Origin of the sequence: Halomonas terrestris (genome assembly GCF_049166755.1) — a bacterium.
GTDB lineage: Bacteria > Pseudomonadota > Gammaproteobacteria > Pseudomonadales > Halomonadaceae > Halomonas.
In genome coordinates this window covers 1-224,319 of the sequence record NZ_JBMHFZ010000003.1, presented here as the reverse complement: position 1 = coordinate 224,319, position 224,319 = coordinate 1, and the positions used below count along the sequence as shown (strand labels likewise).

Annotated in this window: 204 protein-coding genes, 2 tRNA genes, 1 pseudogene and 1 riboswitch (1 of these 208 only partly in view); of the genes and pseudogenes, 113 read left to right on the top strand and 94 right to left on the bottom strand. The window is 68.0% G+C overall.

Annotated elements, in window-relative coordinates; all coding sequences use genetic code 11:
• The 3 genes from ACOMD9_RS05145 to ACOMD9_RS05135 all read left to right on the top strand — a co-directional run.
• A protein-coding gene (locus ACOMD9_RS05145; RefSeq protein WP_421412520.1) for an ethylbenzene dehydrogenase-related protein crosses the window boundary here: on the top strand, positions 1–137 show its 3' end. 1,255 nt of this gene lie to the left of the window's left edge; 137 of the gene's 1,392 nt are visible here — the last part of the coding sequence; the start codon falls outside the window, past its left edge; its stop codon occupies positions 135–137.
• Positions 134–694, top strand: a complete 561-nt coding sequence (locus ACOMD9_RS05140; RefSeq protein ID WP_421412519.1) for a DUF2231 domain-containing protein — start codon at positions 134–136, stop codon at positions 692–694. Before ACOMD9_RS05145 ends, ACOMD9_RS05140 begins: the two co-directional genes overlap by 4 nt.
• 169 nt (positions 695–863) lie before the next feature.
• Entirely contained in the window at positions 864–2,882 is a 2,019-nt protein-coding gene (locus tag ACOMD9_RS05135; protein ID WP_421412517.1) for a PhoX family protein, read from the top strand.
• Positions 2,883–2,971: 89 nt separating this feature from the next.
• Here the strand turns inward: ACOMD9_RS05135 and ACOMD9_RS05130 are convergent, their stop codons facing one another.
• From ACOMD9_RS05130 to ACOMD9_RS05110, 5 genes are all read right to left on the bottom strand, one after another.
• The gene (locus ACOMD9_RS05130; protein ID WP_421412670.1) at positions 2,972–4,087 is read right to left on the bottom strand and encodes a 5-(carboxyamino)imidazole ribonucleotide synthase; all 1,116 of its coding nucleotides are present in this window, start codon (positions 4,085–4,087) and stop codon (positions 2,972–2,974) included.
• 22 nt (positions 4,088–4,109) lie between these two features.
• Positions 4,110–4,631, bottom strand: coding sequence for a 5-(carboxyamino)imidazole ribonucleotide mutase (purE, locus tag ACOMD9_RS05125; protein WP_421412516.1), 522 nt, complete (start codon positions 4,629–4,631; stop codon positions 4,110–4,112).
• Positions 4,632–4,726: 95 nt separating this feature from the next.
• On the bottom strand, positions 4,727–6,730 hold the full coding sequence (locus tag ACOMD9_RS05120) for a TRAP transporter permease (RefSeq protein ID WP_421412514.1): 2,004 nt from the start codon (positions 6,728–6,730) through the stop codon (positions 4,727–4,729).
• Positions 6,731–6,740: 10 nt separating this feature from the next.
• Positions 6,741–7,241, bottom strand: coding sequence for a DUF1850 domain-containing protein (locus tag ACOMD9_RS05115; RefSeq protein ID WP_421412512.1), 501 nt, complete (start codon positions 7,239–7,241; stop codon positions 6,741–6,743).
• Positions 7,242–7,275: 34 nt separating this feature from the next.
• The gene (locus ACOMD9_RS05110; protein WP_421412510.1) at positions 7,276–8,238 is read right to left on the bottom strand and encodes a TAXI family TRAP transporter solute-binding subunit; all 963 of its coding nucleotides are present in this window, start codon (positions 8,236–8,238) and stop codon (positions 7,276–7,278) included.
• 380 nt (positions 8,239–8,618) lie between these two features.
• Between ACOMD9_RS05110 and ACOMD9_RS05105 the strand changes: the two genes are divergently transcribed.
• The 4 genes from ACOMD9_RS05105 (at position 8,619) to ACOMD9_RS05090 (ending at position 14,251) form a co-directional block, all read left to right on the top strand.
• Complete coding sequence (locus ACOMD9_RS05105) at positions 8,619–8,897, top strand: XRE family transcriptional regulator (RefSeq protein ID WP_421412509.1); 279 nt, start codon at positions 8,619–8,621, stop codon at positions 8,895–8,897.
• 279 nt (positions 8,898–9,176) lie between these two features.
• A complete protein-coding gene (dsrO, locus tag ACOMD9_RS05100; RefSeq protein WP_421412507.1) occupies positions 9,177–9,956 on the top strand; it encodes a sulfate reduction electron transfer complex DsrMKJOP subunit DsrO in 780 nt (259 codons plus the stop codon).
• Positions 9,937–11,163, top strand: coding sequence for an NrfD/PsrC family molybdoenzyme membrane anchor subunit (nrfD, locus tag ACOMD9_RS05095; protein WP_421412505.1), 1,227 nt, complete (start codon positions 9,937–9,939; stop codon positions 11,161–11,163). Before dsrO ends, nrfD begins: the two co-directional genes overlap by 20 nt.
• Positions 11,156–14,251 (top strand): molybdopterin dinucleotide binding domain-containing protein, encoded by a 3,096-nt coding sequence (locus tag ACOMD9_RS05090; protein ID WP_421412504.1) that lies wholly within the window; start codon positions 11,156–11,158, stop codon positions 14,249–14,251. The genes nrfD and ACOMD9_RS05090 overlap by 8 nt, the downstream gene beginning before the upstream one ends.
• 99 nt (positions 14,252–14,350) lie before the next feature.
• Here the strand turns inward: ACOMD9_RS05090 and ilvD are convergent, their stop codons facing one another.
• Positions 14,351–16,039, bottom strand: a complete 1,689-nt coding sequence (gene ilvD / locus ACOMD9_RS05085; protein WP_421412502.1) for a dihydroxy-acid dehydratase — start codon at positions 16,037–16,039, stop codon at positions 14,351–14,353.
• Positions 16,040–16,210: 171 nt separating this feature from the next.
• Between ilvD and ACOMD9_RS05080 the strand changes: the two genes are divergently transcribed.
• The 3 genes from ACOMD9_RS05080 (at position 16,211) to ACOMD9_RS05070 (ending at position 17,401) form a co-directional block, all read left to right on the top strand.
• Positions 16,211–16,573: a DUF5362 family protein gene (locus ACOMD9_RS05080; RefSeq protein ID WP_421412501.1), complete on the top strand. Its 363-nt coding sequence runs from the start codon at positions 16,211–16,213 to the stop codon at positions 16,571–16,573.
• Positions 16,574–16,706: 133 nt separating this feature from the next.
• Entirely contained in the window at positions 16,707–16,994 is a 288-nt protein-coding gene (locus tag ACOMD9_RS05075) for a type II toxin-antitoxin system HigB family toxin (RefSeq protein ID WP_421412499.1), read from the top strand.
• Between the two features lie 2 nt (positions 16,995–16,996).
• A complete protein-coding gene (locus ACOMD9_RS05070) occupies positions 16,997–17,401 on the top strand; it encodes a helix-turn-helix domain-containing protein (RefSeq protein WP_421412498.1) in 405 nt (134 codons plus the stop codon).
• 62 nt (positions 17,402–17,463) lie between these two features.
• Here the strand turns inward: ACOMD9_RS05070 and ACOMD9_RS05065 are convergent, their stop codons facing one another.
• Together ACOMD9_RS05065 and ACOMD9_RS05060 are read right to left on the bottom strand one after the other, a co-directional pair.
• Positions 17,464–18,159 (bottom strand): TenA family protein, encoded by a 696-nt coding sequence (locus ACOMD9_RS05065; RefSeq protein WP_421412497.1) that lies wholly within the window; start codon positions 18,157–18,159, stop codon positions 17,464–17,466.
• The gene (locus tag ACOMD9_RS05060; RefSeq protein ID WP_421412496.1) at positions 18,156–19,562 is read right to left on the bottom strand and encodes a sodium:solute symporter family transporter; all 1,407 of its coding nucleotides are present in this window, start codon (positions 19,560–19,562) and stop codon (positions 18,156–18,158) included. Before ACOMD9_RS05060 ends, ACOMD9_RS05065 begins: the two co-directional genes overlap by 4 nt.
• A riboswitch (TPP riboswitch) is annotated at positions 19,552–19,671 on the bottom strand. Its footprint overlaps the gene before it by 11 nt.
• 77 nt (positions 19,672–19,748) lie before the next feature.
• Between ACOMD9_RS05060 and ACOMD9_RS05055 the strand changes: the two genes are divergently transcribed.
• Entirely contained in the window at positions 19,749–20,465 is a 717-nt protein-coding gene (locus tag ACOMD9_RS05055) for a hypothetical protein (RefSeq protein WP_421412495.1), read from the top strand.
• On the opposite strand, the gene ACOMD9_RS05050 is transcribed toward ACOMD9_RS05055, so the two are convergent.
• Both ACOMD9_RS05050 and ACOMD9_RS05045 read right to left on the bottom strand, forming a co-directional pair.
• Positions 20,462–21,220: an HNH endonuclease gene (locus ACOMD9_RS05050; protein ID WP_421412494.1), complete on the bottom strand. Its 759-nt coding sequence runs from the start codon at positions 21,218–21,220 to the stop codon at positions 20,462–20,464. The genes ACOMD9_RS05055 and ACOMD9_RS05050 overlap by 4 nt on opposite strands.
• Before the next feature lie 63 nt (positions 21,221–21,283).
• Positions 21,284–21,871 (bottom strand): peroxidase-related enzyme, encoded by a 588-nt coding sequence (locus ACOMD9_RS05045; protein ID WP_421412493.1) that lies wholly within the window; start codon positions 21,869–21,871, stop codon positions 21,284–21,286.
• Positions 21,872–22,276: 405 nt separating this feature from the next.
• On the opposite strand from ACOMD9_RS05045, the gene ACOMD9_RS05040 reads away from it, so the two are divergent.
• Positions 22,277–23,218: an IS110 family transposase gene (locus ACOMD9_RS05040; RefSeq protein ID WP_421412491.1), complete on the top strand. Its 942-nt coding sequence runs from the start codon at positions 22,277–22,279 to the stop codon at positions 23,216–23,218.
• A 99-nt stretch (positions 23,219–23,317) separates the two neighbouring features.
• Here the strand turns inward: ACOMD9_RS05040 and ACOMD9_RS05035 are convergent, their stop codons facing one another.
• Complete coding sequence (locus tag ACOMD9_RS05035) at positions 23,318–24,817, bottom strand: CoA-acylating methylmalonate-semialdehyde dehydrogenase (RefSeq protein ID WP_421412489.1); 1,500 nt, start codon at positions 24,815–24,817, stop codon at positions 23,318–23,320.
• Positions 24,818–25,053: 236 nt separating this feature from the next.
• Between ACOMD9_RS05035 and ACOMD9_RS05030 the strand changes: the two genes are divergently transcribed.
• Positions 25,054–25,995, top strand: coding sequence for a LysR family transcriptional regulator (locus tag ACOMD9_RS05030; protein ID WP_421412487.1), 942 nt, complete (start codon positions 25,054–25,056; stop codon positions 25,993–25,995).
• Between the two features lie 12 nt (positions 25,996–26,007).
• On the opposite strand, the gene ACOMD9_RS05025 is transcribed toward ACOMD9_RS05030, so the two are convergent.
• From ACOMD9_RS05025 to ACOMD9_RS05000, 6 genes are all read right to left on the bottom strand, one after another.
• Positions 26,008–27,411 (bottom strand): FAD-dependent oxidoreductase, encoded by a 1,404-nt coding sequence (locus tag ACOMD9_RS05025; RefSeq protein WP_421412485.1) that lies wholly within the window; start codon positions 27,409–27,411, stop codon positions 26,008–26,010.
• On the bottom strand, positions 27,411–28,361 hold the full coding sequence (locus ACOMD9_RS05020) for a polysaccharide deacetylase family protein (protein WP_421412483.1): 951 nt from the start codon (positions 28,359–28,361) through the stop codon (positions 27,411–27,413). The genes ACOMD9_RS05025 and ACOMD9_RS05020 overlap by 1 nt, the downstream gene beginning before the upstream one ends.
• Before the next feature lie 3 nt (positions 28,362–28,364).
• A complete protein-coding gene (locus ACOMD9_RS05015) occupies positions 28,365–29,315 on the bottom strand; it encodes a polysaccharide deacetylase family protein (protein WP_421412482.1) in 951 nt (316 codons plus the stop codon).
• Positions 29,316–29,382: 67 nt separating this feature from the next.
• The gene (locus ACOMD9_RS05010; protein ID WP_421412481.1) at positions 29,383–30,057 is read right to left on the bottom strand and encodes an isochorismatase family protein; all 675 of its coding nucleotides are present in this window, start codon (positions 30,055–30,057) and stop codon (positions 29,383–29,385) included.
• Positions 30,058–30,107: 50 nt separating this feature from the next.
• The gene (locus tag ACOMD9_RS05005; protein WP_421412480.1) at positions 30,108–30,983 is read right to left on the bottom strand and encodes an isocitrate lyase/PEP mutase family protein; all 876 of its coding nucleotides are present in this window, start codon (positions 30,981–30,983) and stop codon (positions 30,108–30,110) included.
• A 43-nt stretch (positions 30,984–31,026) separates the two neighbouring features.
• Positions 31,027–31,593, bottom strand: coding sequence for a nuclear transport factor 2 family protein (locus ACOMD9_RS05000; RefSeq protein WP_421412478.1), 567 nt, complete (start codon positions 31,591–31,593; stop codon positions 31,027–31,029).
• A 139-nt stretch (positions 31,594–31,732) separates the two neighbouring features.
• Here ACOMD9_RS05000 and ACOMD9_RS04995 point away from each other — a divergent pair, with 139 nt between their 5' ends.
• From ACOMD9_RS04995 to katG, 7 genes are all read left to right on the top strand, one after another.
• Complete coding sequence (locus ACOMD9_RS04995; RefSeq protein WP_421412477.1) at positions 31,733–32,518, top strand: GntR family transcriptional regulator; 786 nt, start codon at positions 31,733–31,735, stop codon at positions 32,516–32,518.
• Positions 32,519–32,679: 161 nt separating this feature from the next.
• Positions 32,680–34,077, top strand: coding sequence for a 3-isopropylmalate dehydratase large subunit (leuC, locus tag ACOMD9_RS04990; protein WP_421412476.1), 1,398 nt, complete (start codon positions 32,680–32,682; stop codon positions 34,075–34,077).
• Positions 34,078–34,088: 11 nt separating this feature from the next.
• Positions 34,089–34,727 (top strand): 3-isopropylmalate dehydratase small subunit, encoded by a 639-nt coding sequence (leuD, locus tag ACOMD9_RS04985; RefSeq protein ID WP_421412475.1) that lies wholly within the window; start codon positions 34,089–34,091, stop codon positions 34,725–34,727.
• 73 nt (positions 34,728–34,800) lie between these two features.
• A complete protein-coding gene (dctP, locus tag ACOMD9_RS04980; protein WP_421412473.1) occupies positions 34,801–35,802 on the top strand; it encodes a TRAP transporter substrate-binding protein DctP in 1,002 nt (333 codons plus the stop codon).
• A gap of 81 nt (positions 35,803–35,883) precedes the next feature.
• Complete coding sequence (locus tag ACOMD9_RS04975; protein ID WP_421412471.1) at positions 35,884–36,390, top strand: TRAP transporter small permease; 507 nt, start codon at positions 35,884–35,886, stop codon at positions 36,388–36,390.
• On the top strand, positions 36,390–37,703 hold the full coding sequence (locus tag ACOMD9_RS04970) for a TRAP transporter large permease (protein ID WP_421412469.1): 1,314 nt from the start codon (positions 36,390–36,392) through the stop codon (positions 37,701–37,703). Before ACOMD9_RS04975 ends, ACOMD9_RS04970 begins: the two co-directional genes overlap by 1 nt.
• Before the next feature lie 324 nt (positions 37,704–38,027).
• A complete protein-coding gene (katG, locus tag ACOMD9_RS04965) occupies positions 38,028–40,208 on the top strand; it encodes a catalase/peroxidase HPI (protein WP_421412468.1) in 2,181 nt (726 codons plus the stop codon).
• A 91-nt stretch (positions 40,209–40,299) separates the two neighbouring features.
• On the opposite strand, the gene ACOMD9_RS04960 is transcribed toward katG, so the two are convergent.
• The 3 genes from ACOMD9_RS04960 to kynU are packed head-to-tail and all read right to left on the bottom strand — an operon-like array spanning position 40,300 to position 43,775.
• Positions 40,300–41,691, bottom strand: coding sequence for a sodium-dependent transporter (locus tag ACOMD9_RS04960; RefSeq protein ID WP_421412466.1), 1,392 nt, complete (start codon positions 41,689–41,691; stop codon positions 40,300–40,302).
• A gap of 31 nt (positions 41,692–41,722) precedes the next feature.
• Positions 41,723–42,517: an alpha/beta hydrolase gene (locus ACOMD9_RS04955; RefSeq protein ID WP_421412465.1), complete on the bottom strand. Its 795-nt coding sequence runs from the start codon at positions 42,515–42,517 to the stop codon at positions 41,723–41,725.
• Between the two features lies 1 nt (position 42,518).
• Positions 42,519–43,775 carry a kynureninase gene (gene kynU / locus ACOMD9_RS04950; RefSeq protein WP_421412463.1) on the bottom strand — a complete coding sequence of 419 codons (1,257 nt, stop codon included), beginning with the start codon at positions 43,773–43,775 and terminating at the stop codon, positions 42,519–42,521.
• 132 nt (positions 43,776–43,907) lie between these two features.
• Between kynU and ACOMD9_RS04945 the strand changes: the two genes are divergently transcribed.
• The gene (locus ACOMD9_RS04945) at positions 43,908–44,375 is read left to right on the top strand and encodes an Lrp/AsnC family transcriptional regulator (protein WP_421412462.1); all 468 of its coding nucleotides are present in this window, start codon (positions 43,908–43,910) and stop codon (positions 44,373–44,375) included.
• A 6-nt stretch (positions 44,376–44,381) separates the two neighbouring features.
• On the opposite strand, the gene kynA is transcribed toward ACOMD9_RS04945, so the two are convergent.
• From kynA to antA, 10 genes are all read right to left on the bottom strand, one after another.
• Positions 44,382–45,230: a tryptophan 2,3-dioxygenase gene (gene kynA, locus ACOMD9_RS04940; RefSeq protein ID WP_421412460.1), complete on the bottom strand. Its 849-nt coding sequence runs from the start codon at positions 45,228–45,230 to the stop codon at positions 44,382–44,384.
• 74 nt (positions 45,231–45,304) lie between these two features.
• Entirely contained in the window at positions 45,305–46,567 is a 1,263-nt protein-coding gene (locus ACOMD9_RS04935) for a TRAP transporter large permease (RefSeq protein WP_421412458.1), read from the bottom strand.
• Positions 46,564–47,130 carry a TRAP transporter small permease gene (locus tag ACOMD9_RS04930; RefSeq protein WP_421412457.1) on the bottom strand — a complete coding sequence of 189 codons (567 nt, stop codon included), beginning with the start codon at positions 47,128–47,130 and terminating at the stop codon, positions 46,564–46,566. The genes ACOMD9_RS04935 and ACOMD9_RS04930 overlap by 4 nt, the downstream gene beginning before the upstream one ends.
• A gap of 10 nt (positions 47,131–47,140) precedes the next feature.
• The gene (locus tag ACOMD9_RS04925) at positions 47,141–48,124 is read right to left on the bottom strand and encodes a TRAP transporter substrate-binding protein (protein WP_421412456.1); all 984 of its coding nucleotides are present in this window, start codon (positions 48,122–48,124) and stop codon (positions 47,141–47,143) included.
• A gap of 92 nt (positions 48,125–48,216) precedes the next feature.
• Positions 48,217–49,191, bottom strand: a complete 975-nt coding sequence (gene catA, locus ACOMD9_RS04920) for a catechol 1,2-dioxygenase (protein WP_421412454.1) — start codon at positions 49,189–49,191, stop codon at positions 48,217–48,219.
• A gap of 64 nt (positions 49,192–49,255) precedes the next feature.
• Entirely contained in the window at positions 49,256–49,546 is a 291-nt protein-coding gene (gene catC, locus ACOMD9_RS04915) for a muconolactone Delta-isomerase (protein ID WP_421412453.1), read from the bottom strand.
• Positions 49,547–49,575: 29 nt separating this feature from the next.
• On the bottom strand, positions 49,576–50,700 hold the full coding sequence (locus ACOMD9_RS04910; RefSeq protein WP_421412451.1) for a muconate/chloromuconate family cycloisomerase: 1,125 nt from the start codon (positions 50,698–50,700) through the stop codon (positions 49,576–49,578).
• 7 nt (positions 50,701–50,707) lie between these two features.
• Positions 50,708–51,724, bottom strand: coding sequence for an anthranilate 1,2-dioxygenase electron transfer component AntC (gene antC / locus ACOMD9_RS04905; RefSeq protein ID WP_421412449.1), 1,017 nt, complete (start codon positions 51,722–51,724; stop codon positions 50,708–50,710).
• A gap of 19 nt (positions 51,725–51,743) precedes the next feature.
• On the bottom strand, positions 51,744–52,229 hold the full coding sequence (gene antB / locus ACOMD9_RS04900; protein WP_421412448.1) for an anthranilate 1,2-dioxygenase small subunit: 486 nt from the start codon (positions 52,227–52,229) through the stop codon (positions 51,744–51,746).
• 3 nt (positions 52,230–52,232) lie between these two features.
• Positions 52,233–53,621 carry an anthranilate 1,2-dioxygenase large subunit gene (gene antA / locus ACOMD9_RS04895; RefSeq protein ID WP_421412446.1) on the bottom strand — a complete coding sequence of 463 codons (1,389 nt, stop codon included), beginning with the start codon at positions 53,619–53,621 and terminating at the stop codon, positions 52,233–52,235.
• A gap of 474 nt (positions 53,622–54,095) precedes the next feature.
• Between antA and ACOMD9_RS04890 the strand changes: the two genes are divergently transcribed.
• Positions 54,096–55,079 (top strand): AraC family transcriptional regulator, encoded by a 984-nt coding sequence (locus tag ACOMD9_RS04890; RefSeq protein ID WP_421412444.1) that lies wholly within the window; start codon positions 54,096–54,098, stop codon positions 55,077–55,079.
• Positions 55,080–55,155: 76 nt separating this feature from the next.
• On the opposite strand, the gene ACOMD9_RS04885 is transcribed toward ACOMD9_RS04890, so the two are convergent.
• A complete protein-coding gene (locus tag ACOMD9_RS04885; RefSeq protein ID WP_421412442.1) occupies positions 55,156–56,634 on the bottom strand; it encodes a protein adenylyltransferase SelO in 1,479 nt (492 codons plus the stop codon).
• 120 nt (positions 56,635–56,754) lie between these two features.
• Complete coding sequence (locus tag ACOMD9_RS04880; RefSeq protein WP_421412441.1) at positions 56,755–57,429, bottom strand: GntR family transcriptional regulator; 675 nt, start codon at positions 57,427–57,429, stop codon at positions 56,755–56,757.
• Positions 57,430–57,626: 197 nt separating this feature from the next.
• Between ACOMD9_RS04880 and dctP (ACOMD9_RS04875) the strand changes: the two genes are divergently transcribed.
• The 7 genes from dctP (ACOMD9_RS04875) to ACOMD9_RS04845 all read left to right on the top strand — a co-directional run bounded on the left by dctP (ACOMD9_RS04875) (position 57,627) and on the right by ACOMD9_RS04845 (position 64,955).
• On the top strand, positions 57,627–58,628 hold the full coding sequence (dctP, locus tag ACOMD9_RS04875) for a TRAP transporter substrate-binding protein DctP (RefSeq protein WP_421412439.1): 1,002 nt from the start codon (positions 57,627–57,629) through the stop codon (positions 58,626–58,628).
• Positions 58,629–58,699: 71 nt separating this feature from the next.
• A complete protein-coding gene (locus ACOMD9_RS04870; protein ID WP_421412437.1) occupies positions 58,700–59,221 on the top strand; it encodes a TRAP transporter small permease subunit in 522 nt (173 codons plus the stop codon).
• A 2-nt stretch (positions 59,222–59,223) separates the two neighbouring features.
• Complete coding sequence (locus tag ACOMD9_RS04865) at positions 59,224–60,558, top strand: TRAP transporter large permease (RefSeq protein ID WP_421412435.1); 1,335 nt, start codon at positions 59,224–59,226, stop codon at positions 60,556–60,558.
• Positions 60,559–60,571: 13 nt separating this feature from the next.
• Positions 60,572–61,942 carry a malonyl-CoA decarboxylase gene (locus ACOMD9_RS04860; protein ID WP_421412433.1) on the top strand — a complete coding sequence of 457 codons (1,371 nt, stop codon included), beginning with the start codon at positions 60,572–60,574 and terminating at the stop codon, positions 61,940–61,942.
• Entirely contained in the window at positions 61,939–63,456 is a 1,518-nt protein-coding gene (locus ACOMD9_RS04855; protein WP_421412432.1) for a malonate--CoA ligase, read from the top strand. The genes ACOMD9_RS04860 and ACOMD9_RS04855 overlap by 4 nt, the downstream gene beginning before the upstream one ends.
• Positions 63,457–63,565: 109 nt before the next feature.
• Entirely contained in the window at positions 63,566–64,168 is a 603-nt protein-coding gene (locus ACOMD9_RS04850) for a 2-hydroxychromene-2-carboxylate isomerase (RefSeq protein ID WP_421412430.1), read from the top strand.
• A gap of 55 nt (positions 64,169–64,223) precedes the next feature.
• A complete protein-coding gene (locus tag ACOMD9_RS04845; RefSeq protein WP_421412669.1) occupies positions 64,224–64,955 on the top strand; it encodes a haloacid dehalogenase type II in 732 nt (243 codons plus the stop codon).
• A gap of 158 nt (positions 64,956–65,113) precedes the next feature.
• Here ACOMD9_RS04845 and ACOMD9_RS04840 read toward each other — a convergent pair whose 3' ends face one another.
• Positions 65,114–65,764 carry a flavin reductase family protein gene (locus tag ACOMD9_RS04840; protein ID WP_421412429.1) on the bottom strand — a complete coding sequence of 217 codons (651 nt, stop codon included), beginning with the start codon at positions 65,762–65,764 and terminating at the stop codon, positions 65,114–65,116.
• 78 nt (positions 65,765–65,842) lie between these two features.
• Positions 65,843–66,295 (bottom strand): hypothetical protein, encoded by a 453-nt coding sequence (locus tag ACOMD9_RS04835; RefSeq protein ID WP_421412428.1) that lies wholly within the window; start codon positions 66,293–66,295, stop codon positions 65,843–65,845.
• A 289-nt stretch (positions 66,296–66,584) separates the two neighbouring features.
• On the opposite strand from ACOMD9_RS04835, the gene ACOMD9_RS04830 reads away from it, so the two are divergent.
• The 6 genes from ACOMD9_RS04830 (at position 66,585) to ACOMD9_RS04805 (ending at position 79,131) form a co-directional block, all read left to right on the top strand.
• Positions 66,585–66,872 (top strand): EF-hand domain-containing protein, encoded by a 288-nt coding sequence (locus ACOMD9_RS04830; protein WP_421412427.1) that lies wholly within the window; start codon positions 66,585–66,587, stop codon positions 66,870–66,872.
• Positions 66,873–67,018: 146 nt separating this feature from the next.
• Positions 67,019–67,657 (top strand): helix-turn-helix domain-containing protein, encoded by a 639-nt coding sequence (locus tag ACOMD9_RS04825; RefSeq protein WP_421412426.1) that lies wholly within the window; start codon positions 67,019–67,021, stop codon positions 67,655–67,657.
• Positions 67,658–67,766: 109 nt separating this feature from the next.
• Entirely contained in the window at positions 67,767–71,489 is a 3,723-nt protein-coding gene (recC, locus tag ACOMD9_RS04820) for an exodeoxyribonuclease V subunit gamma (RefSeq protein ID WP_421412425.1), read from the top strand.
• Entirely contained in the window at positions 71,486–75,457 is a 3,972-nt protein-coding gene (locus tag ACOMD9_RS04815; protein ID WP_421412424.1) for a UvrD-helicase domain-containing protein, read from the top strand. Before recC ends, ACOMD9_RS04815 begins: the two co-directional genes overlap by 4 nt.
• Positions 75,450–77,801: an exodeoxyribonuclease V subunit alpha gene (gene recD / locus ACOMD9_RS04810; RefSeq protein ID WP_421412423.1), complete on the top strand. Its 2,352-nt coding sequence runs from the start codon at positions 75,450–75,452 to the stop codon at positions 77,799–77,801. The genes ACOMD9_RS04815 and recD overlap by 8 nt, the downstream gene beginning before the upstream one ends.
• Positions 77,802–78,003: 202 nt before the next feature.
• Positions 78,004–79,131, top strand: a complete 1,128-nt coding sequence (locus tag ACOMD9_RS04805) for a GGDEF domain-containing protein (RefSeq protein WP_421412422.1) — start codon at positions 78,004–78,006, stop codon at positions 79,129–79,131.
• A gap of 286 nt (positions 79,132–79,417) precedes the next feature.
• On the opposite strand, the gene ACOMD9_RS04800 is transcribed toward ACOMD9_RS04805, so the two are convergent.
• The 3 genes from ACOMD9_RS04800 to ACOMD9_RS04790 all read right to left on the bottom strand — a co-directional run bounded on the left by ACOMD9_RS04800 (position 79,418) and on the right by ACOMD9_RS04790 (position 82,031).
• Entirely contained in the window at positions 79,418–80,167 is a 750-nt protein-coding gene (locus ACOMD9_RS04800; RefSeq protein ID WP_421412421.1) for a type II toxin-antitoxin system death-on-curing family toxin, read from the bottom strand.
• Between the two features lie 161 nt (positions 80,168–80,328).
• Positions 80,329–80,652 (bottom strand): DUF427 domain-containing protein, encoded by a 324-nt coding sequence (locus tag ACOMD9_RS04795; RefSeq protein ID WP_421412420.1) that lies wholly within the window; start codon positions 80,650–80,652, stop codon positions 80,329–80,331.
• Between the two features lie 113 nt (positions 80,653–80,765).
• Complete coding sequence (locus ACOMD9_RS04790; protein ID WP_421412419.1) at positions 80,766–82,031, bottom strand: hypothetical protein; 1,266 nt, start codon at positions 82,029–82,031, stop codon at positions 80,766–80,768.
• 316 nt (positions 82,032–82,347) lie between these two features.
• Between ACOMD9_RS04790 and ACOMD9_RS04785 the strand changes: the two genes are divergently transcribed.
• The 4 genes from ACOMD9_RS04785 to ACOMD9_RS04770 all read left to right on the top strand — a co-directional run bounded on the left by ACOMD9_RS04785 (position 82,348) and on the right by ACOMD9_RS04770 (position 85,885).
• Positions 82,348–82,635: a sll1863 family stress response protein gene (locus ACOMD9_RS04785; RefSeq protein WP_421412418.1), complete on the top strand. Its 288-nt coding sequence runs from the start codon at positions 82,348–82,350 to the stop codon at positions 82,633–82,635.
• A gap of 143 nt (positions 82,636–82,778) precedes the next feature.
• Positions 82,779–83,633 (top strand): sirohydrochlorin chelatase, encoded by an 855-nt coding sequence (locus ACOMD9_RS04780; protein WP_421412417.1) that lies wholly within the window; start codon positions 82,779–82,781, stop codon positions 83,631–83,633.
• Between the two features lie 90 nt (positions 83,634–83,723).
• Positions 83,724–84,725 carry an ion transporter gene (locus ACOMD9_RS04775; protein WP_421412416.1) on the top strand — a complete coding sequence of 334 codons (1,002 nt, stop codon included), beginning with the start codon at positions 83,724–83,726 and terminating at the stop codon, positions 84,723–84,725.
• A gap of 200 nt (positions 84,726–84,925) precedes the next feature.
• On the top strand, positions 84,926–85,885 hold the full coding sequence (locus tag ACOMD9_RS04770) for a LysR family transcriptional regulator (RefSeq protein WP_421412415.1): 960 nt from the start codon (positions 84,926–84,928) through the stop codon (positions 85,883–85,885).
• On the opposite strand, the gene ACOMD9_RS04765 is transcribed toward ACOMD9_RS04770, so the two are convergent.
• The 6 genes from ACOMD9_RS04765 to ACOMD9_RS04740 form a co-directional block, all read right to left on the bottom strand.
• A complete protein-coding gene (locus ACOMD9_RS04765; protein WP_421412414.1) occupies positions 85,850–86,596 on the bottom strand; it encodes a glutathione S-transferase family protein in 747 nt (248 codons plus the stop codon). The two genes, ACOMD9_RS04770 and ACOMD9_RS04765, sit on opposite strands and share 36 nt — an antisense overlap.
• The gene (locus ACOMD9_RS04760) at positions 86,596–87,642 is read right to left on the bottom strand and encodes a methylenetetrahydrofolate reductase (protein ID WP_421412413.1); all 1,047 of its coding nucleotides are present in this window, start codon (positions 87,640–87,642) and stop codon (positions 86,596–86,598) included. Before ACOMD9_RS04760 ends, ACOMD9_RS04765 begins: the two co-directional genes overlap by 1 nt.
• Complete coding sequence (locus ACOMD9_RS04755) at positions 87,639–88,121, bottom strand: methylenetetrahydrofolate reductase C-terminal domain-containing protein (protein ID WP_421412412.1); 483 nt, start codon at positions 88,119–88,121, stop codon at positions 87,639–87,641. The genes ACOMD9_RS04760 and ACOMD9_RS04755 overlap by 4 nt, the downstream gene beginning before the upstream one ends.
• 79 nt (positions 88,122–88,200) lie before the next feature.
• Positions 88,201–89,841, bottom strand: a complete 1,641-nt coding sequence (locus tag ACOMD9_RS04750) for an acyl-CoA synthetase (RefSeq protein ID WP_421412411.1) — start codon at positions 89,839–89,841, stop codon at positions 88,201–88,203.
• A gap of 164 nt (positions 89,842–90,005) precedes the next feature.
• Positions 90,006–90,815, bottom strand: a complete 810-nt coding sequence (locus ACOMD9_RS04745; protein WP_421412410.1) for an enoyl-CoA hydratase — start codon at positions 90,813–90,815, stop codon at positions 90,006–90,008.
• 26 nt (positions 90,816–90,841) lie between these two features.
• The gene (locus tag ACOMD9_RS04740; protein WP_421412409.1) at positions 90,842–91,291 is read right to left on the bottom strand and encodes an OsmC family protein; all 450 of its coding nucleotides are present in this window, start codon (positions 91,289–91,291) and stop codon (positions 90,842–90,844) included.
• 362 nt (positions 91,292–91,653) lie between these two features.
• Between ACOMD9_RS04740 and ACOMD9_RS04735 the strand changes: the two genes are divergently transcribed.
• Together ACOMD9_RS04735 and ACOMD9_RS04730 are read left to right on the top strand one after the other, a co-directional pair.
• A complete protein-coding gene (locus ACOMD9_RS04735; protein WP_421412408.1) occupies positions 91,654–93,078 on the top strand; it encodes a dihydrolipoyl dehydrogenase in 1,425 nt (474 codons plus the stop codon).
• A gap of 166 nt (positions 93,079–93,244) precedes the next feature.
• Positions 93,245–93,736: an Lrp/AsnC family transcriptional regulator gene (locus tag ACOMD9_RS04730; RefSeq protein ID WP_421412407.1), complete on the top strand. Its 492-nt coding sequence runs from the start codon at positions 93,245–93,247 to the stop codon at positions 93,734–93,736.
• A 204-nt stretch (positions 93,737–93,940) separates the two neighbouring features.
• On the opposite strand, the gene ACOMD9_RS04725 is transcribed toward ACOMD9_RS04730, so the two are convergent.
• Complete coding sequence (locus tag ACOMD9_RS04725; protein ID WP_421412406.1) at positions 93,941–95,236, bottom strand: MFS transporter; 1,296 nt, start codon at positions 95,234–95,236, stop codon at positions 93,941–93,943.
• Between the two features lie 522 nt (positions 95,237–95,758).
• Here ACOMD9_RS04725 and ACOMD9_RS04720 point away from each other — a divergent pair.
• The 4 genes from ACOMD9_RS04720 (at position 95,759) to folD (ending at position 99,504) form a co-directional block, all read left to right on the top strand.
• Positions 95,759–96,928 carry a glycine cleavage T C-terminal barrel domain-containing protein gene (locus tag ACOMD9_RS04720; RefSeq protein WP_421412405.1) on the top strand — a complete coding sequence of 390 codons (1,170 nt, stop codon included), beginning with the start codon at positions 95,759–95,761 and terminating at the stop codon, positions 96,926–96,928.
• A gap of 206 nt (positions 96,929–97,134) precedes the next feature.
• Positions 97,135–97,611, top strand: a complete 477-nt coding sequence (locus tag ACOMD9_RS04715; protein WP_421412404.1) for a methylenetetrahydrofolate reductase C-terminal domain-containing protein — start codon at positions 97,135–97,137, stop codon at positions 97,609–97,611.
• 142 nt (positions 97,612–97,753) lie between these two features.
• On the top strand, positions 97,754–98,629 hold the full coding sequence (gene purU, locus ACOMD9_RS04710) for a formyltetrahydrofolate deformylase (RefSeq protein WP_421412403.1): 876 nt from the start codon (positions 97,754–97,756) through the stop codon (positions 98,627–98,629).
• Positions 98,630–98,643: 14 nt separating this feature from the next.
• Positions 98,644–99,504: a bifunctional methylenetetrahydrofolate dehydrogenase/methenyltetrahydrofolate cyclohydrolase FolD gene (gene folD, locus ACOMD9_RS04705; protein ID WP_421412668.1), complete on the top strand. Its 861-nt coding sequence runs from the start codon at positions 98,644–98,646 to the stop codon at positions 99,502–99,504.
• A gap of 383 nt (positions 99,505–99,887) precedes the next feature.
• Here folD and ACOMD9_RS04700 read toward each other — a convergent pair whose 3' ends face one another.
• Complete coding sequence (locus ACOMD9_RS04700) at positions 99,888–100,520, bottom strand: SDR family oxidoreductase (RefSeq protein WP_421412402.1); 633 nt, start codon at positions 100,518–100,520, stop codon at positions 99,888–99,890.
• 254 nt (positions 100,521–100,774) lie between these two features.
• Here ACOMD9_RS04700 and ACOMD9_RS04695 point away from each other — a divergent pair, with 254 nt between their 5' ends.
• Positions 100,775–101,449: a 5'-methylthioadenosine/S-adenosylhomocysteine nucleosidase gene (locus ACOMD9_RS04695; RefSeq protein ID WP_421412401.1), complete on the top strand. Its 675-nt coding sequence runs from the start codon at positions 100,775–100,777 to the stop codon at positions 101,447–101,449.
• 97 nt (positions 101,450–101,546) lie between these two features.
• Complete coding sequence (locus tag ACOMD9_RS04690; protein WP_421412400.1) at positions 101,547–101,879, top strand: antibiotic biosynthesis monooxygenase family protein; 333 nt, start codon at positions 101,547–101,549, stop codon at positions 101,877–101,879.
• Positions 101,880–101,934: 55 nt separating this feature from the next.
• Here ACOMD9_RS04690 and ACOMD9_RS04685 read toward each other — a convergent pair whose 3' ends face one another.
• Entirely contained in the window at positions 101,935–102,318 is a 384-nt protein-coding gene (locus ACOMD9_RS04685; protein ID WP_421412399.1) for a NifB/NifX family molybdenum-iron cluster-binding protein, read from the bottom strand.
• Between the two features lie 173 nt (positions 102,319–102,491).
• Between ACOMD9_RS04685 and ACOMD9_RS04680 the strand changes: the two genes are divergently transcribed.
• Positions 102,492–102,926, top strand: a complete 435-nt coding sequence (locus ACOMD9_RS04680; RefSeq protein WP_421412398.1) for a hypothetical protein — start codon at positions 102,492–102,494, stop codon at positions 102,924–102,926.
• 68 nt (positions 102,927–102,994) lie between these two features.
• Here the strand turns inward: ACOMD9_RS04680 and ACOMD9_RS04675 are convergent, their stop codons facing one another.
• The 4 genes from ACOMD9_RS04675 to nfsA all read right to left on the bottom strand — a co-directional run bounded on the left by ACOMD9_RS04675 (position 102,995) and on the right by nfsA (position 105,245).
• Positions 102,995–103,333, bottom strand: coding sequence for a hypothetical protein (locus ACOMD9_RS04675; protein WP_421412397.1), 339 nt, complete (start codon positions 103,331–103,333; stop codon positions 102,995–102,997).
• An 84-nt stretch (positions 103,334–103,417) separates the two neighbouring features.
• Entirely contained in the window at positions 103,418–103,894 is a 477-nt protein-coding gene (locus ACOMD9_RS04670; protein ID WP_421412667.1) for a metallophosphoesterase family protein, read from the bottom strand.
• Between the two features lie 25 nt (positions 103,895–103,919).
• Positions 103,920–104,495 (bottom strand): nucleoside deaminase, encoded by a 576-nt coding sequence (locus ACOMD9_RS04665; protein ID WP_421412396.1) that lies wholly within the window; start codon positions 104,493–104,495, stop codon positions 103,920–103,922.
• An 18-nt stretch (positions 104,496–104,513) separates the two neighbouring features.
• Positions 104,514–105,245 (bottom strand): oxygen-insensitive NADPH nitroreductase, encoded by a 732-nt coding sequence (gene nfsA, locus ACOMD9_RS04660; protein WP_421412395.1) that lies wholly within the window; start codon positions 105,243–105,245, stop codon positions 104,514–104,516.
• A 163-nt stretch (positions 105,246–105,408) separates the two neighbouring features.
• Between nfsA and ACOMD9_RS04655 the strand changes: the two genes are divergently transcribed.
• Positions 105,409–106,179, top strand: coding sequence for a DUF1499 domain-containing protein (locus ACOMD9_RS04655; RefSeq protein ID WP_421412394.1), 771 nt, complete (start codon positions 105,409–105,411; stop codon positions 106,177–106,179).
• On the opposite strand, the gene ACOMD9_RS04650 is transcribed toward ACOMD9_RS04655, so the two are convergent.
• The gene (locus ACOMD9_RS04650; protein WP_421412666.1) at positions 106,176–107,477 is read right to left on the bottom strand and encodes a putative bifunctional diguanylate cyclase/phosphodiesterase; all 1,302 of its coding nucleotides are present in this window, start codon (positions 107,475–107,477) and stop codon (positions 106,176–106,178) included. The two genes, ACOMD9_RS04655 and ACOMD9_RS04650, sit on opposite strands and share 4 nt — an antisense overlap.
• 129 nt (positions 107,478–107,606) lie before the next feature.
• A pseudogene (locus ACOMD9_RS04645) lies at positions 107,607–107,954 on the bottom strand (GAF domain-containing protein); the annotation flags it as partial.
• Positions 107,955–108,400: 446 nt separating this feature from the next.
• Between ACOMD9_RS04645 and arfB the strand changes: the two are divergent.
• Both arfB and ACOMD9_RS04635 read left to right on the top strand, forming a co-directional pair.
• Entirely contained in the window at positions 108,401–108,814 is a 414-nt protein-coding gene (arfB, locus tag ACOMD9_RS04640; protein ID WP_421412393.1) for an alternative ribosome rescue aminoacyl-tRNA hydrolase ArfB, read from the top strand.
• 40 nt (positions 108,815–108,854) lie between these two features.
• Positions 108,855–109,040 carry a DUF1289 domain-containing protein gene (locus ACOMD9_RS04635; protein ID WP_421412664.1) on the top strand — a complete coding sequence of 62 codons (186 nt, stop codon included), beginning with the start codon at positions 108,855–108,857 and terminating at the stop codon, positions 109,038–109,040.
• Here the strand turns inward: ACOMD9_RS04635 and ACOMD9_RS04630 are convergent.
• A complete protein-coding gene (locus ACOMD9_RS04630) occupies positions 109,025–110,074 on the bottom strand; it encodes a proline racemase family protein (protein WP_421412392.1) in 1,050 nt (349 codons plus the stop codon). The two genes, ACOMD9_RS04635 and ACOMD9_RS04630, sit on opposite strands and share 16 nt — an antisense overlap.
• On the bottom strand, positions 110,074–111,207 hold the full coding sequence (locus ACOMD9_RS04625) for an alcohol dehydrogenase catalytic domain-containing protein (protein WP_421412662.1): 1,134 nt from the start codon (positions 111,205–111,207) through the stop codon (positions 110,074–110,076). Before ACOMD9_RS04625 ends, ACOMD9_RS04630 begins: the two co-directional genes overlap by 1 nt.
• A gap of 422 nt (positions 111,208–111,629) precedes the next feature.
• Between ACOMD9_RS04625 and ACOMD9_RS04620 the strand changes: the two genes are divergently transcribed.
• Complete coding sequence (locus ACOMD9_RS04620) at positions 111,630–112,109, top strand: YbaK/EbsC family protein (RefSeq protein WP_421412391.1); 480 nt, start codon at positions 111,630–111,632, stop codon at positions 112,107–112,109.
• Between the two features lie 16 nt (positions 112,110–112,125).
• Here ACOMD9_RS04620 and ACOMD9_RS04615 read toward each other — a convergent pair whose 3' ends face one another.
• Complete coding sequence (locus tag ACOMD9_RS04615) at positions 112,126–112,872, bottom strand: SDR family oxidoreductase (RefSeq protein ID WP_421412390.1); 747 nt, start codon at positions 112,870–112,872, stop codon at positions 112,126–112,128.
• Between the two features lie 116 nt (positions 112,873–112,988).
• Here ACOMD9_RS04615 and ACOMD9_RS04610 point away from each other — a divergent pair, with 116 nt between their 5' ends.
• A complete protein-coding gene (locus ACOMD9_RS04610; RefSeq protein WP_421412389.1) occupies positions 112,989–114,149 on the top strand; it encodes an MFS transporter in 1,161 nt (386 codons plus the stop codon).
• 15 nt (positions 114,150–114,164) lie between these two features.
• On the opposite strand, the gene ACOMD9_RS04605 is transcribed toward ACOMD9_RS04610, so the two are convergent.
• Positions 114,165–115,448: a DUF3422 domain-containing protein gene (locus ACOMD9_RS04605; protein WP_421412388.1), complete on the bottom strand. Its 1,284-nt coding sequence runs from the start codon at positions 115,446–115,448 to the stop codon at positions 114,165–114,167.
• 45 nt (positions 115,449–115,493) lie between these two features.
• Positions 115,494–116,462 (bottom strand): magnesium transporter CorA family protein, encoded by a 969-nt coding sequence (locus ACOMD9_RS04600; protein WP_421412387.1) that lies wholly within the window; start codon positions 116,460–116,462, stop codon positions 115,494–115,496.
• A 296-nt stretch (positions 116,463–116,758) separates the two neighbouring features.
• On the opposite strand from ACOMD9_RS04600, the gene ACOMD9_RS04595 reads away from it, so the two are divergent.
• Complete coding sequence (locus tag ACOMD9_RS04595; protein WP_421412386.1) at positions 116,759–117,655, top strand: universal stress protein; 897 nt, start codon at positions 116,759–116,761, stop codon at positions 117,653–117,655.
• A gap of 20 nt (positions 117,656–117,675) precedes the next feature.
• Here the strand turns inward: ACOMD9_RS04595 and ACOMD9_RS04590 are convergent, their stop codons facing one another.
• A complete protein-coding gene (locus ACOMD9_RS04590; RefSeq protein WP_421412385.1) occupies positions 117,676–119,385 on the bottom strand; it encodes a formate--tetrahydrofolate ligase in 1,710 nt (569 codons plus the stop codon).
• A 46-nt stretch (positions 119,386–119,431) separates the two neighbouring features.
• Positions 119,432–120,145, bottom strand: a complete 714-nt coding sequence (locus ACOMD9_RS04585) for a DUF3581 domain-containing protein (protein ID WP_421412384.1) — start codon at positions 120,143–120,145, stop codon at positions 119,432–119,434.
• Between the two features lie 151 nt (positions 120,146–120,296).
• Between ACOMD9_RS04585 and ACOMD9_RS04580 the strand changes: the two genes are divergently transcribed.
• From ACOMD9_RS04580 to ACOMD9_RS04555, 6 genes are all read left to right on the top strand, one after another.
• Complete coding sequence (locus tag ACOMD9_RS04580) at positions 120,297–123,803, top strand: hypothetical protein (RefSeq protein WP_421412383.1); 3,507 nt, start codon at positions 120,297–120,299, stop codon at positions 123,801–123,803.
• A 148-nt stretch (positions 123,804–123,951) separates the two neighbouring features.
• Positions 123,952–125,436: a sodium:proton antiporter NhaD gene (nhaD, locus tag ACOMD9_RS04575; RefSeq protein WP_421412382.1), complete on the top strand. Its 1,485-nt coding sequence runs from the start codon at positions 123,952–123,954 to the stop codon at positions 125,434–125,436.
• 373 nt (positions 125,437–125,809) lie between these two features.
• Complete coding sequence (locus ACOMD9_RS04570; protein WP_421412381.1) at positions 125,810–126,244, top strand: hypothetical protein; 435 nt, start codon at positions 125,810–125,812, stop codon at positions 126,242–126,244.
• Positions 126,213–127,436: a hypothetical protein gene (locus ACOMD9_RS04565; protein WP_421412380.1), complete on the top strand. Its 1,224-nt coding sequence runs from the start codon at positions 126,213–126,215 to the stop codon at positions 127,434–127,436. Before ACOMD9_RS04570 ends, ACOMD9_RS04565 begins: the two co-directional genes overlap by 32 nt.
• A gap of 45 nt (positions 127,437–127,481) precedes the next feature.
• Positions 127,482–130,322, top strand: coding sequence for a bifunctional diguanylate cyclase/phosphodiesterase (locus tag ACOMD9_RS04560; protein WP_421412379.1), 2,841 nt, complete (start codon positions 127,482–127,484; stop codon positions 130,320–130,322).
• Between the two features lie 89 nt (positions 130,323–130,411).
• Positions 130,412–131,224, top strand: coding sequence for a PEP-CTERM/exosortase system-associated acyltransferase (locus tag ACOMD9_RS04555; protein WP_421412378.1), 813 nt, complete (start codon positions 130,412–130,414; stop codon positions 131,222–131,224).
• Here the strand turns inward: ACOMD9_RS04555 and ACOMD9_RS04550 are convergent.
• Both ACOMD9_RS04550 and ACOMD9_RS04545 read right to left on the bottom strand, forming a co-directional pair.
• Positions 131,169–132,296: a DUF3541 domain-containing protein gene (locus tag ACOMD9_RS04550; protein ID WP_421412377.1), complete on the bottom strand. Its 1,128-nt coding sequence runs from the start codon at positions 132,294–132,296 to the stop codon at positions 131,169–131,171. The genes ACOMD9_RS04555 and ACOMD9_RS04550 overlap by 56 nt on opposite strands.
• Entirely contained in the window at positions 132,293–133,039 is a 747-nt protein-coding gene (locus ACOMD9_RS04545) for a trimeric intracellular cation channel family protein (protein ID WP_421412376.1), read from the bottom strand. Before ACOMD9_RS04545 ends, ACOMD9_RS04550 begins: the two co-directional genes overlap by 4 nt.
• Before the next feature lie 145 nt (positions 133,040–133,184).
• Here ACOMD9_RS04545 and malT point away from each other — a divergent pair, with 145 nt between their 5' ends.
• The 3 genes from malT to ugpC all read left to right on the top strand — a co-directional run bounded on the left by malT (position 133,185) and on the right by ugpC (position 138,821).
• A complete protein-coding gene (gene malT / locus ACOMD9_RS04540) occupies positions 133,185–135,908 on the top strand; it encodes an HTH-type transcriptional regulator MalT (protein WP_421412661.1) in 2,724 nt (907 codons plus the stop codon).
• Positions 135,909–136,047: 139 nt separating this feature from the next.
• Positions 136,048–137,718, top strand: a complete 1,671-nt coding sequence (locus ACOMD9_RS04535) for an alpha-amylase family glycosyl hydrolase (protein ID WP_421412375.1) — start codon at positions 136,048–136,050, stop codon at positions 137,716–137,718.
• Positions 137,706–138,821, top strand: coding sequence for a sn-glycerol-3-phosphate ABC transporter ATP-binding protein UgpC (gene ugpC / locus ACOMD9_RS04530; protein WP_421412374.1), 1,116 nt, complete (start codon positions 137,706–137,708; stop codon positions 138,819–138,821). Before ACOMD9_RS04535 ends, ugpC begins: the two co-directional genes overlap by 13 nt.
• 156 nt (positions 138,822–138,977) lie before the next feature.
• Here ugpC and malG read toward each other — a convergent pair whose 3' ends face one another.
• The 3 genes from malG to malE all read right to left on the bottom strand — a co-directional run bounded on the left by malG (position 138,978) and on the right by malE (position 142,772).
• Positions 138,978–139,868: a maltose ABC transporter permease MalG gene (malG, locus tag ACOMD9_RS04525; protein WP_421412373.1), complete on the bottom strand. Its 891-nt coding sequence runs from the start codon at positions 139,866–139,868 to the stop codon at positions 138,978–138,980.
• A gap of 26 nt (positions 139,869–139,894) precedes the next feature.
• On the bottom strand, positions 139,895–141,505 hold the full coding sequence (gene malF / locus ACOMD9_RS04520; RefSeq protein ID WP_421412372.1) for a maltose ABC transporter permease MalF: 1,611 nt from the start codon (positions 141,503–141,505) through the stop codon (positions 139,895–139,897).
• A gap of 79 nt (positions 141,506–141,584) precedes the next feature.
• Positions 141,585–142,772, bottom strand: coding sequence for a maltose/maltodextrin ABC transporter substrate-binding protein MalE (gene malE / locus ACOMD9_RS04515; protein WP_421412371.1), 1,188 nt, complete (start codon positions 142,770–142,772; stop codon positions 141,585–141,587).
• Between the two features lie 372 nt (positions 142,773–143,144).
• On the opposite strand from malE, the gene ACOMD9_RS04510 reads away from it, so the two are divergent.
• From ACOMD9_RS04510 to proX, 3 genes are all read left to right on the top strand, one after another.
• Complete coding sequence (locus ACOMD9_RS04510) at positions 143,145–144,401, top strand: quaternary amine ABC transporter ATP-binding protein (protein WP_421412370.1); 1,257 nt, start codon at positions 143,145–143,147, stop codon at positions 144,399–144,401.
• The gene (locus ACOMD9_RS04505; RefSeq protein ID WP_421412369.1) at positions 144,398–145,303 is read left to right on the top strand and encodes an ABC transporter permease; all 906 of its coding nucleotides are present in this window, start codon (positions 144,398–144,400) and stop codon (positions 145,301–145,303) included. Before ACOMD9_RS04510 ends, ACOMD9_RS04505 begins: the two co-directional genes overlap by 4 nt.
• 176 nt (positions 145,304–145,479) lie before the next feature.
• Positions 145,480–146,511, top strand: a complete 1,032-nt coding sequence (gene proX, locus ACOMD9_RS04500; RefSeq protein WP_421412368.1) for a glycine betaine/L-proline ABC transporter substrate-binding protein ProX — start codon at positions 145,480–145,482, stop codon at positions 146,509–146,511.
• A 48-nt stretch (positions 146,512–146,559) separates the two neighbouring features.
• Here the strand turns inward: proX and ACOMD9_RS04495 are convergent, their stop codons facing one another.
• Positions 146,560–147,600 carry a DUF21 domain-containing protein gene (locus tag ACOMD9_RS04495; protein ID WP_421412367.1) on the bottom strand — a complete coding sequence of 347 codons (1,041 nt, stop codon included), beginning with the start codon at positions 147,598–147,600 and terminating at the stop codon, positions 146,560–146,562.
• 240 nt (positions 147,601–147,840) lie between these two features.
• Between ACOMD9_RS04495 and ftsH the strand changes: the two genes are divergently transcribed.
• The 3 genes from ftsH to ACOMD9_RS04480 all read left to right on the top strand — a co-directional run bounded on the left by ftsH (position 147,841) and on the right by ACOMD9_RS04480 (position 151,414).
• Positions 147,841–149,739, top strand: a complete 1,899-nt coding sequence (ftsH, locus tag ACOMD9_RS04490; protein ID WP_421412366.1) for an ATP-dependent zinc metalloprotease FtsH — start codon at positions 147,841–147,843, stop codon at positions 149,737–149,739.
• A gap of 119 nt (positions 149,740–149,858) precedes the next feature.
• Complete coding sequence (locus ACOMD9_RS04485; protein ID WP_421412365.1) at positions 149,859–150,362, top strand: NfeD family protein; 504 nt, start codon at positions 149,859–149,861, stop codon at positions 150,360–150,362.
• A gap of 2 nt (positions 150,363–150,364) precedes the next feature.
• Entirely contained in the window at positions 150,365–151,414 is a 1,050-nt protein-coding gene (locus tag ACOMD9_RS04480; protein ID WP_421412364.1) for an SPFH domain-containing protein, read from the top strand.
• A gap of 18 nt (positions 151,415–151,432) precedes the next feature.
• Here the strand turns inward: ACOMD9_RS04480 and ACOMD9_RS04475 are convergent, their stop codons facing one another.
• The 6 genes from ACOMD9_RS04475 to ACOMD9_RS04450 all read right to left on the bottom strand — a co-directional run bounded on the left by ACOMD9_RS04475 (position 151,433) and on the right by ACOMD9_RS04450 (position 158,221).
• Positions 151,433–151,930 (bottom strand): GNAT family N-acetyltransferase, encoded by a 498-nt coding sequence (locus tag ACOMD9_RS04475; protein ID WP_421412363.1) that lies wholly within the window; start codon positions 151,928–151,930, stop codon positions 151,433–151,435.
• Between the two features lie 91 nt (positions 151,931–152,021).
• Positions 152,022–153,371: an N-succinylarginine dihydrolase gene (gene astB / locus ACOMD9_RS04470; RefSeq protein WP_421412362.1), complete on the bottom strand. Its 1,350-nt coding sequence runs from the start codon at positions 153,369–153,371 to the stop codon at positions 152,022–152,024.
• On the bottom strand, positions 153,368–154,837 hold the full coding sequence (gene astD, locus ACOMD9_RS04465; protein WP_421412660.1) for a succinylglutamate-semialdehyde dehydrogenase: 1,470 nt from the start codon (positions 154,835–154,837) through the stop codon (positions 153,368–153,370). The genes astB and astD overlap by 4 nt, the downstream gene beginning before the upstream one ends.
• Positions 154,837–155,883 carry an arginine N-succinyltransferase gene (gene astA, locus ACOMD9_RS04460; protein ID WP_421412361.1) on the bottom strand — a complete coding sequence of 349 codons (1,047 nt, stop codon included), beginning with the start codon at positions 155,881–155,883 and terminating at the stop codon, positions 154,837–154,839. Before astA ends, astD begins: the two co-directional genes overlap by 1 nt.
• Entirely contained in the window at positions 155,883–156,956 is a 1,074-nt protein-coding gene (locus ACOMD9_RS04455; RefSeq protein ID WP_421412360.1) for an arginine N-succinyltransferase, read from the bottom strand. The genes astA and ACOMD9_RS04455 overlap by 1 nt, the downstream gene beginning before the upstream one ends.
• Positions 156,957–157,006: 50 nt before the next feature.
• Positions 157,007–158,221 carry an aspartate aminotransferase family protein gene (locus ACOMD9_RS04450; protein WP_421412359.1) on the bottom strand — a complete coding sequence of 405 codons (1,215 nt, stop codon included), beginning with the start codon at positions 158,219–158,221 and terminating at the stop codon, positions 157,007–157,009.
• A 181-nt stretch (positions 158,222–158,402) separates the two neighbouring features.
• Here ACOMD9_RS04450 and ACOMD9_RS04445 point away from each other — a divergent pair, with 181 nt between their 5' ends.
• Positions 158,403–159,020: a class I SAM-dependent methyltransferase gene (locus ACOMD9_RS04445; RefSeq protein ID WP_421412358.1), complete on the top strand. Its 618-nt coding sequence runs from the start codon at positions 158,403–158,405 to the stop codon at positions 159,018–159,020.
• On the opposite strand, the gene ACOMD9_RS04440 is transcribed toward ACOMD9_RS04445, so the two are convergent.
• From ACOMD9_RS04440 to fabV, 4 genes are all read right to left on the bottom strand, one after another.
• Complete coding sequence (locus tag ACOMD9_RS04440) at positions 159,021–159,914, bottom strand: DMT family transporter (protein ID WP_421412357.1); 894 nt, start codon at positions 159,912–159,914, stop codon at positions 159,021–159,023.
• A gap of 22 nt (positions 159,915–159,936) precedes the next feature.
• Positions 159,937–160,914 (bottom strand): GlxA family transcriptional regulator, encoded by a 978-nt coding sequence (locus ACOMD9_RS04435; RefSeq protein WP_421412356.1) that lies wholly within the window; start codon positions 160,912–160,914, stop codon positions 159,937–159,939.
• A gap of 121 nt (positions 160,915–161,035) precedes the next feature.
• Positions 161,036–161,248, bottom strand: a complete 213-nt coding sequence (locus ACOMD9_RS04430) for a hypothetical protein (protein WP_421412355.1) — start codon at positions 161,246–161,248, stop codon at positions 161,036–161,038.
• 73 nt (positions 161,249–161,321) lie between these two features.
• On the bottom strand, positions 161,322–162,533 hold the full coding sequence (gene fabV / locus ACOMD9_RS04425) for an enoyl-ACP reductase FabV (RefSeq protein ID WP_421412354.1): 1,212 nt from the start codon (positions 162,531–162,533) through the stop codon (positions 161,322–161,324).
• Between the two features lie 169 nt (positions 162,534–162,702).
• Here fabV and ACOMD9_RS04420 point away from each other — a divergent pair, with 169 nt between their 5' ends.
• Positions 162,703–163,092 (top strand): DUF7079 family protein, encoded by a 390-nt coding sequence (locus tag ACOMD9_RS04420; RefSeq protein WP_421412353.1) that lies wholly within the window; start codon positions 162,703–162,705, stop codon positions 163,090–163,092.
• A gap of 46 nt (positions 163,093–163,138) precedes the next feature.
• Here ACOMD9_RS04420 and ACOMD9_RS04415 read toward each other — a convergent pair whose 3' ends face one another.
• The 5 genes from ACOMD9_RS04415 to ACOMD9_RS04395 form a co-directional block, all read right to left on the bottom strand.
• Positions 163,139–163,624: a glutathione peroxidase gene (locus ACOMD9_RS04415; RefSeq protein ID WP_421412352.1), complete on the bottom strand. Its 486-nt coding sequence runs from the start codon at positions 163,622–163,624 to the stop codon at positions 163,139–163,141.
• A 68-nt stretch (positions 163,625–163,692) separates the two neighbouring features.
• On the bottom strand, positions 163,693–165,810 hold the full coding sequence (locus ACOMD9_RS04410; RefSeq protein ID WP_421412351.1) for a transglutaminase TgpA family protein: 2,118 nt from the start codon (positions 165,808–165,810) through the stop codon (positions 163,693–163,695).
• Positions 165,810–166,745 carry a DUF58 domain-containing protein gene (locus tag ACOMD9_RS04405; protein WP_421412350.1) on the bottom strand — a complete coding sequence of 312 codons (936 nt, stop codon included), beginning with the start codon at positions 166,743–166,745 and terminating at the stop codon, positions 165,810–165,812. Before ACOMD9_RS04405 ends, ACOMD9_RS04410 begins: the two co-directional genes overlap by 1 nt.
• A 7-nt stretch (positions 166,746–166,752) precedes the next feature.
• A complete protein-coding gene (locus tag ACOMD9_RS04400; protein WP_421412349.1) occupies positions 166,753–167,679 on the bottom strand; it encodes an AAA family ATPase in 927 nt (308 codons plus the stop codon).
• On the bottom strand, positions 167,676–168,221 hold the full coding sequence (locus ACOMD9_RS04395; RefSeq protein WP_421412348.1) for an NUDIX hydrolase: 546 nt from the start codon (positions 168,219–168,221) through the stop codon (positions 167,676–167,678). Before ACOMD9_RS04395 ends, ACOMD9_RS04400 begins: the two co-directional genes overlap by 4 nt.
• A gap of 131 nt (positions 168,222–168,352) precedes the next feature.
• Between ACOMD9_RS04395 and ACOMD9_RS04390 the strand changes: the two genes are divergently transcribed.
• Positions 168,353–169,999, top strand: coding sequence for an acyl-CoA dehydrogenase family protein (locus ACOMD9_RS04390; protein ID WP_421412347.1), 1,647 nt, complete (start codon positions 168,353–168,355; stop codon positions 169,997–169,999).
• Here ACOMD9_RS04390 and ACOMD9_RS04385 read toward each other — a convergent pair.
• From ACOMD9_RS04385 to rnk, 3 genes are all read right to left on the bottom strand, one after another.
• On the bottom strand, positions 169,939–171,168 hold the full coding sequence (locus tag ACOMD9_RS04385) for an EAL domain-containing response regulator (protein WP_421412346.1): 1,230 nt from the start codon (positions 171,166–171,168) through the stop codon (positions 169,939–169,941). The genes ACOMD9_RS04390 and ACOMD9_RS04385 overlap by 61 nt on opposite strands.
• Before the next feature lie 115 nt (positions 171,169–171,283).
• Positions 171,284–171,904, bottom strand: a complete 621-nt coding sequence (locus ACOMD9_RS04380; RefSeq protein ID WP_421412345.1) for a LysE family translocator — start codon at positions 171,902–171,904, stop codon at positions 171,284–171,286.
• Positions 171,905–171,926: 22 nt separating this feature from the next.
• A complete protein-coding gene (gene rnk / locus ACOMD9_RS04375) occupies positions 171,927–172,340 on the bottom strand; it encodes a nucleoside diphosphate kinase regulator (protein ID WP_421412344.1) in 414 nt (137 codons plus the stop codon).
• A 200-nt stretch (positions 172,341–172,540) separates the two neighbouring features.
• Here rnk and ACOMD9_RS04370 point away from each other — a divergent pair, with 200 nt between their 5' ends.
• From ACOMD9_RS04370 to ACOMD9_RS04360, 3 genes are all read left to right on the top strand, one after another.
• Positions 172,541–172,702, top strand: coding sequence for a hypothetical protein (locus ACOMD9_RS04370; RefSeq protein ID WP_421412343.1), 162 nt, complete (start codon positions 172,541–172,543; stop codon positions 172,700–172,702).
• Positions 172,692–173,306 (top strand): exopolysaccharide biosynthesis protein, encoded by a 615-nt coding sequence (locus tag ACOMD9_RS04365; RefSeq protein WP_421412342.1) that lies wholly within the window; start codon positions 172,692–172,694, stop codon positions 173,304–173,306. The genes ACOMD9_RS04370 and ACOMD9_RS04365 overlap by 11 nt, the downstream gene beginning before the upstream one ends.
• Positions 173,307–173,586: 280 nt before the next feature.
• Positions 173,587–173,799, top strand: coding sequence for a hypothetical protein (locus ACOMD9_RS04360; protein ID WP_421412341.1), 213 nt, complete (start codon positions 173,587–173,589; stop codon positions 173,797–173,799).
• Between the two features lie 212 nt (positions 173,800–174,011).
• Here ACOMD9_RS04360 and ACOMD9_RS04355 read toward each other — a convergent pair.
• Positions 174,012–174,098 (bottom strand) — tRNA-Leu (locus tag ACOMD9_RS04355).
• 146 nt (positions 174,099–174,244) lie between these two features.
• Here ACOMD9_RS04355 and queA point away from each other — a divergent pair.
• The 5 genes from queA to secF all read left to right on the top strand — a co-directional run bounded on the left by queA (position 174,245) and on the right by secF (position 179,841).
• Entirely contained in the window at positions 174,245–175,279 is a 1,035-nt protein-coding gene (gene queA, locus ACOMD9_RS04350; RefSeq protein ID WP_421412340.1) for a tRNA preQ1(34) S-adenosylmethionine ribosyltransferase-isomerase QueA, read from the top strand.
• A gap of 54 nt (positions 175,280–175,333) precedes the next feature.
• Entirely contained in the window at positions 175,334–176,452 is a 1,119-nt protein-coding gene (tgt, locus tag ACOMD9_RS04345; protein ID WP_465249802.1) for a tRNA guanosine(34) transglycosylase Tgt, read from the top strand.
• Between the two features lie 118 nt (positions 176,453–176,570).
• Entirely contained in the window at positions 176,571–176,903 is a 333-nt protein-coding gene (gene yajC, locus ACOMD9_RS04340) for a preprotein translocase subunit YajC (RefSeq protein ID WP_421412338.1), read from the top strand.
• A gap of 138 nt (positions 176,904–177,041) precedes the next feature.
• Positions 177,042–178,892 (top strand): protein translocase subunit SecD, encoded by a 1,851-nt coding sequence (secD, locus tag ACOMD9_RS04335; RefSeq protein WP_421412337.1) that lies wholly within the window; start codon positions 177,042–177,044, stop codon positions 178,890–178,892.
• Positions 178,893–178,914: 22 nt separating this feature from the next.
• Entirely contained in the window at positions 178,915–179,841 is a 927-nt protein-coding gene (secF, locus tag ACOMD9_RS04330) for a protein translocase subunit SecF (protein WP_421412336.1), read from the top strand.
• Positions 179,842–179,972: 131 nt separating this feature from the next.
• Here secF and ACOMD9_RS04325 read toward each other — a convergent pair whose 3' ends face one another.
• Positions 179,973–180,767, bottom strand: coding sequence for an inositol monophosphatase family protein (locus ACOMD9_RS04325; protein WP_421412335.1), 795 nt, complete (start codon positions 180,765–180,767; stop codon positions 179,973–179,975).
• A 158-nt stretch (positions 180,768–180,925) separates the two neighbouring features.
• Here ACOMD9_RS04325 and trmJ point away from each other — a divergent pair, with 158 nt between their 5' ends.
• From trmJ to ACOMD9_RS04250, 15 genes are all read left to right on the top strand, one after another.
• Positions 180,926–181,705 carry a tRNA (cytosine(32)/uridine(32)-2'-O)-methyltransferase TrmJ gene (gene trmJ / locus ACOMD9_RS04320; protein ID WP_421412334.1) on the top strand — a complete coding sequence of 260 codons (780 nt, stop codon included), beginning with the start codon at positions 180,926–180,928 and terminating at the stop codon, positions 181,703–181,705.
• An 88-nt stretch (positions 181,706–181,793) separates the two neighbouring features.
• Positions 181,794–182,678 (top strand): serine O-acetyltransferase, encoded by an 885-nt coding sequence (gene cysE / locus ACOMD9_RS04315; RefSeq protein WP_421412333.1) that lies wholly within the window; start codon positions 181,794–181,796, stop codon positions 182,676–182,678.
• A 114-nt stretch (positions 182,679–182,792) separates the two neighbouring features.
• A complete protein-coding gene (locus ACOMD9_RS04310) occupies positions 182,793–183,263 on the top strand; it encodes an Rrf2 family transcriptional regulator (RefSeq protein WP_421412332.1) in 471 nt (156 codons plus the stop codon).
• A 61-nt stretch (positions 183,264–183,324) separates the two neighbouring features.
• The gene (locus ACOMD9_RS04305) at positions 183,325–184,482 is read left to right on the top strand and encodes an aminotransferase class V-fold PLP-dependent enzyme (protein WP_421412331.1); all 1,158 of its coding nucleotides are present in this window, start codon (positions 183,325–183,327) and stop codon (positions 184,480–184,482) included.
• Positions 184,483–184,509: 27 nt separating this feature from the next.
• The gene (locus ACOMD9_RS04300; protein ID WP_421412330.1) at positions 184,510–184,836 is read left to right on the top strand and encodes a HesB/IscA family protein; all 327 of its coding nucleotides are present in this window, start codon (positions 184,510–184,512) and stop codon (positions 184,834–184,836) included.
• Between the two features lie 186 nt (positions 184,837–185,022).
• Positions 185,023–185,448, top strand: coding sequence for a nucleoside-diphosphate kinase (gene ndk, locus ACOMD9_RS04295; RefSeq protein WP_421412329.1), 426 nt, complete (start codon positions 185,023–185,025; stop codon positions 185,446–185,448).
• A 74-nt stretch (positions 185,449–185,522) separates the two neighbouring features.
• Complete coding sequence (rlmN, locus tag ACOMD9_RS04290) at positions 185,523–186,650, top strand: dual-specificity RNA methyltransferase RlmN (protein ID WP_421412328.1); 1,128 nt, start codon at positions 185,523–185,525, stop codon at positions 186,648–186,650.
• Between the two features lie 123 nt (positions 186,651–186,773).
• A complete protein-coding gene (gene pilW, locus ACOMD9_RS04285) occupies positions 186,774–187,520 on the top strand; it encodes a type IV pilus biogenesis/stability protein PilW (RefSeq protein ID WP_421412327.1) in 747 nt (248 codons plus the stop codon).
• Between the two features lie 30 nt (positions 187,521–187,550).
• Positions 187,551–188,567, top strand: coding sequence for a RodZ domain-containing protein (locus ACOMD9_RS04280; protein ID WP_421412326.1), 1,017 nt, complete (start codon positions 187,551–187,553; stop codon positions 188,565–188,567).
• Positions 188,568–188,577: 10 nt separating this feature from the next.
• Entirely contained in the window at positions 188,578–189,693 is a 1,116-nt protein-coding gene (gene ispG / locus ACOMD9_RS04275; RefSeq protein ID WP_421412325.1) for a flavodoxin-dependent (E)-4-hydroxy-3-methylbut-2-enyl-diphosphate synthase, read from the top strand.
• A gap of 40 nt (positions 189,694–189,733) precedes the next feature.
• The gene (gene hisS, locus ACOMD9_RS04270) at positions 189,734–191,044 is read left to right on the top strand and encodes a histidine--tRNA ligase (protein WP_421412324.1); all 1,311 of its coding nucleotides are present in this window, start codon (positions 189,734–189,736) and stop codon (positions 191,042–191,044) included.
• A gap of 76 nt (positions 191,045–191,120) precedes the next feature.
• A complete protein-coding gene (locus ACOMD9_RS04265; protein WP_421412323.1) occupies positions 191,121–191,780 on the top strand; it encodes a YfgM family protein in 660 nt (219 codons plus the stop codon).
• The gene (gene bamB, locus ACOMD9_RS04260; protein WP_421412322.1) at positions 191,777–192,922 is read left to right on the top strand and encodes an outer membrane protein assembly factor BamB; all 1,146 of its coding nucleotides are present in this window, start codon (positions 191,777–191,779) and stop codon (positions 192,920–192,922) included. Before ACOMD9_RS04265 ends, bamB begins: the two co-directional genes overlap by 4 nt.
• Entirely contained in the window at positions 192,919–194,322 is a 1,404-nt protein-coding gene (der, locus tag ACOMD9_RS04255) for a ribosome biogenesis GTPase Der (RefSeq protein WP_421412321.1), read from the top strand. Before bamB ends, der begins: the two co-directional genes overlap by 4 nt.
• Positions 194,323–194,515: 193 nt before the next feature.
• Positions 194,516–195,139, top strand: a complete 624-nt coding sequence (locus tag ACOMD9_RS04250) for a hypothetical protein (RefSeq protein WP_421412320.1) — start codon at positions 194,516–194,518, stop codon at positions 195,137–195,139.
• Positions 195,140–195,155: 16 nt separating this feature from the next.
• Here ACOMD9_RS04250 and ACOMD9_RS04245 read toward each other — a convergent pair whose 3' ends face one another.
• From ACOMD9_RS04245 to ACOMD9_RS04235, 3 genes are all read right to left on the bottom strand, one after another.
• Complete coding sequence (locus ACOMD9_RS04245) at positions 195,156–196,259, bottom strand: PQQ-dependent sugar dehydrogenase (protein WP_421412319.1); 1,104 nt, start codon at positions 196,257–196,259, stop codon at positions 195,156–195,158.
• 19 nt (positions 196,260–196,278) lie between these two features.
• Positions 196,279–196,737 (bottom strand): hypothetical protein, encoded by a 459-nt coding sequence (locus ACOMD9_RS04240; RefSeq protein ID WP_421412318.1) that lies wholly within the window; start codon positions 196,735–196,737, stop codon positions 196,279–196,281.
• Positions 196,738–196,838: 101 nt separating this feature from the next.
• On the bottom strand, positions 196,839–197,726 hold the full coding sequence (locus ACOMD9_RS04235; protein WP_421412317.1) for an ATP-binding protein: 888 nt from the start codon (positions 197,724–197,726) through the stop codon (positions 196,839–196,841).
• 137 nt (positions 197,727–197,863) lie between these two features.
• On the opposite strand from ACOMD9_RS04235, the gene ACOMD9_RS04230 reads away from it, so the two are divergent.
• From ACOMD9_RS04230 to ACOMD9_RS04220, 3 genes are all read left to right on the top strand, one after another.
• On the top strand, positions 197,864–198,664 hold the full coding sequence (locus tag ACOMD9_RS04230; protein WP_421412316.1) for a M48 family metallopeptidase: 801 nt from the start codon (positions 197,864–197,866) through the stop codon (positions 198,662–198,664).
• A 46-nt stretch (positions 198,665–198,710) separates the two neighbouring features.
• A complete protein-coding gene (locus ACOMD9_RS04225; protein ID WP_421412315.1) occupies positions 198,711–198,968 on the top strand; it encodes a hypothetical protein in 258 nt (85 codons plus the stop codon).
• A 438-nt stretch (positions 198,969–199,406) separates the two neighbouring features.
• Entirely contained in the window at positions 199,407–200,606 is a 1,200-nt protein-coding gene (locus tag ACOMD9_RS04220; RefSeq protein WP_421412314.1) for an IS4 family transposase, read from the top strand.
• Between the two features lie 235 nt (positions 200,607–200,841).
• Here the strand turns inward: ACOMD9_RS04220 and ACOMD9_RS04215 are convergent, their stop codons facing one another.
• Positions 200,842–201,981 carry a DcaP family trimeric outer membrane transporter gene (locus tag ACOMD9_RS04215; protein ID WP_421412313.1) on the bottom strand — a complete coding sequence of 380 codons (1,140 nt, stop codon included), beginning with the start codon at positions 201,979–201,981 and terminating at the stop codon, positions 200,842–200,844.
• A gap of 378 nt (positions 201,982–202,359) precedes the next feature.
• Here ACOMD9_RS04215 and ACOMD9_RS04210 point away from each other — a divergent pair, with 378 nt between their 5' ends.
• Positions 202,360–204,321: a diguanylate cyclase gene (locus ACOMD9_RS04210; RefSeq protein ID WP_421412312.1), complete on the top strand. Its 1,962-nt coding sequence runs from the start codon at positions 202,360–202,362 to the stop codon at positions 204,319–204,321.
• A gap of 87 nt (positions 204,322–204,408) precedes the next feature.
• Positions 204,409–206,394, top strand: a complete 1,986-nt coding sequence (locus tag ACOMD9_RS04205) for a sensor domain-containing diguanylate cyclase (RefSeq protein ID WP_421412311.1) — start codon at positions 204,409–204,411, stop codon at positions 206,392–206,394.
• Between the two features lie 36 nt (positions 206,395–206,430).
• Here the strand turns inward: ACOMD9_RS04205 and ACOMD9_RS04200 are convergent, their stop codons facing one another.
• The gene (locus ACOMD9_RS04200; protein ID WP_421412310.1) at positions 206,431–207,522 is read right to left on the bottom strand and encodes a hypothetical protein; all 1,092 of its coding nucleotides are present in this window, start codon (positions 207,520–207,522) and stop codon (positions 206,431–206,433) included.
• A gap of 153 nt (positions 207,523–207,675) precedes the next feature.
• Positions 207,676–207,752, bottom strand: a tRNA-Arg gene (locus tag ACOMD9_RS04195).
• 94 nt (positions 207,753–207,846) lie between these two features.
• Here ACOMD9_RS04195 and ACOMD9_RS04190 point away from each other — a divergent pair.
• Genes ACOMD9_RS04190 through ACOMD9_RS04180 form a run of 3 tightly spaced genes read left to right on the top strand, consistent with a single transcriptional unit; the run spans position 207,847 to position 211,250 of the window.
• Positions 207,847–209,352 (top strand): amidase, encoded by a 1,506-nt coding sequence (locus ACOMD9_RS04190; protein ID WP_421412309.1) that lies wholly within the window; start codon positions 207,847–207,849, stop codon positions 209,350–209,352.
• Positions 209,353–209,406: 54 nt separating this feature from the next.
• Positions 209,407–210,216 carry a methyltransferase domain-containing protein gene (locus ACOMD9_RS04185; protein WP_421412308.1) on the top strand — a complete coding sequence of 270 codons (810 nt, stop codon included), beginning with the start codon at positions 209,407–209,409 and terminating at the stop codon, positions 210,214–210,216.
• Positions 210,213–211,250, top strand: a complete 1,038-nt coding sequence (locus ACOMD9_RS04180; protein WP_421412307.1) for a methyltransferase — start codon at positions 210,213–210,215, stop codon at positions 211,248–211,250. The genes ACOMD9_RS04185 and ACOMD9_RS04180 overlap by 4 nt, the downstream gene beginning before the upstream one ends.
• Here the strand turns inward: ACOMD9_RS04180 and greB are convergent, their stop codons facing one another.
• On the bottom strand, positions 211,251–211,790 hold the full coding sequence (gene greB, locus ACOMD9_RS04175; protein ID WP_421412306.1) for a transcription elongation factor GreB: 540 nt from the start codon (positions 211,788–211,790) through the stop codon (positions 211,251–211,253).
• 149 nt (positions 211,791–211,939) lie between these two features.
• Between greB and ACOMD9_RS04170 the strand changes: the two genes are divergently transcribed.
• From ACOMD9_RS04170 to ACOMD9_RS04140, 7 genes are all read left to right on the top strand, one after another.
• Positions 211,940–212,575: a hypothetical protein gene (locus tag ACOMD9_RS04170; protein ID WP_421412305.1), complete on the top strand. Its 636-nt coding sequence runs from the start codon at positions 211,940–211,942 to the stop codon at positions 212,573–212,575.
• 83 nt (positions 212,576–212,658) lie between these two features.
• Positions 212,659–213,300 (top strand): NUDIX domain-containing protein, encoded by a 642-nt coding sequence (locus ACOMD9_RS04165; RefSeq protein ID WP_421412304.1) that lies wholly within the window; start codon positions 212,659–212,661, stop codon positions 213,298–213,300.
• Between the two features lies 1 nt (position 213,301).
• Positions 213,302–213,748, top strand: a complete 447-nt coding sequence (locus tag ACOMD9_RS04160; protein ID WP_421412303.1) for a DUF1249 domain-containing protein — start codon at positions 213,302–213,304, stop codon at positions 213,746–213,748.
• Entirely contained in the window at positions 213,748–214,482 is a 735-nt protein-coding gene (locus ACOMD9_RS04155) for a phosphodiesterase (RefSeq protein ID WP_421412302.1), read from the top strand. The genes ACOMD9_RS04160 and ACOMD9_RS04155 overlap by 1 nt, the downstream gene beginning before the upstream one ends.
• 144 nt (positions 214,483–214,626) lie before the next feature.
• Entirely contained in the window at positions 214,627–215,619 is a 993-nt protein-coding gene (gene cysD / locus ACOMD9_RS04150; protein ID WP_421412301.1) for a sulfate adenylyltransferase subunit CysD, read from the top strand.
• A 164-nt stretch (positions 215,620–215,783) separates the two neighbouring features.
• Positions 215,784–217,208, top strand: coding sequence for a sulfate adenylyltransferase subunit CysN (gene cysN / locus ACOMD9_RS04145; RefSeq protein ID WP_421412300.1), 1,425 nt, complete (start codon positions 215,784–215,786; stop codon positions 217,206–217,208).
• 121 nt (positions 217,209–217,329) lie between these two features.
• Positions 217,330–218,004: a zinc metallopeptidase gene (locus ACOMD9_RS04140; RefSeq protein ID WP_421412299.1), complete on the top strand. Its 675-nt coding sequence runs from the start codon at positions 217,330–217,332 to the stop codon at positions 218,002–218,004.
• A 3-nt stretch (positions 218,005–218,007) separates the two neighbouring features.
• Here the strand turns inward: ACOMD9_RS04140 and cmoB are convergent, their stop codons facing one another.
• Positions 218,008–219,036: a tRNA 5-methoxyuridine(34)/uridine 5-oxyacetic acid(34) synthase CmoB gene (gene cmoB, locus ACOMD9_RS04135; RefSeq protein WP_421412298.1), complete on the bottom strand. Its 1,029-nt coding sequence runs from the start codon at positions 219,034–219,036 to the stop codon at positions 218,008–218,010.
• Positions 219,002–219,772 carry a carboxy-S-adenosyl-L-methionine synthase CmoA gene (gene cmoA / locus ACOMD9_RS04130; protein WP_421412297.1) on the bottom strand — a complete coding sequence of 257 codons (771 nt, stop codon included), beginning with the start codon at positions 219,770–219,772 and terminating at the stop codon, positions 219,002–219,004. Before cmoA ends, cmoB begins: the two co-directional genes overlap by 35 nt.
• An 88-nt stretch (positions 219,773–219,860) precedes the next feature.
• Here cmoA and pgi point away from each other — a divergent pair, with 88 nt between their 5' ends.
• The 3 genes from pgi to parE are packed head-to-tail and all read left to right on the top strand — an operon-like array spanning position 219,861 to position 224,153.
• Positions 219,861–221,546, top strand: a complete 1,686-nt coding sequence (gene pgi / locus ACOMD9_RS04125) for a glucose-6-phosphate isomerase (RefSeq protein WP_421412296.1) — start codon at positions 219,861–219,863, stop codon at positions 221,544–221,546.
• Between the two features lie 28 nt (positions 221,547–221,574).
• On the top strand, positions 221,575–222,213 hold the full coding sequence (locus ACOMD9_RS04120) for a YqiA/YcfP family alpha/beta fold hydrolase (protein WP_421412295.1): 639 nt from the start codon (positions 221,575–221,577) through the stop codon (positions 222,211–222,213).
• 59 nt (positions 222,214–222,272) lie between these two features.
• A complete protein-coding gene (parE, locus tag ACOMD9_RS04115; RefSeq protein WP_421412294.1) occupies positions 222,273–224,153 on the top strand; it encodes a DNA topoisomerase IV subunit B in 1,881 nt (626 codons plus the stop codon).
• Positions 224,154–224,319 lie beyond the last annotated feature (166 nt).

Genomic DNA, 224,319 nt, shown 5'->3' with positions numbered 1-224,319 from the left:
GGGTGGAGATGGAATTCAATGACACCATCACCCGCCAGTGGGGCCTGACCCTCTTCGCCGGGCTGCTCGCCATGCTCGGGGTGACCCTCGGCCTGCTGCCCAACTTCCGCCCGAACCGTCAAGGAGACCGCTCATGACCGGCATGCACCATATGCTCGTCCACTTCCCGCTGGGGTTCTGGGCACTCGCCACCCTGATGGTCCTGGTCGGCGCCCTGCTGCCCGGCAGGATGGCCGAGCTCAGCCGCGCCGCCCTGCTGCCCGTGCTGGTACTCGGCCTGCTGGGGGCCCTGGCGGCCATCATCGCTGGCTTCCTGGTCTGGCCGCTGGCCGCCAACCTGGCCAGTCCGCTGGCACGCAACCATATCCTGATGGCGTTCTGGTCGCTGGGCATCTTCACCATGCTCACCGTGCTGGTGTGGCGTGCCGGCGAGGCCGCCTTCGACGGTGCCCGCCGCTGGGTACTGGTGATCCTCGCCCTGCTCGGCGGGCTGTTCTTCGCCAGTGCCGGTACCCTGGGCGGCCACCTGGTGGGGGCCCCCACCCACTTCTCCACGCTCCTGGGACTGACCGGCTGGGAGGTCTACACCACCTTCTACAGCCCCGGCTGGGTGGTGGCGATCATGGTGGTCATCGGCCTGGCCTGCGCGGTGTTCGGCCATCGTCACAAGCGGCCCTCCGCCGGCGGGGGCTGAGCGCCTGCCACTCGCTCCAGGGCCCCGCTTCGGCGGGGCCCTTGCCGTTCATGGTGCCGTCATCCCTGGCACTGTCATCGAACCGCCCTCGTTCCGACATGGCGATGTAAGGTGTCGCGGTCACCCTCTCCCTGCAGAGTTCCCCCCGACAGTCCCACTGGAGAGTCCCATGACACAGCACCCCGGCCACGTCGACCCCGTTCTCGCCGCCGGCGACGAGCCCATGAGCAACGCTTCCGGCAACGACTACTTCGGCGACATCCTGCAGTCCCGCGTCAGCCGCCGCGCGATGCTGCGCGGCAGTCTCGCCGCCGCCGTGGCCGGCGCCATGGCGACCCAGCTGCCCTTCGGCAGCGCCTTCGCCGCCACCGGCGCCAGCGCCCCGGCGCCGAGTCTCGGCTTCAAGGCCATTCCGGTCAGCGCCGCCGACAGCGTCGTCGTCCCGGACGGCTACCGGGTGCGGACCATCCTGCCCATGGGCACGCCGATCAGCGGCACCATGCCCGCCTGGTCGCTGGACGCCGGCGGCGAGGCGCAGGCCCACCAGGTAGGCAGCCACCACGACGGCATGCACTTCTTCCCGCTGGCGGGCAGCTCCCGCGACGGCCTGCTGGTGATGAACCACGAGTACATCGAGCCGCGCTTCCTGCACGCGGCAGCGGCGGGGCTGGCGCTGGATCGCAGCGGCTTCCCGCAGAACGAGGACGGCAGCCGCGACGACGACCAGGTGCTCAAGGAGCTCAATGCCCACGGCGTCACCGTCGTGCACATCCGCGAGGATGACAACGGCCAGTGGCAGGTGGTGGAGGATGCCCGCAATCGCCGCATCACCGGCCTGACGCCGATGCGCCTGGCCGGCCCCGTGGCCGGCACCGCGCACGTGGTGACCAAGTACAGCCCGGACGGCACCATGACTCGCGGCACCCTCAACAACTGCGCCCACGGCGTCACCCCCTGGAACACCTACCTGGCCGCCGAGGAGAACTGGGCCGGCTACTTCGCCAACAGCGACGCCGAGATCGACCGCCGCCAGGCCCGTTACGGCATCACCACCCGCGACACCGGCCGCTACCAGTGGCACCGGGCGCAGAGCGGCGCCGACGAGTACCTGCGCTTCGACGCCAGCACCCGCGGCGCCTCCCCCGCCGAGGACTACCGCAACGAGCCCCACGCCTTCGGCTGGATGGTGGAGATCGACCCCATGGACCCAGCCGCCACCCCGGTCAAGCGCACCCACCTGGGCCGCTTCGCTCACGAGGGGGTGATCTTCGCCCCCGCGGTGGAGGGCCAGCCGGTGGTGGCCTACTCCGGCGATGACGCCCAGTTCGAGTACATCTACAAGTTCGTCTCCGCCCGCCCCTACCACGCCGCCAGCGCCGACGGCTCGCTGCTGGATGAAGGCACGCTGTACGTCGCCCGGTTCAATGACGACGGCAGCGGCGAGTGGCTGGCCCTGGCCCCGGGCGAGAACGGCCTCACGCCGGAGAACGGCTTCGTGGACCTGGCCGATATCCTGGTCAACACCCGCGCCGCCGCCGACCACGCCGGCGCCACCCGGATGGACCGCCCCGAGTGGGGCGCGGTGGACCCGGTCACCGGCCAGGTCTACTTCACCCTGACCAACAACACCCGCCGCGAGGCCGGCGACGAGCACGTCGCCAACCCGCGCGCCGACAACAGCTTCGGGCATATCATCCGCTGGCACGAGGAGGGCAGCCACGCCGGCACCCGCTTCGCCTGGGACCTGTTCGTGCTGGCCGGGGACGGCGACGACAGCCGCGACCTGGCCGGCGAGCCGCTGGACCGGGACGCCATCTTCGCCAGCCCCGACGGCCTGTGGATCGACGCCGACCGCCGGGTGTGGATCCAGACCGACATCAGCGAATCGGTCATGAATACCGGCATCTTCGAGGTGTTCGGCAACAACCAGATGCTCGCCGCCAATCCCGAGACCGGCGAGATCCGGCGCTTCCTCACCGGCCCCATCGGCCAGGAGATCACCGGCGTGGTGACCACCCCGGACCGGCGCACCATGTTCGTCAACGTCCAGCACCCGGGCGCCACCACCGAGGCCGAGGCCTTCGCCGCGGGCGAGCCGGCCAGCCACTGGCCGGACGGCGGCAGCGCCATACCCCGCTCGGCCACCCTGGTGATCACCCGGGAGGACGGCGGCATCATCGGTGCCTGACGGCTCACCTCTCCCCCGAGCGCAAGCGGCCCCGCCATCTGGCGGGGCCGCTTGTCCGAGCACATGGCCCGGGCGTCACATCGGTGCTGCTATTCGAAGCTGAAGCGCGGCGCCGGGGCGTCGGGCAGCAGGGCCGCGCAGGCGCGCACCTTCTCCATCAGCGCCTCATGGGTCGGCGCCACCAGGTTGACGTGGGCCAGCTTGCGCCCGGGACGCTCGCTCTTGTCGTAGCGGTGCAGATGGGCGTCATCGAGGGCGAGAATGGCCGCCGGATCGCCCTCGCGGCCGATCACGTTGACCATGCAGGTGGGCAGGCGCGCCGCGGTATCGCCCAGCGGCAAGCCCTGGATGGCGCGCAGGTGGTTCTCGAACTGGCTGGTCACCGCCCCGTCCAGGGTCCAGTGGCCTGAGTTGTGCACCCGGGGCGCCATCTCGTTGGCCAGCAGGCTGCCGTCGGCGCACTGGAAGAGCTCCAGGGTCAGCACGCCCACGTAGTCGAGTTCGTCAAGCAGCGCACGGATATAGCCGTCGGCGGTCTGCTGCACGGCGTCGTCCAGGTCCGGCAGGGGCGCGATGGAGTAGCGCAGGATGCCGTCGACGTGCTGGTTCTCGGCCATGGGGTAGAAGACCACCTCGCCGTCGCGGCCGCGCACGGCGATGATCGACACCTCACGCACGAAGTCGACGAAGGCCTCGACGATCAGCCGTGGGTGGCCGATCGAGCGCCAGGCGTCGTGGGCCTCGGCCGGGTCGCGGAGCACCGCCTGCCCCTTGCCGTCGTAACCCTCGGTAGTCGACTTGGCCACCACCGGGCAGCCCAGCTCGCGGGCCGCGGCCTCGAGCTCGTCGGCATGCTCCACCAGGCGATAGGCCGGGGTGGGAATGCCCAGGCGATCGAACAGCGCCTTCTCCTCGGCGCGGTTCTGGCAGACGCGGATCGCCTCGCTGGAGGGGTAGACCGGCCTGACCTCCTCGATGGCCTGCACCAGCGACACCGGCAGGTGCTCGAACTCGTAGGTGACCAGGTCGACCCTGGCCAGGAAGTCGTCGAGAAGATGGTGCTGGTCCGTGTACACCATGACATCACCGATCCCCGCGCTGGGGTGGCCCGTGGTGTCGAGGAAGGTGAAGCGGTTGGCCAGGGGGTAGCCGGCCAGGGCCAGCATGCGGCCGAGCTGGCCGGCTCCCAGGACGCCGATATTCATGGCTTTTTCCATAACCTTCTCCTCACTCACTGTCGGGGCGCGGGTCGGGCCGGGGATCAGGATGGTCGAGCACCGCCTGGGTCTGCTCGGCGCGGAAGGCCTCCACGGCGGCCCGCACCTTCTCGTCCTGCAGGCCGACGATCTGGGCGGCCAGCAGGCCCGCATTGGTGGCGCCGGCCTTGCCGATGGCCAGGGTGCCCACGGCGATGCCGCCGGGCATCTGCACGATGGAGAGCAGCGAGTCCAGGCCCTTGAGCGCCTTGGACTCCACCGGCACGCCGAGCACCGGCAGCGCGGTCTGGGAGGCCACCATGCCCGGCAGGTGGGCCGCCCCGCCGGCACCGGCCACGATCACCGAAAGGCCCCGCCCCGCGGCGGACCTGGCATAGTCGAACAGCAGGTCAGGGGTGCGGTGGGCCGAGACCACGCGGGTCTCGCAGGCCACGCCCAGGCGCTCGAGCATCGCCACGGCGTGTTCCATGACCGGCCAGTCGGACTTCGACCCCATGATCACGCCGACCTTCGGCGACTGTTCAGACTGCATGGATGCTCCTCGGCAACTGCCTGCGTGCGGGAAGGAAAGCCGCACATTCTAGCCGTGCGGCCCTCCCCCGTCATCTTGACCATCCGGGCAGTCGATCAGCCTGCCGCCTCGCGCCGGCTGGCCAGCCAGTTGCCGCCGATGGCCAGCGCCATCACCGCGACGCCGGCGACCTCGATCATCAGGTCAGGATAGAACACCCCCACGATGGCCGGAACGATGACCAACCGCGGCAACAGCGACATTCGCGTGAAGAGATACCCCTCCAGTGCCGCGGCGAAGGCCCCCAGCGCCAGTATCGCGATCACCCCGTTCCAGATCAGCACCGGCCAGGGGCCACCCATGATGATCTCCGGGTTGAAGACCATGAAGACCGGGATCAGGTAGAGCCCCTTGGCGAACTTCCACGCCTGCACCCCGGTCTCCATCGGCTTGCTGCCGGCGATCGCCGCCCCGGCGAAGCCGGCCAGCGCAATCGGTGGCGTGACGTTGGAGTCCTGGGAGTACCAGAACACCACCAGGTGGGCGATCAGCAGCGGAATGCCGAACTCGGCGGTCAGCGCCGGGCCCACCAGCACGATCAGCACGATATAGCTGGCGGTGACCGGCAGGCCCATGCCCAGCACCAGGCTCGCCAGCAGCACCATGATCAGCGCCAGCACGATGTTGCCGCCGGAGAAGGCCATCATCATCGCCGAGAACTTCAGGCCCAGGCCGGTGAGGCCCACCACCCCGACGATGATGCCGGCCACGGCACAGGCCATGGAGACCGCCACGGCGTTGCGCGCCCCGAGCTCGAGCCCCTCGACCAGCTTGACGAAGCCGGCCCAGACCACCCGGCCGGTGCCGGCCAGGGTCACCGGCTGGCCCTGCTGCGGGGCGATGAACAGGAACCAGACGGCATAGCGCAGCGCGGCCACGACGACCATGGTGACCACCGCATAGAAGCCCACCCGCATCGGTGACATGTGCATCACCAGCAGGTAGACCAGCACCCCCAGCGGCAGCAGGAAGTGCCAGCCGTCGCGCATCACCTGGCGCATCTGGGGGAGCTCGCTCTTGGCCATGCCCTGCATGCCCTGCTTCAGGGCGATGATGTGAACGAAGAGATAGACGGTGGCGAAGTACATGACCGCCGGCAGCACGCTGACCTTGACCACCTCGAGGTAGGAAACCCCGGTGTACTCGGCGATCAGGAAGGCCCCGGCACCCATCAGGGGCGGCATGATCTGGCCGCCGGTGGAGGCCGCCGCCTCGATGCCGCCGGCCTGATGCGGCTTGTAGCCCAGCCGCTTCATCAGCGGGATGGTGAAGGCCCCGGTGGTCACCACGTTGGCGATGGCACTGCCGGAAATCGAGCCCATGCCGGCGGAGGCCAGCACCGCCGCCTTGGCCGGACCGCCGCGCTGGCGACCGGTGGCGGCATAGGCCATGTCGATGAAGAACTTGCCGGCACCGGTGCTCTCCAGGAAGGCACCGAACAGCACGAAGACGAAGATGTAGGTGGCCGCCACGCCCAGCGGCAGGCCGAAGATGCCCTCCTGCCCCAGGTAGAGCTGGCCCACCAGGCGGTCGATGTTGTAGCCGCGGTGCTCGAGGATGCCCGGCAGCCACTGGCCGAGCCAGGGCAGCTCGCCACGCGGTCCGGCGAAGGCATAGAGGATGCCGATGGCGCCGATGATGGTCATGCCCAGGCCCACCGCCCGACGGCTGGCCTCCAGCACGGTCACCACGGCGATGCAGCCGACGACGATGTCGGTCTGGCTCCAGAAGCCGGCCCGGCTGATGATCTCGTCGAGATAGAGCACCAGGTAGCCGCCGGTGAGCAGCGCACCGGCCAGGAAGACGGCATCGATGAGCCAGCCCAGGAGGCCACGGTCACGGTTCGGGCCGAACACCGGGAAGATCAGGAACGCCAGCAGCATGATCAGCATCAGGTGGATGCTGCGCTGGTAGAAGAGCCCCAGCGGCTGGATGCCGGCGGAATAGAGCTGGAACAGGGAGAGCCCCACGGCCACCAGGGTGATCAGCCAGAGGACAGGCCGGGGCTGGATGGCACTGCCACCGGGCACGGTGACAGAGGGCTTGGCGGATTCGCTCATGGACGTCTCGTCAGGGTGTGGTCGCCGGGGTCTGCAGGTGGATCGTCACCCGCTCGCCAGCGGCCTGATCGCTCAGGCTCAGCCGACGTCCCTCGTGCAGCAGTCGATGGTTGACCTCCGGGGATCCGACCCGGAGGCGGTAGCGGTTGCCGGGCACCGGCTCGTCGATCTCCTCGATCCAGTAGCCGCCCTCGCCGTCGGAGACCTGGCGGCCACGGCCGGGGATATGGTCGAGGCCGGCGGCGAAATCCGGCAGGTGACTGCGCTCCAGCACCATGCGCCCGTCGCGGTGGCGATAGCAGTCGAGCACAGGGAAGCCGGCCACGGAGTGGTTCCACTCCAGGCACCAGGCCTCCCCCTCGAGCATCGGCAGCGCGGCGATCAGGCGGCCGTCGTCGCCACGCACCTCCAGTCGCCCCGGGGTGTCGGCGGCAAGCGGGAGGACGACCAGCAACAGGGCCAGGGCACAGAAAGTCGCCGGCCCGAAGGCTCGGCGACATTCGCGGGTCATCGTGGCACTCATCCTCAGTGCCCGGCGAGGAAGGTCATTCCGGCCGCTGGTGGTCAGCGACCTCGGCGCCCACCTCCTCGTAGTAACGCAGTGCGCCCGGATGGAAGGCGATCGGGGTCGATTCGACGCTGAACTCGACGGTGGTATCGTTGGCCGCCGGATGGATGGCGATCAGCTCGTCGGTGTACTCGAAGAGGACGCGGGTGATCTCGTAGGCCATCTCCTCGTCCATCTCGCTGCTCACCGCCAGCACGTTGGGGATGCTGATGGTCCGCACCGCCTCGTCCATGCCTTCGTAGAGGCCGGCCCGCAGGTTGTAGGCGGCGAATACCGGTTCGGCCTCACGGGCGTTGGCGATCTCCTCGTCGGAGAGGCCGATCAGGCGGATATCCCGGGTGGTGGCCAGGTTGAGGATCGAGCTGGTGGGCGGGCCCACGCTCCAGAAGCCGGCCTCGATGTCGCCGTCGCGGATGGCATCGGCGGTCTCGTTGAAGTTCAGCCGCTGGGGGGTGAAGTCATCGTAGCTGATGCCGTTGGCCTCGAGCAGGGCGCGGGCGTTGAGCTCGGTGCCGCTGCCCGGGGCGCCCACGGAAACACGCTTGCCCCTGAGGTCCTCCAGGGTGTGCACGTCGGAGTCGGCCAGGGTGACCAGCTGCACGGCGTTGGGGTAAATGGAAGCCAGGGCGCGAATGTTCTCCAGCTGGCGACCCTCGAAGTCTCCGGTGCCACTGTAGGCCTGGTAGACGGTATCGGCCAGGGCCAGGGCAGCATCGGAATCGCCGCGCCACACCAGGCCCATGTTCTCGACGGACGCGCCGGTCACCTCGGCCACCGCGCTGGCGCCCTCGATGTGGTTGTTGATCAACTCGGCCAGGCCACCGCCATAGGGGTAGTAGGTACCGCCGGTCCCGCCGGTGGCGATGGAGAGTTGCTGGGCCGCGGCCAGGGGGGCCGTGGCGATCAGCGAGGCGGCAACGGCATACTTGAAGGCTTTCATGTAACTCCTCCGGTCCTGGAACCAGGTTGTTGTGTGATTGTCGATGGCGCTCGGAAGCGCTGAACGCCTGACGGAAAACTAGCACGGTCGCAGCGTGAGAGGCCAATGGCACTATTTCTACGTTTTCAGATATTTTCTGCAATCTCCCCGTGCTCGCCCTCGCCAGCCCGGTCGACCGCCCGCCGCCCCGGAAGGGTCGGCAGGCTGCGCACATCGGTCCGAAGCGGCTCCCGGTACGCCCGCCATCCTGCACGCTCGGCCGCCTCCCCGCCGAATTCGGGTCAACCTGCCCATGACACCAAGGCATCAACGAATCCACACTGGCAAAATCGCCGAAGAGCCCCCATAGTGTGCTTGTCGAAATCGCCCACTGGAGCATCATGAGCACTGCACGTCATACCCAAAGCGCGGACCTTCTCGACCCCCCGCGAAGAAGCCCTGACCTCGATGTCAGGGACCTGGAACAACGTACACGCCTCATGCGCATCATCACCCGGCTGATCGCCGTGTCGGAGCTCGGCAGCCGCGAGATCGCACGCCGCGCCGGGTTGCCGATGCAGAAGATCAGCGACCTGCTGGCCGGCCGCCTCGAGCACCTTTCACTCGACGAGCTGCAGCTGCTGTATCGCTCCATCGACCCGCAGGCCACCACGCACTAGCGCTGGTCCTCGCGCCGGCACATCCCGACGCCCCGCCGACAGCGGGGCGTCGCGCGTTCGCCTCCCGGCACCGGCGCATGGCGCTCCTCCCCTTCCCCCCACTTTCCACTGCATTACAGCCAGTTGCGGACCAACATTAAGGCAATATTAAAAGCATGCTAACGATCTCTTGATCGACATCAAGATGCCATACCTTGGTCGCAGGTAGCCTCCCCGTATCACCACTTCACCTCGGCAGATCGTGTTCTGCCCGGATCCACGAAGGCCACCGGAGGCGCCATGGACCCCCTTCGCCGCTCCCTTCTCGGCCAGCTGGCCCGCCTCAGCGCGGGTGCCGCCCTGGTACCGCTCTCGAGCGTTGCCAGCGCCGGCATCAACAGCCAGCCGCCGCGCCGAGAAGGCGACCCCACCAAGCGCTACGGCATGCTCATCGACCTGCGCCAGTGCATCGGCTGCCAGGCCTGCACCGTGTCGTGCCATATCGAGAACGCCGCCCCCCTGGGCAAGTTCCGCACCACCGTCTCCCGGTACGAGGTCGAGCACCAGGAGACCGGCGAGCTCGCCACCTTCATGCTGCCGCGCCTGTGCAACCACTGCGAGAACCCGCCCTGCGTGCCGGTCTGCCCGGTACAGGCGACCTACCAGCAGCAGGACGGCATCGTGGTGGTGGACAGCGACCGCTGCGTGGGCTGCGCCTACTGCGTCAACGCCTGCCCCTACGACGCCCGCTTCATCAACGACAGGACCCAGACCGCCGACAAGTGCACCTTCTGCGCCCACCGCCTGGAAGCCGGCCTGCTGCCGGCCTGCGTGGAGAGCTGCGTGGGCGGCGCGCGGATCATCGGCGACATGCGCGACCCCGAGAGCCAGATCAGCCGCATGATCGCCGAGCACCGGGACGCGCTGATGGTGCTGCAGCCCGAAAAGAACACCCTGCCCCAGGTCTTCTACCTCGGCATGGACGAGCGCTTCATCACGCGCCCGCTCGCCGAGCCGGTGGCCCTGGAAGTCCTCGACCCCCACGGCAAGGAGATGGGTTATGAATTCCATGGCCATTGAGCTGCTCGCGCCCCGCTACGCCATCGCCTGGTACCCCTGGGCGGTGCAGTACTTCTTCCTGATCGCCCTCTCCTGGGCCACCCTGTGGCTGGCGGCCCCGGCGCTGGTGTTCGGCAGGCAGCGCTGGCTGCCCAGCGCTCGCCTGGCCATGCTGGCCTGCCTGACCACCACCCTGGTGGCGCCGGTGGCGCTGCTCGCCGACCTGCACCAGCCGCTGCGCTTCTGGCACTTCTACGCCTACGCCACCTCCAGCTCCTGGATGTCCATCGGCAGCCTGCTGCTGCCGCTCTACGTGGTGGGCGTGCTGCTGCTCGCCTGGCTGGCCTGGCGCCCCGCCCTGCAGGCCAACCGCCAGGCACCCGGCCTGCGAGGCCTGGTGGCCCGCCTGCTGTCGTTCGGTGACGCTCCAACCCCGCGCGCCCTGCTGGTCCTGGTGGGCCTCGCCACCCTGGCGCTCTCCGCCGGCATCATGCTCTACACCGGCGCCGAGCTGGCCATCGTCAAGGCGCGCCCGCTGTGGAACACCGTCTGGCTGCCGCCGATGCTGGTCACTACCGGCTTTATCGCCGCGGCCGGCCTGATCCTGGTGCTCAACCGGGTCAGCGGCCTGCGCGCCCCGGCCAGCAACGGCCAGATGCTCAAGGTGCTGCTGGGCGCCTGCGTGGTGGCCGGCCTCGTCGCCGGCAGCTGGTTCCTGGACGGCATCAACGCCAACGTCGGCTCGGTGGCCGCGGCCCTCGACTCGGTGCGCGCGAGCCCCTCCTGGCGCAGCACCGCCCTCTGGGGTGGGCTGACCGGGGTGGCCCTGTTCGGCGCGGTGCTCTACCTGCTCACCCGCCCCGCCGCCCGCCGCCCGGCCCTCTACGCCTGGGCCTGGGTGCTGGGCCTGGTGGCCATCCACATGGGCTGGATGTTCCGCTGGGTGGTGCTGATGGACGTGCAGCACGTGGCCCGCAACAGCGCCGGCTTCCACCACTACGGCATCCCCGCCGGCTCCTCCGGCCTCCTCGGCATCGTCGGCACCTTCGGCCTGTGGCTCGCCGCCGTGCTGGTGATCGACCTGCTGATCCCGTGGCGCCAGGCGCGCCAGGGCGGCAGCGCCGCCGACGTCTCACTCTCAGACAGCTCAGACAACTCAGACAGCACCGCACAGCCCGACGCCAAGCGCGCTGCACATACCACCGAAGGAGCGCCCAGCCATGGCTAAATCCCCCGTCGACACCTCACGCCGCCGCCTGCTCAAGGGCGCCGTCGCCGCCGGCGGTGCCGCCACCTTCGTCGCCGGCTACTCCGACCCCCTGGCCAGGATGGCCAAAGGCGTCACCGGCAGCGCCGGCGAGAAGCCGAAGGACCGCATCCACGGCAACTCCCTGGCCCCGGAGTACCGGGTCGATCTCGACACCGGCGAGCTGACCCTCAACCCGGACCAGCGCACCGCCTTCACCATCTGCTACGGCTGCACCACCCAGTGCGGCGTGCGGGTGCGCGTCGACAACAAGAGCGACCGGGTGCTGCGCGTCTCCGGCAACCCCTACCACCCGCTCTCCGCCGACGACCACCTGCCCATGCGCACCCCGGTAGCCGAGGCGCTGCGCCACGTCAGCGCCTTCGGCGGCCAGGGCCAGGTCAACCGCTCCACCGCCTGCGCCCGCGGCAACGCCATGATGAGCCAGCTGGAGAGCCCCTTCCGCATCGACCACTGCCTCAAGCGCGTGGGCGGGCGCGGCGAGCGCCGCTGGGAGAAGATCTCCTTCGAGCAGCTGATCGAGGAGATCTGCGAGGGCGGCGACCTGTTCGGCGAGGGCCACGTGGACGGCCTGCGCGCCATCCACGACCACGACACCCCGATCGACCCGGAGAACCCGGAGTACGGCCCCAGGGCCAACCAGCTGATGGTGATGGAGGCCACCGACTACGGCCGCTCCGACCTGCTCAAGCGCTTCACGCTGAACGCCTTCGCCACCCGCAACTACGGCCACCACGGCGCCTACTGCGGCCTGGCCTTCCGCATGGGCTCCGGCGCGGTGATGAATGATCTGGGCGCCAACGCCCACGTCAAGCCGGACATCCAGAACGCCCGCTTCATCATGTACATCGGCTGCGCGCCGAGCCAGGCCGGCAACCCCTTCAAGCGCCAGGGCCGGCTGATCGCCCAGGCCCGAGCCGCCGGCACCCTTGAGTACGTGGTGGTGGACCCGGCACTGAACGCCTCCACCTCCCACGCCGCCGAGCACAACCGCTGGGTGCCGATCCGCCCCGGCACCGACAGCGCCTTCGCCATGGCCATCATCCGCTGGCTGCTCGACAACCAGGGCTATGCCAAGGCGTTCCTGGCACTGCCCGGCAAGGCCGCCGCGGACGCCGCCGGCGAGGCCACCCACTCCAATGCCACCCACCTGGTGATCGACACCGAGGACCACCCGCGCCGCGGTCATTTCCTGCGCGCCAGCGACCTGGGCCTGGCGGAGGCCGGAAGCGACGCCGACGCCCCCATGGTGGTGGTCGACGGCGAGCTCGTTCACGGCGAGGAGGCGATGGCCGCCGAGCTCTTCGTCGACCGCGAGGTAACGCTTGCCGACAGTGCCACCGTGCGGGTGAAGAGCAGCATGACCCTGCTGCGGGAGTCGGCCCACGAGTTTGAGCTGGCCGAGTACGCCGAGCACTGCGGCATCCCCGAGGCCACCATCGTCGCGCTGGCCGAGCGTTACGCCAGCCACGGCCGCCGCGCCGTGGTCAACTGCCACGGCGGCATGATGTCCGGCAACGGCTTCTACGCCGCCTTCGCCGTGCAGATGCTCAACCTGCTGGCCGGCAATCACAACATGAAGGGCGGCAGCGCCGTGGGCGGCGGTACCTTCAGCGGTACCGGCGCCGGCCCGCGCTACGACCTGGCCGACTTCCCCGGCAAGCGCGGCCCCCAGGGCGTCTTCCTCTCCCGCTCGCGCTTCCCCTACGAGAAGTCCTCGGAGTACCGCCGCAAGGTGGAGGCCGGCGAGAACCCCTACCCGGCCCGGGCGCCGTGGCGCTCCTTCGCCCCGCCCACCCTCACCGAGCACCTGCCCTCGGCACTCGACGGCTACCCCTACCCGATCAAGGCGGTGATCGGCTGCATGGCCAACCCCATCTACGGCCAGGCCGGGCTCGAGGCGATGATCGCCGACAAGCTCAAGGACCCCAGGCGCCTGGGGCTCTTCGTGGCGGTGGACGGCTTCATCAACGAGACCAACCGCTACGCCGACTACATCGTGCCCGACTCGGTGATGTACGAGGTGTGGGGCTTCACCGGCGCCTGGAAGGGCGCGCTGGGCAAGCTGACCACCGCCTGCTGGCCGGTGGTGGAGCCGCGCCAGCAGAAGACCGCCGAGGGCGAGCCGGTCTCCATGGACAGCTTCTTCATCGCCGTGGCCCGGCGCCTGGGCCTTTCCGGCTTCGGCGACGAGGCGATCCCCGACGCCGACGGCAAGCTGCACCCGCTCAACCGCGCCGAGGACTACTACCTGCGCGCCGCGGCCAACATCGCCTTCCAGGACGAGCCGCTGCCCGAGGCCGACGAGAGCGACATCGCCCACGGCGGCATCGCCCCGCTGCTGCCGCGGCTCGAGCGCACCCTCAAGGCCGATGAGCGCGGCCGGGTGGCCTACCTCTACGCCCGCGGCGGGCGCTTTCAGGACGCCAGCGACCACTTCCGCGGCGAGCGGCTGACCAACGCCTGGCGGCGCACCCTGTGCGTCTACAACGAGGTGGTGGGCACCAGCATCGACACCATGACCGGCCGGCCCAACCGCGGTGTGCCCGGCCACAGCCTGCCGCTGCTGGCCAACAAGCAGACCATGCGCGAGGTGTTCACCGAGGCGGAGTGGCCGCTGCTGGCCTTCTCGTTCAAATCCAACCTGATGAACTCCTACGCCATCGGCAACGAGCGGCTGCGCATGATCAAGCCCTACAACCCGGTGCAGATGCATCGTGAGGATGCCGAGCGCTTCGGCATCGGCCACGGCGACACCATCCGCATCGAGAGCCCCGGCGGCAGCGTGGTGGGCCTGGCGCTGGTCAGCGAGAGCGTGATGCCGGGGTCGCTGGGCATCGAGCACGGCTACGGCCACCGGGACCTGGGCGCCACGCCCCACGTGATCGACGGGGAGTCCCAGCCGGACATGCCCTGGCTGCGGGCCGGCATCAACATCAACGACCTGGGCTTCCGGGACCCGACCCGCAACGTGGACGGTACCTGGCTGGAGCCCATCAGCGGCGCCAGCGTGCGCCAGGGCCTGCCGGTGAGGGTCAGCAGGGCCTGAACCAGCCGCGCCTGGATCCACCACTGCAAGGCAGAGCGCCCCCGCCGGGAAACCGGCGGGGGCGCTGTCGTTGGCGACCCTCTCAGCCTCGGCGCGGGCTCAGTCGAAGGCGTCGGTGACCGCCCCGGTGCTGGCGGAGCTGACGGTCTTCGCGTACTTGGCCAGCACCCCGCGGGTGTAGCGCGGCGCCGGCTGCTGCCAGGCGGCGCGACGGCGCGCAAGCTCCTCGTCGGAGAGGTCGACGTCGATGGTGTCGGCCTCGGCGTCGATGGTGATCCGGTCGCCATCCTCCACCAGCGCCAGGGGGCCGCCGTCGAAGGCCTCCGGCGTCACGTGGCCCACCACGAAGCCGTGGCTGCCGCCGGAGAAGCGCCCGTCGGTGATCAGCGCCACCGAGTCACCCAGCCCCCGGCCCATGATCGCCGAGGTGGGGGTGAGCATCTCGCGCATGCCGGGCCCGCCCCTTGGCCCCTCGTAGCGGATCACCACCACGTCGCCGGCGGTCACGGTGCCGTCGTTGATGCGCACCTGGGCCTCCTCCTCGGAGCCGAACACCCGGGCGGTGCCGGAGAAGCGGGTGCCCTCCTTGCCGGTGATCTTGGCCACCGCCCCCTCCGGGGCCAGGTTGCCGAAGAGGATGCGCAGGTGGCTCTCCGCCTTGAGAGGCGCATCCAGCGCCGCGATGATCTGCTGGTCGTCGGGATAGGGGGCGACATTGGCCAGGTTCTCGGCGAGTGTCTTCCCGGTCACCGTCAGGCAGTCGCCGTGCAAGAGGCCGGCGTCGAGCAGGGTCTTCATCAGCGGCTGGATGCCGCCGATGGCCACCAGCTCGCTCATCATGTAGTGACCGCTGGGGCGCAGGTCGGCCACCACCGGCACCCGGCGGCCGATGCGGGTGAAGGCCTCGAGGGTCAGGTCCACCCCGATGGTGCGGGCCATGCCGATCAGGTGCAGCACCGCGTTGGTGGAGCCGCCCAGGGCGATCACCACGGTGATGGCGTTCTCGAAGGCCTCCCGGGTCATGATGTCGGAGGGCTTGAGGTCGCGCTCGAGCAGCTCGAGCACCGCGGCCCCGGCCGCCTCGCAGTCCGCGCGCTTGTCGTTGGAGACGGCATTCTGGGCCGAGCTGCCCGGCAGGCTCATGCCCAGCGCCTCGATGGCCGAGGCCATGGTGTTGGCGGTGTACATGCCGCCGCAGGAGCCGGGGCCGGGAATCGCCGTCTCCTCGATCTGCTTGAGCTCGATCAGGTCGATATCGCCGCGGCTGTGGGCGCCCATGGCCTCGAACACCGAGACGATATCGGTGTGGCCCTTGCCGGGAAGTATCGTGCCGCCGTAGACGAAGACGCTGGGCCGGTCGAGCCGCGCCAGCCCCATCAGGCAGCCCGGCATGTTCTTGTCGCAACCGCCGATGGCCACCAGGCCGTCGAAGCCCTCGCAGCCCGCCACCGTCTCGATGGAGTCGGCGATCACCTCCCGCGACACCAGCGAGTACTTCATGCCCTCGGTGCCGTTGGCGATGCCGTCGGAGATGGTGATGGTGTTGAAGATCACCCCCTTGCCGCCGGCCCCGTCGGCGCCGTCGCTGGCGTGGCGGGCCAGCTCGTCGATATGGCTGTTGCAGGGGGTGAGGTTGCTCCAGGTGGAGGCGATGCCCACCTGGGGCTTGGCGAAATCATCGTCGGTGAAGCCCACCGCGCGCAGCATGGCGCGGCTGGCCGCCTTGCCGGGGCCGTCCACCACCGGGGCGGAGTGGCGGCGGCGGGGATCCTTCGGGGTATCACTCATGGCAGGGCTCCTTTGCGGCAACCAGGAATACTCAACAGAGAGTGGCCCCCCTGGCCCGGCATGACAACCACCGGTGCCTCTGCATCGGAACGGGGTCAAGCGCCTGACGGGCTGCTAGAGTGACAGGCGTTTCACTGCCACTACAACGATCCATCAGGGAAGGAAAGTCTCATGGACCACCCCTCACAGGAACTGCTTCGCGACCTGGTCGAGCCGCTCTATCGCGGCAAGTTCTGGATGCAGCTTACCGGCGTGATGCTGATCCTCTCCGGCATCCTCACCGCCCTCTCCATCGTCGGCCTGATCGTGGCCTGGATTCCCATCTGGGCGGGCTGGGTGCTGATGCAGGCCGCCGGCGCCGCCGGACGGGTCTTCGAGAGCGGCGACTCGCGCGACATGAAGTTCGCCCTGGGCAAGCTCAAGACCTACTTCACCATCTTCGGCGTACTGATCCTGATCTATCTGGCCATCGCCGTGGGCGGCATGCTGTTCGGTGCCGTCGGCATGGTGGGCATGATGGGCGGCCACATGTAGCCACCCGATCAGGCCCACCCATGCAGGAGCGCCCCCGCCGAAGAAAGCCGGCGGGGGCGCTATTGCCTGGCGCCATTGCCGTATCCGAAGGCAGAAACTACACTCTATCGCAAAATGCGATAGAGCAGCCGCCATGCATGTCATCACCCAGAAGCGCATCTGGGAAGCCAAGCAGAAATGGCCCCAGGCCGCCTCTGCACTGGATGCCTGGTATCGGCTCATGAAGTCGAGCGAGCCCGGCAGCTTTGCCGAGATGAAGGCGCTGTTTCCCGCCACCGACAAGGTCGGCCGACACCATGTCTTCGATATAGGCGGCAACAAGATTCGTCTCATCGCCGTGGTGCACTATCGATTCAAGAAGGTCTATATCCAGTACGTCCTCGACCATACCGAATACGACAGGGGCACCTGGAGGGAATGAACATGACCAGCATCGTCCAACAAGCGGCCGCCCACTGGCGCTTCGTGGCCCCCCTGCTCAACGCCCCGGAGTCGGAAGACGACTACGACGCTCTGGTCGCAGCGCTCGATGAGCTGCTGGAGCTGGTCGGAGACGACGAGGAGCACCCCCTGGCGAGCCTCGCCTCACACATGGGTGACCTCATCGAGGAGTACGACGACGCCCACCGCCCGATGCCGGAGGTGAGGGGGGGCGACATGCTCCGCCACCTGATGCAGTGGCATGGCCTCGACCAGTCGAGCCTGCCGGAAGTCGGCACCCAGTCGGTGATCTCGGAGATCCTGAACGGCAAGCGACGGCTGAACGTGCGCCAGATCAAGGCCCTGACCCGGCGCTTCGGGCTGCCCGCCGACCTCTTTCTCGACTGAGGGGGCCTCCCTCCTCCCACCGAAAGCAACGCAAGCATGGCGAAGCTACCCGCCCGGCCCGCTCAGCGCGGCATCACGGCATCGTGGAAGGCGCGCTCCTTCGCCACCGTCTCGCGGAAGCACTCGGCCATGCGGGCGAAGGCGCCCTCATCGAGCGTCTCCGCCTCCTCGTCCAGGCGGCGGCGCAGCCAGGCCACGAAGTCCTGGAAGGCGGGGTTGTCGTGCAGGTCGATCCACTCCCCCACCAGCGGGTGCAGCCCCTCGGCGCGGGTCACCCGCAACGCCCACTCCAGGTAGACCCACTCGGTGACCACCAGCGCCGCGAGGATCTCGGCATAGCCGCCGCCCTGGCCGGTGTCGCGCAGCAGCGCCTGGAAGGCCCGGGTCTCGGGCAGGTAGTCCGGCGCCTCGCGCCGGGCGGCCGGCACCGCGAAGGCCTCGAAGGTGCGCTGGAAGGTACTGTTCTCGTCGCTGGTCAGCATGCCCATGAACTGCCCCAGCACCACCCGGTCCGCCATGCTCGGCGCATGGCCGATGGCGTGGCCGATCAGCGCGGTGAAGGGGTCGACGAAGCCGTAGTCCTGCACCATGTAGGCGGCGAAGTCGTCACCGGAGAGCCGCCCCTCGGCCATCGCGTCGAACAGCGGATGGTTCACGGTGGCCGACCAGTCCGGCTCGCTGATCTCGCGCAGCCAGTCGGTGAGGCGCGGTGCCTCCTGTGCCGCGGCCCAGGCCTTCCAGTCTGCGCGGGTGGTCATCGGGCATCTCCTTCGAATGACGGTTGGAACCTCGCGCCCGGCCGGCGCCAGGCGATCAGCAGGCTCACCAGGGTGGACGCGAGCAGCGCGCCCAGGAAGGGCGCCAGGGTCGGGATGCTGTCCGGGAAGGTGGCGGCCAGCACGCCGGCGGAGAGGCTCCCCAGGGTGACCCAGCCCGGCAGCACCGCCCCGAGCAGGCCCGCCACGCCGCCGGCCACCGCAGCGAGCGGCGACATCCGCCGCCACAGGCCCAGCAGCACCGGCACCACGATGGCCGCGCACAGCAGGTCGGCGATCAGGAACAGGCGCAGCACCGAGAAGCCCTGCAGGGCCACCCACACCACCGGCACCATCAGCGCCACCGTGACCAGGCGCGCCGCCCGCACCGAGAGCCCCCGCTTTCCGGAACTGGCCACCGCCATGGAGGCGATGGCGTTCTGCAGGGTATCCACGCTGGAGGCCACCAGGGTGACCGCCAGCACCAGGGCCGGCAGGCCCAGCCAGGCCGGCGCGGCGGAGAGCAGCGCGAAGAAGGGAATCGGCGGCTCGCCCAGGGGCAGGGCATGCATCGCCGCCAGGATCCCCAGCCCGCCGATGGCCATCACCACCAGCAGGCTGCTGGTGGCACCCAGCAGCGCCCCGCGACCCAGCGCGCGGTCGTCCTCGGCCGCCCAGATACGCTGCCAGTAACCCTGATGGAAGAGGTTGGCGGCGGTGACCGCGATCACCAGGGTCAGCGCCACGGAGAGTGCGCTGCTGGCGGGAACCGAGGGCATCACCGCCCCGGCCGGCATGGGCGGCAGCCACCACCAGGCCATGCCGCCGACCAGCACCAGCAGGGCCAGCAGCAGCCACGCCTGCCAGCGGTCGGTGGCGAGGCTCGCCCGCAGTCCGCCCAGGGTGGTGTAGACCAGGGTGGCCACCGCCACGCCGAGGATCACCAGCGCCGGGGGCACGTCGGAGAGCAGCGCGGCGATGGCGCCGATGGCGGTGAGCTCGGCGGCCAGGAAGATCGCCATGTAGGCCACCGAGACGAAGGAGACCCAGCGCCGCACCCCGGCGCCGTAGCAGGCCTCGGCGAACTCGCCGATGCTGCGCCCTTCCGGCAGGTGGCGGCGAATCGCCGGGCCGTAGAGCCCCAGCACGAGGAACGGCAGCGACGAACCGATGGCATAGCCGGCCAGCGCCACCGGCCCCACGAAGGCGCCGATCTCCGGCGGCGCGAAGAGGATCCAGGCCCCCATGCTGGAGGCCAGGAACGACAGGCCGATGGCCTGGGCGCCCTGGGAGTTGCGGGCGGTGACGTAGTCATCGAGCAGGCCATCGGCCCGGCGGGCCCTCAGGCCCAGGAAGGCAAAGCACAGCAGCGCCGCGCCGAGCACGGCAGACGTCAGGTAGGGCATGTCGCTCTTCCTCCGCCGGTGTGAACCGGATCAGGTTCCAGGGTCAGCACCATGTGCTCTCTCAGCCCCGGCCGATTCGCGCGGCAACGGGACTCCCCTGGCGACAGTGAATGGTTTGTGATGATCGAGACTCAAGTTCTGGGCACACTGGCCGAGATAACCTTCGATCGCCCCTGATGATATCGCATGCACACCGATCGAACGACCACCAGCGCCGGACACCTGCCCATGCCGTTCAACGAAGCCAAGGAACACGCCCCGGGTCGCCTGCACGCGATCTTCGCCGACCCCTACACCGCCTTCGACAACCTGGTGACGGAGCGACTGCTCCACCTGCGAGTGGCCGTGGCGGCCCTGGTGGGCGCACCCCTGGCCGAGGGAACGCTGATGCTGCGGGTGATCCACGGCTGGGAGAACGGCGGCTTCGAACCCGCGGACCTCAAGCACAGCGAGCATCGGCTGGACTCGCTGGCGGATCTGCGCCGTGTCGCCGAGGCCTACCGCCACGCCTTCGAACACCAGCAGCCCCTGCCTCGCGACGACGCCTCGCTGCTCGCCGAACCGCTGGCCCGGGCCATCGCCGCCGCCGAGACCGACGGCCAGGTGCTGGACGAAGCGACCCGCACCATCCCCGCCCGCTGGCCCGCCTTCACCCAGGGCCTGACCCTCTACACCTTCTTCAAGGTCTACCACCGCCTCACCTACGGCGAGGATGACCCCTACCGCGCCATCCACTGCCAGACGCCACAGGGCCCCCGCGAGATCCACGAGTTCCACCTGGAGGAGGGCGAGTTCGCCGTCGTCGTCCCCGACGAGGGCGAGAGCGGCGACAGCGTGCTGGTGCTGCACGAGAGTCAGCTGATGCCGGTGCTGCAGTTGCTGGAGGAGAGCCGCGTCAGTTAGCGCCGGAAGCACTCTCGATAATGCCAGTCGAGATAGTCGCGGTTGGGAAACGCCGAAGCCGTCAGGTTCAATGGCTGCCCATCGATATCACTGAGCTGCCCTTTGAGATGCCCACTAAACCCTTCTTCAATCAACTCTGGGGAAATTCGAATACGTCCCTGCCTATCAATGGCCAATAACCCCTTGTCGAAGGCACGGTCATGCAGCGCATTGAGGCACAGCCCATTGGCTGGGTCGAGACGGGACTCGGGACGTGACTGCCAGGGCACAATATGGCTGGCAATCAGCAGGTCCTCGTGTCGAAGCCCCGTAATTACGCAACGGGTGTCGTAGCGAATCATGACTGCTTTGCGGAATAGAGACTGCCCCACACGCCGCTTCTGCAAGCCCACTGCATCCTGGCCGGTGTAATCGGTTTCTTTGCCGTCGTGCTCAACATCTTCACCGAGCGTCGACCAAGCTGCCTCACATTCGCGTGCCACGACTTCCGGCTCATCGATAAAGCGCTGCCAAAGCAAGCGATCCTGATGAGATGCCCCGGACAGCCCCTTCTTGCCCAACGCCAACACTTCGGGGTCGAGGCTTGCATAATTAGAAAGCTTCATGGCAACCGAGTTGGCCGAGCGTCCCATATGCTCGGCAAGACGAATGACTTCAGGTCGCTCCCGGTGTAGTTGGCCAAATGTCAGGCGGCAGTATAGGGAAAGTGCCTGCAAGCGATCTTGATCCGTCCACGCCTTTCTTTCCGTTGGCATAATTCACCCTCCGAGCCACCAGGCTACGAGCCTACGTCGATGCCCTCAGGGAAGCCAGTTCGCTCACTTCTCCCGCGGCATCCGCCCCATCAGGTAGAACTCCTCGTTGGGCGGGGTGCCGGCCAGGGTGACCAGGCGGTTGGACATGCCGAAGAAGGCGGCGATGGCGCCGATGTCCCAGATGTCGTCCTGGGTGAAGCCGACCTCCAGCAGGCGGGTCTGCCACTCGTCGCTGAGCTCGCCGACGTCCAGGCCACAGTGCATGGCGAAGTCGAGCATGACGGTGTGGCGCTCGCTCAGGCCCGCGACGCGGTGGTTGACGGCGACCTGGTCGGCCAGCAGCGGGTCCTTGCTGTAGATGCGCACCAGGGCGCCGTGGGCCACCACGCAGTAGAGGCAGCGGTTGCGGGCGCTGGTGGCCACCACGATCATCTCCTTCTCCGCCTTGGTCAGGGTGTCGGACTCCCGCTCCATCAGGGCGTCGTGGTAGGCGAAGAAGGCGCGGAACTCGTCCGGGCGGTGGGCCAGCATCAGGAAGACGTTGGGCACGAAGCCGGCCTTCTCCTGCACCGCCAGCATGGCGTCGCGGATGTCCTCGGGAAGGTCCTGGATCGACTCGGGGATGGGAAAGCGGCTGATCGGGGTGGTCATGGTGGCTCCTGGCTTGGTGCTTGTTATAAGACTATTTCAGTTAACGTCAACGTCATCTCTCTGTCCATACACACTCGGTCGCAGGCTCACGAAAGGCACCTCTGTTGGCCTGATCGTCGATGGCTTTCGCCGGGAGGCCTGCGGCCTCCATTCGCGCAGCAAAGCTGCGCTTGTATGTTTGAAGTGACCAGACAAGGGCAGTATTGAGAAGACTTGCCGGGGTGGAGGGACGATCTGCGCATCTGGCCCCTCGGGGTACAGACAGTGGGAGACATGGCCCCACCCCACCCATTCAGCGCCGATAAGGAATCCATCGGCTGAGCGCCTCTCAGACCGACGATCTTGGCAAGCCAGCGCCTGGGTGCACCCCGGCAAGCCTTCTCAACCTAGCGCGGAGGCCAGGGAATGACAATCCAGACCCTCATCGGTATCGACGTCGCCAAACACGAACTCGTGGTCTATCGCCAGGACCTCGAGATCCAGGAAGCCTTGGAAAATCGCAAGCCTATCATCAAGCAATGGTTGCGTGGCCTACCCCCTCATTGTGCGATCGCCGTCGAAGCCACCGGGACCTATCACGTCGCGCTGATCGAACTGGCTTACCAATACGGCCACGAGATCTTCGTGATCGATGGCTACCAGCTCAATCATTACCGGCAAGGCATCGGCGGTCGAGCGAAGACCGACAGCAGTGATGCCCGGTTGCTAGCACGCTACCTCAGCCGGGAGCGTGAAATGCTGCGGGCCTGGACGCCGCCGCCGGCCGCGTACCGGTCACTGCAGAGCCTTCTGCGGCGCCGCGCGACACTGGTCCAGGCCCGGGTGGCGATTCAGCAGAGCTGCACCGAACTGCCGTGGCTGGCGTCCCATCTCAAGCGTCTGGTCGCCCAGTTGGCGCGGATCGATCAGGTGATCCAGGCGCGCCTCCGCGTGATCGTCCGAGAGGCCGGGCTTCACCACCAGGTGGCTCGCTGCCAGGCCGTGGAGGGAGTGGGAGAGCTGACCGCCACCGCCTTGGTGATGGCCTTCCTGCGGGGAGACTTCCGGCACAGCGACGCCTTCGTGGCCTTCCTGGGCCTGGATGTACGAGTACGCGATTCGGGCAAGCAGCGAGGGCGGCGCAAGCTGACCAAGAAGGGTGACCCAGAGGTCCGGCGGCTACTGCACAACGCCGCCATGGCCGCCAGCCGCCAGCCGACGTGGAAAGAGATGTATCAGCGATACCGGTCCCGAGGACTCAAGACCACCCAGGCCCTGGTGATCCTGGCCAGGAAGCTGGCTCGCATTGCGTTTTCGTTGATGAAACACCAGACAGAATATCGCCCTCCGAGCCTCATGAAGGCTTGAAGGGCAACATAGAATCTCCCACAAAGATCCCAGCATCCTGCAGACACAGCGCGGCCCCGCCTCTCTCGAGGCGGGGCCGCGGTCACCGAGCGGTGGGGATCAGCTCAGCGAGATGGTGCTGTTGATGCCGCTGGAGACGTTCTCCGGCTCGTACCAGCGGGCGGTGACGGTCTTGGTCTGTGTCCAGAAGGCGATGGCCTGCTTGCCGTTGGGGCCCAGGTCGCCCAGCTTGGAGCCGCGCGAGCCGGTGAAGCTGAAGTAGGCGACCGGCACCGGGATCGGCACGTTGATGCCGACCTGGCCGACGTCGATGTCGGTCTCGAAGCGACGCGCCACCCAGCCGGAGTTGGTGAAGATGGAGGTGCCGTTGCCGTTGGGGTTGGCGTTGATGAACTCGATCGCCTCGTCCAGGGTGTCGACGCTCACCACGCAGAGCACCGGGCCGAAGATCTCCTCGCGGTAGATGGTCATCTCGGGCTTCACCTCGGCGAACACGGTGGGGCCGACGAAGTTGCCGTCCGGGTAGCCCTCCACCTCATGGCCGCGGCCGTCGACCAGCAGCCTGGCGCCCTCCTGCTCGCCGGCGGTGATCAGCCGCTCGACGCGCTCCTTGGCCTGGGGGGAGACCAGCGGGCCGAGGTCGGCATCACGCTGGGTGCCGGGACCGACCTTCATGTTGCGGGCGCCCTCGACGATATCGTCCAGCCACTCGCGGGCCTCGCCCACCAGCACCACCACGGAGTTGGCCATGCAACGCTGACCGGCGGCGCCGAAGGCGGAGCCCAGCAGGTTGTTGATGGCCTGGCTGCGGTTGGCATCCGGCATCACCACGCAGTGGTTCTTGGCGCCCATCATCGACTGCATGCGCTTGCCGGCGGCGGCGGCGCGGTTGTAGAGCAGCGTGCCCACGTGGGTGGAACCGATGAAGGAGAGCGCCTTGATGTCGGTATGGTCGGCGATCTGGTTGGCCACGTCCGGGCCACCGTGGACCACGTTGAGCACCCCGGCCGGGATGCCCGCCTCGTGGGCCAGCTCGACCAGGCGCATGGTGGAGCTCGGGTCCTGCTCGGAGGGCTTGAGCACGAAGGTGTTGCCGGTGGCGATGGCCAGCGGGAACATGAAGCAGGGCAGCATGATCGGGAAGTTGAAGGCGGTGATACCGGCACCCACGCCCAGCGGCTGGTTGAGGGTGTAGACGTCCACCTCGCTGGCGGCATTCTCGGCCAGCTCGCCCAACTGCAGGGAGGTGATCGAGCAGGCGTGCTCCACCACTTCCAGGCCGCGGCCCACCTCGCCCTCGGCGTCGGGGAGGGTCTTGCCGTGCTCCTCGGTGATCAGCGCAGCCAGCTCGGCGGTGTTGTCGCGGATCAGCGCCTGGAGCTTGAGCATGATGCGCATGCGCTTGCCCAGCGGCACCTTGCGCCAGGTCTTGAAGGCCTCCTTGGCGCTGGCCACGGCGCGCTCCACTTCCTCCGCGGTGCAGAACGGCACCCGGGCGACCACCTCCTGGGTGGCCGGGTTGACCACGTCGCGCCACTCCTGGCTCTGGGACTGGACGTTCTGGCCATCGATGACCATGGGGATTTCGCGGACTGACATGGGCGTGCTCCTCTCTGTGCGGTCGCTGCCCGGGGATCGGCTTGTTGTTGGATGGCTGCCGTGGATCGCCCTGGCATTAGACTTTGTGTGTATAAAAACACGGAAGGTGATGACAACGAGTCTATCCAGACGTCGGATGGCGTGACAACGGGCACTCGGGCACATTGTTTGTGCACACATGCACAGACACTCGATCGCAGGAGATCGGGCAACACCAGCGACCAATGAGGGCATCCATGCTCGACTGGCAGGATATCCAGATCTTTCTCGAGGTGGCGCGCAGCCAGCGGCTCACCGATGCCGCCCGACGGCTGGGGCTGGACCACTCCACCCTCTCCCGGCGCACCCGGCGCTTCGAGCAGAAGCTCAATACCCAGCTCTTCGAGCGCAGCACCCACGGTTACCACCTCACCGAGGCGGGCCAGCAGCTGCTCGCCCACGCCGAGGAGATGGCCCGCCACGCCTTCGAGGCCGGCGAGAGCCTCACCGACAAGAACCACCAGATCAGCGGCCAGATCCGCCTCGGGGTGACCGAGGGCTTCGGCACCTGGGTGATCGCCCCGCTGCTCTCGGCCTTCTGCGAGCGCCATCCCGGCGTGACCCTGGACCTGCTCGCCCTGCCCCGGGTGGTCAACCTGAGCCGCCACGAGGCGGACCTGGCCATCACCGTGGAGCGCCCGGTGAGCCCGGGCCTGGTGATCTCGCGGCTGTGCGACTACCGGCTGCGGCTCTACGGCAGCGAAGGGTACCTCGCCCGCCACGGCCGGCCTCGGCGCCTGGCCGAACTGGGTGCGCACCGCCTGGTGGGCTACGTCGACGACCTGATCTTCAGCGAGCAGCTCAGCTACCTGGAGCCGCTGCTCGACCCCGCGGTGGTCGGCCACCCCGGGCCGCACTTCGCCATGCGCAGCACCAGCGTGACCACCCAGCACGCCGCCTGCCTGCACGGGGCGGGCCTGGCCGTGCTGCCCTGCTTCATGGCCAGCGCCTCGCAGGCACTGGTGAACGTGCTGGAGGAGGAAGTGGCGATCGACCGCCAGTTCTGGATCACCGCCCGCCAGGAGCAGCGCCGCCTGGCCCGGGTGCGGCTGCTGTGGGACTTCCTGCGCGAGGCGCTGGAGGTCAACCGCGCCTTCCTGATGGGCGAGAGCCGCGAACTGCTCCTTCCCGGTGCCTGAACCCCGGCTGCATCAGCGGCACGACAGCTCACGAGCCGCTTCGCGACCGGCGATGGCGCCCATCACCACGGCGCTGAGCAGGCCGTTGCCGGACAGGTAGCCGCTGTCGTTCGACCCGGACACCCCGCGGGCCGCGCCGCCGGCGGCGAACAGGTTGGGGAGCGGCGCCCCGTCGCCCTTGAGGACCCGGGCCCGGGTATCCACCTCGAGGCCACCCTGGGTGTGGAACAGGGCACCGGTGACCCTGATGGCACGGTAGGGCGGCGCCAGCAGGGTCTCGAGGGCGAAGGTGCGCCCGAAGCCGTCGGGCTCGCCGCTCTCGGCCAGCGCCCTCATCTCGGCGAAGGTCTCCTCGAGGGCCCCCAGCGGCATCTCGAGCCCCTCGGCCATGGCCTCCAGGCTGTCGAAGGTGCGCACGGCGCCGGCGTCGAGGGCATTACGGTAATCCTCGAACTCCAGGGCCGCCTCGTGGATGCGGTCATCGAAGAGGTTCCAGGCGATGCCCCCCGGCTGGGCCAGCACCTTGGCGGCCTGCTCGGAGTAGCCGCCGTGCTCGCTGGAAAAGCGCCGCCCCTCGCGGTTGACCTGGATGCCTCCGCGCATCATCAGCGCCCAGGAGATCAGGGTCTGGTGAGGCGTGGCCAGCGAGCCGTGCCCCTGGCACGCCCCCAGGTCCTTGAGGCTGGCCCCCATCGCCTCCCCCCACAGCAGGGCATCGCCCTGGTTACCCTCGTGCCCGTGGTAGAGCGCATCCTTCAGGGAGGGGATATGGCGAGCGACCAGCTCGGGATTGCCCCCGTAGCCGTTGCAGGCCAGCAGCAGGGCGTCACAGCCGATGGCCTCGCGGCTGCCGTCGGGGCGCTCCAGGGTCACGCCGCGCACGCGGGTCTCGTCGTCCACGTGCAGATCGACGACCCGCGCCTGGGTAAGGATGTCGATACCGGCTGCCTCGGCGGCATTGAGCAGGCAGCCCATCAGCTCCTCCCCGGTGCGCCGCGGCGTGGCATGCATGCGCATGCGGCTGTGCCCCGGGTAGAGGAAGCCCTCGACCAGGTCGAAGGGAATCCCGTGGGTGTCCGCCAGCCACTCCACCACGCGGCCGGAATAGTCGGCCAGGGCCTGGACGATGGCGGGATCCGCCTCGTGGCCGTTCTTGGCCTGGATGTCGGCGGCCATCAGTTCGGGGGCGTCCTCGACGCCCTTCTCGGCCTGAAAGCGGGTTCCGGCGGCCGGGATGAAGCCGGACGACATGAAGGTGCTGCCGCGAGGCAGCGCATCGCGTTCCAGCACCACCAGTTCGGTGCCGCACTCCCGGGCCGCCAGTGCGGCCACCAGGCCACAGGCGCCGCCGCCGATGATCACCAGCGGCAGGTGGGCCTCGAAGGCCGCCTCCTCGCGAAAGGCCACGATGCCCATCAGCGTGACTCCCCCTGGCTGGCCAGGAAGGCATCGAGGATCTCGCCGGCCGGGGCCTGCCAGACCGCCTCATGGCCGGTGACATGGGCCAGCACCTCCTCCAGGCAGCCGATGCGGTGGGGCTGCCCCACCAGCCAGGGATGCAGGTTGAGCGCCAGCAGCCGGCCGCCCTCGCGGCGCGACTCCTCCACCAGGAAGTCGAAGGCGTCCTTGACCTGCTCGACCCAGGAATCCTCCGAGTGCAGGTTCTGGCACATCACGAACTGGTCCTCGATCTCGGTGGTCAGCGGCATCATCATCAGCGGGCCGCCATCGGTCGTGAAGGCGTAGGGCAGCTCGTCGTTGACCCAGTCGCCGCAGTACTCGATGCCGTTCTCGACGAGCAGGTCCGGGGTGTTCCAGCTCTGGTGCCTGGCCGGGCTCAGCCAGCCGCGGACCGGCTGGCCGGTGAGCTCGCGCAGCGTCTCCACCGAGCGGCGCACGATCCCGGCCTCCTCGTCGCGGTCCTGGCCACCGGTGTGCAGGTGGTCCATGTTCCAGCCGTGGCAGAGGAACTCGCCGCCGAAGCCCTTCAGGCGCTCCAGCAGGTAGGGTGTCTGCTCGGCCAGCTGGGCGTTGATGGCCCAGGTGGGGCGCACCCCGAAGCGCTCGAAGGCCTGCAGCAGGCGGTAGATCCCCACCCGGTTGCCGTAGTCGCGCAGCGAGTAGTGGCGCAGGTCCGGGTAGGGCATGGTCATGCCGTTGGGCACCTTGAAGGGCACGCCGCGCTGGTTGAGCGGGTAGAACTGCAGCGAGACGTTGATCCACACCGCCAGCGTCCTGCCCGCAGGCCACTGCACGGGGGAGCGCTCGGCCAGCATCGACCAGGCGTAGCGGTCGTGGTCGTAGCCATGGCGGCGCCAGGGATAGGTCAGGTAGTCCGGTTCCAGGGACGGGGTCGTGACAGTCATGGCTCAGCTCCTCCCGGCCGCGGCGGCCTTGGCATCGATGTCGCGCTGGGCGGCGTCATGGTGGTTCTCGAGGTAGTGCCGGGCGATCTCGCGGCCGGTGGTCACCCACACATCGCTGTGCCCGGTGATGTACTCCAGCGCCTCCTCGAAGGCCTTGATGCGGTGCGGGCAGCTGATCTGGTAGTTGTGGGTCGGGATGCACATCACCGTGCCCGACTCGGCGCCCTCGGCGTAGAGCCGGTCGAAGTGGCGCTTGAGCATCGTCAGGTAGTGGCGCGGTTCCACCTTGTTCACCGCATAGACGATGGTGTCGTTCATCTCCAGCGAATAGGGCACCGAGACGAACCGACGCCCCGAGCGCAGCCGGATCGGGGTCGGCTGGTCGTCGTGGAAGAGGTCGCAGGTGTAGATGCCGCCCTCCTCGCCGAACATCTCCTGGCCCACCTCGGCGAACAGGTCCAGGGTGCGCTCCGAGTGGGAGAGCGCCGGCGCCAGGTAGCCGGCGCACTTCTGGCCGGTGTGGCGGTGGATGGTCTCGATGCCGTCGCGGATCATCTCCCGCTCCTGCGCCTCGCTCATGCCGTAGGTGTAGCGGGTGTTGTAGATGCCGTGGCTGAAGAACTCCCAGTCGCGCTCGCGGCACATCTCGATGATCTCGGGATGATGCTCGCAGAGCGCCACCGACAGCGACACCGAGCCGCGCACGCCGTACTTGTCGAGCAGCGCCATCTGGCGCATGTGGCCGACCCGGTTGCCGTAGTCGCGGATGCTGTAGCCGGGCACCGAGGGGTGCGGCGTCGGCCAGGGCTTGCGCTGCGGGTTCTGTGGCGGGTCGAGCTCGTAGTACTCGATGTTGGGGGCCACCCAGAAGGCGACCCGGGCCCCGTTCGGCCAGGTGATCCTGGGGCGGTTCTCCCAGGGCCAGTAGTCGTAGGCTCCCAGTGTTTCCTTCATGCTGAACCCTCCTCCTCCACTCTCGCCTGATCCGGTCTCGCCTCTTGCACTCTCGCCGCCGGCCGGCTCAGGGCTGCTCGGCGATGCGCGACTCCAGCCAGCTCAGCACGTCCGCCACCGGCATGACGTCGGCATACTTGAGGTGCAGATCGGTGAGGTTGGCGTAGTGGTAGCTCTCGTGCTTGTCGGCCACGCACTCCATGGGGACGATGGTGCGATAGCCCCGCGACAGGCTCTCCACGGCGGTGGCGCGGATGCAGCCCGAGGTGGAACCGCCGGTGACGATCACGGTATCGACCTGGTGCCAGACCAGCAGCGACTGCAGCGGGGTCTCGAAGAAGGCCGAGGGCATGCGCTTGGTGTAGACGACATCCTTCGGATCGATCTCCACCCGCTCGTCGAAGGCGGCGCGGTCGGAGCCGTACTTGATGTTCTGCAGCGAGTCGGGGGTATCGGTGCGGGTACCCCACACCCCGGCGTCCTCGGCGGAGTCGAGGAAGGCCACATGGGTCCAGACCACCGGCCAGCCGAGTGAGCGGAAGGCGCGGGCCAGCCGGTTCACGTGGTCGAGCTGGTGGGGATCGGTCTCGTAGGCGGTCTTGTAGAGGTCGGTGCGGGTGTAGGCCTTCTGCGGGTCGACATTGACCAGCACCGCCTTGTTGCCGAACCCGAAGGGCACCCGCTGGGGGTTGGCCATGACCTCGTGGAAGATTTCCCTGGCGGTCTTGTCGGTCGTGATCATCTGGTATCTCCCGAAGTGGTGGTGGCCGGGCGCCTCGGGGGCGCCAGCCGTCAGCGATTCTCGTATTTCTGTCCCAGCTCCAGCATCGTCCGGGTGCCGAGATAGTCGTTGAGCTGCCCGAAATCGAGCATTCGGTCGCGGAAGGCGTCCGTGGTGCCGTCCCGGCGCAGGGTAGCGAAGAACTGGCTGGCCATGTGGGTGACCGCCCTCACCAGGGCACCGGGAAAGATGACCAGCGAGAAGCCCAGCGCCTGAAGCGCCTCGGCGTTCTGCAGCGGTGTATCGCCGCCTTCCACCATGTTCGCCATGATCGGTACCCGGCCGCGGAACTCGCTCATGATGCGGGCGATGTCCTCGTCGCTGCGGATGCCCTCGATGAACAGCATGTCGACCCCGGCATCGCGGTAGGCCCGGGCCCGCGCGATGGCGCCCTCGGTGCCCTCCACGGCCAGGGCATCGGTGCGCCCGATGATCAGGGTCCGGTCGCTCTCGCGGGCATCCAGCGCCGCCTTCAGCTTGCCGACCATCTCCCCGGTGGACACCAGGGTCTTGCCGCGCAGGTGGCCGCAGCGCTTGGGGTAGGTCTGGTCCTCGAGCTGGATGGCGTTGGCGCCGGAGCGCTCGAGCATGCGCACGCTGCGCATGACGTTCATGGCATTGCCGAAGCCGGTGTCGCAGTCCACCACGATGGAGGCCTCGGTACGCTCGCGGATGTGCGCCAGGGCATCGTTGACCTCGGAGAGGCTGAGCAGCCCGATGTCCGGGCGCCCCAGCTGGGTATAGGCCAGGCTGGCACCGGACAGGTAGACGGTGTCGAAGCCGGCCTGCTCGGCGAGCGACGCCCCCAGGGCATCATAGACACCGGGGGCAACCACGATGTCGGGAGCGTGCAGCCGCGCCTTGAGGTCGTTGGCAGGTTGAGTCATGGCAATGGAATTCCTCGAATCACAGGGGGGGGACGGGCGAGCCTCAGGCGCTGGCCAGCGCCAGGTCGTTCCAGACGCTCTGTCGCGACAGCTTGCCGTCGCGCACCTCGAAACGGTCGATGAAGCGGATACCATCGAACGTGCTGCCGTCCGGCCATTCGCCGTACAGCTCGCCGTGGCAGACCACCACCGCATGGTCCCCCTTGTCGCAGCTGTCGAAGGCGGTGAAGCGCTTCTTCACGAACCGGTAGCGACCACGCGCCCAGGCCACCAGCTCGTCCAGGCGGCTCATCACCCCGCTGCCGGGAAACTCCATCGTGAAGTCATCGGCGAGCAGGGCCGAGGCGACCTCCAGGTCACGGGCCTCCATGGCATCGAGGAAGGTGCGCACCAGCGCCTCGGGGCTGGGCGGAGCCGCTGCCTCGGCGCCGGGCGCACGGGCACGCCCCCCGCGCATGTAGCCGTCGGGGTCGACCTCGTGAAGGAAGATGGTGATGGCCTCCGGGTCCGCCTCGATCGTGTGGCGGACGGCATCGGTCAGCCGCGAGCAGAGGCGCTGCTTGAGCTCTCTGGAGTAGCCGCTGATCAGACTGACCTGAACGACGGGCATGGGCGTCTCCCTGGGGTTGTTATCCTTGTTGTCCACGTTTCACTCTCGCATGGCACAACAACCTGTACTATGCATAATACATTTCTATGTCCACTTGACTGCCGGCGTCAAGTTCCGAGAAACGATCAAGGTACGTGCCATGAACGACACACACGCGACTTCCGTGGGAGGCACCAAGTCCCATCGCATCTTCCTGCTGCTCAAGGACGCGATCCTCAGTGGACGCCTGCCCCCGGGACGCAAGCTGCCAGGCGAGATCAAGCTCGCCGAGCAGCACGGCGTGTCACGGGTCACCGTCCGCCGCGCCATGGAGGCCCTGCGCGAGGCGGGGATGGTGGCCCGCAAGCCGGGGCTCGGCACCGTGGTGCTCGAGCAGCCGCTGGATGCCACGGTGATGACGGCCAGCGTCTCCAACCTGCTGCCCAACATGGTCAAGATGAGCCAGGCCTCGCGGGTCAGGCTGCTGGAGTTCAGCTACGTGAAGCCCCCGGAGACGGTGCGCGACAGCCTGGGCCTCGACGGCCGCGAGCGGGTGCAGCGCTCCATACGGGTGCGCATGGCCGACGACAAGCCCTTCTCCTACCTGGTGACCCACGTCCCCGAGTACATCGCCCTGCACTACAACGAGGCGGATCTCTCCAGCATGCCGCTGTTCGCCCTGCTGGAGCGCAGCGGCGTGCGGGTCGACCACGCCTCCCAGACGATCTCGGCGATCCTGGCCACCCACGAGGTCGCCGAGGCGCTGGACGTGTCCGTGGGCTCGCCGCTCATCTCCCTGACCCGCGTCGTCTACGACGAGGAGGGGCGTGGCGTGGAATACCTGGATGCCCTCTACCGGCCGGACCGCTATCGCATCCAGATCGACCTCAACCGCACCGGGGACGAGGAGTCACGCTACTGGGAGCCGATGGCCACCGAGGCGTAGCAGGCGCATCAAATGTTCTATTATTGATACATTTAAAAAACGACAGAAAATACATTTGACCTGTGCCATTCAGCTGCGCTAGTTGTATCTGACCAGCGACGGATAATGATTCCGAGCGACCGAGCCACCAGACGACGGAAGCCCCGGCGGGCCAAGCGACCATGACAATGCCAACCACGCTGTTCGACAAGGTATGGGACGCCCACGAGATCCATCGCAGCGAGAGCGGCGAGAGCCTGCTGTGGATCGACCGGCACTTCGTGCACGAGGGCTCCTTCCACGCCTTCAACAAGCTGCGCGAGCGTGGGTTGCCCGTGGCGCGGCCGGACCTGACCTTCGGCATCGCCGATCACTACGTGCCGACCCTGACCCGCCGCCTCGATGCCATCGGCGACGCCCGGATCCGCGGCATGATCGAGCAGCTCTCCGACAATACCCGCGAACACGGCATCACCCTGTTCGGCCTCGACGATCCCCGCCAGGGCATCGTCCACGTGCTCGGCCCCGAGCAGGGGCTGACCCAGCCGGGCCTGCTGATGGTGTGCGGCGACAGCCACACCTCCACCCATGGCGCCTTCGGCAGCATCGCCTTCGGCATCGGCGCCTCGGAGGTGGCCCACGTGCTGGCCACCCAGACGCTCTGGCAGACGCGGCCGAAGCAGATGCGCCTCACCGTCGAGGGCGCCCTGCCCCCCGGCATCACGGCCAAGGACATCGCCCTGACCTGGATCGCCCGGCTCGGCGCCGACGGCGCCCGCGGCCATGCCATCGAGTACGCCGGCAGCACTATCCGCAGCCTCTCCATGGAGGCCCGGCTGACCCTGTGCAACCTCTCCATCGAGGGCGGTGCCCGCTGCGGCATGATTGCTCCCGACGCCACCACCTTCGACTACCTGCGTGGCCGCCCCTTCGCCCCGGGCGAGGACAGCCGGGAACAGGCCCGGGCCTTCTGGCAGACGCTGAAGAGCGACGCTGACGCACGATTCGACCGGGAGGTGACGCTGGACGCCAGCGAGATAGCGCCGACCGTGACCTGGGGCGTCTCGCCGGAGGAGGCCCTGCCCATCGACCGGTGCGTGCCCGACCCGGCCGACATGGCCGATGCCGGCAAGGCACGCCAGGTGCGCGACAGCCTCGAGTACATGGGCCTCGAGCCGGGCCAGAAGCTGACCGACATCGCCATCGACCGCGTGTTCATCGGCTCCTGCACCAACGCGCGCCTCGAGGACCTCCGCGCGGCGGCGGAGGTCCTCAGGGGCCGGCGCAGCCGGGTGCCCGGCATCGTGGCGCCCGGCTCCACCCGGGTGAAGCACCAGGCGGAGGCCGAGGGCCTCGACCGGGTCTTCGTGGCGGCCGGCCTGGAGTGGCGCGAGTCCGGCTGCTCCATGTGCGTGGGCATGAACGGTGACCTGGTCCCCAGCGGCGAACGCTGCGCCTCCACCACCAACCGCAACTTCAAGGGCCGCCAGGGGCCGGGCGCCAGGACGCACCTGATGTCCCCGGCCATGGTGGCCGCCGCCGCCGTGGCCGGCCACCTGGCCGACATCCGCGAACTCTGAGGGGAGCCCCGATGGAACCCATCAAGACCCTGGAGGCCCTGGCCTGCCCGCTGCCGCTGGCCAACGTCGACACCGACCAGCTGATCCCCGCGCGCTTCATGAAGGAGCCGCGGCGTGTCGGCTACGGGCAGTTCCTGCTTCACGACCTGCGCCACGACGAGGCCGGCAAGCCGCGCGAGGACTTCATCCTCAATCACCCCGCGGCCGGCGAGTCGCGCATCCTGGTGGCCCGGCGCAACTTCGGTGCCGGCTCGTCCCGGGAGGCCGCGGTGTATGCCCTGGTGGACTTCGGTTTCCGCTGCGTCATCGCCCCGAGCTTCGGCGACATCTTCTCCTCCAATGCGGTCAACAACGGCCTGCTGCCGGCTACCCTTCCGGAAGAGGACATCGAACGCCTGCTCGACCACCTGGGCGACGCACCCGGGCCGCTGCGAGTGGACCTGGAGGCATGCCGCATCCAGGCCGGGGACCTCGTGATGGAATTCACGATCGCGCCGGGCTGGCGCACCAAGCTGCTCAACGGCTGGGACGACATCGACCTGACCCGGCAGCATGCGGACGCCATCCGGCGCTTCGCGAGAGACTATGCCAGGCAACATCCCTGGCTCGACGTGACACCCCCCCGGGAAGACGTCATCACCCGGGGGTAACGCTGACGCCAGCCCCTCAGGGGCCAACGACAAACGGCAAGACCACTACCCGCTGTTCACAAGGAGAACAACCATGAACAAGGCACTCATCGCCCCCCTGGGCCTCGCCGCCCTGATGGCCTCCGGCCATGCCCTGGCCGTCGACCGCATTACCGCGGTTCACGCCTTCCCGCCCTCGCTGATCTACACCCAGAGCTTCCTCGAGTTCGTCGACAAGGTGAACGAGCGTGGCGAGGGCGTGGTGCAGATCGACGTGCGGGGCGGCCCCGAGGTGATCGGCCTTTCCGAGCAGCCTGACGCCGTGCGCAACGGCGTGGTGGACATGGCCTACACCGCGGCCAGCTTCTACGCCGGCACCGTGCCCGAGCGCGACGCCATGGTCGCCTCCAACACCAACGCGACCTTTGCCCGCGAGAACGGCGGCATCGACCTGCTCAACCAGATCCACCAGGACAAGATGGGGGTCTACTACCTGGGCTGGTTCGACAGCGGCGTGAGCTACAACCTCTACACCATCAACGAGCCGCGCCTCGACGACGACGGCAACCTGAGCGTCTCCGGCCTGACCCTGCGCAGCAACCCGGTGTACGACGCCTTCTTCCAGGACTATCTCGGCGCCCAGCCGATCAGCCTGCCCACCACCGACGTCTACTCCGCCCTGGAACGCAACGTGGTGAACGCCACCGGCTGGACCCAGATCGGCCTGAAGGACCTGAACTGGGACCGCTTCCTCAACTACCGCATCGACCCCGACTTCTTCTCCACCGACATGGGCGCGATCGTCAACCTGGACAGCTGGAACAGCCTCAGCGAAGCGTCCCGCGAGATCCTTCAGGAAGTGGCCATCGAGCACGAGCGCGAGAGCGCCGAGCGCTTCGAGGTGCTGGCCCGGGAACAGCAGGCCGAGCTCGAGGCCGACGGCATGCAGGTCTTCCGCCTGGAAGGCGAGGCCGGCGCGACCTTCTCCGAGGCCGCCCGTGAAGCCACCTGGGAGCGCATGCGCCGCCAGATGGAGCGCCACCCCATGGGCCTGGAACACTACGACGAGCTGATCGAGAAGTTCAACGACCTCTGAGGCTGACGGGGCCGGCCGCCATGCGGCCGGCCCCCGTGCCGTCAGGTCCGCTCGCCCCCACCTTCGCGTCCAGGGATCCCTATGCGTTTCGCGAGTCGTGCTTATCTGCTGTTGCTCAACGGCATGGCCCTCATCGCCGCCACCATGCTGGTCTGGCTGATGGTGGCCATCGTGCTCTCCGTGGTGATCCGCAACCTCGGCCTGCAACCCTCGGCGTGGTTCTTCCTTTCCACGGAGTACGCCATGTTCTATCTCACCCTGCTGGGCGCCCCCTGGCTGGTGAGGCACAAGGGGCATGTGCATATCGAGCTGCTCACCTCGATCCTGCCGCCGCTGGCGCTGCAGGTCCTGAGCCGCCTGGTGGCCCTGCTGTGCGTGGCGGTATGCGTGGTGCTGGCCTGGAAGGGCTATGACCTGGTGTCACTCAACCTGGCGCGCAACGATTACGACGTGCGCGCCTTCTTCGTGCCCAAGTGGATCCTCACCATCGCCTACCCGGTGTGCTTCTCCATGATGGCCATCGAATTCGCCCGCTTCGTGGTCGGGCGGGACATCCTTCACAGCGGCGAAGCGGGGATAAAAGAGTAATGGAATGGTATCTGGCACTGGCCTTCCTCCTGACCCTCATCCTGGCCTTCATGGCCATCGGCACGCCGATAGCGCTGGCCTTCCTGGCCGCCAACGTGATCGGCGCCTGGCACTTCATGGGCGGCCAGAACGGCATCATCCAGCTGCTCAACAACGGCTTCGGCGCCCTGTCGAGCTTCAGCCTGGTGCCGATTCCCCTCTTCCTGCTGATGGGAGAACTGTTCTTCCGCACCGGCCTGGGCATGAAGATGTTCAACGCCATCGACCAGCTGATGGGCAAGGTCCCCGGCCGGCTCTCCTACGTCACCGTGGTGGGCGGCACCGGCTTCTCCACCCTGAGCGGCTCCTCCATGGGATCGACGGCCCTGATGGGCTCGCTGCTGGTGCCCGAGATGGAGCGGCGTGGCTACAAGAAGCGCATGGCCATCGGGCCGATCCTCGGCACCGGCGGCCTGGCCATCATCATCCCGCCGTCGGCACTGGCCGTGCTGCTCGCCACCCTGGCCAAGATCGATATCGGCGCCCTGCTGATCGCCGGCATCCTCCCGGGCCTGCTGCTGGCCGGGCTCTATGTGGCGACCATCTGGATCCAGACCCGCCTGGATCCCTCGGCGGCCCCCACCTATGCGCTGGAGCCGGTTCCCCTGGCCGCCAAGCTGAAGCTGGTCCTCACCGACATCCTGCCGATGATCAGCGTCATGATCCTGATCGTCGCACTGATGCTGACGGGCTTCGCCACGCCCTCCGAGGCGGCGGCCTTCGGTGCGCTCGGGGCGATCCTCCTGGCTGTCATCTACCGCTGCATGACATGGGAGGCCTTCAAGCTGTCGGTCGCCGGGGCCCTCAAGGTGACGCTGATGGCCTACCTGATCGTCTTCGGCTCCGCCACCTTCAGCCAGCTGCTGGCCTTCTCGGGTGCCTCGAGCGGCCTGATCCACTGGGCCACCAGCTTCGACCTGGCACCCATCCTGATGCTGCTGGCCATGTTCGCGGTACTGCTGGTGCTCGGCACCTTCATGGAGCAGATCTCCATCATGATGCTGACGGTGCCGTTCTTCTTCCCGCTGGCCCAGGTGCTGGGATTCGACCCCATCTGGTTCGGCATCATCACCCTGCTGGCGCTGGAGATCAGCTTCTCCACGCCCCCCCTGGGGCTGCTGCTGTTCGTGATGAAGGGCGTGGCCCCGAGCGGCACCACCATGCGCGAGATCTATGCCGCCGCCATCCCCTATATCCTCTGCTCGATGCTGCTGGTGGCCATCCTGGTGATGTTCCCCGCCATCGCCACCTGGCTGCCCGGGATGCTGAACTGACCGGGGGCTCCGACGATCGCCCTTGCCGCCTCCACCGAGCGCTCGTGCTGCGGGAACGTCCCGCGGCTTCATGCCCCGCCCTTCGGCAGGCGTAGCAGCTCGACGCCCGATTGCCCATGAAGATTCTCTATCGATGCGGTCGGCAATCCCGCATTGTGCCAATGGATTCAGGGGGAGTAGCTTGGGGAGTAATCGGGGGCGGAGCTGCGGCCTTCAGCCGCCGGGTCGCCGATGGTTGATACCGCTCATTGTCCCCCCGAACCGCCATCGTCTATACAGAGGTGGCAGTCTCCTCAACGCAGCCAGATGGGATTGGAGAGCGATATGGGTGATCAGCAGCAAACTGGCAAATGCCCGGTAATGCACGGCGGCAATACCGTCTCGGGCCATTCGAACATGGACTGGTGGCCGGAAGCCCTCAACCTGGACATCCTCCACCAGCACGATCGCAAGACCGACCCGATGGGCGAGGACTTCGACTATCGCCAGGAGGTCAGGAAGCTCGACTTCGACGCCCTGAAGAAGGACCTCCACGACCTGATGACCGACAGCCAGGCCTGGTGGCCGGCCGACTGGGGCCACTACGGCGGCCTGATGATCCGCATGTCCTGGCACGCGGCCGGCACCTACCGCATCGCCGACGGCCGAGGTGGCGGCGGCACCGGCAACCAGCGCTTCGCGCCGATCAGTTCCTGGCCGGACAACGCCAGCCTGGACAAGGCGCGCCGCCTGCTGTGGCCGATCAAGAAGAAGTACGGCAACAAGCTCAGCTGGGCCGACCTGATCATCCTGGCCGGCAACGTGGCCTACGAATCCATGGGCCTGAAGACCTTCGGCTTCTCCTTCGGCCGCGAGGACATCTGGCACCCCGAGAAGGACATCTACTGGGGCGCCGAGAAGGAGTGGCTGGCCCCCTCCGACGAGCGCTACGGCAGCGTCGACAAGCCCGACACCCTGGAGAACCCCCTGGCCGCGGTGCAGATGGGCCTGATCTACGTCAACCCGGAAGGCGTGAACGGCCAGCCGGATCCGCTCAAGACCGCCGAGCAGGTACGCATGACCTTCGCCCGCATGGCGATGAACGACGAGGAGACCGCGGCGCTGACCGCCGGTGGCCATACCGTGGGCAAGACCCACGGCAACGGCGATGCCGACGCGCTGGGCCCGGAGCCCGAGGCGGCCGACGTCGAGGAGCAGGGGCTCGGCTGGACCAACCCCAACATGCAGGGCAAGGCCGCCAATGCGGTGACCTCCGGCATCGAAGGGGCCTGGACCAAGTACCCGACGAAGTTCGACATGGGCTACTTCGACATGCTGCTCGACCACGAGTGGGAGCTGAAGAAGAGCCCCGCCGGCGCCAACCAGTGGGAGCCCGTCGACATCAAGGAGGAGGACAAGCCGGTCGATGCCAGCGACCCCTCCATTCGCCACAATCCCATCATGACCGATGCGGACATGGCGATGAAGATGGACCCCAGCTATCGGAAGTACATGGAGGCGTTCCGCAAGGACCCGAGCTACTTCCAGGACGCCTTCGCGCGGGCCTGGTTCAAGCTGCTCCACCGTGACCTGGGACCCAAGTCCCGCTATATCGGCCCGGAAGCGCCGGAGGAGGACCTGATCTGGCAGGATCCGGTACCGGCCGGCAGCAGCGACTACTCCGTCGAGGCGGTCAAGCAGAAGATCGCCGAGAGCGGCCTCTCCATCGCCGAGATGGTCAGCACCGCCTGGGACAGCGCGCGCACCTTCCGCGGTTCCGACTTGCGCGGCGGCGCCAGCGGTGCACGCATTCGCCTGGCCCCGCAGAAGGACTGGGAAGGCAATGAGCCCGACCGCCTGGCCAGGGTGCTGAAGGTGTACGAACGGATCGCCGCCGACACCGGTGCCAGCGTGGCCGACGTCATCGTGCTCGGCGGCAGCGTGGGCATCGAGCAGGCCGCCAGGGCCGCCGGCCACGACATCCTCGTGCCCTTCTCGCCGGGCCGCGGCGACGCCACCGACGAGATGACCGACGCCGACTCCTTCCAGTACCTGGAGCCGCTGGCCGATGGCTTCCGCAACTGGCAGAAGAAGGAGTACGTGGTCAAGCCTGAGGAGATGCTCCTCGACCGTGCCCAGCTGCTGGGGCTGACCGCTCCAGAGATGACCGTGCTGATCGGCGGCATGCGGGTGCTGGGCACCAACCACGGCGGCACCACGCACGGCGTGTTCACCGACCGCGAGGGTCAGCTGACCAACGACTTCTTCGTCAACCTGACCGACATGGACAACGCCTGGAAGCCGACGGGCAACAATCTCTACGAGATTCGCGACCGCCAGACCGACCAGGTGAAGTGGACCGCCAGCCGCGTCGACCTGGTGTTCGGCTCCAACTCCATCCTGCGCTCCTACGCCGAGGTCTACGCCCAGGACGACAACCAGGAGAAGTTCGTCAAGGACTTCGTCAAGGCCTGGACCAAGGTGATGAACGCCGACCGCTTCGATCTGGAGAAGCTCCAGGGCTGATGGTGGCCCGAGCCAGGCACTCGGCCTGGCTTGCCGACAGAGACGCCCGGGTCATCCCGGGCGTCTTTCTGTCAGGGGCCCACCCACGGGCTCAGCCGCGCAGCATCACCACCAGGATCAGCAGCGGGCAGACCACACGGATATACCAGGGCCAGAGCTTCCAGAACAGGGTGCCCTCGATCTCCGGGGCCCCCTGGCGCAGCTCCTGAAGCCTGGCGTTGCGCGACAGCAGCCAGCCCACATAGAGGCACACCAGTCCCCCCACCAGCGGCATGCTGTAGCTGATGGTCAGGGTGATGGCCCAGTCGAACAGCGGCTCGAAGTAGACCAGGATAAGGGTGGCGATGGCGAAGGTGACCACCGCCATCAGCCAGGTGGCCGGGCGACGGCGGATCAGGCCGGTCTCCTCGAGGGTCGAGACGGGCACCTCCAGCACCGGGAACATGGAGGTCAGCGCGGCGATGGCCAGCAGCGCGAAGAAGATCAGCTCCAGGCCCAGCCCCAGCGAGCCCATGGCCTCGAAAAGGGCAGGCATCACCGCGAACAGCAGGGTCGCCGAGCTCTGCAGCTCGCCGGCCTCGTTGAACACCTCCACGCCCAGGCCATGGGCCACGAACATGGCCGGAATGATCAGCAGGCCGGCGACGAAGGCCACGCCCATATCGATCAGCATCACCTGGGCCCCGACCCGCGGCAGGTTGGCCTTGCGGCTCAGGTAGGAGCCGTAGACCACCATGGCGCCGACGCCGATGGACAGGGAGAAGAAGGCCTGCCCCATGGCGTCCAGCAGCAGCTGCCCATCGATCCGCGAGAGGTCCGGCACCAGGTAGGTCTTCACCCCCTCCCCGGCGCCGGGGAAACTCAGCATCACCGCGATCAGCCCCAGCATCATCACCAGCAGCAGCGGCATCAGCCGCTTGGTCCAGCGCTCGATGCCCCTGTTCACCCCGGCCAGTACCACCGCCGCGGTGATCACCATGGCCGCCAGGGTCAGGCTCCAGTCCCGCCAGAAACTCCCTTCGCCAAGCCAGGCCGCCGCCCCCTCGAGGCCCAGCAGCCGGGCCAGGGCCAGGAGGGCATGGCCGATCAGCCAGCCGGTGACGATGGCATAGAAGGCCTGCCCCAGGCAGGCGGCCAGCAGCGCCAGGCCGCCGACCCCCTGCCCCAGGCGCCGTGGCAGGCCGCGCCCGCCCACCCGGCCCATGGCATTGATGATGCCGCTCTGGGCATAGCGTCCCAGGGTCAGCTCCGCCATCAGCGCCGGATAGGCGAGGATAAAGGCCATGACCACATAGACCAGCAGGAAGGCGCCACCACCGTTGTTGGCGGCCATGGAGGGGAAGCTCCAGACGTTGCCGAGCCCCACCGCCGCCCCGGCGGCGGCCATCAAGAAGCCGAAGCGGCTGGAGAACTGGGCGCGACCGGCGGGCACCTCGGCAGAGGCGGTGGCGCCAGCGGCACTGTTGGCTTGCGATATTGTCATTGGAATGGTCTCACCAGGTTGATACGTCGGCTCAGCGAGGCAGCGCCCCGGGCCGCTCGAGAATGTCGAAGTGATCACAGTCGGGCAGCGGGCGGAGTTCCACCGCCACCCCGCCCGCCCGGGCCCGCTCTTGGAGTGCCTCGCCCTGGGCCCGGAAGGCGGGCGGATCGAACTCGCCATGCACCAGGGTCAGTGGCGGCAAGCCTTTCAGGTCCTGGCACAGGGGACTGAGTCGCTCGGCCCGCTCGTCATCCAGCCCCAGGGGCGCATCGATATAGGTCCCCACCAGGGGGCGCAGGTCGTAGATGCCGCTGATCAGCCAGAGGCCGGCGATGCCGGTCAGGCGCACCTCCCCCAGGCAGCTCATCAGCGCCAGCTGGGCGCCGGCGCTATGGCCGCCCAGGTGGATGCAGCCATCCAGGCCCAGGGCGCTCGCCTCGCGGCGCAGGGTTGCCACCCCCTGGCGGCAGGCCGCCACCATGGCCTCGATACCGGCCCCCGGCGCCAGGGGATAATCCAGGGAAGCGAAGGCCCAGCCCCGCGCCAGCCAGGGCGCAGCCATGAAGTCGGTGGCCGCGGCATCCAGCTCCTGCCAGTAGCCCCCGTGCAGGAAGACCATCAGCGGCCAGGGCCCCTCCCCTTCGGGGAGAAAGAGGTTGAGCCCCTCCCGCGACCCCGCCCCATCGCTCAGCCGCCTCGGCGGATGGCGCTCGCGCAGCCGGGCGCCGAGGTGGGCCTGGCGCGCCAGGGTGGCTTCGAAGCCCCGGGCCCAGCGGCTCGGCGAATAGGCCCGCTCCCGCGCGGCACGATCCTGATCGAGGCCCATCTCAGGTCACCTCCGAGCGCACCCGGAAACGCGCTTCGAGGTATTCACGGCTCTCCACCACCTCGCGGAAATGGCGGGCCGCCTGCCAGACGTCCTCGTAGCTGAGGTAGAGGGGCGTGAAGCCGAAACGCATCAGTCCCGGCTCCCGGTAGTCGCCGATCACGCCGCGGGCGATCAAGGCCTGGACGATGGCATAGCCGGCTCCCGGGGCGTCGGGAGAGCCATGATCGCGATGTACCAGGGCCACCTGGCTGCCGCGCTCCGCCCGGGGCGGGGTGATGTCCTCGATCCCCTCGGCCTCGAGCAGGTCGGCCAGGCAGTCGCGGAACAGCTCCCCCAGGGCCAGGCTCTTCTCCCGCAGGGCGGTCATGTCGACCTCCTGCCAGAGCCGCAGGGAGGCCTCCAGGGGGGCGTAGATCAGTGCCGAGTGGGTACCGGTACGAAAGCGGGTGATGCCCGGGGCCGGGGCATAGTCGCCGTCGAAGGCGAAGGGCGCGGCGTGGCCGTGCCAGCCGGAGAGAGGCTGCCAGCCGCCGGCCTGGTGATCCTGGTGCACATAGAGGAAGGCCGGCGCCCCGGGGCCGCCGTTGAGGTACTTGTAGGTGCAGCCCACCGCATAGCGGGCGCCGCAGCCGTGCAGGTCCACCGGCAGGGCCCCGGCGGAGTGGGCCAGGTCCCAGACGACTTCGGCACCCTGCCCATGCACCTGGGCGGTGATGGCGGCCATGTCACGCAGCCGGCCGGTGCGGTAGTTGACCTGGCTCAGCACCACGGCGGCGACCCGCTCGTCGAGGTGGTCGGCGAGATCGGCCCCCTCCGGCAGCACCCGATGCTCGAGGCCGGCGAAACGGCACAACCCCTGGGCGATATAGCCATCGGTGGGGAAGTTGCCGCCTTCGCTGAGGATCACCGGCCGCGCGCGCTCCTGGGACTCGGTGATATAGCCCAGCAGCTTGAAGATATTAAGGGTGATGTTGTCGCTGACGATCACCTCGCCGGCCCCGGCGCCGATCAGCGGCGCCACGAGATCGCCCAGGCGCTCCGGGGCATCGAACCAGCCCTGGTTCCAGCCCTTGATCAGCTCGTCGCGCCACTGATCCCGGGTGGCGTCCAGGGCCTCCCGGGCGGCCAGGGGCTGGGCGCCCAGGGAGTTGCCGTCCAGGTAGAGCACGCCCTCGGGCAGGGCGAAGCGGGCCTTGAAATCGGCCAGGGGGTCGCGGCGATCCAGTTCGCGCACGCTATCGAGGGTCGGGATCATGGCAGCCTCCAGGGAATCGGGTCAGGAATCTGTCCCTGATTCTAGGAGGGATGGACCGGAAAAGGATTGCGTTATTCACCGGACAAACGGCAATCTGTGCAATGCTTTTGCATCGAACAAGGCGAACACGCAATGGAAACCCTGGACCGTTACGATCGGCGGATTCTTCACGCCCTGCAGCGGGACGCCCGCCTGACCCTGGCCGCCGTGGCGGAGGCGGTGAGCCTCTCCCCCAGCCAGTGCTCGCGACGCATCGCCCGCCTGGAAGAGCACGGAATCATCCAGGGACACGCCCTGCGCCTTGACCCGGAGGCCTTGGGGCTCAAGGTCACCGCCTTCATCTTCCTCTCGGTGGACAAGGGGCGCATGGCCTCGCCCCGGGAAGCGGTGGCGACGCTGCTGGCCCGGGACGAGGTGATCGACTGCCATGCCGTGACCGGCAGCCATGACTTCATCCTCAAGGTGATGGTGGCGGACCTCGCCGAGCTTTCCCACTTCCTCTCCACCACCATCAGTCCCATGGAGGGCATCCGGGATATTGCGACACAGGTGGCCATGAATACCCTCAAGGTGGGCGGCCCCCTCAAGGTCGCGCCCTGAGGTTACCTACATCCGGGTCCGCACCGACCAGAGCTCGGGGAAGAAGGTCAGCTCGAGGGCCCTGGAGAGATAGCCGACGCCGCTGGTGCCGCCGGTACCGGGCTTGTGGCCGATGATCCGCTGCACCGTCTTCATATGGCTGAAGCGCCACTGCTGGAAGTGGTATTCGGTGTCCACCAGCTTCTCGGCCAGCTCGTAGAGATCCCAATGGCGTTCGGTGTCGCCATAGACCTCGGCCCAGGCCGATTCCACCTCGGGAGACGCGACATAGGGCTCGGCCCAATCGCGGCTCAGCACCTTATCGGGCAAGGCGAAGCCGCGCCTGGCCAGCAGCTGCAGGCAGGTATCGTAGAGGCTGGGGGCCTGGAGTACCCGGGTGAGACGCCGGTGGTGCTCGGGGTGGCCGCGGTGGACCTCCACCAGCTCGGGGTGCTTGTTGCCGAGCAGGAACTCCAGCTCGCGGTACTGGTAGGACTGGAAGCCGGAGCTCTGCCCCAGGCTGTCGCGAAAGCGGGCATAGTCCGCCGGGGTCAGGGTCGCCAGTACCTCCCAGGCCTGGATCATCTGCTCCTGGATGCGCGCCACCCGGGTCAGCATCTTGAAGGCGGGTCTCAAGTGATCGGCGGCGACATGCGCCGCCGCGGCATGGGCCTCGTGGAGACACTGCTTGAGCCACAGCTCGGAGACCTGGTGAATGACGATGAAGAGCATCTCGTCATGCTCGTCGGTCAGGGGTGTCTGGCAGGCCAGCAGCGGCTCCAGGGCCAGGTACTGGCCATAGCTCATCTCCTGGTCCCAGTGCACTCCTTCGCCGTCCAGGTTGACTCTCGTTGAACCACCATGTGCCTTGCTCATTTTGCCTCCCTTGCTTCGAGCCGGTCTCCCGATGGTGCGCCGAGCGGGGCCTCCTTGCCACACCCGGCGCCGAATCACTGGAGCAGCGCCAGGGTCAGCCAGGGCTGCCAGGCCAGCAGCACCAGGGTGGCCAGGCTGGCCAGCAGGAAGGGCAGCAGCGCCCGGAAGATGCGCAGGGGCGGCACTCCGGTCATCGACGAGGCGATAAAGAGCCCCGCCCCCACCGGCGGCGTCAGCAGGCCCAGCACCAGGGTCAGGCAGACCACCACACCGAACTGATAGGGAGTGATATCGAACTGCTGGGTGGCAATCGGCAGCAGGATCGGCACCACCAGGATCAGCGCGGCGATGCCGTCGACGATCATCCCCACGAGCAGCAACACACCCACCAGCAGCAGCAGGAAGACGAAGGGATCGGTGGTCAGGGCGGCGATCCAGGCGGCGGCCATCTGCGGCAGCTGCTCGTAGACGATCACCCAGCCGAACACCCCGGCGGCGGCGATCAGCATGATCACCAGGCCGGCATTGATGGCGGTGCGCCTGAGGACCTCGGGCAGCATGGCGAACTTCAGGTCGCGATAGAGGTAGCGCCCCAGCAGCAGGGCCGCCAGCGAGGCGAGTGCCGCCGACTCGGTGGGGGTGGCCAGACCCAGCAGGATGCCGCCGATGATGATCAGCGGGATCGTCATGGCCGGCAGGCCCATCTTCAGGGCCTCGAGCGCCTCGCGGCGACTCGGCCACTCGCCTCTGGGGTACTGCTGCACCAGGCCCACCACGGCGATGGCCAGGAAGAAGGTGCCGCCCAGCAGCAGCCCCGGGAGGATGCCGGCGATGAACATGTCGGCGATGGGCACCTGGGCCATCACCCCGAACAGCACGAAGAGCATCGACGGCGGAATGATCGGCGACAACAGGCCGCCGGCGGCGGTAATGGCGGCGCTGTAGGGCTTGTCATAGCCCTCTTTCTCCATGGCCGGCACCATGGCCCGGGACATGATGGCGATCTGCGAGGCCGCCGAGCCGATGATCGCCGCCATCATCATGTTGGCGACCAGGTTGATATAGGCCAGGCCACCGCGGAAACCGCCCACCAGCAGGCGCGCCAGGTCGATCAGCCGGCGGGTCACCCCACCCTCGTTCATCAGCTCCCCGGCCAGCATAAAGAGCGGAATGGCCAACAAGCCATAACTCTCGATGGCCCCGAACAGCTGCTGGGGATAGGACTCGAAGAGCACGGTATTGCCCGAGACCTGGATATAGAACAGGGCGGTAAGCGCCAGCACCAGGGCGATGGGCACGGCCCCCAGCAGCAGGAAGGCAAAGACGGCGACGGTCATCGGGCCACCTCCTCTCGAGTGGAATGGGATACCGGATGGCCCAGGCCGCGCAGGACCTGGCCGAGGTTGACCAGGCCATGCAGCAGCAGGGAGGCGGCGAACCAGGGCAGGATCAGCCATACCCAGAACTTCCTGATGCCCAGGGTCGAGGTGTTCTCGGCATAGATGAAGTTGAAGGTCTCGCCCTGGAAGGCCTGCACATCGAAGCCGGCCTGCCACAGGGCCAGCGGCTGATACCAGCGCCAGCAGAGCACCAGAAGCACCAGCGCGAACCCCGCCACCATCAGGTCCACGAAGACTCCGACCAGGCGCTGCAGGGAGCTCGGCAAGAGGTCCGTGAACAGGGTCACGGCGATGCCCTGACGCCGCTTGAAGACCGCGCTGGCGATCAGCAGGGTCATCCAGATCATGGCGTAGATGGCCAGCTCGCTGATCCAGTAGATGGGGCTACCGGCAGCGCGGAAGGCCACATTGACCAGGATCAGCAGGGTCACCGCCGCCGCCAGGGCGGCGGCGGCGATCTCTTCTCCCTTGGCCAGTCGGTCGGAAAGTCGTGACAGCATGACGTCACCCTCATTCACGTAGGCGGTCGGCTTCCTCGCGAAGCATCTCAAGTCTCGGTGCCTTCTCGCCCCAGGTGGCTTCCCACTCAGCGATGGCCTCGCTGAAGAACTCGGCATCGGCCTCGACGATATTGAGGTCCAGCTCGCGGATCTCCGCCTCCTGGGCGGCGTCCATGGCCTGGAAGCCACTCAGCACGTTCTCCAGGTGCTCGGCCATGGTGGTCTCGATCAGCTCGCGATCCTCCGCGGAGAGCTCGCGCCACACCCGCCCCGAGACCACCCCCACCATGGGGAACATCATATGGTTGGAGATCAGCAGGTTAGGGGCCTGCTCGTGGAATTTGAGGATCAGGATCGAATCAAAGTCCATGTCGATGGCGTCCACCTGGCCGTTGGCCAGGGCGTCATAGACCTCGAGCAGCGGCAGCGGCGCCGGGGCTGCGCCGGTGGCGGTGTAGAAGTCGCGGATCGGCTCGAAGGGAGTGATGCGCAGGCGCTTGCCGCGCATGTCGGCCTGGCTCTCGATGGGCGCCCGGGAGAGCACCTGGCGCATGCCCACCATGCCGTAGCCGACGCCGATCAGGCCCACGCCCTGGGGCATCAGCTCGAGCAGTTCCCCGGCGGCATCGGAGCGCAACAGGGCCGCGGCATGATCCACGTCGTCGACCAGGTAGGGGGCGTAGAGGGCGCCGAAGTCGGGAATCCGGTTGGAGATCTCGGCGATGGTCAAAAAGGCCATGTCAAGGGCGCCGGTCTGCAGCTGCTGCACCATCTGCGCCTCGTTGCCGAGCTGCTGGGCCGGGAAGACGCTGACGCTGTGCTCGCCGCCGGAGCGCTCATCCAGGCTCTCGGCGAAGGCCACGGCCTCGGTGGACCACAGGTGCTGGGGCGGGGTGATCAGTCCCAGGCGGAAGTCGCGGGCCTGGCCGGTGGTGGCGCCGAGGGCCAGGGAGGCCGCCACGGCGGTGCTCAGCAGGGTCTTGATGGGTGTCATGGGGTGTCTCTCTTGTGTTGTTGTAAAGCCTGATCGACATGAAGCTGGCAGCCCCGATACAGGCGGGGCTGCTCATCAAGTGCCTGATGGCCTCAGACCTTGGCGGTGCCGGCCAGCTGGCTGTGCTGGTCCTGCTCGTCTTCCTTGGCCCGCGGACGGGCGTGGCGGGTCTGCAGCTCGGCCACGTCGGTCCTGGCCAGCTCGATGTCGAACACCACCTCGGCGAAGGGGCCGTCCAGCTCGCGCCGGGCGATCACGCCCTGGTCCTCGATACGCTCGGCCGGCACCACCAGCTCCTCGCGGGTGGCGAAGGCGAAGTCATCAAAGGTGTAGGGGTCGCCCGCCAGGTTGATCTGGGTGGTCAGGTGCTGGTGACCCGGCGCGGAGATGAAGTAGTGGATGTGCGCCGGACGCTCGCCGTGACGACCCAGGGACTTCAGCACCACGTCGGTGGGGGCGCCTTCCGGCACGCCGTAGCCGGACGGGATGATGCTGCGCGCGGTGTAGCGGCCTTCCGCGTCGGTGACGATGGTGCGACGCAGGTTGTACTCGGACTGGGTCGGGTCGAAGAAGGAGTAGCCGCCCTTGGAGTTGGCGTGCCAGATCTCGACCTTGGCGCCGGCGATCGGGGTGCCGTCGACGTCACGCACCTGGCCGGTCAGCCACATGGTCTCGCCGTCCGGGTCCTTCCCGTCGTCCAGGCGCGCGAAGCCTTCGGCTTCCGGGGCGCCGGCGACATACAGCGGGCCCTCGATGGTGCGCGGGGTGCCGCCGACGCGCTTGGCCTCGGCGTCGATGGCGTCCTGGCGCATGTCCAGGAAGTGGTCGAAGCCCAGGCCCGGCGAGAGCAGGCCGAACTGGGTCTGGCCGCCGAGGGCGTTGAGCAGGCTGACGGCGGACCAGTACTCCTCGGGGGTGACGTCGAAGTCGTCGATCAGCTTGAACAGGTCGGAGAGCAGGCGGTGCATGATCTGCTTCGCGCGCTCGTTGCCGCCTTCCTGGTCGAAGCCGGCAACGCTCTTCAGGAAATCCTGGACGTCGGGGGTATCGAAAATCTTCACGGTCATGGGAATATCCTCTGCATTATCTTTTGTTCCCGCCATGGCGGGGCTGGCGTGATTCATCCGTGACTCAGGCGTCGTCCTCGCGGATGGAGGACGGGTGGCGACACAGCGGCTTGACGCTGATCTCCATGTAGGGGAAGAGGGGCAGGTTGCTGACCAGCTCCTGCAGCTCGGCGTTGTCATCGACGTCGAAGATGCTGACGTTGGCGTAGCTGCCGGCCACGCGCCACAGGTGGCGCCACTTGCCGGCGCGCTGCAGCTCCTGGGCGTAGGCCTTCTCGGTGGCCTTGATCTCGGCGGCCTGCTCGGCCGGCATGGACGGGGGCAGCTTGACGGTCATTTCCACCTGAAACAGCATGTTGGTCTCCTCCTCGGCGCTTGCGCGACTCAGTGCTTGCGCGAATAGTGCGCCAGCTTGTCTTCATCCAGGGTGATGCCCAGGCCCGGGCCGGTCGGCAGTTCCACGCCGAACTCGCGGTAGTCGAGCGGCTCGACGACGATGTCGTCCTTGAGCAGCAGCGGGCCGAACATCTCGGTGCCCCAGGCCATCTCGGGCAGGGTCGCCCAGGCGTGCAGGGAGGCGGCGGTGCCGATGGTGCCCTCCAGCAGGGTGCCGCCGTAGAGGCCGATGCCCGCGGCCTGGGCCACGTGGGCCAGCTCCAGCACGCCGTTGATGCCGCCGGACTTGGCGATCTTGAGGGCGAAGGCGCCGCTGAAGCCGCCGCGCGCCAGGTCGAGGCCGTCGCGGGCATCCTGCACCGCCTCGTCGGCCAGCATGGGCACGTTGAAGCGGTTGGCCAGGCGGATCAGGCCGGCGTGCTCGCGGGCGGGAATGGCCTGCTCGATCAGCTCGATGCCGGCGTCCTGCAGGGCCTGGATGCCGTGGACCGCGGTGGACTCGTCCCAGGCCTGGTTGACGTCGACGCGCACCCCGGCGCGGTCGCCCAGGGCCTCCTTGATGGCGGCCACGTGGCGCACGTCGTGATCCACCGGGTTGGCGCCGATCTTCAGCTTGAAGTCGCCGTGGCGACGCTGCTCGAGGCGCAGCAGGGCCTCGTCGATGTCCTTGGCGGTATCGCCGCTGGCCAGGGTCCAGAGTACGGGCAGGTGGGTCTGGCGGGCGCCGCCCAGCAGCTCGGCCACGGAGAGGCCCAGGCGCTTGCCCTGGGCGTCGAGCAGCGCGGTCTCCAGAGCCGACTTGGCGATCATGTTGCCGCGGGCATGGCGCTCGAGCCGGGCACGCAGGGCATTGACGTTGCCGGAGGGCTGGCCGATCAGCAGCGGCGCCAGATAGGTGTCGATGTTGCGCTTGATGCTCTCGGGGCTCTCGGGGCCGTAGGCCAGGCCGCCGATGGTGGTGCCCTCCCCCAGGCCCTCGATGCCGTCGCTGTGGCGCATGCGCACGATGACCAGGGTCTGGCAGGCCATGGTGGTCATGGAGAGCTTGTGGGGACGGATGGTCGGCAGGTCGACCAGGATTGTCTGAATCTCTTCAATACATACGTCGCGCATGGGATCCTCAGCTCGAGACAAATTTCTCGAAGAACACTCGGCATTCGCCCACCGGGCTCTCGTCAAACCAGGTCTTGCTCGCCTCGATCATCGGTGGCGGTCCGCACAGGTAGGCATCGAAGGGCTGGGCCAGGAAATCGAGATCGAAGAGATCGCAGACCACCCCCTTGTTGCCCTGCCACGCTTCCGAGGGGTTCATCACCACGGTGTCGAAGGCGAAATCGGGCAGCGTCCGGGTAAAGGCCTCGAGGCGATCGAGCTCGCTCAGGTCCTGCTCCTGGGTCACCCCATAGACGAGACGGATCGGCTGGGTGCACTCGCCCTTCTCGGCCAGCTCCTCGAGCATGCCGAGGAAGGCGGAGAGCCCGGTACCGCCGGCCACCATCAGCAGCGGCCGCTGTACCTCGCGCAGGTAGAAGGCCCCCAGGGGCGCCTCCAGGGAGATCGCATCCCCCACCTTGGCCCGGTCGCGCAGGTAGTCGCTCATCACGCCGCTGGGCAGCAGACGAATCAGGAAGCGCAGCTTGCCCTCCTGGACCGCCGCGGTGGCAAAGGAGTAGGCGCGCCACTCATCGGTACCCGGCACCTCGATCCGCGCGTACTGGCCGGGCAGGTAGGGCAGGGCCTGGGCCGGGTCGTCCAGGGTGATCTCGAGGATGGCGGCCCCCTCGGAGACCGGCTCCACGGCGCTGACGGTGCCGTCGTGCACCTCGGTGGCCACACTGCAGACCGTGGAGTCGATGTCGAAGTAGAAGGAGGCCTGGCTGGAGCGCAGGCGAGTCTGGCAGGCCAGCACATGCCCTTCGGCGATCTCCTCCTCGGTCAGGGCTTCCTCGTCGATGTACTCGACATCGACCTCGCCGGACTCCCGCTGGCAGCGGCAGGTCCCGCAGACCCCTTCCCGGCAATCCACCGGCAGGTTGACCCCGTGGCGCTGCGCGGCGTCCATCAGCAGTTCGTTGGCGTCGACCTTGACGAAGCGGGTGGTGCCGTCCCGAAAGACGATGGCGGCTGTGTTATGCATGACTCGCCCTCCAGCGCAATCAGACGTGGTAGAAGTCCAGGACGGAATCGATCTTGTCGTTGAGCAGCACGGTGTGCTTGCGGGTGATCTTCCAGTCATCGCCGTCGCCGCGCAGGGTGTAGTCGGCAGTGCCGAAGAAGTGACCGCTCTCGCCGAAGCGATGGAAGTGGGTCACCCAGTTCACCTTGACCTGTACCTGCCCATCCTCCCGGGGCGCCAGGCGCACGTTACTGATCAGGTGCAGGGTGCGCGGCATCGGCGTGGAGGCGGCGGACTTGCCGGTGCGCAGACGGAACACCCGATCCTCGATGCCGGTGCGATCGGCGTAGTACATCAGCGACATCTCGCGCTTGGGGTCGCTGGTGACCTCGTGCTCGCCCTTCCACTGGGGGATATGGAACTCGCACTCCGGGGCGAACTGGTCGAGATAGGCATCCCACTCCTGGTTGTCGCAGTACTCGGCGACCCGATAGAGGAACTGCTCGATGGCTTGCTGCTGGCTCATGACTTACACCTCCTGGAGCTTGAGTGCTTTCTTCTCGAGGCCCTCGAGCAGCAGGCGCTGCCAGGTGCCGTGCTGGTTGACGTAGAGGCCCTCGTGGGTGAACTCGGTACCGGTGATCACCGGCTGGATGCCGAGCACCTGGCTGTTGTGGGTCTCGGCGTACTGCCAGTGCTCGTGGCCCCGGGAGATGTCGTTCCACTCGGTGGCCCGCGCCTCGAAGCCGCGCTGCTGCTCGCGGAACTCCACCAGGTCGTCGGGGGTGCCCATGCCGGAGACGTTGAAGAAGTCCTCGAACTGGCGGATGCGGTTCTCGCGGTCGGCGTCGGACTCGCCCTTCACCCCCAGGCAGAGGCTGATCACCTCGGTCTTGTTCCAGGCCACCGGGCGCACGATGCGCAGCTGCGAGCTGATCTGGTCCATGAAGAACAGGCTGGGGTAGATGTTCAGGTTGCGCAGGCGGTGCATGGTCCACTCGGCGCGCTCCCGGGGGTGCTGCTCCAGCAGGCGCGGCATCACTGCGGCATAGCCGGGGCGCACCTGGGGATTGGGCATGTCGCTGAACAGCAGGCTGTGTCCGTTGGTGAAGGAGAACCAGCCGTCATCGGTGTCCTTGTCGCCGGCCCCCAGCTTGCTGTAGTCGAGGGTGTCGCCGCTGCTGCCCTGTTTCTGGGCCTCCAGCTCGCGGCGATGCTGCACGGTGGAGACGTAGTTGTAGTGGACGGTGCTGACGTGATAGCCGTCCAGGCCGTTCTCGTTCTGCAGCTTCCAGTTGGCGTTGAAGGTGTAGCGAGACTCGCCGGGCAGCACCTCCAGCTCACCATCCTTCGCCTGCTCCACCATCATGTCGAAGAACAGCTTGGTGTCGCCGAGGAACGCCTCGAGGCCGACGGTGGACTCGGTGTCCAGGCTGATGAACACGAAGCCACGGTAGCTTTCGATGCGTGCCTGGCTAAGGCCGCGGCTGGCCTTGTCGAAGTCCTGGGGGTACTCGCTCGGCGCCTTGACCTTGACCAGGCGGCCATCGGACTTGTAGCACCAGGCGTGGAACGGGCAGGTGAAGGTGGACTGGTTGCCCTTGCAGACCCGGGTCAGGGTGGCCCCGCGGTGCTGACAGGTATTGGCCAGTGCCCGCAGCTCGCCCTTGCCATCACGGGTGATGATCATCGGCTGGCGGCCGGCCTGCATGGTGATGAAGTCGTGGTTGTTGGGGATCTGGCTTTCGTGGCAGGCGAAGATCCACTGCTTCTCGAAGATCAGCTCCATTTCGAGATCGAACAGCGCCTGATCGGTGAACATGTCACGGGAGACGCGATAGACGCCGTCGTCGGGGCGAAAATCGATGCACTTCTCGATAAACGCCTGCCATTCGGGGAGGGAGCGATATGCTGTCATCGGTCGTTACCGTCTTGTTGCTGTTTGGTACGACCTACCTTAGGCACTCCCCCCGGGGCTCACTATGCAGTTCTTTGAGGAACGCTATGCACTTTTTAGCCGCCCTCAAGAATACTAGGTAACATATTGATATATATGCTTTCCTGTAGGCAGGCGACCAAAGAGCAAGGCACGGACGCCTGGACGAACGGTACCTTATCGACAAGATTGAAGTTGAGCCGGAACACCCGCTCGTACTCGGGAAAAAGCCAATGTTGGCCAACCGATTGGCATCGAGGCTTCCGATGGCACGAGGTGCTATCCTCGGCGGCGAAAGACGATACTTTCGGGCTATTGGCTATCCCGTCGCCGGGATGGCAGAATGACAACACCAGTTCGCAATGCGCACCTTGGAACGATATGCGAACACCGCCTCGACCGCCCCCGGCCCCTGAGCCAAAAATAACGACTATAGCGGCGAGGCAAGGAGGAACCATGACCGTACCCCTGACCCGACAACAGATCGCCGCCGAGTTTCACCAACCTGACTCGGCCTGCCGCTGGATGTGCCAGATCAATGGCCCCCACCGGCTGGAAGTGCCCCAACCGCGTCAGCTCAGTTTTCGCCACCAGGGCACCAGCCTGGGCGATGTCTCCATCGGCACCATCGAATACGCGACACGGGTCAATATCGGCATCGCCGACCTGACCCACAGTTACAGCATCAGCCTGCCCCTGCAGGGGGCTCAGAGCATCGAGTTCCAGGGTGATGCCTTCGACTCCGACGGCGCGGTGGGCGCGATCATCTCGCCCAGCCAACCGCTGCGCCTGAGCATGGACGAACAGTGCCAGAAACGCCTGGTGCGTCTCTCCCGCCAGGCCCTGGAGCAGAAGCTGTCGCAGCTACTGTGCCGCCGACTGTCGCGGCCGGTGATCTTCGACCCGCGCATGCCTCTCAGCGGCACGGTGAAGGAGTGGTGGCGCATGGTGGCCAACCTGCAGGAGATGCTGGACGCCGAAGGTTCGCTGTGCGATCTGCCCGGGGTGTGGGGCAACTTCGAGAGCTCGCTGATCACCAGCCTGCTCTATACCCAGCCCCACAACTACTCCAACGAGCTGCTGGACCGTCAGCAGGGTCGTCCTGCCTATCTGAGCGACCTGGAAGCCCTTCTGCACGAGTCCCTGGATCGCCCCCTGGGGCTGGCCGATCTGGAGAGGGCCGCCGGCGTCTCCCGGGAACGCCTCTATCGGGACTTCCATACCCACTACGGCGTCTCCCCCATCGCCCACTTCCGCCAGCTGCGCTTCAACTTTGTACGCCGGCGCCTGGAGCGCGCCGTCCCCGGCGAGAGCGTCTCCAGCATCGCCATGGACTGCGGCTTCCACCAGCTGGGCCGCTTCTCCAAGGAGTACAAGGTGCGCTTCGGCGAATTGCCTTCCGAGACCCTGAAACGAACCACCCAAGCCCAGCTACAGTAGCCTGGAAGCAGCCGTCCCGGCCGCGTCTGCCAGATAACCTCAGCCACCCGGGCGGACGAGTGCGACGTGTGGCTCCTCAGGTCCCGCAGAAGGTACGGAAGACGGCCTCGCCGGGCGGCGCCGGCCGGGCATACGCCTCACGGCCGGGCTGCTCGGTGAAGGGGTCGGCGAGCACCTCGCGCAGGGCCTCGAAGGGCGCGAAGTCGTCGCGCTCCGCGGCGGCGGCCAGCGCCTCCTCGACCTTGTGGTTGCGGGGGATATAGAGCGGGTTGACCGCCCGCATCCGCCCGGCGATCGTCTCGGGCCCGACATCCTCCCGGGCCAGCCGCTCGCGCCAGCGCGGCAGCCAGGCCTCGATGCCGTCCCGGGCGTCGAAGAGCTCGAGCAGCCCGGCCTCGGCCTCGCCGGGCTCGACAGCGTCGCCGAGCCGGCGGAAGGTCAGGTTGAAGTCGGCGTGGCCGGCCTGCATGGCTTCCAGCAGGGACTCGACCAGTTCACGGTCGCCCTCTTCCTGCCGCTCGAGGCCGAGCTTGGCCCGCATCACCGCCAACCACTCGCTCTCGTAGCGATCGGTGTAGGCCTGGATCAGTGCCGTGGCCTTCTCCACCGCCCTGTCCTGGTCCTCGTCGATCAGCGGCAACAGGGTCTCGGCCAGCCGCGCCAGGTTCCACTGGGCGAGCCACGGCTGGTTGCCATAGCCATAGCGCCCGCCCTCGTCGATGGAGCTGAAGACGGTGCGGGGATCATGGGCCTCCATGAAGGCGCAGGGGCCGTAGTCGATGGTCTCGCCGGCGATGGAGCAGTTGTCGGTGTTCATCACCCCGTGGATGAAGCCGACGCCCATCCACCTGGCCACCAGTGCGGCCTGGCGGGCCTGCACCGCCTCCACCAGCGCCAGGTAGCGCTCGCCTTCGGGCAGCTCGCCCAGATGCGGGTAGTGGCGCTCGATGGCCATGTCGGCCAGGGTGCGGATCGCCTCCACGTCATCGCGGGCGGCGAAGTACTGGAAGGTCCCCACCCGCAGGTGGCTGGCGGCGACCCGGGTCAGGATCGCGCCGGGCTCGGGCACGCGCCGGAAGACACGCTCGCCGGTGGTCACCGCGGCGAGGGCCCGGGTGGTGGGAATCCCCAGGGCATGCATCGCCTCGCTGATCAGGTACTCGCGCAGCACCGGCCCCAGCGGGGCGCGACCGTCGGCGCCCCGGGAAAACGGCGTGCACCCCGCCCCCTTGAGCTGGATGTCGCGCAGCCGGCCGTGGTGGTCGGTCACCTCGCCGAGCAGCACCGCGCGGCCATCGCCCAGCCGTGGCACGAAAACGCCGAACTGGTGGCCGGCATAGGCCTGGGCCAGGGGTTCGGCGCCGGAAGGCACGGCATTGCCGGCGAACCAGTCGGCGGCCAGGTGTTCGTCGAAGGCACCGAGGTCGAAACCCAGCTCCTCGGCCAGCGGCCGGTTGAAGGCCACCAGCCGCGGTGCCTTGACGGGTACGGGATCGAAGCGCTCGTAGAAGCGTTCCGGGAGGCGGGCATAGCGAAGGGTGAACTCGGGAAACATGGCGACTCCAGTCGATGGCGGCGGACGACACCTGCTGATCGTGAAAGACCGAGTATAATGGTCAACTTTGCCTTTATCGACCTATCGCACCGATAGTCCGCCGGGATGTCCGCCGTCCACTCAGCCGGTGCCGGCCAGGGAGTCCCCGAACTGCCTGACGCTGGCCACGAAGTCGCTGAAGCGCTCCCCCTGGATCAGCACGTGCTCGCGCAGCTGCCGTTCCGCCGCCTCGGCATCCCCCTTCTCGATGGCGGAGAGAATCTCGCGATGCTCGCTCAGCGAGTTGCCCATGCGCTGACGGACCTGCAGCTGCAGGCGCCGGTAGGGCTTGAGTCGCTGCTTGAGCTGGCTGGCCTCGCTGGCCAGGAAGGCGTTGTGGCTCGCCGCGTAGATCGCCTGGTGGAAGCCCTCGTTCTCGTAGTAGTACTCGTCGGTGTCACCGGCCAGGGCCGCGGCCTCGCAGCGCTCCAGCGCCCTGCCGAGCCCGGCGAGCTCCTCCTCCGTGGCGCGTCGCGCGGCGAGTCGTCCGCACATTCCCTCGAGCTCGGCCATCACCTCGAACATCTCGATCAGCTGGTCGAGGCCGACCCGCGCCACGAAGGTGCCCTTCTTGGGCGACACCGTCACCAGGCCACTGGCCACCAGCTGCTGGATCGCCTCGCGCACCGGGGTGCGTGACACCTCGAATTCCCGGCACAGCGCCTCGGGATCCAGACGTTCACCGGGAGCGCGCCGACCGTTGATGATGTCGTCTTCCAGGGCGTCCCGAAGCCGCTGGGTATTGGACCGTTTCATGCCGTTCACCTCCCTGCCCCTGTGCGCGCCGATCAGCCGGATCGACGCCATTACCACCTTTGTCTAAGGCCCCGAAATTGACAGTAGTATAGTCAAAGGGCTATTGAAGTATACATCAGCGATGCTGATGGACATATCAAGCCATAACAACCAATCCACAACAACCAAGCCACAACAACAACCTCACTGGAGAAGCCATGAAACGCTCACTTACGCCGGTCATCGCCACCCTGGCCCTTGCCGCCACCGCTTTCAGCAGCGCCGCCAGCGCCGAAACCGTGCTGCGCGCCTCTCACCAGTTCCCCGGCGGCCAGGGGGATGTCCGGGACGAGATGGTCCAGCTGATGGCCCGCCACGTCGCCGAGGCCGACGTGGGCCTGGAGATCGAAGTCTACCCGGGCCAGTCGCTGTTCAAGGCCAGGGAACAGTGGGGGGCGCTGGCCCGCGGCCGCCTGGACATCACCTCGCTGCCCCTCGACTACGCCAGCGGCCGCCACCCGGAGTTCTCCGCCACCCTGATGCCGGGCCTGGTGCGTAACCACGAGCATGCCAAGCGCCTGAACGACTCCGAATACATGGAGATGATCAAGGCAGTCATCCTGGACGGCGGCGCCCGGGTGCTGGCCGATGCCTGGCTTTCCGGCGGCTTCGCCTCCAGCGAGCGCTGCATCACCTCGCCGGATACGGTCGAGGGGCAGAACTTCCGTGCCGCCGGTCCGGCCTTCGAGCAGATGCTGGAAGCCGCCGGCGCCTCGATCGCCTCCATGCCGTCGTCGGAGATCTACACCGCGATGCAGACCGGGGTGCTGGACGCCGCCAACACCTCGTCGATGTCGTTCGTCTCCTTCCGCCTCTACGAGCAGGTCGACTGCCTGACCGAGCCCGGCGACTATGCCCTGTGGTTCATGTACGAGCCGATCCTGATCTCCGAGCAGGTCTGGCAGGGCCTCGACGAGGCGCAGCAGGCCGCCCTGGTGGAGGCCGGCAAGGCCGCCGAGGAGTTCTTCGCCGCCGAGGCCGCCGCCATCGACCAGCAGATGGTCGAAGTCTATCGCGAGAACGGTGTCGAGGTCGTGAGCATGTCCGAGGAGGACTACAACGCCTGGCTCGAGATCGCCCGGGAGACCTCCTACAAGAACTTCGCCGAGGACGTTCCCAACGGCCAGGCCATCATCGACGCCGCCCTGGCCGTCGAGTAATGGCCTGAGTGACATTCGACTGTTCGGCCACCCTGCGGGGTGGCCGCCTTCTCATCGCTCCCGAGAGAACCATGGCAACTTCCCCCTCACAACAGATCTCCGCGCGCAGCGGTCCGATCGGCGGGTACATCCGCCTGATGGACAGGCTGTCGCGACTGACGGCCTACCTGGCGGCCTTGATGTTCATCGCCGGTGTCGTCGTCATCTGCCAGATGGTCTTCATCCGCTATGTGCTGGGCATGAGCACCAGCTGGCAGACCGAGTTCACGGTCTTCTCCGTCACCGGCGCCATGCTCATGGGCAGCCCCTACGTGCTGATGACCGGCGGCCATGTCGCCATCACCATCCTGCCGGACGCCCTGGGCGGCACCGCCCGGACCCTGATGCGGCTGGTCGCCTCGCTGATCGGGCTGGCCTTCTGCGCGGCCCTCGCCTACGCCGCCTGGATCTATGTCTGGGAGGCCTGGGAGGGAAGCTGGACCACCGGCACGGTATGGAATCCGCCGCTCTGGCCGGCCCTGCTGCCCATGGCCGTGGGGGCCACACTGCTGTCCCTGCAGTACATCGCTGAAATCCTGCGCGGGGAGAACTGAGCATGGATCCGATCACCCTGGGAATCATCGTGGCCGTCGCGCTGGTCGTGATGATGGCCATCGGCACGCCCATCGCCTTCGCCCTGGGCGGCGTCTCGCTCATTGCGCTGATCTACGACCGCGGTCTGCCCGAACTCACCTACTTCGGCGAGACCTTCTTCGACCGCATCGCCGAGTTCGGCTTCGTGGCCATCCCGATGTTCATCCTGATGGGCGCCGCCGTGGCCTCCTCGCCCACCGGGCGCGACCTCTACCGCTCGCTGGACCTGTGGATGGGCCGGCTGCCGGGGGGCCTGGCCGTCTCCAACATCGGCGCCTGCACCATCTTCTCCGCCCTCTCCGGGTCGTCACCGGCCACCTGTGCCGCCATCGGCAAGATGGGCATCCCCGAGATGCGCACCCGCGGCTACCCGGACGGCGTGGCCGCCGGCTGCATCGCCGCCGGGGGCACCCTGGGCATCCTGATCCCGCCCTCGGTGACCATGATCATCTACGGCATCTCCACCGAGACCTCGATCGGGCGCCTGTTCATCGCCGGCGTGATGCCGGGGCTGATGCTGGCCGGCCTGTTCATGGCCTGGACGATGATCGCCTGTCGCCTGGCCGGGGGCTACAACAACCCCATGGCGCAGAGCGCCGAGCGCCTGAAGCAGACGGTCAAGGAAAACGTCGATGCCAACCTCAAGGCACTGATCCGCGTACTGCCCTTCCTCGCGGTGGTGGCGGGCATCCTCTTCGCCCTCTACGGCGGCGTGGCCACCCCCTCCGAGGCCGCCGGCGTCGGCGCCTTCCTGTGCCTGGCCCTGGCGATCCTCATCTACCGCATGTGGAAGGTGGGACCGATCAAGCTGATCATGCGCGACTCGCTGCGCGAGAGCGTGATGATCATGCTGGTCATCGCCTGCGCCGAGGTGTTCGCCTACGCGCTGTCGTCCATGTTCATCACCCAGACCGTGGCCGGCGCAATCGCCGACCTGGAGGTCAACCGCTGGGTGCTGATGGGGGTGATCAACGTCTTCCTGCTGGTGGCCGGCTTCTTCCTGCCTCCGGTGGCGGTGATCGTGATGACCGCGCCGATCCTGCTGCCGATCATCCTGGCCGCCGACTTCGATCCCTACTGGTTCGCGGTGGTGCTGACCATCAACCTGGAGATCGGCCTGATCACGCCGCCGGTGGGGCTCAACCTCTTCATCATCAAGGGCATCGCGCCGGACATCTCGCTGCGCAACATCCTGATGGGCAGCCTGCCCTATGCCCTGTGCATGGTGCTGGGCATCCTGCTGCTGTGCTTCTTCCCGGGCATCGCACTGTGGCTGCCGAACCTGATCATGGGCTGAAAGGAGTCACGTCATGAACATGACCTTCCTGCAGGAACTGTTCAACAGCATCACCCAGCGCGACGCCCTGCTGAGGCGCCGCCAGGGCGAGGTGGCCGCACCGGACCACGCCCAGCTGATCCGGGCCTGCCACGCGCTGCTGGAGAGCGACGGCGAGGCCTCCAGCATCGCCCTGGCCAGCCGGGCGCTGGCGATGTATCGCCAGCTCGGCGAGGCCGAGAAGCAGCGCTTCTTCGAAGGGCTGGAAGCGCAGTTCGCCGCCGAGCCGACCCGCATCGACGAGGCCTATGCGGCCTATCGCGAGGCCCGCGACAACCCCAGCCTCCACGCCCTGTTCGATGCCTGCGAACCGCGCCGGCAGGAGCTGTTCCGGCGGCTCAACCTGGCCAGCAACGGCACCTACGAGCTGGTGCGCATGCGCGAGGACCTGCTGGGGCTGATGCGTGAGCGATCCCGCCCCGATGCCAAGGAACTCGGCGCCATCGATGCCGACTTCGCCCACCTGTTCGGCTCCTGGTTCAACCGCGGCTTCCTGGTGCTCAAGCGCATCGACTGGAACACCCCGGCCTCGATCCTGGAGAAGATCATCCGCTACGAGGCGGTGCACGAGATCCAGGACTGGGACGACCTGCGCCGTCGCCTCGACGCCCGTGACCGTCGCTGCTTCGCCTTCTTCCACCCGGCCATCGGCGACGAGCCGCTGATCTTCGTGGAGGTGGCACTGTGCAAGGGCCTGCCGAACCGCATCCAGCCGATCCTGGCCGGCGAGGAGAGCGGGGTCGAGGAGCCGGAGGAGGCCGACAGCGCGGCCTTCTTCGGCATCAGCAACTGCCAGACCGGCCTGCGCGGCATCTCCTTCGGCAACTTCCTGATCAAGCAGGTGGTCCAGGAGCTGAAGCAGGAACTCCCGCAGCTCAGGCACTTCGTCACCCTGTCACCGGTACCCGGCTTCATGACGTGGCTCGCCGGCTGCCGCGAGGACGAGTCGCTGCCGACGGAACTGCGCCATGCCCTGGCCGGGCTCGACACCCCCGGCTGGCACCGCGATGCGAAGCTCGCCGAGCGTCTCGAGGCGGTGATCAAGCCGCTGGCCGCCCGCTACCTGGTCGACGAGAAGAACGCCAGGGGCCTGCCGCTCAACCCGGTGGCCCGCTTCCACCTGGGCAACGGCGCCGAGCTGCACCGCATCAACTGGCTCGGCGACACCTCGGACAAGGGCCTCAAGCAGGCCGCGGGCCTGATGGTCAACTACCTCTACGTGCTCGACAATATCGAGCGCAATCACGAGAACTACATTGCCAACGCCACCGTGGCCCGATCGAGCGAGGTCCGCGACCTCGCCCGCAAGGCCAGGAAGCTGGCCAAGGGAGAGACCGCCAAATGAACCACAACCTCTTCGAGACCTTCGCCGCACGCATGCGCCAGCGCGGCGGTTCGGACTTCATCACCACCCGCGAGGGGAGTGGTTACACCTACGAGCAGGCCCTCACGGCCAGTGCCCGGCTCGCCGGGGCCCTGACCGCCCTGGGCGTGACCCCGGGTGACCGCGTCGCGGTACAGGTCGACAAGAGCCCCGAGGCCATCCTGCTCTACCTGGCCTGCCTGCGCATCGGCGGGGTCTACCTGCCGCTCAACACCGGCTACACGGGCGACGAGATCCGCTACTTCCTCAGCGATGCCGAGCCGGCGCTGTTCGTCTGCCGGCCGGCCAATGTCGAGGCAGCACGCACCATCGCCGCCGAATGCGGCTGCCCGGCGGTGGAGACCCTGGGCACCGCCGCCGATGGCAGCCTGATGGCGGCTGCCGAGGGGGCCGCCCCCCGCGACGACATCGTCGAGCGGGACGACGACGACCTGGCGGCGATCCTCTACACCTCGGGGACCACCGGGCGCTCCAAGGGCGCCATGCTGACCCATCGCAACCTGGGCTCCAATGCCGGGGCGCTGGTGCAGGCCTGGCACTTCACCGAGAACGATCGGTTGATCCACGCCCTGCCGATCTTCCACACCCATGGCCTGTTCGTGGCCTGCAACGTCACCCTGATGGCCGGCTCGAGCATGCTGTTCCTGCCGAAGTTCGACGCCGACGTGATCTTCGAGGAGATGCCCCGCGGCACGGTGATGATGGGCGTGCCCACCTTCTACACCCGCCTGGTGGCCGACGAGCGCCTGACCCCGGAAGTGACCGCCAACATGCGCCTGTTCGTCTCCGGCTCGGCCCCGCTGACCGCCGAGACCCACCGGGAGTTCGAGCAGAAGACCGGGCATGCCATCCTCGAGCGCTATGGCATGACCGAGACCAACATGAACACCTCCAACCCCTACGACGGCGAGCGCCGCGCCGGCACCGTGGGCATGCCGCTGCCCGGGGTGGAGATCCGCATCACCGATCGCGAGACCCACGAGCCCGTGTCCCCGGGCGAGATCGGCATGCTCGAGGTCCGCGGCCCCAACGTCTTCATCGGCTACTGGCGCATGCCCGAGAAGACCCGCGAGGAGCTGCTCGAGGACGGCTTCTTCATCACCGGTGACCTGGCCATGGTCGACGAGCGGGGCTACGTGCACATCGTCGGTCGCGACAAGGACCTGGTGATCTCCGGCGGCTACAATGTCTATCCCAAGGAGGTCGAGCAGGTGATCGACGAGCTCGACGGGGTACTCGAATCCGCGGTGATCGGGCTCCCCCACCCCGACTTCGGCGAAGGTGTCACCGCCGTGGTGGTGCCGCAGCCGGGCGCCGACCTCGACGAGGCGCAGGTGCTCGCCTTCCTGCAGGGCAAGCTGGCGAAGTACAAGCAGCCCAAGCGGGTGTTCTTCGCCGACACCCTGCCGCGCAACACCATGGGCAAGGTGCAGAAGAACCAGTTGCGCCAGCAGTACCAGGAGACCTATCAATGACGGCGTGAGGGGAAGCCGACCCCATGACGGCGGCGCCGAGGCAGGAGCCCGGCGCTGTCGTCATGCAAGCGCGGCAGGAACACGCCGGCCCCGTCCAGGAGAGATTCCCATGGCCAGGCACATCACCTACTACTACACCCACATATCGCCCTGGAGCTTCCTGGGGCATGCCCGACTCGGCGAGTTGGCAGCCCGCCATGGTGCCAGCGTCGACCATGTGCCGATCACCCTCGGCGCGATCTTCCCGAAGACCGGCGGCCTGCCCCTGCCGAAACGCGCCCCGGAGCGGCAGGACTATCGCATGGTCGAACTCAAGCGCTGGCCGCAGCTGCTCGGCATCCCCCTCAACCGGGAACCGAAGCACTTCCCGACCGATGACCGCCCGTCGGCCCGCCTGGCACTGACGGCCAAGGCCGAGGGGCACGACATCGCCGGACTGTCGCTGGCCATGATGCGGGCCTGCTGGGCCGAGGAGCGCGACATCGCCGACCTCGCGACCCTGCGCGAGATCGCCGATGCCTGCGGGCTGGACGGCCGGGCGCTGCTCGAGCGGTCGGAGAGCGACCAGGGCCAGCGGCACCTCGACGCCGCCTGCCAGGCAGCACTCCAGGATGGCTGCTTCGGTGCCCCCTGGTATATCGTCGATGGCGAACCCTTCTGGGGCCAGGACCGGCTCGACATGCTCGAGGACGCCCTCACCCGGGAGGCCTGAGCGCCGCCGCCCCCTGCTGACGGGCCGGCCGCGCACCCGCCATGGAGACCCCGTGATGCCCCCACTCCCTTCAGCCCTGTCCGAGGTCAAGGCCCTCGCCTTCGATGTCTTCGGCACCGTGGTGGACTGGCGCAGCAGCGTGATCCGCGAGGGCGAGGCCCTCGGCGCCAGGCTCGGCCTGGAGGTGGACTGGGCCGCCTTCGCCGATGCCTGGCGCGGCGGCTATGCCCCGTCGATGGACCGGGTGCGCCGCGGCGAGCTGCCCTGGACCCGCCTCGACGACCTGCACCGCATGACCCTCGACCGCCTGCTGGACGAGTCCGGCATCACGGCCGCCCTGGGCGAGGAGGAGAAGCAGCACCTGAATCGCGCCTGGCACCGCCTGGATCCCTGGCCGGACAGCGTGGCCGGCCTGACCCGGCTGCGGGAGCGCTTCGTGCTGGCCACCCTCTCCAACGGCAACATGTCGCTGCTGGTGAACATGGCGAAGCACGCCGGCCTGCCCTGGGACTGCGTGCTCTCGGCGGAGCTTGCCGGCCACTACAAGCGCGACCCCGAGGTCTACCGCATGGCCGCGCACCTGCTCGACGAGCCACCGGAGCGGATCATGCTGGTCGCCGCCCACCAGGACGACCTCCAGGCCGCCCACCGGGAAGGATTCCGCACCGCCTTCGTCAGGCGGCCCCTGGAGCATGGCTCCGATGCCACGCCGGACCTCTCCGTGGACCCCTGCTTCGACCTCGTGGCCGACGACTTCCATGACCTCGCCGACCGGCTGGAGTGCTGAATGAGGATCGTGATTCCCGACGATTACCAGGACGCGGTGCGCAGCCTGGAGGCCTTCAGGAGGCTGGAGGGGCGGCCCACGTGGACCTGGCCGCCTGCCGCGAGCGCGGCATCACGGTGATGGCCGGCACCGGCTCGCTGGCCGAGTGAGAGAGAACGTCAGCCGCCCCGCGCCTGGGAGCTCAGGGCACTGCCCGAGGCCGGGCGCTCCACCTCGAAGAGGTCGGTGCAGCGGGCGTAGTCGTTGCCAGCCATGCGTCCGATGGGCCCGAGACCCTCGACGCTCACGTGGCGCCCGTCCCACAGGGCGTCGTCGACATGGATCGACACCACCTCGGCCAGCACCAGGTTGCCGGCCAGCGGCTGGTCGCCGAAGCGGATGATCTCGCGCAGCCGGCAACCGAAGGCCACCGGGGCACCGGCCACCCGCGGCACCGAGACGCCGGCCATGGCGACCTTCTCGAGCCCGACGTGGACGAACTCGTCCTCGCCGTGGGCCAGCCCCGCGCTGGTGGCGTTCATCTCCTTCACCAGCCCCTCGCCGCTGATATGCACCACGCACTCCGGCACCTCGCCGAGGTTGCGGATGGTGTCCTTGGGCTGCCCGTCGCCGTCGAGAATCGGCGAGAAGCCCAGCACCGGCGGATTGACGCTCACCACGTTGAAGAACGAGAAGGGCGCCAGGTTGGCGTTGCCCTGACCATCCAGGGTCGATACCCAGGCGATGGGGCGCGGGCAGATGCTCCCCGACATCAGGCGGTAGATCTTGCCGGGGCTCAGCGGGCTCTCCTCGAGCAGGTAGTCGCTCATGCTGGGGTCTCGCGTAATGGATCGGGACCGTGAGTGTCGCCCCTGCCGGGCCCGCCTGTCCAAGCGAGAGCGGCGACGCTACTCGAAGCTGGTGCAGACGGGAGCCTGCTGCGCAGGATCGTGGGCCACCTCGAGGCTGACCGGCTCGCTGACGTCCGTGAGGGCAACGCGCCACTGGTGGTCGACGTTCACCGGGTCGCAGCTGCCTTCGCTGCCGCCGCCGAAGTTGGAGTCGATCCAGTAGTGAACGTCGTAGAGCCTGCCCGCCTCCAGCGCGCCGGGGAAGGTGAAGGAGAAGGCGGGCTCCTCGTCCGACGCCACGTGGCCACCGTCGGTGGCCACGACCTCCCCGGCCGCCACGTCGTAGAGCGCCACCTGGATGGCCTGGCCACCGTGCGGCGCAACGAAGGTGCCGTCACCGGTGAAGGTGAGATCATGGTTTTCACTGGCCAGGGCGGGCGCCGCCGCCAGCAGCAGCGCGGCAGCGATCGAGCAGGATACGCCCCTGGCGAGGGGAATGCAGCGTGTCATGACATGCCTCCTTCGGGATCTCCAGTGATCGATCAGGGCCTTGTCGAGGCCTGCTTCCCAGCATAGTTCACGGCGCCGGGCCCGCGGCTTCGTCGCCGGTGCCGGGGGAAGACCGCAGGCAGTGGCTGCTGCCCCAGCAGGCGGGCGCGGTCCCCTTCGATCCGGGATGACTCTCTGACAGCAGGAACATCCCACTCCCGCAGAGACGCTCAAGCATTCGCCACGGATCGGGGTCATGCTTTCCCCGGGGCTCGATGTTCCATCGGGTCCACACAGGAGGGTGACAGACATGATCACTCACAGACTGGCCCTCGCGGCATTGCTGGGGTCGCTGCTGGTACCGGGGTTCGCCTGGGCCGAGGGGGAACCCTTCCGGCAGCATCGCATGGAGCAGACTCGCGTCGAATCCGTGGCACCCCAGGGTCGCGACCATTTCGCTCGGCTGGATACGAACGGCGATGGCAGGATCTCGGCCGAAGAAGCCGCCAGACGGAACCTGCCGGAACCCTTCTGGTTGCTGGACAGGAACCAGGACGGCTACCTGACGAGACAGGAGTTTCGGTACCGGCCGATCTGATCCATCGGCAGCAGATACAGAGGCGGGTGGTTCTGTCGCCCGCCTCTACCTTGATACGACCGCCACAGAAGATGGCGACGCCTCGTGCCGGCAGCACTATAGTTAATCCAGTGTCGGGAAGCCGACAGGCCATGCGGAGAGGCAGCATGATCGTCAAGGATCAGCCGAGCCTGCCAGGCGTCGACGCGACAAGCGATGCTCGACGGGCCACGGCACGCGTCGAGACTCGGCAGCCGGATGTCATCCTGCTGGACCGCCAGGCCTTCCAGCCCGACGAGTTCGCGAAATTGCTCGGCGATCTGGCCGACACCCCCATCGTCGTGATCCTGTCCCCCGGCGGGGACAATCAGCGTGTCCAGCAGGCCCTGCACGCCGCGGTGGTGGTGCTGTCAGGCCGCGCCGACTCGGCGCCCCCCGCCCTGGCGAACACCCCCGCCCCCCATGGCCGACTCGCCGATTGGCAGATTCGACGAATCGAGGCCCATATCGACGCACACCTGGACGAGACGATTCACGTCCGCGACCTGGCGGCCGTGTCCCGGCTCAGCCTCGGCCACTTCGCCCACGCCTTCAAGCGGACCTTCGGCATCCCGCCCCTGGCCCATGTCACCCGCCGCCGCCTGGCACGGGCCTGCGAGCAGATGCTCTCAGGCGACGAGCCGCTGTCGCGGATCGCACAGGAGTGCGGCTTCTGCGACCAGTCGCATTTCACCCGGCATTTCCACCGTGCCCTGGGCATGGCCCCGCAGCGCTGGCGGCGCCTCCATGCCCCCGGCCCGCGATAGGCCACCGGCACGCCCTTTGCTGTGTGAAGCCACGCACGCGTAGAACTGCATAACCGCCCTGGCATTTATGGCACCATGGCCACCAGACGGACCATGCGAAGGAACCGCCATGCCTCTCACCGCCCTCCAGGGCCCCGAGCTCGAACCCGGCTTCATGGTGATCCACGGCAACCGCCTGGAGGCCCTGCGCGGCCTGGCGGTGGAGTGGATGCGCCGCCACCCGCTGGGGCCGCTGGAGAACGAGACGATCCTGGTGCAGAGCAACGGCATCAGCCAGTGGCTGAAGCTCGCCCTCGCCGAGGATCGCACCCACGGCGGCGCCGGCATCGCCGCGGCGCTGGATGTCACCCTGCCGGCGCGCTTCCTGTGGCAGGCCTACCGCAGCGTGCTCTCTCAACGGGAAGGCGAGGACGCGGTGCCGCCGGTCTCCCCCTTCGACAAGCCGCGCCTGGTGTGGCGGCTGATGCGCCTGCTCCCGGCCCTGCTCGACGCCCCCGCCTTCGCCCCCCTGGCGCGCTTCCTGGAAGGCGACGACGACCTGCGCAAGCGCCACCAGCTGGCCGAGCGCCTGGCCGACCTGTTCGACCAGTACCAGGTCTATCGCGCCGACTGGCTCACCGCCTGGGCGGCGGGCGAGGACGTGCTGATCACCGCCCGGGGCGAGGCGCGCCCGCTGGCCGAGGAGCAGCGCTGGCAGGCCGAGCTGTGGCGCGCCCTGCGCGACGACATTTCACAGGCCCATGGCGACGCGGGCCTGGCCTCCAGCCGCGCGGCGGTGCACGCACGCTTCCTCGAGGCGTGCCAGCCACTGACCCCGGCAAGCCGCCCCCCCGGCCTGCCGCGCCGGGTGCTGGTGTTCGGCATCTCCTCGCTGCCCGCCCAGACCCTCGAGGCACTGGCCGCCATGGCCAGGGTCAGCCAGGTGCTGCTCTGCGTGCACAACCCCTGCCGCCACTACTGGGCGGACATCATCGAGCACAAGGACCTGCTGCGCGCCGAGCGCAAGCGCCAGCAGCGCCGCCCCGGCATGCCGGCGGACCTCGCCGAGACCGAGCTGCACCTCCACGCCCAGCCGCTGCTGGCCGCCTGGGGCAAGCAGGGCCGCGACTACCTGCGCCTGCTGGACGAGTTCGACGAGCAGCAGGCCTACCGCGGCCTCTTCGAGGGCGAGGCGCTGCGCATCGACCTCTTCGACTCCCCCCTCCACAACAACGCCGAGCCCGGCCTGCTGCGCCAGCTGCAGGACGATATCCTCGAGCTGCGCCCGCTGGCCGAGACCCGCGCCACCTGGCCCGCCGTGGACCCGGCCCGCGACCGCTCGCTGCGCTTCCAGGTCGCCCACAGCGCCCTGCGCGAGGTGGAGATCCTCCACGACCAGCTGCTCGCCGCCTTCAGCGAGGACCCGACCTTGAGGCCCCGCGACATCCTGGTGATGGTGCCCGACGTGGACCAGTACGCCGCCGCGGTGCAGGCGGTGTTCGGTCGCCTCGACGCCGACGACCCGCGCCATATCCCCTTCACCCTCTCCGACCAGGCCAGCCGCCACCGCCTGCCGCTGCTGATCGCCCTCGAATCGCTGCTGCGCCTGCCGGAGCTGCGCCTCTCGGTGAGCGACCTGCTCGACCTGCTGGAGGTGCCGGCCATCCGCGCGCGCTTCGGCATCCCCGAGGCCGGCCTGCCCATCCTGCGCCGCTGGATCGAGGGCGCCGGCATCCGCTGGGGGCTCGACGCCCGCCAGCGCCAGAGCCTCGACCTGCCGGAAGGCCTCACCGCCAACACCTGGGCCTTCGGCCTGCGCCGGCTGCTGCTCGGCTACGCGGTGGGCGACGCCGCCGACGGCCCCTGGCAGGGCGTGGAGCCCTATGACGATATCGGCGGGCTGGAGGCGGCCCTCGCCGGCCCGCTGGTCACCCTGATCGACACCCTGGAGGCCCAGTGGCGCACCCTCGCCGAGCCCTGTGACGTGGCCACCTGGGGCGAGCGGCTGCGCGGCCTGCTGGAGGCCTGCTTCCTGGCGGATTCGGACCAGGACCTGATGGCGCTGACCCGGCTCGAGCAGGCGCTGGAGGCCTGGCAGGAGAGCGCCGAGGAGGCCGGGCTGACCGAGCCCCTGCCGCTCTCGGTGGTGCGCGAGCACTGGCTCGCCCAGGTGGACGAGGCGAGCCTCTCCCAGCGCTTCCTGGCCGGGGCGGTGAACATCGCCACCCTGATGCCGATGCGCGCCATCCCCTTCCGCCACGTCTGCCTGCTGGGCATGAACGACGCCGACTACCCGCGCACCCAGCGCCCCCTGGACATCGACCTGATGGCCCAGGACTACCGCCCCGGCGACCGCTCGCGCCGCGAGGACGACCGCTACCTCTTCCTCGAGGCGCTGCTCTCGGCCCGCGACCGGCTGACCATCAGCTGGGTGGGGCGCAGCATCATCGACAACAGCGAGCAGCCCCCCTCGGTGCTGCTCGGCCAGCTGCGTGACCACCTGGCCCGCGGCTGGACGCTGGCGGGAAGGGAGGACGACACCGACGGCAAGGCGCTGCTGGCCGCGCTGACCACCGAGCACCCGCTGCAGCCCTTCAGCGTCGAGTACTTCCGCGAAGGCTCGGGACTCTGCACCTACGCCCACGAGTGGCGCGAGCTGCATCGCCCCGACGCCGAGCCCACGCCAACCGCGGAGACGCCGCTGGCGCCGTTCCGCCAGGAGAGCCCGCTGACCCTGGCCCAGCTGGGCCACTTCCTCAAGGCACCGGTGCAGGCCTTCTACAACACCCGGCTCAAGGTCTTCCTGGAAACTGATGCCATGGAGCGCCTCGACCACGAGCCCTTCCGGCTCGGCGGCCTCGACCACTGGCAGCTGCAGCACGCGCTGATCGAGGCGAGCCGCGCGGCGGTGGAGGCCGGCGAGCCCCACGAGCCCGTCATGCTCGCCACCCTGGAACGCCTCGAGCGCCAGGGGCGCCTGGCCATGGGCGGCTTCGCCGAGCGCATGCGCGACGCCCTCGTCGAGCCCATGGACACCCTGTTCGCCGACTACCGCCAGGTGCTCGACGAATGGCCCCACGCCCTGGAGGAGCCCCTCACCGTCTCGCTGGACCTTCAAGACGCGCTGGGCGAGGGCCTGGCGCTGGAGGACTGGCTGGGCGAGCTGCGCGTCAACGACGCCATGGAGCGCTGCCGGGTGCTGCTCACCACCAGCAGCCTGGTCAACAAGGGCAAGTACCACTGGAAGCACTGGCTCGGCCCCTGGGTGGCCCACCTGGCCGGCCAGCTGGAGGGCCCCATGACCACCCGGCTGCTCTCCCGCGCCGGCGGCGGCACCCTGGCCCCGCTGCCCGCCGAGGAGGCCCGCGAACGGCTGGCTGCCATCGCCGCGGCCTGGCAGCACGGCATGGCCACGCCCCTGCCCCTGGCCCGGGACACCGCCTTCGCCTGGCTGGAGAAGGGCGGCACGCCCCAGGCCATGGCCCGCTGCCTCGCCGGCCGGGCCAGCGAGGAGGACGACAAGGCCTGGAAGGCCGCCAGTACCGCCTTTTACGGCAGCGGCTTCAACAACGACCACGGCGAGCGCGGCCGCGACGCCTACCTGCTGCGCCAGTGGCCGGAGCTCGAGGCGCTGGTAAGAGCCAAGCTGTCGCCAATGGGGTCTGACCCCGCTGTCAGCGCAGAGCATCGACCTAGGCTCTCAGCAGAGACATTGGCGACCTGGGGGTCAGACCCCATTGGCTTCGCCGAGCTGGCCGAGCGGCTCTACGCCCCGCTATTACACGCGGTACGCAAGCCGAAGGAGAAGAACCCCAAGGGGAATGGCGACAAGGGCCAGGGAGGCAAGGCATGAGCACGCAGGACCAGACGCCCCCCACCCTGGACCCGATCCGCCTGCCGCTCACCGGCAGCCGGCTGATCGAGGCCAGCGCCGGCACCGGCAAGACCTTCACCATCGCCCTGCTCTACGTGCGCCTGGTGCTGGGCCCGCGCGACGACGCGGACGCCGAGAGCTTTCCCCGCGCCCTCACCCCGCCGGAGATCCTGGTGGTGACCTTCACCAACGCCGCCACCCGGGAGCTGCGCGACCGCATCCGCGCCCGACTGGTGGAGGCCGCCGAGGCGTTCCTAAGTTCCCCTTGGGGTCAGACCCCAAAGTCCACTGAGGGGTCTGACCCCCTGCTGGCCCTGCGCGACAGCTACCCTCGAGAGCGCTGGCCCGCCTGCGCCCGTCGCCTGCAGCTGGCCGCCGAGTGGATGGACGAGGCCGCGGTCTCCACCATCCACTCCTGGTGTCACCGCATGCTGCGCGAGCACGCCTTCGAGAGCGGCAGCCTCTTCTCCCTGGAGATGAACCTCGACCAGTCGGAGCTCGAGCTGGAGGTGGCCCGGGACTACTGGCGCAGCTTCTACTACGCCCTCGATGCCGAGGCCCTGGCGGTGGTCACCCGCTACTGGGAAACGCCGGATGCCCTGGCCGAGGACGTGCGCCGCCTGCAGGGCGATGCCGATCTGCTGCCCGACGCCCCGCCCCCCGCCGGGGCGCTGGCCACCATGCAGGCCGAGCGCACCCGCGTGCTCGCCGAGCTCAAGGCGCCCTGGCCCGCCTGGGTCGACGAGCTCGCCGAGCGGCTGGAGACGGCCGCCGCCGCCAAGGCCTTCGACCAGCGCAAGCTCAACAGCCGAAGCCGCGCGAGCTGGCTGGATGCGCTGCGCGACTGGGCCCGGGACCCCGAACTCGCCACCCCGGCGCTCACCGATGCCGCCTGGAAGCGCCTGACGCCCGAGGGCATCGCCGAGATCTGGAAGACGGGCGAGCCCCTGGACCACCCGGCCCTGCATGCCCTGGTCGAGCTGCCCGAGCAACTCGAGGCCCTGCCCGACGCCCATGCCGACCTGCTGGCCCACGCCGTGCGCTGGATGAGCGAGCGCCGCGAGCGCATGCAGCAGCGCCGCGCCGAGCTCGGCCCCGACGATCTGCTCGAGCGCCTCGACCGCGCCTTCGCCGGCCCCGCCGGCGAGGCCCTGGCCGAGCACGTGCGCCGCCAGTTCCCGGTGGCCCTGGTCGACGAGTTCCAGGACACCGACCCGGTGCAGTACCGGCTCTTCGACCACGTCTACCGCCTGGCCGAGGCCCCCGACCCCGACAACCCCGGCGCCGTCCTGCTGATCGGCGACCCCAAGCAGGCGATCTACGCCTTCCGCGGCGCCGATATCCACACCTACCTGCAGGCGCGCCGCGACACCGCCGGTCGGCACGTCACCCTGGGCACCAACTTCCGCTCGTCCACCGCCATGGTGGAGGCGGTCAACCGGGCGTTCCGCTTCGCCGAGGCCCACCCCGCCGGCCGCGGCGCCTTCCTGTTCCGCTCCCCCGAAGGGGACAATCCGGTGCCCTTCCTGCCGGTTCAGGCGAAGGGTCGCAAGGATTCCCTCACCCGCGACGGCGAGCCGCTGCCGGCCATGACACTCTGGCATTTGAAGAGCGGGCATTTGAAGAGCGGGCATTTGACGGGCGGGCATCTGGCGCGCGACCAGGCCGAGGAGAAGAGCGAAGGGCTCACCAAGGGTGCCTACTTCAAGGAGATGGCCGCGCGCTGCGCCACGCGGATGGCCGAGCTGCTGCGCGAGGGCCAGGCCGGCCGCACCGGCTTCGGCGCGCCGGGCGAGCCCCTCCGCTCCCTCAAGCCCTCGGATCTCGCCGTGCTGGTCAACAACGCGGGCGAGGCGAAGGCGATCCGCGGCGCCCTGCTCGAGCGCGGCATCAAGAGCGTCTACCTCTCCGACAAGGAGGGGGTCTTCGAGACCCCGGCGGCCCTGGAGCTGGAGGTGTGGCTGGCCGCCTGCGCCGAGCCCGACAGCGAGCGGCGCCTGCACGCGGCCCTGGCCATGCCCAGCATCGGGCTCTCGCTCGCCGAGCTCGACGCCCTGCAGCACGACGAGCTGGCCTGGGAGGAGCGGGTGCTGCAGTTCCGCGGCTACCACCGCCAGTGGCAGCGCCAGGGCGTGCTGCCCATGCTGCACCGGCTGCTGGCCGACTTCGCCGTGCCCACCCGGCTGCTTGCAAAGAGGGACGAATCAGCGAGCGGGATGCAGCACAAGGCGCACGGAGCACAGGAAGCGAGACATAACGAGGGGTTAGGCGAGCTTTCGAGCACCGCGCAACGCAGTGATGCGCCCGCGCAGCGATTCGTCAACGGCGAAAGGCATCTCACCGACCTGCTCCACCTCGGCGAGCTGCTCCAGGAGGCCAGCGCCGAGCTGGACGGCGAGCACGCCCTGTTGCGCCACCTGAGCGAGGCACGCACCCAGCCGCCCCAGCAGGCCGACACCCACCGACTGCGCCTGGAGAGCGACGCCGACCTGGTGCAGGTGGTCACCATCCACAAGTCCAAGGGGCTGGAGTACCCGCTGGTCTTCCTGCCCTTCATCTGCGCCTTCCGCGAGAAGAAGGCCAGCGACCTGCCGCTCACCTGGCACGACGAGGCGGGCCGGCGCCACCTCTCGCTGGAGCCCGACGAGACCGTGCTGGCCCGCGCCGACGACGAGCGCCTGGGGGAGGACCTGCGCAAGCTCTACGTGGCCCTGACCCGCGCCCGCCACGCCACCTGGCTGGGCATCGCCCCGCTCAAGGGATTCGAGCGCAGCGCCATCGGCCAGGTGCTCACCGCCGGGGCGCCACTCGCGTCACCCTCGACGGACGGCCTGCTCGATGCCCTCTTCCCCCTCGCTCGGGGCGCGGCAGAGACGGAGCTCAGGGTGGAGCCGGCACCGGAACCCAGCGACCTCGTGGTGCCCGGCGAGGCGAATGGCGAGGTCCTGCGCGAGGCGCTCACCCCGGCCCGCCGCGCCCGGGAGCACTGGTGGATCGCCAGCTACTCGGCGCTGCGGCTGGGCGGCGAGCGCATCGGCGGTGGGGAGGAAGAGCCCGCTCTTCTGGAAGAACCCCCTCTTCTGGAAGAACCCGAGACGGCTCTGGAAGCCACCGCCCGGGAGATGCGCGACGAACCCAGCGACCCGGCAGGCGTGCCGCTGCCGGTAAGCGATGCCTCGCTCCATCGGTTTCCCCGCGGCCCCGCGGCGGGCACCTTCCTGCACGGCCTGCTGGAGTGGGCCGGGCAGGAAGGCTTCGCCCGGCTGGCCGCCGAGCCCGAACGCCTGGACGACACCCTGGCCCGGCGCGCCAACCTGCGCGGCTGGCGCGAGCGCATTCCGGCGCTGCAGGCCTGGCTGCGCGGGCTGCTGGCCTGCGAGCTGCCGGTGCCGAACGCCCCCGAGGGGCCGGTTTCGCCACTGCGCCTGGATCGGTTGGAGAGCACTCACTATCAGGTGGAGCTGGAGTTCTGGTTTTCTGCCCACCGGGTCGACACCACCCGCCTGGACGCCCTCGTGAGCGCTCACACACTGGGCGGCGCCCAACGCCCGGCGCTGGAGCGCGACAGCCTCAACGGCATGCTCAAGGGCTTCATCGACCTGGTGGTGGAGCACGAGGGGCGCTTCTACGTGCTGGACTGGAAGTCCAACTACCTGGGCCGCGACGACGAGGCCTACTCCGAGGCCGCCATGGCCGAGGCGGTGCGCGAGAAGCGCTACGACCTGCAGTACTGCCTCTACCTGCTGGCCCTGCACCGCCTGCTGAAGGCGCGGCTGCACGGCTACGACATCGACCGCCACCTGGGCGGGGCGCTCTACGTCTTCCTGCGCGGCCAGCACGCCCCCTCCCGCGGCGTGCACCGCGAGCGTCCGCCCCGCGAGCTGATCGAGGCGCTGGACGCCCTGTTCCGCGCCGACGCCACCGCCCCGGAGACCCGCCATGAGTGACCACCCGCACACCGCCCCTGCCGCCACCGCCGAGGCCCTGCGGGACACCGAGGCGCTGTTCGCCCTGCTCGACCGCTGGGTGGCCCGCGGCTGGCTGCGCGCCCTGGACCGCGCCTTCGCCGCCTTCCTGGCCCGGGAGGTGCCGGACGCCCCCGCCCCGCTGCTGCTGGCCGCGGCGCTGGCCAGCCACCAGCTCGGCCGCGGCCATGTCTGCCTCGACCTGGAACGCACCCTGGCCGAGCCCGACCTGGCCCTCTCGCTGCCCCCGGAGGGCGACAGCCTCGAGGACCCGCCGCCGCTGCCCAGCGCGCTGCTGGGCGAGCTCACCCTCGCCGACTGGCAGGAAGCGCTTGCTCACCCGCTGATCGTCGGCCAGGGCCCCGGCAACACCCCGCTGGTGCTCGACGCCACCCGGCTCTACCTGCGCCGCTACTGGCACCACGAGCGCTCGATCCAGCAGCATATCGCCGCCAGGCTGGTAAGCAGGAACAAGGCGGCCTCACAGGCAGGTGAAAGCCCCTGTGGAAGTTCGGCTCCACCGGGCGATGGCGCCGACAGGCGCCCGGATAACGCCCAGGAGACCGGAACAGGCCCCTGTGGGAGCCCGGCTTCGCCGGGCGATGGCGCCGGCAGGCGCCCGGATCAGGCCATGAACCTGGAAGCCCTCTCCCGGGCCCTGGCCGCCCTCTTCCCCGCCAGCACCCCCCTGGACTGGCAGAAGGCCGCCTGCGCCCTGGCCGCCCGCTCCCCCTTCGCGGTGATCACCGGCGGCCCCGGCACCGGCAAGACCACCACCGTGGTCAAGCTGCTCGCCCTGCTGCAGACCCTGGCGCTGGGCGCGGGGCAGCGCCCGCTGCGCATCCGCCTCGCCGCCCCCACCGGCAAGGCCGCCGCGCGCCTCAACGAATCCATCGCCGGGCAGGTCAGCTCGCTCGAGCTGGATGGCCTGGCCCCACTGCTGGCTGCCTCCGAAGCAACGGAAGACAGTATCCCCCTGAGGGAGCGCACTTCAGTGCGCGAAGGCGGTGCTGAAGACCTGCGCCGTGCAATACCCACCGACGTCACCACTCTCCATAGGCTGCTGGGCTCACGCCCCGATACCCGCCACTTCCGCCACAGCGCCCGCCATCCGCTGCCCCTGGACGTGCTGGTGGTGGACGAGGCCTCCATGGTCGACGTGGAGATGATGGCCGCCCTGCTCGATGCCCTGCCGCCCCGGGCCCGCCTGGTGCTGCTGGGCGACAAGGACCAGCTCGCCTCCGTCGAGGCCGGCTCGGTGCTGGGCGACCTCTGCGCCCGCGCCGAGGGTGGCCACTACACGCCCGAGACCGCCGACTGGCTCGCCGAGGCCACCGGCCAGGCGCTGCCCACGCAGATGCTCGACGCCGCGGGTGCCCCGCTGGACCAGGCCATCGCCATGCTGCGGGTCAGCCACCGCTTCGATGCCGAGAGCGGCATCGGCCAGCTGGCCGGCGCCGTCAACCGCGATGAACCGGGCAGGGAGAAGCGCGCCGCGATCCGCGGCGTGCTTACCCACGGCTACGCCGACCTCTCCCACCTCAAGCTGGAAACGGACAAGGATCGCAGCCTCGAGCGGCTGGTGGTCTCGGGGAACGCCGCGGGCTTCCCGAATTCAGGCGAGGGGCGCGCGCTGCGCGGCCGGCCGCTGCCGCCGCCGGTGGGTTATCGCCACTACCTCGAGGTCATGAAGGCCGCCGCGCCTGAGGCTGACACCAACGGCGAGATCGATCGCGAGGCCCTCGGCGACTGGGCCCGGGCGGTGCTCGCCGCCCACGGGCAGTTCCAGCTGCTCTGCGCCCTGCGCCGCGGCCCCTGGGGCGTGGAGGGGCTGAACGAGCGCATCCGCACCGCCCTGGAAAAGGAGGCGCTGATCGACACCGGCGATGGCCGCAGGCTCTGGTACCCCGGCCGACCGGTGCTGGTGACCCGCAACGACTACGGCCTGGGGCTGATGAACGGCGATATCGGCATCACCCTGGCGCTGCCCCAGCCCTCGGGCGAGGCCGCCGGCCGCGGCCCGGCGCTGCGCGTGGCCTTCCCCGCCGGGGACGGCAGCGGCCAGATCAAGTGGGTGCTGCCCAGCCGCCTGCAGGCGGTGGAGACGGTGTTTGCGATGACGGTGCACAAGTCCCAGGGCTCGGAGTTCACCCACACCGCCCTGCTGCTCCCCGACGCCCCCAACCCGATCCTCACGCGGGAGCTGGTCTACACCGGCATCACCCGCGCCCGCCACTGGCTCACCCTGGTCGAGACCGGGCGCGGCCAGCTGCTGGACGCGGTGGAGCGGCGGGTGATGCGGGTGAGCGGGCTGGGCGCCGGATGAACGTTGGCAACCTCCCGTTTCACCGCCACCTTGAAACGCTTATATTGCATCGGGCTGGCAGGTTGGGCGCTCACCTCGAATGCCGCGACAGTGACGTCTTCAATCACTACAGGACGGGGAGAGTCGGCCTTTGTCGTCACCAAGCACAAGGTACCCGCTGCACTGGCTGACCGGTCAATTTCACGAGCCAGGCAGGGAGGCGATGTATCGCCGGGACATCGCGCCCCGGGTTCGACGCGAGTCCAGCCTGGCGCTGAGCGTGGCGGCCCTGGTCTTCGGCATGTTTGCCATTTCGGACTACCACTATATCGGCGTGGGCACGGCGCTCTATCTGCTGCTCGTCATGCGCCTGGTGGTGGTGGCCTCCTGCCTGACCCTGGCCTTCCTGATCGGACGCGTCGGCGACTATTCCCGCCGGGTCTGGCTGCACGCCCTGCCTCTCTGGATACTCGCGACGGCCATCATCCTGATCGTTCCCCTGCGCCCCGAGAGCCTCTCCACCCAGGTCACCGCGGTGGTGGTGGCCACCATGGCGTTCTACCTGCTGATCCCCAACCTGCTGCCCGTGGTGGCCATCGCCAGCCTCTACCTGAACCTGGGCTTCCTGGCCGCGGCGGTGATGGCGGCGGACACTCCCGCCGTGGTCGTGCTGCGCATATTGCTGCTGCTGATCATGACCAACGCCGTGGGTTTCTTCGCCCTGCTGCGCCTGGAAGGGCTGCAGCGCAAGCAGTTCGCGCTGCTGCAGGAGGAGCGTGTGCAGAACCACCAGCTGGTCGAGGAAATCTCTCACCGAAAGTCGCTGGAAGCCCAGTTGCGCAAGGTCGCCGAGCGCGATGGTTTGACGGGCCTGGACAGTCGCGGTCATTTCATGGAGCGAGCCCAGGCGCTGCTGCAGCGCTCGCAGCATGAAAAGGCGCCCTTCAGCCTGTTCATGATCGACGTGGATCACTTCAAGGCCATCAACGACAACTGGGGGCACAGCCAGGGCGATCGGGTGCTGGCCGCGATCGCGGAGACCTGCAAGAACTCCCTCCGGCCCCAGGACGTGATCGGGCGCTTCGGGGGCGAGGAGTTCATCGTCGCCCTGCCGGCTACCCACCCGAAGGACGCCCAGATGGTGGCCGAACGCCTGCAGCAGAAGGTCAGCGATCTCGCGGTGATGGAGGCCATACCCGACCACCGCCTGACCGTCACCATCGGTATCGCCGGTGTCCTCGACGAGGCAACCGACCTGGACGCCCTGATCCACCAGGCCGACCAGGCCCTCTACGCCGGCAAGCACGGCGGAAGGAACCGGGTCGTGATAAGTCACGAAACCCGATCCTGACCCGGGAGCTGGTTGACACTGGCATTCCCCCCGCCGCTGACTCACCCTAGTCGAGACCGGGTGAGACCAGCTGCTGGATGCGGTGTAGAGACGCGTGATGCGGGTGATAGGTTTGGGTGCACTATAGGAAAGCCGCCACCACCTTCATCGTGGTGGCGGCTTGAAGCCAGGAGCATGGCACCCGATGACCTAATGCTTGCAGCATGCGCAACCTTAGATGGGGCCGAAAGCGCAATATCAAGGGCGCCGCTGCGACTGCATTTGTTAGCAATAACCTTCGGTAATATCAAAGATCTGCCAGCCACTTCATTAAGTTTCTGTACTTGTTTACAAACGCATCAACTGTTTCGTCCATATCATAGAATCCAGCAGAATCTATACCATGAACCTCATCTAATCTAAGCTGCTTTCGAATCTTTTTCATTTCACCCACAGGAACTTCAAAATTTGCCCTAGGATATCCAGTTTTAACAACCCACTGACCCCGCCTTATTTTTATGAAATTTTTATCCGGGCTACCAAACGTACATCCTTGGTCCTCTAACAGGCTTTTTAATCCTTTGAACTCCATAGCTGTATCACCCATGACACGGCTTCTGGCCCTATCCCGGATCCAGCTCGCGATAGCGGAAACCTCTGAGTCTGCATTCCTATTCTTGCCTTTCTGAATTTTAATTTCATGAGCAGCAACGCTTCTTGCCAAGTCATAAAGATCCTCTTCAGAAGCATCAACCAACAGCGTGTTATTTCTATCCAAAAAGACCAAAAGAGAGACCAGAGCAGTTCTCTTGTTACCATTTTCGAATGCATGACTGAGGGCAATGCCGAAGAAAAGCGTTGCACCGACATCATGTACTGTATTATATTTATATTGGCCACCACCTCCTGTGTGCTGTCGAAAAACGGCGGACGCCAGCTTATCTGGGTGAAGCGGATCAACTTGTCCGAAAGCATCTCGAGACGCAATTTTAAGACTTGACATTCGATTTCTAATTGCCAATACGTCACCTTCCGACAGCCTAGTAATTTCTGCCACTTTTACTCTCCTATTCTTTTACCATCTATTCAGCACTTATATCGCATACTACCGATTTCCCAACCCACTGAAAAAAGCACATATCGTCAGCATAACAACAATCATCGTATCCGCTAACTAACATCGATCGGGGGAATCGGGTACAAACCCTTACCCTTTCCTCATTCCTCATGATAAAACGCTAGTCTTTCCGCAATATCCATCATGCGCTCCATCGGCCTCTCATAACTCCACGCCACATCCTTGTGCTCACCAAAGGAGAAATACGAGGCGTCGCCCTTGAAGGGGCAGTGGGTCACGGTGTCGGAGGGGGTCAGCAGGTCCATCCGCACATCGTCGCGGGGGAGGTAATGCCGCGGCGGGTAGCCGCGCTCGCGCAGCTCGATGGCGCGGGTGGTATCGGCCAGGACGGTGCCGTCGATGACGACCCGCACCCGGCGGGAGTGCGGGTGCAGCGTGATGCACGGCTCGGGGGCATCGTCCATGATCGTTCCCTGTGTGTTTTTCTAATATTCACACAGGGTAGCAGCCATGGGCTCGGCCCGCTCTGCGCCGATGGTGGCAAGGCGGCAGGGCAGTTCACTGGCTCTTTCGGTGATCAGGGCACCGGCTGCTGCTTGAGCCGATAGAGCACTTTTTCCGGCCGCCCTTCGTCGTCGGTGTAGACCACGAAGGCCTTGTAGTGATCGAAGAAGGTTCCGGTGAAGAAGATCCACTCGTCGGGGCGGAAGTTGATGATGTTGTCCAGCTTGACGTCCTCCTCCTCGAAGAAGTCCTCGCCGGCCAGGGTGATCAGCAGCGCGCGGAAGTCGTCGGCAGTGTCGTCATCGAGCACGAAATCGGCAGCGAGCAGGCCGCCGAAGAAAGCGCTCAGGTCGGTATCACTGGAGGGCCGCTGGAAGGGCACCAGCTGCTCTCCATGCCGGTAGAAGAAATGCTCGCGGGTGCTGCGCCAGCCACTGTCGTCGGAGCGCGAGGCGAAGGTGTCGTAGTCGTAACGGTAGACGGTACTCCGCACGATATCGCTGCTATCCGGGGTCAGCACCGGTTCCACTTCCACACGAATATCCTCGATGAACAGCGCCTTCACCTCGGCCAGCTCCTCCTCGCTGACGGTTGGCGCGGAGGCGTCCACCAGGTCGTCACTGCCCCAGTCAACGACCCGCATCGAGGAGTCACGGCTTAGCTCGCCTTCAATCGTCAGCGAGATCCTGGCATCCTCCAGCGGCTTTGCGTCCGTTCCCACCAGGTGGCCATCGAAGGTCAGACTCCCTTCCAGGGCATCCTCTGCCACCCGTTCAAGCCGCAGGCTACCGGCATCGATCATCACCTCGCCCAGGAGGGTGTCGTTTCTGTCATAGCGCTCAGTCAGCGTCCTCAGCATGCCCAGCACCATGAAGGTGTCGCCATCGACAACTTCGACCCACGGGCCGACCAGGGCGGCTTCGCCTTCCACCATCGACGTCTCCGCATGTGGCGACAGCACCATGCAGAGGTAGTGCAGTTCGTCGCTGTCACTTCTCAGAATAAGCTCCGTGGCCGCGACCAGTCCTCTGCTGCTCTCGTTGAACCAGCCCTGGCCATAGGCGCGCCAGCTCTCGTCCTGTCGCTCCCAGGCGCCGGCGATGGGCGGAGCCATCTCCGGGTCGTCGCTGTCGAGCACGTCGAGGATTTCTGAAAGGCCCACTTCCTCCGACGGCATCGAGCACAGCGTCGGGTCTACCATCTCGATCAGCAGGCCCGGCGGCATTCGCTCCTCGAGCTCGCTGGCAGTGGTCGGTGCCGCCGCTGCCACCAGCATGCCGACTCCCACCAGGCCGACGGTTCGCCACGCGCGTGCGGAGGCAATGACTGAAGACATCATGACAAGTACTCCTTGTTCGTGGACATCGATGTTGCGATGCCCGGTGGCAACGCGCACCCCCCGACCCTAGCAGGGCATCATGGGACGTTCCCCGTTCATATGCAGGGGGGTACGCCAAGAGTGAGCCGGCAGGGAGCGGAGCAACGTCCACGGCAGCGGAGGCCTCGGGCCACCCTGCGCCGATGGCGGCAGGCCGGCGCCGAGCGGTCTTGCGACAGCCCCCGCGGGATATGCCACCCTGAGCGGGAAGCGCCCCGTCGCCGGCGACAGGCTATCTTCAAGGTTCCACACACCGTCATCAGGAAGGAGTGCCACCATGAGCAACAGGGACGCCTACGAGCAGAAGCTGCAGGCCAAGCTGGACGAGTGGCGGGCCGAGATCGACAAGCTACGGGCCAAGGCCCGAGGCGCCGAGGCCGATGCCCGCATCGAGCGCGAGAAGGAGGCCGACCGCCTCGAGGCGAAGCGCGAGGAGGTGCGCCAGAAGCTCAAGGAGATGCGCGAGGCCGGCGACGACGCCTGGGACGACATCAGGGAGGGCGCCGAGCACGCCTGGAAGTCCTTCAGCGAGTCGTTCGAGAAGGCGCGCGACCGCTTCAAGTAGCCCCCTTCACGACACCCCCTCACCCGGGCGCCCACCGCCGGCGCCCGGGATTCGTGCCGCTTGACCGCTTACCCGCCGGGTAGTGTGATGGTCCCTGGCGCCATGCGCGCCGCTGCCCGCTCCGTGCCAGCCAAGAGGCTTCCATGCGAAAGATCCTGCTCGTCGACAACGGCTCCCTGCGTCCCCAGGCCACGCTCAACCTGCGCCGCCTGGCCCGGGCCCTGGGCCAGGCCACCGGCCAGGAGGTCGAGGCCGCCTCCCTGCTGCACTCCTACAAGATTCCCGCGGAGGAGCTCGGCGGGCAGAAGGCGGTGTCGCTGGGGCCGCGGGCCGAGCAGCTGGCGGAACAGGGCGTGACCGAGCTGGTGGTCCTGCCCTTCTTCTTCGGGCCCAGCCAGGCGCTGACCCGCTACCTGCCGGAGCGCCTGGCCGAGGTGCAGGCACGCCACCCGCGGCTCTCCGTGAGGGTGGCGCTGCCGCTGGTGGACACCCAGGCGCCGGTGGACCTGCGCCTGGCGCGCCTGCTGGCCGACAACGTGCGCGAGCGGATGACCGGGCCGACGCGGCCCACGGTGGTGCTGGTCGACCACGGCAGCCCGATCCCCGAGATCACGGCGCTGCGCAACTACCTGGCCGGCCAGCTCAGCGTGCTGCTGGGCGAGGAAGCCGGCTGCGTCACCTACGCCTCGATGGAGCGGCGCGACGGCGACGCCTACCGCTTCAACGAGCCGCTGCTGGTCGACCTGCTGGCCTCCGAGGCCATGGCCGGAAGCGAGGTAATACTCGCCATGCTGTTCCTCTCCCCCGGGCGCCACGCCGGTGAAGGCGGCGATATCGCGGAGATCTGCGAGCAGGCCATGGCGCACTCCCCCGGCCTGCGCGTCACCACCACGCGGCTGGCGGGGGAGCATGACGGCATCCTGGAGATTCTGGCGACCCGCCTGGCCCAGGGCCTGGCCGGCACGCCGCTGCTGCTGGCCCTGCCGGCCAGCGACTGAGCCGGCACCCGGCGGGGACGAGGGGGGACACCAACGGCCCGGCTGCCAGGCTGGGCAGGAACATCGCGGCTCAGTGCTCAAGGAGGTGCCATGCCTGCCACTCGCGAGACATCGCTCAGCCCCGCCCTGGAGCGCGTCCACCTGGCGTGGGACCTGCTCGTCATCGTGCTGGTGATCGCCAACCTGACCCTGCTGCTGTTCGACAGCCTCTTCCTGCTCTCGCCGCTGAACGCCGCCTTCGAGGCCGTGGCCCCCGGCCTGCACGCCGCCTACGACCGGCATGTCCACGCCAACTTCATCGCCATCGACCTGGCGTTCGTGGCCCTTTTCGTGCTCGACGTGCTGCTGGGCTGGGCGGTGGCCATCGCCGAACGGCGCTACCACCGCTGGTTCTTCTACCCCTTCGTGCACTGGTACGACGTGCTCGGCTGCATCCCGGTGGGCGGCTTCCGGCTGCTGCGTATCCTGCGCGTCGTCTCGCTGCTGCATCGCCTGCACCGGCTGGGCCTGATCGACGTGCGCCGCTGGTACCTCTACGGGGTGGTTGCCAAGTACTACGACATCCTGCTGGAGGAGCTCACCGACCGCATCGCCATCCGCATGCTCGACAACGTCCAGGCCCAGCTCCGCTCCGGTGACGCGCTCTCCACCCGGGTGGTGGAACGGGTGGTGCGGCCCCGCCAGCAGGCGCTGATCCACGAGATCAGCCAGCGGCTGGAGGCCATGGCCGGCAGCGCCTACGCCCACAACCGCGACGACACCCTGCGCTACGTGCGTGGCCTGGTCGGCCGCACCCTGGCGGAGAGCCCGGAGATTCGCCGGCTGGCGCGGCTGCCGCTGGGCAGCCAGCTGAGCCGGGGGCTCGAGGCCTCGCTCTCCGACCTGGCCTGCCGCCTGGTCAACGAGGCGCTGGAGGGGCTGCAGTCGGCGGAGTTCACCGCCCTGGTGGAGCACCTGGCCGAGAGCGGCTTCGATGCCTGGCTGCGCACCGATCCCCATACCGAGCAGGTCACCGAACAGGTGCTGGTGGACATGCTGGAGCTGCTCAAGGAGCAGATCGCGGTCAAGGGCTGGAAGCACAGGTACGAGTGAGCCCACCGCCACAGGGCGCCACCTTGCCTCGCTCGGGGCAAGGTGTCATCGTCAACCGGCCACGAATTCCGCATCGCCAGGTGGGATCTCGGTGGTGCATTCGGAACGCTACAGTTCAGGCACCAGCAGCCATTATAGTGCCCCTTGAGCGGAGCTCTTGATCGCGCAGTTCCCCACCGACATTCTCTCGAGAATTCGCCATGTCACGACTTCCTCCCTTGATCGCACTCTCCTATTTCGAGGTCGCCGCGCGAACGAAGAGTTTCGCCGCGGCCGCCAAGGAGCTCAATGTCACGCCGGCGGCGATCAGCCACCAGATCAAGTCGCTCGAGGAGTATCTCGGCGTCGATCTGTTCGTCCGCCACCACCGCCGGGTCAGCCTGACCCCGGCCGCGCGTGTGGCCCTGCCGGAGCTGCATGAGGGGTTTCATGCACTGGGTCGTGCGGTGGACAAGATCCGCGCCTATGGCGAAGAGCGCCTGATCGTCACCGTGTGTGCCGAACCCCTGTTTGCCACCAAATGGATCGTGCCACGCCTGCACCGTTTCTACGCCCGGTGCCCCGACGCCGAAGTCCGGCTGCAGGCGAGCCTGCATACGGTGGATCGCCTCCACGATAGCGTCTTCGGCCTGGCCGATCTCAAGCGCGCGGGCATCGACGTTTCCGTGCGACTCGGCTACGGCAACTACGCGGACCTGGAGCCCCAGCGGATGATGAGCCTGGATCTGGTGCCAATCTGTGCACCGGAACTGGCCGCCACCGTGGAGGGTGTCGACACACTGCGCGGACTGCCGTTGCTGTGTGACAGCACCCTCACCCGCATCAACGAGCCCTACGTCTGGAAGGAATGGTTCAAGCAGCAGGGATGTGACATCGGCACGCTGCGGGAGCTGCGATTCGGCAACGGGCTGCTGGCGCTGGAGGCGGCCATGGCCGGCCAGGGCGTCCTGCTCGGCAGTCGGGATCTCCACCAGGCGGAGCTATGCGCCGGAAAGCTGTCGGTGCTGTTCGATCGTCCCCTGAACTGTGACCAGGCTTACTACGTGGTCAGTGCCGGCGCAGGCCTGGAGCGACCGATCGCCGGACAGTTTCGTGAATGGTTGCTGGAGGAAGCCGATATGCCCTCATCCGCCGTGCCCGGTGACGCCGCTCAGGTCTAGGTCAGGGTAGTCGGGCGCGATGAACAGCCGCCCCTTGATCCCTTCTGCGCAGGCCGCACGACGTATGCCCGGCCGCTCGGCCAGCGCCTCCAGCATGCCGACCAGGCTCGGCAAGCGCTCCCAGGGAAGCGCACGACAGGGGGCATCGACGGGGTAGAGCTGCATCCAGCGCACCAGACAGGCCAGGTAAGGATCGAGCACGCTGGGCCCTTCCTCGAGCAGCCAGGGCTCCCGACCCTGTTCGCAGAGAGCTTCCAGCTGCATGAGATGAGCCACCATACGTGGCCGCAGTGCATCGCGAAGCCGCTGGGCATCCTCCGCGCGAGGCGCATAGCGTGGCGTGTAGAAGCAGAGTCGAAGCTCGGCGTGGACGGTGTTGGAGAGAAAGAACAGCCAGGCCAGCAGGCGGCCGCGGCCTGCCGGTGCTGCAAAACGTGCGCCGTGGCAGCGCTCGGCAAGGTGCAGGAGGATGGCACCGGTCTCGAAGAGCGCCGTTCCATGGCGCTCATCCACCAGTACCGGCAACAGGCCCTGGGGGTTGAGCCGACGGAAGGCCGGGGCATCCAGTCCACCCGCGGCCCGGTCGACCCGCACCTCTCGATAGGGGAGGCCTTCGCTCTCGAGCACCATGCGCACGACCAGGTTGGCGCTGTCCGGCGAACCGTAGAGACGGTAGTCAGGCACCGTCGCGGTGTCGGTATCGAGATCCATCACGGCACCGGCAAGGCATCCGGGGATTCGGGGTTGAGCGCTTTCGGGTCGTCGCGCCCCGGGTACCAGGGCACGCGGCCCTCGAGCACCCCCGTCGTCTCGATGATCTCCGCCACACTGTGCTCCTGGCGGTAGGCCATGATGTGCGCACCGCTGACTCCCGGAATCTCGCGGATTTCGTGAAGCAGGTCCATGCACAGTCGCTTGCCTTCCTCCTTCTGGTTCTCGGCCCCCTCGAGCCGAGTGATCACCGCGTCAGGGATATGCACCCCGGGGACATGCTCGCGGATCCAGCGGGCGCTGCGTGCAGAAGCCAGGGGCCCGATCCCGGGCAGGATGAAGACGCGGTCGGGGCCTTCCAGCAGACCGAGGTCGTTCACCTTGAGCATGAAGTCGCGCAACCGCTCGATGTCGAAGCAGTACTGGGTCTGGATGAACTGGGCACCGGCCGCCACCTTCTTGGCCAGGCGAAGGGGTCGCCAGTCCAGCGGTGGGACGAAGGGGTTCTCGGCCGCACCGAGAAAGATCCGTGGGGGCGTCTCGATGCGCCGCCCGCTCTCGAAGCGCTGCTCGTCGCGCATGTTGCGGGCGATCTGCAGCAGCGACATGGAGTCGAGATCGAATACCGGCTTGGCCTGGGGATGGTCGCCGGCCTGCACACCGTCACCGGTCAGACACAGCAGGTTGCAGGCGCCCATGGCCGCGCCACCGAGGATCTCGCCCTGCATGGCGATGCGGTTACGGTCACGGCAGGAGATCTGCAGGATGGTGGCATAGCCGACCCGGGTCAGCAGCGAGCAGACCCCGGCGCTGGACATGTGGCAGTTGGCGCCGGAACCATCCGTCGCGTTGATGGCATCGACGTAGCCATCGAAGATGGCCGCCCGCTTGAGCACCTCTGCCGGGTCGGCAGAATCCGGCGGGTCGATCTCGCTGGTGATGGCGAACTTGCCCGCCCGCAACACCCGCTCCAGTCGCCCGGGGGAGACATGGCCGGGCAGGATCGGCAGGGAGTAGCCCGGAACGGGCTCGTCATCGAACTTCATCGTGTTGTCTCTCTGTTGGCGCTTGAAGGGGAGGTGCCGTCCCGTTGGCGAACCACGCGAAGCCAGGACGAGCTGCCCGTGAGGCGATGGTCCACCGGCAACTGGACCGCGTGGATGAGATCGCCCTGTTTCATCTGACGACTTCCTTCCCAGGCATCGACCCAGACACACATCATCTCTGGCTTCACCTCGCAATGCCCATCGGCACGCACTCCGCCACAGGGGCCGTTGCGCAGTGTCTTGGGGCAGTTCATGGGACAGGACATGCCGGTGGCAGAGAGAATGCACTGACCGCACATCCGGCAATCGAAAAGCGCCCCCTTGGCGGCCTTTTCCACCATCCTCACCGGCGCCTCGATGCGCTCGTGACCCAGTCGCCTCCACACCGGAGCGAGCTTGACCAGCACCGGCTCGAAGTGTCGGTAGATCCTCTCGAAGACTCTGGAATGGCGAACCACCCAGCGACGCACCCTGTGCATGATAGTTTCCTTCTCTCGTTGAGGGGCAGTGCCCTCACGCCGCCAGAGCCACCGCTGCAACGCCGCATCCTCGATCCACTCAGGCTGACAGGCTGGTCTCGAGCTGCTTGCGCAGCAGGAACTTCTGGATCTTCCCCGTGGGGGTGGTCGGCAAGGGTCCGAAGATCACCTTCTTGGGCGCCTTGAAGCGACTGATATTCTCCCTGCAGAAGCCGATCAAGGCGTCTTCGCTCAGCTCGCTGCCGGGGCGCAACTGGACGAAGGCCGCGGGAACTTCCCCCCACCTGGCATCCACCATCGCCACGACCGCCGCGAGTTCGACCGCTTCATGCCGCTGGATGATCTCCTCGACCTCCATCGAGGAGATGTTTTCCCCGCCCGAGATGATCACGTCCTTCAGTCGGTCGCGAATCTTGATGTAGCCATCCGATTCCACCACGGCCAGGTCACCGGAGTGAAACCAGCCGCCGGCAAAGGCTTCGCGGGTCGCGGCCTCGTTACGCAGATACCCCTTCATGATGATGTTACCTCGAAACATGATCTCGCCCACCGTCTCACCGTCGGCAGGGACGGGCTCCAGCGTGGTCGGGTCGAGTACCGCGATGCTCTCCTGCAGGGGATAGGTGACCCCCTGGCGTCCATTGAGCCGGACCCGCTCCTCCAGGGGGCGTTGGTCCCAGCCATCCTGCTTGGCACACACCGACGCGGGGCCGTAGGTCTCGGTCAGCCCGTAGACGTGGGTGAGCTCGACACCGAGCTTCTCCATCCGCTCCAGCACGGACGCCGGCGGCGCCGCACCGGCGATCAGCCCCGACACCCCATGGTCGATCGGCTCCTGCGCAGCGCCGGCAGCATCGGCGATCATCGAGTGGACGATGGGCGCACCGCAGTAGTGGCTGACCCGATGCTGCCTGATCAGGCGAAGGATCACCTCCGGGTCGACCCGGCGCAGGCAGACGTTGGTCCCGCCGATCGCCGCCAGCGTCCACGGGAAGCACCAACCGTTGCAGTGAAACATCGGCAGGGTCCACAGGTAGACCACACCGGACGGCAAGGTCCAGGAGAGCACGTTGCTGACCGCATTCAGGTAGGCGCCCCGATGGTGGGTGACGACCCCCTTGGGGTTGCCGGTGGTGCCGGAGGTGTACCCCAGCGCAATCGCATCCCACTCGTCGACCGGCAGCTGCCAGTCGTCCAGCGCCGGCTGCTCGGCCAGCAACGCCTCGTACTCCAGGTCGCCGATCAGGCGCTCTTCGCCCTGGCTCGGGTCCGATACGTTGATCACCCTGGGCGCCGGCCCTTCCAGCCGCGCCAGAGCCTTCTCGACCACGTCCACGTACTCGGGGTCCACCAGCAGCAGGCGCGAGCGGCTATGTTCGAGGATAAAGGCCACCGCCTCCGGATCCAGGCGAATGTTGATCGCATTCAACACCGCTCCCACCATGGGAACCCCGAAGTGGGCTTCGTACATGGCCGGGACGTTCGGCAACATGACGGCCACCGTGTCGCCCCTTTCGATGCCGAAATGTCTCAGCATGGATGCCAGTCGACAACAGCGGGCATAGGTCTGCTGCCAGCTGTAACGCGTCTCGTTGTAGATCAGCGCCGTCCTGTCGGGATAAACGGCAGCAGCCCGCTTGATGAAGCTCAAGGGTGACAGCGGTACATGATTCGCCGCCGTTTTCTCGAGAGCCTCATTGAAATGGCAAATGTCACTCATGGTGTAACCCCTGTTGTTGTAAGGGAGGGTTCATGACCCGGCGTTTCAACCGGCACGGCGGCGGCACAAGCCACCAGGCTCTGTCCGAAAACTGGCTGTTCAGCTGTCACCCGGCATATCACCGGCCACGCCGCCCTCGATCCGCGGCCTGACCGGTATCGCGGTTATCTGACGTGCAGGCCTGGCTGCTCCCAGATGGGCTTGCGCTTGGCGAGAAAGGCATCGATCCCCTCGCCCGCGTCAGGGCTCAACATGTTCTCGGCCATCACATCGCCGGCGAAGTCGTAGGCGTCCTCCAGGGCCATCTGACGCTGGTGGTGGAACATGGACTTTCCAAAGCGCACCGCCGCAGGGCTCTTGCTCAGGATCTGTGCCACCTTGTCGTCAACGGCAGCGTCCAGGTCGGCATCATCGGTGACGACACTCAAAAGCCCCCACTCCAATGCTGTCTCCGCATCGATGAAGTGGCCTGATACCAGCATGTCGAATGCCCGCTTGGGGGATATGTTGCGTGACAGCGCCACGGCGGGGGTCGAACAGAACAGGCCCACGTTGATGCCCGATACCGCGAAGCTGGCCGACCGGGCGGCGATGGCCAGGTCGCAGCTGGCCACCAGCTGGCACCCCGCCGCCGTGGCCATGCCCTGGACGTTGGCGATGACCGGCACCGGCAGCGCGACGATACTCTGCATCACTCGGCTGCAGCGACGGAACAGCGCCTGGTAATAGGATTGGTCAGGGTTGGCACGCATCTCCCGCAGGTCGTGACCGGCACAGAATCCCCGTCCCTTGGCACCGATCACCACACAGCGAACGGCAGGGTCGGCGGCGATCGCGTCCAGCTCCTGCAGCAACGCGGTCAGCATCGCCTCGGAAAGGGTGTTGAACTTGTCCGGCCGATTCAACGTGAGAGTGACAGCCCCGTCCTTATCCGCTCTGAGCAGGATACTTTCCGAATTCTGGCTGTGATTCATGAATGACTCCCGCCAGCGATGGCTGGTTACAGGTGGTTGACCGTCACCTCGGCGGTGATCGAGTTACGGATAAAACAGTTACGATGGGCGCCGGCGTGAATCCTGGATATCGCGTCCTGATTCGGCATGTTATCGCCGCCGAAGGTGATGCGCGGTGACAGCACAATACGCGTCACCTCCATCCCTTTCCTGTCGTTGCGTTCCAGGTGACCGACGGGATCGTCGTAATAGGATTCGACCTGATAGCCCTGGAAATCGGCGATCGCCAGAAAGAACAGCATATGACAGCTGGACACGGCGCTGACCAGCATCTGTTCCGGATCGGCGCAGCTTGAATCACCCTTGAACTCAGCCGATGCGGAAACATTGAGCTGCTGGCCACCATTCAATATGACCTGATGGTTGCGCGAGTACGTACTGACATCGGCTTCGTGTGGGTTTCGCTGCCAACGGATGGCGGACTGATGGACTGACATGGTTAGGTTTCCTGTCTGCGAATCTGCCTGAATCGTATGTGATCCGGGAAACGCCCGGAAAGCGACGATTTCTAAGCAGTTGGATTAGCCTGGCTAACGTGAGGCCTTGCAAGCCCCGGAGAGTGGGCCCTGGTGCACCACCATCTCGCACCAAGGGGTGGCCCCGGACCGCCAGGCCACCCCATGGATGAGAAAAAGTAACCCAAATGCTGAGAACCTATCGCTTTACCGCTTGAAAGGCCCCGCATAGCCTGCCTTGGGCTGACGACATTTCATCCATCTCACTCAAGCCAACACAATCCTTTAACCACCACTTCGCCAGCCTTTGATCATTCAGCACACCTTCTACGATGAGGCACCGCATGAGCGAACCTGCCATGAAGACCCTGAATGTTGAATACGCCATCATCGGCGCCGGCACCGCCGGGCTGGGCGCCTACTCGAGGATCAGCCGCCAGACCGACAGCCTGGTGATGATCCAGGACGGCCCCTACGGCACTACCTGTGCACGAGTCGGCTGCATGCCCAGCAAGCTGATGATCACCGCTGCCGATTACGCGCACCACTTGAACACCAGCGAGTTCTTCGGGGTGACAGCGACGGGTCGCGTGGATGGCCGCAAGGTCTTCGAACGGTTGCGCCGAGAGCGAGATAATCGATTCGTCGCCAACAATCTGCGCTACGTCGACAAGATTCCGGCCCACCACAAGCTCGAGGGGCGCGCCCGGTTTATCGGACCGGGGCGCCTCAGGGTGGGTGAATCGGTCGAGGTCAATGCGAAGAAGTTCATCCTCGCCTGCGGCTCCAGGCCCGCGGTCGGCAAGGTGTTTGAGCCGGTCATGGCCCGCGTCCTCACCAGCGATACGGTCTTCGAGTTGGAGGACCTGCCCCGCTCGATCGCCGTGATCGGTACGGGCGTGATTGCGCTGGAACTGGGGCAGGCACTCCATCGACTGGGCGTCGAGACGACAATCTACGGCCGCTCCGGAAGGATCAACGCCCTCACCCATCCGGCCATGCAGCAGCAAGCGCTCGATCTCTTCGACTCCGAACTGGACATCTACCCCGTCGGCCAGGTGGTGAGCACCCGGGAGGACGCTGATGGCGCCTGGATCGAGTTTGAGCAACCGAACGGAGAGCGGGTCACCAGGGTGTTCGACAGGGTACTGGTGGCCACGGGGAGGATCCCCAACGTGGACCGTCTGGGTATGGAGCATACGGGCGTGGAAGTCACCGAGGCGGGCGCGGTGACATTCGACCCGCAGACGATGCGCTGCTCGCACCTTCCTGTTTTTATCGCCGGCGATGTGACCGACCACCTGCCGTTGTGGCACGAAGCCTTCGATGAGGGGCGTATTGCCGCCGATAATGCCTTGAACTACCCGAACCCGGTGCCTGCTCAGCGTAGACCGCCGCTGATGGTGGCCTTCACCGATCCGCAGATCGCCACCATCGGCCAGAGCTTCCGACAACTCGAGGGACAGGAGATCGTCATTGGCGACCTGCCGTTTACCAGTCCTCGCCATGTGGTCTGGAACAAGGTCGAAGGGCGCATCCAGGTCTACCTGGACGCGAAAACCGGTGTGATACTGGGCGCCGAGCTGCTTGGGTACAAGGCGGAACACCTGGCGCACCTGTTTGCCCTGGCCATCACGCACGGCATGACGGCAGAGCAGGTCCTGGCGATGCCGGTCTACCATCCCAGCGCCGAAGAGCTGTTACGGGACGTCTTGATCGACGCTCGGGACAAGTGCAGGCGTCACGCAACCGAAAGCATGAGCCATTGACCCGACTCATTCATCGTGGCGCGGAATCGCAGCATCTCGATCAGTCCATGTGTCTGCCGTAACGAGGCCAATGTCATCGCAATGATCTAGACTGTGCACTCAGGCCAAATCCGGATGAAACGACGACGGCCCCTCTTTCGGGAGTCACAATAGAGGTTGAGGATACATGAGGAAAGTTACTCTTGATGCTGCAGACATACGTATCCTTTGCGCAGTACAGCAACACGGGCAGCTCAGCAAGATCAAGCTTTCAGAGCTGGTCAACCTTTCTCCGACGCCATGTTGGATTCGCTTCAACCGATTGAAGGAAGCTGGCCTGATACGTGGATATCATGCGGACATCTCGCTGGACAAGATCGTGAATGTCTCTAAAGTCATTGTGACCATTTCGCTGAAGGGTCATCAGAAATCGGCTTTCGAACGCTTCGAGGCTTATATCGGTCAAGTCGATGAAATCATCGAATGCATAGCGACGGGCGGCGGCATGGATTACGTCTTGAAAGTCGTCGCGCCCAGCCTTTCCGCCTTTCAGCAGGTAATGGAAGAACTTCTTTCAGCGGAACTGGGAATCGAACGCTACATGACTTACATCGCGACCAGAGACATAAAATCGACCCAACCCAAACTTGCCTGCCTGATGTCTGAATCGGGAAATTGAAGCGGAAGCGCAAGGGTTCGGCGACAGGCTTCGATACCCTTTCGGCAGCCCCCAGGAGGACCGACCTCTGGCAGATCGCCGATACGAGGTCCGAGCGGTCGCCGAGACGCTGTGTGATCGATAGGGGAAATGAGCCGGGTATCGGTTACCGGCTCATTTATGCCCGGGGAACGGCTCAGGTGCCCGGATACCCCAAGGCCGCCGTCATGGGTTGACGGCGGGCTTTTCAGCTTCGTCCGCATTTTCAGCCTCATCCACAACGGGCTCCAGTGGCTCGCCCTCCTCGTCCTGGAGCTGGTGATCGTACGCCGCCTGGAGGCCGGTGTCCTCCTCGTCCTCCTCGGCCTGGGCGATGTGGCCCGGGTAGAAAGGCGACAGGATCGCCACCAGGATGCCGAGCGCGGCGAACATGGCAAAGGCATCGGCGTAGCCGAAGGAGTCCACCAGCCCGCCGACGACAGGCGAGCCCGACGCCTGCCCCAGCGATACCGCCATGAAGGGCAGTACCGGCCCCATCGACAGCCGGCCCGGCAACAGGCGGATGCCGGTCATGAGATAGAGCCCCGTCAGGCTCATGTAGGCCAGGCCGAAGACCAGCGCAGAAAAGGCCGCCAGCAATGACTGACCCGGGCTGGCGGCAAGCAGTGCCAGGCTCGCGGCCAGCATCATCAGCATCAGTGCCTGCGTGATGGGTGGGTTGTTGCGATCGGCCAGGTCGGCCACCACGGCCCCGCCGAGGCCGGCGATGCCCACCGAGAGCCAGAGCCATCCGGTGGCGCCGGACGGCAGGCCGCCGAGGGTGACCACCAGGTCAGGCGCGAAGATCCAGTACGCGGAGGAGATGAAGCCCATCAGGAAGGCAAACAGCGAGAGCCTGACAAGGCGTGACCAGGGCAGTTCACTGATCGGGGGCGGCGGCGCGGCGTTCGCCGGCGTGATCCGCGATACCGAGGGCAGGAAGAGCCACGCGGCGATGACGCCGATACCGGCCAGGACGGCAAAGGAGAGGTACGCGAAACGCCAGGCGCCGGCCAGGAACAGCACCGTCGGTACGGCAACGATCACGCCGATGCTGGTCCCCGCGTTCATGACCGAGCTGACGCGCCCGTGCATCGAGCGTTTCACCAGCGCCTGCATGGCGGCCGTGAGCGCCGGCATCATCAGGCCGGTGCAGATGCCGCACGCAAACACCCCCACGCCCAGCATCAGCGCGTCGGAGGCCTGGCTGATCAGCGTCAGGCCGCCGACGCCGAACGCACCGGAGAGCACCGCCGTGTTGCGGGCCCCGAGATGGTCGGTGATGAATGGCGCGACCACCGTGGCCAGCAGGAAACTGATGAGCGGCAGCGCACCGATGATGCCGATCACGTACGGCGTGAGTTCCAGCTCGTCCCGGATAGGGGGCACGAAAAGCCCGAAGGCGAAGCGCGCGAGCCCGTAGCTGATCGCGACCAGCGCTGCGCCGAAGATCGCAAACCCTGTGCTCGATAGCGTCTTCATGGCGCCTCCGCAAGACAAGCATCGACGATTCCGCCCCATGCCGGAGCCTGACGCTCCCCCTGCCGCGCGTTGCTCCCCCGCTGATGCTCGATATCACGCTTTTCCTTGACCACCATGCATCCCTCACATCCTGGTTTCATGGATTGACCGCCCGAACCTCGCGCAGCAGGCAAGGGAGGGAGCCCCAGCGCCGTCCCTGCTCGGCTCTGCAACGAAGGCTAAGCAGAGCCCGGGATACCGCCGGCTGCTCGAGCCCCAACGGTATCAGACCCACCCCTGTCTTGACTTCAGCATGACACAACGACAGATCTCCCGGCAGCCGGGCAGGGGGGTAACGACGAAGAGGCCTTGTGCGGATGAACCGGACCAGATGGACTGTCTTCCGTGAAAATCTGGTCTGTTCAGTTCTAGTTCACAGTGATTTTGGACTGCTTCACAGCGCCATGTGAGCCTATAGTGAGTCGTGCCAAATCAGCCAGTTCGAGCAATCCCTCGAACCTCACACGACGAAAGGAAATTACAATGACAAATGTTACTTCAGCTGACATGGAAAAGGAAGATGACTTTGGTTTCGGAACACAGATCCGAAAATCCCCCTACTTTGACGCAACGGTACGCTGGGGGGCAAAGGGCTTTTCCGTATACAACCACATGTATATTCCGCGCGACTTCGGGGATCCGGAACAGAATTTCTGGAACCTCGTGAACGAGGCTATCCTTTGTGATGTTGCCGGCGAACGGCAGGTGGAAATCACAGGCCCTGATGCGGCCAGGTTCATGCAGAGCCTGACCCCGCGTGACTTGTCGGAAATGGCTGTCGGACAGTGCAAATATATCCTCATCACCAATGCGGACGGAGGCATTCTCAATGATCCGATCCTGCTCCGGCTGGCAGAAAATCACTTCTGGATCTCGCTGGCGGACAGCGACATCCTGTTGTGGGCGCAAGGTATTGCGGCTCATGCCGGGCTGGATGTCAGCATCCGTGAACCCGACGTTTCTCCCTTGCAATTACAAGGCCCGAACTCGGGCGAGGTGATGAAGAAACTCTTTGGCGAGAGCATCATGGATCTGCGCTACTACTGGTTACGCGAGATCGAGCTCGATGGCATCCCTCTGATTGTCTCGCGCACCGGCTGGTCGAGCGAACTGGGTTATGAACTTTATCTGCGTGACGGCACGCGAGGCGACGAACTCTGGGAAAAGATCATGGCGGCAGGTGCGCCCTTCGGGTTGAAGCCTGGTCATACCTCCACGATTCGCCGCATCGAAGGTGGGATGCTCTCCTATCACGCTGACGCGGACATCAACACCAATCCTTACGAACTCGGGATGGACCGTATGGTGAACCCGGACATGGAGGCGGAGTTTATCGGCAAGGCCGCATTGCAGCGTATCCGTGATAATGGCGTGAGTCGCAAGCAGGTCGGCCTGCGTATCGACATGGCCCCCCTCAAGAGACCCAACACCAGGTACTGGGCCCTCAGCAAGGATGGCGAAACCGTCGGAAAGGTGACGTCTGCGGTCTATTCCCCGCGTCTCGAGCAGAACATCGCGCTGGCCATGGTTGCCACTGAACATGCCGCGATCGGGACTGAACTGGAAATTCCAACCGCATCCGGGCCCGTGAAGGCTGTTGTCGTCGAAAAGCCCTTCTTCGACCCCAAGAAGAAAATTGCCACATCCGCTTGAACACCAGGTCTAGCGGCCGACTTGAAAAGTCACCTGCATCCGTGAGCGCCCATGTAATATTATAATTTCGACTTCTTGCCCAGGAAAGTGATTATCCGAACCATGCGAGAAGTTTATTGTTGATTCAAAAAGATCAACAGGGTGCCTCACGGATCCGGAGATCAATGATCAGCTCCACAGTGGCGCTGCCGTGCAAGGAGAGACATATGTATTCCATTCGCCTCTGGGCCGTGCGGCATGCAAGATTCCTCGAGGGCATATACCGAATGTTCGAACCGGTTGTCGTCAAGTTGCAGCCGCTTTGGAATTCGGTTGGCTACCAGCGCGCAGAAAAGCCGGTGAGCAAGCTGGAAAAGATCAGCAAGGGATTGCTTTTCGACTGCAGGATGTGTGGTCAGTGCATCCTCAGTTCTACAGGAATGTCATGTCCCATGAACTGCCCCAAATCCTTGCGCAACGGTCCTTGTGGTGGGGTACGCGCCAACGGCAACTGTGAAGTCAATTCGGAGATGCGATGTGTCTGGGTCGAAGCCTGGGAGGGAAGTCAGAAGATGAAAGGCGGCGACAAGATCCAGGTGGTGCAACTGCCCGTTGATCACAGCCAGGAGGGAAGTTCGTCCTGGCTGCGTGTAGCCCGTAACGCGTCGAATCTGACACAAGACTATAAGGGCGCTTCAAGGTGAGCTTCAATGATGCGGGTCTTGTCAACCATAGTTAACGACCCGCCAGGCAATCCACCCTGATGCCTGAACAAACAACACCAAAGACATCAACTTCCCGCCAGCGAATCAGCCAACAAACATCATTATACAAAGGTTTTCTGCCATGAGACAAATCACGGACTACTCCAACCAATACGTCCTCACTGTCAGCTGCAAGACTGCGCCTGGTATCGTTGCCGGGATCGCATCTTATATTACGGAGCGTGGCGGCTATATCGCGGAACTCTCCCAATTCGACGACAAGATCAGCGGCCAGTTCTTCTTGCGGACATTGTTCAACATCACCCCGGATTCCCGCTACACCTTCGAAGACATCCGTACCGGATTTGATGTGCTGGCAGACAAGCATGGCATAGAGTGGGCGATGCATGAAGTCAGCCACCCTACCAGGGTCTTGATCATGGTATCCAGGTTTGACCACTGCCTGGTCGATCTTCTTTACCGTTATCACAAGGGCGAACTGAACATCGATATCACCGCGGTGGTATCCAACCACCTGGATCTCCAACCGCTAGTCGAGCGTGAAGGCTTTAGATTTGTCCACCTGCCGGTGACAAAGGAAACCAAACTGGAAAAGGAAGCCGAGCTGCTCAATATCATCAACGAGACCGGAACCGAGCTGGTGGTACTGGCGCGTTACATGCAGGTCCTGTCCGACAATCTATGCAAGCAGCTGCACGGCCGGGCCATCAACATCCATCACTCCTTTCTGCCCGGATTCAAGGGTGCCAAGCCTTATCACCAGGCATTCGAGCGTGGTGTCAAGCTGATCGGTGCCACTGCGCACTATGTGACCGCCGATCTGGATGAAGGCCCGATCATCGAACAGTCCGTGCTACCCGTCAATCATGCCTACTACCCGGAAGAACTCGTTGCCCTTGGCCGCGACACCGAAACCAAGGCACTGGCAAGTGCTGTTAAACTGCACACGGAGAACCGTGTATTTCTTTCGGGCAACAAGACCGTCATTTTCAAATAGAAGCAGAGGGCATGATGACTCAATTAATAGACGGGAAACAGCTCTCGGACCAGGTCTTGCAGGAAGTCGCCTCTGAAGTCGAGCTGCTCAAGGGCGAACATGACATCGTGCCGACGCTGGCTGTCGTGCTTGTGGGGGAGGATCCCGCCAGCCAGGTGTATGTGAGAAACAAGGTGAAGCGGGCGACAGAGGCGGGGATGGGTTCTATCGAGCACCGCCTCGATGCCGAAACCTCCCAGGACACCCTGAATGCGCTGATCGATGATCTGAACAAGGATCCCAAGGTGCACGGCATTCTGGTGCAACTGCCACTTCCGTCACATCTCGATGAGGATGAGGTGATAGCTTCCATCCATCCGGCCAAGGATGTCGATGGCTTTCACCCACTGAACGTCGGGGCGCTTGCTTCCGGTCGGCCATCGCTGGTGCCGTGCACGCCACAGGGCTGCATGATCATGCTGCGCCAGATCCACCCGGACCTTGGTGGCAAGAATGTCGTGGTGGTGGGGCGCTCCAATATCGTGGGAAAGCCGATGGCGGCACTGCTTCTACAGGCAAACTGTACTGTCACCATTGCACATTCACGAACGAGGAACATCGAATCACTGTGCCGCAATGCCGATATCGTGGTGGCGGCGGTCGGCCGGGCGGGGTTCATCAATGCTGACTGGATCAAGCCTGGTGCAACGGTCATCGATGTCGGCATCAACGCCATTGATGTCGATGGCAAGCGAAAGCTCGTGGGTGATGTGGATTTTGAATCGGTTGCCCGTGTCGCTGGCGCCATGACGCCGGTACCCGGTGGCGTGGGTCCAATGACAATCGCCTGCCTGCTGTTGAATACGACACGTGCCGCAAGGCGTCAGCTGGCCTGACCTTCGGGTCTCTCCCACACACGCCAGGAATGTCCGGCATCAACCGGGGACGTCTGAAGTGATCCCCTCCAGGGCGACAAGAGATGCCGTGGCACGCTCGGCGGGACCATCGCCGAGAGCCTGATCTTCCTGACCAACGTGATCACCATGCTGCGCCTGCGCCGTGATGCCCGCCTGCGCTACATCCACGGCTGAGCCGCGGCTCGCTTCATCTCGAAGCCACGCTTGACCGGGAACTCGCGCATGTGGGGACGCAGCTTGGTGACGAACAGCGGCGTCAGATTCCGCGGCCGGGTGGTCGCCCGCCAGCCGCGCGAAGCCTGGCCGGACATCCAGCCGCTTGTGCTCGGCGCCCCTCGACGAGGGGCTGGCCGCCGCCCACGCTATGCCAGGACCTCGGCGATGGTACGCTCGCCGTCGAGCAGCACGAACTCGCGATCGACCAGCCCCCTCGCCTTCACCAGGTGCAGCAGGGCGTGGGCGACGTTGGCGCGGGAGACGGTGTTCTCTCCGCCGGTCTCCTCAAGGGAGGCGGCGACCCGCTCGCTGGCGGGCTCGTCGGTGAGCCGGCCCGGCTTGAGGATCACATGGGGCACGCCGGCACAGCGCAGGTAGGCGTCGGCGGCGAACTTGGCGGCCATGTAGGGGCGCAGCTTCTCGGGAGCCGCCTGGGGATCCTCGGCACGCATGGCGCTGACCATCAGGAAGCGCGATAGGCCATGCTCGCGGGCCGCATCGACGGCGCGGATGGCGCCATAGAGGTCGATCAGCAGGGTCTTGTCGGGGCCGGTATGCGGACCGGAGCCGGCGGTGAAGAGCACCTGGTCACAGCCGTCGAAGGCGTCCGCGAAGTCGCCCTCCAGGTCGGCGATCACCGTCTCGATGCCGTGCTGCTCGAACCAGGGCTGCTGCGCCGGGCTGCGGATCATGGCACGGATGGGCTCGCCGGCCTCATGGGCCAGCGCACAGAACTGGCGGCCAATCTGTCCATTGGCACCGATCACCAGGGTCGTCATGACGCTTCTCCAGGTTGTGGACTGAATGGGCTCGGCATCGCTCGTGCCATCTTGCCGCTGATGAGCCAGGGTGTCATCGTCCACCGGAAGGTCCTGCCCATCCATCCACGAGGAGAGTCTGCCGTGTTCAGTGCCCTTGACCGTTTTCCGGTCATCCCCGCGAGAGCGGGGGAGTTCGAGACCCCGACCCACGCCGCGGCATTCCGCACGGCACTCGCCAACGCCTGTGAGCGCTGCCACAAGGGGCTCGGAAGGTGAGCCCGGCGCATCGCACACCGCCGCCGATGACGCCCCTGGGCGGCCGCGACATCCTCTTCGTGATGGCGGCCGACGCCGAATACGGTCCGCACCTCAAGCGGCGAATCGAGCCGCTCATGACCGGCGTCGGGCCGGTCGAGGCGGCCGTCGAGCTCAGCGCCGCGCTGGCCACCCTCGCCCGGGACGAGCGCCTGCCGCACCTCGTGGTGTCGCTGGGATCGGCCGGCAGCCGGGTTCTCGAACAGACCGAGATCTACCAGGCGACCGGCGTCTCCTACCGCGACATGGACGCCTCCCCCCTGGGCTTCGAAAAGGGCGCCACGCCCTTTCTCGACCTGCCGGCGACCCTCCCGCTGCCCCTGCGCGTGCCCGGCATTCGGGAGGCCTCGCTGTCGACCGGTGCCAACATCGTCTCGGGCTCGGCCTATGACGCCATCGCCGCCGAGATGGTGGACATGGAAAGCTATGCCTGCCTGCGCGCCTGCATGCGCTTCGGTGTGCCACTCGTCATCCTGCGCGGCATCTCGGACGGCAGGACGGAACTGCGCCACGTCGACGACTGGACGGCATACCTCCACGTGATCGACGAGAAACTGGCCACCGCCGTCGACCGCCTCGGCGAGGCGATCGCCGAAGGCCTCCTGGAGCCGGCTGTCGGGGACACCCCCTGACGGCGGCCGGGAGCCCCTGCGCCAGCTTGCCTCGCTCGGGGCATGGTGTCATCGTCAGCCGGACACGACCATCCACCTGGCCATGGGAGAGTGCGCCTTGTTCATCGCCATGAACCGTTTCCGAGTCAACCCCGAGAGAGTGGAAGAGTTCGAGCAGATCTGGCTGGAGCGGGAAACGCACCTGCAGGGCCTGCCCGGCTTCGTCGAGTTCCACATGCTGCGCGGCCCCGAGAAGGAGGATCACGTGCTCTACGCCTCCCACACCGTCTGGCGCTCGCGCGAGGACTTCGAGGCCTGGACGCACTCCGAGGCCTTTCGCGCGGCGCACGCCAATGCCGGCCAGAGCCGGCGCGAGGGGCTCTACCTGGGCCCGCCGACATTCGAGGGTTTCGAGGTCATCCAGACGATCGGTGACGCCGACGAGGCCTGAATTCGGGAGTGCCTGGCGTGAAGTCCGAGGCGCTGGCAAGGCGGGTCGGCCGGGATCAGGCTCCGCAGCCGCCGTGCTGGTGATCGGCACGCGGCCTGGAGGGACGCCCCTGCGCCGCCGCGACCAGCTCCTCGGCCCCCTCCGGAATATCGCCGCGCTCGGGGCGCGCCGTCATTCCGCGGGGCAGCCGGTACACCTTCAGCCCCGCTCTGAGGAACCGCCCCAGCGTCCGCTGGCCGATCTGTCGAACCAGCAGGTGCGTCACGCCCGCCTGCTCCAGGGCTTCCAGCAGCTTGCAGCGACCGCTGCAGGTGCCGGCGTCCATCGGATTATCGATCCGGCGAGCCTCATGGTCGTCGAGCACCAGCAGATGCGGCGCCTTGCCGAGATGCCCTGACACTCGCCCTTGCGTGTTCATCGGAACAGCCAAGACCATCATTCGATTCCTCCCGTTCGCCACCGACACCGACCATCGATCGACGGTGGCTGTCCCTGCAGCATATCCAGCGCGGGCACGGCACCGCCAGGCCCGGCTGTGCGACATTCTTTCGCATGGCCCCCGTCACGGGCCTTGCGTAGGCTTTGACGCTCCCGAACAGAGGAGTGATCCCCATGCGCCCCATGATCCTGATCCCTGCCCTGGCCCTGGCCCTGGCCCTCGGCAGCCAGGCGACCATTGCCGCCGAGCGCGACGTGTCCGAGCTGTCGACCCCGGTCGTGGTCCTCACCCCGGCGGTGGCCAGAAACGCCGACTCGCTGGACCTTGACGAGACCCAGCGCGAGGCCGTGAAGGAGTGGCTGGCCAGCAGCCCCGCGATACGCGAAGCCCACGAGGACCGCATGGTGGCAGCCCGCGCCGAGCTGCGCGAGATGATCCTGAACAACGCCAGCAGCGAAGCGCGCGAGGCACAGGCCGCGGCCATCGGCAAGATGGAGGCCGAGCTGCTGCTGATGCGATCGAACTGCGTGGACCACTGGCGCGGCGTGCTCGACGAGCGGCAGTTCGCCCAGGCGCTCGAACTCGCCGGCCTGGCCGAGGCGCGCTGATTCGCCGGTTTCTCCAGTCTTCGAGGTCCCGCGCGGGACGACCTCTTGCTCCCGCCGGCATCGCTGGCTCAGCGGTACCACGCCAGGGCGCGGGCCAACTCCTCCCGGTAGCAGGCCTCGTGCCGGGCCGGATCAGGAGGAAGGCGCCCGAGCTCGACCGCCAGCTCGAAGAAGCCCGGCCGGGGCAGGTCGCCGCGGCGGCTGACCACCAGGGCGGCGATCAGCGGGCGGTCGGCGGCGACGTCCTCGCGCATCAGCGTCTCCAGCGCCAGGGCGACGCGCTGGATGGTGCGCGGCGGCGTCAGGCCCAGCGCCTCGGCGGCCTGCTGGTAGGTGATCGGCACGGCGGCGTCGGGCAGTTGCTCGAGCAGCGTACGCAGGCGCGGGGCCAGGGCCGGGTCCGCCATTCTCTCCTCCTCCCTTCACGTGAATTCCAGACAGGCGGTCATCCTCCCGCAGTCGGCCCGGCGATGCGATACCGCGCCTTGGTTTCACAGCGGCAGATGCATAATGGCGCCGCGCAGGCCGCGCGCGTCTGCCCACAGCCTGCCCAGGGTGATGGGCAGGCGGAAGCGGCGCTTGCCCGCCGCACCGGGGTTGAACAGCAGCCGGCCCTCCCGCCATTCGTTGCGCGGCTTGTGGGAGTGGCCGTGGAGCACGGCGTCGCAGGGGGTGGCCGGGTCGACGTCGGCCAGGCGATGCACCAGGTGCAGGCGCCAGCCGTTGACGGTGAGATCCAGGGTCATCGGCAGCGCCTCGGCCCAGGGCGCGGTATCGATATTGCCGCGCACCGCCCTCACCGGGGCCAGCTCGCCCAGCCGCTCGAGGATGGCGGCATCCTCGTCGCGGTGGCCCACGTCGCCCAGGTGCAGGATCAGCCCGCAGCCGGCCAGCAGCGTCAGCGCCTCGGGCCGCAGCAGCCCGTGGGTATCGCTGATCACGCCGATGGGCCGCTCGGCGCTGACCACCGCAGCGGCGCGGCTCGGGGCGAGGTCACGGCCGGTGGGTGGCACTCAGTCCCTTCCAGTCCTCGAGGTCCAGCTCGGGGTTCTCGGCACGAAAGCGGGCATACAGCTCGATGCCGCGCGGGTCCTCGAGGATCTCGACCTGTACGCCCTTCTCGCGCAGCAGGGGTTCGCTCCCCGAGGCATTGGTGACGTCACCCACCACCACCCGCGAGACCCCACGCATGTAGAGCAGCGTCGCGCAGACCTCGCAGGGGCTCAGGGAGGTGAAGAGCGTCGTGCGACCGAAGTCGAGGCGCCCGGCATCGCGAATGGCGGAGGTCTCCCCGTGGTTGTAGGGGTGGTTCTCCTGCACCAGGGTGTTGTGCCCCTTGCCGACGATGCGCCGCGTGGCGTTGTCGATGATCACCGCGCCGATGGGGCAGCCGCCCTCGTCACGGCTCTTCCGGGCCAGCAGCACCGCGATGCGCATCAGGTCGGCATCGCTCAACCGCCGGGCGAAGGCATCGTCCATCAGCACCGGCAGGCCGGCGGTGGGCATGTGGGCGATGGCGGCCAGCGCCGCCTCGGTCACCGGCGCGCCGGCGTTCAACAGCGTCTCCATGGCCTCTCCCCCCCCCCCTCACTTCATCTCGAAGCCGCGCCTGACCAGGAAGTCGCGCATGTGGGGGCGCAGCTTGGTGTCGAACAGCGGCGTCAGGTTCTGCGACCAGGTGGTGTCCTTGGGGCCGCCCTTGCGCGACTGGTAGTAGGCGTACATGGCGTCGTCGTAGGCCGCCACCGCCTCGCTGTCGTCGCGGTAACAGTCCTCCTTGAGGATCGCCTCCACCGGCAGGCGCGGCTTGACGTCGGGGTCGTGGGCCGGATAGCCCAGGCACATGCCGAACACCGGGTAGACGTGGTCGGGCAGCCCCAGCAGGTCGCTGATCTCCTGGGGGTTGTTGCGGATGCCGCCGATGTAGCAGATACCCAGCCCCTCGGACTCCGCGGCTGTGGCCACGTTCTGGGCCATCAGGGCGGTGTCCACGGTGGCCACCAGCAGCTGCTCGGTCATGCCACGCACCACCCGTGCACCGGTGCGCTCGGCGGCGTCGGTGGGGCGCTTCATGTCGGCGCAGAACACCAGGAAGGCGCCGCAGGTGGCCACGTAAGCCTGGCCGCCGGCCAGCTCGGCGATCGCCTCGCGGTTCGCCGGGTTCTTCACGTGGATCACCGAGTAGGCCTGCACGTGGCTGGAGGTGGCCGCCCCCTGGCCGGCGCGGATCAGTGTCTCCAGCAGCTCGCGGGAGACCGGCTGGTCGGTGAACTTGCGGATGGAGCGGTGGGACGTCAACAGCTCGATGGTGGGGTTCATGGGACCTCGTTCGGTGGTTGGCGAAGGCAGGCACCCAGCATAACGCATTGCGCTTCGGTGTCAGCGCATGCACGGATGCTTCCAAGCTAGCGTGGAAAGCGCCCCGCCGCAGCCCCGGGCCCGAGCCGTTATGCTGTGGCGGAGACCCGACCAAGGAGCCGAGATGTCGACGTTTCGCCTGAGGAACCGCCCGCGCGGGGGCCGCTGGCCGGTGGTGCCGGCCTGGCTCGGCGTGCTGCTGCTCGTGGCGGGGGCCGCGCTGATGGGTGGCGCGGGCCCCGGCCACCGGATGGGGCTGGTGCCGCTGGGCACCGCCTTCGACCTGCTGCGCCTGGGGGCCTACCTGGCCGTGGCTGCCGCGGCGCTGGGCCTGCTGGCGCTGGTCATCGCCACGCTCTGCCGGCGACTGCGCCCGGCGCTGGCCGGCCTGCTGGTGATCCTGGCGGTGGCGGGCATGATGGCCGTGCCCTGGCAGATGATGCAGCGCGCCCAGCGCGTGCCGCCGATCCACGACATCACCACCGATACCCACAACCCGCCCGAGTTCGTGACCCTGGCCCCGGCCCGCGAGGCGGCGCCCAATGCGGTGGGCTACACGCCCTCCTTCGCCAGCCAGCAGCGCCGGGCCTATCCGTCGATCCAGCCGCTCGTGCTCGAGCAGCCGCTGGCCAGGGTGCTCAGCGCCGCCGAGGACGCCGCGCGGGAGATGGGCTGGGAGATCGCCGCGCTCACCGACACCACCCTGGAGGCCACCGCGACCACCCGCTGGTTCGGCTTCAAGGACGACGTGGTGATCCGCCTGACCGAGACGGACACGGGGGTGCGTGTGGACGTGCGCTCCGCCTCGCGGATCGGCCGCAGCGACCTGGGCACCAACGCGGCGCGGATCGTGGCGTACATGGACAGGCTGGAAGGTCGACTGGACGGGGGCTAGCGGCGGGGCGCCCGAGACCGCCACTCCTCGAACTCCTCGATCGGCAGTGGCCGGCTGAAGAGGTTGCCCTGGTAGGCGACACACCCCTGCCCGGCGAGGCAATCCCGGATGGCGTGGGTATCCACCCCCTCGGCAATCACCTCCAGGTCGAGGCTCTTCGCCAGCCCCACGATGGTCCGGACGATCACCGCATCCTGGTGCTCCGTGAGCATGTCCTGGACGAACTGCTGGTCGATCTTGAGCTGATCCAGGGGCAGACGCTTGAGGTAGTAGAGCGAGGAGTACCCCGTGCCGAAGTCATCCAGCGAGAAGCTCACGCCCTCGTCCTTGAGTGCGGTCATCCTGTCGATGGTCTGGTCCACGTCGCCCAGCAACAGGCTCTCGGTCAACTCCAGCTTGAGCCGGCAGGGATCGGCTCCGGAGGCTTCGAGCACCTCCAGCACCTGGCCCACGAAGCCGTGATGGTGGAACTCGCGGGCGCTGATGTTCACGGCCAGGCTGAGCCCGGCGGTGTCCGGCCGCCCTGCCCAGTCCGCCAGCCGGGCACAGGCGGCCTCCAGCATGCAGCGCCCGAGCGGCAGTATCAGCCCGCTCTTCTCGGCCACCGGGATGAAGTCGCCCGGCGGGACCAGCCCACGCCGCGGGTGCTGCCAGCGGGCCAGTACCTCGGCCCCCGTCAGCCGTCCCGCCGCGTCGACCTGCGGCTGGAAGTAGGGCAGGAATTCCTGGCCCTGCAACCCCTGGCGCACCTCGATCTCGAGCTCGCTGCGGGCGCTGACGATGGCCTGCATCTCCGGATCGAAATGTCGCTGCACGTTCCGACCCGCGGCCTTGGCCTGGTCCATGGCGAACTCGGCCCGTTTCAGCACATCGCCCACGGAGTCCCCTCGCCCGTCGAACAGCGTGATGCCGATGCTGCCGGTCACCGGGTGCTCGGTGCCGGAAGGGGTATCAGGATGACGCAGGAGTTCCAGGATCTGTTCGCCCACCCGATCGGCCTTGCTGGCGGCCTTGCCGGCTCGTCTGCTGAGCTTGGTCAGGATCACCACGTACTCGTCCCCGCCGAAGCGGCCCACGGTACTGCCCACCGGCGCAGAGGCACCAAGCCGGGCGGCGATCCTGCGCAGCAGGGCATCCCCCTCTTCGTGGCCATGGAGGTCGTTGACCCGCTTGAAGTTGTCCAGGCCGATGAAGAGTACCGCCCCCTTCTGGTTGCCACGGCGGGACTGGATGAGCACCTGCTCCAGGCGATCCTGGATCATGTGCCGGTTGGGAAGCCGGGTCAGGGGATCGTACATGGCCAGGAAGCGGATATCGGACTTCGCCTCCTCGAGCTCCCGGTGGTGAACCGCCTTCAGCTCTTCGCTCAAGCGATGAACCCGCCGTGCGGCGAGGCGCAACTCCATCTGGTCCATGACCACTTGCGCCAGGGATTCCAGCACCCTCACCTTCTCCTGCGGCAACCGCCTCGGCCGCCAGTCGAGGCAGCAGAGCGTCCCCAGGTTATGGTTGTCATGGGTCTTGAGCGGCACCGCGGCATAGAAGCGGAAGCCGTTGGCGCTGGCGACCAGGGAATTGGCCAGGGTGCGCGGGTCGCGGGCGGCATCGGTGACGATATAGGCGTCATCCGACATGATCACCGAGGCACAGAGCCCGGGCTCGCGCGCGACCTGGTCCACCTCGAGGCCGTGACGGGACTTGAACCAGATGCGGTCGGCATCCACCAGGCTGACGATGGCAACGGGCATTTCCAGCACGTGGGCCGCCAGCGCCGTGTGCGATCGAAGGCGCCGTCCGGCGGGGTATCCAGGATCCTGTAGCGGCGCAGGGCCGCCAGTCGCTCACCTTCGCGATCCGGCTCGGTTCGGTTGATCACCATCGCCATCCCCCTTCACCGTTGCTTCCGGGGTGCCCCCGGACAGGCTCACCGCCAGCCCGAACTTCCGGGGACGCCGACTCGCTTGCCGGCCGGGTCGGCACCGCCCCCGTGGCGACGGGAGAGTGACGCGGGGGGTGTGATCAGGGGAATCCTGGCACACGGCGGGATGACCTGATGGAGCCGATCGAAGCTTATTTCATCCTAGCAGCCGCCCATCGGAAATTCCTGACCGGGCCGAGCGGGGCCACCCGGCCGGCAGCGCCTGCTCCGTGCCACGGCGGCAGGAGGATACCCGCCGATATGTTAGCCTGTTGCCATCCAGGCCCGACCACGAGACACGCCATGTTACGCATCTCAAATACGGTGGAACTGGCCGACTGGGAAATCCAGATCAGCCAGATCCGCGCCCAGGGGGCGGGCGGGCAGAACGTCAACAAGGTCGCCTCCGCGGTGCATCTGCGCTTCGACATTCCCGCCTCCAGCCTGCCGCCCTTCTACAAGGAACGCCTGCTGGCGCTCTCCGATCAGCGCATCAGCAAGGAGGGAGTGGTCATCATCAAGGCGCAGAGCTTCCGCACGCTGGAGCTGAACAGGGAAGACGCCCTGGCACGCCTCAGGGAGCTGATCCGCGAGGCGGTGAAGCAGCGCAAGGTGCGCAAGCCCACCAAGCCCACCAAGGGGTCCCAGCGGCGTCGCGTGGACAGCAAGACCCGCAAGGGCAAGACCAAGGCGCTGCGCGGCAAGGTGCCGGTGTGAGCGCCGTGCCGTGGCCTGATGCCCGGAGGATCGCGTGACCATGACCCTGGACCAGCCGACACCCGCCTCCCCCTGCATCCAGGTGTGCCGAATCGCGGACGATACGGGACTCTGCGAGGGCTGCGGGCGCAGCCTCGACGAGATCGCCCGCTGGGGCAGCATGAGCGAGGCCGAACGGGCCGCGGTCATGCTGTGCCTGGTGGCGGCCGCTCACTCCGTGTCGTGATGGCCGCTGGTGAGGATATGGTGGACGCCGGCACACTCCACCATGGGGTCCTCGCAGTTGACGACGATATCCGAGCGCGCGAGCACATAGCCCTTGCCGGTGATGGTGTTCTCCACCACCCGATGCGTGCCCTCCCTTCGCGTCCCGGTGAGCTCGCCGATGAAGCCCGTCTCGCGCAGCGAGACGGTTTCCAGCCGGTCACCCTGCTTGATGCTCCCCTCGTGGTGCATCAGCGCCAGCCGTGCCGAGGTGCCGGTACCGGTGGTGCTGCGGCAGATCACCCCGGGGTGCACGTAGGTCGTCGAGCGTGAGCGGAAGAAATCGTCGGCCACCTGCTCGACCGGCCCCATGAAGTGCAGGAAGGGCAGCGGCCCCACATCGCCCAGGGTGTAGTGGGAGAAGCCGCGCTCGGCCTGGATCGCCTCGACGATCCGGTAGGCACAATCCGCCAGGCTCCGCTCCTCGTCACGGGTCAGGTGGAACCCCAGCTCGGCGGCGTCCACCAGGGCATAGAAGCCGCCACTGTAGGCGACGCTGTAGGTCACGTTGCCGATCGAGGGCACGTGGATGCTGGCCCGGTAGGTGTCGATATAGCTGGGCAGGCCCTCGCAGGTGATCGCCTCCACCACACCGTTCTCCACCACCGCCTCGATGCGCACCAGCCCCGCCGGGGATTCCAGCACGAAGCGCTGGCGCCCCTCCTGCTTGGGCACCAGGCCGCTCTCGAGCACCGCCGTGGCGGTGCAGATGGTATTGGAGCCGGAATAGATGGGATAGCCCATCACCTCCATGATGATGTAGCCCACCGCCGCCTCGGGGTCGGTGGCGGGAACGATCAGGTCCACCGACATCTCGGGAGCCCCGTAGGGCTCGTTCAGCAGCAGCTGACGCAGGCCGTCGGCGTCGTCGCGGAGGTACTCCATCTGTTGCCGGACCGTGGCCCCGGGCAGGGGATCGATGCCCCCGACCACGATGCGGCTGACATCGCCGCCGGCATGGGTATCGATCAGCTTCACCGTCAGCTCGCCGCTCATCAGGAGGCCTCCAGTGCGAAGGGGGCGCCATGGTCGGCCCACTGCGCATCGGGCACGATCACGATCTTGCCCAGGTAGTTGCTGCCGCGATTGACGAAGTAGGTCTCCGCCTGGTGCAGGTCGGACAGCCGGAAGGCCGCATGCAGCACCGGCTTCAGCTGGCCCTCGCGTATCCAGGCCACCAGTTGCTCGGCCTCTTCGCGGGTGCCGTGGGAGACCCCGAAGAGCTGCACCTGATAGAGGTAGACGCGGGTCCACATGATCTCGCTGAGGTTGCCCCCGCTGGCGCCGGCGATGGAGAGCCGCGGATAGCTGTCGCGGCGCTTCATGTCGAAGATCATGGTGTCGATGAAGCGGTCGGTCATCTCGCCGCCGACCAGGTCCATCACCGCGTCGATGGGCTCGCCCCCGGTCAGCTCGCTGACCTGCTCGGTGAAGTCCTCCATGTTCGAGCGATCGAGCACGGCCTCGGCACCGAGCGCGAGCAGCGCATCGGACTTGTCGCGCTGGCTCAGCGCATAGGGGATCGCGCCGACGATGCGGCACAGCTGTATCAGCGCCGTGCCCACCCCGCCGCTGGCGCCGGTGACCAGCACCCGTTCACCGGCCTTCACGCCGGCCGAGGTCATCATGTGATAGGCGGTCTGGTAGGAGCACATGCCCATGGCCGCGAGTTCGGCATCGGCGAGCTCGGGGTTGGGCACGTGATGGAACTGGTCGGAGGGCACGGCGATGTACTCGGCGAAGCCTCCGTCGGCACCGTGACCGTAGTAGTCGGGCATGAGGTTGAGGTCGCGGCGGGCGTCCGGGTAGAGGTTGAAGTCCAGCAGCCCGCGCTCGCCGATGCGCGAGGCATCCACCCCTTCGCCCACGGCGACCACGCGCCCGGCCACGTCGGCGCCCTGAATGCGCGGGAAGGTCAGGGTCGGCGTGCCGCCCATGGCGAAGGAGGTCACCTCGCCCTTGTCCCGGGTCGGGTAGAGGCCCTCCCGGGCCTTGCGGTCGGTGTTGTTCTTCGCCGTCGCGGTGACGCGCACCAGCACCTCGCCCGACCCGGGGGTGGGGGTGGGCACGTCCTGATGGTAGACCAGCTTGTCGATGCCACCATGCCCGGTCAGCAGCATGGCCGCCATGGTGGCGGGAACATTCTCCGGAAGCGTATCGGGTGCCACTTTTCCAACCTCCTGGCATGAGTAGGCTTTCACGACTGACCCTGGCAGACTCTCGATCGGTCACCGTTGATGACTCTGGCCTGCGGGCCATGCCCGCTCGATGCCAACCGGCTTCTCGGTGGCCGAACGGGCTGACGGCAGATTGAAACATGACCGCCGTTGCACTGAACATCGCGAATCCGAAGGATTCTTTCTGAATTTCACCCCGTGAGTATGCGTTCTTCCTGCCCGGCCGCTGGCGCCCTGCACGACGGCCCGACCATGGCCCCGGGGGCGTCGACGGCGAACCGGGAGCGGCCGGCAGGGATTACCCGGCATTGGATTTCCCGGCCCGGAATGGCTATAGATGGAGGTCGATTCCCGGAAGATGGAGCCCCGACCCCATGAGCCTCGAGAACGTGCAGGCCTTTCTTGCCGAGAAGGCGCCGGACATCGAGATACTGGAACTCGCCACCAGCACCGCCACCGTGACGCTCGCCGCCGAGGCCCATGGCGTGGCGCCCGGACAGATCGCCAAGACGCTGGCCTTCCGTATCGGCGAACGACAGGTACTGGTGGTGGCCAGCGGCGATGCCCGCGTCGACAACCGCAAGATGCGCACCACCTTCGACGCCAAGGCGAAGATGCTGGATGCCGAGACGGTACTCGAACTGACCGGCCATCCCGTGGGTGGCGTCTGCCCCTTCGGGCTGGCCACCCCCCTGCCGGTCTACTGCGACGCGTCACTCAGGGCCTACACCGAGGTGCTGCCCGCCGCCGGCTCGCCGCACAGCGCCGTACGCCTCTGCCCCGAGCGGCTGGCGGAACTGGTCGAGGCCGAGTGGGTGGATGTCTGCAAGCTGCCCGTGGCCATGGAAGGCTAGGCGAGCCCGGGCCGCATCAGCGGCCGCCGTCCACGTTGATGAAGGAGCCGGTGGAGTAGGAGGCCTCGTCGGAGGCCAGCCACAGGATCGCCCTGGCGACTTCCTCGGGGTAGCCACCGCGCTGCATGGGCACGCTGTCCTTGAGGCGATCCACCCGGTCGGGCTGTCCGCCGCTGCCGTGGATATCGGTGTAGATCAGCCCGGGGCGCACGGCGTTGACCCGGATTCCCTCGTCGGCGACCTCCTTGGCCAGGCCGATCGTGAAGGTATCGATGGCCCCCTTGGCGGCGGCGTAGTCGACGAACTCGTTGGGGCCTCCCAGGCGCGAGGCCGCCGAGGAGAGGTTGACGATGGCGCCACCGGCGCCTCCCCGCTTCGTCGACATGCGGTGTACCGCTTCCCGGGCACACAGGAAGCTGCCGGTGACGTTGACGGCCAGGACCCGTGCCAGGCGCTCGGCATCCATGGCCTCGACACGGCTCCGGGTCTCCAGGATGCCGGCATTGTTGACCAGCACGCCCACCGGACCGAGGGCGCGATCGACGCTCTCGAACAGCCCCACCACGTCGCGCTCGACGCTGACGTCCGCCGCCAAGGCAATGGCCTCACCGCCGTCGCGAGTGATCTCGGCCACGACCTCGTCGGCCGCCTGGCGATTGCCGCGGTAGGTAAGACAGACCCGATACCCCTTCCGTGCCGCCAGCTTCGCCGTGGCGGCGCCGATTCCCCGGCTACCGCCGGTGATGATCATGACCTCGTGCATCGTGCTTCTCCTCGTCTGCCTGATCGTGATGGGAGCCGATTGCCCCCCGTGGAGGATATCCCGTCAACAGGATCGTGCGACAATTCGCGCATCGCCAACGATTCCATGGAGCGGACATGCTGGCCTTCCACATCCGGCCCCCCCTTCGGGTGACCCTGACCTACTTCCTCGTCTTCCTTGCCATCGGCATGAGTGGCGGCCTGCTGGGGCCGGCACTGCCGCACCTGGCCGAGATGACCGACTCGACCATGGGCCAGATCGCCATCCTGTTCACCGCCCGGGCACTGGGCAACATGCTCGGCTCGGTGGTCGCGGGCATGCTGGTGGACCGCTTCCCGGGCCACCGGGTGCTGATCGGCATGGCCCTGCTGATGGCGACAGGGCTCCTGCTGGTCCCCTTCAGCCAGGCCCTGGCGATGCTGACGGCCGTGGTCTTCCTGCTCGGCTTCAGTGAGGTCTCGATCAATGCGGGGGCCAACACCCTGCTGCTGTGGACCCATGGTACGGCCTCGGCACCCTGGATCAGCGCCCTGCACTTCTGCTTCGGGCTCGGCAACATGCTGGTACCGCTGGTGCTGGTGGCCGCCCTGGCGCTGACCGGGCACTTCGCCTGGGCCTTCTGGGTGGTGGTGCTCTACGTCCTGCTGCTGCTCTGGCCGCTGGCGCGGCTGGAGAGCCCGACCCCGCCGTCGCGCGAGCCGGATGCCGGGCGCCCGGCACCCCCTGCGGACCCCTGGCGGCTGGCGATCTTTCTGCTGATGTTCGGCCTCTACGTGGGCATGGAGATCACCTTCGCCGGCTGGATCACCGCTTACGGCACCCTCGGCGGCATGACCTCGAGCGATGCCGCCCTGCTGGTCACGCTGTTCTGGCTGACGCTCTCGGCCGGGCGCCTGCTGGCCATCCCGCTGCTCGGGTGGCTCTCGCCCTGGACGGTGCTGTGCGGTTGCCTCGGGCTGGGCCTGGCCACTGCGCTGTCCCTGCATTTCGCCGGGCTGCCGCTGCAGGTGGCGTCCCTGCTGTTCGGGCTCTCGGCGTCGGCGATCTTTCCCACCCTGTTCGGGCTGAGCAACCAGCTGATGACCATGCGCGGGCGCACCACCGGGCTGATCTTCCTCGCCGGCGGCATCGGCGCCATGGCCGTGCCGTCGCTGACCGGCCCGCTGCTGGAGCGGGCCGGCACCCCGGCCTTTCCGTTGCTTCTCGCCGGCCTCGTGGCACTGCTGATGGTGGGGCTCATCGCCCTGTGGGCGCGGGTGAGACACTCGACGGCGTGATCACCCGGGCCAAGGTCAATGCCGCTTGACCCGCCAGATACGCCAGGCCAGCAGGGCGATGATCAGTATCCCCAGGGGGCCGAGCACCGAGGCGGCCACGCTCGGGACGATCGGCACCCCCAGGGCATCCAGGCTCTGCAGGCCCAGCTTGAAGAGGCTGAAGAGGTAGTAGCTGATGACGATGATGGACAGCCCTTCGACCGCCTTCTGGATCTTCAGCTGACTGCTGCTTCGCTCGTTGAGGCTCTGCAGGATCTCGGAGTTCTGCTCCTCGATCTCCACCTGGGCCCGGGTCCGCAGCAGGTCGTTGAGCCGGGCCACGCTCTCCGCCAGGCTCTCCTGGCGCCGGTCGATCGCCGCACAGTAGTGCACCGTGGGTCGGAAGCGGCGCAGGATGAAGGTACCCAGGCGCGGACAGTCGCCGACCCGGGTCTCGCGCAGCTCCTCGATGCGAGTGTAGACGATGCGCGCGTAGGCCTCGGTGGCACTGAAGCGCTGCCGTGAGCGGGCACCACTGCGCTCGAGGCGCGCCGACAGCGACGAGATGGCCGCCAGCAGCGGGCGCGAACTCTCCTCCTGCTGCTCGGCATTGCGATCCGAGAGTTCACCGAGCTCCACCTCGTAGTTGCGCAGCTCGGCCCCCAGCTCCTTGGCCAGCGGCAGCGCCAGCGAGGCCATCATGCGATAGGTCTCGATTTCCAGCAGCCGTCGGGTCATGCGTCCCAGGCGGAAGTCGTCGAGGCCACGGTTCACCAGCAGGATGCGGTTGATGCCCTCGTCCGTGAGGCGGAAGTCGCTCCATATCGTGGCGTCGCCATCCCCCACGCTGGAGCCGGCCGGGTCGCGGAAGCCGTAGGCCTCGGCTTCCCCGGGCCACGCCGCCTCCGACTCCACCAGGATCAGGCTGGCATTGATCAGTACCCGCTGATACTGCGCCGCCATCTCCGCCAGCAGGGGTGGCGGGGCGGGCCATGTCTCGCCATGGCCGTGTCGGGGCACCAGCAGGGTCAGGGTGAAGAACTCGGTATGGCGCTCCCACTTCAGGACCTGGCCCTCGAGTTCGATGATCTCCTGGGCGGCCTCGACATCCGGGTGCCTGCCGGTGAGCTCGCCGAGCCGGGCAAGCATGGCATCGCAGGTGTCTTCGCTGTCGAGGAAGGCGTAGTGGTACAGGTGCGCCGGCTCCGCGAAGTAGATCGAGGGTCGGGCATGGAGCTCGTTGTGCAGGCGTTCCCGCTGTGGATGCATGGTCAGGGTCTCGAGAAAGTCGTGACTTCCGAGACTACGGCGTACCACCATGCTGGCCAACCACCCTGCGTCAACGCGTCCCGCTCCCTGGTCGCGTCACAGCCACTTCCGGCGTCGGAACACCCAGAGCAGGCCGACGCCGAGGGCGAGCATCACGACCAGCACGATGAAGTAGGCGTGACGGTAGCCGAGTTCCGGCATGTGCTCGAAGTTCATGCCGTAGACGCCGGCGATGAAGGTCAGCGGCACGAAGATGGACATCATCACCGTGAGGATGCGCATGGTGGTGTTGAGCTGGTGCGACGAGATCGAGAGATAGCCGTCCACCAGGTCGCCGCAGATGTCGTAGTACATCTGGGTCAGGCTGTGGAGCCGCTCGAAGCGCTCGAAGACGTCGTTGATGGCGTGCAGGGTCGCCGGGTTCTCGCGGGGCAGGTGGCGGTAGTCGTAGGCGATCAGTTCCTGGGTGATGCCCTGGTGGTAGTTGAACAGCCGGCGCATCTTCACCAGGCGCGACTTGTAGGCGACGATCCGCCGCATCAGGTTGTCGTTGCCGGCCAGTTGCAGTTCGTCCTCCAGGTCGCTGATCTGGGTCTCGAACTCCAGCAGGCTGTCCAGGTAGTAGCCGGCGGAGGTGTACATGATCCGCAGCACCACATGCTCCGGCGACTCCACGAGCAAGGCCCCGCCCTCCTGGGCGAAAAGCCGCTCGATGCTGGCGGCCTTGCCGGGGTGCAGGCTGATCAGGTAGTCCGCGCCGAGGAAGAAGGCCATCTGCTGGGGTTCGTAGTTGAGCTCGGCGTCGAACGACGAGATGCCCCGGTAGATGATCAGGGTATGGTGCTCGAACTCCTCGATCTTGGGGGGGTGACGCTCGCGATGCGCATCATCGATGGCCAGCGGGTGGCTGTCGAACCGCTCCAGCAGGCTCCGCTCCGTCTCCCGGGTCTCGCCCTGGAGGTCGATCCACAACCGGCTGCCGGCCTCCCGGCGCCAGCGCTCGATCAGGGCCTCATCGCCGGAGAGGATCCGGCCATCGGTGGTCGCCAGCATGGTGCGGATCATGGGCACTCCGTCCGTGGGGGGTTGCCTCGACCATAGGCCAAGCCGGCCCCGGTTGCACTGGCCGACCGCCATCGGCGACCGACGAACGTCCTCATCACCGGACGTCGGCAGGCCAGGCGCTTCCTGCCCGGGACTCCATGGCGGCGTCACGAGGACGCACAGGGTCGGCCCGGAAGGGGGTGGGCATGCGCCCGACGAGACGCCGGGGCCCGGGCTGCGCTAGTCTATCGCCTGGAGGCCCCGCCAGGGCCCTACGCTGTCAGGCGACCGATCGAGGCAACAGGGAGAGAATGTCGATGAGTGAGCACGTCTCGCAGGTGATCGTGCCGGTGGATGGATCACCCACGGCCGCGGCCGCGGCACGCCATGCCAGCCTGCTGGCGCGGCTGCTCGATGCGCCGCTGGAACTGCTGCATGTCATGCCGCTCAATCCGGCCGAACTCAGCGACATCCCCGCCAACCGCCAGGTGCATGCCGACCATGACCGCGCCCTGCGCCGCGAGCAGGCCGCCGAGGCCTTCGCCCTGGCGCGCAAGGCCATCGATCCGGCCCTGGCGCTGACGCCCACCGAGGTGATCCTCGAGGACGCCACCTTCATCCGCCATCCCGATCGCGCCATCGTCGCGCACACCCGGCAGCATGCCGACAGCCTCCTGGTACTGGGTGCCCGGCATCTCAGCGATGTGGGCAAGTTCATGCAGGGAAGCGTCAGCAACGAGGTGGTGCACAAGGCCCGCTGCCCGGTGACCATCGTGCATGCCGATGCCAGCGTGCTCGAGGCCTCGCGCATCGGCCGTGTGCTGGTGCCGGTGGATGGTGCTGACCCCTGCCTCAAGGCGGCATCCCTCGCCGGCGACCTGGCACGCAGCGCCGAGGTGCCGGTGGAACTGATCTTCTGCCAGCCCGGAGGGGAAGCCTCCGGCGCCGAGCAGGACGAGGAGAGCCAGGCCCGCCGGGTCTTCCGCCTGGCACGGGAGGCGCTGGGCGAGGTACCGGCCGGCATCGAGGAGGTGCTCACCCACGCTGAACGCATACCCGAGTCGATCGTCGCCAGGGCCCGGCATCATGCCGAGGATACCCCGATGATCGTCATGGGGCGCCGTGGGCTGGGCAAGTGGCGGGAGTCGCTGCTGGGCAGCGTCAGCCATCGGGTGATCGACACGGCACCCTGCCCGGTGACCGTGGTGGTCTGATTCCCCGGGCCCGTGCGGCCTCAGGAGAGGCCGCTGACGTTGCCCTGCGCATCCAGGCCCATGGCCAGTGCCGCGGGGCTCCGGGGCAGGCCGGGCAGGGTCATGATCCGGCCGCAGATGGCCACCACGAAGCCGGCCCCCGCCGACAGCCTCAGCTCGCTCACCCGCAGCAGGTGGCCTTCCACCAGGCCCCCGTCGGCCGGGTCGTCCGAGAAGCTGAACTGGGTGCGGGCGATGCATACCGGCAGGGTGCCGAACCCGTGGCGGGTCAGCTGGTCGAGCTGGTCGCGGGCCAGGGGCGAGAGCGCCACGTCCCGGGCGCCGTAGAGCCGGGTCGCGACGATACGCAGGGCCCGTTCCACGGGGGTGCCGTCGGGATAGAGCAGGGTGCCCCCCGCCGGTTCCGACTCCAGCCGTTCCAGCACCATACGGGCCAGTGGCACGGCCCCCTCGCCGCCGCAGGCCCAGTGGTCGCTGACCACCATCCTCACGCCCAGCGCAGCGCAGCAGGCGGCAAGCCGATCACGCTCCTCGGCAGTGTCCGAGGCAAAGGCATTCAGGGTCACCACCGGTTCGAGGCCGCAGGCCCGTGACACCTCGACCTGCCGGACCAGGTTGCCCAGCCCGCGCTCCAGCCTCTCGATGGAGGGGGTGTTCATCGACTCGCGGCTGGCACCGCCATGGAAGCGCAGCGCCCGCAGGGTACAGACGATCACCACCGCGTCGGGATGGATACCCGACTGGCGCGACTTGATGTCGAGGAACTTCTCCAGCCCCTGGTCGGCGCCGAAGCCCGCCTCGGTGACCACCACCTTGCCCAGCGCCAGGGCCGCTCGGGTGGCCATCAGTGAACTGCAGCCATGGGCGATATTGGCGAAGGGCCCGCCATGGACCAGCACCGGGCTGTGCTCCAGGGTCTGCACCAGGTTGGGGGCCAGCGCATCCCGCAGCAGCACCGCCATGGCGCCGACCGCCTGCAGGTCCGCGGCGGTGACCGGGGTGTCATCGACACGCCAGGCGACCACCATGCGCCCCAGGCGCCGTTGCAGGTCGTCCAGGTCATCCGCCAGGCAGAGGACAGCCATCACCTCGGAGGCGGCGGTGATGTCGAACCCCGTCTCGCACTCGGCACCGTTGCCCAGGCGCGTCCTCACCCGGCGCAGCGAGCGGTCGTTGATATCCAGCACGCGTCGCCACACCACGCGCTCGGGGTCGATGCCCAGTGCATTGCCCCAGTAGAGGTGGTTGTCGATCAGTGCGGCCAGCAGGTTGTGGGCCGCGGTCACCGCATGGAAGTCGCCGTTGAAGTGCAGGTTGATGGCTTCCATGGGGACGACCTGGGCACGGCCACCACCGGCGGCACCGCCCTTCATGCCGAACACGGGCCCCTGGGAGGGTTCGCGCAGGCAGGCCAGCGACGGCACGCCCAGCCGGTTGAGGGCATCCACCAGGCCCACGCAGGCAGTGGTCTTGCCCTCGCCGGCGGGCGTGGGGGTGATCGCCGACACCAGCACCAGCCGGCCTCGGGGCCGTGGCTTCAGGGACTCGAGCAGCTCATGGGAGAGCTTGGCGCGATGGTGGCCAAGGGGAATCAGGCACTCGGGCGCCAGGCCAAGGCGAGACTCGGCCAGCGCGAGTATCGGTTCGAGCCTGGCCCGCCGGGCGATCTCGATGTCCGCAAGCGGGGCACCCGGGTCGGCTGCCTCACGCCCGTCGCAGTTCCGGGGCATGCTTCACCTGCTGGCCGACACCGTCGCCGGCGAGAGGGGCGGCACCTCAGGCGCTGTTCTCGTAGGCAGCCTTGAGGCGATAGAATTCGGCGACGATATCGTCCATGGCGTCGGGATCGTAGTCACACAGGCCGCTGACCACCAGCTTCTTGGAGCCGGTACCGACAGGTTCGCCATCGGCAGTGATGCGGAACTCCAGCAGCGCATCGCCGCGCTTGCCGGTGACCTCCAGCGAGGAACTGGCCAGCTCCAGGGCCGGCGACAGCCCATCGAGTCGCTCCAGCGAGAATCCCATGCTGTCGTAGATCACCAGCGGCCGCCGCGGGTTGAACATCACCCCCTGCTCCTCCATCAGCGGCTTGAGGTAGTGGGGAAAGTTCTTGCCCGAGAACGCCACGTAGCAGCGGGTGAAGGCCTCGACCACCGCCTCGTCACGGGTCGTCTCGCCGCTGCGCTCCACCTCGAGGTACGACTTGCCAGCCTCGTCGCAGATGCGGATCCGGCCATCCTCGTGCTCCTGGAAGCGAAGCGGCGTCCCCTCGCCCACCATGTTGAGGAAACGGAAGCTCATGTGCTGGGAGAGTCCGAAGCGAGCCAGCACCAGGGCGAACAGCAGGTCGCCCGGGACACAGAAGCGGCGTGCATCCGGGTTGTGGATGGGATTGTAGTCGCCGGCGATCCGCTTGGCGAAACGACTGGCCTGCTCCGCGGAGATGCGTACCTGCTCTCCCGTGAGCGTATGGAATTCATCGAGAAACATGCTGCTGTGCCTGCGCTGCGTCATTGGCGATCCGTCTGCTGCCGGCCACTGCCGGCCACTGCCGGAGTGGCAGATGATGCCATAAAACCCGCGGCAACGAAGCCTTCCCGGAGGCTACCATGACACGGGGCAACCTCGGGAGCGGCAACCCATGCCAGGAACGGAACCGGACACATCGCGCATCAGGCGCGCCAGGAGCCGATGGTGGTGGTGGCTGGCCGCCCTGCCCGCGGTGCTCGTCGTCGGCTATCTGGCCGGGGTCAACTGGCTGCTCGACAGCGCCTGGGTGCAGGCGCGGCTGACGCCGCAACCCGGTCTCTCGATCAGCTGGAGCGGCAGCCGCAGCTGGTGGCCCGGACGCCTGCACGTGGAGTCGCTGCAACTGGAACGCCAGGACGACGACCTGCCGCTTCGCCTCGAGGTCGCGTCGGCCACCCTGGAGCTGTCGCTGGCGGCCCTGCTCGCGCGACGACTGGACGTCCGCTCGCTCCAGGCCAGCGGCCTGCGCTCCCTGAGGGTCGGCGAACACGTGCTCGCGGGCGAGGGCAGCCTGGACCTGGCCGGACTGACCCTCGACGAGCGCCGCATCGGGGTCGAGCGCCTGAGCCTGGCGCTCGACGCGGCGACCCTGCACCGTGGCAGCGAACCGCTGGCAAGCGACATCGGCCTGGAGTCGACCCTGGGCGTCGCGCCCTTCGTGCCGGGCGACCATCCCGGCATGGCGGCCTCCCGCTTCGTCTCCGGCGAGCTGGCCATCACCGCTCGGGCCGACGCCTGGCACCTCTTCAACCACTACCTGGGAGGGCTCGACTGGCTGGCCCTGGCCGGGCGCGGCAGCCTCCGCGGGGACCTCGTCCTCGACGAGGGGGTGCTGGCCCCGGGCAGCAGGCTGGTGCTGGACTCCCCCGCCCTGCAGGTGGAACTCGATGAAGCCGCCCTGCTCGCCATCGACCGCCCCCCCGAGGCGTCGCCCGGGGACGCCGCCTCCCCGAACTGGACCCTGCCCCATCAGGCGGGCCCCACCCGGGCCGGCGAACGCTTTCGACTCGCCGGCACCGGCCGGGTCACGGCGGCCGTGAGGGACGAGAAGGGGCAGGCACCGGCACGCCTCGACGTGGAGCTCGATGATCTCGACATGCACCCGGGAACGTCGGCGACGCCCTTCCTGACCAGTCGACACTTCCGCCTCTCGGCCACCCTGCCCCGGGCCGACCTGGCGGTTCCGCCCCGGGCGCCCGAGACGGCCAGCCTGCACTGGGAAGGCGCCGAATTGCCGGACGTGAGCGTCCTGTCCCGCTACCTCCCGGCATCGATTCCCTTCGCACTCCACGGCGGCAGTGCCCGCCTCGACGGCCGGCTCGACTACGCCGAGGATGTGGTGCGCGGCGACTTCGAGCTCGTCGGCAGTGACGTCGCCCTGAGCCTGCTCGGGCAGCGGATCAGCGGCGAGCTGCACCTGGCCCTGCGCCTGCCCGAACTCGACCCGGCCGGACCGCGACTCGACCTGTCCGGCACCCGGCTGGAGGTGCGTGCCGAGGCGGCGCCAGGCGAGCCTCCCATGGTCAGCGAGCTGACCCTCGACGAGGCGCGGCTGACAGCCGGCACCTCCCTGGGCGAGCTCGCCACCCGCCCCGGGATACCGCCACTGGATGGCCAGCTGGCGGTGAGCGGCCGGGTGGATCGGCTGGGGTTCCTCGATGCCTTCCTGTCGGAAGCCCTGGAGGGCCGTGGCCTCGCGCTGGAAGGGGGCGGCGAGCTGGCCGCCCGGCTGATGGTGGTACGGGGGAGACTCGCCCCGGGCAGTCACCTGGGTGTGACGAGTGACGACCTGGCGGTACGCCTGCTCGACATCCATGCCAGCGGGCGCGGCCATCTCGACGCCGAGTGGCTGGATACCGACGCGGGCCCCGTGGCCCGGCTCCAGGCCACCCTGGAGGAGGCCGGCATGCGCCGCCGCTCCGATGGCGCCACGCTGCTCGAGGGGGCCCGCCTGACGATGACCGCCGAGGGGCAGCCGGCGGCGGAAGGGGAGCTCCCCAGGGCACGATCCGTGACCCTGGCCTGGGAGGATGCCACCCTTCCCGACGTGGCCGTACTGGGCCGCTACCTGCCGGCCCCCGCTCTCCACGCGCTGCACGGCGGGAGTGCCGCAAGCCATGGCCGGCTGCGACTCGAGGGGGCGAGCGCCAGCGGGTCGCTCAGGCTTGCCGGGCAGGACATCGCCGGCACCGTGCTCGGCGAGCCCGTCGAGGGAGCACTGGCGGTCGACCTGGCCCTGCGTGAAGCCCTGCTCGACGGCAGCCGGCTCGACCTGTCGGGGACGCGCCTGGAACTGCAGGCCGCGGCCCGGAACGCCGACCAGGGCGAGCGGATGCGCAGTGTGCTGGTCGCCCGCCAGGCGCGCTTCTCCCACCTGCTGGCGTCGGACGAAGCCGGTGTCCCGCGCAGCAGCCGGCTGGTGCTCGAGGGGCTGGTCAGCCGGCTCGGCTTCCTCGACCCCTTCCTGCCCGAGGCCCATGGCCTGGAGATTCGTGGCAATGGCCGGCTCGAGGCCGACCTGCGCCTCCGGGAGGAGGCCCTGGCGCCGGACAGCAGCCTGCGTGTCGATGCAGATGACCTCCGGGTGCGCTTCCTCGACTACGAGGCCAGCGGCCGCGGCACCCTGGCGGTGCGGGTCGAGGGCGAACCGGCCAGCCCCGGCGCGCGCCTGGAGCTCGGGCTGCCACGGTTCGCCCTGACGCGCCTGGGCGAGGAGCAGGCCCATCTGGAAGGCCGCCACTTCAGGCTCGAGACCGCCACCCCGGATTTCCGGCCGGGTGACGGGAAACCGGCCGTGGAGACCTTCACCACCCGGGTGGAGCTGCCCATCGCCGAGGTGACGGACCTGGGCGTCTACAATGCCTATTTCCCCGAATCCGCCGGCCTCGAGCTGCTCTCGGGACGCGCCAGCCTCGAGGCGGAACTGATCCTGGAGGGCATGCACGCCCGGGGTGACCTGACCCTGCAGGCGTTCGGTGCGACGCTGCGACTGGCCGACCAGCGGCTTGCCGGCGACCTTCGCCTGGAGGCTCGGCTGCGCGACGGCAACCTGGCCGAGCGGCGCTTCGATGCCTCGGGCTCACTGCTGCGACTGGACAACGTTTCCCGCGACGATGCCAACGGTCGGCGCGACGCTGGCTGGTGGGCGAGACTCGACCTGGAGGAGGGACAGCTGCTATGGCAACGCCCGCTGGCGATGACATCCCGCTGGGGGGTGGCCATGCGCGACAGCGGCCTGCTGGCGCGGCTGTTCCTTGCCGGTGCCCGGGAGCGTGACTGGCTCGGCCGCCTGCTCACCGTTTCCGGCATTCGCGGCAATGCACGGATCGACCTGGACGAGGACAGCCTGCAGCTGAGTGATGCCCGGCTGGAGGGGGGCAACCTGACCCTGCTGGCCGACCTGGAGATGCGCGACGACACCCTGACGGGCAGCCTCTATGCACGGCTGGGCGCGCTGGGACTCGGCATCGCCCTGGCGGAGGGTGACACCCGACTCCGCTTCCAGGCCCCCCGGCGCTGGTACGAGAGGAGCCGGCGAGGCGATGACGAGGCGATGGGCGATATCGCGCCGGAGGTGTGGCGCGACGCGCTCGACGCCGTCCCTGCGAGCGCGCCCTGAGGCGCCCGGCCCTGTCATCGGGCATGCAGGAAAGGCATGCGGGAGCGGGGCCACAAGTCGCTTCCATGCATGTTGCATCGCATCACGGCATGATAGAATGCCACGCGACTTTCTGACCCCTCCCCCTACTCCTCAGGACATTTCAGCCATGCTGACACCCTGCAGCTCACTACAAAGGCCCCGGCGCCCTGCCTGGTGGTCGGGTACACTCCTGCTCGCCGTTCTGGTTCTGCTGTTCAGCCCCGCCGCCCACGCGGTCACTGGAGAGCTGGACCTGACCGGCTCGATGGTCGGCTTCCTGGCCGTCGCCATCTTCGTCCTCGCCTATGCCCTGGTGATGGGCGAGGAAAAGCTCCACATGCGCAAGTCCAAGCCGGTGCTGGTGGCGGCGGGCCTCATCTGGGGCCTGATCGGCTGGGTCTATGTCAACGCCGGCCTGCCGGACGAGGCCGAGCACGCCTTCCGCGAGACCCTGCTGGAATTCACCGAGCTGATGCTCTTCCTGCTGGTGGCGATGACCTACATCAACGCCATGGAAGAGCGCCGGGTATTCGACGCCCTGCGCTCCTGGATGGTCCGCAAGGGCTTCAGCTACCGCCAGTTGTTCTGGATCACCGGTGTGCTGGCCTTCATCATCTCGCCGATTGCCGACAACCTCACCACCGCGCTGCTGATGTGTGCCGTGGTGACCAAGGTGGCCGAGGGCGACAAGCGCTTCATCAACCTGGCCTGCGTCAACATCGTGGTGGCGGCCAATGCCGGCGGCGCCTTCAGCCCCTTCGGCGACATCACCACCCTGATGGTGTGGCAGGCCGGCATGATCGCCTTCAACGAGTTCTTCGTCCTGCTTCTGCCATCGCTGGTCAACTTCCTGATCCCCGCCGTGGTGATGAGTGCCTTCATCAAGAATCGCAAGCCGGACAGCGTCCAGGAGGATATCTGGCTCAAGCGTGGCGCGCGGCGCATCATCGCCCTGTTCCTGCTCACCGTCGCCACCGCCGTGGCCTGCCATACCCTGCTGAACCTGCCGCCGGTGCTGGGCATGATGACCGGCCTGGGCTACCTGCAGTTCTTCGGCTACTACCTGCGCCGCAGCCTGCCACGCTCGCTGGAGCGCAAGCGTACCCGCTACAGCCAGCGTGGCGACCAGAAGAAGCTCGAACGGCTGGGCAGCGTGGTGCCCTTCGATGTGTTCAGCCGTGTGGCCCGGGCCGAGTGGGATACCCTGCTGTTCTTCTACGGCGTGGTGATGTGCGTCGGTGGCCTCGGCTTCATGGGCTACCTGGGCATGCTCTCCCAGGCGCTCTACACCGGCTGGGACGCCACCTGGGCCAACATCGCCCTGGGCGTGATCTCGGCGGTGGTCGACAACATCCCGGTGATGTTCGCCGTGCTCACCATGCAGCCCGAGATGTCCCATGGCCACTGGCTGCTGATCACGCTGACCGCCGGTGTCGGCGGCAGCCTGCTCTCCATCGGCTCGGCCGCCGGGGTGGCACTGATGGGCCAGGCCCGCGGCAACTACACCTTCATGGGCCACCTGCGCTGGGCGCCGGTGATTGCGCTCGGCTATGCCGCCAGCGTGGTGACCCACCTGTGGCTGAATGCCGGCAGTTTCGCCATCCACGGTTGACCCCCACCCGGCGGCACTTCGCCGCCGGGTTTCTTCCCCTTTCACGCGTTGAAGCAAAAAAAGCTACATTGCCTTCCAGTGATGTAGCCTATCGGGTTATGGTGGCTCGAAAAGGCATAGTCGGATAGCCCGCTGATCTGCTGGTGTTTTCCCGTCGATGTCGACAAGAACACGAGGTAACTGGCCCGAAACGGACCGCAGGGAGACAGCGTCATCGACTCATCCACACCAAGAGTGCGAACCATCAACGCACCGTGCATGAACTTGACGTTCATCAGACAAAGGGAACCCTTCACGCGATGCAGACCCTCGTCCTGAATCGCCCTGTTGCAGCGGCGGATCCTGGTGTCACGGCAGGCGGCGAGTCCGGCCCATGGCAAGGCTGACACGATGCCTGCTGCTGGCCCTGCTGATGCTGGCAGGGTTCTCCCCGGCTGCTGCCGAGGAGGGCCCGGTGGTGCTCGTTGCCAATTCCGGGGTCGATTCCCGACAGCTGACCCGGGACACCACCCGGGCCATCTTTGCCATGCGCCAGCGCACCTGGCCCGACGGCCAGGCCGTGCGAGTCTTTGTGCTGCCCAACGACCACCCCGTGCATGCGCGCTTCGCCAAGGAGCGACTGGCTGTCTACCCCCACCAGCTTCAGCTGGCCTGGGATCGCATGGTCTTCTCGGGCACCGGGCAGGCGCCAAACCGCGTTACCACCCAGGTAGAGATGCGCGAGCGCATCGCCAGCACCCCCGGTGCCCTGGGCTATCTGGAAAGGGAGTACCTGGATGATCGTGTCCAAGTCATTTCGATGGACTGAGGCCTGTGTCGGCATGATGCTGGGCGGCCTGCTGCTGGCAAGCGCCGACGGCAAGGCACGGGCCGACACCCATCCCCCGGTGCTCGACACCCTGCAGATGCATGGCTTTCTCAGCCAGGCCCTGGTGATAACCGATCGCAATGACTTCTTCGGCCCCAGCAGCAGCGACAACGGCAGCCTCAAGTACACCGAGATTGGCGCCAACGCCTCGCTGCGGCCCCACCAGGACGTGCTGATCGCCGCCCAGGTACTCAGCCGACGCGCCGGCGGGGACGGCAGCGATGCCAAGCCGGTGCTCGACTACGGCATCGTCGACTACCAGATGTTCTCCAGCCAGCAGCGCACCCTCGGCGTTCAGGTCGGCCGCTTCAAGAACCCCTTCGGTTTCTACAACCAGACCCGGGACGTGGCCTTCACCCGTCCCAGCATCCTTCTGCCCCAGTCCATCTATTTCGACAGGACTCGTTCTCTCGGGCTGGCTGGTGATGGTATAAGTGCCTACTACGAAGAGCGTTTATCGACCGGCACGGTTAGAGTACAAGTTGGGGCCGGCCGTGCCCAAGTAGGAAGGGATGTCGAAAGGGCCTTAGGCCTGGATGATTTTTCGGGTTCGCTCGATGCAAGATCCTCTGCTATTGGACAGGTGCGCTATGAGCATGATGGTGGGCGTATTGTAGCCGCCGTCAGTGCCGCAAGTGCCAAGGCTCACTACTCTTCTGATGAACCATTCCCAGGCAATGGAGATTTCAGCTTTCAACCATGGGTTTTCTCGCTTCAGTACAATGCCGAGCTTTGGAGCCTCACCGGTGAGTATGCCCTGCGAACTCTTTCATTAGAGAACTTTGACAACTTCAGAAATTTTGAAACCACTGGAGAGAGCTGGTACCTGCAATATACCCGCCGGTTTCATGATGACTGGCAATGGATGGTACGATTTGACAGCTTGGTCAATGACCGCAATGACCGCTCAGGCAGCCAATTTGCAATAGACACTGGCCGTCCTGCACATACTCAGTATGCCGATGACATCACCCTGGGGCTCCAGTGGAACGTCACTCCCCGTGTATTGCTGGCAGCAGAGTATCACCACATTGATGGTACTGGCTGGCTACCCAGCCAAGACAACCCCGACCCGAGCGAAACGAGCCGGCGCTGGAACATGCTGCTGTTCCAGCTTTCGCTCCGCTTCTGACACGCCGGACTCACGGCCCCCCCCACTGGCCCGGGACAAGCTGGAATGAGCGCCACGAAAGCCACCGGAACACGACAACGACTGAGCCTGACATGGCGGGTCATTGCACTGAGCAGCCTGCTGCTGCTGGGCCTGGTGTTGCTGTTCACGTGGCTGGGCCATGCCAACCTGATGCGCCAGTTCCAGGAAAGCCGCGAGGAGCATACCGAACGCCAGATGCGCGAGATCCGGCTCGCCCTGCAACGTACCGAGGGTGCCCTGCAGCAACTGGCCTCCCTCGCCGCCGCCTCCCCCCGGCTGGGTCCTGCCCTGGAGCTGCGCAACCCGGGAGACACCCAGGACTCCCTCAACGCCCAGTGGCCGACCCTCCAGCTCGAAGCGGGCATCGACGAGATCCTCGTCTTCGATGCGCGGGGCGAACTGCAGGCCGAATGGGGCGAGAGCCAGGCCGACAACGACCGACCGATACAACTCTGGGTCCGCCGGGTCATGGAAAGCGAGATGCCGCTGACCGCCCTGCGCTGCTCCACCGACTGCCGACAGTACGCTGCGGTGCCAGTGCTCGTGGAGGGCCAGAGCGTCGGCACGGTCATCCTGTCCCGCTCGCTGGCCGACGTGACGCGCCAGGCCCAGCAGGTCTCGGACAGTGACGTCGCCCTGCTGGTCACCGGCCCCATGGCATCCGACACCCCGAACGCCGAGCGCCACCTGGCCGCCTGGGAGGGGCACCTGGTGGCCCTGACCCGCCAGGAGGAGAGCCTCTCCCTGCTGCGTACGGCTTCGCAACAATCATCGATCCGGGAACTGCTGAATAGCCCGCTTCAGCTTCGCCATCGCGGGCGCGACATCGAGCTCAGCGCGGTGCGCATGGACGAGGACGGCGATCGCCGCAGCACGGGCTACTTCCTGATGGCGTCGGACATCACCTCCCAGATCCGGGCCATCAACCAGGATACCCGCACCCTGATGGTCGTCGGCCTGGGCGGCTGGCTCGCCGCCGAGATCCTGCTGCTGGCCATCCTGCTCAGCCCCATGGCACGCCTGCGCCGCCTGGCCGGCGTGCTGCCGGTGCTCGCCCATGGCGGCTTTGCCGAGGCACGTGCCGCCATCCCCGTGCCCAGGCGCCGCCTCGCCGACGAGATCGACGTGCTGGAAGGCACCACCCTCGAGCTCTCCAGCCAACTGGAGGCACTGGAACAGGAGGTCAGCGCCCGGGGCGAGCAGCTGGCCGAACGGGTCGAGGAACTGGCCCGGGAACGAGATTTCGTGGGCAGCCTGCTGGATACCTCCCGGGTCTTCATCGTCACCCAGGATCGGCAGGGGCGAATCACCCTGGTCAACGAGTATGCGCTCTCGGTCATGTCGGTCAGCGAAGAGACACTGCTGGGTCGCCACTTCGATGACGTCTTCTCGGTCAAGGCCATGGGCATCGCGGACCTCACCGCCCCGCACCAGGAGGAGCGCACCCTGTTGACCGCCGAAGGCCAGCAGCACACCATCGCCTGGTACCATGCCGCCTTGCCCACCGGCAACGACAGCGCCACGGCACGCATCTCGGTGGGGCTCGACATCACCGAGCGCAAGGCAGCGGAGGCACGGCTGACCTGGCTCGCCGAACGCGATGTCCTGACCGAGCTCTACAACCGCCGCTACTTCCAGGAGGCCCTGGGCCGTGCCCTGAACCAGGGGCACAGCGGTGCCGTGCTGCTGATGGATCTCGACCAGTTCAAGGACGTCAACGAGCTCAGCGGCCACCAGGCAGGGGACAGGCTGCTGCGCAAGGTGGCCAACACGCTCTTCCAGGAGCTGGGGCATCGCGGCGTGATCGCCCGGCTGGGGGGCGACGAGTTCGCACTGCTGCTGGATGGCGCCGACCCCGAGCAGGCGGTTCGTGTGGCCCAGCAGGTCACCCACCTGCTCGAGTCCATCGGCTTCGATGCCGGCGGGCGTCGCCACCGCATCTCGGCCAGTACCGGCATCGCGCTGTTCCCTGCCCTGGGTGACAACCCCACCGACCTGATGGCCAATGCCGACGTGGCCATGTACAAGGCCAAGGAGGACGGCATCCAGCGCTGGCACCTGCTCTCCACGCTGGAGAACGCCAAGGACGAGTTGCAGGAGCGGGTCTACTGGGTCGAGCGGGTGCGCAAGGCACTCCAGGATGACGACTTCGAACTGGTGGTCCAGCCCATCGTGCGGCTCGAGGATCAGGACGTGCGCCACTACGAGGTCCTGCTGCGGATGCGCGATGGCGACGGCGGCCTCGTCTCGCCCGGTCGCTTCATCCCGCTGGCGGAACGCAGCGGCCAGATCGTCCAGATCGACCGCTGGGTGCTGCGCCGCAGCCTGCAGGCGCTGAGGCAACTGCAGGAGAAGGGGGTCAGCCTGGCGGTCAATCTCTCCGGCCAGTCCCTCCATGACGATGGCCTGAAGCAGTTCCTCGCCGACGAACTCGGCACCAGCGGCGCCGACCCCAACTACCTGATTCTCGAAGTCACCGAGACCGCCGCCGTGACCGACTTCTCCACTGCCCGCGGCGTACTGCAGGCCATGCGCGACCTCGGCTGTCGCACGGCACTCGACGACTTCGGCGTGGGCTTCAGCAGCTTCCACTACCTGGGCCAGCTGCCGGTGGACTACATCAAGATCGACGGCAGTTTCATCCGCAGCCTGCCGGTGAGTGCAGACAGCCGCGTCATCGTGAAGGCAATCGCCGATATCGCCGCCGGCTTCGGCAAGCAGGCCATCGCGGAATTCGTCGACCAGGAAGCCCTGCTGCCGATACTGAAATCGTACGGAATTTCCTATGGCCAAGGCTTCCATCTTGGCCACCCAGAGCCTCTTGAAAATATTATCTCGGCCGAACCACCGACACAGAACGATTGACATGTATATCAGGCTCAGGCACCACGACGACCCAGCCAGAACATGCCAAAGCAAAAGAACCAGGGAACCTGAATTCAAAGGAAACTCCAATGAAAGCAATATCAACCGAAGAAGCACGAAAATCCATCAGGCAGGACCTGCTGGAACGCTTCAGTCGGGAGTTCTCATTCAGGCTCGCCGTGGAGGAAAATGAAAGGGAGAAGGTCTTCTCCCTCAGACACGAGGTGTTTCTCAAGGAACTTCACTACAACATGGAAGAAGACAGCTCGCACCATCTTGAGCTGGATGAATATGACGACGCCTCCATACACTGTCTGATTAAACACAAGCGTACGAACCTACCAGCAGGATGCCTCCGACTGGTAATCCCCAGCAAATCAAAAGCCGACTCCCACCACCTTCTTCCCGTTGAAGTGCACGGTGGGGACAGCCTTGATCACAAAACATTCCGCCCTTCACACTTGCCAAGAGAAAGAATTTGCGAAGTCTCTCGCCTAGCAATTTCTCGAGATTTTAGAGGAAAAACCACATCAGAATCTACAGAAACAGCCACAGACAACATGATGCTTTTCAAAGAAAAAGAAAAGCAGACATTCCCCTTGATTGTCATAGGCTTATTTCTATGCACATACGCTTTAGTGGGGCTTACTGGAAGACACCATGTGTTTGCAATGATGGAACCAAGACTTCCCAGACTTCTTGCTCTTTCAGGATTTCATTTCACTAAGGTCGGCAAGACGATTGATTTTCATGGGAAACGAAACGCCTTCTACATTGACCATAGCAAGGCCGAGAAAGAAATCCATGAAGAGTTAATCCCTCTGTATCTCCACATCCAGAACGAGCTTACTCCACAACTAGAAGCCGCCATGCCTCGCCATGAACTGACGGCAATCTTGTGAGAAGACTCTCGGCTGATAGATCCGGCCCCGAGTAGAGCACTCCTGGCCAACGCAGCACCATGATGGCCAGCACATTGCGATGCTCGCCCCGCGCCAGGTCGGTGCTGCCCGATGGCGAGGGGATCATGCCCGCCTCGGAATCCACGGCCGCGACCAGCGCATCTCGCACCCTTTCCACGACAATGTGATCCTCCTGTCCCGCCAGCAGGAAGCTCAGCGCCACCTCGGCCTGGATATCCTCGGTGGCCCGCGCCAGGACAGGCTCGATATCCCGCTCGAACGCCTCCAGCACCCAGGCGAACTCCTCGGCATCCACGCGCTGCTGGTAGTAGCGACTCGCGGCGATCACGAAGTGGGTCATGCCGTAGAGCTTGTTATGGTACTCCTCGTCGCTCAACCGCCTGGCGCCGCTCGCCGGATACTGGCGTCGGAAGGCATCGATCACCTCGCTGCGCAGATCGACGATGCCGAGCTGGTGCAGGAACATCACCTGGTTGGCCACCTGGGCCGCGTAGATGCGCATGACCTCCGGGTCGACCAGGAAGGGCTCCCAATCGACCCCGGCGAGATACGCCAACGCCACCTCGAGGTTCTCCACCTCCGGCAGCAGGTCGTAGTAATCCGCCTGGACCAGGCGGAAGAGCAGCTGCCTGGCGAAGGGGATCTCCCCCCACTCGGCCAGCATCGCCCGCCTGGCCCGACGCTTGGCGGTACGCTGCGAATAGTTTTCGACGATCTCGCGACTGCGTTCGGCGGCATGGCCGGGGTCCGCCAGCCCGGCGATCTCGTCGTCGAGCTGCCGCAGCAGGCGCCGGGCATACTCGCGGTTGAGCCCGAGGTAGCGGTCATCGCCGGTGATGCGATAGAGCCGCTGGGCATAGTGACGCTGCTTGTTCGGCGGCAACTCGGGCAGCGCCGCCTCGTAGACGGCCTGGATGGCGAGCCCCGCCTCGCGGTGGCGCTCGCGTTCGAGGTCAGGCGCGAGGGTGGCGCAGCCGACCAGCAGCACCAGCAGGCCGAACCAGGCCCAGCGCAGGACCGGGGAACCTCGCCGCGCTGCCTGGACATTCATGATCGCGGCCTTGTCTTGCGTTTCGAGTGCCCCGGGCGAATCAGCCTCACCTTGGGCCTGGCAGCGGAAGGGGCGCCCCCTTCGGTCGCGGCTCCCTTCGCGGCCTCACGCTCGGGTGCCGGCGGGATCACCACCCAGGCGAAGATCGGCAGCGTCAGCCGCCAGTGGATGGCCGCCAGGCGCAGGCACAGCGTGACACCGAGAGCCAGGGCGATGATCACCGCGAAGGGAGCTCCCAGCGTGTCGAGCACCACGTAGGTCACCCCCCCGGCAATGGACGCCGTGGCATAGACTTCCTGGCGCAGCACCATGGGCACGCGGCGTGCCAGCACGTCGCGGACCATGCCACCGGCGACCCCGGTCAACAACCCCATCAGCACCGCCACCACACCGGGCGCCTCGAGCATCAGCGCCTTGTGGGTACCGATCACGGTGAACAGGGCCAGCCCGAAGGCATCGGCGACCGGCAGGAAGACACGCGAGAGGCGATGGATATAGTGGAAGCCCAGGATCGACAGCCCCACCGTGCCCAGGATCACCCAGAGATAAGTCGGGTCGCTGACCCAGAACACCGGGCGCACCCCCAGCACCAGATCGCGCAGCGTGCCGCCGCCGATCCCGGTCACCGCCGCCAGCACCAGCATGCCGAAGGGGTCCATGCGCGAGCGACAGGCGAGAACCACCCCCGACAGCGCGAAGACGATCACCCCTGCCATGTCCAGCCAGTAGACTGCCCCTGTCACATCACGTCCTCCCTTACGACATGGGCGGCAGCATAGCGCATCGCTGGCGCCTTGCCTTTGACCTTCGTCGCAACGACCCCCGCAGGCCGGCACCCCTCGGGCATACTGGTACGCTCCGTCTTCCCAAGACCCGACAGTGAGCGAGATGCCGTTGATCCAGGAAAAGCTCGCCCCGCCACCCCTGCCACTGTCGCTGGTGGCACGCCCGCGACTCAATGACCGTTTCGTGCTCGACGAACGCATCCGCGTGCTGGTGGTGCAGGCCCCTCCCGGTTACGGCAAGAGCACCCTGGTGGCCGAGCGCCTGCCCGCCCTGGAGCAGCGGGCCGCCTGGCTGCGACTGGACCAGCGCGACGACGATCCGGCGCGCTTCGCCGACCACTTCCATGCCGCCCTGACGGCGCTCTGCCGTGACTCATCGGTCGGCGAGCCACTGGCATACGCCTCGGTGCCGCACGACGGACAGGGCTTCGTCGATACCCTGGAGGCCTGGCTCACCGCACTGCCCGATGCTGCCGAACCCTGCCGACTGGTGGTCGACGAGTTCGAGCATCTCTCCCATCCCGACATCCTCGCGGGGCTCACCCACTGGCTGCGCCACCAGCCGGCCTGGCTGACGCTGACACTGATCTCGCGCACCCGCCCGGCGCTGGGACTTCCCGCACTGCGCCTGCGCGGCGAGCTCGAGGAGATCGGCCCGGCCGACCTGGCCTTCGACCGGGAGGAGGCCCAGACCCTCTGCGCCGAGCAACTCAGCTTCCCCCCCACCCGGGTCAGCCTCGAACGCGCCCTGCGACGTACCGAGGGCTGGGTGATGGCGCTGGACTGGCTGATCGAGCGCACCACGACCCGGGCCGGCTTCGACAGCCTGGTGGACCGCCTCGGCGGCGCCCACCCCGACTTCGTGGCCTGGTTCGACGACCTGCTGCACCAGACACTCGACGAGCCGGATCGCCAGCTGCTGCTGCAGCTCGGCGTGCTCGAACGCTTCTCGCCGGCACTGGTCGCCCGACTGGTCGAGGGCGACCGGGTCTTCCAGCGCCTCGAGGCCCTGGAACGGCAGGGCCTCTTCCTCGAACGGCTCGATCCGCATGACCACTGGTTCCGCTTCCATCGGCTGTTCGCCGGCTACCTGCGGCACCGCCGCGACGAGCTGAGCCTGGCGACCCAGCACCAGCTGCACCAGCGTGCCAGCCGGGCCTGGCTGGCACTGGACGACCCTGCCATGGCCCTGGGCCAGGCCATCGAGGCGGGTGCTCCCGCCCCCCTGGCCGCCCTGCTCGAGGAACACGGCCCGCCCCTGCTGGCCAATGGCCACTTCTCGCTGATGGCCCGAGCGCTGGAACGCCTGGGCGACACCCGCATCGCCGCCTCCCCCCACCTGACACTGCTGCACGGCTGGGTCACCCATGCCCAATACCGGTTCTCGCGCACCCGCCAGGCCATCGACTGGATCGAGGCCCAGCTCGAGAGCCCCGCGTGGCAGGAACTCGCCGCCGAGTTCGCCACCCTGCGCGCCCAGCTGGCCATCAACCAGGGGGATGCCGAGCGAGCCGCCCCCCTGGCCGAGTTCGCCCTGACCCGGCCGGCCCGCTATCTCGCGGCGACACCGGTCACGGCGACGGCACTGCTCGGCGAGTCGCGTTTCGTGCAGGGGTACCTGGACGAATCCCTGAGCCGGGTACGCGAGGTCGAGCGCGAGGCGGGGCGCATCGGCGACGACCAGCTTCGGCTCTGGTCGCTGTGCCATCAGTCGGAGACCCTGGTTGCCCAGGGGCGCTTGCAGGCCGCCTTCGATATCCAGGAGCGGGCCATCGCCCATGTGGAGCGCAGCGGGCTGGATCGCCTGCCCGTCTCGGAGTTCCTCTATCGCATCCGCAGCCAGCTGCTGTGGGAGTGGCACCGGCTGGACGAATCCGAGCAGGCGGCGCTGAAGGGTATCGCCGTGCTCGACGACCGGGGCGAGCGCTGGAGCCTGCAGTGCCACATCAGCCTGGCCAAGGTGGCCCAGGCCCGTGGCGACCAGGCCCAGTGCGCCGATCACATCCGCCGCCTGCGCAAGATCCTCGCCGAGGGCGACTACCATATCGACTGGCTGGCCAATGCCCACGCCACCCTGCTCGCGTGGTGGCAGTCCACTGAGGACCTCGATGCCGTGGCCCGCTGGCTGCCGGAGGCCCCGCCGGGCGACCCGGCGACGGCCAGCAACCACTTCGCCCAGTGCAACCTGCGCAACCATGCCCGTGCCCTGACCCTGCTCGGCCGCCACGCCGAGGCCCATGCCCTGCTGACGGCGCTCGAAACACAGACCGAACGCCTCGGCCTGGTCACCGATGCCAACCGCAACCGGCTCTGCCTGGCCGCCCTGGAGTGGCAACGCGACCGGCACGAATCGGCGCTGGAGCATCTCGCCCAGGCCCTGGAGATCGCCTCCCGCACAGCCCTGGCCGGCAGCTTCCTGCGGCTCGGCCGCCCCCTGGGCGAGATGCTGCAGGCCCTGCTGGCGACCGAGCGGCTCGACGACCTGGCCAGTGCCCGGGCGCGGCGGCTCCTCGATCTGGCCGGCCGTCAGCGCGACTTCGGCCGCGGCGTCAGGCTGATGCTCGACGAATCGGTGATCGCCGACATCGTCTCGCGCCCCGATGTCCCCGAACTGATCCGCACCTCGCCGCTGACCCGCCGCGAGTGGCAGATCCTGGGGCTGATCCATGCCGGGCTCTCCAACGAGCAGATCGCCGAGCAGCTCGCGGTGGCCCCGACCACCATCAAGACCCATATCAGGAGCCTCTACCAGAAGCAGAACATCCGCCGCCGCGAGGAAGCCATCGCCCTCGCCGGCGAGCTGCTCGCGCACATCCAGGGGGAGTAACGGCCCGCCTCCTCCCCCCATCTACGCCACCTACTCCCCCTTCGGGAGGATGTCCCTGCCCGACACTGCCGCCACCATGCTCCTGGACGCTTTTCCTGCGGCTCACGCCCGCGCGGAACCCACGACAAGGACAAGGTGCATGACCACAGAGACTCCCCCCTGTTTCGGCAAGCAGGGCGCCGACTGGTGGCGCGGCGCGGTGATCTACCAGATCTACCCGCGCAGCTTCATGGATGCCAATGGCGACGGCATCGGCGACCTGCAGGGCGTCATCGACCGGCTCGACTACATCGCCTCGCTGAACGTCGACGCCATCTGGCTGTCGCCCTTCTTCACCTCGCCGATGAAGGACTTCGGCTACGACGTCAGCGACTACCGGGGCGTCGACCCGATGTTCGGCACCCTGGAGGACTTCGATCGCCTCGTTGAGGCGGCCCACGCCCGCGGCCTCAAGGTGACCATCGACCAGGTACTCTCCCACACCTCGGACCAGCACCCCTGGTTCGCCGAGAGCCGGGCGAGTCGCGACAACCCCCGCGCCGACTGGTACGTGTGGGCCGACCCCAGGCCCGACGGCTCACCACCCACCAACTGGCAGGCGATCTTCGGCGGGCCCGCCTGGCAGTGGGACACCCGCCGCTGCCAGTACTACCTGCACAACTTCCTGGCCGAGCAGCCGGACCTCAACTTCCGCAACCCCGAGGTGGTCGAGGCGATCCTCGGCGAGGTGCGCTTCTGGCTCGAGCGCGGCGTCGACGGCTTCCGCCTCGACGCGATCAACTTCTGCACCCACGGCGCGCTCGAGGACAACCCGCCCCGGGAGGAGATCGTCGAGGGCTTCATCGGCGTAAGGCCCGACAACCCCTACGGCTACCAGCGCCACCTGCACGACAAGACCCAGCCGGAGAACCTCGCCTTCCTCGAGAAACTGCGCGCCCTGCTCGACGAGTACCCCGGCACCACCAGCGTCGGCGAGGTGGGCGACGACGACTCCCTGGGGGTGATGGCCGAGTACTCCCGGGGCGGCAACCGCCTGCACATGTGCTACTCCTTCGATCTGCTGACCGACAAGGCCGACCCCCGCTACCTGCACGATACCCTCGCCGAGATGGAGGCGCGCATCGGCGACGGCTGGCCCTGTTGGGCGCTCGGCAACCACGACGTCACCCGTCTCGCCACGCGCTGGCAGGCCGAAGGCGAGCCGGCGATGCTGCGCCTCTATATGGCCTTCCTGCTCACCCAGCGCGGCAGCGTCTGCCTCTACCAGGGCGAGGAGCTGGGCCTGACCGAGGCCGACCTGACCTTCGAGCAGCTCGTCGACCCGGCCGGGATCGCCTTCTGGCCCGCCTACAAGGGCCGCGATGGCTGTCGCACGCCGCACCCCTGGGTGGCCGACGCCCGCCACGGCGGCTTCTCCACGGCGCCCCCCTGGCTGCCGGTACCCACCGAACACCTGGGCCTGGCGGTGGACCGCCAGGACGACGATCCCGAGTCGCTGCTCAACGCCTACCGCACCTTCCTGGCCTTCCGCCGCGGCGAGCCGGCACTGGTCAAGGGCGCGGTCCGCTACCACCCGGTACGCGACGAGGTGCTGTGTCTCGAGCGCGCCCATGGCGACCAGCGCCTGCTGGTGGCGCTCAACTTCTCGGGAGAGCCTCGCGAGCTGTGCGCGCCCGTTCAGGCGCGAGCCCTCGACGACGCTCCGGCGCTGCTCAACGGCACCTGGAACGACGGCCTGCTTCGGCTGCCAGCCTACGGCATCGCCATCGCGCGCTGCCCTGCTGAGGAGGGACTGTCATGGGACGTCTGACACTGACCGGGATCGGCAAGGACTACGACGGCGTCGAGGTCTCGCGGGACATCGACCTGACCATCGAGGACGGCGAATTCGTGGTCTTCGTCGGCCCCTCGGGCTGCGGCAAGTCGACCCTGCTGCGCATGATCGCCGGGCTCGAGGAGATCACCCGCGGCGAGATGTGCCTGGACGGCGAGCGCATCAACGAGATCCCGCCCCAGGAGCGGGACATCGGCATGGTGTTCCAGTCCTACGCCCTCTATCCGCACATGAGCGTGGCCGAGAACATGGCCTTCGGCCTGAAGCTCGCCCGCACCGACAAGGCCGAGATTCGCCGGCGCGTCGACCATGCCGCCGGGATGCTGCACCTCGGCGAGCTGCTCGAGCGTCGCCCCAAGGACCTCTCGGGCGGCCAGCGCCAGCGGGTGGCCATCGGCCGCACCCTGGTCAAGGAGCCGGCGGTGTTCCTGTTCGACGAGCCGCTCTCCAACCTGGATGCCGCCCTGCGGGTCGACATGCGGGTGCAGATCGCCGAGCTGCACCGGCGCCTGCGCGCCACCATGATCTACGTGACCCACGACCAGGTCGAAGCCATGACGCTCGCCGATCGCATCGTGCTGCTCTCCCGCGGGCGCATCGCCCAGGTCGGCGCCCCGCTGTCGCTCTATCACTTCCCGCAGTCGCTCGAGGTGGCGGAATTCATCGGCTCGCCGCGCATCAACACTCTGTCGGTGCAGGTGGTCGACCCCGGCCGCCAGCGCACCGCGGTTCGCCTGCCGAGCGGCGACACCCTGGCCGTGGCGGTGGACGGCGCCCGCCTCCGGGCCGGCGACAGCGCCACCCTGGGGGTGCGCGCCGAGGACTTTGTCGCCCCCGACCAGGCCGAGGTGTGCCTGGCGGCGCAGCTGATGGTCGCCGAGAAGCTCGGCTACGAGACCCTCGCCCACCTGCGAGTCGACGGCGTCGAGGCGACCTTCACCCAGCGCCTCGACGGCCTGACCCACCTCGAGGACGACCAGACCGTCGAACTCGGGCTGGCGGGTGAGCGCTGCCACCTGTTCGGCCCCGACGGCGACGCCTGCCCGCGCCAGGTGCGGATCCCCGGCGTGACCCACTGAGCCACCCCGTCCTCACGACGAAGCGCCCCGGACTTCATGAGCCCGGGGCGTTGTCGTGCGTGCGGCACAGGCGACGAAAAAGAACCCCGACCGTGGCCGGGGTCGAGCAAGGCTCTGCTCAGGACGAGGAGAAACAGTCCGGTTCACACCATGGCGTCAGCCCTTGACGCCACCGGCGGTGAGCCCGCCGATGATCCAGCGCTGGCAGACCAGGAAGACCACGGTGATGGGCAGGCCGGAGAGCACCGCGGCGGCGGCGAAGTTGCCCCAGCGCTGGTTGTGGTCGGCGAGGTACTGCTGGGCACCCACGGCGAGCGTCAGCTTGTGCTCGTCGACCAGCAGCACCGAGGCCATGGGGTACTCCATGATGCTCATCACGAAGGCCAGGATGAACACCACCATCAGGATCGGTACCGACAGCGGCAGCAGGATGTAGCGGAACGCCTGCCAGGTGCTGGCGCCGTCCACCATGGCGGCCTCCTCCAGGGAGCCGTCGATGGACTCGAAGTAGCCCTTGATGGTCCAGATGTGCAGCGCCACGGCACCCAGCGAGGCGACGATCAGCGCGCCATGGGTGTTGATGCCGAGCGCCGGCACCAGCTGGCCGAGACGATCGAAGAGCGCGTAGAGCGCCACCAGGGAGAGCACCGCCGGGAACATCTGGAAGATCAGCATGCCCTTGAGGATCGGCGCCTTGCCCTTGAAGCGCATGCGCGCGAAGGCGTAGGCGCTGGTGGTGGCGAGCAGCACGATCAGCGCCGACGACACCACCGCCACCTTCACAGAGTTCCACAGCCACAGCAGCACCGGGAAGGGTGGCTGGATCACGCTGCCGTCGGCACGCTCCCAGGGAATGCCGAAGGCCAGCGCCCAGTGCTCCAGGGAGAAGCGTTCGGGGATCAGGCTGCCGGTGGCGAAGTTGCCCTCGCGGAAGGAGATCGAGATCACCAGCAGCAGCGGGAAGACGATCAGCGACACGAAGCCGAGCAGGGCGAGGTGCGCGGCGAGCCGCCGGGCGCGAATCGAGCGGGGTTGGACCATGGCCATGGCGATAGCTCCTTTGATCGTGTGAATCAGACCTTGACCCTGGAAAGCCGCAGATTGAGCAGCGACAGGCCGGCCACCAGCAGGAAGATCAGGGTGGCGATGGCCGCCGCCAGGCCGAAGTCCTGGCCGGCATCCTGGAAGGCGATGCGGTAGGTGTAGCTGACCAGCAGGTCGGTGGTGCCCGCCGGGGTGCTCGCGCCGAGGATGTCGGGGTTGCCGCCGGTGAGCAGGGCGATCAGCACGAAATTGTTGAAGTTGAAGGCGAAACAGGCGATCAACAGGGGCGTCAGCGGCCTGAGGATCAGCGGCAGGGTGATCTTGAACAGGTTGGTGACGGGGCCGCCGCCATCCACCGCCGTGGCCTCGTAGAGGTCCTTGGGGATCGACTGGATCAGCCCCATGCAGAGCAGCAGCATGTAGGGGTAGCCGAGCCAGGTGTTCACCACCAGCAGCATGGTGCGGGCGAGCCAGGGATCGGTGAACCACTCGGGGCGAATGCCGAACAGCGTCTCGAGGATCATGTTCACCTCGCCGAAGTGCTGGTTGAACATGCCCTTGAAGATCAGGATCGAGATGAAGGCCGGCACCGCATAGGGGAGGATCAGCAGCGTGCGGTAGATCGCCTTGCCGCGCAGCTGGTCCCACTGCAGCAGGGAGGCGAGCACGAAGCCGACGATCAGGGTGAAGAGCACGGTGAGCCCGGCGAAGGCGAAGGTCCAGACGAAGATCTGCACGAAGGGCCCGCGGATATCGGGATCGGCGAAGATCCGGGTGTAGTTGTCCAGGCCCACGGCGACGGGCCATCCCGGGGTGATGCGCTCACCGTCGTCGGCGACGAAGAAGCCGATTGCCTGATCCGGCGTCAGCACCCGGCCGTCGCGGCGATCATGGAGGGTTCCGTCCTCGCGGGCCTCATAGCGGTCGAGCATCGGTGCGAAGCTTCTCAGGCCGGCCATACGCAGCTCCTGGCCTTCCGGCGTCACCAGCCGCAACGCCTGCAGGGCGTCACGTGCCGCGATCACCTCGCGCATGGCCAGCGGCTCGCTCTCGGGGGCGGCCTCGGCGGGTTGGATATCCAGGTGTCGCGTCGCTTCGCCGAGTTCGATGGGGCCGGTCACGAAGCGGCCAGGGCCCGCCAGGGCCGCCTCCGGCTCGCCGTCGGCCTCACCCTGCAGCTCAACCCCGCCCTCGCTTTCCAGGTAGAGCCGCACCCGGTCGCCCTCGCGGTAGAGGCCGAAGGCGAAGGCGGCGCTCTCCTCCTGGTAGGTGCGGGCCAGCAGCTGGGCGCGGACGCGGTCCTCGCTGAGCAGGTTGCTGGAGCTGTAGTTGCTGAAGCTGATGCCGATGGTGTAGAGCAGCGGAAAGATCACGAAGACCCCGAGCCCCGCCACCGCGGGAAAGATATAGCGGTGACTCATCAGACTGCGTTTGGTGAAGACCACCGCCATGGCGGTGCCGAGCACCAGGAACAGCAGGGCGAACATCCACTGGCCGTTGAGGTGGAAGGCCAGCACCAGCCACAGCATGGCCAGGACCAGGGTGGCGACCAGGGCGCGGCCGGCCCAGCGGGTGTAGCGTTCGGTGGGATGGCGCGAGCGGTGGCGTGGCAGCCCGCGGGCTGCATTGGTGGTGTACATGGGCATGACCTGTGAAACGAGCCTGCAGGATGAGCCGGCGGGGCAGGCTCCACCGGCTGCTGGGTCCAGGGTGAGACAGTTACTGGCGCATGCGGCGTGCTGCGGCGTCGAGGGCTTCCCGGGGGGATTGACGGCCGCTGCCGATGTTCTGCAGTGCCGGCTCCATGGCGGCCCAGAAGGCGCCCATCTCGGGAATGTTGGGCATCGGCATGCCGACCTCGGCGTTGGCGAGCGTCGCGGCAATGCGCTCATCGCTCTCCAGTTCTTCCTGGTAGGCGATGTGGGCCACCGCCCCCAGTGAGCCGTCGCCGTTGAAGGTGCGCAGGCCCTCCTCGCTGAGCAGGTAGTTCTCGAGAAACTCGATGGCCAGGAAGTCGTTGGGCGAGGCCGAGTTGATCATCGCCGTCATGACGCCGAACATCGGCCGGGCCCGGGCGTCGCCCACCCTGGGCAGCAGGGCCACGCCGAAGTCGATGCCGCTGCGCTCGAGGTTGCTCCAGGCCCAGGGGCCGCTGATCATGGTGGCGACCTCGCCGCGGTTGAAGCGGGTATCGGCGAGGTTGTAGTCGGTGCCACGGGGCAGCACGCCGCTCTCGATCAGCTCGACGAGCAGTTCGGCGCCCTGGATGGCCCCCGCGTTGTTGACCCCGATGTCGGCGACGTCGAAGCCCGCCTCGGTCTGGCGGAAGGGGTAGCCGCCGTTGGCGGCCAGCAGGGTCCAGCCGTAGTAGGGCTCGCTGTAGTCGAAGAGGATCGCCTTCCTGCCCTGCTCGGCCAGTTCGGCGTCCAGGGCCGCAAGCTCCTGGAAGCTCTCCGGGGCCTCGTCGACGAGCGCCTTGTTGTAGATCAGCCCCAGCGACTCCACCGAGATCGGGTAGCCGTAGGTCTCGCCGTTCCACAGGGCGGCGTCCCAGGTGAAGTCGAAGTAGCGTTCACGGAAGTCGTCGCTGGGCGAGATCGGGGCAAGCAGGCCGCTCTGGGCCCATTCGCCCATGCGGTCGTGGGCCCAGATCACGATATCCGGCCCCTGGCCGCTGCCGGCGGCCTGCTGGAAGCGGTCGGTGAGGTTGTCGGGCAAGACGATCTCGATGGCGATGCCGGTGTCGGCGGTGAACTGCGCTGCCACCTCGCGGATGCCATCGGGCCCCTTGTTGTCGCCCATCCAGATGGTCAGGCGGTCGTCGTCGAACCCCAGGGCAGGAAGCGAGAGGCCGGCGGCGAGGGTCGCGGCCAGCAGGGGAAAGGCAATGCCTTGGCGTGTGGTCATGTCGATAGCCCCATTGTTGTTGTGAAGCGTCATGATGAAAGGGCCTGCCTGCGCAGCGCGGCAGCGCCTTTCGTGAGCGCATCCAAGACTCGCCAATCCCCGTCGACGATGCCTCCTCCTCCCCCGGGGGACAGGAGGCGTAAGGCAAGGGCGTAGGCCATTGGGCCGGTCTTGCCGGAAGCGGCACAACTCCTGGAGCCTGTACTAGGCTGAAGCCAGCGGCGGAGGTATCGGCCATCCATGCAGGTCGGCATGCGGTACGCCCTGCGCTCGTGTGGACGATGACGATACCGACGGCCGCCCCCTTCTGGAGGCGAGCCAAGGCTCCGCTGACGACGGGCGGCGACCCGGGCGGAGCCGGGAGGGAACTGCTTGATACGCGCGGAGAACGTCACCAAGCTCTTCGGCCCCGACCCGGCATCGGCACTGCCGCTGCTGGAAGCGGGCAAGGGCAAGAGCGAGATCCAGGCCGAGACCGGCCATGTGCTGGGAGTGCACGATGTCAGCTTCGCCCTGGAGCCCGGCGAGGTGTTCGTCATCATGGGACTCTCGGGCAGCGGCAAGTCCACCCTGATTCGCTGCATCAACCGGCTGTTCGAGCCCACCGCCGGCCACATCTTCTTCCAGCACCCCGACGAAGGGGAAGTGGACATCACCCGGCTGTCGCCGGAGCGCCTGCGCCAGCTGCGCAAGTACCACATGAGCATGGTCTTCCAGCACTTCGCCCTCTTCCCCCACCGCTCGGTGCTCGCCAATGTCGCCTATGGCCTGGAGGTCCAGGGTCGGGCGCCGGCCGAACGCCACCGCCACGCCCGGGAGATGCTGGAGATGGTGGGGCTGGGCGACTGGGGACACGCCTACCCGGCCGAGCTCTCGGGGGGCATGCAGCAACGGGTCGGCCTGGCCCGGGCGCTGGCCACGGATGCCAGGGTCCTGCTGATGGACGAGCCCTTCTCGGCCCTGGACCCGCTGATCAAGGTGAACATGCAGCAGGAGCTGAAGAAGATCCAGGCGCAGCTGGGCCGCACCATCCTGTTCATCACCCACGACCTGGACGAGGCGATGCACATCGGCGACCACATCGCCATCATGGAGGAGGGCGCCGTGGTCCAGCTGGGGACGCCCGAGGAGATCCTGGTCAATCCGCGCACCGATTACGTCGCCCGCTTCGTGGAGCATGCCGACCCCACCGGGGTCATCACCGCCGGCACCATCGCCCTGCCCTTCGATCCGCAGGCCTTCCCGCGGCAGGCGGAAGCCGAAGGGGTGCGCTTCGTCGCCAGCCGCGACTGGCCCGCACTGCAGTACGGCCTGGACGACCAGGGTCGCCTGCGCCGGGCCCGGCTGGGCGACACGGAGCTGGAGATCCAGCCGCTGGAGACCGTGCTCGAATCCGAGGCCCGGGGAGCCCGTCGCGAAGACCTGCTGATGCAGTGCCCGCGGGAGACGGTATTGCGCGAGGTACTGCGCGGGCGCACCCGCTCCGCCCTGCCGGTCCTGGTGACCGAGGATGACGGCCGGGTCACGGGGCTGATCGACGAGCCGCAGCTGATCAGGGGCATCCTGGAGAAGCGCGGGCCGGCCACCGGAGGCGAACCGCGTCCCGCCCGGGAGGAGGTGTCATCATGACCGAGATCCTCGAGTTCCTGCGCCAGCTGATCATCGATCCCTTCGGGCTGCTCGACGCCCTGCCGGTGCGGCAGTGGATCACCGACGCGGTCAACTGGGTCGTCGGCAACTTCCGCGACTTCTTCCGCACCTATGTCAGCCCCCCCGTGCGGGGCGTCATGGGGCTCATCCAGACGACCCTGGAGGGCATCCCCCCCGGGGTGTTCCTGATCGGCATCTTCCTGATCGGCTGGCGGGCCGCCTCCTGGCGGGTGGGGCTGTTCAGCCTGGTCGCCTTCGCCCTGGTGGGCTTCATGGGCGTGTGGAATGCCCTGGTGGTGACCCTGTCGCTGGTGGCCACCGCCGTGCTGTTCTGCACGGTCATCGGGCTGCCGCTGGGCATCCTCTGTTCGCGCAGCGATCGCTTCGCCAACGCCATGCGCCCGATCCTCGACATCATGCAGACCACCCCGCCCTTCGTCTATCTGGTGCCGGCGGTGATGCTGTTCAGCATCGGCAACGTGCCGGGACTGATCGCCACCATCATCTTCGCCATGCCACCGATGATCCGCCTCACCAACCTGGGCATCCGCCAGGTGGGTCAGGAGTACATCGAGGCGGCGGTGGCCTTCGGCTCCACGCCACGCCAGATCCTGTGGAAGGTGCAGTTTCCCCTGGCCCTGCCGACCATCATGGCCGGGCTCAACCAGACCATCATGCTCGCTCTCTCGATGGTGGTGATCGCCGCCATCATCGGGGCCGGCGGCCTCGGCCTCGAGGTCTATGCCGGCCTGGAGCGGCTCAATATCGGCCAGGCCTTCGTCGGCGGCATCGGTATCGTGCTGCTGGCCATGGTCCTCGACCGCATCACCCAGGGGCTGGGCGAGAAGGGCCCCGGGAGCAGGCGAGACGGCGCCCCCTGACCGGGAAGGAGGTGACACGACAACACAGACGCTCGATGACACCGTGACAGGGCAGCGATTTCCCTGTCGTTCTCAACATGCCAGCAGCCTGCTGGATTTGACCGATCGTCGCGGGAGACATGGAGTTCGCAGTAGATCGGTGTCAAGTCCGACAGGCTGCCAGGGAGGCTGAAGCGATGAAATACCATGCCCGTACTTTGCGTCCGCTGAAGTGGGCCGTACTGGCCGCCGCCGCGGCCTGGGCCCTCACCGCCACCGAGAACACGGCCGCCGACCAGCCCGGCGAGGGCGTATCGGTACAGCCCGCCGTGGCGACCTGGACGTCGGCGGTACCCGTGAGCTGGGCGTTCGTCGAGCTGCTCACGGAACTCGGCTACGACGTCCAGACCCCCATCTCGCTCTCCAACCCGGTCGCCTACCTGGCGATCACCGAAGGCGACGCCGACTACTGGCCCAACGGCTGGTTCCCGCTGCACGACCCGCAGCTGCCGGACAACTTCCACGACGTCGCCACCCTCTTCGACCCCCTCTGCCCGGCCTGCGGCATCCAGGGCTACCTGGTGGACACCCCCTCCGTCGAGGCGTACGACATCAGCGGGATCGATGACTTCACCCGCGACGAGGTGAAGGCCGCCTTCGACGCCACCGGCGACGGCAAGGCCGACCTGTTCGGCTGCCCTCCGGGATGGGGCTGCCATGAGGGCATCAACGCCATGCTCGATACCTTCGAGCTGCGCGACCACATCAACCACGTCGATGCCGGCTATGCCGCCAACTTCGCCGAGGCCCTGTCGCGCATCCAGAGCGGCGAACCGGCGCTCTACTACACCTGGGGGCCCAGTGCCTGGCTGCTGTCGCTGGTGCCCGGCGAGGACGTGATGTGGATCAATGCCCCGGGCATCGTCGAGGACGAGGCCGAGCGGGCCGAAGGCGTCGAGGGGGCCGTCAGCGACCCCGTCGAGATGGGCTTCGTCGCCGCCGACATCCAGGTCGCGGCCAACAACGCCTTCCTCGAGGCCAACCCGGCCGCCGCCGAGCTGTTCCGTCAGGTGCGGTTGCCGCTGGAGTGGATCAGCGAGGTGGATGGCGCCATGGACGAACAGGACCTCACCGACGACCAGGTCCGGCCGCTGGTCGCAGAGTGGATCGCCGCCAACCGCGATACCGTGGACGAGTGGCTGGAAGCCGCCCGCGGTGCCGCCGAATGACGCCGGGTAACGGGCGCGCCGGGGACACCATGCCCCGGGCGCCCGGCATCAGGAACCGACGCGCAGCGTCGATGCCGCAGGCGCGATGCGCACGATGCCGCGCAGCAGCCGCCCGAGTATGTCGGAGCCCGTGAGGATTCGCTTCTCGTCGGCCCACAGCAGGATCACGTCCTCGTCGAGGACATCGTCCTCGCGGTGCGACGGCCGTACGCGGAAACGCCCGATCACCTCCCCCAGCGGCACGGCCGGATCCCTCACCACGATGGGGCGATGACAGTGGGCCAGCGGGCGAAACTCGTCGGCCTCGAACAGTGCCGCGCGCAGGAAGGCATTCACGTCGATCACCAGCCGCGGCTCCCCGGCCTCGTCCACCACCACCGCACGGCTCTTGCCACAGGCCTGCAGGCCGCGCAGGAAGGCGTCGTGCCGGGTCCTTTCCATGTCGGGAAACACCGGGCGTGCCCCGGCGAAGGGCAGGACGAAGACACTGCCGGGGTCCAGCGGCTCCCCCTCGCGACCGAGCGGCACGTCGTCCAGGGTCAGGAAGTTCATGGCTCCGCGTCCCTCGACCCGGTCGATCTCGGTCCCGGTGTCCTCCATGTGCAGCCGGATCAGCTGGTGCAGGTCGCGCTCCCTGAGGAAGGGAATCGCCTCGGGACCCAGCCAGCGGTCCAGTACCCAGGCGGTGGGGCGAGCCACCGGCCACAGCAGCCACTGGTAGACGTGCATCATCGGCGCCAGCAGCGACGCCATGCGCAAGGCGTGTCGCGAGAAGAAGGCCTGGGGCAGGATCTCGGCGCACAGGGTGATCACCACGGTGGAGAACAGGAAGGCCGCCACCGCGCCCATCGCCGACCCGGAGATCAGCGCCAGCAGCACGTTCACCGCCACATTGCCCCACAGGATGGTCACCAGCAGGAAGTTGGCATCCTGGCGCAATCGCTGCACCCGTCGGGCTCGCCGGTTGCCCTTGCGCGCCTCGAGTTCCAGTTCCAGCTTGTTGATCGAGAAGAAGGCCAGGTTCAACCCCGAGAAGACCGCCGACTGGCTGAGGCAGAGGAGGATCCCGATCCAGGTCAGCAGGGTCATGGCGGTGGCGCTCCTTCGCTTGGCGGTAGCCTCAGCGAAGCATATCCCGGGTGACCTGAACAGGTCAGCGCCGGCCCGCAGCGGTTTCCCGTTGTCCCGCCCGGGGGAACTCCGCCGCCCTTGATCCAGCTCAGGCCCTGCCGCCTTGATCCTGGGCTAGAGTGAAGGGGAGCTCCCGCGCACCAGCATGGCGCATGGCATCGCAGCGGTCGGGCACGACGATTCGGCGCGAGGTTCCCCATGGACAAGAAGCACCAGATCAACATCTACTACATCTTCGCCGCCATCGTCTTCTTCCTGCTGTTCCAGAGCCTCTTCCGAGACGTCCAGACCGTCGAGCCGATCCCCTACTCGGAGTTCACCCGGCTGCTCGAGGCGGGACAGATCGCCGAGGTCGAGGTCGGCCCGGACCGGATCACCGGCACCTTCACCTCGCCCCGGCCCGACGGCCAAACCGCCTTCTCCACGCAGCGCATCGAGCCGGCGCTGGCAGAGGAGCTGTCGCGTCACGGGGTCGTCTTCGACGGCAGCCGCGAGAATCCCTTCCTGACCACACTGCTCGCCTGGGTCCTGCCGCTGCTGCTGATCTTCGTCCTGTGGAGCTTCGTGATTCGCCGGCTCACCGGGAGTCAGGGGCTCGGCGGGATGACCACCCTGGGCAAGTCCAAGGCCCGGGTCTACGTGGAGACCTCCACCAGGGTCACCTTCGACGATGTCGCCGGGGTCGACGAGGCCAAGGAAGAACTCAAGGAGGTGGTCGACTTCCTGCGCGACCCCCAACGCTACGGTCGACTCGGCGCCCATGTGCCCAAGGGCATCCTGCTGGTGGGGCCCCCGGGCACCGGCAAGACCCTGCTCGCCCGGGCCGTGGCCGGCGAGGCGGGGGTGCCGTTCTTCTCGATCTCCGGCTCGGAGTTCGTCGAGATGTTCGTCGGGGTGGGCGCCGCGCGGGTCCGCGACCTGTTCGAGCAGGCCAGCAAGACCACGCCCTGCATCATCTTCATCGACGAACTGGATGCGCTGGGACGCGCCCGCGGCGCGGGTATCCCGGGCGGCGGTCACGACGAGAAGGAGCAGACCCTGAACCAGCTGCTGGCGGAACTCGACGGCTTCGACCCTTCCTCGGGCATCGTGCTGCTCGCCGCCACCAACCGGCCGGAGATCCTCGATCCGGCACTGCTGCGGGCGGGTCGCTTCGATCGCCAGGTACTGGTGGATCGCCCCGAGCGCCAGGGCCGCCTCGCCATTCTCAAGGTGCACATCCAGCGGATTCACCGCCTCGCGGCGGATGTCGACCTCGACCACCTGGCCTCGCTGACGCCGGGCTTCACCGGTGCCGACCTCGCCAACCTGGTCAACGAGGCCGCCCTGCTGGCCACCCGCCGGGATGGCGAGGAGGTCACCATGGCCGACTTCAGCAACGCCATCGAACGCATCGTCGCGGGCCTGGAGAAGAAGAGCCGTCTCCTGAATGCCCACGAGCGGGAAGTGGTGGCCCATCACGAGATGGGCCACGCCCTGGTCGCGGCATCGCTGCCGGGCATGGACCCGGTGCACAAGGTGTCGATCATTCCCCGCGGCGTGGGGGCGCTGGGCTATACCATCCAGCGCCCCACGGAAGACCGCTTCCTGCAGACGGCGAGCGACCTGGAGAACCGCATGGCCGTGCTGATGGGGGGACGCGCCGCGGAGCGCCTGGTGTTCGATGAGGTCTCCACCGGCGCCGCCGACGACCTGGCCAAGGTCACCGAGATCGCCCGCCGGATGGCGACCCGGTTCGGCATGGCCGACGATACCGGGCAGGTGGTCTACGAGGAGGAGCGCCAGGCCTTCCTGGGCGACAGCTACGGCATGAGCCAGCCCAGGGAGTACTCGGAGGAGACCGCACGGGAGATCGACCTCGCCGTGCGCCAGCTGGTCGACGCGGCCTATGTGCGGGCCATGGAGGTCCTCGCCGACCGCCGTGACGACCTGCTGGCCGGCGCCGCCCTGCTGCTCGAGCGCGAGACTCTGACGGCCGCCGAGTTCCCGCCGATGCTGCCCCAGCGCCCCCGGCAGGATACCCCGCCCCGGCAGCACCAGGCCGCCGGGGCCACGGCCGGCCCCGGCCCGGACGAAGCCGGAGCGGACGCCGACTGACCCGAGGCCGCCGGCCACACCACCACGGCGGTCATGCGGCAGGCCATGGGCAAGCCGGCGAAATCCTGCCATCATCGACGGGCGTCATCTCCCCCACCATCTCGTCGACCGGAGTCGCCATGGACTGGAACCCCGCCTACCTCTGGCTGGTCATCGCCCTGCTGCTGGGCCTGGCGGAACTGATGTCCGGCGGCCTGGTGCTGCTGGCCCTGGGCGTGGCCGCAACCCTCACCGCCGGCCTGGCCGCCATGGGCCTGACGCTGCCCTGGCAACTGCTGGGCATGGGCCTGCTCTCGGGGCTGCTGGTCCCGCTGGCGGTGATGGTGATCCGGCCCCGCTTCTCGCCCCGCGGGGTGGCCTACGGCACCACCGGCACCGGCGTGGAGAAGGGGCATCGCTACACCACCCTCAGGCGCGACTTCGACGGGGCCACCGGCATCAAGATCAATGGTGACTTCTACCGGCTGCGGGTGGTGGAGACCGGCGCCACCGAGCTGCCGGAAGGCAGCCAGGTGACATTCGAGCGATTCGACGGCACCACTGCCCTCGTCTCTCACCCCCGACCCGCTTCATCCGCAACACACACAACGACAAGCGCAACCTCAACACACAGGGAGCAGTGAACATGGATCTACCACTCAGCCCGGGCCTGATCCTCAGCCTGATCGTCGTCGTCATCGGCATCCTGGTCATCGTCAAGGGGCTGGTGATCGTGCGCCAGTCGGAAGTCATGGTCATCGAGCGCCTGGGGTCGTTCCACCGGCTCCTGGAGAGCGGGATCAACATCATCATCCCCTTCATCGAGCAGCCCCGCGCCATCACCATGATCCGCTACCGCAAGATGGGCGATGACTATCACGCCATCACCAGCGACGAGGTCCGCATCGACCGCCGCGAGACCGTCATGGACTTCCCCGGCCAGCCGGTGGTCACCACCGACAACGTCACGGTGACCATCAATGGCGCCCTCTACTACCAGATCATCGACCCACGGCGTGCCGTCTACGAGGTGGAGAACATGAGCCAGGCGGTGGAGGTGCTGGCCAAGACCACCCTGCGTTCGGTGGTCGGCAAGATGGAGCTCGACAAGCTCTTCGAATCCCGTGCCGAGGTCAACAACGAGATCCAGGCCGCCATGGAGGAGCCCGCTTCCAAGTGGGGCGTGAAGATCTCGCGGGTCGAGGTGCAGGACATCGCCATGCCCGAGGAAGTGGAGACCGCCATGCGCCTGCAGATGGCCGCCGAACGCAAGCGCCGCGCCACCGTGACCGAGGCCGAGGGCGAGAAGGCCGCGGCCATCGCCAAGGCCCAGGGCCAGCGCGAGTCGGCGATCCTCAACGCCCAGGGCGACAAGGAGTCGGCCATCCTGCGCGCCCAGGGCGAGCAGGAGTCGATCAAGCTGGTCCTCAATGCCATCGGCGACAGCGACACCCACAAGCAGACCGTGGTCGGCTACCTGCTCGGCCAGAGTTACATCAAGGCGCTGCCGACCATGGCCAAGGAGGGCGAGCGGGTCTTCGTGCCCTACGAGTCCAGCGCCCTGCTCGGCTCGATGGGCATGTTCCGCGAGTTGGCCGGCTCACCGGAAGACGCCGTGGCCAGCCACCTGAGGGCCGGCGGCAACCAGGGCGGCCTGCGCGGCGGCGTGGTCGGGGGAGCCGCCACGGGCGGCTGAATACCGGCGGCGCCGGTATCAGGCCGGCGCCGCGCCCAGGTGGCGAATCATGATGGTCACGGCCTCGCCCCGGTAGTCCAGCGCCTCGTGGTCCCGCCAGCCCAGCCGGCGGTAGAGCGCCTGCTGGTCAGGCGTGAACAGGTAGCAACTGGCGAGGCCGCTCGCGGCCACCTCGGCCTCGACCCGCCGGACGAGGCACGAGGCGATGCCCCGACCGCGCCACTCGGGCAGCACGAACACCGACGCCAGCCAGGGGGTGAGTCGACGCCGCACGCTCATGTCGTCGGCCACCAGGCTGGCCGTGCCCACCGGTGTCTGCCTCCCCCTCTCGTCATGGACCAGGGCCACGAACACCGACGGCACGCCGGCCGGACCGCACTCCTCACGCAGCCCCACCCGCCGCGAGGTCGGTGTCTCGCCGGGCGTCAGGTGCCCCCACTCGGCATGCTGCCAGGCGGCGATTCGGTCCAGGTGGGGGGAATCGGCGCTCAATCGCACGATATCCGGCTGATCCATCAGGGCACTCCCTCGCCAGTGGCGCTCAGGGTGAACATGCCGTTCCGGCCCGCCGCACGGCGGACCGGAACCATGACGGGATGGCACGGCCTCACCCCAGCTGGAAGGGGTATACCGCACCGATCGCGAGGATCCGGGTCAGCTCGTCCAGCGCCGTGAGGGTCTCCACGGCGAGCTGCGGATCGGCGAGATCCTGGGGTGCCAGGCGGTCGCGGTAGTGGCGCTCGACCCAGGCGGTGAGCTCCTCGTAGAGCGCCGCGTCGAGCAGTACCCGGCCGGAGAGCGCGGCGCGCTCGGCCTCGTCGAGCACCACCCGCAGGCGCAGGCAGGCCGGGCCGCCGCCGTTGCGCATGCTCTGCTTGACGTCCTTGACCACCACCTCGGCGATGGGGTTGTGGCCCGCCAGCAGATGATCCTGGAGAGTGCGCCAGACGGCCTCGCGCTCCTGGCATTCGCCGGGCACCACCAGGGTCATGGAGCCATCCGGATTGGAGAGCAGCTGCGAATTGAACAGGTAGGAGGCCACGGCGTCCTCGAGGCTCACCGCCTCGGCCGGCACCCGCACCGGAATCAGTGGCGTGGCGAGCTTGGCGCGCAGCTCCTCCAGGGTGCCCGCCTCGTCGAGGAAGGCCATCTCGTGGTAGAGCAGCACCGGGCCATTGCCCACCGCGATGACGTCGTTGTGGAAGACGCCGGCGTCGATGGCATCCGGGTGCTGCTGGGCGAATACCGTCTGCGACTCGGTGAGGCCGTGCTGGCGGGCCACCGCCTGGCTCGCCTCCAGGGTCTGTCGGGCCGGGTAGCGCCTGGGCGCCACGCCCTCGTCGAGCCCCCAGCCGAAGGCCTCGCGGCCATAGACGAACAGGTGTACCCCGGGCTCACCATGCTCGCCGGCCAGCCGGGTATGGTTGGCCGCCCCCTCGTCGGAGAACGCCGGGGTGGCCGGCAGCACCGGGTGGTGGGCGAAACGCGCCTCGTCGCGGAAGATCGCCGCCAGCACCCGAGCCGTGGTGGCGGGCTCCAGGAAGCGATGGAAGCTCGATTGCAGGTTGGCCGGGGTGAAGTGCACCCGGCCGTCCGGCGCATCGACGCTCGGCGTCACGGTGGCGGCATTGGCCGTCCACATGCTCGAGGCCGAACAGACGGCGCGCAGGATCTGCGGTGCTTCCCCGGCGGCCCGGGCCAGGACCTCGGCGTCGCTGCCGGTGAAGCCGAGCGAGCGCAGCGCCTGCAGGTCCGGGCGCTGCTGGGGCGGCAGCACCCCCTGGGCGTAGCCGGCGTCCAGCAGCGACTTCATCTTGGCCAGGCCCTGCAGGGCCGCCTCCTTCGGGTTGGCCACCAGCCCCTCGTGGGTCATGGAGGCCACGTTGCCCAGCGCCAGGCCCGAGTAGTTGTGGGTCGGACCCACCAGGCCATCGAAGTTGACCTCGCGGACGCTCATAGCACCACCCCCGGCGGCAACTGGTCAGGCAGGTGCAGGTCCTCGGTCTCCATGGAGGCGACCGGGTAGGCGCAGTAGTCGGCGGCATAGTAGGCACTCGGGCGATGGTTGCCGCTGTCGCCCACCCCGCCGAAGGGGGCGTCGCCGGAGGCCCCGGTGGTCTGGCGGTTCCAGTTGACGATGCCCGCACGGACGCGCAGCAGGAAGTCGTCCCAGTCGGCGCGCTCGCCGCCGATCAGGCCGGCGGAGAGGCCGTAGCGGGTGTCGTTGGCCAGGGCGATGGCCTCGTCCCAGTCACGGTAGCGATACACCTTGAGCAGCGGGCCGAAGTGCTCCTCGTCGGGCACCGGCAGGCCGGTGACGTCGATCAAGGCCGGGGAGAGCAGGCTGGTGCCCGCCTCCAGGCGCTCCATGCGTGACAGCACCACCCCGCCCAGGGCTTCCAGGTCGTCCTGGGCCTCGAGCAGGCCATCCGCCGCCCGGCCGCTCACCAGGCCGCCATAGAAGGGAGCCGGCTCCGCGAACTGGCCGGCGACCCGCAGTCGCGAGATGGCGTCGCTCAGCGCATCGAGCAGGTGGTCACCGACCTGTCCCTCGGGCACGATCAGGCGCCGCGCGCAGGTGCAGCGCTGGCCGCCGGAGAGGAAGGCCGACTGCAGGATGGTCAGCACCGCGGCGTCCTGGTCGGGCACGTCCCTGATCACCAGGGGGTTGTTGCCGCCCATCTCCAGCGCCAGGATCTTGTCGAACTGGCCGGCGAACTGGCGATGCAGGATGCCCCCCACCCGGGCGCTGCCGGTGAACAGCAGGCCGTCGATGCCGGGATGGGCGGAGAGCGCCTGGCCGGTTTCGGCGGCCCCCTGGACCAGGTTGATGACGCCGGGGGGCAGCCCCGCCTCCTGCCAGCACTGCAGGGTGAGGTCGGCGGTCAGCGGGGTCTGCTCGCTGGGCTTGAACACCACGCTGTTGCCGGCCAGCAGCGCCGGCACCATATGGCCGTTGGGCAGGTGCCCGGGGAAGTTGTAGGGGCCGAACACCGCCATCACGCCGTGGGGGCGATGGCGCAGTACCGCCGTGGCCTCGCCCAGGTCGCGACGGCGCTCACCGGTTCGCTCCTGGTAGGCGCGGATCGAGATCGCCACCTTGCCGATCATCGCCCCCACCTCGGTACGTGCCTCCCACAACGGCTTGCCGGTTTCGGAGGCGATCGCCGTGGCCAGGTCCTCGCGATGGCTCTCCAGCACCTCGCGGAAGCGCTCCACCAGTGCCTGGCGCTCGGCGAACGAGGTGCGGGCCCAGGCCGGGAAGGCCCGGCGCGCCGCGGTCACCGCCGCCTCGACCTGCCCCTCGCTGGCGCCCGCCCCCTGCCAGAGGCGCTGGTCGGACACCGGGTCGTGCTTGGCGAAGTGTTCGCCGCTTCCCTCCTGCCAGTGGCCGTCGATCAGCAGTTGCCGTCTCGCCTTCATCACGCCTCCTCCTCGGTATCCAGTATGCGCAGGGTATCGCCCGCGGCGACCTCGAGCCGTCGCGCTTCCTCCTCGCTCAGGGTCACCACGTCATGCTCGTCCGGGCCGCGTCCCACCCAGGCAGCCCGGAAACCGGCCATGCCGGTGGTGGCCGCCAGCCAGCGGGGACGGGCATCGGTGGGCGTGGCGCCGGCCTTCACCTCCACCCGGCAGCGGCGCGACAGGCGCACGCCGCGCACATCGTCGATATAGGCCTCCACCGTGGGGCCGCCGTCGAAGATGTCGATGTAGCCCTCCCAGCGCAGCCCCTGCTTCTTCAGCATCGCCAGCGCCGGGCGGGTCTGTTCGTGGACCTGGCCGATGCAGGCCCGTGCCTCGTCCGAGAGGAAGGGGGTGTAGATGGGGAACTTGGGCATGAGCTCGCCGATGAAGCTCTTCTGCCCCAGCCCCGTGAGCTTGTCCGCCTCGTCGAAGTCCAGCGGGAAGAAGTGGCTGCCCAGGCAGTGCCAGAAGGGGCTCCTGCCCTGTTCGTCGAAGACGCCGCGCATCTCCGCCAGCACCTTGTCGGGAAAGCGGTCGCGGAACTCGGCCATGAACAGCCAGCGCATCATCGACAGCATGGCCCCGTTGCGCCGGTGACGGTGTTCGGCGCCGCGGTACTCGGGGCGCAGGAACAGCGAGGCCACCTCGGCATCGCCGGTATGGTCGGAGCTCAGGAACAGCGTATCGATGGTGCGGTGCAGGTCGAGCTGCACCGAGGAGTGGGCCAGGGTCCCCAGACGGTAGTGGTAGAAGGGCACCTCGCGCCCCACCTGCCCCTCGATGGCGCAGCAACCGGCCAGCTTGCCCCGGGCCTCGTCCTCCAGGACGAAGAAGTAGTTGCGCCGGTCCTCCGGGGTGCGCTCCTCGAAGGCACTCACCGCGGAGGCGATCTTGGCGGCCAGGAAGTCGCGGTTGTCGGGCAGCGAGGTGAAGCCCACCCCGGTCTCCCGGGCCAGGAGCTGCAGGTCGTCCAGGTCACCCTCGGCGATGGGTCGAATGCGCATCACAGTTCTCCCTCGTCGTAGCCCGGGTCATGTTCCTCCGCCCCCGGCAGGGCGAGCGGCGCGGCGAGCACGGCGCGCCCCTCCTCCACCCCCAGCAGCTCGGCATGCTCGGGGGAGAGCATCAGCTGGCCGGTGGGCGACAGGGCATAGCGCGCCACCACGCAGCGGAAGTCCGCCAGGCGCTGGTTGGCGACCATCGCCGGCTCGGCATCGGGCAGGGCGTGGTCGGGGCGGATGCGCACCGGATGCCAGGCGGCCCGCCGGAAGCTGGCGAGGCGTTCGCGTTCGCCCTTGATCACCGGGCCGGCATCGAAGATGTCGACGTGGCGCGAACGCAGGAAGCCCTCGGCCAGCATCTCCGCCATGGCCGCCTCGTGATCCGGGTGTTCGCGGCCGATCGCGGCCCGGGCCTGGGGCGTGAGCAGCGCCAGGTAGAGCGGGAACTGCGGCATCACCTCGGCGATGAAGCTCTTGGAGCGCACCCCGGCCAGGTAGTTGATCTCCTGGTAGTCGCGCACGAAGAAGTGGCGCCCCACGCTGTTCCAGAACGGCGACTCGCCGCTGTCATCGAGATACCCGGGAAAGGCCATGGCCAGGATCTCGGCGAAGCGCTCCGGGTACTGGGCGATGAACATCAGCCGCGCCCTGCGCAGCAGGCTCTCGGCACTGGTGCCCTTGTAATGCGGATCCAGCGACAGCGCGCACAGCAGGCTCGCCTCGGAGACCTCGTGGGAGAGCGCCAGGGTCTGCACCTCGCGACGCACGTCGAGCTGCTGCGAGGCGTGGATCAGCGTCTCCTGGCGATAGGTGTAGTAGGCCTCGCGGGCCCCGGCCTGGGCGCGCACCGTGGCGGTGCCCACGACCTCGTCGCGCTCCAGGTCCTCGAGCACGAAGGTGTAGTGCTCGTCGCCGGGAAAATCGACCTCCTGGGCGAAGGCCTGGCGAGAGCGGGCGATGCGCTCCTCGAGCCGGTCGCGGTGCGCCGGCAGGTTGGTCAACCTCGGGGTGGCGGTCCCGGCCAGCCGCTCCAGGGCCGGCAGGTCCGCCGGGCGGACGGGACGTACGACCAGCATGGCGGGACCTCCGGGCAGGGATTCGTCGTCTTCCATGGCGGGGCCGGGGCTCACTTCGCCGCCACCAGCCGCGCCACGGCCCGCTCGAGGCGCGCCATGCCCTCGGCGATGTCGGCCTCGGGAATCACCAGCGATGGCGCCAGGCGCAGCACATTGGGGCCGGCGATCAGCGCCATCAGCCCCTCCTCGAGGGCCAGCGGCAGGATGTCCTTGGCCCGGCCTTCGTGGTCGGGCGCCATCTCGGCCCCGATCAGCAGCCCCATCCCGCGGATCTCGCGAAACACCCCGTGCTGGCGGTTGATCGCCTCCAGGTGCTCGCGGAAGAGGTCGTGACGCCGCTGCACGCCCTCGAGCACCTCGGGGGTGTCGATGAACTCGATGGCGGCCAATGCCACCGCCGAGGCGAGCGGGTTGCCGCCGTAGGTGGAGCCGTGGGTGCCCAGGGTGAAGACCTCGGCAACGGCATCGGTGGTCAGCATGGCCCCCACCGGGAAACCGCCCCCCAGCGACTTGGCGCTGGTCAGGATGTCCGGCGTCACGCCGTACTGCTGGTAGGCATAGAGCGAACCGGTACGACCGGCACCGGTCTGCACCTCGTCGAAGACCAGCAGGGCATCGTGGGCATCGCACAGGTCGCGCAGCCCCTGGAGGAACTCGGGGGTGGCGGGAATGATGCCCCCCTCGCCCTGCATCGGCTCGACCATCACCGCACAGGTGTCGTCGTCGATCAGGTCGCGCACGCTGTCGAGGTTGTTGTACTCCCCATGGACGATGCCGCCGGGCACCGGGCCGAAACCGGCGGAGTACTTGGGCTGGCCACCGACGCTGACGGTGAAGAAGGTGCGGCCATGGAAGGACTGGGCGAAGGAGACGATGCGGTTCTTGTGCTCGCCATGCCGGTCGTGGGCCCAGCGACGGGCCAGCTTCAGTGCCGCCTCGTTGGCCTCGCCACCGGAGGAGCAGAGGTAGACCTTGTCGGCGAAGGTACGCTCGACCAGGCGGCGCGCCAGCTCGAGTGCCGGCTCGTTGGTGTAGACGTTGGAGAGGTGCCAGAGGGTGTTGGCCTGGTCGGTCAGGGCCTCGACCAGCACCGGATGACAGTGGCCGAGCGAGTTGACGGCGATGCCGCCGGCGAAGTCGATGTATTCGCGCCCCTCCTGGTCCCACAGGCGGCTCCCCTCGCCGCGCACCGGTATCGCCTTCTGGGGGGCATAGTTGGGCACCATGTAGCGGTCGAAGTCGGCGCGGGTCGGGGTCTGGCTCATGTCGGTCTCCATTCCATACGGCGGGGATCACTGGATGAGACTCGAGTATAGGGAGCCGCGCCGGGGGAAGCTTTCAGCAATGGGACCCCAACTTGTGAAAAAGCCGCCGTGCCCCACGATCCCCCGTCATCCCGGATGTCGGGTAGTCTGAAGGCCCAAGTCGTCCGCACGGAGCCGCACCATGTTCAACACCACCGGATGGAATCGCCTGCGCTACAGCCTCTATGCCCCGATCTACGACGCCGTCGCCGACCGCGCCTTCCGCCGGCCTCGCCGAGCGGCCCTGGGCCAGGTGCACTGGCGGCCCGGCATGCGCGTGCTGCTGGTGGGTGCCGGCACCGGCCTCGACCTGCCCTGCCTGCCCAGGGACGTGGAACTCCACGCCACCGATCTGTCGCCGGCGATGGTGCGGCGTCTCAAGCGTCGCGCCGAGGCCCTGGGCATGGACGTCCAGGCCGAGGAGATGGATGCCGAGCGTCTCGACTTCCCGGATGACCATTTCGACGTGGTGGTGATGCACCTGATCCTGGCGGTCATGCCCGATCCGGCTCGGGGGCTCGCCGAGGCGCAACGGGTCCTGAAGGCCGACGGCCAGCTCTGCGTGATGGACAAGTTCCAGCCCGACGACCGCCCCGCCGGCCTGGCCCGCCGCGGGCTCAATGCCATCGCCTCGGCCGTCGCCACCGACATCACCCGCCAGGCCCGCCCGCTGCTCGAGCAGTCGGGTTTCGTCATCGAACAGGACACCCCGGTGATGATGGGTTCGCTGTTCCGCGCCCTGCTGGCCCGCCCGGCCTGATCAGGCAGCCTCGTGGCGGGGTGGCAGGATGGTGCACCAGACCCCGACGATGACCACCAGGCTGCCGATCACCTGGACCGGCAGGATGGTCTCGCCCAGCAGCCACCAGGCGCCGAGCATGGTGAATACCGGCAGCAGGTTGAGGTAGACCGAGGCCCGGGTGGGCCCGATGTCGGCCAGGGCGCTGTTGTAGAGCAGCAGCGCGACCACCGAGGGAAAGACGCCCAGGTAGGCCAGGCCGGCCAGTTCCTGCACGGTGAGCCGCGGGATCACCTGCCAGGCGCCTTCCAGCAGGGCGATGGGCGCCAGCGCCAGGTTGGCGATGACCAGCATGGCCAGCAGGCCGCCATAACGCGGGAAGCGTGCCATGTGCTCCTTGACCAGCAGCGAGTACCCCACCCAGACAAGCACCGCCAGCAGCATGATCAGGTCGCCGGGGTTGACCCCGCCGGGCATGGTCACCGCCCCGCTGCCGGCGCTGATGACCGCGACGGCGCCGCCGAGGGAGAGCACCACGCCGCCCCACTGCAGCGCGCGGAAACGCTCGCCGAGCAGCAGCACGCTCAGCAGCAGGGTCGCCACCGGGATCAGGCTCTCGAGGATGGCGACATTGGTCGCCGAGGTGAACTTCAGGGCGGCGTAGATCAGCGCATTGAAGAAGGCCACGCCGGAGAGTGCCAGCCCCAGCAGGGGGCGCCAGTGACGCCGGAACACCGGCCACCCCCGCCGGGCCTGGTACCAGCCCAGCGGCAGCATCACCAGCAGGGCGATGAAGACCCGCCCCAGGGAGATGGTGAAGGGTGGCAACCCGGCCAGCGCCTTGCCGACCAGGATGTTGCCGGCGAAGATCGCCACCACCAGCAGCAGGAAGAGATGGGGCCTCAGGGCATGCATGGGGGCTCCATGGGCGATGGCGTCAACCCAGCCGCTCCTCGCGCGGCGTCAGGCCGAAGTGGTTGCGGTAGGCGGTGGAGAAGTGGGCCGCCGAGGAGAAGCCGGTCTGCAGGGCGATCTCGCCGGCCGGGCGGTCGGACTCGCGCAGCAGCTTGCGCGCCTGCTGCAGCCGCAGCCCGAGGTAGTAGCGGCTGGGCACCGCCTGCAGGTACTTCTTGAACAGCCGCTCGAGCTGGCGTCGCGAGATGCCCAGGTGCGCGGCGAGCTCGTGGGTGGTGAGCGGCTCCTCGATATTGGCCTCCATCAGGGTCACTGCCTCGATCAGGCTGCGGGGGGCGTGGCCCAGCCGCGAACGCAGCGAGACCTGCTGGGGCTCGTCGCCCATGCGCACCCGCTCCAGCACGAAGTGCTCCGACACCCGCTCGGCCAGCTCGCTGCCCTGCTGGCTGCCGATCAGGGTCATCATCATGTCCATGGCCGCGGTGCCCCCGCCGCAGGTGAGGCGGTCGCGGTCGATCTCGAACAGCTGCTGGGAGAGCCTCACCCTGGGGTGGGCCCGCGCGAAGGCATCGAAGCGCTGCCAGGGCAGCGTGGCGCGGTAGCCATCGAGCACCCCGGCGCGGGCCAGGACCTCGGTGCCGCCGCCGATGCCACCCAGCACCACCCCCCGGGCCGCCAGCCGCTTCAGCCACACCAGGAGGGTGTCGGGCACACCGGAGTCGAGTGGCCCGGAAGCGCAGACCAGCAGCATGTCGAGGCCGGCGAAGGCCTCGCCGGCCTGCTCGTGGGGCAGCAGCGCCTGCCGTGAACCGCTGGTCACCGGGCGGGCATCGAGGCCGAAGGTGGTGAGCCGATAGAGGGTCCGGCCGGCGAGCTGGTTGGCGACGGCCAGCGGCTCGGTGGCACAGGCCTGGGCGAGCAGGGAGAAGCCGGGCAGGACCACGACGCCGACATGCCGCGTCAGGGTCGGCGTGCGGGAAGGGGGAGCGGAGTCGGACATGCGAAGCGAAGCCTTGGCCGGGCAAAGGCTTATCTTACCCAAGGCCGGGGCGTACGACAGCCCTGCCTCGCACTAGCAGGTGAGAGAGCGCTGCCGGGCCGGCCGGCCCGGCAGCGTGGCGTCATTCGACGCCGCCACTGAAGATCAGCATCGCCGCGATCAGCAGGCCAAGGAGGACGACGACGATGGGCAGCACGCGCTGCAGGCCCTGCGGGCCCTGCTTCGCCTCGGGCTGCTCTTCGTCCGGCTCGGGGTTGTCATAGTCCTCCGGGGTGCGCTGTCCCATCACGTGCACGCGTTCTTCCTCCGGGGTCTTGCTTTCCCTGGTATCCATACGAACCTCCCGCTCATCCGGTCGATGGGTGGCAAGGCACGGAACCGACGCGGCGCCGGGTCAGGGTGCCCGCCTACAGGCTTACGACATCGAATTCCGCCACCGGGTCCACCTCGGCGTCATAATCCACGTCGCTGCGCTCGAACCCGAACAGCTTGAGGAACTCGTGCTTGTAACCAGCATAGTCGGTGATCTCGAAAAGGTTCTCGGTGGTCACCTTCGGCCACAGCGCCTTGCAGGCCTGCTGGACGTCATCGCGCAGCTCCCAGTCGTCCAGGCGCAGGCGGCCGGCCTCGTCGGTGGCCATCTCGCCGCGCTGCCCTTCAGGAGAGTAGAGGCGCTCGCCGAACAGGCGGTTGAGCTGGTCGATGGTGCCCTCGTGAAGCCCCTGCTCCTTCATCACCTTGTAGACCATGGCGATGTAGAGCGGCATCACCGGGATGGCCGCGCTGGCCTGGGTCACCACCGACTTGAGCACCGCCACGTTGGCGCCGCCGCCGGTGGCCGAGAGGCGCTTGTCGATCTCGCCGGCGGCACGGTCCAGGTCCTCCTTGGCCTTGCCCAGGGCGCCATGCCAGTAGATCGGCCAGGTGATCTCGGTGCCGATGTAGCTGAAGGCCACGCTGCGCGCGCCCTCGGCCAGCACGCCGGCACGGTCCAGCGCGTCGATCCACAGCTCCCAGTCCTCGCCGCCCATCACTGCCTTGGTGTCCTCGATCTCCTGCTCGGTGGCGGGCTCCACCTCGGCCTCGATGATGGCGTCCTTGTTGGTGTCGATGGCGGTGGCGCGGTAGGTCTCGCCGATGGGCTTGAGGCTGGAACGCTTGAGCTCCCCGCTGTCGGGCAGCTTGCGCACCGGCGAGGCCAGCGAATAGACCACCAGGTCGACCTGACCGAGGTCTTCCTTGATCAGCTCGATCGCCTTGTCGCGGGCCTCGTGGGAGAAGGCGTCGCCGTTGATCGACTTGCTGTAGAGCCCCTCGGCCTTGGCGAACCTGTCGAAGGCGGCACTGTTGTACCAGCCGGCAGTGCCGGGCTTCTTCTCGGTGCCCGGCTTCTCGAAGAAGATGCCCAGGGTGTCGGCACCGTAGCCGAAGGCGGCGGTGATGCGTGCCGCCAGGCCGTAGCCGCTGGAGGCGCCGATCACCAGCACCTTCTTCGGCCCGGCACTCTTGTCCAGGCCACGGGCACGGGTCGCCTCGATCTGCTCGAGCACGTTCTTCTCGCAGCCGACGGGATGGGTGGTGGTACAGATGAAACCGCGAACCTTGGGTTTGATGATCACGACAGACCTCGCTGATGGGTGTCGGGCATGGCGGCCGGCCACGCCCGTTGATTCGGATTGCCAGTGGGCACATTCTAGCGACCGCGTTTCATCCTGTCCGCCCTTGAGCCGCGCCGCCCGCTGGGGCAGGATGCTCCTCCCGGGCACGACCTCATGCTGGAGGCACGATATGGATGCACAGACCCTGGTCGACGAACGCGGTGAGCTGTGGATGGCACTGGCGCCGCTGTGGCTCGAGCGGGAGCCCGGCGAGCGCGACTACGCCCACATGATCGCGGTCATCGAGCGCCACGAGCTGTCGCTGCGCGAGCTGGAGTGGATCTTCCGCCTGGAACTGTCACCGGTGCTGGCCCGACACCAGATGTCGGTGGTCGGCGAGTGGCGCTCGTTCGACGACCACAAGCTGATGAAGCAGCTGGTGGCCCATAACCTGCGGCTCAAGGGGTGGCGGCGCAAGAGCTGGGCGCTGTTCTCGGGACTCACCACCATGATGACCCGCCACCGCTGGAACGAGCTGATGATGCGGCTCATGGTCGAACGCGGCGAGATGCCCTCCTGACCGGGGCGGATGGGCCTCCCGGTCGAGCGCGGCGAGGCGCTCGGGGTCAGGTCTCTTCCAGGGCCCGCTCCAGCGCCAGGCGCAGCTCCGCCTCGCCGTCGCGGGGAGAGAACCGCCGAATGACCCGGCCATCGCGGCCCACCAGGAACTTGGTGAAGTTCCACTTGATCATGCTGGTGCCCAGCACCCCCGGTGCCTGGCGCTTGAGCTCCACGAACATCGGGTGGGCATCCGCCCCGTTGACCTTGACCTTCTCCATCAGCGGAAAGCTGACCCGGTACTCCCGTTCGCTGAAGGCACAGAATTCCAGCGCCGACTCCGGCGACTGGTGGCCGAACTGGTTGCAGGGAAAGGCCAGCACGGTGAACCCCTGGTCGCGATAGCGGCGGTAGAGTCGCTCGAGTTCACGCAGCTGAGGCGTGAAGCCGCAGCGGCTGGCCACGTTGACGATCAACAGCACCTGGCCACGCAGGGCACCCAGGTTGAAGGGCTCGCCGCGATAGTTGCGGCATTGGTGGTCATGAATGGACATGGTCGGACTTTCCATCTGTCATGCCCCACGATGCCACGGCCAGGCGGCGCAGGCCAGCCCCCGGGGGCTCAGGCCGACGCCCCGCCGCGGGGGCGGCGCAGCCGCCGACGCACCTCGGCCACCCGCTGTGCCAGCCGATGCTGCCGCTCGCGACGCTCCGCACTCCCCAGCGGGGCGTAGGCCAGCCGCTCGACATGGCGGGCACTCTCTTCCAGCGCCGGCCCGGCAGCCCCGGCGCGCGGGGCGATGCGCCGCAGGTGTGCGGCCGGGGACTCGCCGGGCAGCGGCCCCAGGCCATGCCGCACCAGCCGGGCCTGCAGCGCCAGCACCAGGGCCCGTTCGTCACGGCCACGGCGGTGATGCCGCCAGCCCAGCCCGGCCAGCACCGCGGCCCCCGCCAGCCCCCCCAGGGCGGCCAGCAGGGCCAGCCCCGTCGCCAGGGCACCACGCCCCGGCAACACCTCGACCAGCCAGGCCCAGAGGGCCCCCAGGCGTTCGGCAATGCGCTCCATCAGCGCGACCCGCGACTCACGCTGGTAGCCGATCACGCCACGCTGCCAGCGGTACTCCAGGCGCTCCCACTCCAGCCGCAGCGCGTTGACCCAGCCCAGCTCGCGCATCCGCAACGCCGAGAAGCGCGCATCGGCCAGGAACACCTCGCCACCATCGCGCACCGCCTCGGGGCCCTGCTCGATGCGCTCCGGGGCAATCACGGCGGTGGGGTCCAGGCGCTGCCAGCGCCCGTCCAGCCACACCTCGACCCAGGCATGGGCATCGTAGTCACGGACCGTGAAGTGGCCATCCGGATGTCGTTCGCCACCCAGGAAGCCCGCCACCACCCGGGCGGGAATCCCCGCCGCCCTGGCCAGCACCGCCATCGCCGAGGCGTAGTGGGTGCAGTAGCCGGCCCGGCTCTCGAACAGGAACTCGTCGACCCGGTCGACGGAGGTCAGCCGCGGCGGGGAGAGCGTATAGCGGAAGGGCGTCTCGCCGAAGCGCGCCATCGCGGCAGCGAGGAAGGCACGGGCGTCTCCCCCGCTCTCGCGCCACAGGCGATCGGCCAGCTCCCGGGTCCGGGGGTTGGCCTCTGCCGGCAGCATCGCCTGCCAGGCCGGCCCGGCCGGATCGGGGTTCGTGGGCGCCGCGCCGCTGCTCGACAGGCGCAGCAGGCTGCGGGAACTCAGCGCCGCCAGGCCCTCCAGGGTGCCGTCGGCGAGAAAGCGCTGGCGGCTGTCGGTGGTCAGCGGGGCCCCCAGCGAGGGCCGCCAGGGCCGGCTGTCGGGCTCGAGCAGCAGCTCGACGGTGAAGCCGGCCGGCGCGTCGCCCTCCCAGGGGGTACGCCTCGCCTCCTGCACGAAGTGGTCGAGGGGTCGATTCAGCGCCGAGGCGAGCTCGGGCGGCCTGGCACGGGACCAGCGGATGCCGTCGAAGTGCGAGAGGGTATAGACCCGCCAGTAGCGTTCGCCGGGGGAGGGGTCGCGGCCCTCGAAGCGCGCCCGGAAGGCCCGGGCGTCGCTGCGCGACAGCTGGGCGATGTCGCCGGGGGCGATCTCGTCGGTGAGGCCGGTGGAGGCACGCTCCATCTGGGGCAGGCTCCACAGTGGCCCGAGCCGCGGGAAGGTGACGAACAGCAGCGCCATCAGCGGCGCCGACAGCCCCAGCAGCCAGAGCGTCTCCCGCCATGCCTGGCGGGCCCCGCTGGCCCCGGAGAGCCGCACCAGCGATTGCAGCAGCCAGGCCAGCGCCAGCAGGGCGGCAACGGCCATGAGGATGCCCTGGTCGTGCAGGAAGGCCACGCTGGTGGCCACCATGCCGATCATCACCACCACCCGGGCATCCCGGCGGTCATGGGTCTCGAGCAGCTTGAGCAGGTAGACCCCGAGCAGCAGGCCGACCAGGCCGTCCATGCCGTGCAGGGTGCCGAACTCCAGCCACAGGACCACCAGCAGTCCCGCCACTGCCGTCAACCGCAGGACCAGGCTGGCCCTCGGCAGCCGCCGCCGCAGCTGCAGGTAGCGGTAGCCCGCCACCGCCGCGGCGAGCCCCACCAGCCAGGCCGGCATCCAGGGCAGGTGCAGGGCGAGCACCAGGCACTGGCCGATGAACAGCTGGCGCAGCATGGCTGCGCTCAGGGCGCGACCGTCGGCCAGCACCGCCGGGCCCGATCCGAGGGAAGGTCGACGCATCACGCCCCCGCCGCCGGATCGACGCGCGCCAGTGCCTCGAGCACCCGATGCCGCTGGCGGGCCCCCTCGCCCTGGGGCAGGGTCAGGCCGGGCAGGCGCAGGCCATAGCGATCGCCGGCCTGATGGTGGGCCAGCGCCCGGGCGCAGAGCACCGACAGGCGCCGTTCCGGGTCGCCACGGCAGGCGCCGTAGTCGAGCCAGAGCTGCTGGCGCGGCGGCACGCTGAAGACCTTGGTGGCGAGCACGCCGGTGCGGCTCCACTGCTTCCAGGCCAGCCGCGCGGGACTATCGCCGGGCTCGGCGCGGCGCAGTCCGGCGAAGTCGCTGGCTTCCAGGCCGGCACCGGTGCGCCGGTGCATCGGCGCCTCCTCGTCCAGCGGCCGGGGATAGACCAGCAGCTGGCCACCCGACTCGAGCCAGGCCACCACCCGCACCAGCCCCAGCGGCCAGCGACTCTCGATGCGCAGGGGCGGAAGCCGCTGCACCCCGCGGCGCGGCGCCGGCAGTACCAGCGTCGTCTCGCCGCTCCCGCCGGGCAGGTCGGCCCAGGCCGTGGCCCCGCCGCCATGCAGGGCCAGGGCACTGCGCGTCCGGCCGCCCTCCAGGCTCACCCCGAGTCGCGCCCCGTCGCCGGCGAAGACTTCCCGGGGCAGGCGCAGGGAGACGCGTACCCCGATCAGGTTGCGCCAGGTCCGCAGCAGCACCACCACACCGACGGCGAACAGCCAGAACGCCAGCGCATAGGCCAGGCTGTTCTGGTAATTGATGCCGAACAGCACCAGGACCACCACCAGCGCCGCCCAGCCGAGGCCGAAGCGGGTCGGCAGCAGGAACAGGCGGCTCTGCGGCAGCGGCGACTCGAGCGGTGCCGTCAGGCGCCCGAGCCAGCGCTGTCGCAGGCGCTCCCGCCAGTGCAAGGCGGCCTCGGCAGGCATGGCGACGCTACCCCATCACCGGCACGCGGGCGAGCAGGTGACGCGCCAGGGCCTCGCCCTCCTCGCGCTGGCCACTGCTGAGCCGGTGCCCCGCCACCGCCACCCAGACGGCCTGGACGTCCTCGGGCAGCACGTGGTCGCGCCCCTCGAGCAGCGCCCAGCCCCGAGAGGCCTGCAGCAAGGCCAGCACACCCCGGGTCGACAGCCCCCAGGCCAGTTCGGGATGATCGCGGCTGGCCGCCGCCAGCGCCTGGACATAGTCGAGCAGCGCATCGGCCACATGGATGTCATCGAGGCGCGACTGCCAGGCGCGCAGCCGCTCGGCATCCAGCAGTACCGGCAGCGACGCCAGCCTCACCCTGCCCGCCCGGCCGCGCAGGATCTCGCGCTCGGCCCGGGGGTCCGGGTAGCCCAGGGAGAGCCGCATCAAGAAGCGGTCCAGCTGGGACTCGGGCAGGGCGAAGGTCCCCGCCTGCTCCTGGGGATTCTGGGTGGCGATGACGAAGAAGGGATCGGGCAGCAGGCGGGTCTCGCCCTCGACCGTCACCCTGCCCTCCTCCATGGCCTCGAGCAGGGCACTCTGGGTCTTGGGGGTGGCCCGGTTGATCTCGTCGGCCAGCACCACGCCGTGGAACACCGGGCCGGGATGGAAGGTGAAGCGCGCCTCGCGGGGATCGAACACCGAGACCCCCAGCACGTCGGCGGGCAGCAGGTCGCTGGTGAACTGCAGGCGCTGCATGTCGAGCCCGGTGACTCGTGCCAGGGCCTGGGCCAGGGTGGTCTTGCCCAGCCCCGGCAGGTCCTCGATCAGCAGGTGCCCCCGGCACAGCAGGCAGCAGAGTGCCAGGCGCACCTCACGGGACTTGCCCAGCACCACGTCCTCCAGGGCGGCGACCACGGCCTCGAGGCTGTCGATCCGCGCCTGTCGGTTCATGGGGCCGACTCCAGGGCTCCGGCCTCGAGCAGCACCTTCACCGCCTGGCGGGTATCCGGCGTCGCCTCCTCGAGTGCCAGGGCCTCGGCGGGCGACAGCCAGAAGGCATCGGCGACCTCCGAGGCCTGCAGGGTCAGGGGCCCGTCATGGTCGACCAGGAAGATGCTGCCGAAGATGTGGTGGCCACCCTCGGCGTGGACGAACTCGCGCACGTGACGCAGCGGCACGCCGCGGATGCCCAGTTCCTCGGCCAGCTCGCGGCGGGCCGCCACATGGACCGCTTCGCCCGCCGCGACCACGCCACCCGCGGCCAGGTCGAGCCCCCCGGGGAAGACCTCCTTGGTGAGGGTGCGGCGCTGCACGCAGATCTCTCCGTGGCCGTTGCGCACCACGATGTAGGTGGCCCGATGCCAGAAGCGGAAGCGGCGCATCTGCACCCGGGGGGCGCTGCCGCAGGGACGATTGCGGGCATCCACCAGCTGGATGCTCTCGTCGGCGATGAACGGCGTCGGCAGCGCCTCGGGCCGGAGGGCGTCGGTCATGGCAGTCTCCCTGCGAAATGCCTTCAGCCTAACCAGTCACGGCGACAGCGTCACGCTCGACCGACGCGCGTTGACCGGACGCCACCGGGCCACCATGCTCCGAGGAGGCAGGCACCACGGAGCTCTCGCCGATGTCCGACCACGCCCCACGCACGCACCTGGCCACCCACGAGGTGACCAACCAGCCCACCCCCGACGGGGACCGGGACCTGCTTGCCACCGACCTGCCGCTGCAGGAGGCCCTGGCCCGGGAGGCCCCCGACTGGGTCGCCAGGCGCCTCGCCGCCCTGGGCCGGGAGGCGGGCAGCGCCCGGGTCCAGGCACTGGGCGAGACGGCCAACCGCCACCCCCCCGAGCTGCGTCTCTTCGACCGCCATGGCCGGCGCCTCGACGAGGTCCGCTACCACCCCGCCTACCACGAGCTGATGCACCTGGCCATCGACCATGGCTGGCATGCCGTGGCCTGGCAGGAAGAGGGCCGCGGCGGCCACCAGGCCCATGTCGCCGCCCTCTACCTGCTGACCCAGGCCGAGCCCGGTTTCTGCTGCCCGATCACCATGACCCATGCCGCCATGCCGGTGCTGCGCCAATCACCCGCCGTGGAGACGCGCTGGGCCCCCGGGCTGCTGGCCTGGGACTACGACCCCCGCCCCCTGCCGGCAGTGGACAAGAGCGGGCTGACCTTCGGCATGGCGATGACCGAGAAGCAGGGTGGCAGCGACGTGCGCCGCAATACCACCCAGGCCGAGCGCGACGACGAGGACTGGCGGCTGACCGGCCACAAGTGGTTCTGCAGCGCTCCCATGTCCGACGCCTTCCTCACCCTGGCACGCGACGACGACGGCCTGAGCTGCTTCCTGGTGCCGCGCTTCACGCCCGACGGGCAACGCAATGCCGTGGAACTGCAGCGGCTCAAGGAGAAGTGCGGCAACCGTGCCAACGCCTCGGCGGAAATCGAGTACCGCGGCGCCTGGGCCCAGGCGGTGGGCGAGCCCGGCCGGGGCATCGCCACCATCCTGGCCATGGTCCAGCAGACCCGGCTGGATGCCGCCACCGCTCCGGTGGGCATGATGCGCCAGGCCCTCGGCGAGGCGTGGCGCCATGTGCGCGAGCGTCACGCCTTCGGCCGAGTCCTGGCCGAGCAGCCACTGATGCGGCAGGTGATCGCCGACCTGGCGCTGGAGGTGGAGGCCGGGCTGGCCCTGGTGATGCGTGCGGCGAGGGCCTTCGACGGCATGGACCAGGAGCACGAGCGCGCCCTGGCCCGGGTGCTGCCGACGCTGGCCAAGTACTGGCACAACAAGCGGGGGCCGGGCTTCATGGCCGAGGCCATGGAGTGCCTGGGGGGCATCGGCTACGTGGAGGAGTCGCCGCTGGCACGGCTCTACCGGGAAGCGCCGGTGAACTCGATCTGGGAAGGGTCGGGCAACGTGATCTGTCTCGACCTGCTGCGGGTGCTCGCGCGCCATCCGGAGTCGGTGGCGGCACTGCGGGCGGAGCTCGCCGAGGCGCAAGGGGAGCAGGCCGATTTCGACCGCGCCCTGGCCGGGCTGGAACGCGAACTCGCCCTGCCGCCGGAAGCGCTCGAGCCACGGGCACGCTGGCTCGCCCAGCGCCTCGCCCAGTGCCTGCAGGCGGCACTGCTGTTGCGCCATGCCCCGAGCGAGGTGGCCGCGACCTTCTGCCGCTCACGGCTCGGCGGCGAGGTCGGAGCGGCCTACGGGGTGCTGCCCAGCGACGCACCGCTGTCGACGATACTGGACAGGGTGGGCAGCTGAAGTCGCGCCAGCTCGGGGATCGCCTCGGCCGGCACCGGCCGCGACAGGCCGAAGCCCTGCACATGGGTACAGCCGTACCGCTCCAGCAGCGCCAGGCTGGCCAGCTCCTCGACCCCCTCGGCCACCACCCGGATGCCCAGGCGACGGCCGAGCAGTGCCACCGCCTCGACGATGGCGGCGTCCTGGGACTCCTCGTGCAGGTAGCGCACGAAGCTGCGGTCGACCTTGAGTTCGCTGATCGGCAGCACCTGGAGCCGCGAGAGCGACGAGAACCCCACGCCGAAGTCGTCCACCGACACCTCCATGCCATTGAGGTGCAGGCGCGCGGCGACCTCGCTGCCCAGCAGCTCGTCGTCCATGGCAGCGGTCTCGGTGATCTCCAGCACCACCAGTGGCGATTCGCCCGGCGCACGATGCTGCATCAGTGACAGCAGGTCGTCGCTCATCAGGTCGTCGGCGGTGACGTTGACCGACAGGGACAGCATCAGCCCCATCTGCCCCCACTGCTCGGCATCGACCATCGCCTGGCAGAGCACGTGGCAGGTCAGGCGCTTGCTCTGGGCGGGCGTGAGCAGCGGCAGGAAACTGGCCGGGCCGATCAGCCCCATCTCGGGATGGGCCCAGCGCACCAGGGCCTCGACACCGCTGAGGCGCCCCGAGGAGAGCTCGAACTGGGGCTGGTAGTGCACGGTGAGCTCGCGTCGTTCGAGGGCCTGGTCGAGTTCCTCGGCACTGAACACCGGGTCCCCCTCCACCTCCGCGGGAGGCTGGCGACCGACGCGCAGGTTGCCGAGGCGCTGGCGCAGCTCGGCCAGACGCATCGGCTTCTCCAGCGAACCGAGCATCTGCAGGCCCAGGGTCCGGCCGACCCGCTCGGCGATACGCGAGATCTTGCGCTCCACCCCGCTGAGCAGCAGCACCCGCCCCTGGAAGTCGAGCTCGGCAAGCCGGCGCAGCAGGGCGATGCCGTCATGGTCGGCGAACTCCAGCGCCATGATCACCAGCTGCGGCCGGCAGACCACCATCTCCTCGAGCAACAGGCTCGACTGGCGGTAGTAACGGCTTTCAAGGCCGAGAACGTGCAGCTGGAGCGACAGCACGGCGGCCACGTCCGGATCGGTATCCAGGACCATCGCCAGCGCCCGCGTATCATTGGTCAGCTCGTTCATCGGCAAGGAGTTCCGCTCGGACAACAGCCTTGAGGGTAGCACCCGGGTCCTGCGGCCACACCCGCCAAACGCTGCGCTGCGTCAACGTTTGCTTCGACCGTGCCTGCACGGGAGGTCAGCCGGCGATCGGGCCGGCCAGCACGCGCAGGGCCAGCGCCAGCAGCAGCACCCCGGTGATGCGGTTGATCCAGTGGGCGCGGACCTGCAGCCAGGGCAGTACCCGGGAGTGCGACAGGCTCACTGCCACCAGCACGTACCAGCCACCATCGATGATCATCGCCGTGAGCACGATGACGGCCTTCGCCACGAGGCTCATCTCCGGCGTGACGAACTGGCTGAGCAGGGCGATGAAGAACAGGATCAGCTTGGGGTTGCCCAGCGCCACCAGCACGCCCTCGCGGGCCGCCTGGCGCTGGGTGGTGGCCATGGCAGTTGCCTCGAGGGCACCCGCACGCCCGGCACGCAGCGCCTTGATGCCCAGCCAGGCCAGGTAGCCGGCCCCGGCCCAGGTGATCGCCTGGAACAGCGGCGGAAAGCGCACGACCAGCGCCCCCAGCCCCCAGACGGTCAGCAGCGCATAGAAGCCGACCCCGAGGGCATGGGAGACCGCCGCCGCCACGCCCGGCGCCCGTCCGCCACCCAGGGTGTGGCGCAGGACCAGCGCCAGGCTGGGGCCCGGCGACATGGCTCCCATGGCACAGACGGCCACCAGTGAGATCCAGAGTGAAAACGGCATGTCGGGTAACTCCCTCGGCCCCTCAGCGGTGGAACTGCTTCTCGCGCTCCGGCTGCCAGAGGATGGCGTCGATACGCAGCCTGGCCTCACTGCCATCGGGCAGGGGCCAGTCGATGATGTCGCCGATACGCAGGCCGATCAGCCCGGCCCCCACCGGGGCCATCACCGAGATGCCGTCCTCGGTGCCGGCGAGCGAGTGCGGGTAGACCAGGGTTCGGATCATCTGGCGATTGCGGGTCAGGTCGGTGAACTGCACACGGCTGTTCATGCTGACGACGTCCTCGGGGATGTCCTCCGGGTCGATGACCTCGCCGCGCTCGAGCTCCTCCTCGAGGGAGTCAGCCACGAAGCGGTCCTTGTCGCTGGCGTCGTCGATGAGACGCTGGAGGCGCTCGGCATCGAGACGATTGATGATGATGGGGGGACGCGACGACATGGGAACTCCTTGGACCGATCAACGGTAACTTGACGCTGTGCTGGTCAACCAACGAAAAACAGCCCTCCACCCGCGAGTGGGCGAAGGACTGTGATCACCTCTACATTACGCCATTCCGACCAACAGGGACAGCCCCGGGTGACTGCACAGCCGCAGGAGGCAGCGTTACACTGTCGGCACACCCACACAGGAAACTCCCGATGAATGTCCGGACCTTCGCCCTCGCCCTGATGCTGCTCGGCCTCGTCCTGGTGGTCTTCGGCTGGATGACCACCAACCCCGCGGCCTTCGTGGGCGTCGCACTGATCGTGCTGGGCGTGATACTGCTCTGGACAAGGGGGCGGAGGCCGGATGGACCCTGACAAGGCCGGGGCAACCCCGCACGGGGACCCGGTGGACCTGAGCGGGCTGCTGGCATGCGTGCAGCAGGCCGGCAGGCGGGAAGAGAGCGTCAGCCTGGATGCGGTGCTCGACAGCGTGGGCCGGCGCTCCTTCGCCCCCTTCCTGCTGCTCGCCGGGCTGATTACCCTGGCCCCGGTGGTGAGCGCCATCCCCGGCGTCCCCACCCTGATGGCCCTCCTGGTGCTGCTCTCGGCCGGCCAGCTTCTGGCCGGGCGTGAGCATGTCTGGCTGCCGGCCTGGCTGCTGCAACGGCGTCTCGATCGCAAGCGCTTCGTGCAGGTCACCGACTGGATGCAGCGCCCGGCCCGCTGGGTCGACCGCCTGCTCAAGCCGCGGCTCACCTGGCTGACCCGACCGCCCGCCCACCTTCCCGCGGCCCTGACCTGCCTGCTGATCGCTCTGGCCATGCCGCCCATGGAACTGGTGCCCTTCACCGCCAATGGCGCCGGGCTGGCACTGACCCTGTTCGGCCTGGCGCTGCTCGCCAATGACGGCCTGCTGGCCCTGCTGGGCTACCTGCTGACGGCCGGCACCCTGGTCGTGGTGGCCAACGCCATCGTCTGACGCCGCGGGAGAGGCATGGCGAGGACGCCTGGGGCGCACCCCACCCTGCTATCGGGGAACGGCTCACGGCGATCCTGCCCACTCGAGCGGGCGAAGATGACGGGATTAGGGAACGGTGTTTACAAACAGCGTTTTTCTACTAGCCTGAGGATAGGGACACCATCCAGGTGCAGGCGCGATCCCTGCTTCCCCGGCAAGGGTTGCAAGTGCCTCACCTGCGAATCTGGAGAGCACCCTGAACCGGCGCCCCGCACAGGTTGCTCGAGGAGGGACAGCCATCATGAACATCACCTTCGCCGCCCCGCTCACTCCCAACTGGCAGCACGTCCATGCCGACTGGTGGCAGGATGATCAGGGCAACGATATCCACCGTATCGAGATCGATGGCGACGCGCTCTACCACTGCCACCTCGCCGGATCGCCGCTGCCGTGGGATGCGGTGGCCACGAGCCTGGACGAGGCCATGGCCGTCTTCAGCCGGCATGCCGCCTGACCGCAGCGAGGCAGGCTCATGGCACCCAGGATCGCGATTCGCCGAGCGGCCAGCCGGGGCACTCCGACAAGCTGGCCACGGACCGCAACACGAGCCTGTGCGACGGCGGCGGGGCGGGATCGCCACCCGGCAGCCACGGCACGATGCGACCAGGCACGGAAAAGGGAGGGGTAGAAACACGAACAGCCGCTCGCAAGCGACTGTTTTCCAAGTGGTACCGGCGGTCGGACTCGAACCGACAAGGGCTTGCACCCGGCGGATTTTGAATCCGCTGCGTCTACCAATTCCGCCACGCCGGCAGCGCGTGGCATTATACGTGGCGGTGCGAACAGGTCAATCGGGTGCCTGACTTCGCGCGCGCGAAACGGTATCCTAGGCGGCTTGTCCAGACGGTCCACCCGCCGTCGCCTCGTCAACCTCCGCCCTACCCGAGCCTCCGATCCGCATGCAGCGCGCCGATTTCCACTACGAGCTTCCCGACGAGCTGATCGCCCGTTATCCCTCCGAACAACGCAGCGACTGCCGCCTGCTGTGCGTCGATGGCGCCACCGGCGCTCGGGCCCACCGCCGCTTTCCCGACCTGCTGGAGCTGCTCGATCCCGGCGACCTGCTGGTGTTCAACGACACCCGGGTGATCCCGGCACGACTCCACGGCCACAAGGCCAGCGGCGGCAAGGTGGAGATGCTGCTCGAGCGCCCGCTGGACGCCCACCGGGGCCTGGCCCACCTGCGTTCGAGCAAGTCGCCGAAGCCGGGCACCGAGCTGATCTTCGAGGGCGATATCCACGCCGTGGTGGAAGACCGTCGCGAGGCCCTGTTCGAGCTGCGCTTCCTGGGGGATACCCCCCTGGTCCAGCTGCTGGAGCAGCACGGCCATATGCCGCTGCCGCCCTACATCACCCGCGAGGACGAGCTCGCCGACCGGGAGCGCTACCAGACCGTCTACGCCCGCCGCGACGGCGCCGTGGCCGCCCCGACCGCCGGCCTGCACTTCGACGAACCGCTGCTCGAGGCCCTGGCCGAGAAGGGGGTGGAGAGCGCCTTCGTCACCCTGCACGTGGGCGCCGGCACCTTCCAGCCGGTGCGCGCCGACGACATCCGCGAGCACCGCATGCACAGCGAGTGGATCGAGGTGAACGAGACGGTGTGCGCGCAGGTGCTCGCCGCGCGCGCCCGTGGCAACCGCGTCATCGCGGTGGGCACCACCAGCGTGCGCTGCCTGGAGAGCGCCACGAGCCCCGACGGCGAGATCGCTCCCTTCAGCGGCGAGACCGACATCTTCATCTACCCGGGTTACCAGTGGCGCTGCGTCGATGCCCTGATCACCAACTTCCACCTGCCGGAGTCGACCCTGCTGATGCTGGTGTCGTCCTTCGCCGGTTTCGACAATGTGATGGCCGCCTACCGCGAGGCAGTGAGCGAGCGCTATGCCTTCTTCAGCTACGGCGATGCGATGTTCCTGACCCGCAAGAGTTCCTGATACCCCAGACGCGCCGAGTTCGATATCGAGATGCCCATGCGTAATGAATGCTTCATGTCCTTCGAGCGGCTGGCCAGCGACGGCCGGGCCCGTCGCGGTCGCCTCACCTTCCCCCGGGGCACCGTCGAGACCCCCGCCTTCATGCCGGTGGGCACCTACGGCACCGTCAAGGGCATGACCCCGGCCTCGGTGAAGGAGATCGGCGCCGAGATCATCCTCGGCAACACCTTCCACCTGTGGCTGCGCCCCGGCATGGAGGTGATCGAGGCCCACGGCGACCTGCACGACTTCGCCCAGTGGAACAGGCCGATCCTCACCGACTCCGGCGGCTTCCAGGTCTTCTCGCTGGGGGCCATGCGCAAGATCACCGAGCAGGGCGTGCACTTCCGCTCGCCGGTGGACGGCGCCAAGGTGTTCATGGGCCCCGAGGAGTCGATGGCGGTGCAGCGCTCGCTGGGCTCCGACGTGGTGATGATCTTCGACGAGTGCACCCCCTACCCGGCCACCGAGAAGGAAGCCGAGTTCTCCATGCAGCGCTCGCTGCGCTGGGCAAGCCGTTCCCGCGAGGCCCACGGCGACTCGCCCTCGGCGCTGTTCGGCATCATCCAGGGCGGCATGTACCCGGCGCTGCGCGAACGCTCGCTGGCGGGGCTGCTCGAGATCGGCTTCGACGGCCTCGCCATCGGCGGCCTCTCCGTGGGCGAGCCCAAGGAGGAGATGATCCGGGTGCTCGACTACCTCCCCACCTGGATGCCCGAGGAGATGCCGCGCTACCTGATGGGCGTGGGCAAGCCCGAGGACCTGGTGGAGGGGGTGCGCCGCGGCATCGACATGTTCGACTGCGTGATGCCCACCCGCAACGCCCGCAACGGCCACCTCTTCACCGCCGAAGGGACGGTGAAGATCCGCAATGCCAAGCACCGCCACGACACCCGCCCGCTGGAGGAAGGCTGCGACTGCTACACCTGCCAGCACTTCTCGCGGGCCTACCTGCACCACCTCGATCGCTGCGGGGAAATGCTCGGCTCGATGCTCAACACCATCCACAATCTGCGCCACTATCAGCGCCTGATGGCCGGTTTGCGCGGTGCCATCGAAGCGGGTACATTGGCGGACTTCGTGGAAGGCTTCTATGCGCAGCGCGGGCTCCCGGTACCTCCCGCTCCGAATTGATGCCTGGCCGGTGAAGCGGGCATGACCCCCGATGCCGGCCAGCGACGCCAGTCCCAAGACCTTCTCGGACAATCCGATTCAGACAACCGTTTAACGACAACGCAGGAGACGCACTTCGATGCTGGACTTCTTCATCTCACCGGCCTACGCCCAGGACGCAGCTGCCGGCAGCGGCATGGCCCAGATCGTCATGCTGGTCGGCTTCGTGCTGATCTTCTACTTCCTGCTGTGGCGCCCCCAGGCCAAGCGGGCCAAGCAGCACAAGCAGCTGATCGGCAACCTCTCCAAGGGTGACGAGATCGTCATCGGCGGCGGCATGCTGGGCCGCATCACCAAGGTGAGCGACGACAGCGAGTTCATCCGCATGGAGGTCGCGGATGGCACCGAGGTCAACGTGCAGAAGAATGCCGTGGCTGCCGTGCTGCCCAAGGGCACCATCAAGTCCATCTGACCCGGGCCCTCTCGGCCTGCCGGATGCCCCCTCCCCGCACCCGGCAAGGCCGCCCTCGGCCACCGCAGCGGAACTCGCCGGTGGCCATGACGTCACTCCGTCAGCCTCCTATTGTCAGCAACCAAGGGCAGGGCCCGCATGCTCAACCGTTACCCCCTGTGGAAGTATCTGCTGATACTTGTCGTACTCATCGGCGGCCTGGTCTATTCGCTGCCCAACCTCTTCCCCGAAGACCCGGCGGTACAGGTCAGCAGCGCCCGTGGCGACGCGACCGTCGATGCACGTCAGCTCGAGCAGATCCAGGCGTCCCTGCGCGAGGCCGGCATCGAGATCAAGGCCATCGAGAGCGAGGACAACCGGCTGCTGATCCGCCTCGATGACGCCGACGACCAGATCAATGCCCGCGACCGCATCGCCACCATGCTCGGCGATGACTATGTCGTGGCCCTCAACCTGGCCGAGTCGACCCCTGCCTGGCTGCAATCGCTCTCCGCCTCGCCCATGACCCTGGGCCTGGACCTTCGCGGCGGCGTGCACTTCCTGCTGGAAGTGGACATGGACGCGGCCCTCGAGCAGCGCCTCGAGGTCAATGCCAGCGCCATGCGCGAACAGCTGCGCGGCGAGCGCATCCGCTACCGCGATACCGACATCGACGGGCGCACCCTGACCCTCACCTTCACCAACGCCGACGACCGGGATGCGGCACGGCGGCTGATCAGCCGCGAGTTCCCCGATTTCGACTATGCCAGCGAAGGCGAGGGTCGCGGCGCCCAGCTGGTCATGACCATGACCGAGCAGGCGGTCAACGAACTCCAGGACTACGCCATCAACCAGAACCTCACGACCCTGCGCAACCGGGTCGACGAGCTGGGCGTGGCCGAGCCCATGGTCCAGCGCCAGGGGCCGGATCGCATCGTGGTGGAGCTGCCCGGCGTGCAGGACACCGTGGCGGCCAAGCGCGTGGTGGGGGCCACCGCCAACCTGGAGTTCCGCCTCGAGGCGCGCCCGGACACCCCCGACAACGAGACCGAGGCCTTCACGTTCCGCAACGACGAGTCGCGCCGTGCCGACCTGATGCGCGACGTGATCATCACCGGTGACAGCGTCTCCAGCGCCAGCCGCAGCTTCGACGAGAACGGTCGCCCCCAGGTCAACATCAACCTGGACGGCACCGGCGGCACCCTGATGAACCGGGCCACCCGGACCAACATCGGCCGCAACATGGCGGTGCTGTTCATCGAGCACAAGACCCGCGACCGGGTGGTGCTGGAGGATGGCGAAGAGGTGACCGTCCGCGAGCCCTACACCGAGCGCGGCATCATCAGCCTGGCCACCATCCAGAGCGCCCTGGGCAACAGCTTCCGCATCACCGGGCTCGACTCGCCCACCGAGGCGGCCGACCTGGCCCTGCTGCTGCGTTCCGGCTCGCTGGCGGCCCCCATCTATTTCGTGCAGGAGCGTACCATCGGGCCGAGCCTGGGCGCCGAGAACATCGAGCGCGGCGTGATGTCGGTGCAGATCGGCCTGCTGCTGGTGGTGCTCTTCATGCTGGTGCGCTACAAGGTGTTCGGCGTGATCGCCAACCTCGCCCTGGCGCTCAACCTGACCCTGCTGGTGGCGGCCATGTCGCTGCTCGGCGCCACCCTGACCCTGCCCGGCATCGCCGGCATCGTGCTCACGCTGGGCATGGCGGTGGACGCCAACGTGCTGATCTTCGAGCGCATACGCGAGGAGCTGCGTGGTGGGCTATCGGTGCAGCAGGCCATCACGGCCGGCTACGAACGCGCCTTCACCTCGATCATCGACGCCAACATCACCACCCTGCTGGTGGCGGTGATCCTGTTCTCGATCGGCACGGGACCGGTCAAGGGCTTCGCCGTGACCCTGTCGCTGGGGATCATCACCTCGCTGTTCACCGCGCTGCTGGTGACCCGCGCGCTGGTGAACCTGACCTACGGCGGCAAGCCGGTCAAGAAGCTCTGGATCTGATGCACTCACAACTGAGGTGGTCATGAAAACCCTCGTCAATCGACAGTTCGACTTCATGGGCAAGCGCCGCATCGCCTTCGCGATGTCGGCGGTGCTGATCCTGGCGTCGATCGTCTCGCTGCTGTTCCAGCAGCTCAATCTGGGGCTGGACTTCACCGGCGGCACCCTGGTCGAGGTCCGCTACGGCGTGGCGCCCTCCCTGGACGCGGTGCGGCAGATCCTCGAGGAGGCCAACTTCCGCGATGTCTCGGTGCAGACCTTCGGTGCCTCCACCGAGGTCTTGATCCGCCTGCAACAGGCCTTCGACCCCGAGGTGGGCGACCGCGTGGTCTCGCTGCTGCGCGACAGCGGCGACAGCGTGGAACTGGTGCGTGCCGAGTTCGTGGGTGCCCAGGTCGGCGAGCAGCTCCGCGACCGCAGTGGCCTCGGCCTGCTGGTGGCACTGGGCATCGTGATGCTCTACGTCGCCTTCCGCTTCCAGTACAAGTTCGCCATCGGCGCCCTGCTGGCCCTGATGCACGACGTGATCATCGTGGTCGGCATCTTCTCGCTGTTCCAGCTCGACTTCGACCTCACCGTGCTGGCGGCCCTGCTGGCGGTGATCGGCTACTCGCTGAACGACACCATCGTGGTCTACGACCGCATCCGCGAGACGATCCGCAAGTCGCGCATCGACGACATGCCGGCGATCTTCAACGAAGCGATCAACATGACCCTGTCGCGCACCCTGGCAACATCCGGGACCACCCTGCTGGTGCTGATGGCACTGCTGCTGCTGGGCGGCGACATGATCCACTACTTCTCGATCGCCCTGATCCTCGGCGTGGTGGTGGGGACCTTCTCCTCCATCTACGTGGCCGCCGCGCTGCTGCTCGCGGTGAAGCTGCAGCGCGAGGACCTGATCCCGCCGCCCAAGGAGGCGGACGACGAGGAAGAGATGCTGCCCTGAAAGCTGGAAGCTGGAAGCTGGAAGCTGGAAGCTGGAAGCTGGAAGCTGGAAGGTAGACTCCAATCGAAAGCGCCCCCGCAGCAAGGCTGCGGGGGCGCTTTTCTTCTAGCTTCAGGCTTACAGCTTCAAGCTCAGAAGTGCGGCTTGAGCTGCTGAACCAACGCCTTGTAGAGACGCGGCCCGGCGGCCATCAGCTGGCCCTCGACCTCCACCGACGGCTGGCCGTCCGGGGTGCCCATCAGGGCACCGGCCTCCTTGAGCAGCAGGGTGCCGACCTGCAGGTCCTGCTCCTCGAGGCCGAGGACGAAGGCGGCGTCGGCACGCCCGGCGGCCAGCTCGGCCAGGTCGAGCAGGCCACTGCCGGAGGCACGCAGCACCTCGACCTGCGGCCCCAGCTGCTGTACCAGGGTGAGGTAGGCGGGCAGGTGACGCGGGCGCAGCCAGGTCTCGGGCAGGCCCATGGCGACCCGCGAACCACCGATGGCGATGGTCTTCGGCACGCGGATGCGCTTGCCGTTGAGCTGGGCACCGCGGCCACGGCTGGCCAGGTATTCGTCGTCGCTGAAGGGGCAGATCACCACCGCGTGCTCCGCACGGCCCTTGACCAGGCAGACCACCGACAGGGCGAAGCCGGGGGCGGCGACGGTCAGGTTGGAGTAGCCGTGGAAGGGTTCGATCTTCCACAGCACGTCCTCCCCCTCGCCCTCACCGCCGCGATGGGGCGTGAAGCGGCCGCTGACGCCGTGCTGGGGGTAGCCGCGGGCGAGCTGACGGACGATTAGCGTCTCGGCGTTGCGGGCGGCGTCCTCGAGCAGACGGTCGAGGTTGTGCTCTTCGTGGGCGTTCTCGATGCGCTCGCGGATGCGCAGGAACTGTTCGCCGGCGCTGCGCGCGGCGCGCAACGCGAATTGGACCATCGGATGCATGATCGGGCCTTGGGGAGTCGGTGGTGTTAAAGAACGGGGGATGGTTCGGGGAACCTGTCGGCGCGAATCCTAGCAGAAGGAGGCGATGGGCGCCATCCTGGCGGGCGGCATGCTAGACTCTGCGCCCCGTTTCTCCTCAAGGCGACGCAGGTTCCACCATGCTCGAGCGCATTCGTATCGTCCTGATCGGCACCAGCCACCCCGGCAACATCGGCGGCACCGCCCGCGCCATGCACAACATGGGGCTCGAGGACCTGGCCCTGGTGGCGCCGCGCTGCGAGCCGCTCACCGCCGACACCGTCTCGCGGGCCTCGGGCGCCGATCACATCGTCCACGGCGCCCGCACGGTCGAAACCCTGGAGCAGGCAGTGGCCGACTGCACCCTGGTGGTGGGTGCCAGCGCCCGCTCGCGCACCCTGCCCTGGCCGATGATCACGCCCCGCGAGCTGGGCGGGCGGCTGACCGAGGAGCTGGCCGGGCCCGAGTCGCGTATCGCCCTGATCTTCGGACGCGAGGACAGCGGCCTCTCCAACGCCGAGCTGCAGCGCTGCCATGCCCATGTGCATATCCCGACCAACCCGGAGTTCAGCTCGCTGAACCTGGCCGCCGCCGTCCAGGTGCTGGCCTACGAGAGCCGCCTGGCCTGGCTGGCCACCCAGGAGACGAGCCACCGGAGCGACGCGGACACCCCCCAGCCGCTGGCCAGCCACGAGGAACTGGAGCACTATTTCGCCCATCTGGAGCGCACCCTGATCGCCATCGGCTTCCACGACCCGGCCATGCCGCGCCAGCTGATGCCGCGGCTGCGTCGGCTGACCCTGCGCTCGCGCCCCGAGCGCATGGAGCTCAACATCCTGAGGGGTATCCTCACCGCTACCGAGAAGCAGGCGACTGGCGAGAAGCCGGCCGGAAGCGGCGAGCCCGACCCTCCGGCTTGAAGCCGCCGGCAGGCGCCCCCAATATGGAGGAACTTCCGGTGACTGCCGTGCCATGGGCAGCGCCCCTCCGCCACCCAAGGACAGCTGCATGTTTCAACGTCTGCGCGAGGACATCAACAGCGTATTCGCCCGCGACCCCGCGGCGCGCAACTTCCTGGAAGTGCTGACCAACTACCCGGGGCTGCACGCCCTCCTGCTGCACCGGCTCGCCCACTGGATGTGGCAACGGCGCCTCAAGTGGCTGGCCCGCACCCTCTCGAGCTTCTCCCGCTGGCTGACCGGTGTCGAGATCCATCCCGGCGCCTCCATCGGCCGGCGCTTCTTCATCGACCACGGCATGGGTGTGGTGATCGGCGAGACCGCCGAGGTCGGCGACGACGTCACCCTCTACCAGGGGGTGACCCTCGGCGGCACCAGCTGGAACAAGGGCAAGCGCCACCCGACCCTCGAGGACGGCGTGATCGTCGGCGCCGGTGCCAAGATACTCGGCCCCTTCACCGTGGGGACCGGCGCCAAGATCGGCTCCAACGCCGTGGTCACCAAGGAGGTGCCCGCCGGCGCCACCGTGGTCGGCATTCCCGGCAAGATCGTCAAGCGCCCCGACCCGGATGTCGTCGAGGAGCTCGAGGTCGACCCGGCGCGGCGCGAGGCGATGAGGCGCAAGTTCGGCTTCGATGCCTACGGCATCAGCCAGGACATGCCCGACCCGGTGGCCCGCTCGATCCAGGCCATGCTCGACCACATGCACGCCGTGGACGAGCGCATCGAGCGCATGTGTGGCACCCTGCGCAAGCTCGACGCCAGCTACCGCGACGGCAGCCTGCCCGAGCTGCGCGACGAGGACTTCGCCGATATCCTTGACGATGCGGACAGCGGTTGCCCGCCCCTCGACCCGGAAAAGCGGGACGACGGGGAGCCGCGGGAGGGCGACGAGAGCGATGTCCGACCCGAGAAGCAGAAGGGCAATGGTTGACCACGGCACTCGGTCTTTACCATAATGCCTGCTCGCCCATGACGTTTCCTCGACGGGAGACGCCCCGATCCAACGACCCCCGACTCCAGTGTCGGCGCCGAGGTATCGATCCGCATGCGCCTGACCACCAAGGGACGCTACGCCGTCACCGCCATGCTCGACCTGGCCATGAATGCCGACGAGGGCCCGATCTGTCTCGCCGACATCTCGCGGCGGCAGGAGATCTCGCTCTCCTATCTCGAGCAGCTGTTCGCTCGCCTGCGCCGGGCGCGGCTGGTGCGCAGCGTTCGCGGCCCCGGCGGTGGCTACCTGCTGGCCATGGCGCCGGAGAGCATCTCGGTGGCCCGGGTGATCGACGCGGTCAACGAGTCGGTGGACACGACCCGCTGTGGCGGGCTCTCCGACTGCCAGCAGGGTAGTACCTGCCTGACCCACCACCTGTGGTGCGAGCTGTCGGACCATATCCACGGCTTCCTCGAAGGCATTACCCTGGGACAACTGGCCGAACGCGGGGAAGTGCAGGGCATCGCCCGCCGCCAGCGCCGCCGGCTGGACGACGACGGCATCCTCGCGTCGTCGCCCTGAGGCACCGGACCCCGTTGCCGAACCCTTACCACTGCCAGCCCATGAGCTCACCCCCGTACCCATGACCAAGACCGTCTACCTCGATTACGCCGCCACCACCCCCGTCGACCCGCGAGTCGCCGAGGTGATGAGCCGTTACCTGACCCTGGACGGCATCTTCGCCAATCCCGCCTCGCGCAGCCACATGCTCGGCTGGCAGGCGGAGCAGGCCGTCGAGGGCGCCCGCCGCCAGGTCGCCGACCTGATCGGGGCCGACCCCCGCGAGATCGTCTGGACCAGCGGCGCCACGGAGGCCGACAACCTGGCGCTCATCGGCTTCATGCGCGCCAATCGGGCGCGGGGACGCCACCTGGTGACCTCCACCGTCGAGCACAAGGCGGTGGTGGACACCGCCCATGCCCTGGAGGCCGAGGGCTTCGAGGTCACCTGGCTGGCGCCCGGCAGCGACGGCCGCATCGCCCCCGAGCAGCTGCAGGACGCCATGCGCCCGGACACCGTGCTGGTCTCGCTGATGGCGGTGAACAACGAGCTGGGCTGCATCCACGACCTGGGGGCCATGGCCGGGATCGCCCATGCCGGCGGGGCGGTGTTCCACGTCGATGCCGCCCAGGCCGTCGGCCGCATCCCGCTGGATGTCGAACGCCTCGGCATCGACCTGATGTCACTCTCCGGCCACAAGGTCTACGGCCCCAAGGGCATCGGCGCCCTCTACGTGAAGCGCAGCCCCGACATCCGCCTCGAGGCGCTGATCCATGGCGGCGGCCACGAGCGCGGCATGCGCTCGGGCACCCTGGCCACCCACCAGATCGTCGGCATGGGGGAGGCCTTCGCCCTGGCCGCCGCCGAGGGCGAGGCCGACCAGGCACGCATCACCGGGCTGCGCGACCGCCTGCTCGACGGCCTGGCCGGCTGCAGGGGGGTGCACCGCAACACCGACATCAGCGTATCGGTACCCAACATCCTCAACCTGGCCTTCGAGGGCATCGACGGCGAGTCCCTGCTGATGGCACTGCGCGACATCGCCCTCTCCACCGGCTCGGCCTGCAACTCGGCGAGCGTCGAGCCATCCTATGTACTGAAGGCCATCGGCGTGCCGCGCCCGCTGGCGCTGGCCTCGCTACGCTTCAGCTTCGGTCGCTTCACCACCGAGGCCGACATCGACCAGACGCTGCACGCCCTGACGCATGCCCTGGAGGGCCTTCGCCGTCAGGCGATCTGATCATCCATCCCGTGCAGGAGAATGACCATGGCGCACCTTTCGATCACCAACGCTGCCGCCGACCAGATCCGCCGGGTCCTCGACGAGCGCGGCCACGGCCTGGGCCTGCGGGTCTCGGTCAAGCCCAGCGGCTGTTCCGGCTACAGCTACGTACTCGACTTCGCCGACGAGGCGGCCAATGACGACGTGGCCTTCGAGGAACACGGCGTGACCGTCTATGTCGCGCCCGATGCCCTGGAGATGCTCGACGGCAGCGAGGTGGACTACGTCAACGAAGGGCTCAACCGCTTCTTCCGCTTCAACAACCCCAACGTCAAGGACCAGTGCGGCTGCGGCGAGAGCTTCAGCGTCTGAGCCGGCGACGATTGTTCAACGAGGCCACCTGCCGGTATAATTCCCGCCCAGTCGGCGATCTCGCCGAGCCGCATCATACGATTCGCCGCGCCGCCCCCCGGCTCCCGACTCAGGAGCATCCGGGGCGGCGCGGCGCTATCCATCGACACTCACGTCAACCACCCTGTTCAACTGGAGACACGCCTCATGGCCACCCAGCGCACCCTGTCCATCATCAAGCCCGATGCCGTCGCCAAGAATGCCATCGGCGAGATCATCTCCCGCTTCGAGAAGGCCGGCCTGAAGGTCGTCGCCGCCAAGATGCTCAAGCTGGATGACGACAAGGCCGGCGGTTTCTATGCCGAGCACAAGGAGCGCCCCTTCTTCAAGGACCTGGTCGGCTTCATGACCTCGGGCCCGGTGGTGGTGCAGGTGCTGGAGGGCGAGGACGCCATCGCCAGGAACCGTGACCTGATGGGCGCCACCAACCCCAAGGAAGCCGCCCCGGGCACCATCCGCGCCGACTTCGCCGAGACCATCGACGCCAACGCCGTGCATGGCTCCGACTCCCCCGAGTCCGCCGAGCGCGAGATCGCGTATTTCTTTGGGGCCGACGAGATCTGCCCGCGCTGATCGCGTCCGTCCTGCGGGCGGGGGCCCAGCCCCCGCCTCCCACGCCGTATCCCTCCCCAGACCCGCTGACCGCCATGACCGCTGACACCGCACCCCAACGTACCAACCTGCTCGGCATGACCCGCGAGGAGCTGGAAGCCTTCTTCCTCTCCATCGGCGAGAAGAAGTTCCGTGCCGCCCAGGTGATGAAGTGGATCCACCACGAGGGCTGTGACGACTTCGCGGCCATGACCAACCTCTCCAAGGCACTGCGAACGCGCCTGGCGGAAGTGGCCGAGATCCGCGGTCCCGCCGTGGTCTACGAGGGCAGTTCCAGTGACGGCACCCGCAAGTGGGTGCTCGAGGTCGAGGACGGCAGCTACGTGGAGACGGTGTTGATTCCCGCCGACAACGGCAAGCGCCGCACCCTGTGCGTCTCCTCCCAGGTGGGGTGTTCGCTGGACTGCAGCTTCTGCTCCACCGGCAAGCAGGGCTTCCAGCGCAACCTCAGCGCCGCCGAGATCATCGGCCAGGTGTGGGTGGCCCAGCGCAGCGTGGGGCCGCGCAAGGACACCGCCAACCGCCCGGTCACCAATGTGGTGATGATGGGCATGGGCGAGCCGCTGCTGAACTACGACAATGTCGTGCCGGCCATGAAGCTGATGCTCGACGACGACGGCTACGGTCTCTCCAAGCGTCGCGTCACCCTCTCCACCTCCGGGGTGGTGCCGATGCTCGACCGCCTCGGCGACGAGCTCGACGTGAGCCTGGCCATCTCGCTGCATGCCGCCAACGACGAGTTGCGCAACGAGCTGGTACCGCTCAACCGCAAGTACAACATCCGCACCCTGCTGGACGCCTGTCACCGCTATCTGGCCAAGTGCGACGACACGCGCATGGTCACCATCGAGTACACCCTGATCAAGGACGTCAACGACCAGCAGGAGCACGCCGAACAGCTCGCCGCCCTGCTCGAGGAGCTGCCGTGCAAGATCAACCTGATCCCGTTCAACCCCTTCCCCCACTCGGGCTATGAAAAGCCGTCGCGCAACCAGACGATGCGCTTCCAGCAGTGGCTCTATGAACTGGGTTACACCGCGCCGATCCGTACCACCCGCGGCGATGACATCGACGCCGCCTGCGGCCAGCTGGTGGGGCGTGTCAAGGACCGCACCCGCCGCCACGAGCGCTACATCCAGTCGATCCAGATCGACGCCGACTGAACCGGGGGTCACCTTGACTTCAACCGGGCTCGGCGCTTTGATGGACAGGCCTTTTCTCCCACCGGCGGCGGATCGTTCGCGACACGTCACCGGTGGTTTCGTGCCCACTATCGTGAGGATGCCATGACTCGCCGCCCCCGCTTGCCCGGTCTCACGCAGGCCCCTGCCATCGCCGTCCTGCTGGGGACGCTGTGGCTGGCCGGCTGCGCCACCCCGGCTGGCCCACCCGGCGGCGGCGCGGAGAGCCCCTCGGAGGCCTACACGCGACTGGGCGTGGCCTACCTCGAGCGAGGCAACCTGCAACGTGCCATGAGTGCCCTCGACCGAGCCCTCGAGGTCTCTCCCGACGACGCCGAGGCACGCCAGGCCATGGCCATGGTCCATCAGCGCCAGGGGGAGAGCGATCTCGCCGAGGAGGCCTTCCTGCGCGCCCTCGACAGCGACCCCGACTTCACCCGGGCACGCAACAACTACGCGGCCTTCCTGTATGATCGTGGCCGCATCCGCGAGGCCTGCAACCAGCTCGAGCAGGCCACCCGAGATACCCAGTATGTCAACCGGGCCCAGCTGTTCGCCAACCTGGGCCAGTGCCAGCGTGAACTCGGCGACCTCGAGGCGGCCCGCGCCAGCCTGGCGCGGGCCCAGGCGATCGACCCGCGCAGCGCGCGCAGCTACTTCACACTGGCCGAGCTCGAGCATGCCCAGGGCAACCATGCACGCGCCAGGAACCAGCTCGAGGGCTTCATGCGCCTGGCCGGCACCAGCCCCGAGGCGCTGCGCCTGGCCCGTGACATCGCCCGGGCCGAGGGCAATCATGCCGCTGCCGCCTTCTATGCCGAGCAACTGGACGCTGCCAATGGCGCTCCCTGACCACCGATTCTTGACGAAGGATGCTCAGCCATGAGCGACACCCATATCACCGATGCCGCCGACATCGCCCCCACGGCTTCACCCGGCGAGCAGCTCAAGCGCGAGCGCGAGTCGCAGGGCCTGTCCCGTGACGAGGTCGCCGAGTCCCTGAACCTGCGCCCCGCGGTGATCCGGGGGCTGGAGGAGGACAACTACGAGGAGGTGCCCGTCGCCGCCTACCGGCGTGGCTACCTGCGCTCCTATGCCCACCTGCTGGGCATCGACGACCGCCCGGTACTGGAAGCCTACCGGGCGCGTTTCGGCGGCGAGGAGCAGGAACGCAAGGTGACGCCGGTGCATGTCACCCGCCCGCCGTCACGCCTCGGCGCCTGGCTGTTCCGCCTGGTCACCCTGCTGGTGATCGCCGGCCTGCTCGGCCTGACCCTGCTGTGGTGGCAGAGCCGCGGCGGCAACGAGCCTCCCGGCGTCAGCGAGAGCGGCCCGGTGTCGGTGGACAGCCTCGACGGCAGCACCACCATCACCGAGAGCGGCGAGGCTCCGGCCACCGACGACGCGCCCGCCGCGGACGCAGCGGCAGAGACCGACGCCCTGCCGCCGCTGCCCGAGGAGGAGAGCGACCTGGGCCTGGTCGAGGACCCCGATGCCGCCGGTGAGGCCCCGTCCGGCGAGGTCGACCCGGGTGCCGCCCATATCATCGCCGCCGGCAGCGGCCCCGCCGACGATGCCGAGCAGGAGACACTGGTCGAGGAAGCGACCGATACCGGGTTGCCCGACCCCGAGGCGGCGCCGGCACCGGCCGCCGACCCGCGAACCCTGGAACTGACCTTCAACGAGCAGTCCTGGACCGAGATCTTCGACGCCAACAACGAGCGCGTCTTCGTCGGCCTTCAGGAACCCGGCACCACGGCAAGCGTCGAAGGCGAACCGCCGTTCCGCCTGACCGTGGGCAACGCCACCGGCGTCGAGCTGGTCTGGGCCGGCGAACCCGTGGACCTGGTCGCCCGCGCCGGGGCCAACAACGTCGCCCGCTTCACCCTGGGAGAATGATTCCGTCGCCATGCACGCACAATCCCCCATCGTTCGCCGCAAGTCACGCCAGATCCATGTCGGCAGGGTGCCGGTCGGGGGCGATGCCCCCATCTCCGTCCAGAGCATGACCAACACCGACACCCTGGACGTGGCCGCCACCGTGGCCCAGATCCGCCAGCTCGAGGCCGCCGGCGCCGACATCGTGCGCGTCTCGGTGCCCGACATGGACGCCGCCGAGGCCTTCGGCCGCATCAAGCGCGAGGTCGAGGTGCCGCTGGTCGCCGACATCCACTTCGACTACAGGATCGCCCTGCGCGTCGCCGAGCTCGGCGTCGACTGCCTGCGCATCAACCCCGGCAACATCGGCAAGGAAGAGCGCGTCCGCGCCGTGGTCAGCGCCGCCCGCGACAACGGCATCCCGATCCGCATCGGCGTCAATGCCGGCTCGCTGGAGAAGGACCTGCAGAAGAAGTACGGCGAGCCCACGCCCGCGGCCCTGGTCGAGTCCGCCATGCGCCATATCGACCACCTGGACCGCCTCGACTTCGCGGACTTCAAGGTCAGCGTCAAGGCCTCCGACGTCTTCATGGCGGTGGCCGCCTACCGCGACCTGGCCACGCGCATCGAGCAGCCGCTGCACCTGGGCATCACCGAGGCGGGCGGCCTGCGCTCCGGCACCGTCAAGTCGTCGATCGGCCTGGGCCTGCTGCTGATGGACGGCATCGGCGACACCATCCGCGTGTCCCTGGCCGCCGATCCCGTCGAGGAGATCAAGGTCGGCTTCGACATGCTCAAGAGCCTGCGCCTGCGCTCGAAGGGCATCAACTTCATCGCCTGCCCCAGCTGCTCGCGCCAGAACTTCGACGTCATCGGCACCATGAACGCCCTGGAGGAGCGCCTCGAGGACGTCTCGACCCCGCTGGACGTCTCGGTGATCGGCTGCGTGGTCAACGGCCCCGGCGAGGCCAAGGAGAGCGACATCGGCCTCACCGGCGGCTCGCCCGCCAACCTCGTCTACATCGACGGCAAGCCGGCCTCCAAGCTGCGCAACGACCACCTCGTCGACGACCTGGAGCGGCTGATCCGCGAGAAGGTCCGCGAGAAGGAGCAGGCCGAACAGGACGTGATCGCCCGCGGGGCCTGATCCCCTGACCAGCCCACGGCGATTCATCAAGGAGCAACCGTTGAGCAAGTCCGAAACCAGCAAGAAGAAGATCCAGGCCATTCGCGGCATGAACGACCTGCTGCCCGGCCAGTCGCCGCTGTGGCAGTACTTCGAGGGACAGGTGCAGGCGCTGATGATGCGCTACGGCTACGACGAGATCCGCACCCCCATCGTCGAGCAGACCGCGCTGTTCAAGCGCTCCATCGGCGAGGTCACCGACATCGTCGAGAAGGAGATGTACACCTTCGACGACCGCAACGGCGACAGCCTGACCCTGCGCCCGGAAGGCACCGCGAGCTGCGTGCGCGCCGCCATGGAGCACGGCCTGCTGCACAACCAGACCCAGCGGCTCTGGTACCAGGGCCCGATGTTCCGCCACGAGCGCCCCCAGAAGGGCCGCTACCGCCAGTTCCACCAGGTCGGCGTGGAGGCCTTCGGCCTGGAGGGGCCGGACATCGACGCCGAGATGATCCTGCTCTCGGCACGCCTGTGGCGCGAGCTGGGGCTGATGGAGCATGTCACCCTGGAACTCAACTCGCTGGGCTCCTCCGAGGCCCGCGCCGCCTATCGCGACACCCTGGTGGCCTACTTCGAACAGCATCTCGACCTGCTCGACGAGGACTCCCGCCGCCGCCTGGGGAGCAATCCGCTGCGCATCCTCGACTCCAAGAATCCCGAGATGGCCGCGATGCTGGCCGATGCGCCGAAGCTGATGGACCACCTGGACGACGCATCCCGCGAGCACTTCGAGGCGCTCTGCGCCATGCTCGATGCGGCGGGCATCGACTACGTGCTCAACCCGCGGCTGGTGCGCGGCCTGGACTACTACGGCCGCACCGTCTTCGAGTGGACCACCACCGCGCTGGGGAGCCAGGGCACGGTCTGTGCCGGCGGCCGCTACGACGGCCTGGTGGAGCAGCTCGGCGGCAAGCCGACACCGGCGGTGGGCTTCGCCATGGGCATCGAACGGCTGGTGCTGCTGCTCGAGACCCTCGAGCTGGTGCCCGATGCCGCCCGCGGCGAGCTGGACCTCTACGTGCTGCCCATGGATGACGCCACCACCGGTGCCGCCCTGCTGCTGGCCGAACGCCTGCGCGGCGAGCTGCCCGGATTGCGCGCCCAGCTGCACTGCGGCGGCGGCAGCTTCAAGAGCCGCATCAGGAAGGCCGACCGCAGCGGCGCCCGGCTGGCGCTGCTGCTGGGCGAGGACGAACTGGCCGAGGGCACGGCCACGCTGAAGTTCCTGCGCGAGGAGCGCGAGCAGCAGAGCCTGCCCCAGTCGGAACTCAAGGCCGCGCTGACATCGCTGCTGGCAGGCGAAACCCGCTGAGTGCACCATTCCAGGATCCCGACACCGATCCGCAGAAGATCCCGACCCGGATCCCCAGGACAGAAGGAGACCGCCTGTGGCGGAGCTGAGAACCGAAGAAGAGCAGCTTGACGCGATCAAGCGCTGGTGGAAGGAGAACGGCACCTCGCTGATCGCCGGGGTCGCCATCGCCGCGGCCGGGGTATTCGGCTGGAATGCCTGGCAGAACTACCAGGAGAACCAGGCCACCGCGGCTTCCATGCGCTACCAGCAACTGATCAACCTGACCGCCGGTAGCGAGCTCGACGAGGCCAGCATCGGCCAGGCCCGAGCGCTGGTGGTGGAGATCACCGACAACCACGGCAAGACCCTCTATGCCGACCTGGCTCGGCTCGTCGATGCCCGCCTGGCGGTGGCCCAGGGCGACCAGGCCGCCGCCCGGAGCACCCTGGAGAGCGTGATCGACGCCAGCGGGCGCGACTACGTGCAGGGACTGGCCCGGCTGCGCCTGGCGCGGCTGCAGGTCGCCGATGGCGATGCCGAGGCGGCGCTTGCCACCCTCGAAGCCGGTGTCCCGGAGGCCCTCGCCGCCCAGCGTGCCGACATACGCGGCGACGCCCACCATGCCCTGGGCCGCGAGGACGAGGCCCGTGCGGCATGGAACGAGGCACTGGGGCTCGCCGAGGAGCGCGACCAGCCGCTCTATGGCGTCCAGCTCAAGCTCGACAACCTGGGTTTTGACGAGGCCACGCTATGAAACCGACCCTCCTGATCGCCGCCGTCGCGAGCCTTGCCCTGCTGGCCGGCTGCGCCGGCAAGGTCGAGCCGCAGTACCCACCCAAGGAGCTCGAGCGCCTCGAAGAGCGCGCCAGCCTGAGCAGCGCCTGGAGCCAGCGGGTCGGGCGCGGCCTGGGTCGTGCGACCTACCCCATCGCCCCGGCCCGGGACGGCGACACCGTCTTCGCCGCCGACGAGCGCGGCCGGCTGATGGCTCTGGACGCCGATGACGGCAGCCGTCGCTGGCAGCAGGACCTGGACGTGGCCGTCTCCAGCGGCCTCACGGCCGTGGCCGGTCGTGTCTACCTGGGCACCCGCAACGGCGAGGTGCTGGCCATCGACCAGAACGATGGCGAGATCGTCTGGCGCACCCGGGTGCCCAGCGAGGTACTGGCCGCGCCCCAGCCCAACCGGCAGCTGCTGGTGGTCCAGAGCGTCGACGGCAGCGTCACCGCCCTGGACCGGGCCAGCGGCCAGGAGCGCTGGAGCTACAGCGCCACCCGCCCGGCCCTGACGCTGCGCGGTACCGGCACCCCCATGGTGATCGACCCGGTCACCTTCGCCGGCCTGCCCAACGGCCGCCTGGTGACCCTGGACAACCGCAGCGGCCAGCCGCTGTGGGACATGCGCATCGCCGTGCCCCAGGGACGCAGTGACATCGACCGGCTCGTCGACCTGGCTGCCCAGCCGGTACTGACCCCGGACGGCCGCCTGTTCGTGACCAGCTACAACGGCCGCCTGGTCGCCCTGGAAGCCACCCAGGGCGAGGTGCTGTGGGAGCGCGAGCACTCCAGCTACCTGACCCCGATCCTGGTCGGTGACTTCCTGTTCACCGTCAACGAGGCCGGCCACATCCTCGCCCTGGACGCCAGCAGCGGCGACGAGCTCTGGCGCAACGAGAGCCTGGAGGGGCGCGCCATCACCGCCCCGGCCTTCGCCGACGGGCGCCTGGTGTTCGGCGACTTCGAGGGCTACCTGCACCTGATCGAGGCGCGCAGCGGCGAGATGGTCGGGCGTACCCGGGTCGACCGCTCGGGCATCAGCGTGCGGCCGGTCACCGAAGGCAACCGCATCCATGTGCTGGCCAACGACGGCCGCCTAGAGACCCTGGACATCCAATGACTCCCGTGATCGCCCTGGTCGGCCGCCCCAATGTGGGGAAATCGACCCTGTTCAACCGCCTGACCCGCTCCCGGGACGCCCTGGTGGCGGATTTCCCGGGGCTCACCCGCGACCGCAAGTACGGCAACGGCGTGCTCGGCGGCAAGGCCTACACGGTGATCGATACCGGCGGCATCAGCGGTGACGAGGCGGGCATCGATGCCGCCATGGCCGAACAGTCGCTGCAGGCCATCGACGAGGCCGATATCGTGCTCTTCATGGTCGACGCCCGCGCCGGCCTCAACGTCGCCGACGAGGCCATCGCCAACCACCTGCGCGTCAACCAGAAGAAGACCTGGCTGGTGGTCAACAAGACCGACGGCCTCGAAGAGCATGCCGCCATGGCCGATTTCTGGCAGCTGGGGCTGGGCGACCCGCACCCCATCGCCGCCGCCCACGGCCGCAACGTCACCGGCCTGATCGAGGCGGTGCTCGCCCCCTTCCCGGAGCGCGACGAGAGCATCCCGGCGGACACCGGCACCAAGGGCATCCGCATCGGCGTGATCGGCCGACCCAACGTGGGCAAGTCGACCCTGGTCAACCGCCTGCTCGGCGAGGAGCGGGTGGTGGTGTTCGACGAGGCCGGCACCACCCGCGACGCCATCGAGATCCCCTTCGAGCGTCGCGGCAAGCCCTATGTGCTGGTGGACACGGCCGGTGTCCGGCGGCGCAAGAACGTCCGCGAGATCGCCGAGAAGTTCTCGATCATCAAGACGCTGGAGGCGATCAAGGAGTGCCATGTCGCGGTCATGGTGCTGGATGCGCGCAGCGGCCTGGTGGAACAGGACCTGCACCTGCTCGACTACGTGCTGACCAGCGGCCGCGCCCTGGTGCTGGCGGTCAACAAGTGGGACGGCCTGGAACACGAGGCCAGGGAGAAGATGCGCGCCGAGATCAAGCGCCGCCTGGGCTTCGCCGACTACGCCGAGCTGCACTTCATCTCGGCGCTGCACGGCACCGGGGTGGGCGACCTCTACCCCTCCATCGAGCGCGCCTTCGCCTCGGCCAACAGCCACTGGTCGACCAACCGCCTGACCACCATCCTCCAGGACGCGGTGGAACAGCACCAGCCCCCCCTGGTCAATGGCCGCCGGATCAAGCTGCGCATGGCCCACCAGGGCGGCAGCAACCCGCCGATCATCGTGGTCCACGGCAACCAGACGGGCTCGCTGCCCGAGGCCTACCGGCGCTACCTGACCAACACCTTCCGCAAGGTGCTCAAGGTGCGCGGCACGCCGCTGCGCTTCGAGTTCCGCTCCGGCAAGAACCCCTTCGACAGCATGGCCGGCGCCAGCGACCGCGAGAAGGCCAAGAAGCGCGAGCTGGGGCGTACCCGGGAGGCCCGCAAGAGCCGCCGCTGAGCCGCTCCCTCCGCTCCCCCTCAGCGCCCGCCCGGCCCGTCCTCGAGGACGGGCCGGGCGCTGTCGTCATGGGCCGACAGTTTCGCTTCCCCGCCAGGCCGACCGGGCGCTGTGCGCCTTGACAGGGATGCCCCGCGGCCCTGAAATACCCTCCTCGCTGCGATGCAGCACTGGCCCTGTCCCGGAGGACCCCATGACGCTCTCCCGTCACCTGCCGCGCCGCTGGCGCCTGCTCGCCCCGCTCTGCCTGGCGGCGCTGCTCACCGGCTGCCTGGCGATTCCCCAGACCGGCCTGTTCGCCTTCCGCCTGGCGGTCACCTCGCTGGGCGTCGAGGACGTGCGCATCGGCCCCTACTCGATCCAGGCCGGCCTGGACACCAGCGATATCATGTCGCTGGCGATGTCGAGCCTGGGCATGGGCAGCCTGCCCGTGCAGGCCACCCTGGCCATGGGCCTCGGCCTGCCCGCCGGCATGCCCGCGGTGGAGATGTCGGGCTTTCGCTGGACGCTCGATGTCCCGGGAGCCGAGGTGATCAGCGGCAACTACCGGGAGGAGGTCAGCCTGACCCCGGGTGACGACGCCAGGCTGCGCCTGCCGGTGGCCTTCGACCTGCTGGGTGCCGACCGCGAGCGTCTCGCGCCGGTGGTGGAGCTGGCCAGCCAGCTCGCCAGTCGCGGCGAGCTGCCCGCCGGCAGCGAGCTGGCGATCACCCCGGGGGACCTGCGCGGGCTCGGCATGACGCTGCCCGCCGGCCTCTGGACCCCCACCCTGCGCTTCGCCGTGGGCGAGGATGGCGAGCTGGCACCCCGGCGCTGATCCGCCGCCACCTGCCTCAGGGGGCAGGCACCACACGCAGCACCCGCCCCTCGGTGCTGTCGGTCAACAGGTAGAGGGCGCCATCCGGCCCGCTGCGGACGTCACGGATCCGCTCGTCGAGCTCCGTGAACAGCGCTTCCTGAGCGACGATCTCGCCACCCTCGCGGATCAGGCGGCGCACCTGGCGGGCGGCCAGCGCCGCGACGAACAGGTCGCCCCGCCACTCGGGAAAGCGCTCCCCGACGTACAGGGTCATGCCCGAGGGAGCGATGGAAGGCGTCCAGTGCAGCACTGGCGACTCGAACCCCGGCAGTTCGGTGAAGGGCGTGACCCGCGCCCCGGTATAGTCGATGCCGTGCGTGACCAGTGGCCAGCCATAGTTGGCGCCGGGCACGATGCGATTGAGCTCGTCACCGCCCCGCGGGCCATGCTCATGGATGAGCAGCTCACCGAGAGCCTCGTCGAAGACGATCCCCTGGATATTGCGATGGCCGATGGTGTAGAGCTCCGCTCGCGCCTCGCTGTCATCGACGAAGGGGTTGTCGTCGGGCACCGAGCCATCGGGGTTCAGACGCACCAGGCTGCCCAGATGGTTGCCAGGGTTCTGGGCCTGTTCGCGATAGTCGAAGCCATCGCCCAATCCCAGCACCAGGGTGTCATCGGGCAGGAAGGTCAGACGGCCGCCGAAGTGGGAGCGTCCGTGCTTGGCCGGCTCGGCGCGAAACAGCGCCTCACGACCGACCAGCCGTTGGCCATCGAGGCGGGCACGATCCAGGCAGGTCGTGTTGGCGGCAAGGGTGCCACAGGCATAGCTCAGGTATACCCACCGACTGTCGCGATGATCCGGCGCCAGCGCCACCTCGAACAACCCCGCCTGGCCACCGACGAAGACCTCGGGCACCCCCGCAACGGGCGCCTCGCGCAGCCTGCCGTCGGCACCGATCAGGCGCAGACGCCCGGCACGCTCGGTGACCAGCATGCCGCCCCCGGGCAGGAAGGCCAGCGACCAGGGATGATCGAGCCCCTCGGCCAGCGTCTCGATCCGGTAGTCCACGGCAAGCGCCAGGGTACCGGCCGACAGGCCGACGGTAGCCAGCAGGACACGACCGAATCGACGCATGTCTCACTCCTCTGCGGGGTCACCCAAGAGCCCGGTCCCAGTCGAGATACGCCAGGATGGCATAGCCCCAACCGCCCAGGGCGGCCGTCGCCATCATCGCCAGGGTCCCCTCCGGGCTACGGGTGGCCGCGATCAGGGTCGGCATGGGCGCCAGGGCATCGACGATCGACAGCATGACCCATAGCCCGAGCGCCGCCGCCAGCGCATGCATCGGCCATGCGCCGGTGCCCAGCCAGCGCGTCACCAGGGTGGCCACCGGCATGGCCACCAGCATCATGACGGCGACGAGGCTGCCATACAGCGGAGTGAACCCCAGCAGGTCCTGGCCGGTCGTCGCCAGGCGCGTGGAGAACGATATCTCGGCACCCAGCGCCGACAGCGCCGCCAGGTTGAACTGGGTCTGCACGATCGACCCGAGCAGGGTGGCGTCCAGCACGGCGGCGACATACGCCACCAGCAATCGCCATCGATTCGTCATGCTGACCTCTCACGAGTGCTTCGATGGCCGCTCCTCGCCTCCCGGTCCCGGCCGGTGAAGCTTGCCAGCAGGGCACGTGCTCATCGCGTGGGCGTCTGTTCTCACTGGCGCTCCTGGGCTCGGGAACGGTCTCGCAAGCGCTGCTGGCCGACCCACTGGCAGGCGAACTGCCAGGCGACCCGGCCGCTGCGCCCGCCGCGCAGGGTGGCGAAACGCACCGCCTCGGCGCGGGCCTCGCGGTTCCAGTCGGCAGCCGTGCCGAGCTGGGTGACCCAGTGGCAGCACGCCTCCAGGTAGACGTCCTGGTTGAAGGGGTGGAAACCGAGCCACAGGCCGAAGCGGTCGGAGAGCGAGATCTTCTCCTCCACGGCGTCGCCGTGGTGGAGCTCGTCGCCCACCAGTCGCGAACCTTCGTTGTCGCTCATCGACTCCGGCAGCAGGTGGCGTCGATTGGAGGTGGCGTAGAGCAGCACATTGGGGGGCGGGCCGGTGAGGGCACCGTCCAGCACGCTCTTGAGTGCCTTGTAGGCGTCGTCATGCCCCTCGAAGGAGAGGTCGTCGCAGTAGACCACGAAGCGATGCGGTTGATGACGCAGCTGCTCCACCAGCATCGGCAGGCCGGCGAGGTCATGGCGGTCGACCTGCACCAGGCGCAGCCCCTCCGGCGCCAGGGTATTGAGCAGGGCACGGATCAACGACGACTTGCCGCTGCCCCGCGAGCCCCACAGCAGGGCGTGGTTGGCGGGCAGCCCCTGGAGGAAGGCCCGGGTATTGTCGACCAGTGCCAGCTTCTGGCGCTCGATGCCGAGCAGGTCGTCCAGGCTCAGGGCGTCCCGGGGCGGCACCGGCAGCAGCCGTCCCCCCAGGGTGTGGCGCTGCCACAGGGCGGCGATGTCCCGCGCCCAGTCGACCTCCTCGGGAGGCGGCGGGAGCCAGTGTTCGACATGATCCAGCAGGTGCAGCAGGCGGCGCGACAGCTCCGCATCCATGACGCTCTCCTCATCGATTCATAATGTGGCAGGACAATGTTGACCTGGCAGGCGTTACGGGTATCTTGTGGCGAACCGTCATGCCGCGTCCAGAGTCATAGAGGCTTGGAAACGAAGCTTGACCACAGGAGACCCCCATGCGCTGGATGCACTGCCTCGCCATCGGCACCCTGAGTATCGCCCTGACTGCCTGCACCACCTCGCCCACCGGGCGACAGCAGCTCACCATGGTCTCCGACGCGGAGCTCAACCAGATGGGCGCCAAGGCGTTCGAGCAGTACCAGCAGGATCTGCCCGCGGCGGGCGGGGCCGCGCAGCGCTATGCCCAGTGCGTGGCCGACGCCCTGGTCGCGGTGCTGCCGGAGCGCGAGCGCGCCCAGGAGTGGCAGATCCGCGTCTTCGAATCGGAGCAGGCCAACGCCTTCGCGCTGCCCGGCGGCTACATGGGCGTCAATACCGGCCTGCTCGATATCGCCGAGAACCAGGACCAGCTCGCCGCGGTGATCGGCCACGAGATGGCCCACGTGCTGGCCCGCCATGCCAATGAGCGGGTCTCCACCCAGGCCGCCACCCAGCTGGGCCTGTCGGTGCTGGGCTCCGCCTCGGGCCTGCAGGGCCAGGGGGGCGAACAGCTGATGGCCGCCCTGGGCATGGGCGCCCAGTACGGTATCCTGCTGCCCTTCTCGCGCCGCCACGAGAGCGAGGCCGACGTGGTCGGCCTGCAGATCATGGCCGACGCCGGCTTCGATCCGCGAGCGAGCCTGGCCCTGTGGGAGAACATGAGCGCCCAGGGCAACGCCCAGCCGCCGGCCTGGATGTCCACCCACCCGAGCCATGGCCAGCGCATGGGCGGCCTGCAGGCGCAGATGGACAGCGCCCTGGCCCGCTATGAACAGGCCCGCCGGGCGGGGCGTCAGCCGAATTGCCCGCGCCCCTGAAGGGCTCGTCGCCAGTCTCACGCCACTCCCCTGACCCGGAAAACGAATGCTGAAACTCGGACTGTTGCTGTTGATCGCCCCCATCCTGGTGCTGATGGGCGTCTACTTCTGGGAGCTGGGGGACGTGCGCGAGTGCACCCTGTCCGGCGGCTACTGGGACTATCTCGAGGGGGTCTGCCGCGACACGCCGCAACCCTTCGTCTCCTGGCTCGACCGCCATCCCTGGCTGGTCAACGGCGGCATGCTGCTCTCGGTGGCCGGCGTGGCGCTGTGCATGGTGGGGCTCTACGTCAAGAGACGCTGAGGGCTCCACATCAAAGGACGCTGAGGGCTCCACATCAAGCGGCGCCGCCCTGTGGGAGCCGCGCTCCGCGGGGCGATGGTGCCGCGAAGCGGCGCTGGCGGTGCTCTGCGACGTTGGCGGTCTCCGCCGGGGCGCCTGCGGCGCCAATCGCGCAGAAAATCTGCACTCCCACAGGGCAGGTATCCACTGCATGGGGGAGGCACCACTCCCCGACTGTGTGAGCCGGGCTCTGCCGGATTCCGGAGACCCTTTGGGGTCAGACCCCGGCGGCGTCGAATCCGCTCGCCCAGCGCACTGTGACAGGCCATAACTCGGCCGGGGTCTGACCCTGAGGGATCCCCAGGAAATGAATAGCTAAATCAGTACATTAGGATTGAAAAAAGTCTGCATGGGCAGGCATGTTGTTAATCGCCAAAGAAACAATATGCCGAGGTGCCCATGCAGACGCTCCGATTCTTGCACAAGATCCTGGCCGATTCAGCCCCCGTGGTGAATGCTCTACGCCTGAAGTCCTTGCTGGCCGCGGTGCAGGCGCTGATCGACGGGCAGCGCCTGGGCCTGACGGCCCTGGGGCGCCATCTGCCCGGTGACACGGCGCCCAAGCATGCCATCAAGCGCATGGATCGGCTGCTCGGGAACCCTCACCTGCAGCAGGAGCGTCCGCTGTTCTATTGGCTGGTGACGCCGCTTCTCGTCGGCAATACCCCGCATCCGCGCATCCTAGTAGACTGGTCACCGATCGATGATCGGGGGCAACACTTTGTACTGCGCGCGGCGATTCCTTTCGCGGGCCGCTCCTTCCCCATCTATGAGAAGGTCCATCACAAGGATGCCTGCCCGGTCTGTCAGCGCCATCTGCTGGATGCGCTCGCCGAGCTGCTGCCGGAAGGGACTCAGCCTATTCTGGTCACCGATGCCGGCTTCAAGGGGCCCTGGTTTCGGGAAGTGGAAGCGCGGGGCTGGTATTACGTCGGCCGCTTGCGCCGACCGACCCACCTCCGTTTGTCAGGCGAGGAGTGGGAGCCCGTCGCGGACCTGTTCGCCGGTGCTCGGCGAACTCCAGAAGCCTTGGGCAAGGCCGAACTCGTCAAAAAATCCCCGCTGTCCACCCGAGCCTACCGCGTCCGACATGTCGCCAAGGGGCGTCGTCATCTCACCAAGCAGGGCAAGCCATCACGCGCCAAGCGCAGCCTCAAGGCCGCGAAAGGGCATCGCGAGCCCTGGGTGCTGGTCAGTAACCTGCCGGCATCGTTCACGAGTGCCAAGAAAGTGGTGGCGATCTATCGCCAGCGCATGCAGATCGAAGAGGGGTTTCGTGACGTGAAGAGCCCGCTGTTCGGGCTGGGCTTCGGGATGCATCAGACGCGCAGCGCACGGCGCATCGAGATTCTGCTGCTCATCGCCATGCTGGCCAGCCTAGTGATGCTGATCTGTGGCCTGAAGATCCACCATGACGGTGACACCCAGCGGTTTCAGAGCAATAGCCTACGTTCTCGCTCGGTCTTGTCAGTGTGGCGATTGGGGCGGGAAGCCCTGAGGCACTCCCCCAACCTGCTGTCACGATGTCGGCCGGATAGACTGACGGAGTTCCTCCGGCGCGAAGTCATCACACAGCATGGAGGCGACAAGGGCATGTAAAAACCTGGGGATCCGTCAGGGTCTGACCCCATAGGGGCAGTCTCGGCGTCTTCCTAAGAAACCCGCTGCCAATGTCGAGAAGAACATGGGAATGCCCCAGGGTCTGGCCCCATGGGGCCCCCGGCGCTGCCGACACAAAAAACCCCGGCAGTGCCGGGGCGAAGGGATCGAATGTTCTGCTTGTACTGGAACCTCGCGATGGGGGGAGGCGGCGAGCCCGCCTCCCGGGGCAGGCTCAGAAGTTGTACTGCACCATGCCCTGCAGGCGAACGGCATCGCCGTCGGCACCGCCCACGGTGTCGCGGGAGTGCCAGCCGGCCTCGATGCCGTAGCTGACATTGCCGATCGGCGACCAGATGTAGTTCAGGTAGACGCTCTCGAACTTCTCGTTGGCGTCGCCCGCCACGGCGCCGTCCGCCAGTGCATCATCCAGGTCGGCGGTGGATACCCCGTAGCCCAGGTTCACGTTGCCGGGGCCGGCCGCCACGCTGATGCCGGCGGTGCCGCCGGTGGCCTTGACGGTCTCGACGCCGCCGTCGGCGTTGACGTAGCCCGGGCCATAGGGGTTGAGGTACATGTAGCTGCCGATACCGTCGCCATGGGTGATGGCGCCGCGCAGGGTGACGCCGTCGGCGACCCGGGCGCTGGCCTCGAGGTTGAGGCCCCAGCCGGTGGTGCTCTTGTCGCTGTCCTGGGCGGTGTTGTAGTACTCGACCTGGCGGACCACGGCAGAGGCCGCATAGTTGAAGCCGTCGACGCCACCCTGGTAGCGCAGGGTCAGGTGCGGCAGGCTGTTCTTGGTCTCGTCGTCCTCGCCCGCGGCCACGGCGCCGCCGATGGCGGTGGGCTCTTCCAGGGCGACCGAGAAGCCGTCGACGGTATAGCGCAGTTGGGCCTGGCGGCCGACATTGGCCTGGCCGACCTGGCCGGTGAAGTCGATGGTCGGGGTCATGCCCAGGAACCCGCCGAAGTTGGTCCAGGTCTGGCCGGCCAGGATGCCGTTCCACTCGCCGAAGGCGTGGCGCAGGCGGAAGCTGCCGCCGCCGCCACCGTAGAAGTCACCCTCGATGGTGGTCTTCAGCTCGCTGCCGCCCGCCGGGGTGGCGGTGCTGAAGCCCAGGCGGCTCTGGTAGGCATGCATGGTGGTATGGCCATCGGAGCCCGGCTCGCCATCCAGGCGGATGGCGCCGTGGTCGACGGAAGGACCAAGGTCGGCATCCACGTCGTAGATCAGGTCCAGCTTGGCGTAGCCGTAGACGTTGGCGGTGGTGTCGCCGACTTCCAGGGTATAGGCCTGGGAAGCGCCGGAAACGGCCAGCGCGAGTGCGGTTGCAGAGAAGATCGATGCTTGCTTCAGTTTTTTGTGAACAGTCACTTGGCGTTCCTTGTGTGCGTGATGTGCCTTGCTCGCCGGCACGTCGTTATTGTGTGTTGTTGCATCTGACGTCAACGTCATCAGTCAAAAGGGTTAGAAGATGACGTAAACGTCAACGCGTGACACTAATGCCCTCGACCGTTGACGGCAATGGCGTGATACAAACTGTGCCTTTGGTGGTATAAAGTTGTGTCAATTGGAATGGGTCCTGTTGCACGGCCCTGGATCGAGGGCAGGCGCTACCGGGCCCATGGGCGACAAGCGGTATCGGCGGTGGTGATGGCCGTTTCGCGCCGGGGCCGAGCTTGACCTGCGCCATCATCTGGCGTCCGATACCCCTTGATGCATCAGTGATCACTCACCCAAGCCGGAGCGCCCTTGCTGCTGCCTCGACTCGTGCCCCTGTTCCGGTTGGCCCTCTCGCTGCAGGGCCGGCTGATGATCGGCCTGGCCGCCACCTGGGTGGTGGTGGCCCTGCTGCTGCTGGGCATCGGCTGGTTGACGGGCAAGCAGCAGTTGCGCGAGACCAACTTCGCCCACCTGCGCTACGAGTCGCAGCTGATCGCCGACGAGTTCACGGCCCAGGTCAATGACCGCCTGGGCGCACTGGAGCGGTTGGCGACCAGGCTCGACGGGGCGGAAGGGCTGCGCGACGAGCTGAGGCGCAGCGATGCCCTGCTCGAGTGGTTCGATGGACTGGTGGTGGCGGATGCCGAGGGTGTCATACAGGCGGACTGGCCGGTGGTGGCGGGGCGCACGGGGCTCTCCACGGCCGAGACCGAGTACTTCCGCTTCGTCGAGGCCGTGCGCCGCCCCCATGTCAGCGAACCCTTCATCGGTCGGGCCAGCGGCATGCCGCTGGTGATGTTCATCGTGCCGCGGGTGGAGGAGGGCGAGTTCGACGGCTTCGTCGGCGGCTTCGTTAACATGCATTCCGGAGGGCTGTTCAGGCGGCTGCATCGGCTGCGTCTGGGTGCCGGGGGCTTCGCCGCCGTGGCCACGGCCGGTGGCAGCATCCTCTATCATCCCGACGTTTCGCTGGTCATGCAGCCGGTGCCCTCGATCGAGGACAATCCGATGCTGCACCGGGCCCTGGATGGCTGGCAGGGCGCGGCGGTGGCGCAACTGATCCATGGCGGCGAGGCCTACCAGGCCTTCGCCCAGGTCTGGCCGGCCGACTGGGTGGTCGGCGTCTTCCTGCCCGCGGAGCAGGTGCATGCACCTCTGCATATCCTGATAAAGCGGCTCTGGTGGTTCGGCATCGGCTTCGCCATGCTGCTGCTGTTCATGTGGTGGCTGGTGCGTCACGCCCTGACCCCGTTGCACCGGCTGGAGTCCCAGATCGACGCGGTGGGCGAGGGGCGGCGCAGCCGGGTGAGCCTCGACAGCCGGATGCACGAGATCCGGCGGCTGGCGGGCACCTTCAACCGGGTCGAGGAGGAGCGCAGCACGGCCCTCGAGCGGCTCCAGGACCGCGAGGCGTTCCTCGAGGGCGTGCTGGCGTCCTCGCCGCTGGGCATGTTCGTCACCGACACCACCGGCAACGTCAGCTACATGAACCCGGCGCTGGCGGAGCTGACCGGGCGCGTCTTCATCGGGAGTGACGAATCGTCATGGGTGCAGCATATCCACCGGGAGGATCGCCAGTCGGCCATCGACCTGTGGCGCTACAGCCTCGAGACCGGTGACGACTTCCTGCGCCAGTTCCGCTATGTCCGCGCCGACGGCGAGCTGCTGTGGCTCGAGGTGCATGCCAGCGGGGTGGCCATCGACGGCCGCGCCATCGGCTTCGTGGGTACGGTCAAGGACATCACCGAGCGTCACCACGAGGAAGCGCTGCGTCGCTGGGAGGCCGAGCACGACCCCCTCACCGGGCTGCTCAACCGGCGCGGTTTCGAGCGCCGCCTGGAGGAAACCCTGGTCGAGTGGCACAAGACCGGGACGCCCTCGGCAGTGATACTCTTCGACCTCGACCACTTCAAGCCGATCAACGACGAAGGTGGCCATGCCCTGGGCGACGAGATGCTCAGGCGCATCGCCCAGGTGGTGGCCCGGGAGGTGCGGCGCAGCGACCATGTGGCGCGACAGGGTGGCGACGAGTTCGCCGTGCTGCTGCCCAGCTGCACCCTCTGCCAGGCCGAGCAGATCGCCGAGACCCTGCGCCAGGCCGTCAGCGAGATCTTCGTGGTCCACCAGGGGCGCGAGTATCGCGTCACCCTGAGCATCGGGGTGACCGCCCTGTGCCGGGAGGACCGGGACTACGGCTCGGTGCTGGCACGGGCCGATGCGGCGAGCTATCGGGCCAAGGCGGCCGGTCGCAACCTGGTCGAGGTCGCCTGATCGCGGCACAACGTTGACCGGGAATGGCACCCTCGGCGCAGGGGCTGTTTATAGTGGGAGTCATCACGACGCAACGGGGTCATCGGCATGCCCAGGCCACTTCGCTCGCTCCAGGGACGCATCCTCACCGCCTTCGTGCTGGGCTGGCTGCTCATGCTGGTCGTCATGGTGCTGGTGGCCTTCCTCGTCGCCCGGGACAGCCTGCGCGAGACCATCTCCGACAACCTGCTGTTCGATACCCGCCTGACCGCGATCGGTCTCGATGACTACCTGCTGACCCGCCGTCGTGCCCTGGAGAGCGCCGCGCGCCGCCTGGGTGGCGAGGGGCCTGCCGCGCCATCGGCAGCCGCCCTGGTCTCCGAGGAGCTGGGGCTGAGGGCCCTCTTCGACAGCCTGGCCGTGGTCTCTCCCGGGGGCGAGGTGCTCGGCCGCTGGCATGAACCGCGATCCGTGCCGAATCCCGATCTCGCCGCGCTGCCCCTGCTCGATGAGGTGATGGCGGCCCGTCGCTCCCGCATCGGCGAGCCCCGCGTCGAGGGCGTGCCGGGGCAGCCGGTGATCCGCATGGCGACACCGCTGTTCTCTGCCGACGGTGAGGTCGTCGGCGTGCTCACCGGTGCCCTGGCGCCTCGCGAGGATGGCCTGCTGGCCGACCTGAGCCGGCTGCAGGTCGCCGCGGAGGGCTACCTGGCCATCGCCTCGCCGGGGGATGTCATCCTGCACCACCCCGATGAGCGGCTCCTGCTGCGGCCCTTGCCGGTGGAGCGCAACCCGGTGCTGGCCGAGGCGTCGGCCGGTTTCGAGGGGGTGGTCGAGGCGCCCACGGTCGAGGGCGTGCCGTCGCTGCAGTCCTTCATTCGCTCGCCCAAGACCGGTTGGCTGGTCGGCTACGTGGCACCGCTGTCCTCCGCCTATGCGCCGGTGAAACGGCTGTGGACCTCACTGCTGGGGGTGGCCCTGGTCCTGATGGCGCTCGCCGGCCTGGCGGCCTCGATGCTGCTGCGCTCGGCCTTTCGTCCGCTCAAGCGGGTGGTGGCCCAGGTCGATGCCATCGAGCAGGGCGATCGCGACGCGCTCAGCGAATCCGGCCTGCGCGAGCTGCAGGCCATCGCCCGGGCCGTCAACCGGCTCTACCTGGGCATGCTGGACGCCAACCGGGTGGCCTCCGAGCGCAAGGCCTACCTGGATGCCGCCCTGGCGTCGTCGCCGGTGGGGCTCTACCTGGTCGATGCCGAGGGGCAGCTGACCTTCGTCAACCCGGCCCTGGAGCGGATCACCGGCTGGTCGAGCCGGGCCCTGTTGAGCGGGGACTGGGCACAGATGCTGCCCGAGGCGGTGCGCGAGCGTAGCCGGTCCTACTGGCAGCGGCTGGTACGCTCCCGCAACGGCTTCCAGTACCAGATCGAGATCCGCACCGCCTCGGGCGAGCCCCGCTGGGTCGAGGTGCAGGGGTCGCCCGTGCGCACCGCGGAGCAGGTGCTGGGTTACATCGGCTCGGTGGTGGACATCACCGAGCGCCATCGTCGCGAGCAGCGGTCACGCTGGGAGAGCGAGCACGACCCCCTGACCGGCTGCCTCAACCGCCGCGGGTTCGAGGCGCGCCTGATACCCGCCACCCGGCAGCAGCGGCGCCAGAGCGACATGCCGCTGTCGCTGATGATGATGGACCTGGATCACTTCAAGCGGGTCAATGACACCGCCGGCCACGCGGCGGGTGACGAGATGCTCAAGCGCATCGGCAGGCTGCTGAGCCAGACGGTGCGCGACAGCGACTCGGTGGCTCGCCTGGGCGGCGACGAGTTCGCCATCCTGCTGCCGGCCTGCCCGCTGCTGCGCGCCAGGGACATCGCCGAGCGCATCCGTGAGGAGGTCGAACACCTGGACTTCCGCGCCGGCCAGCACCGTTTCCAGGTGACCGTGAGCATCGGCATCGCCGTGCTGGGCGAGACCGATCGCAGCCCGTCGGCCTTCATGCAGCGGGCCGACCAGGCCAGCTACCAGGCCAAGCGCCAGGGGCGCAACCGGGTGGTGCTGCACGAGGGGGATCCGGCCCTGGCGGCGCCGGAATCCTGACGCCGGCGCGGCAAGCGGGAGGGCGCCGGGGGGCAGTCAACCATCGAACTCGGCGCCGAAGCGTTCGCCGAGCAGGGTGCGCAGCTCATCCAGCAGGTCCGGCGAGATGGTCTCCATGGCGCGCCTGACCCGGTCGAGCTCGTCGCCCCGCAGGATCCCGTAGGCCCCCAGGCTGTCGGCCCTGGCCGCCTGGAACTCGGGGTCGTCGACCATGGCCTCCACGCCGGCGTGCAGGGCGACCAGGGCCTCCTCGGGTATGTCGCCGTGGACCCAGATGCTGCCGCGGGTGTTCTGCACCAGCTGGACGGCGACCCTGTAGGCCTCCCAGAGGGGGCCGGAGGGCATCTCGCCGTACAGCTGCTCGTGGAGCTCGGGAACGGTGATCATGTCCGGTAGCGCGGGGTCGCGCACCGGTTTGCCGTCCTCGTCAGTGAAGCCGATCGCATAGAGGGGCATGGCGTCGCCTGTCTCCACCAGGGGCCGCATCCTGGCGAGAAAGTTGGCGGTGCTCTGGGTGTTGATCATCAGTTCGCCGCGCTCGAAGGCGACGCGCGTGTCGCCGCGGTTGCCGTAGCCCGGCACCGCCCGGTAGTCGAGGCCGAGCAGTTCCAGGGCCACCAGCGACTCGATCACGCCGATCGGGTCGGTGATGCCCTTGGTCAGGCCGTGGGCGCCGAGCACATCATCCGGCGCCTCGACGCCGGCACGCGGGGCGATCACGGTGACATGGCCCATGGGGGCGGCGACCAGGGGCTCGAGGGGCTCCAGGTCGAGGCGCAGGCCGCGCAGCCCGAGGATGGCGCGCAGGTTGAGATGGCCCGAGCTCGCCAGCAGGGTGGTCCCGTCGTGCTCGACGTTCTCGGCGAACTCGTTGCTGCCCACCAGGCCCCCGGCCCCGGTGACGTTCTCGGCCACCACCTCGGGCTGGCCGGGGATGTGCCGGCCCAGGTGCTGGCTGATCAGCCGACCGAAGGTGTCGGTATTCCCCCCGGGCGACAGGGGGATGATCATGCGAATGGTCTTGTCGGCATAGTACGCGTCGGCGACGGCCCGGGCGGTGTCCGGCAGGCTGGCGATGGAGAGGAGCAGCCCCGCCAGCAGCGCTGGCAGGAGACGAGACTTGACCATGTAACGGGCTCCGGTGAAGCGTGGCGATCACTGTCCTTGTTGTCCCGCGGAGCACTCCAGCCGCAGGGGGTTGGGGAAGCATAGGCAGCGGCTGCGGCGATCACCAGCCGGGTGACGTCGAGGCCGAGGGGGCTGGAGCGGGGTGGTCGGGCATGGCGCCCTCTGCAGGATTCGAACCTGCGACCTGCCGCTTAGGAGGCGGCTGCTCTATCCTGCTGAGCTAAGAGGGCGAAACGCGGCGCATTATAAGCGTTCGAGCGCATGAGATAAACCCGTCGGCCCCGGGGCCGGCGGGTGGCGGGAGCAAACGGGAAGGGAGACGTCATGGAGCCCAGGGAGTATCGCGCCCAGGATGGCCTGGGGCTGGCGGCACTGATTCGCCACGGCGAGGTGAGCCGGGAGGAGGTGTTCGGCGCCGCCTGTGCCGCCATCGAGGCGGACAACCCGCGGCTGGGTGCGGTGGTGCGTCAACGCTTCGAGCAGGCCGAGCGGGAGGGGCGGCGGGTCGATCCGGGCTCCCCCTTCGCCGGGGTGCCGACCCTGACGAAGGACCTGCTGATGGCCATCGCCGGTGAGCCCCTGGCCTTCGGCAGCGCGTCACTGGTCGACTGGCGGGCCCCGGAGGATTCGAGCCTGGTGACGCGGCTGCGCGAGGCGGGCCTGGTGATCCTCGGCCAGACCGCGACCCCGGAACTGGGGCTGATGGGCATCACCGAGCCACGCGCCTTTGCCCACCCGGTCAATCCCTGGAAGGCCGGCCACTCCCCGGGAGGCTCCAGCGGCGGTGCGGCGGCGGCGGTGGCCGGCGGGCTGGTCCCCCTGGCCATGGCCGGCGACGGAGGCGGCTCGATCCGCATCCCGGCGAGCCATTGCGGCCTGTTCGGCCTCAAGCCCTCCCGCGGGCGGGTGCCGCTGGGCCCCATGTTCGGCGAGGTGTGGCAGGGCGCGGTGGTGGAACACGCCCTGACCCGCAGCGTGCGCGACAGCGCGGCACTGCTCGACCAGATCAACGGCATGGATGTGGGGAGCCCCTGGCCACTGCCCCGGGAGTCGGACTTCCTGGCGGCCATCGCCCGGCCCCCCGCGCGACTGAGGGTGGCCGTCTCCCTGGGGGAGCCATTGGGTGCCCCCCTGGGGACCCGCCTCGATCCCGAGGTGCGACACGCCGTGGAGCAGGCCGCCCTGCGCCTGGAGGCGATGGGCCATGAGGTGGAGTGGTGCGACCCGCCGGTGGAGGGCGAGCGCCTTGCCGACAGCTACCTGACGCTCTACCTGGGCCACCTGGCCGCCGACCTGGCCTGGATCGGCGAGCAGACGGGCGTGGCGGTGAGGCGGCTCGACATCGAGCCCTCGACACGGGCCATCGGCCGGCTGGGGCGCCGCCTGAAGGCACGCGACTACGAGCTCGCCAAGCGCTACTGGAATCGGGTGGCCCGGATCATGGGCGAGTTCCACCGTCGTTTCGACGTGCTGCTGATGCCGGTGGCGGCCACCCCGGCGCCACGCCTGGGCGCGCTCTATCCCGATCCCGGCAAGGAGCGGCTGATGGCGCTGCTGGCGATCCCCGGCGTCCCCCATCTGGCGCTCAAGGCCGGCATGCTCAAGCGCCTGGCCGTCGATTCGCTGCGCACGACGCCCTTCACCCAGCTGGCCAACCTCACCGGCCAGCCGGCCATGTCGCTGCCGCTGCATGTCACCCCGGACGGCCTGCCGGTGGGCGTCCAGGTGATGGGCCCCATGGGGGACGAGAGGCGCCTGCTGGCGCTGGCCGCCGAGCTCGAGGCCGACAGCGGCTGGGGGAGTCGCCTCCCGCGCACCGCCGAGCGGTGAGTCCGGTGTCGATCCCGGGTAGAATGCCCGGGCAATCCCCCTGACGAGCCCGGCATGTCCGATACCCCTTCCTCCCTCTCACCGGCCGGCGACCGCCATTTCGACGGCCTGGCCGACAAGTTCGCCGACAGCCTCTACGGCGCCCCCCGCGGCGAGCTGCGCCTGGCCCTGCTCGACCGGCTGCTGCCCGGGATGCTGGAGCTCGAGGGCCAGCCGCTGCTCGACGTGGGTGGGGGGCTGGGCCAGCTGGCTGCCTGGTTCGCCGGGCGTGGCCATGCGGTGACCCTGGCCGAGCCCTCCGGCGAGATGCTCGAGCGGGCCCGCAACCACCTGGCAGGGCAGCCGGTGAGCCTGCTCCAGGCGCCGCTGCAGGCGCTCCCGGAGCGGGCCCCCGGTCCCTGGCCGCTGATCGCCTGCCATGCGGTCCTGGAGTGGCTGGCCGACCCGCGTGCGGCGCTGGCCACCCTGGCGGGCCTGCTGGCGCCGGATGGCCAGCTCTCGCTGATGGTCTTCAACCGCGATGCGCTGAGGATGTCCAATGTGGTCAAGGGCAACCTGGAGAAGGCGCTCGCCGATCGTCTCGAGGGTAGCGGCAGGCGCCAGCGGCTGACGCCGATCTCGCCGCTCACCCATGCCCAGATCGAGGCCTGGAGCGCCGAGAACGGCCTGTCCATCACCGCGGTGGCGGGCATCCGGGTCTTCCACGACTACCTGCGCCAGCCACCGCAGTCCGAGGCAGACAGGGATCGGCTGCTCGCCCTCGAGCAACGCTACTGCCGGGTCGATCCCCACTGGCGCCTGGGCCGTTACCTGCTCTACACCCTGGAACCTTCGCCGACCCGACCCGAGGAGCCCGTGACATGAGTGCCGAGACCCCGGTGTGCCAGTTGCTGGAACGCCAGGAAGCCGACTACCGCGGCTGGTGGTGGGTGGCCCCGCCGCGGGACGCCTGGCTGGAAGCGGGGGAGGGCACGGCGATCAGCGCCGACGCCTCGCTGCTCGAGGCCTGGCGCGGCCATGGCCGGCCGGCCTTCTCGCCCTTCGACGACGGTGCGGCGGCCGCTGCCGATGGCGGCGTGGCGGGGGCCGTGCTGTTCTGGCCCAAGAGCCATGCGCTGGGCGAGTGGTGGCTGCTGTGGCTCTGCACGGTGTTGCCGCCGGGCACGCCGCTGCAGCTCGCCGGCGAGCACCAGGGCGGCATCAAGCGGGTGCTCAAGGTGCTGGCCGCCCTGGGACTGGGCTGCCGCAAGCGCGACAGCGCTCGGCGCTGCTCGCTGTTCGAGACGCGCCTGGGCCGTGTCGGCCTCGATCCCGATGCGGCCTGGACCCGGTTCGAGGCCGCGGGGCTGACCCTGGTCAGCCATCCCGGTGTGTTCGGCCACGGCAAGCTCGACGACGGCACCCGGCTGCTGCTGGAGACGCTGCCCGGCGTCCTGCCGCAAGCGAGCGGGAAGGGGGAGGGCCTCGGTGATGCGCCGGGCGAGGTTCTCGACATGGGCTGCGGCGACGGCATCCTGGCCGCCTGGCTGTCGCGTCGCGGGGCCAGTGTCACTGCCGTGGACGTCAACGCCTTCGCCGTGGAGGCGACCCGGCGGACCCTGGCCGCCAACGGGCTGCCTGGGGAGACGCGACTCGGCGACGTCTATGCCACCCTCGGCGAGCGGCGCTTCGCGGCGATCGTCAGCAATCCGCCCTTCCACCAGGAGCGAGCCATCGACTACGGCCCGGCGGCGCGGCTGATCCTCGAGGCGCCCGAGTACCTGGTGTCGGGCGGCCAGCTGGTGGTCGTGGCCAATGCCTTCCTGCCCTATCCGGATCTCCTGGCGCGCGCCTTCGGGGGCTTCGAGATCCTCGCCGACGACCGCCGCTACCGGGTCTATCGCGCGGTCAAGGGCTGATCAGGCCTGCGGGTCGCGATAGTCGATCCCGGTGATCACGTAGGTGGTCTCGCCGCCCGGGGCGGCCACCGTCACCTCGTCGTCCAGTGACTTGCCCAGCAGCGCCCTGGCCAGGGGAGCATCGACGCTGATCCAGCGTTTCGTCGTGTCGGTCTCGTCGTGGCCGACGATGCGGATGCGGGTCTCCTCGCCGTCGTCGTCCTCCAGGGTGACGAAGGCGCCGAAGTAGACCTTGTCGGTGTCGGCCGGCAGACGATCCACCACCTGCAGCTCGTCGAGGCGCTTGGTCAGGTAGCGGATCCGGGCGATGACCCGGTTGAGCTCCTTCTTGTTGTAGGTGTAGTCGGCGTTCTCGCTGCGGTCGCCGAGCGCCGCCGCCTCGCCGACCTTGGCCGAGAGGGCGGGGCGCTTGACCCGCGAGAGGTGGTCGAGGATGCCGCGCAGCCGCTCGGCGCCCTCGGCGGTGATCAGGTTGCTCTTCGGTTCCTGGCGCGGGTCCTTGGCCGGGTCGCGCCAGCGGGTCATGTTGCGGCCTTTCATGGTCGGGCTTCCCTCGTCTGCCTGGCTGGCAACATACGCCATCGGGGCCGGTGCCGCCAAGCCGTCGGCAGCACGCCTGGCCATTCATTCAAACGTTCGTTACATTGCGCGAGTGGGACATCCAACAACAAGCAACGAGGAGAGACCGCATGATTCGACGCCGACTGCTGGCCACCGTCCTCGGCCTGGGGCTTGCCGCGACCCCCGTGGCAGGCCTGTTCGCCTGGGAGGCGGAGGTCGACACCCTGAAGCAGCGCTGGGAGCGGGTCACCACCGAGCTGCCGGAAGGCGAGCGCCGCGGCGACCTGAAGGCGCTCGCCGCGGAGGCCGAACGCCTGGCCGGGGCCCATCCCGACGCCGCCATGCCACAGGTCTGGCACGGCATCATCGAGGCCTCCCACGCCCGGGAGCGCAGCGGCCTGGGGGCCCTCTCCAGCGCCCGCACCGCCCGCGATGCCCTGGAGGCGGCCATCGAGCTCGATCCCCGGGGTGCCGATGGCTCCGCCTACGTGACCCTGGGTGCGCTCTACGACCGGGTGCCCGGGGGCCTGGTCGGCTTCGGTGACAGCGAGACCGCCGAGCGCATGTTCAGGCGCGCCCTGGAGATCCGCCCCGAGGGCATCGATGTCAACTTCTACTTTGCCGCCTTCCTCGAGGAGGAGGGGCGCCTCGACGAGGCCCGGGAGCACGCCCGGCGCGCCGTGGAGGGCCAGGCCCGCGAGGGGCGGGGGGCCTCCGACGAGGCGCTGCGCGAGGAGGCCGGTGAGCTGCTGGGTCGCCTCTGAGCGTCCCGGTGGCGGGTGCCGTCGGGTTGGCATCCGCGCTTCGGGTCACGATAATGGGCGTCTTTGCGCAAGCGGAGACCGCCATGAGTGACTCCCCCGAGGAGCGGGACCTCGCCGCGGCGGCGCCCTTCACCGCCGCCGACGTGGAGCTGCGGGAGCGTCGCTGCCTGCACCAGGGCTTCTTCCGCCTGGAGGAGCTGCACCTGCGTCATCGCCTCTTCGAGGGCGGCTGGAGCGGCGAGGTGGTGCGCGAGGTCCATCATCGCCACGACGCCGTGGGCGTGCTGCTCTATGATGTGGAACGAGATGCCGTGGTGCTGATCGAGCAGTTCCGTGCCGGCGCGCTGGAGGATCCCGACTCACCCTGGAAGCTCGAGGTGGTGGCGGGGTTGGTCGAGCGGGGCGAGGGCGTCGCCGAGGTCGCCCGCCGCGAGGCGCTGGAAGAGGCCGGCTGCGAGGTGGGGGAGCTGATCGAGCTGCACCGCTACTATCCCAGTCCGGGGGCCTGCGACGAGCGGGTCACCCTGTTCTGTGGCCTGGTCGACAGCCGTGGCCTTGGCGGGGTGCACGGCCTCGACGAGGAGCACGAGGACATTCGCGTGCATGTGTTGCCGTTCACCCGGGCGTGGGAACTCCTCGAGGCCGGGCGACTCGACAATGCCATGTGTCTGATCGCCTTCCACTGGCTGGCAGGCGAACGCGCATCATTGCGAGCAAGGAGGTAGCGTGTCGAGAACAGCCTATGTCACCGACCTGAAGAGCCTGCAGGGCGAGTGCACCGCCAATTACCTGCGCCTGACCCGGTTGCTGGGGGACCTGGAAGCCGGCGAGACCCGCGAGGTGGAGCTGCTGCGGGGTGGTCGACGGCTTGGCGCCCTGTGCATCGAGGTGCTCGAGCAGGCGCCCTACACCACCATCGTCCGGGTCTCCCAGCAGGGCGTGCTCGACCAGCTGATAGAGACGCCGCGCATGCGCGTGCACCTCTATCACGACGTGCGCATGGCCGAAGTCACCGACTTCCAGCGCCAGCGACATTTCCACGGCCGCTACCGCTATCCCAACGCCCGCATGCACCAGCCCGACGAGAAGCTGCAGCTCAACCGCTTCCTCGGCGAGTGGCTGGAGTATGGCCTGGCCCACGGCCACTCCATCGACCTGCCCGAACTGCCCTGATGCGCCTGATCCAGATCAGCGACTGCCACCTGCATGCCGACCCCCGTGCCCGTTCCCGGGCCGGCTTCCCGCTGCGCCAGCTCGAGGCGGTGGTCGCGGCGGTGAATCGGGAACGACCGGACATGGTGCTGGTGACCGGCGACATCAGCCAGGACGAGACGGCGGCCTCCTACCAGCTGGCAGCCCGGACCCTGGGGGAGCTGAGTGCTCCCTGGTTCTGGCTGGCGGGCAACCACGACGCGCCGGCACTGATGGTCGAGACCCGCGAGCTGCTCGACGAGCTGGACCTCGACGGCTGGCGGGTGCTGCTGCTGGATACCCGCGTCAGTGGCCAGCCCCACGGCGAGCTGGGGCCCGAGCGGCTCGGCCGGCTGGCCGAGCGTCTCGAGCAGGACGAACGCCCGACCCTGCTGGTGATGCACCACCCGCCGCTGGCCATCGGCTCGGCCTGGCTCGACGAGATCGGCCTGCACGATCGCGAGGCCTTCTGGCAGACCCTGTCGGCCTATCGCCAGGTCAAGGCGATCCTCTGCGGCCATATCCACCAGGCCTTCGCCAGCCACCAGCAGCGGGAGGAGGGCGAGGTGGCGGTCTACGGCTGTCCTTCCACCACCGACCAGTTCCTGCCCGGCGCCGAGCATTTCGCCGTCGACGAGGCATCGCGGCCCGGCTACCGGGTCGTCGACCTCGAGTCCGGCGACCTGACCACCTGGGTGGAGCGAGTGGACCTCTGAGCGACCCCGCGGGCGGGGCATTCCCGGATCGAGATATCCTTTTTTGCTCTAAAAAGATAGTTATTAATTCTTTTGGGTTATTATCGGTCCGGCATTACCCTGTGTCGCATGATCTCCGCCAATGTCATGCGAGGTAGCCGGGCCATGACCACTCAAGTTGCACCGACACGTCATGCACCGAGCCGCGAGTCGGCCGCCCAGTCCAGCGGGGCGTCATCGATGGCCGCCCTCACGCCGCGTCGGTTGACCCACCTCGAGCAGCTCGAGGCCGAGTCGATCCATATCATCCGCGAGGTGGCCGCCGAGTTCTCCAACCCGGTGATGCTCTATTCCATCGGCAAGGACTCCTCGGTGATGCTGCACCTGGCGCGCAAGGCCTTCTACCCGGGGCCGCCGCCATTCCCGCTGATGCACATCAACACCACCTGGAAGTTCCGCGAGATGATCGCCTTCCGCGACCGCATGGCGGCGGAATCGGGCATGGAGCTGATCGAGTACATCAACGAGGAGGGGCGTGCCGCCGGCATCAATCCCTTCGATCACGGCTCCAGCGGCTATACCGACGTGATGAAGACCGCCGCCCTCAAGCAGGCGCTGGACAAGTACGGCTTCGATGCCGCCTTCGGCGGTGCCCGCCGCGACGAGGAGGCATCGCGTGCCAAGGAGCGGGTGTTCTCCTTCCGCGACCGGCACCACCGCTGGGACCCCAAGAACCAGCGCCCCGAGCTGTGGAACCTCTATAACGCCCGGGTCAACAAGGGCGAGTCGATCCGCGCCTTCCCGCTCTCCAACTGGACCGAGCTGGACATCTGGCAGTACATCCACCTCGAGTCCATTTCCATCGTGCCGCTCTACTACGCTGCCCCGCGCCCGGTGGTGGAGCGCGACGGCATGCTGATCATGGTCGACGACGAGCGGATGCCGCTGGCGCCCGGCGAGGTGCCGGAGGAGAAGTGGGTGCGCTTCCGCACCCTGGGCTGCTACCCGCTCACCGGCGCGGTGGAATCCAGGGCCGCCACCCTGCCCGAGATCATCCAGGAGATGCTGCTGACCCGCACCTCCGAGCGCAGCGGCCGCGCCATCGACCACGACCAGGCGGGCTCCATGGAGAGGAAGAAGCGTGAGGGGTATTTCTAGTCGCTGGCGAAAACTCGCTGCGCTCGGCCATACGGCGTTGAACATCGGCTCAAGATGCTCATTTACTACAGTAAACTCCGCTCTTTCGTCTCTGTTCGCCTTGTCTGGCCATCGCTCGCTGACTTTTCGCTCAGCGCCTGTTTAAAGATCAATAGGGTATCGAAATGGCCCATCAGTCTTCTCTAATTGCGGACAATATCGAGCAGTACCTGCACGAGCACGAGAACAAGGACCTGCTGCGCTTCATCACCTGCGGCAGCGTCGACGACGGCAAGTCGACCCTGATCGGCCGGCTGCTGCACGACTCCAAGATGATCTTCGACGACCAGCTCGCGGCGATCACCCAGGCCTCCAGGAAGAGCGGCACCACCGGCGAGGCGGTGGACCTGGCGCTGCTGGTCGACGGCCTGCAGTCCGAGCGGGAGCAGGGCATCACCATCGATGTCGCCTACCGCTTCTTCTCCACCGACAAGCGCAAGTTCATCATCGCCGACACCCCGGGCCACGAGCAGTACACCCGCAACATGGCCACCGGGGCCTCCACGGCGAGCCTGGCGATCATCCTGATCGATGCTCGATACGGCGTTCAAACGCAAACCAGGAGGCACAGCTTCATCGCCGACCTGCTGGGCATCCAGCACCTGGTGATTGCGGTCAACAAGATGGACCTGGTCGGCTTCGACCAGGCGCGCTTCGAGGAGATCGTCGCCGACTATCGTGCCTTTGCCGGGCAGCTCGCCGCGCCGGACATCCACTTCGTGCCGCTCTCGGCGCTGGAGGGCGACAACGTCGTCAACCGCAGCGAGAAGACGCCCTGGTACGCCGGGCCGCCGCTGCTCGAGCTGCTGGAGGGCATCGAGGTCAGCCGTGATCGCAACCTGAGCGACCTGCGCCTGCCGGTGCAGTACGTCAACCGTCCGAACCTGGATTTCCGTGGCTATGCCGGCACCCTGGAGGCGGGCATCCTGCGTCCGGGCCAGGCGATCAAGGTGCTGCCTTCCGGCCGGACCTCGACGGTCGAGCGCATCGTCACCTTCGATGGCGACCTGGAGGCCGCCTGGCCGGGGCAGGCGATCACCGTGACCCTGCGTGACGAGATCGACATCTCCCGGGGTGACTGGATCGTGGCCGCCGATGCCGAGGTAGCCCTGGCCGATGCCTTCGACGCCGACATCGTGTGGATGCACGAGGAGGCCCTGGTGCCGGGCCGGCAGGTCGACATCCGCCTGGCGGGCCGCTCGGTGGCCGGCCAGGTCGGGGCCATCCACCATCAGGTGGACGTCAACAGCCTGGAGCAGCATGCCGCCGGACAGCTCGAGCTCAACGCCATCGCCCGCTGCCGTGTCGAACTGACCGCCCGGGTGCCGCTGGACGACTATGGAACGAGCCCGGGTACCGGGAGCTTCATCGTCATCGACCGTCTGAGCAACGTCACCGTCGGGGCCGGCATGATTCGTGCCGTGGCCGAGGACGAGTCGGCGAGCGCCGGCGAGGTCGACTGGGCCGGCTTCGAGCTGGAGCTCAATGCCCTGGTGCGCAAGTACTTCCCCCATTGGGAGGCGAAGGACATCCGCGAGCTGCTGCGATAGGCCAGCTGGCTGCGAGGTGAGGGGCGCCGGGTAAGCCCCATCTGAGAGTTGCCTCGCGAAAGAACCCTGCTCTGGTAGGCTGTGTCCAAAGCGTCACAGCCGACCCGGAGCCCACTCCTCGATGATCATTCTAGCTGTTGCCCTGCTGCTGGCCATCTTCCTGCTGCCCAACCTCTGGGCCAAGTGGGTGCTCGACCGCCATGCCCTGCCACGGGACGACTATCCCGGTACCGGTGGCGAGTTCGCCGAGCATCTGCTGTCGCGGCTCGGCATCGACGGGGTGCAGGTGGAGCTGACCGACCAGGGCGACCACTACGACCCCGAGGCGCGCCGGGTGCGGCTGTCGCGTGATATCCATGGAGGCCGTTCGCTGACCGCGGTGACGGTGGCAGCCCACGAGGTGGGCCATGCCATTCAGCATCACCGCGGCTATGCCCCCTTGATGGCCCGCTCCCGCCTGGTGGCGGTGGCCCAGCAGGCCGAGAAGATCGGCGCGCTGCTGATGATGGCCGCCCCCTTCCTGTTCATCCTCACCCGCATGCCCGGCGGCATGCTGATCGTGCTGCTGGCCGCGGTGCTCAGCTTCGGCACCGCCGCCCTGGTGCACCTGGTGACCCTGCCGGTGGAGTTCGACGCCAGCTTCCAGCGGGCCCTGCCGCTGCTCAGGGAGTATATCCCGCCCTACGACATGCCCGGCGCCCGTCACGTGCTCACCGCCTGCGCCTTCACCTATGTGGCCGCCTCGCTGGCCAGCCTGCTCAACCTGGGGCGGTGGCTGGTGATCCTCAGGCGGTAGGTCCTACCCGGGCCGGTCGGCCATGATCACGGCCCGCCGCGGGGCGGGGTAGCCCTCCCGCGTGCGGGTAGGGTCCTCGGGGTCGAGGAAGTCGGCCAGTGACTGGAAGGTCATCCAGTCGGTGGCGCGTTGCTCCTCACGAGTGGTCACCGCCTCGTCCACCACCCGCACGTTCGTGAAGCCGCAGCGCCCGAGCCACTGGCAAAGCGCCGCCGACGACGGCAGGAAGTAGACGTTGGGCATGGCGGCGTAGCGTTCGCCGGGCAGCAGCACGGTGGTTTCATCGCCCTCCACCACCAGGGTCTCCAGCACCAGCTCGCCGCCGGGGCGCAGGGCGTCTCTGAGCTGCAGCAGGTGCTCGAGCGGTGAGGGGCGGTGGTAGAGCACGCCCATGGAGAACACCGTGTCGAAGAAGGCGAGCCCTTCCGGCACCTCCTCGATGCCCACCGGCAGGAAATGGGTGCGCCCGCCGTCGGCGTCGCCGACGAAGTGGCGCACCGCCCGGAACTGCCAGAAGAAGCGTGGCGAGGGGTCGATCACCAGCACGAAGGCGGCGCCGGCCCCGCTCATGCGCCAGGCGTGGTAGCCGTTGCCGCCACCCACGTCGAGCACCCGCCGGCCGTGGAGATCCGCCAGGTGCGGGGCCAGGCGCTGCCACTTCCAGTCCGAGCGCCACTCGGTGTCGATGTGGATGCCACCCAGCCGATAGGGGCCCTTGCGCCAGGGCATGAGCTTGCGCAGCAGGTTCTCGCACTGGCGGCGGCAGCTGTCGGAGAGTGCGAGATCGACCCCGACGGTGTCGGCATCCAGGCGGACTTCGCGCTCGACGGGCAGGGCGGGGAGCTTGGCCACGGCCTTCTCCCAGGCGGGGAGGTCGCCGTAGCGGCGGCGGTCGAGGCCGCGGGCGAGCTGGTCGGGCAGCCGGGCGAGCCAGGTGTCGAGGCCCTGGTCGAGGAGGGCCCGGTAGAGGTCGTGGTGTTCGGGGGCAATGGGCACGTCAGGCCTCCCGGTCGTGCCGCGGCGCCGGGGCATCCTTGAAGGCGATCAGCGAGGCGAAGTTCAGGAACTGGAACCAGGTGTGGCAGCGGGAGAACCCGGCGCGGGCCAGTCGGGCGTGGTGGGCCGCCAGGGTGTCGGGCACCAGCACGTTCTCCAGCGCCGTGCGCTTCTGGCTGATCTCCAGGTCGCTGTAGCCGTTGGCGCGCTTGAAGTCGTGGTAGCGCTCCACCCGCCAGGCGTTCTCCTGCTCGTCCTCGGCGACGACCTTCTCGGAGAGCACCAGCACCCCGCCGGGTTCCAGCGCCTCGAAGAGGCGCGCCATCACCGCGTCGCGGTCGTCGGGGGCGAGGAACTGCAGGGTGAAGTTGAGCACGACCATGCCGGCGGGCGCATAGTCGAGCCGGCGGATGTCGCCCTCGACCACCTCCATGGCGTGATCGGGGCACTCCGCGGCCAGGGTCTCCCGGGCCCGGGCCGCCATGGCCGGCGACAGGTCGACCCCGGTATAGCGGAAGGCATCGGGCGGCAGGGTTCCGGCCAGCGCCAGTCCGGCGGCGCCCAGCGAGCAGCCCAGGTCATAGACACGGGCGCCGTGGCGCAGGTGGCGCTGGGCGATCAGCCCCAGCATGCCGAGTATCTGGCCATAGCCTGGTACCGAGCGGCGGATCATGTCCGGGAAGCAGGCCACGACCTGCTCGTCGAAGGAGAAGCGCGCCACCCGGTCCAGGGGTGTCGAAAAGATCGCGTCACGGTAAGATGCGTCACTCATGGGCCGAGTCGGAAATCGTGCGGGAAAAGGACGCCCATTCTACGTCTCACGCGCCTCGGCTGCACGACAGGATGTCCAGGAGGAAACCATGACCCAGATGACGATCGACCAGCGGGGCGCCTGGCGCGCCCTGGCCACCCACGCCGACGCCATGCGTGGCGTGCACCTGCGTGACCTCTTCGCCGGGGAGTCCGGCCGTCATGCGGCCTATACCCGCCACGCGGCGGGGCTGACCCTGGATCTCTCCAAGCAGCGCTGGTCCGGGGAGACCTTCGGCCTGCTGCTGGAGCTGGCCAGGGAGGCCGAGCTGCCCGAGGCGATCCGTGCCCTGCTCGACGGCGAACGCGTCAATCGCAGCGAGGACCGCCCGGCGCTGCACACCGCCCTGCGCCTGCCGGCGGATGCGTCGCTGGTGGTGGAGGGCGAGGACCTGGTGCCCGCGGTGCACGCGACCCTGGATCGCATGGCCACCATGGTCGAGCGCTTCCATGCCGGCCAGTGGCGCGGCGCCACCGGCAAGGCGATCCGTCACGTGGTCAACCTGGGGGTCGGCGGCTCCGACCTCGGCCCGCTGATGGTGACCCATGCCCTGGCCGACTATCGACCGGAGGATGTGCATCGCACCGAGGTGCACTTCGCCTCCACCATGGACGGCTCGCAGCTGGCCGACTACCTGGCGCGGCTCAACCCCGAGACCACGCTGTTCGTGCTCTCCTCGAAGTCCTTCACCACCATCGACACCCTCTCCAATGCCCGCACCGCCCGGGACTGGCTGATGGCCCGCCTGGACGGCGAGGAGGGGGTCGACGCCGAGCTGGTGATGCGCCAGCACTTCATCGGCGTCTCGGCCAGCCCCGAGAAGATGAACGACTGGGGCATCGCCCCGGACCACCAGCTGGAGTTCTGGGAGTGGGTCGGCGGGCGCTATTCGCTGTGGGGGGGCATCGGCCTGCCCATCGCCCTGGTGGTCGGCATGGAGAATTTCCGCGAGCTGCTGGCCGGGGCTCACGCCATGGATCGCCACTTCCGCGAGGCGGCGCTGGCCGACAACCTGCCGGTGCTGCTGGCGCTGGCGGGGATCTGGAACGTCAACTTCCTGGATATCCGCGCCCACTCCATCCTGCCCTACGATGGCCGCCTGGAGTACTTCGCCGCCTATCTCGAGCAGCTCGAGATGGAGTCCAACGGCAAGTCGGTGACCCACGACGGCCGCGAGGTGGCCTATTCCACCTGCCCGGTACTCTGGGGACAGCTCGGCCCCAACGCCCAGCACGCCTTCTACCAGCTCCTGCACCAGGGCACCCAGGCGGTGGAGTGTGACTTCATCGCCCCTCTGGTACGCTACGATGACGTCACCGACGAGGCGACCCGCGACCACCTGATGGGGCAGCACCGCCTGACCCTGGCGAACTGCTTCGCCCAGTCGCGGGTACTGATGCTCGGCGACGATGCCATCGCCGACGATGGCCCGCGCCCCGGCCACAAGCGCTATCGCGGCAACCAGCCCTCCACCACGCTGCTGCTCGACCGCCTGACGCCGGCCACCCTGGGGGCGCTGGTCGCGCTCTACGAGCACAAGGTATTCGTCCAGGCCACGATCTGGGAGATCAACCCCTTCGACCAGTGGGGCGTTGAGCTGGGCAAGAAGATTGCCGGCGAGACCCAGCATATCCTCGAGAGCCGCCACGGCCTCGAGGCCATGGACGACTCCACTCGCGCGCTGATCGAGGCCGTGTGGCGGGCGGAGCGGGCGATGGGAGCCGGCTCGCGATGAGGCTGGCTGTTTGTACAGGGGTTGCGGTATGCTGAGCGCTGCCCTCCGCCCGCCGGTGGCCAGTGGGGTGCTCTATCTGCATGGTTTCAACAGTGGCAGCGGTTCGCCCAAGGCGGCGCTGATGCGTGCCACCTGTGCTGCCCTGGGGCTGCCCTGCGCGACGCCACAGCAGCCCCACCGGCCGCGGGCGGCCCTGGCACTTGCCGAATCGCTGTTCGAGGGGCTGGGCCCGAGTCCCATGGTGGTCGGCAGCTCCCTGGGGGGCTTCCTGGCCACCTGCCTGGCCGAGCGCCATGACCTGCCGGCGGCGTTGATCAACCCGGCGGTGGGGCCCGCCGGGCTGGTCGCCGACTGGATCGGCGAGGCCTTCGTCAACGATCACACCGGCGAGAATTTTCGGGTGGAGATGGCGCACCTCGAGGAGCTCGAGGCGCTGACGCCCACCCGGGTCACGGTGGAGCGCTATCTCCTGCTGCTGGGCAGTGCCGACGAGACCCTGGACCCGGGAGATGCCTTCCGGTTCTACCGGGGCGCGAGGACGATCCTCCATCCGAGCGGGGACCATGGCTTCGCGGTGCTGGCCGACCACCTGCCGGCGATCCTGGCCCATGGTGGCCACCGGCTGGCCCATGGCTGCATCACCCGTCGGGACAGCGACGACACATGACGCTTGCCGGGCCCCGGCAGGGGGCGCAACGAACGACACGCAACCACTCTGGATGACGCATGACACAGTACAGCGCCAGCTCCATTGAAGTCCTTTCCGGCCTCGAGCCGGTGCGCAAGCGCCCCGGCATGTACACCGACACCAGCCGCCCCAACCACCTGGTCCAGGAGGTCATCGACAACAGCGTCGACGAGGCGCTGGCCGGTCATGCCGGGGAGATCACCGTGCGCCTGTTCGAGGATGGCGGCATCGAGGTGGTCGACGATGGCCGCGGCATGCCCATCGACATCCACCCGGAGCATGGCGTCTCCGGCATCGAACTGATCCTCACCCGGCTGCATGCCGGCGGCAAGTTCTCCCAGTCGAGCTATCGCTTCTCCGGCGGCCTGCACGGCGTGGGGGTGTCGGTGGTCAATGCCCTGTCGAAGCGACTCGAGGTCGAGGTGCTGCGTGACGGCAGCCGTCATGCCATGGCCTTCGAGCACGGCGAGCTGGCATCCCCGCTGTCTGTGATCGGCAGCTGCGCCAGGCGCGCCCGGGGCACCGTGGTGCGCTTCTGGCCCGAGGCGAGCTATTTCGACAGCCCGAGGCTGTCGCTGGGGCGACTGAAGCACCTGCTGCGGGCCAAGGCGGTGCTCTGTCCGGGCCTCAGGGTGGTGCTGGTCGAGCCCGACGGCGGCGAGAGCGTCTGGCAGTACGAGGATGGCCTGCGCGACTACCTGGCCCAGGCCACCGACGGCTATGAGGTGCTGCCCCAGTCCCCCTTCGTCGGCCACTTCGCCGACGACGAGCAGGCGGTGGACTGGGCCATCCAGTGGCTGCCCGAGGGCGGCGAGCCGCTGATGGAGAGCTACGTCAACCTGATCCCCACCCCCCAGGGCGGCACCCACGTCAACGGCCTGCGCGCCGGGCTGCTCGATGCCCTGCGCGAGTTCTGCGAATACCGCAGCCTGCTGCCCCGGGGCGTCAAGCTCACCGCCGAGGACCTCTGGGAGCGGGTCTCCTACGTGTTCTCGGTCAAGATGCTCGACCCCCAGTTCGCCGGCCAGACCAAGGAGCGCCTGTCGTCGCGCACCGTGGCCGGCTTCGTCTCCGGGGTGGTCAAGGACGCCTTCTCGCTGTGGCTCAATCACCACGTGGACCAGGCCGAGGCGCTGGCCGAGCTGGTGATCAGCGCCGCCCAGCGCCGCCAGAAGAGCGCGAAGAAGGTGGCCCGCAAGAAGGTCACCTCCGGCCCGGCACTGCCCGGCAAGCTGGCCGACTGCTCCGGCCAGGACCCTGCGGCCAGCGAGCTGTTCCTGGTGGAGGGCGACTCGGCCGGCGGCAGCGCCAAGCAGGCGCGCAACCGCGAGAGCCAGGCGATCCTGCCGCTGCGCGGCAAGATACTCAACACCTGGGAGGTGGAGGCCCACGACATCTACGGCTCCCAGGAGGTCCACGACATCGCCGTGGCCGTGGGCATGGACCCGGGCAGCGACGACCTCTCCAAGCTGCGCTACCACAAGATCTGCATCCTGGCCGACGCTGACTCCGACGGCCTGCACATCGCCACGCTGCTCTGCGCGCTCTTCGTGCGCCACTTTCCGGCGCTGGTGGATGCCGGCCACGTCTACGTGGCGATGCCGCCGCTCTACCGCATCGACCTGGGCAAGGAGGTGCACTATGCCCTGGACGAGAGCGAGAAGGCGGCGATCCTGCGTCGGCTCGAGGGCAGGCGCGGCACGCCCAACGTGCAGCGCTTCAAGGGCCTGGGCGAGATGAGCCCGCTGCAGCTGCGCGAGACCACCATGGCGGTGGAGACCCGTCGCCTGGTGCAGCTCACCCGCGAGGTGGGCGACGGCACCATGGAGATGATGGACATGCTGCTGGCCAAGAAGCGCTCCGCCGACCGCAAGAGCTGGCTCGAGGATTACGGCAACCTGGCGGATATCGAAGTCTGACCCGGCTTCGCCGGAAGCTGTAAGCCGTAAGCATGAAGCTGGAAGAACTACCGAGGCTAGCGGCGCCGGGGCGGGCAGGCGGAGTCGCCTTTGGGGTCAGACCCCGGCGGCGGCACCTTCGTTGGAACGATTCACGAGACGGGCCGAGACGACACGGCTGGGGTCT

What these genes read in the sequence shown, in the direction of transcription:
- ACOMD9_RS05140 (WP_421412519.1), top strand. Translation starts at nt 134, where the DNA reads ATGACCGGCATGCACCATATGCTCGTCCACTTCCCGCTGGGGTTCTGG.
- ACOMD9_RS05135 (WP_421412517.1), top strand. Translation starts at nt 864, where the DNA reads ATGACACAGCACCCCGGCCACGTCGACCCCGTTCTCGCCGCCGGCGAC.
- ACOMD9_RS05130 (WP_421412670.1), bottom strand. Translation starts at nt 4,087, where the DNA reads ATGAATATCGGCGTCCTGGGAGCCGGCCAGCTCGGCCGCATGCTGGCC.
- purE (WP_421412516.1), bottom strand. Translation starts at nt 4,631, where the DNA reads ATGCAGTCTGAACAGTCGCCGAAGGTCGGCGTGATCATGGGGTCGAAG.
- ACOMD9_RS05120 (WP_421412514.1), bottom strand. Translation starts at nt 6,730, where the DNA reads ATGAGCGAATCCGCCAAGCCCTCTGTCACCGTGCCCGGTGGCAGTGCC.
- ACOMD9_RS05115 (WP_421412512.1), bottom strand. Translation starts at nt 7,241, where the DNA reads ATGACCCGCGAATGTCGCCGAGCCTTCGGGCCGGCGACTTTCTGTGCC.
- ACOMD9_RS05110 (WP_421412510.1), bottom strand. Translation starts at nt 8,238, where the DNA reads ATGAAAGCCTTCAAGTATGCCGTTGCCGCCTCGCTGATCGCCACGGCC.
- ACOMD9_RS05105 (WP_421412509.1), top strand. Translation starts at nt 8,619, where the DNA reads ATGAGCACTGCACGTCATACCCAAAGCGCGGACCTTCTCGACCCCCCG.
- dsrO (WP_421412507.1), top strand. Translation starts at nt 9,177, where the DNA reads ATGGACCCCCTTCGCCGCTCCCTTCTCGGCCAGCTGGCCCGCCTCAGC.
- nrfD (WP_421412505.1), top strand. Translation starts at nt 9,937, where the DNA reads ATGAATTCCATGGCCATTGAGCTGCTCGCGCCCCGCTACGCCATCGCC.
- ACOMD9_RS05090 (WP_421412504.1), top strand. Translation starts at nt 11,156, where the DNA reads ATGGCTAAATCCCCCGTCGACACCTCACGCCGCCGCCTGCTCAAGGGC.
- ilvD (WP_421412502.1), bottom strand. Translation starts at nt 16,039, where the DNA reads ATGAGTGATACCCCGAAGGATCCCCGCCGCCGCCACTCCGCCCCGGTG.
- ACOMD9_RS05080 (WP_421412501.1), top strand. Translation starts at nt 16,211, where the DNA reads ATGGACCACCCCTCACAGGAACTGCTTCGCGACCTGGTCGAGCCGCTC.
- ACOMD9_RS05075 (WP_421412499.1), top strand. Translation starts at nt 16,707, where the DNA reads ATGCATGTCATCACCCAGAAGCGCATCTGGGAAGCCAAGCAGAAATGG.
- ACOMD9_RS05070 (WP_421412498.1), top strand. Translation starts at nt 16,997, where the DNA reads ATGACCAGCATCGTCCAACAAGCGGCCGCCCACTGGCGCTTCGTGGCC.
- ACOMD9_RS05065 (WP_421412497.1), bottom strand. Translation starts at nt 18,159, where the DNA reads ATGACCACCCGCGCAGACTGGAAGGCCTGGGCCGCGGCACAGGAGGCA.
- ACOMD9_RS05060 (WP_421412496.1), bottom strand. Translation starts at nt 19,562, where the DNA reads ATGCCCTACCTGACGTCTGCCGTGCTCGGCGCGGCGCTGCTGTGCTTT.
- ACOMD9_RS05055 (WP_421412495.1), top strand. Translation starts at nt 19,749, where the DNA reads ATGCACACCGATCGAACGACCACCAGCGCCGGACACCTGCCCATGCCG.
- ACOMD9_RS05050 (WP_421412494.1), bottom strand. Translation starts at nt 21,220, where the DNA reads ATGCCAACGGAAAGAAAGGCGTGGACGGATCAAGATCGCTTGCAGGCA.
- ACOMD9_RS05045 (WP_421412493.1), bottom strand. Translation starts at nt 21,871, where the DNA reads ATGACCACCCCGATCAGCCGCTTTCCCATCCCCGAGTCGATCCAGGAC.
- ACOMD9_RS05040 (WP_421412491.1), top strand. Translation starts at nt 22,277, where the DNA reads ATGACAATCCAGACCCTCATCGGTATCGACGTCGCCAAACACGAACTC.
- ACOMD9_RS05035 (WP_421412489.1), bottom strand. Translation starts at nt 24,817, where the DNA reads ATGTCAGTCCGCGAAATCCCCATGGTCATCGATGGCCAGAACGTCCAG.
- ACOMD9_RS05030 (WP_421412487.1), top strand. Translation starts at nt 25,054, where the DNA reads ATGCTCGACTGGCAGGATATCCAGATCTTTCTCGAGGTGGCGCGCAGC.
- ACOMD9_RS05025 (WP_421412485.1), bottom strand. Translation starts at nt 27,411, where the DNA reads ATGGGCATCGTGGCCTTTCGCGAGGAGGCGGCCTTCGAGGCCCACCTG.
- ACOMD9_RS05020 (WP_421412483.1), bottom strand. Translation starts at nt 28,361, where the DNA reads ATGACTGTCACGACCCCGTCCCTGGAACCGGACTACCTGACCTATCCC.
- ACOMD9_RS05015 (WP_421412482.1), bottom strand. Translation starts at nt 29,315, where the DNA reads ATGAAGGAAACACTGGGAGCCTACGACTACTGGCCCTGGGAGAACCGC.
- ACOMD9_RS05010 (WP_421412481.1), bottom strand. Translation starts at nt 30,057, where the DNA reads ATGATCACGACCGACAAGACCGCCAGGGAAATCTTCCACGAGGTCATG.
- ACOMD9_RS05005 (WP_421412480.1), bottom strand. Translation starts at nt 30,983, where the DNA reads ATGACTCAACCTGCCAACGACCTCAAGGCGCGGCTGCACGCTCCCGAC.
- ACOMD9_RS05000 (WP_421412478.1), bottom strand. Translation starts at nt 31,593, where the DNA reads ATGCCCGTCGTTCAGGTCAGTCTGATCAGCGGCTACTCCAGAGAGCTC.
- ACOMD9_RS04995 (WP_421412477.1), top strand. Translation starts at nt 31,733, where the DNA reads ATGAACGACACACACGCGACTTCCGTGGGAGGCACCAAGTCCCATCGC.
- leuC (WP_421412476.1), top strand. Translation starts at nt 32,680, where the DNA reads ATGACAATGCCAACCACGCTGTTCGACAAGGTATGGGACGCCCACGAG.
- leuD (WP_421412475.1), top strand. Translation starts at nt 34,089, where the DNA reads ATGGAACCCATCAAGACCCTGGAGGCCCTGGCCTGCCCGCTGCCGCTG.
- dctP (WP_421412473.1), top strand. Translation starts at nt 34,801, where the DNA reads ATGAACAAGGCACTCATCGCCCCCCTGGGCCTCGCCGCCCTGATGGCC.
- ACOMD9_RS04975 (WP_421412471.1), top strand. Translation starts at nt 35,884, where the DNA reads ATGCGTTTCGCGAGTCGTGCTTATCTGCTGTTGCTCAACGGCATGGCC.
- ACOMD9_RS04970 (WP_421412469.1), top strand. Translation starts at nt 36,390, where the DNA reads ATGGAATGGTATCTGGCACTGGCCTTCCTCCTGACCCTCATCCTGGCC.
- katG (WP_421412468.1), top strand. Translation starts at nt 38,028, where the DNA reads ATGGGTGATCAGCAGCAAACTGGCAAATGCCCGGTAATGCACGGCGGC.
- ACOMD9_RS04960 (WP_421412466.1), bottom strand. Translation starts at nt 41,691, where the DNA reads ATGACAATATCGCAAGCCAACAGTGCCGCTGGCGCCACCGCCTCTGCC.
- ACOMD9_RS04955 (WP_421412465.1), bottom strand. Translation starts at nt 42,517, where the DNA reads ATGGGCCTCGATCAGGATCGTGCCGCGCGGGAGCGGGCCTATTCGCCG.
- kynU (WP_421412463.1), bottom strand. Translation starts at nt 43,775, where the DNA reads ATGATCCCGACCCTCGATAGCGTGCGCGAACTGGATCGCCGCGACCCC.
- ACOMD9_RS04945 (WP_421412462.1), top strand. Translation starts at nt 43,908, where the DNA reads ATGGAAACCCTGGACCGTTACGATCGGCGGATTCTTCACGCCCTGCAG.
- kynA (WP_421412460.1), bottom strand. Translation starts at nt 45,230, where the DNA reads ATGAGCAAGGCACATGGTGGTTCAACGAGAGTCAACCTGGACGGCGAA.
- ACOMD9_RS04935 (WP_421412458.1), bottom strand. Translation starts at nt 46,567, where the DNA reads ATGACCGTCGCCGTCTTTGCCTTCCTGCTGCTGGGGGCCGTGCCCATC.
- ACOMD9_RS04930 (WP_421412457.1), bottom strand. Translation starts at nt 47,130, where the DNA reads ATGCTGTCACGACTTTCCGACCGACTGGCCAAGGGAGAAGAGATCGCC.
- ACOMD9_RS04925 (WP_421412456.1), bottom strand. Translation starts at nt 48,124, where the DNA reads ATGACACCCATCAAGACCCTGCTGAGCACCGCCGTGGCGGCCTCCCTG.
- catA (WP_421412454.1), bottom strand. Translation starts at nt 49,191, where the DNA reads ATGACCGTGAAGATTTTCGATACCCCCGACGTCCAGGATTTCCTGAAG.
- catC (WP_421412453.1), bottom strand. Translation starts at nt 49,546, where the DNA reads ATGCTGTTTCAGGTGGAAATGACCGTCAAGCTGCCCCCGTCCATGCCG.
- ACOMD9_RS04910 (WP_421412451.1), bottom strand. Translation starts at nt 50,700, where the DNA reads ATGCGCGACGTATGTATTGAAGAGATTCAGACAATCCTGGTCGACCTG.
- antC (WP_421412449.1), bottom strand. Translation starts at nt 51,724, where the DNA reads ATGCATAACACAGCCGCCATCGTCTTTCGGGACGGCACCACCCGCTTC.
- antB (WP_421412448.1), bottom strand. Translation starts at nt 52,229, where the DNA reads ATGAGCCAGCAGCAAGCCATCGAGCAGTTCCTCTATCGGGTCGCCGAG.
- antA (WP_421412446.1), bottom strand. Translation starts at nt 53,621, where the DNA reads ATGACAGCATATCGCTCCCTCCCCGAATGGCAGGCGTTTATCGAGAAG.
- ACOMD9_RS04890 (WP_421412444.1), top strand. Translation starts at nt 54,096, where the DNA reads ATGACCGTACCCCTGACCCGACAACAGATCGCCGCCGAGTTTCACCAA.
- ACOMD9_RS04885 (WP_421412442.1), bottom strand. Translation starts at nt 56,634, where the DNA reads ATGTTTCCCGAGTTCACCCTTCGCTATGCCCGCCTCCCGGAACGCTTC.
- ACOMD9_RS04880 (WP_421412441.1), bottom strand. Translation starts at nt 57,429, where the DNA reads ATGAAACGGTCCAATACCCAGCGGCTTCGGGACGCCCTGGAAGACGAC.
- dctP (WP_421412439.1), top strand. Translation starts at nt 57,627, where the DNA reads ATGAAACGCTCACTTACGCCGGTCATCGCCACCCTGGCCCTTGCCGCC.
- ACOMD9_RS04870 (WP_421412437.1), top strand. Translation starts at nt 58,700, where the DNA reads ATGGCAACTTCCCCCTCACAACAGATCTCCGCGCGCAGCGGTCCGATC.
- ACOMD9_RS04865 (WP_421412435.1), top strand. Translation starts at nt 59,224, where the DNA reads ATGGATCCGATCACCCTGGGAATCATCGTGGCCGTCGCGCTGGTCGTG.
- ACOMD9_RS04860 (WP_421412433.1), top strand. Translation starts at nt 60,572, where the DNA reads ATGAACATGACCTTCCTGCAGGAACTGTTCAACAGCATCACCCAGCGC.
- ACOMD9_RS04855 (WP_421412432.1), top strand. Translation starts at nt 61,939, where the DNA reads ATGAACCACAACCTCTTCGAGACCTTCGCCGCACGCATGCGCCAGCGC.
- ACOMD9_RS04850 (WP_421412430.1), top strand. Translation starts at nt 63,566, where the DNA reads ATGGCCAGGCACATCACCTACTACTACACCCACATATCGCCCTGGAGC.
- ACOMD9_RS04845 (WP_421412669.1), top strand. Translation starts at nt 64,224, where the DNA reads ATGCCCCCACTCCCTTCAGCCCTGTCCGAGGTCAAGGCCCTCGCCTTC.
- ACOMD9_RS04840 (WP_421412429.1), bottom strand. Translation starts at nt 65,764, where the DNA reads ATGAGCGACTACCTGCTCGAGGAGAGCCCGCTGAGCCCCGGCAAGATC.
- ACOMD9_RS04835 (WP_421412428.1), bottom strand. Translation starts at nt 66,295, where the DNA reads ATGACACGCTGCATTCCCCTCGCCAGGGGCGTATCCTGCTCGATCGCT.
- ACOMD9_RS04830 (WP_421412427.1), top strand. Translation starts at nt 66,585, where the DNA reads ATGATCACTCACAGACTGGCCCTCGCGGCATTGCTGGGGTCGCTGCTG.
- ACOMD9_RS04825 (WP_421412426.1), top strand. Translation starts at nt 67,019, where the DNA reads ATGATCGTCAAGGATCAGCCGAGCCTGCCAGGCGTCGACGCGACAAGC.
- recC (WP_421412425.1), top strand. Translation starts at nt 67,767, where the DNA reads ATGCCTCTCACCGCCCTCCAGGGCCCCGAGCTCGAACCCGGCTTCATG.
- ACOMD9_RS04815 (WP_421412424.1), top strand. Translation starts at nt 71,486, where the DNA reads ATGAGCACGCAGGACCAGACGCCCCCCACCCTGGACCCGATCCGCCTG.
- recD (WP_421412423.1), top strand. Translation starts at nt 75,450, where the DNA reads ATGAGTGACCACCCGCACACCGCCCCTGCCGCCACCGCCGAGGCCCTG.
- ACOMD9_RS04805 (WP_421412422.1), top strand. Translation starts at nt 78,004, where the DNA reads ATGTATCGCCGGGACATCGCGCCCCGGGTTCGACGCGAGTCCAGCCTG.
- ACOMD9_RS04795 (WP_421412420.1), bottom strand. Translation starts at nt 80,652, where the DNA reads ATGGACGATGCCCCCGAGCCGTGCATCACGCTGCACCCGCACTCCCGC.
- ACOMD9_RS04790 (WP_421412419.1), bottom strand. Translation starts at nt 82,031, where the DNA reads ATGATGTCTTCAGTCATTGCCTCCGCACGCGCGTGGCGAACCGTCGGC.
- ACOMD9_RS04785 (WP_421412418.1), top strand. Translation starts at nt 82,348, where the DNA reads ATGAGCAACAGGGACGCCTACGAGCAGAAGCTGCAGGCCAAGCTGGAC.
- ACOMD9_RS04780 (WP_421412417.1), top strand. Translation starts at nt 82,779, where the DNA reads ATGCGAAAGATCCTGCTCGTCGACAACGGCTCCCTGCGTCCCCAGGCC.
- ACOMD9_RS04775 (WP_421412416.1), top strand. Translation starts at nt 83,724, where the DNA reads ATGCCTGCCACTCGCGAGACATCGCTCAGCCCCGCCCTGGAGCGCGTC.
- ACOMD9_RS04770 (WP_421412415.1), top strand. Translation starts at nt 84,926, where the DNA reads ATGTCACGACTTCCTCCCTTGATCGCACTCTCCTATTTCGAGGTCGCC.
- ACOMD9_RS04765 (WP_421412414.1), bottom strand. Translation starts at nt 86,596, where the DNA reads ATGGATCTCGATACCGACACCGCGACGGTGCCTGACTACCGTCTCTAC.
- ACOMD9_RS04760 (WP_421412413.1), bottom strand. Translation starts at nt 87,642, where the DNA reads ATGAAGTTCGATGACGAGCCCGTTCCGGGCTACTCCCTGCCGATCCTG.
- ACOMD9_RS04755 (WP_421412412.1), bottom strand. Translation starts at nt 88,121, where the DNA reads ATGCACAGGGTGCGTCGCTGGGTGGTTCGCCATTCCAGAGTCTTCGAG.
- ACOMD9_RS04750 (WP_421412411.1), bottom strand. Translation starts at nt 89,841, where the DNA reads ATGAGTGACATTTGCCATTTCAATGAGGCTCTCGAGAAAACGGCGGCG.
- ACOMD9_RS04745 (WP_421412410.1), bottom strand. Translation starts at nt 90,815, where the DNA reads ATGAATCACAGCCAGAATTCGGAAAGTATCCTGCTCAGAGCGGATAAG.
- ACOMD9_RS04740 (WP_421412409.1), bottom strand. Translation starts at nt 91,291, where the DNA reads ATGTCAGTCCATCAGTCCGCCATCCGTTGGCAGCGAAACCCACACGAA.
- ACOMD9_RS04735 (WP_421412408.1), top strand. Translation starts at nt 91,654, where the DNA reads ATGAGCGAACCTGCCATGAAGACCCTGAATGTTGAATACGCCATCATC.
- ACOMD9_RS04730 (WP_421412407.1), top strand. Translation starts at nt 93,245, where the DNA reads ATGAGGAAAGTTACTCTTGATGCTGCAGACATACGTATCCTTTGCGCA.
- ACOMD9_RS04725 (WP_421412406.1), bottom strand. Translation starts at nt 95,236, where the DNA reads ATGAAGACGCTATCGAGCACAGGGTTTGCGATCTTCGGCGCAGCGCTG.
- ACOMD9_RS04720 (WP_421412405.1), top strand. Translation starts at nt 95,759, where the DNA reads ATGACAAATGTTACTTCAGCTGACATGGAAAAGGAAGATGACTTTGGT.
- ACOMD9_RS04715 (WP_421412404.1), top strand. Translation starts at nt 97,135, where the DNA reads ATGTATTCCATTCGCCTCTGGGCCGTGCGGCATGCAAGATTCCTCGAG.
- purU (WP_421412403.1), top strand. Translation starts at nt 97,754, where the DNA reads ATGAGACAAATCACGGACTACTCCAACCAATACGTCCTCACTGTCAGC.
- folD (WP_421412668.1), top strand. Translation starts at nt 98,644, where the DNA reads ATGACTCAATTAATAGACGGGAAACAGCTCTCGGACCAGGTCTTGCAG.
- ACOMD9_RS04700 (WP_421412402.1), bottom strand. Translation starts at nt 100,520, where the DNA reads ATGACGACCCTGGTGATCGGTGCCAATGGACAGATTGGCCGCCAGTTC.
- ACOMD9_RS04685 (WP_421412399.1), bottom strand. Translation starts at nt 102,318, where the DNA reads ATGATGGTCTTGGCTGTTCCGATGAACACGCAAGGGCGAGTGTCAGGG.
- ACOMD9_RS04680 (WP_421412398.1), top strand. Translation starts at nt 102,492, where the DNA reads ATGCGCCCCATGATCCTGATCCCTGCCCTGGCCCTGGCCCTGGCCCTC.
- ACOMD9_RS04675 (WP_421412397.1), bottom strand. Translation starts at nt 103,333, where the DNA reads ATGGCGGACCCGGCCCTGGCCCCGCGCCTGCGTACGCTGCTCGAGCAA.
- ACOMD9_RS04665 (WP_421412396.1), bottom strand. Translation starts at nt 104,495, where the DNA reads ATGGAGACGCTGTTGAACGCCGGCGCGCCGGTGACCGAGGCGGCGCTG.
- nfsA (WP_421412395.1), bottom strand. Translation starts at nt 105,245, where the DNA reads ATGAACCCCACCATCGAGCTGTTGACGTCCCACCGCTCCATCCGCAAG.
- ACOMD9_RS04655 (WP_421412394.1), top strand. Translation starts at nt 105,409, where the DNA reads ATGTCGACGTTTCGCCTGAGGAACCGCCCGCGCGGGGGCCGCTGGCCG.
- ACOMD9_RS04650 (WP_421412666.1), bottom strand. Translation starts at nt 107,477, where the DNA reads ATGTACGATCCCCTGACCCGGCTTCCCAACCGGCACATGATCCAGGAT.
- arfB (WP_421412393.1), top strand. Translation starts at nt 108,401, where the DNA reads ATGTTACGCATCTCAAATACGGTGGAACTGGCCGACTGGGAAATCCAG.
- ACOMD9_RS04635 (WP_421412664.1), top strand. Translation starts at nt 108,855, where the DNA reads ATGACCCTGGACCAGCCGACACCCGCCTCCCCCTGCATCCAGGTGTGC.
- ACOMD9_RS04630 (WP_421412392.1), bottom strand. Translation starts at nt 110,074, where the DNA reads ATGAGCGGCGAGCTGACGGTGAAGCTGATCGATACCCATGCCGGCGGC.
- ACOMD9_RS04625 (WP_421412662.1), bottom strand. Translation starts at nt 111,207, where the DNA reads ATGGCGGCCATGCTGCTGACCGGGCATGGTGGCATCGACAAGCTGGTC.
- ACOMD9_RS04620 (WP_421412391.1), top strand. Translation starts at nt 111,630, where the DNA reads ATGAGCCTCGAGAACGTGCAGGCCTTTCTTGCCGAGAAGGCGCCGGAC.
- ACOMD9_RS04615 (WP_421412390.1), bottom strand. Translation starts at nt 112,872, where the DNA reads ATGCACGAGGTCATGATCATCACCGGCGGTAGCCGGGGAATCGGCGCC.
- ACOMD9_RS04610 (WP_421412389.1), top strand. Translation starts at nt 112,989, where the DNA reads ATGCTGGCCTTCCACATCCGGCCCCCCCTTCGGGTGACCCTGACCTAC.
- ACOMD9_RS04605 (WP_421412388.1), bottom strand. Translation starts at nt 115,448, where the DNA reads ATGGTGGTACGCCGTAGTCTCGGAAGTCACGACTTTCTCGAGACCCTG.
- ACOMD9_RS04600 (WP_421412387.1), bottom strand. Translation starts at nt 116,462, where the DNA reads ATGATCCGCACCATGCTGGCGACCACCGATGGCCGGATCCTCTCCGGC.
- ACOMD9_RS04595 (WP_421412386.1), top strand. Translation starts at nt 116,759, where the DNA reads ATGAGTGAGCACGTCTCGCAGGTGATCGTGCCGGTGGATGGATCACCC.
- ACOMD9_RS04590 (WP_421412385.1), bottom strand. Translation starts at nt 119,385, where the DNA reads ATGCCCCGGAACTGCGACGGGCGTGAGGCAGCCGACCCGGGTGCCCCG.
- ACOMD9_RS04585 (WP_421412384.1), bottom strand. Translation starts at nt 120,145, where the DNA reads ATGTTTCTCGATGAATTCCATACGCTCACGGGAGAGCAGGTACGCATC.
- ACOMD9_RS04580 (WP_421412383.1), top strand. Translation starts at nt 120,297, where the DNA reads ATGCCAGGAACGGAACCGGACACATCGCGCATCAGGCGCGCCAGGAGC.
- nhaD (WP_421412382.1), top strand. Translation starts at nt 123,952, where the DNA reads ATGCTGACACCCTGCAGCTCACTACAAAGGCCCCGGCGCCCTGCCTGG.
- ACOMD9_RS04570 (WP_421412381.1), top strand. Translation starts at nt 125,810, where the DNA reads ATGGCAAGGCTGACACGATGCCTGCTGCTGGCCCTGCTGATGCTGGCA.
- ACOMD9_RS04565 (WP_421412380.1), top strand. Translation starts at nt 126,213, where the DNA reads ATGATCGTGTCCAAGTCATTTCGATGGACTGAGGCCTGTGTCGGCATG.
- ACOMD9_RS04560 (WP_421412379.1), top strand. Translation starts at nt 127,482, where the DNA reads ATGAGCGCCACGAAAGCCACCGGAACACGACAACGACTGAGCCTGACA.
- ACOMD9_RS04555 (WP_421412378.1), top strand. Translation starts at nt 130,412, where the DNA reads ATGAAAGCAATATCAACCGAAGAAGCACGAAAATCCATCAGGCAGGAC.
- ACOMD9_RS04550 (WP_421412377.1), bottom strand. Translation starts at nt 132,296, where the DNA reads ATGAATGTCCAGGCAGCGCGGCGAGGTTCCCCGGTCCTGCGCTGGGCC.
- malT (WP_421412661.1), top strand. Translation starts at nt 133,185, where the DNA reads ATGCCGTTGATCCAGGAAAAGCTCGCCCCGCCACCCCTGCCACTGTCG.
- ACOMD9_RS04535 (WP_421412375.1), top strand. Translation starts at nt 136,048, where the DNA reads ATGACCACAGAGACTCCCCCCTGTTTCGGCAAGCAGGGCGCCGACTGG.
- ugpC (WP_421412374.1), top strand. Translation starts at nt 137,706, where the DNA reads ATGGGACGTCTGACACTGACCGGGATCGGCAAGGACTACGACGGCGTC.
- malG (WP_421412373.1), bottom strand. Translation starts at nt 139,868, where the DNA reads ATGGCCATGGTCCAACCCCGCTCGATTCGCGCCCGGCGGCTCGCCGCG.
- malF (WP_421412372.1), bottom strand. Translation starts at nt 141,505, where the DNA reads ATGTACACCACCAATGCAGCCCGCGGGCTGCCACGCCACCGCTCGCGC.
- malE (WP_421412371.1), bottom strand. Translation starts at nt 142,772, where the DNA reads ATGACCACACGCCAAGGCATTGCCTTTCCCCTGCTGGCCGCGACCCTC.
- ACOMD9_RS04505 (WP_421412369.1), top strand. Translation starts at nt 144,398, where the DNA reads ATGACCGAGATCCTCGAGTTCCTGCGCCAGCTGATCATCGATCCCTTC.
- proX (WP_421412368.1), top strand. Translation starts at nt 145,480, where the DNA reads ATGAAATACCATGCCCGTACTTTGCGTCCGCTGAAGTGGGCCGTACTG.
- ACOMD9_RS04495 (WP_421412367.1), bottom strand. Translation starts at nt 147,600, where the DNA reads ATGACCCTGCTGACCTGGATCGGGATCCTCCTCTGCCTCAGCCAGTCG.
- ftsH (WP_421412366.1), top strand. Translation starts at nt 147,841, where the DNA reads ATGGACAAGAAGCACCAGATCAACATCTACTACATCTTCGCCGCCATC.
- ACOMD9_RS04485 (WP_421412365.1), top strand. Translation starts at nt 149,859, where the DNA reads ATGGACTGGAACCCCGCCTACCTCTGGCTGGTCATCGCCCTGCTGCTG.
- ACOMD9_RS04480 (WP_421412364.1), top strand. Translation starts at nt 150,365, where the DNA reads ATGGATCTACCACTCAGCCCGGGCCTGATCCTCAGCCTGATCGTCGTC.
- ACOMD9_RS04475 (WP_421412363.1), bottom strand. Translation starts at nt 151,930, where the DNA reads ATGGATCAGCCGGATATCGTGCGATTGAGCGCCGATTCCCCCCACCTG.
- astB (WP_421412362.1), bottom strand. Translation starts at nt 153,371, where the DNA reads ATGAGCGTCCGCGAGGTCAACTTCGATGGCCTGGTGGGTCCGACCCAC.
- astD (WP_421412660.1), bottom strand. Translation starts at nt 154,837, where the DNA reads ATGAAGGCGAGACGGCAACTGCTGATCGACGGCCACTGGCAGGAGGGA.
- astA (WP_421412361.1), bottom strand. Translation starts at nt 155,883, where the DNA reads ATGCGCATTCGACCCATCGCCGAGGGTGACCTGGACGACCTGCAGCTC.
- ACOMD9_RS04455 (WP_421412360.1), bottom strand. Translation starts at nt 156,956, where the DNA reads ATGCTGGTCGTACGTCCCGTCCGCCCGGCGGACCTGCCGGCCCTGGAG.
- ACOMD9_RS04450 (WP_421412359.1), bottom strand. Translation starts at nt 158,221, where the DNA reads ATGAGCCAGACCCCGACCCGCGCCGACTTCGACCGCTACATGGTGCCC.
- ACOMD9_RS04445 (WP_421412358.1), top strand. Translation starts at nt 158,403, where the DNA reads ATGTTCAACACCACCGGATGGAATCGCCTGCGCTACAGCCTCTATGCC.
- ACOMD9_RS04440 (WP_421412357.1), bottom strand. Translation starts at nt 159,914, where the DNA reads ATGCATGCCCTGAGGCCCCATCTCTTCCTGCTGCTGGTGGTGGCGATC.
- ACOMD9_RS04435 (WP_421412356.1), bottom strand. Translation starts at nt 160,914, where the DNA reads ATGTCCGACTCCGCTCCCCCTTCCCGCACGCCGACCCTGACGCGGCAT.
- ACOMD9_RS04430 (WP_421412355.1), bottom strand. Translation starts at nt 161,248, where the DNA reads ATGGATACCAGGGAAAGCAAGACCCCGGAGGAAGAACGCGTGCACGTG.
- ACOMD9_RS04420 (WP_421412353.1), top strand. Translation starts at nt 162,703, where the DNA reads ATGGATGCACAGACCCTGGTCGACGAACGCGGTGAGCTGTGGATGGCA.
- ACOMD9_RS04415 (WP_421412352.1), bottom strand. Translation starts at nt 163,624, where the DNA reads ATGTCCATTCATGACCACCAATGCCGCAACTATCGCGGCGAGCCCTTC.
- ACOMD9_RS04410 (WP_421412351.1), bottom strand. Translation starts at nt 165,810, where the DNA reads ATGCGTCGACCTTCCCTCGGATCGGGCCCGGCGGTGCTGGCCGACGGT.
- ACOMD9_RS04405 (WP_421412350.1), bottom strand. Translation starts at nt 166,745, where the DNA reads ATGCCTGCCGAGGCCGCCTTGCACTGGCGGGAGCGCCTGCGACAGCGC.
- ACOMD9_RS04400 (WP_421412349.1), bottom strand. Translation starts at nt 167,679, where the DNA reads ATGAACCGACAGGCGCGGATCGACAGCCTCGAGGCCGTGGTCGCCGCC.
- ACOMD9_RS04395 (WP_421412348.1), bottom strand. Translation starts at nt 168,221, where the DNA reads ATGACCGACGCCCTCCGGCCCGAGGCGCTGCCGACGCCGTTCATCGCC.
- ACOMD9_RS04390 (WP_421412347.1), top strand. Translation starts at nt 168,353, where the DNA reads ATGTCCGACCACGCCCCACGCACGCACCTGGCCACCCACGAGGTGACC.
- ACOMD9_RS04385 (WP_421412346.1), bottom strand. Translation starts at nt 171,168, where the DNA reads ATGAACGAGCTGACCAATGATACGCGGGCGCTGGCGATGGTCCTGGAT.
- ACOMD9_RS04380 (WP_421412345.1), bottom strand. Translation starts at nt 171,904, where the DNA reads ATGCCGTTTTCACTCTGGATCTCACTGGTGGCCGTCTGTGCCATGGGA.
- rnk (WP_421412344.1), bottom strand. Translation starts at nt 172,340, where the DNA reads ATGTCGTCGCGTCCCCCCATCATCATCAATCGTCTCGATGCCGAGCGC.
- ACOMD9_RS04370 (WP_421412343.1), top strand. Translation starts at nt 172,541, where the DNA reads ATGAATGTCCGGACCTTCGCCCTCGCCCTGATGCTGCTCGGCCTCGTC.
- ACOMD9_RS04365 (WP_421412342.1), top strand. Translation starts at nt 172,692, where the DNA reads ATGGACCCTGACAAGGCCGGGGCAACCCCGCACGGGGACCCGGTGGAC.
- ACOMD9_RS04360 (WP_421412341.1), top strand. Translation starts at nt 173,587, where the DNA reads ATGAACATCACCTTCGCCGCCCCGCTCACTCCCAACTGGCAGCACGTC.
- queA (WP_421412340.1), top strand. Translation starts at nt 174,245, where the DNA reads ATGCAGCGCGCCGATTTCCACTACGAGCTTCCCGACGAGCTGATCGCC.
- tgt (WP_465249802.1), top strand. Translation starts at nt 175,334, where the DNA reads ATGTCCTTCGAGCGGCTGGCCAGCGACGGCCGGGCCCGTCGCGGTCGC.
- yajC (WP_421412338.1), top strand. Translation starts at nt 176,571, where the DNA reads ATGCTGGACTTCTTCATCTCACCGGCCTACGCCCAGGACGCAGCTGCC.
- secD (WP_421412337.1), top strand. Translation starts at nt 177,042, where the DNA reads ATGCTCAACCGTTACCCCCTGTGGAAGTATCTGCTGATACTTGTCGTA.
- secF (WP_421412336.1), top strand. Translation starts at nt 178,915, where the DNA reads ATGAAAACCCTCGTCAATCGACAGTTCGACTTCATGGGCAAGCGCCGC.
- ACOMD9_RS04325 (WP_421412335.1), bottom strand. Translation starts at nt 180,767, where the DNA reads ATGCATCCGATGGTCCAATTCGCGTTGCGCGCCGCGCGCAGCGCCGGC.
- trmJ (WP_421412334.1), top strand. Translation starts at nt 180,926, where the DNA reads ATGCTCGAGCGCATTCGTATCGTCCTGATCGGCACCAGCCACCCCGGC.
- cysE (WP_421412333.1), top strand. Translation starts at nt 181,794, where the DNA reads ATGTTTCAACGTCTGCGCGAGGACATCAACAGCGTATTCGCCCGCGAC.
- ACOMD9_RS04310 (WP_421412332.1), top strand. Translation starts at nt 182,793, where the DNA reads ATGCGCCTGACCACCAAGGGACGCTACGCCGTCACCGCCATGCTCGAC.
- ACOMD9_RS04305 (WP_421412331.1), top strand. Translation starts at nt 183,325, where the DNA reads ATGACCAAGACCGTCTACCTCGATTACGCCGCCACCACCCCCGTCGAC.
- ACOMD9_RS04300 (WP_421412330.1), top strand. Translation starts at nt 184,510, where the DNA reads ATGGCGCACCTTTCGATCACCAACGCTGCCGCCGACCAGATCCGCCGG.
- ndk (WP_421412329.1), top strand. Translation starts at nt 185,023, where the DNA reads ATGGCCACCCAGCGCACCCTGTCCATCATCAAGCCCGATGCCGTCGCC.
- rlmN (WP_421412328.1), top strand. Translation starts at nt 185,523, where the DNA reads ATGACCGCTGACACCGCACCCCAACGTACCAACCTGCTCGGCATGACC.
- pilW (WP_421412327.1), top strand. Translation starts at nt 186,774, where the DNA reads ATGACTCGCCGCCCCCGCTTGCCCGGTCTCACGCAGGCCCCTGCCATC.
- ACOMD9_RS04280 (WP_421412326.1), top strand. Translation starts at nt 187,551, where the DNA reads ATGAGCGACACCCATATCACCGATGCCGCCGACATCGCCCCCACGGCT.
- ispG (WP_421412325.1), top strand. Translation starts at nt 188,578, where the DNA reads ATGCACGCACAATCCCCCATCGTTCGCCGCAAGTCACGCCAGATCCAT.
- bamB (WP_421412322.1), top strand. Translation starts at nt 191,777, where the DNA reads ATGAAACCGACCCTCCTGATCGCCGCCGTCGCGAGCCTTGCCCTGCTG.
- der (WP_421412321.1), top strand. Translation starts at nt 192,919, where the DNA reads ATGACTCCCGTGATCGCCCTGGTCGGCCGCCCCAATGTGGGGAAATCG.
- ACOMD9_RS04250 (WP_421412320.1), top strand. Translation starts at nt 194,516, where the DNA reads ATGACGCTCTCCCGTCACCTGCCGCGCCGCTGGCGCCTGCTCGCCCCG.
- ACOMD9_RS04245 (WP_421412319.1), bottom strand. Translation starts at nt 196,259, where the DNA reads ATGCGTCGATTCGGTCGTGTCCTGCTGGCTACCGTCGGCCTGTCGGCC.
- ACOMD9_RS04240 (WP_421412318.1), bottom strand. Translation starts at nt 196,737, where the DNA reads ATGACGAATCGATGGCGATTGCTGGTGGCGTATGTCGCCGCCGTGCTG.
- ACOMD9_RS04235 (WP_421412317.1), bottom strand. Translation starts at nt 197,726, where the DNA reads ATGGATGCGGAGCTGTCGCGCCGCCTGCTGCACCTGCTGGATCATGTC.
- ACOMD9_RS04230 (WP_421412316.1), top strand. Translation starts at nt 197,864, where the DNA reads ATGCGCTGGATGCACTGCCTCGCCATCGGCACCCTGAGTATCGCCCTG.
- ACOMD9_RS04225 (WP_421412315.1), top strand. Translation starts at nt 198,711, where the DNA reads ATGCTGAAACTCGGACTGTTGCTGTTGATCGCCCCCATCCTGGTGCTG.
- ACOMD9_RS04220 (WP_421412314.1), top strand. Translation starts at nt 199,407, where the DNA reads ATGCAGACGCTCCGATTCTTGCACAAGATCCTGGCCGATTCAGCCCCC.
- ACOMD9_RS04205 (WP_421412311.1), top strand. Translation starts at nt 204,409, where the DNA reads ATGCCCAGGCCACTTCGCTCGCTCCAGGGACGCATCCTCACCGCCTTC.
- ACOMD9_RS04200 (WP_421412310.1), bottom strand. Translation starts at nt 207,522, where the DNA reads ATGGTCAAGTCTCGTCTCCTGCCAGCGCTGCTGGCGGGGCTGCTCCTC.
- ACOMD9_RS04190 (WP_421412309.1), top strand. Translation starts at nt 207,847, where the DNA reads ATGGAGCCCAGGGAGTATCGCGCCCAGGATGGCCTGGGGCTGGCGGCA.
- ACOMD9_RS04185 (WP_421412308.1), top strand. Translation starts at nt 209,407, where the DNA reads ATGTCCGATACCCCTTCCTCCCTCTCACCGGCCGGCGACCGCCATTTC.
- ACOMD9_RS04180 (WP_421412307.1), top strand. Translation starts at nt 210,213, where the DNA reads ATGAGTGCCGAGACCCCGGTGTGCCAGTTGCTGGAACGCCAGGAAGCC.
- greB (WP_421412306.1), bottom strand. Translation starts at nt 211,790, where the DNA reads ATGAAAGGCCGCAACATGACCCGCTGGCGCGACCCGGCCAAGGACCCG.
- ACOMD9_RS04170 (WP_421412305.1), top strand. Translation starts at nt 211,940, where the DNA reads ATGATTCGACGCCGACTGCTGGCCACCGTCCTCGGCCTGGGGCTTGCC.
- ACOMD9_RS04165 (WP_421412304.1), top strand. Translation starts at nt 212,659, where the DNA reads ATGAGTGACTCCCCCGAGGAGCGGGACCTCGCCGCGGCGGCGCCCTTC.
- ACOMD9_RS04155 (WP_421412302.1), top strand. Translation starts at nt 213,748, where the DNA reads ATGCGCCTGATCCAGATCAGCGACTGCCACCTGCATGCCGACCCCCGT.
- cysD (WP_421412301.1), top strand. Translation starts at nt 214,627, where the DNA reads ATGACCACTCAAGTTGCACCGACACGTCATGCACCGAGCCGCGAGTCG.
- cysN (WP_421412300.1), top strand. Translation starts at nt 215,784, where the DNA reads ATGGCCCATCAGTCTTCTCTAATTGCGGACAATATCGAGCAGTACCTG.
- ACOMD9_RS04140 (WP_421412299.1), top strand. Translation starts at nt 217,330, where the DNA reads ATGATCATTCTAGCTGTTGCCCTGCTGCTGGCCATCTTCCTGCTGCCC.
- cmoB (WP_421412298.1), bottom strand. Translation starts at nt 219,036, where the DNA reads ATGCCCCGGCGCCGCGGCACGACCGGGAGGCCTGACGTGCCCATTGCC.
- cmoA (WP_421412297.1), bottom strand. Translation starts at nt 219,772, where the DNA reads ATGAGTGACGCATCTTACCGTGACGCGATCTTTTCGACACCCCTGGAC.
- pgi (WP_421412296.1), top strand. Translation starts at nt 219,861, where the DNA reads ATGACCCAGATGACGATCGACCAGCGGGGCGCCTGGCGCGCCCTGGCC.
- ACOMD9_RS04120 (WP_421412295.1), top strand. Translation starts at nt 221,575, where the DNA reads ATGCTGAGCGCTGCCCTCCGCCCGCCGGTGGCCAGTGGGGTGCTCTAT.
- parE (WP_421412294.1), top strand. Translation starts at nt 222,273, where the DNA reads ATGACACAGTACAGCGCCAGCTCCATTGAAGTCCTTTCCGGCCTCGAG.